The organism is Sphingosinicella flava (genome assembly GCF_016025255.1).
GTDB classification, from domain to species: domain Bacteria; phylum Pseudomonadota; class Alphaproteobacteria; order Sphingomonadales; family Sphingomonadaceae; genus Allosphingosinicella; species Allosphingosinicella flava.
The window spans coordinates 618,338-845,613 of the sequence record NZ_CP065592.1 but is presented as its reverse complement, the minus strand read 5'-3'; the positions used below and the strand labels follow the sequence as shown (position 1 = coordinate 845,613).

At 63.9% G+C, this 227,276-nt stretch carries 221 protein-coding genes, 4 tRNA genes, 2 other RNA genes, 1 pseudogene and 1 riboswitch (2 of these 229 running past the window's edge); of the genes and pseudogenes, 122 read left to right on the top strand and 106 right to left on the bottom strand.

All coding sequences use genetic code 11. The annotated features are described in order from the left end of the window. The 6 genes from IC614_RS04415 to IC614_RS04390 form a co-directional block, all read left to right on the top strand. On the top strand, positions 1-415 hold the 3' end of the coding sequence (locus tag IC614_RS04415) for a cysteine desulfurase family protein (protein ID WP_200972667.1). It extends 794 nt beyond the left edge of the window; 415 of the gene's 1,209 nt are visible here — the last part of the coding sequence; its start codon lies beyond the left edge, outside the window; the stop codon is at positions 413-415. Next, positions 412-747 (top strand): 2Fe-2S iron-sulfur cluster-binding protein, encoded by a 336-nt coding sequence (locus tag IC614_RS04410; RefSeq protein ID WP_200972665.1) that lies wholly within the window; start codon positions 412-414, stop codon positions 745-747. The genes IC614_RS04415 and IC614_RS04410 overlap by 4 nt, the downstream gene beginning before the upstream one ends. A 29-nt stretch (positions 748-776) precedes the next feature. Further along, positions 777-871: signal recognition particle sRNA small type (gene ffs, locus IC614_RS04405), an RNA gene on the top strand. 294 nt (positions 872-1,165) lie between these two features. Then, positions 1,166-2,764 (top strand): DNA polymerase III subunit gamma/tau, encoded by a 1,599-nt coding sequence (locus tag IC614_RS04400; protein ID WP_200972663.1) that lies wholly within the window; start codon positions 1,166-1,168, stop codon positions 2,762-2,764. A gap of 1 nt (position 2,765) precedes the next feature. Beyond that, positions 2,766-3,089 (top strand): YbaB/EbfC family nucleoid-associated protein, encoded by a 324-nt coding sequence (locus tag IC614_RS04395; RefSeq protein WP_200972661.1) that lies wholly within the window; start codon positions 2,766-2,768, stop codon positions 3,087-3,089. A gap of 46 nt (positions 3,090-3,135) precedes the next feature. Then, positions 3,136-3,621: a GAF domain-containing protein gene (locus IC614_RS04390; protein ID WP_200972659.1), complete on the top strand. Its 486-nt coding sequence runs from the start codon at positions 3,136-3,138 to the stop codon at positions 3,619-3,621. A gap of 1 nt (position 3,622) precedes the next feature. On the opposite strand, the gene IC614_RS04385 is transcribed toward IC614_RS04390, so the two are convergent. The 6 genes and pseudogenes from IC614_RS04385 to IC614_RS04360 all read right to left on the bottom strand — a co-directional run bounded on the left by IC614_RS04385 (position 3,623) and on the right by IC614_RS04360 (position 9,739). Further along, positions 3,623-4,759, bottom strand: a complete 1,137-nt coding sequence (locus tag IC614_RS04385; protein WP_200972657.1) for a sensor histidine kinase — start codon at positions 4,757-4,759, stop codon at positions 3,623-3,625. A 212-nt stretch (positions 4,760-4,971) separates the two neighbouring features. Further along, positions 4,972-5,697, bottom strand: a pseudogene (mtgA, locus tag IC614_RS04380) (monofunctional biosynthetic peptidoglycan transglycosylase); the annotation flags it as partial. Between the two features lie 173 nt (positions 5,698-5,870). Further along, entirely contained in the window at positions 5,871-6,524 is a 654-nt protein-coding gene (locus IC614_RS04375) for a hypothetical protein (RefSeq protein WP_200972652.1), read from the bottom strand. Positions 6,525-6,666: 142 nt separating this feature from the next. Further along, positions 6,667-7,512 (bottom strand): MipA/OmpV family protein, encoded by an 846-nt coding sequence (locus tag IC614_RS04370; RefSeq protein WP_226372760.1) that lies wholly within the window; start codon positions 7,510-7,512, stop codon positions 6,667-6,669. A gap of 319 nt (positions 7,513-7,831) precedes the next feature. Continuing rightward, positions 7,832-8,734 (bottom strand): RNA polymerase sigma factor RpoH, encoded by a 903-nt coding sequence (rpoH, locus tag IC614_RS04365; protein WP_200972648.1) that lies wholly within the window; start codon positions 8,732-8,734, stop codon positions 7,832-7,834. A gap of 48 nt (positions 8,735-8,782) precedes the next feature. After that, positions 8,783-9,739, bottom strand: a complete 957-nt coding sequence (locus IC614_RS04360; protein WP_200972646.1) for an RluA family pseudouridine synthase — start codon at positions 9,737-9,739, stop codon at positions 8,783-8,785. Positions 9,740-9,751: 12 nt separating this feature from the next. On the opposite strand from IC614_RS04360, the gene IC614_RS04355 reads away from it, so the two are divergent. From IC614_RS04355 to IC614_RS04310, 10 genes are all read left to right on the top strand, one after another. After that, entirely contained in the window at positions 9,752-10,279 is a 528-nt protein-coding gene (locus tag IC614_RS04355; protein ID WP_200972644.1) for a Mov34/MPN/PAD-1 family protein, read from the top strand. Further along, positions 10,266-10,901 (top strand): histidine phosphotransferase family protein, encoded by a 636-nt coding sequence (locus tag IC614_RS04350; protein ID WP_200972642.1) that lies wholly within the window; start codon positions 10,266-10,268, stop codon positions 10,899-10,901. The genes IC614_RS04355 and IC614_RS04350 overlap by 14 nt, the downstream gene beginning before the upstream one ends. A gap of 102 nt (positions 10,902-11,003) precedes the next feature. After that, positions 11,004-13,343, top strand: coding sequence for a chemotaxis protein CheA (locus tag IC614_RS04345; RefSeq protein WP_200972640.1), 2,340 nt, complete (start codon positions 11,004-11,006; stop codon positions 13,341-13,343). Continuing rightward, positions 13,340-13,771 (top strand): chemotaxis protein CheW, encoded by a 432-nt coding sequence (locus IC614_RS04340; protein ID WP_200972639.1) that lies wholly within the window; start codon positions 13,340-13,342, stop codon positions 13,769-13,771. Before IC614_RS04345 ends, IC614_RS04340 begins: the two co-directional genes overlap by 4 nt. Before the next feature lie 63 nt (positions 13,772-13,834). Continuing rightward, complete coding sequence (locus tag IC614_RS04335) at positions 13,835-14,200, top strand: response regulator (protein ID WP_200972637.1); 366 nt, start codon at positions 13,835-13,837, stop codon at positions 14,198-14,200. Continuing rightward, on the top strand, positions 14,197-15,336 hold the full coding sequence (locus tag IC614_RS04330) for a chemotaxis protein CheB (protein ID WP_226372726.1): 1,140 nt from the start codon (positions 14,197-14,199) through the stop codon (positions 15,334-15,336). The genes IC614_RS04335 and IC614_RS04330 overlap by 4 nt, the downstream gene beginning before the upstream one ends. Next, a complete protein-coding gene (locus IC614_RS04325) occupies positions 15,327-16,181 on the top strand; it encodes a CheR family methyltransferase (RefSeq protein ID WP_200972636.1) in 855 nt (284 codons plus the stop codon). Before IC614_RS04330 ends, IC614_RS04325 begins: the two co-directional genes overlap by 10 nt. 47 nt (positions 16,182-16,228) lie before the next feature. Beyond that, positions 16,229-16,921, top strand: a complete 693-nt coding sequence (locus IC614_RS04320; protein WP_200972635.1) for an N-acetylmuramoyl-L-alanine amidase — start codon at positions 16,229-16,231, stop codon at positions 16,919-16,921. A gap of 10 nt (positions 16,922-16,931) precedes the next feature. After that, an RNA gene (rnpB, locus tag IC614_RS04315) (RNase P RNA component class A) lies at positions 16,932-17,304 on the top strand. Between the two features lie 35 nt (positions 17,305-17,339). Beyond that, positions 17,340-17,870, top strand: coding sequence for a J domain-containing protein (locus tag IC614_RS04310; protein ID WP_200972634.1), 531 nt, complete (start codon positions 17,340-17,342; stop codon positions 17,868-17,870). Positions 17,871-17,949: 79 nt separating this feature from the next. Here the strand turns inward: IC614_RS04310 and IC614_RS04305 are convergent, their stop codons facing one another. The 9 genes from IC614_RS04305 to IC614_RS04265 form a co-directional block, all read right to left on the bottom strand. Then, positions 17,950-18,405 carry a PaaI family thioesterase gene (locus IC614_RS04305; RefSeq protein WP_404829143.1) on the bottom strand — a complete coding sequence of 152 codons (456 nt, stop codon included), beginning with the start codon at positions 18,403-18,405 and terminating at the stop codon, positions 17,950-17,952. Continuing rightward, the gene (locus IC614_RS04300; RefSeq protein ID WP_200972632.1) at positions 18,402-18,809 is read right to left on the bottom strand and encodes a SufE family protein; all 408 of its coding nucleotides are present in this window, start codon (positions 18,807-18,809) and stop codon (positions 18,402-18,404) included. Before IC614_RS04300 ends, IC614_RS04305 begins: the two co-directional genes overlap by 4 nt. Positions 18,810-18,883: 74 nt before the next feature. Beyond that, entirely contained in the window at positions 18,884-19,129 is a 246-nt protein-coding gene (locus IC614_RS04295) for a hypothetical protein (RefSeq protein WP_200972631.1), read from the bottom strand. Positions 19,130-19,157: 28 nt separating this feature from the next. Next, complete coding sequence (locus IC614_RS04290; protein WP_200972630.1) at positions 19,158-19,433, bottom strand: hypothetical protein; 276 nt, start codon at positions 19,431-19,433, stop codon at positions 19,158-19,160. A gap of 7 nt (positions 19,434-19,440) precedes the next feature. Further along, positions 19,441-19,761 carry a hypothetical protein gene (locus tag IC614_RS04285; protein ID WP_226372725.1) on the bottom strand — a complete coding sequence of 107 codons (321 nt, stop codon included), beginning with the start codon at positions 19,759-19,761 and terminating at the stop codon, positions 19,441-19,443. Positions 19,762-19,799: 38 nt separating this feature from the next. Beyond that, positions 19,800-20,180, bottom strand: coding sequence for an envelope stress response membrane protein PspC (pspC, locus tag IC614_RS04280; RefSeq protein ID WP_200972626.1), 381 nt, complete (start codon positions 20,178-20,180; stop codon positions 19,800-19,802). Further along, positions 20,177-20,479 carry an envelope stress response membrane protein PspB gene (pspB, locus tag IC614_RS04275; RefSeq protein ID WP_200972624.1) on the bottom strand — a complete coding sequence of 101 codons (303 nt, stop codon included), beginning with the start codon at positions 20,477-20,479 and terminating at the stop codon, positions 20,177-20,179. The genes pspC and pspB overlap by 4 nt, the downstream gene beginning before the upstream one ends. A 3-nt stretch (positions 20,480-20,482) precedes the next feature. After that, positions 20,483-21,160, bottom strand: a complete 678-nt coding sequence (gene pspA / locus IC614_RS04270) for a phage shock protein PspA (protein WP_200972622.1) — start codon at positions 21,158-21,160, stop codon at positions 20,483-20,485. Positions 21,161-21,232: 72 nt separating this feature from the next. Next, positions 21,233-21,379 carry a hypothetical protein gene (locus IC614_RS04265; protein WP_200972620.1) on the bottom strand — a complete coding sequence of 49 codons (147 nt, stop codon included), beginning with the start codon at positions 21,377-21,379 and terminating at the stop codon, positions 21,233-21,235. 169 nt (positions 21,380-21,548) lie between these two features. Here IC614_RS04265 and pspF point away from each other — a divergent pair, with 169 nt between their 5' ends. Next, positions 21,549-22,583, top strand: coding sequence for a phage shock protein operon transcriptional activator (gene pspF, locus IC614_RS04260; protein WP_200972618.1), 1,035 nt, complete (start codon positions 21,549-21,551; stop codon positions 22,581-22,583). A gap of 130 nt (positions 22,584-22,713) precedes the next feature. Continuing rightward, positions 22,714-23,340 carry a superoxide dismutase gene (locus IC614_RS04255; protein WP_200972616.1) on the top strand — a complete coding sequence of 209 codons (627 nt, stop codon included), beginning with the start codon at positions 22,714-22,716 and terminating at the stop codon, positions 23,338-23,340. A gap of 112 nt (positions 23,341-23,452) precedes the next feature. Here IC614_RS04255 and IC614_RS04250 read toward each other — a convergent pair whose 3' ends face one another. From IC614_RS04250 to IC614_RS04220, 7 genes are all read right to left on the bottom strand, one after another. After that, complete coding sequence (locus tag IC614_RS04250) at positions 23,453-24,229, bottom strand: ABC transporter permease (RefSeq protein WP_200972614.1); 777 nt, start codon at positions 24,227-24,229, stop codon at positions 23,453-23,455. Continuing rightward, positions 24,226-25,158: an ABC transporter ATP-binding protein gene (locus IC614_RS04245; RefSeq protein ID WP_200972612.1), complete on the bottom strand. Its 933-nt coding sequence runs from the start codon at positions 25,156-25,158 to the stop codon at positions 24,226-24,228. Before IC614_RS04245 ends, IC614_RS04250 begins: the two co-directional genes overlap by 4 nt. Before the next feature lie 115 nt (positions 25,159-25,273). Next, on the bottom strand, positions 25,274-25,888 hold the full coding sequence (ispZ, locus tag IC614_RS04240; RefSeq protein ID WP_226372724.1) for a septation protein IspZ: 615 nt from the start codon (positions 25,886-25,888) through the stop codon (positions 25,274-25,276). Beyond that, complete coding sequence (ftsY, locus tag IC614_RS04235) at positions 25,885-26,823, bottom strand: signal recognition particle-docking protein FtsY (RefSeq protein WP_200972610.1); 939 nt, start codon at positions 26,821-26,823, stop codon at positions 25,885-25,887. Before ftsY ends, ispZ begins: the two co-directional genes overlap by 4 nt. Beyond that, positions 26,820-28,130 (bottom strand): tRNA (N(6)-L-threonylcarbamoyladenosine(37)-C(2))-methylthiotransferase MtaB, encoded by a 1,311-nt coding sequence (gene mtaB / locus IC614_RS04230; RefSeq protein ID WP_200972608.1) that lies wholly within the window; start codon positions 28,128-28,130, stop codon positions 26,820-26,822. Before mtaB ends, ftsY begins: the two co-directional genes overlap by 4 nt. Next, positions 28,127-28,930 carry a diaminopimelate epimerase gene (dapF, locus tag IC614_RS04225; RefSeq protein WP_200972606.1) on the bottom strand — a complete coding sequence of 268 codons (804 nt, stop codon included), beginning with the start codon at positions 28,928-28,930 and terminating at the stop codon, positions 28,127-28,129. The genes mtaB and dapF overlap by 4 nt, the downstream gene beginning before the upstream one ends. Before the next feature lie 64 nt (positions 28,931-28,994). Beyond that, the gene (locus IC614_RS04220; RefSeq protein WP_200972604.1) at positions 28,995-30,617 is read right to left on the bottom strand and encodes a putative bifunctional diguanylate cyclase/phosphodiesterase; all 1,623 of its coding nucleotides are present in this window, start codon (positions 30,615-30,617) and stop codon (positions 28,995-28,997) included. Between the two features lie 220 nt (positions 30,618-30,837). Here IC614_RS04220 and ffh point away from each other — a divergent pair, with 220 nt between their 5' ends. From ffh to rimM, 3 genes are all read left to right on the top strand, one after another. Further along, entirely contained in the window at positions 30,838-32,298 is a 1,461-nt protein-coding gene (gene ffh / locus IC614_RS04215; protein ID WP_200972602.1) for a signal recognition particle protein, read from the top strand. Between the two features lie 75 nt (positions 32,299-32,373). Continuing rightward, positions 32,374-32,955 (top strand): 30S ribosomal protein S16, encoded by a 582-nt coding sequence (gene rpsP, locus IC614_RS04210; RefSeq protein ID WP_200972601.1) that lies wholly within the window; start codon positions 32,374-32,376, stop codon positions 32,953-32,955. 130 nt (positions 32,956-33,085) lie between these two features. Continuing rightward, positions 33,086-33,571, top strand: a complete 486-nt coding sequence (gene rimM, locus IC614_RS04205; RefSeq protein WP_200972600.1) for a ribosome maturation factor RimM — start codon at positions 33,086-33,088, stop codon at positions 33,569-33,571. Between the two features lie 2 nt (positions 33,572-33,573). On the opposite strand, the gene IC614_RS04200 is transcribed toward rimM, so the two are convergent. Further along, the gene (locus IC614_RS04200) at positions 33,574-34,491 is read right to left on the bottom strand and encodes an NAD(P)/FAD-dependent oxidoreductase (RefSeq protein WP_200972599.1); all 918 of its coding nucleotides are present in this window, start codon (positions 34,489-34,491) and stop codon (positions 33,574-33,576) included. Positions 34,492-34,564: 73 nt separating this feature from the next. On the opposite strand from IC614_RS04200, the gene IC614_RS04195 reads away from it, so the two are divergent. Genes IC614_RS04195 through rplS form a run of 3 tightly spaced genes read left to right on the top strand, consistent with a single transcriptional unit; the run spans position 34,565 to position 36,077 of the window. Beyond that, the gene (locus IC614_RS04195; protein WP_200972598.1) at positions 34,565-34,954 is read left to right on the top strand and encodes a hypothetical protein; all 390 of its coding nucleotides are present in this window, start codon (positions 34,565-34,567) and stop codon (positions 34,952-34,954) included. Continuing rightward, positions 34,951-35,682, top strand: coding sequence for a tRNA (guanosine(37)-N1)-methyltransferase TrmD (trmD, locus tag IC614_RS04190; protein WP_200972597.1), 732 nt, complete (start codon positions 34,951-34,953; stop codon positions 35,680-35,682). The genes IC614_RS04195 and trmD overlap by 4 nt, the downstream gene beginning before the upstream one ends. An 11-nt stretch (positions 35,683-35,693) precedes the next feature. Beyond that, entirely contained in the window at positions 35,694-36,077 is a 384-nt protein-coding gene (gene rplS / locus IC614_RS04185) for a 50S ribosomal protein L19 (RefSeq protein WP_200972596.1), read from the top strand. A gap of 82 nt (positions 36,078-36,159) precedes the next feature. Here the strand turns inward: rplS and IC614_RS04180 are convergent, their stop codons facing one another. After that, entirely contained in the window at positions 36,160-36,912 is a 753-nt protein-coding gene (locus tag IC614_RS04180; protein WP_226372723.1) for a DUF2189 domain-containing protein, read from the bottom strand. Between the two features lie 361 nt (positions 36,913-37,273). Here IC614_RS04180 and IC614_RS04175 point away from each other — a divergent pair, with 361 nt between their 5' ends. From IC614_RS04175 to IC614_RS04150, 6 genes are all read left to right on the top strand, one after another. Beyond that, complete coding sequence (locus IC614_RS04175; RefSeq protein ID WP_200972593.1) at positions 37,274-39,478, top strand: S9 family peptidase; 2,205 nt, start codon at positions 37,274-37,276, stop codon at positions 39,476-39,478. 137 nt (positions 39,479-39,615) lie between these two features. Beyond that, on the top strand, positions 39,616-40,644 hold the full coding sequence (locus IC614_RS04170; RefSeq protein WP_200972592.1) for an aspartate-semialdehyde dehydrogenase: 1,029 nt from the start codon (positions 39,616-39,618) through the stop codon (positions 40,642-40,644). Next, positions 40,644-41,087 carry a GFA family protein gene (locus tag IC614_RS04165; protein WP_200973091.1) on the top strand — a complete coding sequence of 148 codons (444 nt, stop codon included), beginning with the start codon at positions 40,644-40,646 and terminating at the stop codon, positions 41,085-41,087. The genes IC614_RS04170 and IC614_RS04165 overlap by 1 nt, the downstream gene beginning before the upstream one ends. Then, positions 41,068-41,835 carry an alpha/beta fold hydrolase gene (locus IC614_RS04160; RefSeq protein WP_226372722.1) on the top strand — a complete coding sequence of 256 codons (768 nt, stop codon included), beginning with the start codon at positions 41,068-41,070 and terminating at the stop codon, positions 41,833-41,835. Before IC614_RS04165 ends, IC614_RS04160 begins: the two co-directional genes overlap by 20 nt. A gap of 57 nt (positions 41,836-41,892) precedes the next feature. After that, positions 41,893-43,722, top strand: coding sequence for a M2 family metallopeptidase (locus tag IC614_RS04155; RefSeq protein ID WP_200972588.1), 1,830 nt, complete (start codon positions 41,893-41,895; stop codon positions 43,720-43,722). 100 nt (positions 43,723-43,822) lie between these two features. Further along, entirely contained in the window at positions 43,823-44,344 is a 522-nt protein-coding gene (locus IC614_RS04150) for a YbjN domain-containing protein (protein WP_200972586.1), read from the top strand. 2 nt (positions 44,345-44,346) lie between these two features. Here the strand turns inward: IC614_RS04150 and IC614_RS04145 are convergent, their stop codons facing one another. Next, positions 44,347-45,486, bottom strand: a complete 1,140-nt coding sequence (locus IC614_RS04145; protein ID WP_200972584.1) for an SDR family oxidoreductase — start codon at positions 45,484-45,486, stop codon at positions 44,347-44,349. 135 nt (positions 45,487-45,621) lie between these two features. After that, positions 45,622-46,104 carry a peroxiredoxin gene (locus tag IC614_RS04140; protein WP_200972582.1) on the bottom strand — a complete coding sequence of 161 codons (483 nt, stop codon included), beginning with the start codon at positions 46,102-46,104 and terminating at the stop codon, positions 45,622-45,624. A gap of 113 nt (positions 46,105-46,217) precedes the next feature. On the opposite strand from IC614_RS04140, the gene IC614_RS04135 reads away from it, so the two are divergent. Both IC614_RS04135 and ahcY read left to right on the top strand, forming a co-directional pair. Further along, a complete protein-coding gene (locus IC614_RS04135; protein ID WP_200972580.1) occupies positions 46,218-46,778 on the top strand; it encodes a YqgE/AlgH family protein in 561 nt (186 codons plus the stop codon). A gap of 141 nt (positions 46,779-46,919) precedes the next feature. Beyond that, positions 46,920-48,332, top strand: a complete 1,413-nt coding sequence (gene ahcY / locus IC614_RS04130) for an adenosylhomocysteinase (protein WP_200972578.1) — start codon at positions 46,920-46,922, stop codon at positions 48,330-48,332. A gap of 142 nt (positions 48,333-48,474) precedes the next feature. Here ahcY and IC614_RS04125 read toward each other — a convergent pair whose 3' ends face one another. Both IC614_RS04125 and IC614_RS04120 read right to left on the bottom strand, forming a co-directional pair. Beyond that, a complete protein-coding gene (locus IC614_RS04125; protein WP_200972576.1) occupies positions 48,475-48,804 on the bottom strand; it encodes a 2OG-Fe(II) oxygenase in 330 nt (109 codons plus the stop codon). A 13-nt stretch (positions 48,805-48,817) separates the two neighbouring features. After that, on the bottom strand, positions 48,818-49,090 hold the full coding sequence (locus IC614_RS04120) for a hypothetical protein (protein WP_200972574.1): 273 nt from the start codon (positions 49,088-49,090) through the stop codon (positions 48,818-48,820). Positions 49,091-49,186: 96 nt separating this feature from the next. Here IC614_RS04120 and IC614_RS04115 point away from each other — a divergent pair, with 96 nt between their 5' ends. Genes IC614_RS04115 through addB form a run of 5 tightly spaced genes read left to right on the top strand, consistent with a single transcriptional unit; the run spans position 49,187 to position 56,585 of the window. After that, positions 49,187-51,460 (top strand): PAS domain-containing sensor histidine kinase, encoded by a 2,274-nt coding sequence (locus IC614_RS04115; protein WP_200973089.1) that lies wholly within the window; start codon positions 49,187-49,189, stop codon positions 51,458-51,460. Continuing rightward, a complete protein-coding gene (tsaE, locus tag IC614_RS04110; RefSeq protein ID WP_200972572.1) occupies positions 51,457-51,903 on the top strand; it encodes a tRNA (adenosine(37)-N6)-threonylcarbamoyltransferase complex ATPase subunit type 1 TsaE in 447 nt (148 codons plus the stop codon). Before IC614_RS04115 ends, tsaE begins: the two co-directional genes overlap by 4 nt. Then, positions 51,900-52,889 carry an aminoglycoside phosphotransferase family protein gene (locus IC614_RS04105; protein ID WP_200972562.1) on the top strand — a complete coding sequence of 330 codons (990 nt, stop codon included), beginning with the start codon at positions 51,900-51,902 and terminating at the stop codon, positions 52,887-52,889. The genes tsaE and IC614_RS04105 overlap by 4 nt, the downstream gene beginning before the upstream one ends. Beyond that, positions 52,886-53,647 carry a nucleotidyltransferase family protein gene (locus IC614_RS04100; RefSeq protein ID WP_200972560.1) on the top strand — a complete coding sequence of 254 codons (762 nt, stop codon included), beginning with the start codon at positions 52,886-52,888 and terminating at the stop codon, positions 53,645-53,647. The genes IC614_RS04105 and IC614_RS04100 overlap by 4 nt, the downstream gene beginning before the upstream one ends. Next, positions 53,640-56,585, top strand: a complete 2,946-nt coding sequence (addB, locus tag IC614_RS04095) for a double-strand break repair protein AddB (RefSeq protein ID WP_200972558.1) — start codon at positions 53,640-53,642, stop codon at positions 56,583-56,585. Before IC614_RS04100 ends, addB begins: the two co-directional genes overlap by 8 nt. Before the next feature lie 42 nt (positions 56,586-56,627). Here addB and IC614_RS04090 read toward each other — a convergent pair whose 3' ends face one another. Together IC614_RS04090 and IC614_RS04085 are read right to left on the bottom strand one after the other, a co-directional pair. Continuing rightward, entirely contained in the window at positions 56,628-57,074 is a 447-nt protein-coding gene (locus tag IC614_RS04090) for a hypothetical protein (protein ID WP_200972556.1), read from the bottom strand. A gap of 166 nt (positions 57,075-57,240) precedes the next feature. Then, positions 57,241-58,488 (bottom strand): M24 family metallopeptidase, encoded by a 1,248-nt coding sequence (locus tag IC614_RS04085; protein WP_200972554.1) that lies wholly within the window; start codon positions 58,486-58,488, stop codon positions 57,241-57,243. 88 nt (positions 58,489-58,576) lie between these two features. Here IC614_RS04085 and IC614_RS04080 point away from each other — a divergent pair, with 88 nt between their 5' ends. The 5 genes from IC614_RS04080 to secA all read left to right on the top strand — a co-directional run bounded on the left by IC614_RS04080 (position 58,577) and on the right by secA (position 66,664). Continuing rightward, complete coding sequence (locus tag IC614_RS04080; RefSeq protein ID WP_200972552.1) at positions 58,577-59,116, top strand: hypothetical protein; 540 nt, start codon at positions 58,577-58,579, stop codon at positions 59,114-59,116. 179 nt (positions 59,117-59,295) lie between these two features. Next, positions 59,296-59,814: a hypothetical protein gene (locus IC614_RS04075; protein ID WP_200972550.1), complete on the top strand. Its 519-nt coding sequence runs from the start codon at positions 59,296-59,298 to the stop codon at positions 59,812-59,814. 91 nt (positions 59,815-59,905) lie between these two features. Next, positions 59,906-63,331 (top strand): double-strand break repair helicase AddA, encoded by a 3,426-nt coding sequence (gene addA, locus IC614_RS04070; protein WP_200972548.1) that lies wholly within the window; start codon positions 59,906-59,908, stop codon positions 63,329-63,331. A gap of 53 nt (positions 63,332-63,384) precedes the next feature. Continuing rightward, positions 63,385-63,705 (top strand): thioredoxin TrxA, encoded by a 321-nt coding sequence (gene trxA, locus IC614_RS04065; RefSeq protein WP_200972545.1) that lies wholly within the window; start codon positions 63,385-63,387, stop codon positions 63,703-63,705. A 223-nt stretch (positions 63,706-63,928) separates the two neighbouring features. After that, positions 63,929-66,664 carry a preprotein translocase subunit SecA gene (gene secA / locus IC614_RS04060; RefSeq protein ID WP_200972543.1) on the top strand — a complete coding sequence of 912 codons (2,736 nt, stop codon included), beginning with the start codon at positions 63,929-63,931 and terminating at the stop codon, positions 66,662-66,664. 77 nt (positions 66,665-66,741) lie between these two features. Here secA and IC614_RS04055 read toward each other — a convergent pair whose 3' ends face one another. The 3 genes from IC614_RS04055 to IC614_RS04045 form a co-directional block, all read right to left on the bottom strand. Then, positions 66,742-67,464, bottom strand: a complete 723-nt coding sequence (locus IC614_RS04055) for a hemerythrin domain-containing protein (RefSeq protein ID WP_200972541.1) — start codon at positions 67,462-67,464, stop codon at positions 66,742-66,744. Positions 67,465-67,660: 196 nt separating this feature from the next. Next, positions 67,661-67,735, bottom strand: a tRNA-Asn gene (locus IC614_RS04050). A gap of 64 nt (positions 67,736-67,799) precedes the next feature. Next, positions 67,800-68,576 (bottom strand): NAD kinase, encoded by a 777-nt coding sequence (locus tag IC614_RS04045; RefSeq protein ID WP_200972540.1) that lies wholly within the window; start codon positions 68,574-68,576, stop codon positions 67,800-67,802. Positions 68,577-68,685: 109 nt separating this feature from the next. Between IC614_RS04045 and IC614_RS04040 the strand changes: the two genes are divergently transcribed. Further along, positions 68,686-69,903: an EAL domain-containing protein gene (locus IC614_RS04040; protein ID WP_200972539.1), complete on the top strand. Its 1,218-nt coding sequence runs from the start codon at positions 68,686-68,688 to the stop codon at positions 69,901-69,903. A gap of 65 nt (positions 69,904-69,968) precedes the next feature. Here the strand turns inward: IC614_RS04040 and mfd are convergent, their stop codons facing one another. Next, entirely contained in the window at positions 69,969-73,430 is a 3,462-nt protein-coding gene (mfd, locus tag IC614_RS04035; protein ID WP_200972537.1) for a transcription-repair coupling factor, read from the bottom strand. A gap of 64 nt (positions 73,431-73,494) precedes the next feature. After that, positions 73,495-73,761: an FAD assembly factor SdhE gene (locus IC614_RS04030; RefSeq protein WP_200973088.1), complete on the bottom strand. Its 267-nt coding sequence runs from the start codon at positions 73,759-73,761 to the stop codon at positions 73,495-73,497. Between the two features lie 139 nt (positions 73,762-73,900). Here IC614_RS04030 and recG point away from each other — a divergent pair, with 139 nt between their 5' ends. Continuing rightward, entirely contained in the window at positions 73,901-75,958 is a 2,058-nt protein-coding gene (gene recG / locus IC614_RS04025) for an ATP-dependent DNA helicase RecG (protein WP_200972535.1), read from the top strand. 120 nt (positions 75,959-76,078) lie between these two features. Here recG and tyrS read toward each other — a convergent pair whose 3' ends face one another. Continuing rightward, positions 76,079-77,302, bottom strand: coding sequence for a tyrosine--tRNA ligase (tyrS, locus tag IC614_RS04020; protein WP_200972533.1), 1,224 nt, complete (start codon positions 77,300-77,302; stop codon positions 76,079-76,081). A 90-nt stretch (positions 77,303-77,392) separates the two neighbouring features. On the opposite strand from tyrS, the gene IC614_RS04015 reads away from it, so the two are divergent. Next, positions 77,393-78,031, top strand: a complete 639-nt coding sequence (locus IC614_RS04015; RefSeq protein ID WP_200972531.1) for a DOMON-like domain-containing protein — start codon at positions 77,393-77,395, stop codon at positions 78,029-78,031. Next, positions 78,028-79,227: an exo-beta-N-acetylmuramidase NamZ family protein gene (locus IC614_RS04010; protein ID WP_200972529.1), complete on the top strand. Its 1,200-nt coding sequence runs from the start codon at positions 78,028-78,030 to the stop codon at positions 79,225-79,227. The genes IC614_RS04015 and IC614_RS04010 overlap by 4 nt, the downstream gene beginning before the upstream one ends. On the opposite strand, the gene IC614_RS04005 is transcribed toward IC614_RS04010, so the two are convergent. Genes IC614_RS04005 through IC614_RS03995 form a run of 3 tightly spaced genes read right to left on the bottom strand, consistent with a single transcriptional unit; the run spans position 79,224 to position 82,278 of the window. Then, complete coding sequence (locus IC614_RS04005; RefSeq protein WP_200972527.1) at positions 79,224-79,700, bottom strand: AAC(3)-I family aminoglycoside N-acetyltransferase; 477 nt, start codon at positions 79,698-79,700, stop codon at positions 79,224-79,226. The two genes, IC614_RS04010 and IC614_RS04005, sit on opposite strands and share 4 nt — an antisense overlap. Further along, positions 79,697-81,055, bottom strand: coding sequence for an NAD-dependent succinate-semialdehyde dehydrogenase (locus IC614_RS04000; protein WP_200972520.1), 1,359 nt, complete (start codon positions 81,053-81,055; stop codon positions 79,697-79,699). The genes IC614_RS04005 and IC614_RS04000 overlap by 4 nt, the downstream gene beginning before the upstream one ends. 44 nt (positions 81,056-81,099) lie before the next feature. After that, entirely contained in the window at positions 81,100-82,278 is a 1,179-nt protein-coding gene (locus IC614_RS03995) for a vWA domain-containing protein (protein WP_200972518.1), read from the bottom strand. A gap of 107 nt (positions 82,279-82,385) precedes the next feature. Between IC614_RS03995 and IC614_RS03990 the strand changes: the two genes are divergently transcribed. After that, the gene (locus IC614_RS03990; protein WP_200972516.1) at positions 82,386-83,798 is read left to right on the top strand and encodes a methyl-accepting chemotaxis protein; all 1,413 of its coding nucleotides are present in this window, start codon (positions 82,386-82,388) and stop codon (positions 83,796-83,798) included. Between the two features lie 6 nt (positions 83,799-83,804). Here the strand turns inward: IC614_RS03990 and IC614_RS03985 are convergent, their stop codons facing one another. From IC614_RS03985 to IC614_RS03970, 4 genes are all read right to left on the bottom strand, one after another. Next, positions 83,805-84,677 carry a DUF817 domain-containing protein gene (locus IC614_RS03985; RefSeq protein ID WP_200972514.1) on the bottom strand — a complete coding sequence of 291 codons (873 nt, stop codon included), beginning with the start codon at positions 84,675-84,677 and terminating at the stop codon, positions 83,805-83,807. Positions 84,678-84,683: 6 nt separating this feature from the next. Continuing rightward, a complete protein-coding gene (locus IC614_RS03980) occupies positions 84,684-85,526 on the bottom strand; it encodes an AAA family ATPase (RefSeq protein ID WP_200972512.1) in 843 nt (280 codons plus the stop codon). Between the two features lie 71 nt (positions 85,527-85,597). Then, positions 85,598-86,269 carry a DUF6975 family protein gene (locus IC614_RS03975; RefSeq protein ID WP_200972511.1) on the bottom strand — a complete coding sequence of 224 codons (672 nt, stop codon included), beginning with the start codon at positions 86,267-86,269 and terminating at the stop codon, positions 85,598-85,600. 127 nt (positions 86,270-86,396) lie between these two features. Continuing rightward, the gene (locus IC614_RS03970; protein ID WP_200972510.1) at positions 86,397-86,687 is read right to left on the bottom strand and encodes a PspC domain-containing protein; all 291 of its coding nucleotides are present in this window, start codon (positions 86,685-86,687) and stop codon (positions 86,397-86,399) included. 269 nt (positions 86,688-86,956) lie between these two features. Here IC614_RS03970 and IC614_RS03965 point away from each other — a divergent pair, with 269 nt between their 5' ends. Further along, entirely contained in the window at positions 86,957-88,882 is a 1,926-nt protein-coding gene (locus IC614_RS03965) for a hypothetical protein (protein ID WP_200972509.1), read from the top strand. Positions 88,883-89,017: 135 nt separating this feature from the next. Here the strand turns inward: IC614_RS03965 and rpoD are convergent, their stop codons facing one another. From rpoD to IC614_RS03945, 4 genes are read right to left on the bottom strand one after another with little or no spacing between them, the layout of a single operon-like run. Then, the gene (rpoD, locus tag IC614_RS03960; RefSeq protein WP_200972508.1) at positions 89,018-91,048 is read right to left on the bottom strand and encodes an RNA polymerase sigma factor RpoD; all 2,031 of its coding nucleotides are present in this window, start codon (positions 91,046-91,048) and stop codon (positions 89,018-89,020) included. Between the two features lie 18 nt (positions 91,049-91,066). After that, positions 91,067-92,926 (bottom strand): DNA primase, encoded by a 1,860-nt coding sequence (dnaG, locus tag IC614_RS03955; RefSeq protein WP_200972507.1) that lies wholly within the window; start codon positions 92,924-92,926, stop codon positions 91,067-91,069. Continuing rightward, positions 92,923-93,312: an endonuclease domain-containing protein gene (locus IC614_RS03950; RefSeq protein WP_200972506.1), complete on the bottom strand. Its 390-nt coding sequence runs from the start codon at positions 93,310-93,312 to the stop codon at positions 92,923-92,925. The genes dnaG and IC614_RS03950 overlap by 4 nt, the downstream gene beginning before the upstream one ends. 41 nt (positions 93,313-93,353) lie before the next feature. Further along, a complete protein-coding gene (locus tag IC614_RS03945) occupies positions 93,354-93,806 on the bottom strand; it encodes a GatB/YqeY domain-containing protein (RefSeq protein WP_200972504.1) in 453 nt (150 codons plus the stop codon). A 143-nt stretch (positions 93,807-93,949) separates the two neighbouring features. Between IC614_RS03945 and carA the strand changes: the two genes are divergently transcribed. The 5 genes from carA to IC614_RS03920 all read left to right on the top strand — a co-directional run bounded on the left by carA (position 93,950) and on the right by IC614_RS03920 (position 100,382). Further along, the gene (carA, locus tag IC614_RS03940; protein WP_200972503.1) at positions 93,950-95,125 is read left to right on the top strand and encodes a glutamine-hydrolyzing carbamoyl-phosphate synthase small subunit; all 1,176 of its coding nucleotides are present in this window, start codon (positions 93,950-93,952) and stop codon (positions 95,123-95,125) included. Continuing rightward, complete coding sequence (locus IC614_RS03935) at positions 95,122-95,676, top strand: hypothetical protein (RefSeq protein ID WP_200972498.1); 555 nt, start codon at positions 95,122-95,124, stop codon at positions 95,674-95,676. Before carA ends, IC614_RS03935 begins: the two co-directional genes overlap by 4 nt. A gap of 4 nt (positions 95,677-95,680) precedes the next feature. Further along, the gene (gene carB, locus IC614_RS03930) at positions 95,681-99,010 is read left to right on the top strand and encodes a carbamoyl-phosphate synthase large subunit (RefSeq protein WP_200972496.1); all 3,330 of its coding nucleotides are present in this window, start codon (positions 95,681-95,683) and stop codon (positions 99,008-99,010) included. Positions 99,011-99,088: 78 nt separating this feature from the next. Beyond that, positions 99,089-99,568 (top strand): transcription elongation factor GreA, encoded by a 480-nt coding sequence (gene greA / locus IC614_RS03925; protein WP_200972494.1) that lies wholly within the window; start codon positions 99,089-99,091, stop codon positions 99,566-99,568. 175 nt (positions 99,569-99,743) lie between these two features. Beyond that, positions 99,744-100,382, top strand: a complete 639-nt coding sequence (locus IC614_RS03920) for a rhomboid family intramembrane serine protease (RefSeq protein WP_200972493.1) — start codon at positions 99,744-99,746, stop codon at positions 100,380-100,382. 174 nt (positions 100,383-100,556) lie between these two features. Here IC614_RS03920 and IC614_RS03915 read toward each other — a convergent pair whose 3' ends face one another. From IC614_RS03915 to IC614_RS03895, 5 genes are all read right to left on the bottom strand, one after another. Continuing rightward, positions 100,557-100,784 (bottom strand): DUF4170 domain-containing protein, encoded by a 228-nt coding sequence (locus tag IC614_RS03915; RefSeq protein ID WP_200972491.1) that lies wholly within the window; start codon positions 100,782-100,784, stop codon positions 100,557-100,559. Between the two features lie 202 nt (positions 100,785-100,986). Then, on the bottom strand, positions 100,987-101,415 hold the full coding sequence (locus IC614_RS03910; RefSeq protein ID WP_200972490.1) for a hypothetical protein: 429 nt from the start codon (positions 101,413-101,415) through the stop codon (positions 100,987-100,989). Continuing rightward, positions 101,412-101,846 carry a hypothetical protein gene (locus IC614_RS03905; protein WP_200972489.1) on the bottom strand — a complete coding sequence of 145 codons (435 nt, stop codon included), beginning with the start codon at positions 101,844-101,846 and terminating at the stop codon, positions 101,412-101,414. Before IC614_RS03905 ends, IC614_RS03910 begins: the two co-directional genes overlap by 4 nt. After that, positions 101,843-102,223 carry a phage holin family protein gene (locus IC614_RS03900; RefSeq protein WP_200972488.1) on the bottom strand — a complete coding sequence of 127 codons (381 nt, stop codon included), beginning with the start codon at positions 102,221-102,223 and terminating at the stop codon, positions 101,843-101,845. Before IC614_RS03900 ends, IC614_RS03905 begins: the two co-directional genes overlap by 4 nt. A 2-nt stretch (positions 102,224-102,225) precedes the next feature. Next, positions 102,226-102,813: a hypothetical protein gene (locus IC614_RS03895; RefSeq protein ID WP_200972487.1), complete on the bottom strand. Its 588-nt coding sequence runs from the start codon at positions 102,811-102,813 to the stop codon at positions 102,226-102,228. Positions 102,814-102,966: 153 nt separating this feature from the next. Between IC614_RS03895 and eno the strand changes: the two genes are divergently transcribed. From eno to IC614_RS03860, 7 genes are all read left to right on the top strand, one after another. Then, positions 102,967-104,241 (top strand): phosphopyruvate hydratase, encoded by a 1,275-nt coding sequence (eno, locus tag IC614_RS03890; protein WP_200972486.1) that lies wholly within the window; start codon positions 102,967-102,969, stop codon positions 104,239-104,241. Between the two features lie 288 nt (positions 104,242-104,529). Beyond that, positions 104,530-104,844, top strand: a complete 315-nt coding sequence (locus IC614_RS03885; RefSeq protein WP_200972485.1) for an FtsB family cell division protein — start codon at positions 104,530-104,532, stop codon at positions 104,842-104,844. Positions 104,845-104,955: 111 nt separating this feature from the next. Further along, the gene (locus IC614_RS03880; protein ID WP_200972483.1) at positions 104,956-105,135 is read left to right on the top strand and encodes a hypothetical protein; all 180 of its coding nucleotides are present in this window, start codon (positions 104,956-104,958) and stop codon (positions 105,133-105,135) included. Positions 105,136-105,379: 244 nt separating this feature from the next. Next, positions 105,380-106,444, top strand: a complete 1,065-nt coding sequence (gene pdhA, locus IC614_RS03875; protein WP_226372721.1) for a pyruvate dehydrogenase (acetyl-transferring) E1 component subunit alpha — start codon at positions 105,380-105,382, stop codon at positions 106,442-106,444. Continuing rightward, positions 106,444-107,853 carry a pyruvate dehydrogenase complex E1 component subunit beta gene (locus IC614_RS03870; RefSeq protein ID WP_200972482.1) on the top strand — a complete coding sequence of 470 codons (1,410 nt, stop codon included), beginning with the start codon at positions 106,444-106,446 and terminating at the stop codon, positions 107,851-107,853. The genes pdhA and IC614_RS03870 overlap by 1 nt, the downstream gene beginning before the upstream one ends. A 160-nt stretch (positions 107,854-108,013) precedes the next feature. Continuing rightward, positions 108,014-108,661 carry a squalene/phytoene synthase family protein gene (locus tag IC614_RS03865; protein WP_200972481.1) on the top strand — a complete coding sequence of 216 codons (648 nt, stop codon included), beginning with the start codon at positions 108,014-108,016 and terminating at the stop codon, positions 108,659-108,661. Between the two features lie 48 nt (positions 108,662-108,709). After that, on the top strand, positions 108,710-109,150 hold the full coding sequence (locus IC614_RS03860; protein ID WP_226372720.1) for an EF-hand domain-containing protein: 441 nt from the start codon (positions 108,710-108,712) through the stop codon (positions 109,148-109,150). Positions 109,151-109,182: 32 nt separating this feature from the next. Here the strand turns inward: IC614_RS03860 and IC614_RS03855 are convergent, their stop codons facing one another. The 3 genes from IC614_RS03855 to IC614_RS03845 are packed head-to-tail and all read right to left on the bottom strand — an operon-like array spanning position 109,183 to position 112,583. Beyond that, a complete protein-coding gene (locus tag IC614_RS03855) occupies positions 109,183-109,944 on the bottom strand; it encodes a ThuA domain-containing protein (protein WP_200972480.1) in 762 nt (253 codons plus the stop codon). Next, positions 109,941-111,323, bottom strand: coding sequence for a methylenetetrahydrofolate--tRNA-(uracil(54)-C(5))-methyltransferase (FADH(2)-oxidizing) TrmFO (trmFO, locus tag IC614_RS03850; protein WP_200972479.1), 1,383 nt, complete (start codon positions 111,321-111,323; stop codon positions 109,941-109,943). Before trmFO ends, IC614_RS03855 begins: the two co-directional genes overlap by 4 nt. A gap of 39 nt (positions 111,324-111,362) precedes the next feature. Continuing rightward, a complete protein-coding gene (locus IC614_RS03845) occupies positions 111,363-112,583 on the bottom strand; it encodes a multidrug effflux MFS transporter (RefSeq protein ID WP_200972478.1) in 1,221 nt (406 codons plus the stop codon). A 121-nt stretch (positions 112,584-112,704) separates the two neighbouring features. Between IC614_RS03845 and IC614_RS03840 the strand changes: the two genes are divergently transcribed. From IC614_RS03840 to alaS, 3 genes are all read left to right on the top strand, one after another. Beyond that, on the top strand, positions 112,705-113,328 hold the full coding sequence (locus IC614_RS03840; protein WP_200973085.1) for a glutathione S-transferase family protein: 624 nt from the start codon (positions 112,705-112,707) through the stop codon (positions 113,326-113,328). Between the two features lie 80 nt (positions 113,329-113,408). Continuing rightward, positions 113,409-113,933 carry a hypothetical protein gene (locus IC614_RS03835; RefSeq protein WP_200972477.1) on the top strand — a complete coding sequence of 175 codons (525 nt, stop codon included), beginning with the start codon at positions 113,409-113,411 and terminating at the stop codon, positions 113,931-113,933. 43 nt (positions 113,934-113,976) lie between these two features. Beyond that, complete coding sequence (gene alaS / locus IC614_RS03830; RefSeq protein WP_200972476.1) at positions 113,977-116,637, top strand: alanine--tRNA ligase; 2,661 nt, start codon at positions 113,977-113,979, stop codon at positions 116,635-116,637. Positions 116,638-116,681: 44 nt separating this feature from the next. Here alaS and IC614_RS03825 read toward each other — a convergent pair whose 3' ends face one another. Further along, positions 116,682-118,463, bottom strand: a complete 1,782-nt coding sequence (locus tag IC614_RS03825; RefSeq protein WP_200972474.1) for a cation:proton antiporter domain-containing protein — start codon at positions 118,461-118,463, stop codon at positions 116,682-116,684. 37 nt (positions 118,464-118,500) lie between these two features. Between IC614_RS03825 and IC614_RS03820 the strand changes: the two genes are divergently transcribed. Beyond that, entirely contained in the window at positions 118,501-119,715 is a 1,215-nt protein-coding gene (locus tag IC614_RS03820) for an FAD-dependent oxidoreductase (protein WP_200972463.1), read from the top strand. A 184-nt stretch (positions 119,716-119,899) separates the two neighbouring features. Here the strand turns inward: IC614_RS03820 and IC614_RS03815 are convergent, their stop codons facing one another. Further along, positions 119,900-121,117, bottom strand: coding sequence for an NADP-dependent isocitrate dehydrogenase (locus IC614_RS03815; RefSeq protein ID WP_200972461.1), 1,218 nt, complete (start codon positions 121,115-121,117; stop codon positions 119,900-119,902). A gap of 116 nt (positions 121,118-121,233) precedes the next feature. Here IC614_RS03815 and IC614_RS03810 point away from each other — a divergent pair, with 116 nt between their 5' ends. Then, complete coding sequence (locus IC614_RS03810; protein WP_200972460.1) at positions 121,234-121,974, top strand: phosphatidylserine decarboxylase; 741 nt, start codon at positions 121,234-121,236, stop codon at positions 121,972-121,974. Further along, positions 121,971-122,738, top strand: a complete 768-nt coding sequence (locus IC614_RS03805) for a CDP-alcohol phosphatidyltransferase family protein (RefSeq protein ID WP_200972458.1) — start codon at positions 121,971-121,973, stop codon at positions 122,736-122,738. Before IC614_RS03810 ends, IC614_RS03805 begins: the two co-directional genes overlap by 4 nt. On the opposite strand, the gene IC614_RS03800 is transcribed toward IC614_RS03805, so the two are convergent. Beyond that, the gene (locus IC614_RS03800; protein ID WP_200972456.1) at positions 122,707-122,925 is read right to left on the bottom strand and encodes a hypothetical protein; all 219 of its coding nucleotides are present in this window, start codon (positions 122,923-122,925) and stop codon (positions 122,707-122,709) included. The two genes, IC614_RS03805 and IC614_RS03800, sit on opposite strands and share 32 nt — an antisense overlap. Positions 122,926-123,150: 225 nt before the next feature. On the opposite strand from IC614_RS03800, the gene rpsB reads away from it, so the two are divergent. From rpsB to fabZ, 11 genes are all read left to right on the top strand, one after another. Continuing rightward, the gene (gene rpsB, locus IC614_RS03795; RefSeq protein WP_200972454.1) at positions 123,151-123,909 is read left to right on the top strand and encodes a 30S ribosomal protein S2; all 759 of its coding nucleotides are present in this window, start codon (positions 123,151-123,153) and stop codon (positions 123,907-123,909) included. Positions 123,910-124,008: 99 nt separating this feature from the next. Beyond that, positions 124,009-124,932: a translation elongation factor Ts gene (gene tsf / locus IC614_RS03790; RefSeq protein WP_200972452.1), complete on the top strand. Its 924-nt coding sequence runs from the start codon at positions 124,009-124,011 to the stop codon at positions 124,930-124,932. 161 nt (positions 124,933-125,093) lie between these two features. Continuing rightward, positions 125,094-125,816: a UMP kinase gene (gene pyrH / locus IC614_RS03785; protein WP_200972450.1), complete on the top strand. Its 723-nt coding sequence runs from the start codon at positions 125,094-125,096 to the stop codon at positions 125,814-125,816. A 3-nt stretch (positions 125,817-125,819) separates the two neighbouring features. Continuing rightward, a complete protein-coding gene (gene frr, locus IC614_RS03780; protein WP_200972448.1) occupies positions 125,820-126,377 on the top strand; it encodes a ribosome recycling factor in 558 nt (185 codons plus the stop codon). Beyond that, positions 126,374-127,126: an isoprenyl transferase gene (locus IC614_RS03775; protein WP_200972446.1), complete on the top strand. Its 753-nt coding sequence runs from the start codon at positions 126,374-126,376 to the stop codon at positions 127,124-127,126. Before frr ends, IC614_RS03775 begins: the two co-directional genes overlap by 4 nt. After that, complete coding sequence (locus tag IC614_RS03770) at positions 127,123-127,908, top strand: phosphatidate cytidylyltransferase (protein ID WP_226372719.1); 786 nt, start codon at positions 127,123-127,125, stop codon at positions 127,906-127,908. The genes IC614_RS03775 and IC614_RS03770 overlap by 4 nt, the downstream gene beginning before the upstream one ends. After that, a complete protein-coding gene (locus IC614_RS03765; protein WP_200972444.1) occupies positions 127,909-129,069 on the top strand; it encodes a 1-deoxy-D-xylulose-5-phosphate reductoisomerase in 1,161 nt (386 codons plus the stop codon). Continuing rightward, complete coding sequence (gene rseP / locus IC614_RS03760) at positions 129,066-130,187, top strand: RIP metalloprotease RseP (RefSeq protein WP_226372718.1); 1,122 nt, start codon at positions 129,066-129,068, stop codon at positions 130,185-130,187. The genes IC614_RS03765 and rseP overlap by 4 nt, the downstream gene beginning before the upstream one ends. 160 nt (positions 130,188-130,347) lie before the next feature. Beyond that, entirely contained in the window at positions 130,348-132,951 is a 2,604-nt protein-coding gene (bamA, locus tag IC614_RS03755; RefSeq protein WP_200973082.1) for an outer membrane protein assembly factor BamA, read from the top strand. Then, positions 132,951-133,538 carry an OmpH family outer membrane protein gene (locus tag IC614_RS03750; protein WP_200972442.1) on the top strand — a complete coding sequence of 196 codons (588 nt, stop codon included), beginning with the start codon at positions 132,951-132,953 and terminating at the stop codon, positions 133,536-133,538. Before bamA ends, IC614_RS03750 begins: the two co-directional genes overlap by 1 nt. Next, positions 133,535-134,014 carry a 3-hydroxyacyl-ACP dehydratase FabZ gene (gene fabZ / locus IC614_RS03745; protein ID WP_264175504.1) on the top strand — a complete coding sequence of 160 codons (480 nt, stop codon included), beginning with the start codon at positions 133,535-133,537 and terminating at the stop codon, positions 134,012-134,014. Before IC614_RS03750 ends, fabZ begins: the two co-directional genes overlap by 4 nt. A 195-nt stretch (positions 134,015-134,209) precedes the next feature. Here fabZ and IC614_RS03740 read toward each other — a convergent pair whose 3' ends face one another. Genes IC614_RS03740 through IC614_RS03730 form a run of 3 tightly spaced genes read right to left on the bottom strand, consistent with a single transcriptional unit; the run spans position 134,210 to position 136,637 of the window. Next, the gene (locus tag IC614_RS03740) at positions 134,210-134,911 is read right to left on the bottom strand and encodes an ABC transporter ATP-binding protein (protein WP_200972440.1); all 702 of its coding nucleotides are present in this window, start codon (positions 134,909-134,911) and stop codon (positions 134,210-134,212) included. Continuing rightward, the gene (locus IC614_RS03735; protein WP_200972438.1) at positions 134,908-135,873 is read right to left on the bottom strand and encodes a FecCD family ABC transporter permease; all 966 of its coding nucleotides are present in this window, start codon (positions 135,871-135,873) and stop codon (positions 134,908-134,910) included. The genes IC614_RS03740 and IC614_RS03735 overlap by 4 nt, the downstream gene beginning before the upstream one ends. Then, positions 135,870-136,637: an ABC transporter substrate-binding protein gene (locus tag IC614_RS03730; protein ID WP_200972436.1), complete on the bottom strand. Its 768-nt coding sequence runs from the start codon at positions 136,635-136,637 to the stop codon at positions 135,870-135,872. Before IC614_RS03730 ends, IC614_RS03735 begins: the two co-directional genes overlap by 4 nt. Before the next feature lie 106 nt (positions 136,638-136,743). Beyond that, positions 136,744-136,879: riboswitch (cobalamin riboswitch) on the bottom strand. A gap of 97 nt (positions 136,880-136,976) precedes the next feature. Between IC614_RS03730 and rpmE the strand changes: the two genes are divergently transcribed. Then, positions 136,977-137,207: a 50S ribosomal protein L31 gene (gene rpmE, locus IC614_RS03725; protein WP_200972434.1), complete on the top strand. Its 231-nt coding sequence runs from the start codon at positions 136,977-136,979 to the stop codon at positions 137,205-137,207. Between the two features lie 17 nt (positions 137,208-137,224). Further along, positions 137,225-137,749, top strand: a complete 525-nt coding sequence (locus tag IC614_RS03720; protein ID WP_200972432.1) for a GNAT family N-acetyltransferase — start codon at positions 137,225-137,227, stop codon at positions 137,747-137,749. 109 nt (positions 137,750-137,858) lie between these two features. Here IC614_RS03720 and IC614_RS03715 read toward each other — a convergent pair whose 3' ends face one another. Together IC614_RS03715 and IC614_RS03710 are read right to left on the bottom strand one after the other, a co-directional pair. Further along, the gene (locus IC614_RS03715) at positions 137,859-138,968 is read right to left on the bottom strand and encodes a CaiB/BaiF CoA transferase family protein (protein WP_200972430.1); all 1,110 of its coding nucleotides are present in this window, start codon (positions 138,966-138,968) and stop codon (positions 137,859-137,861) included. A gap of 129 nt (positions 138,969-139,097) precedes the next feature. Continuing rightward, positions 139,098-140,288 carry an acyl-CoA dehydrogenase gene (locus tag IC614_RS03710; RefSeq protein ID WP_200972428.1) on the bottom strand — a complete coding sequence of 397 codons (1,191 nt, stop codon included), beginning with the start codon at positions 140,286-140,288 and terminating at the stop codon, positions 139,098-139,100. A 227-nt stretch (positions 140,289-140,515) separates the two neighbouring features. Between IC614_RS03710 and IC614_RS03705 the strand changes: the two genes are divergently transcribed. Together IC614_RS03705 and IC614_RS03700 are read left to right on the top strand one after the other, a co-directional pair. Then, complete coding sequence (locus IC614_RS03705) at positions 140,516-142,684, top strand: putative bifunctional diguanylate cyclase/phosphodiesterase (protein ID WP_226372717.1); 2,169 nt, start codon at positions 140,516-140,518, stop codon at positions 142,682-142,684. Beyond that, complete coding sequence (locus tag IC614_RS03700) at positions 142,681-143,412, top strand: TorF family putative porin (RefSeq protein ID WP_200972423.1); 732 nt, start codon at positions 142,681-142,683, stop codon at positions 143,410-143,412. The genes IC614_RS03705 and IC614_RS03700 overlap by 4 nt, the downstream gene beginning before the upstream one ends. 65 nt (positions 143,413-143,477) lie before the next feature. On the opposite strand, the gene IC614_RS03695 is transcribed toward IC614_RS03700, so the two are convergent. After that, the gene (locus IC614_RS03695) at positions 143,478-143,621 is read right to left on the bottom strand and encodes a hypothetical protein (RefSeq protein ID WP_200972421.1); all 144 of its coding nucleotides are present in this window, start codon (positions 143,619-143,621) and stop codon (positions 143,478-143,480) included. 142 nt (positions 143,622-143,763) lie between these two features. On the opposite strand from IC614_RS03695, the gene IC614_RS03690 reads away from it, so the two are divergent. Beyond that, positions 143,764-145,134 carry a hypothetical protein gene (locus IC614_RS03690; RefSeq protein WP_200972420.1) on the top strand — a complete coding sequence of 457 codons (1,371 nt, stop codon included), beginning with the start codon at positions 143,764-143,766 and terminating at the stop codon, positions 145,132-145,134. 5 nt (positions 145,135-145,139) lie between these two features. Here the strand turns inward: IC614_RS03690 and IC614_RS03685 are convergent, their stop codons facing one another. Both IC614_RS03685 and IC614_RS03680 read right to left on the bottom strand, forming a co-directional pair. Next, positions 145,140-146,291 carry a cytochrome-c peroxidase gene (locus IC614_RS03685; RefSeq protein WP_207791152.1) on the bottom strand — a complete coding sequence of 384 codons (1,152 nt, stop codon included), beginning with the start codon at positions 146,289-146,291 and terminating at the stop codon, positions 145,140-145,142. An 81-nt stretch (positions 146,292-146,372) separates the two neighbouring features. Continuing rightward, positions 146,373-146,462, bottom strand: a tRNA-Ser gene (locus IC614_RS03680). 112 nt (positions 146,463-146,574) lie between these two features. Here IC614_RS03680 and IC614_RS03675 point away from each other — a divergent pair. The 9 genes from IC614_RS03675 to mazG all read left to right on the top strand — a co-directional run bounded on the left by IC614_RS03675 (position 146,575) and on the right by mazG (position 155,308). Continuing rightward, positions 146,575-147,636 carry a lytic murein transglycosylase gene (locus IC614_RS03675; RefSeq protein ID WP_200972418.1) on the top strand — a complete coding sequence of 354 codons (1,062 nt, stop codon included), beginning with the start codon at positions 146,575-146,577 and terminating at the stop codon, positions 147,634-147,636. Between the two features lie 77 nt (positions 147,637-147,713). Beyond that, on the top strand, positions 147,714-148,883 hold the full coding sequence (locus tag IC614_RS03670) for a D-alanyl-D-alanine carboxypeptidase family protein (RefSeq protein ID WP_200972417.1): 1,170 nt from the start codon (positions 147,714-147,716) through the stop codon (positions 148,881-148,883). A 1-nt stretch (position 148,884) separates the two neighbouring features. After that, positions 148,885-149,514: a dTMP kinase gene (gene tmk / locus IC614_RS03665; protein WP_200972416.1), complete on the top strand. Its 630-nt coding sequence runs from the start codon at positions 148,885-148,887 to the stop codon at positions 149,512-149,514. A gap of 115 nt (positions 149,515-149,629) precedes the next feature. Then, a complete protein-coding gene (locus IC614_RS03660; protein WP_200972415.1) occupies positions 149,630-150,613 on the top strand; it encodes a DNA polymerase III subunit delta' in 984 nt (327 codons plus the stop codon). Next, the gene (gene metG / locus IC614_RS03655) at positions 150,606-152,171 is read left to right on the top strand and encodes a methionine--tRNA ligase (RefSeq protein ID WP_200972414.1); all 1,566 of its coding nucleotides are present in this window, start codon (positions 150,606-150,608) and stop codon (positions 152,169-152,171) included. The genes IC614_RS03660 and metG overlap by 8 nt, the downstream gene beginning before the upstream one ends. Positions 152,172-152,290: 119 nt before the next feature. Next, entirely contained in the window at positions 152,291-153,067 is a 777-nt protein-coding gene (locus IC614_RS03650; RefSeq protein WP_200972412.1) for a TatD family hydrolase, read from the top strand. Next, positions 153,064-153,831 (top strand): MBL fold metallo-hydrolase, encoded by a 768-nt coding sequence (locus IC614_RS03645; protein WP_200972410.1) that lies wholly within the window; start codon positions 153,064-153,066, stop codon positions 153,829-153,831. Before IC614_RS03650 ends, IC614_RS03645 begins: the two co-directional genes overlap by 4 nt. Continuing rightward, positions 153,828-154,418, top strand: coding sequence for a retropepsin-like aspartic protease family protein (locus tag IC614_RS03640; RefSeq protein ID WP_226372715.1), 591 nt, complete (start codon positions 153,828-153,830; stop codon positions 154,416-154,418). Before IC614_RS03645 ends, IC614_RS03640 begins: the two co-directional genes overlap by 4 nt. A gap of 125 nt (positions 154,419-154,543) precedes the next feature. Beyond that, on the top strand, positions 154,544-155,308 hold the full coding sequence (mazG, locus tag IC614_RS03635; RefSeq protein WP_200972408.1) for a nucleoside triphosphate pyrophosphohydrolase: 765 nt from the start codon (positions 154,544-154,546) through the stop codon (positions 155,306-155,308). Here the strand turns inward: mazG and hflX are convergent, their stop codons facing one another. The 5 genes from hflX to dusB all read right to left on the bottom strand — a co-directional run bounded on the left by hflX (position 155,309) and on the right by dusB (position 161,920). Next, positions 155,309-156,613 carry a GTPase HflX gene (gene hflX, locus IC614_RS03630; protein WP_200973079.1) on the bottom strand — a complete coding sequence of 435 codons (1,305 nt, stop codon included), beginning with the start codon at positions 156,611-156,613 and terminating at the stop codon, positions 155,309-155,311. It lies immediately after the preceding gene. A 4-nt stretch (positions 156,614-156,617) separates the two neighbouring features. Next, positions 156,618-157,106: an RNA chaperone Hfq gene (gene hfq / locus IC614_RS03625; RefSeq protein WP_200972406.1), complete on the bottom strand. Its 489-nt coding sequence runs from the start codon at positions 157,104-157,106 to the stop codon at positions 156,618-156,620. A gap of 103 nt (positions 157,107-157,209) precedes the next feature. Further along, positions 157,210-158,598 (bottom strand): nitrogen assimilation response regulator NtrX, encoded by a 1,389-nt coding sequence (gene ntrX, locus IC614_RS03620; protein WP_200972405.1) that lies wholly within the window; start codon positions 158,596-158,598, stop codon positions 157,210-157,212. Further along, entirely contained in the window at positions 158,598-160,811 is a 2,214-nt protein-coding gene (locus IC614_RS03615) for a sensor histidine kinase (RefSeq protein WP_200972404.1), read from the bottom strand. Before IC614_RS03615 ends, ntrX begins: the two co-directional genes overlap by 1 nt. Positions 160,812-160,921: 110 nt before the next feature. After that, the gene (gene dusB, locus IC614_RS03610; protein ID WP_200972403.1) at positions 160,922-161,920 is read right to left on the bottom strand and encodes a tRNA dihydrouridine synthase DusB; all 999 of its coding nucleotides are present in this window, start codon (positions 161,918-161,920) and stop codon (positions 160,922-160,924) included. Positions 161,921-161,989: 69 nt separating this feature from the next. Here dusB and IC614_RS03605 point away from each other — a divergent pair, with 69 nt between their 5' ends. From IC614_RS03605 to IC614_RS03595, 3 genes are read left to right on the top strand one after another with little or no spacing between them, the layout of a single operon-like run. Next, entirely contained in the window at positions 161,990-163,153 is a 1,164-nt protein-coding gene (locus tag IC614_RS03605; RefSeq protein ID WP_200972402.1) for a bifunctional 2-C-methyl-D-erythritol 4-phosphate cytidylyltransferase/2-C-methyl-D-erythritol 2,4-cyclodiphosphate synthase, read from the top strand. Next, positions 163,150-163,662 carry a hypothetical protein gene (locus tag IC614_RS03600; RefSeq protein ID WP_200972401.1) on the top strand — a complete coding sequence of 171 codons (513 nt, stop codon included), beginning with the start codon at positions 163,150-163,152 and terminating at the stop codon, positions 163,660-163,662. Before IC614_RS03605 ends, IC614_RS03600 begins: the two co-directional genes overlap by 4 nt. Next, positions 163,659-164,186, top strand: a complete 528-nt coding sequence (locus IC614_RS03595) for a CinA family protein (protein ID WP_200972400.1) — start codon at positions 163,659-163,661, stop codon at positions 164,184-164,186. The genes IC614_RS03600 and IC614_RS03595 overlap by 4 nt, the downstream gene beginning before the upstream one ends. Here the strand turns inward: IC614_RS03595 and IC614_RS03590 are convergent. The 3 genes from IC614_RS03590 to IC614_RS03580 are packed head-to-tail and all read right to left on the bottom strand — an operon-like array spanning position 164,126 to position 166,088. Further along, positions 164,126-164,608 carry a type II toxin-antitoxin system RatA family toxin gene (locus tag IC614_RS03590; RefSeq protein ID WP_200972398.1) on the bottom strand — a complete coding sequence of 161 codons (483 nt, stop codon included), beginning with the start codon at positions 164,606-164,608 and terminating at the stop codon, positions 164,126-164,128. The genes IC614_RS03595 and IC614_RS03590 overlap by 61 nt on opposite strands. A 4-nt stretch (positions 164,609-164,612) precedes the next feature. Then, positions 164,613-165,533, bottom strand: a complete 921-nt coding sequence (gene lipA, locus IC614_RS03585; protein WP_200972396.1) for a lipoyl synthase — start codon at positions 165,531-165,533, stop codon at positions 164,613-164,615. A 51-nt stretch (positions 165,534-165,584) separates the two neighbouring features. Next, entirely contained in the window at positions 165,585-166,088 is a 504-nt protein-coding gene (locus IC614_RS03580) for a hypothetical protein (protein WP_200972387.1), read from the bottom strand. 108 nt (positions 166,089-166,196) lie between these two features. Here IC614_RS03580 and IC614_RS03575 point away from each other — a divergent pair, with 108 nt between their 5' ends. Continuing rightward, complete coding sequence (locus IC614_RS03575) at positions 166,197-166,829, top strand: carbonic anhydrase (protein ID WP_200972385.1); 633 nt, start codon at positions 166,197-166,199, stop codon at positions 166,827-166,829. A gap of 17 nt (positions 166,830-166,846) precedes the next feature. Here IC614_RS03575 and IC614_RS03570 read toward each other — a convergent pair whose 3' ends face one another. Together IC614_RS03570 and IC614_RS03565 are read right to left on the bottom strand one after the other, a co-directional pair. Further along, positions 166,847-167,134: a hypothetical protein gene (locus IC614_RS03570; RefSeq protein ID WP_200972384.1), complete on the bottom strand. Its 288-nt coding sequence runs from the start codon at positions 167,132-167,134 to the stop codon at positions 166,847-166,849. A gap of 49 nt (positions 167,135-167,183) precedes the next feature. Then, on the bottom strand, positions 167,184-167,762 hold the full coding sequence (locus tag IC614_RS03565; RefSeq protein WP_200972382.1) for a CAP domain-containing protein: 579 nt from the start codon (positions 167,760-167,762) through the stop codon (positions 167,184-167,186). 94 nt (positions 167,763-167,856) lie between these two features. Between IC614_RS03565 and IC614_RS03560 the strand changes: the two genes are divergently transcribed. Beyond that, on the top strand, positions 167,857-169,089 hold the full coding sequence (locus IC614_RS03560) for a sensor histidine kinase (protein WP_207791151.1): 1,233 nt from the start codon (positions 167,857-167,859) through the stop codon (positions 169,087-169,089). Between the two features lie 119 nt (positions 169,090-169,208). Further along, positions 169,209-170,000, top strand: a complete 792-nt coding sequence (locus tag IC614_RS03555) for a DODA-type extradiol aromatic ring-opening family dioxygenase (protein ID WP_200972378.1) — start codon at positions 169,209-169,211, stop codon at positions 169,998-170,000. Positions 170,001-170,006: 6 nt separating this feature from the next. Here the strand turns inward: IC614_RS03555 and ettA are convergent, their stop codons facing one another. Then, a complete protein-coding gene (gene ettA / locus IC614_RS03550; protein ID WP_200972376.1) occupies positions 170,007-171,686 on the bottom strand; it encodes an energy-dependent translational throttle protein EttA in 1,680 nt (559 codons plus the stop codon). 124 nt (positions 171,687-171,810) lie between these two features. On the opposite strand from ettA, the gene IC614_RS03545 reads away from it, so the two are divergent. After that, on the top strand, positions 171,811-173,199 hold the full coding sequence (locus IC614_RS03545; protein WP_200972374.1) for a M20/M25/M40 family metallo-hydrolase: 1,389 nt from the start codon (positions 171,811-171,813) through the stop codon (positions 173,197-173,199). A 96-nt stretch (positions 173,200-173,295) separates the two neighbouring features. Beyond that, on the top strand, positions 173,296-174,363 hold the full coding sequence (gene pyrC / locus IC614_RS03540) for a dihydroorotase (protein ID WP_200972372.1): 1,068 nt from the start codon (positions 173,296-173,298) through the stop codon (positions 174,361-174,363). 58 nt (positions 174,364-174,421) lie between these two features. Here pyrC and IC614_RS03535 read toward each other — a convergent pair whose 3' ends face one another. The 4 genes from IC614_RS03535 to IC614_RS03520 form a co-directional block, all read right to left on the bottom strand. After that, the gene (locus tag IC614_RS03535; RefSeq protein ID WP_200972370.1) at positions 174,422-174,757 is read right to left on the bottom strand and encodes a hypothetical protein; all 336 of its coding nucleotides are present in this window, start codon (positions 174,755-174,757) and stop codon (positions 174,422-174,424) included. Between the two features lie 275 nt (positions 174,758-175,032). Then, positions 175,033-175,109: transfer RNA gene (locus IC614_RS03530), tRNA-Pro, on the bottom strand. A 32-nt stretch (positions 175,110-175,141) separates the two neighbouring features. Next, a tRNA-Ile gene (locus tag IC614_RS03525) sits at positions 175,142-175,216 on the bottom strand. A 109-nt stretch (positions 175,217-175,325) separates the two neighbouring features. Further along, on the bottom strand, positions 175,326-176,564 hold the full coding sequence (locus IC614_RS03520) for a tetratricopeptide repeat protein (RefSeq protein ID WP_207791150.1): 1,239 nt from the start codon (positions 176,562-176,564) through the stop codon (positions 175,326-175,328). A 166-nt stretch (positions 176,565-176,730) separates the two neighbouring features. On the opposite strand from IC614_RS03520, the gene yaaA reads away from it, so the two are divergent. Beyond that, on the top strand, positions 176,731-177,483 hold the full coding sequence (gene yaaA, locus IC614_RS03515) for a peroxide stress protein YaaA (protein WP_200972366.1): 753 nt from the start codon (positions 176,731-176,733) through the stop codon (positions 177,481-177,483). Positions 177,484-177,597: 114 nt separating this feature from the next. Then, entirely contained in the window at positions 177,598-180,321 is a 2,724-nt protein-coding gene (gyrA, locus tag IC614_RS03510; protein WP_200972364.1) for a DNA gyrase subunit A, read from the top strand. Between the two features lie 37 nt (positions 180,322-180,358). On the opposite strand, the gene IC614_RS03505 is transcribed toward gyrA, so the two are convergent. The 7 genes from IC614_RS03505 to dapA all read right to left on the bottom strand — a co-directional run bounded on the left by IC614_RS03505 (position 180,359) and on the right by dapA (position 186,888). Then, positions 180,359-180,814 (bottom strand): DUF488 domain-containing protein, encoded by a 456-nt coding sequence (locus tag IC614_RS03505; protein WP_200972362.1) that lies wholly within the window; start codon positions 180,812-180,814, stop codon positions 180,359-180,361. A gap of 110 nt (positions 180,815-180,924) precedes the next feature. Beyond that, on the bottom strand, positions 180,925-181,998 hold the full coding sequence (gene recA, locus IC614_RS03500) for a recombinase RecA (RefSeq protein WP_200972359.1): 1,074 nt from the start codon (positions 181,996-181,998) through the stop codon (positions 180,925-180,927). 117 nt (positions 181,999-182,115) lie between these two features. Further along, a complete protein-coding gene (locus IC614_RS03495; RefSeq protein WP_200972357.1) occupies positions 182,116-182,481 on the bottom strand; it encodes a response regulator in 366 nt (121 codons plus the stop codon). Positions 182,482-182,519: 38 nt separating this feature from the next. Further along, on the bottom strand, positions 182,520-184,898 hold the full coding sequence (locus tag IC614_RS03490; RefSeq protein ID WP_226372714.1) for a hybrid sensor histidine kinase/response regulator: 2,379 nt from the start codon (positions 184,896-184,898) through the stop codon (positions 182,520-182,522). 43 nt (positions 184,899-184,941) lie between these two features. Then, positions 184,942-185,529 carry a DUF2062 domain-containing protein gene (locus IC614_RS03485; RefSeq protein WP_404829151.1) on the bottom strand — a complete coding sequence of 196 codons (588 nt, stop codon included), beginning with the start codon at positions 185,527-185,529 and terminating at the stop codon, positions 184,942-184,944. 1 nt (position 185,530) lies between these two features. After that, positions 185,531-186,013 carry an SsrA-binding protein SmpB gene (smpB, locus tag IC614_RS03480; RefSeq protein ID WP_200972353.1) on the bottom strand — a complete coding sequence of 161 codons (483 nt, stop codon included), beginning with the start codon at positions 186,011-186,013 and terminating at the stop codon, positions 185,531-185,533. Then, positions 186,013-186,888: a 4-hydroxy-tetrahydrodipicolinate synthase gene (dapA, locus tag IC614_RS03475; RefSeq protein WP_200972344.1), complete on the bottom strand. Its 876-nt coding sequence runs from the start codon at positions 186,886-186,888 to the stop codon at positions 186,013-186,015. Before dapA ends, smpB begins: the two co-directional genes overlap by 1 nt. A 97-nt stretch (positions 186,889-186,985) precedes the next feature. On the opposite strand from dapA, the gene IC614_RS03470 reads away from it, so the two are divergent. Further along, positions 186,986-189,022, top strand: a complete 2,037-nt coding sequence (locus IC614_RS03470; protein ID WP_207791149.1) for a lytic transglycosylase domain-containing protein — start codon at positions 186,986-186,988, stop codon at positions 189,020-189,022. Positions 189,023-189,024: 2 nt separating this feature from the next. Continuing rightward, entirely contained in the window at positions 189,025-189,501 is a 477-nt protein-coding gene (gene greB / locus IC614_RS03465) for a transcription elongation factor GreB (protein ID WP_200972341.1), read from the top strand. A gap of 118 nt (positions 189,502-189,619) precedes the next feature. Here the strand turns inward: greB and aspS are convergent, their stop codons facing one another. Next, on the bottom strand, positions 189,620-191,401 hold the full coding sequence (gene aspS, locus IC614_RS03460) for an aspartate--tRNA ligase (protein ID WP_200972339.1): 1,782 nt from the start codon (positions 191,399-191,401) through the stop codon (positions 189,620-189,622). Between the two features lie 104 nt (positions 191,402-191,505). On the opposite strand from aspS, the gene rnd reads away from it, so the two are divergent. After that, positions 191,506-192,681, top strand: a complete 1,176-nt coding sequence (gene rnd / locus IC614_RS03455) for a ribonuclease D (RefSeq protein WP_200972338.1) — start codon at positions 191,506-191,508, stop codon at positions 192,679-192,681. A 10-nt stretch (positions 192,682-192,691) separates the two neighbouring features. Here the strand turns inward: rnd and IC614_RS03450 are convergent, their stop codons facing one another. Genes IC614_RS03450 through IC614_RS03435 form a run of 4 tightly spaced genes read right to left on the bottom strand, consistent with a single transcriptional unit; the run spans position 192,692 to position 198,150 of the window. Continuing rightward, positions 192,692-194,152: a Ppx/GppA family phosphatase gene (locus tag IC614_RS03450; protein WP_200972337.1), complete on the bottom strand. Its 1,461-nt coding sequence runs from the start codon at positions 194,150-194,152 to the stop codon at positions 192,692-192,694. 6 nt (positions 194,153-194,158) lie between these two features. Beyond that, positions 194,159-196,312, bottom strand: coding sequence for an RNA degradosome polyphosphate kinase (locus IC614_RS03445; protein WP_200972336.1), 2,154 nt, complete (start codon positions 196,310-196,312; stop codon positions 194,159-194,161). Then, entirely contained in the window at positions 196,305-196,910 is a 606-nt protein-coding gene (locus IC614_RS03440) for an HdaA/DnaA family protein (RefSeq protein WP_200972335.1), read from the bottom strand. The genes IC614_RS03445 and IC614_RS03440 overlap by 8 nt, the downstream gene beginning before the upstream one ends. A 1-nt stretch (position 196,911) precedes the next feature. Beyond that, a complete protein-coding gene (locus IC614_RS03435; RefSeq protein ID WP_226372713.1) occupies positions 196,912-198,150 on the bottom strand; it encodes a heavy-metal-associated domain-containing protein in 1,239 nt (412 codons plus the stop codon). Between the two features lie 59 nt (positions 198,151-198,209). Between IC614_RS03435 and purM the strand changes: the two genes are divergently transcribed. Beyond that, positions 198,210-199,316, top strand: coding sequence for a phosphoribosylformylglycinamidine cyclo-ligase (gene purM / locus IC614_RS03430; protein ID WP_200972334.1), 1,107 nt, complete (start codon positions 198,210-198,212; stop codon positions 199,314-199,316). Continuing rightward, positions 199,309-199,917, top strand: a complete 609-nt coding sequence (gene purN, locus IC614_RS03425; protein WP_200972333.1) for a phosphoribosylglycinamide formyltransferase — start codon at positions 199,309-199,311, stop codon at positions 199,915-199,917. The genes purM and purN overlap by 8 nt, the downstream gene beginning before the upstream one ends. An 86-nt stretch (positions 199,918-200,003) precedes the next feature. Here purN and ndk read toward each other — a convergent pair whose 3' ends face one another. From ndk to IC614_RS03410, 3 genes are all read right to left on the bottom strand, one after another. Then, the gene (gene ndk / locus IC614_RS03420; RefSeq protein ID WP_200972332.1) at positions 200,004-200,426 is read right to left on the bottom strand and encodes a nucleoside-diphosphate kinase; all 423 of its coding nucleotides are present in this window, start codon (positions 200,424-200,426) and stop codon (positions 200,004-200,006) included. A gap of 111 nt (positions 200,427-200,537) precedes the next feature. Next, positions 200,538-200,963 (bottom strand): DNA polymerase III subunit chi, encoded by a 426-nt coding sequence (locus IC614_RS03415; protein ID WP_200972331.1) that lies wholly within the window; start codon positions 200,961-200,963, stop codon positions 200,538-200,540. 12 nt (positions 200,964-200,975) lie between these two features. Then, positions 200,976-202,454 carry a leucyl aminopeptidase gene (locus tag IC614_RS03410; RefSeq protein ID WP_200972330.1) on the bottom strand — a complete coding sequence of 493 codons (1,479 nt, stop codon included), beginning with the start codon at positions 202,452-202,454 and terminating at the stop codon, positions 200,976-200,978. A 262-nt stretch (positions 202,455-202,716) separates the two neighbouring features. Between IC614_RS03410 and IC614_RS03405 the strand changes: the two genes are divergently transcribed. Genes IC614_RS03405 through rsmA form a run of 4 tightly spaced genes read left to right on the top strand, consistent with a single transcriptional unit; the run spans position 202,717 to position 208,074 of the window. After that, a complete protein-coding gene (locus IC614_RS03405; protein ID WP_200973076.1) occupies positions 202,717-204,858 on the top strand; it encodes an LPS-assembly protein LptD in 2,142 nt (713 codons plus the stop codon). Positions 204,859-204,912: 54 nt separating this feature from the next. Beyond that, positions 204,913-206,259, top strand: coding sequence for a peptidylprolyl isomerase (locus tag IC614_RS03400; protein WP_200972329.1), 1,347 nt, complete (start codon positions 204,913-204,915; stop codon positions 206,257-206,259). 7 nt (positions 206,260-206,266) lie between these two features. Beyond that, on the top strand, positions 206,267-207,256 hold the full coding sequence (pdxA, locus tag IC614_RS03395; RefSeq protein ID WP_200972328.1) for a 4-hydroxythreonine-4-phosphate dehydrogenase PdxA: 990 nt from the start codon (positions 206,267-206,269) through the stop codon (positions 207,254-207,256). Beyond that, a complete protein-coding gene (gene rsmA / locus IC614_RS03390; RefSeq protein ID WP_200972327.1) occupies positions 207,253-208,074 on the top strand; it encodes a 16S rRNA (adenine(1518)-N(6)/adenine(1519)-N(6))-dimethyltransferase RsmA in 822 nt (273 codons plus the stop codon). Before pdxA ends, rsmA begins: the two co-directional genes overlap by 4 nt. Before the next feature lie 9 nt (positions 208,075-208,083). Here the strand turns inward: rsmA and IC614_RS03385 are convergent, their stop codons facing one another. Genes IC614_RS03385 through IC614_RS03365 form a run of 5 tightly spaced genes read right to left on the bottom strand, consistent with a single transcriptional unit; the run spans position 208,084 to position 213,617 of the window. After that, positions 208,084-208,605: a tetratricopeptide repeat protein gene (locus IC614_RS03385; protein ID WP_226372712.1), complete on the bottom strand. Its 522-nt coding sequence runs from the start codon at positions 208,603-208,605 to the stop codon at positions 208,084-208,086. 17 nt (positions 208,606-208,622) lie between these two features. Beyond that, positions 208,623-209,804, bottom strand: a complete 1,182-nt coding sequence (locus IC614_RS03380; protein ID WP_200972325.1) for an RsmB/NOP family class I SAM-dependent RNA methyltransferase — start codon at positions 209,802-209,804, stop codon at positions 208,623-208,625. Next, complete coding sequence (gene guaB, locus IC614_RS03375; protein ID WP_200972324.1) at positions 209,805-211,262, bottom strand: IMP dehydrogenase; 1,458 nt, start codon at positions 211,260-211,262, stop codon at positions 209,805-209,807. It lies immediately after the preceding gene. 58 nt (positions 211,263-211,320) lie between these two features. Further along, the gene (locus IC614_RS03370; RefSeq protein ID WP_200972323.1) at positions 211,321-212,775 is read right to left on the bottom strand and encodes a M28 family peptidase; all 1,455 of its coding nucleotides are present in this window, start codon (positions 212,773-212,775) and stop codon (positions 211,321-211,323) included. Positions 212,776-212,813: 38 nt separating this feature from the next. Continuing rightward, the gene (locus IC614_RS03365; protein WP_200972322.1) at positions 212,814-213,617 is read right to left on the bottom strand and encodes an HpcH/HpaI aldolase/citrate lyase family protein; all 804 of its coding nucleotides are present in this window, start codon (positions 213,615-213,617) and stop codon (positions 212,814-212,816) included. Positions 213,618-213,696: 79 nt separating this feature from the next. Here IC614_RS03365 and IC614_RS03360 point away from each other — a divergent pair, with 79 nt between their 5' ends. Both IC614_RS03360 and IC614_RS03355 read left to right on the top strand, forming a co-directional pair. Beyond that, positions 213,697-214,680 carry an SPFH domain-containing protein gene (locus IC614_RS03360; protein WP_200972321.1) on the top strand — a complete coding sequence of 328 codons (984 nt, stop codon included), beginning with the start codon at positions 213,697-213,699 and terminating at the stop codon, positions 214,678-214,680. Then, complete coding sequence (locus IC614_RS03355; protein WP_200972320.1) at positions 214,677-215,135, top strand: NfeD family protein; 459 nt, start codon at positions 214,677-214,679, stop codon at positions 215,133-215,135. The genes IC614_RS03360 and IC614_RS03355 overlap by 4 nt, the downstream gene beginning before the upstream one ends. Positions 215,136-215,153: 18 nt before the next feature. On the opposite strand, the gene IC614_RS03350 is transcribed toward IC614_RS03355, so the two are convergent. Both IC614_RS03350 and IC614_RS03345 read right to left on the bottom strand, forming a co-directional pair. Then, positions 215,154-215,600: a hypothetical protein gene (locus tag IC614_RS03350; protein ID WP_200972319.1), complete on the bottom strand. Its 447-nt coding sequence runs from the start codon at positions 215,598-215,600 to the stop codon at positions 215,154-215,156. 71 nt (positions 215,601-215,671) lie between these two features. Continuing rightward, positions 215,672-217,267 carry a phosphoenolpyruvate carboxykinase gene (locus tag IC614_RS03345; RefSeq protein WP_200972318.1) on the bottom strand — a complete coding sequence of 532 codons (1,596 nt, stop codon included), beginning with the start codon at positions 217,265-217,267 and terminating at the stop codon, positions 215,672-215,674. 193 nt (positions 217,268-217,460) lie between these two features. Between IC614_RS03345 and IC614_RS03340 the strand changes: the two genes are divergently transcribed. From IC614_RS03340 to IC614_RS03305, 8 genes are all read left to right on the top strand, one after another. Beyond that, positions 217,461-218,165: a response regulator transcription factor gene (locus IC614_RS03340; protein ID WP_200972317.1), complete on the top strand. Its 705-nt coding sequence runs from the start codon at positions 217,461-217,463 to the stop codon at positions 218,163-218,165. Then, positions 218,152-219,702 (top strand): sensor histidine kinase, encoded by a 1,551-nt coding sequence (locus IC614_RS03335; RefSeq protein ID WP_264175503.1) that lies wholly within the window; start codon positions 218,152-218,154, stop codon positions 219,700-219,702. The genes IC614_RS03340 and IC614_RS03335 overlap by 14 nt, the downstream gene beginning before the upstream one ends. Next, positions 219,702-220,139, top strand: a complete 438-nt coding sequence (locus IC614_RS03330) for an HPr kinase/phosphorylase (protein WP_200973074.1) — start codon at positions 219,702-219,704, stop codon at positions 220,137-220,139. The genes IC614_RS03335 and IC614_RS03330 overlap by 1 nt, the downstream gene beginning before the upstream one ends. Beyond that, the gene (gene rapZ, locus IC614_RS03325; protein ID WP_200972316.1) at positions 220,136-221,053 is read left to right on the top strand and encodes an RNase adapter RapZ; all 918 of its coding nucleotides are present in this window, start codon (positions 220,136-220,138) and stop codon (positions 221,051-221,053) included. The genes IC614_RS03330 and rapZ overlap by 4 nt, the downstream gene beginning before the upstream one ends. A gap of 24 nt (positions 221,054-221,077) precedes the next feature. Continuing rightward, positions 221,078-221,485, top strand: coding sequence for a PTS sugar transporter subunit IIA (locus IC614_RS03320; protein WP_200972315.1), 408 nt, complete (start codon positions 221,078-221,080; stop codon positions 221,483-221,485). Further along, complete coding sequence (locus IC614_RS03315) at positions 221,486-221,752, top strand: HPr family phosphocarrier protein (protein WP_200972314.1); 267 nt, start codon at positions 221,486-221,488, stop codon at positions 221,750-221,752. A 92-nt stretch (positions 221,753-221,844) separates the two neighbouring features. Continuing rightward, positions 221,845-222,645 (top strand): TrmH family RNA methyltransferase, encoded by an 801-nt coding sequence (locus IC614_RS03310; RefSeq protein ID WP_200972313.1) that lies wholly within the window; start codon positions 221,845-221,847, stop codon positions 222,643-222,645. Between the two features lie 43 nt (positions 222,646-222,688). Further along, positions 222,689-223,411, top strand: a complete 723-nt coding sequence (locus tag IC614_RS03305; RefSeq protein WP_200972312.1) for an META domain-containing protein — start codon at positions 222,689-222,691, stop codon at positions 223,409-223,411. Between the two features lie 16 nt (positions 223,412-223,427). On the opposite strand, the gene rmuC is transcribed toward IC614_RS03305, so the two are convergent. After that, entirely contained in the window at positions 223,428-224,822 is a 1,395-nt protein-coding gene (gene rmuC / locus IC614_RS03300; protein ID WP_200972311.1) for a DNA recombination protein RmuC, read from the bottom strand. A gap of 130 nt (positions 224,823-224,952) precedes the next feature. Here rmuC and IC614_RS03295 point away from each other — a divergent pair, with 130 nt between their 5' ends. Then, the gene (locus tag IC614_RS03295) at positions 224,953-225,345 is read left to right on the top strand and encodes a four-helix bundle copper-binding protein (RefSeq protein ID WP_200972310.1); all 393 of its coding nucleotides are present in this window, start codon (positions 224,953-224,955) and stop codon (positions 225,343-225,345) included. Positions 225,346-225,455: 110 nt separating this feature from the next. Here IC614_RS03295 and def read toward each other — a convergent pair whose 3' ends face one another. Both def and recR read right to left on the bottom strand, forming a co-directional pair. Then, positions 225,456-225,983, bottom strand: coding sequence for a peptide deformylase (gene def, locus IC614_RS03290; protein ID WP_200972309.1), 528 nt, complete (start codon positions 225,981-225,983; stop codon positions 225,456-225,458). A gap of 39 nt (positions 225,984-226,022) precedes the next feature. Next, positions 226,023-226,619: a recombination mediator RecR gene (recR, locus tag IC614_RS03285; RefSeq protein WP_200972308.1), complete on the bottom strand. Its 597-nt coding sequence runs from the start codon at positions 226,617-226,619 to the stop codon at positions 226,023-226,025. Between the two features lie 64 nt (positions 226,620-226,683). Between recR and fmt the strand changes: the two genes are divergently transcribed. After that, positions 226,684-227,276, top strand: the 5' portion of a protein-coding gene (fmt, locus tag IC614_RS03280) for a methionyl-tRNA formyltransferase (protein WP_200973073.1). The gene runs 313 nt beyond the window's last position; 593 of the gene's 906 nt are visible here — the first part of the coding sequence; it begins with the start codon at positions 226,684-226,686; its stop codon lies beyond the right edge, outside the window.

The following is a 227,276-nucleotide window of genomic DNA, read 5'->3' as shown; positions in this document are numbered from 1 at the left end:
CGCGCTTTGCGTTGGCTTCGGCGAGGCGGCCCGGCTCCTGGCCGAACGCGCGGACGAGGATCATGTCCATGTCGAGCGGCTGTGGAGCGCCGCATGGCAGCGTTTCGGCAACCAGTGGATACTGAACGGCTCGGGCGATGCGCGCTATCGCGGCAACCTCAACATCCTGATGCCGGGCGTGGACAGCGCGCGGCTGATCTCGGGCGTGCGCGATGTCGCTTTTTCATCGGGCTCCGCTTGCGCGAGCGGATCGGGCCGGCCGAGCCATGTCCTGTCCGCCCTCGGCCTTTCCGAACGCGAGGCGCGGGCGAGCATCCGGCTGGGCTTCGGACGCTATACGAGGGAGGAAGATCTGCTCCACGCTCTCGATCTCATCATGGCCGCCGCGCGGCGGCAGAGGCGGTTCGCGGCATGACGCTTGTACGTTTTCTCTCGCCCAAGGGGGATTTGCTGAGCGAAGTCGAGGCGGAACCGGGCGCACGCCTCCTCGACGTCGCGCAAGCCGATGGTCAGCCGCTTGAAGGGACGTGCGAGGGGCAGATGGCCTGCTCCACCTGCCATGTCATCGTGGAGGCCGCGGACTTCGGCAAATTGCCGCGCGCGAGCGAGGAGGAAGAGGATATGCTCGATCTCGCCCTGCACGCGACGCGCACTTCGCGCCTGTCCTGCCAGATATGGCTGACGGCGGAAATGGAGAGCCTTTCCGTCCGCATTCCGCCCGGCGCGCACAACATGCAGGGGCGTTGATTTAGCGCGAAGGCTCCGCCATATGCAGCGCGGGAGTCGGGCGGACGGTGCTGTCGCCAACCCGGTCAGGTCCGGAAGGAAGCAGCCGTAACGATTTCGCCCCGGGTCGCCCGGCTCCTACCGCGCAGTGCACACGAAGATAGCGATAGCTATCGCCGAGACGCACAAGCGCGGCCGACCTTGCAAAGCGAGGATCGACGGCGCGGCTTCGCCGCGGCGCCATCACATTTTCCATCGTCCATCATGCCGGACTTGATCCGGCATTCATGAACACAGACCTTTTCGGATAGAGCAATGTTCATAGACCCCGGATCAAGTCCGGGGTGACGCAATGGGTTTGTCGTCGAACCCAGGTCTTGCGGGCTATATCGCTGGCATGACGGTTGGTGTGGCGGCGCAGACCCGCTAACGTAGACCCATGAGCGAATCTCCCCAGCCTTATCGCGTCCTTGCGCGCAAATACCGGCCGCAGAGCTTTGGCGAACTGATCGGCCAGGACGCGATGGTCCGGACGCTGGGCAACGCCATCCGGCGCGGGAGGCTGGCGCATGCCTTCCTGCTGACCGGCGTGCGCGGGGTGGGGAAGACGTCGACGGCGCGGATCATGGCGAAGGCGCTGAATTGCGTCGGACCCGACGGGCAGGGCGGCCCGACGATCGATCCTTGCGGCGTGTGCGAATATTGCACGTCGATCATGGAGGGCCGGAACGTCGACGTGATCGAGATGGACGCCGCGAGCCATACCGGCGTCGACGACATGCGGTCAATCATCGATATTTCCCGCAACACCGGGTTCGGCGCCCGGTTCCAGGTCTTCATCATCGACGAAGTCCACATGCTGTCGAAAAACGCCTTCAACGCGCTTTTGAAGACACTCGAAGAACCGCCTGAGAATACGAAATTTCTTCTCGCCACGACGGAAGTGAACAAGGTGCCGGTGACGGTCCTGTCGCGCTGTCAGCGCTTCGACCTCCGCCGCATTTCGGCCGAGCAGCTCGCCGCCCATTTCGCCGAGGTCGTGCAAAAGGAAGGCGTCACCGTCGAGCCGGAGGCGCTGGCGCTGATCGCGCGGGCGGCGGAAGGTTCGGCGCGCGACGGCCTCTCCATCCTCGACCAGGCCATCGCCCATGGCGCCGAGGGCGTGACGGCCGAGCAGGTGAGGGGGATGCTCGGCCTGTCCGATCGCGGCGCGGTGCGACGGCTGCTTGCCCTGCTGCTCGCCGGAGATGCGCAAGGCGCGCTGGCGGCGGTGAAGGAGCAGCACAACCTGGGAGTCGAGCCTTCCGCGATCGTGCGAGGGCTGCTGGAAAGCGTCCATGGCATCACCCGGGCCAAGGTCGGCGGCGGGGACGATCCCGCGCAATCCGCCGAGGAGCGGGAGGCCTATGCCGAATGGGCGAGCCGCCTCGGCCATGCCGCGCTCCACCGGCTGTGGCAGCTGCTGCTGAAGGGCCTCAATGAAGTGAACAGCGCCGCGATGCCGATGGAGGCCGCCGAAATGGCGTTGCTTCGCATCGTCCACGCTTCCGATATGCCCGATCCCGGCACGTTGATGGAAAAATTGATGAGCGGGGAGGCCGTGCCCGCCCGCGCGTCCGCGTCCGCCGCCGCCCCTCCGCCGGAGCCCCAGACGGCGATGCTGGCCCTGCCCGCCACGTTCGAGGCGCTGGTTCGGGCGCTTCAGGGCAATGGCAAGGCGTTGCTCGCCCAGCAGCTGCACGATTATGCGGGCGTCGTCCGCTATGCGCCGCCGGCGCTGGAAATCCGGCCAGCCAAGCCCTTGCCCGGCGATTTCCAGCGCGACCTCACCGCCGCGCTCAAGTCGGTGACCGGCGCCCAGTGGACCGTCGCCATTTCCGACGCGCCGTCCGAGCCGACCCTTCTCGAGCAGGAGAAGATGGCGGCGGAGGCGAACAGGCAGAAGATCCTCGACCATCCCATCGTATCGGCCGCGCGGGAGGTGTTTCCCGGCGCCGAGCTTATCGACTATCCCGGAAAAGAAAGACGGAGCGCCTGACATGCCCAGCCTCGACGACATCATGAAAATGGCCCAGGAGGCCCAGGCCGAGCTCCAGAAGGCGCAGGACAATCTCGATACGATCGAAGTGGAAGGCGTGTCCGGCGGCGGCCTTGTCCGGATCAAGGCCAGCGCCAAGGGGCGGATCATCGGCGTCAGCGTCGACGAAAGCCTGCTTCAACCCTCCGAAAAGGGAATGGTGGAAGACCTGATCGCCGCCGCCATCAACGACGCGCGCGCCAAGGCGGATGTCGCGGCCAACGAGCAGATGCAGAAGATCACGGCGGGTCTGCCCATGCCGCCGGGCTTCAAGATGCCGTTTTGAGGCGGCGGTTGATCATGACGCCGCAGCGTGCAGGGTCGCGCCGACCATGAAGGACGCCTTTGCCGCCGAGGCGGCCGCCCACGGCGACGACGAGGCGATTAGGGATATCCTTCGCCAGGCTTGCCGGATCACCCATATGGGCTTCGCTGCGGTCGCGCGGGTGACGGAGGATCGCTGGATCGCCTGCCAGGTGGAGGACCGGATCGAATTCGGCCTCGATCCCGGGAGTGAGTTGGAGATCAAGACGACGATCTGCAATGATATCCGCCAGTGCGGCACCGCGATCGTGATCGACCATGTCGCGGCCGATCCGGAATGGCGCACGCATCCGGTGCCGATGCTCTACGGCTTCGAAAGCTATGCCTCGCTGCCGATCATCCTGGCGGACGGCAGCTTTTACGGCACCCTTTGCGCCATCGATCCCGCGCCGCGCGTCGTGACCGCACCCGATACGGTCGCGGCGTTGCAAAGCCTTGCCGAGGAGGTTGCGGCAATCCTGTCCCGGAAAATGGGCATCGCCATCCCGAATTAAGTCATCCAGCGCTGGGCGCCGATTCCTGTGTCTTGAAAGGCAGGCGGATGATCGTGCGATAGCCGCCATCCAGGCGGCCCGTTTCCAGCGAGGCGGCCAGGCCATAGCGGAGGCCAAGCCGCGCGCGTGCGTTGGTGAGGCCGACACCGCCTTTCCTTCCCGGTTTGGCCGGAACTGCGATCTTGCCGTCGTCGCTGACCGTCAGCACCAGGGTGTCGCCTTCCCGCCGGGCCGCGATGACGATCTCAACCGGATCGGGCGAATGTTCGACCGCATATTTGACCGAATTTTCAACCAAAGGCTGGAGCAGGAAGTTGGGCACTAACGCATCCAGTATTTCGTCATCGCAATCGAGCGTGAGGCGCAGACGGTCGCCGAAGCGCATGGCCTGCACGGCCAGAAAGGCTTCGGCGATGTCCAGTTCGTCCTGCAGCGTGATTTCCTGGTCGCCGATTTCGGTCGCGGAGCGCATGAAGGCGGCCAGCCGGTCGATCGTGGCTGTGGCATCGTCCTGACGCCCCATCAGAATGAGGCCGGAGACCGCATTCAGCGCGTTGCACATGAAATGCGGATCGAGCTGGGCGCGGAGCATGGCGAGCTCGGACCGCGCGGCCTTGCTCTCCGCTTCGGCGGCGCGCGCGAGCTGGACAGTGGCTTCCTTCTCCGCCGTCAGCAGCTGCCGCTCCCGGCGCCGCGCGGCGTCGCTGTGGAGGAGAGCGAGGACGGCCGCCGCCCACAGGCAGAGGGGCACGAACCAGAACAGGCCGCCGCGCACGATATTCTCGCGCGTAACGGCGGTTTCGACCGTCAGCTCCGCCGCGTCCGGGCCGAAAACGGTGCGGATCAGCTGAAACCCGATGTCGAACAAAAAGGCGATCGCGAACATGGCGACGAGGGCGATCAATGCCTGCTGCCGAAATGGAAGCGCAGTCAGCCGCGACAGCATCTTGAAAATGCCGAGCGCGGTCAGCGTCGCGAAGGTGATGAGCGAAAAATCGAGCGGCAGGTTGATGAGGCCATAATGGTAGCCGCCGATCACCGCGCTGACCGACGTCAGGATGACGAAGGACGACCAATAGAGCAGGGCAATCAGAAGGATGCTGACGCCGATCGTGTCATGGCCGCGCGCGCCCTTCATTCGTCCGGTTCCACCACGGGCGGCGTGTCGGCGGGGGGCGGGGCCGGTTCGGCCGGGGAAGAGGTTTCCGGCTCGTTCATGGGCTGGATATAGTCCTCCGCCCGTTCCGGTTGCGGGGTCGGTTCAACCGGCTGCTTCTGCTTGGGCGCAGCTTTCGCCTTGGTCTTGGGTGTCCCTTCCGGCTCCACCGCCTCCATCCGCCCGCTGCCGTCCAGGCAGGCGTCGAGATTGTCGCGCGCCACCACGCGGATGCGGGCCGCGATGCTGTTGCCGTAGCGGCGGGTGAAGCCGGTGGGCGTGACCGCCTCGCGCTTCTTGGGGAGCGGCAGGACGGCGGCGATGCGCGCGGCCTCCTGGCGGGTGAGGTTCGACGCATCCTTGCCGAAATAACGCTGCGCGCCTGCATTGACGCCGTAAGTGGTGATGCCAGTCTCGGCGAGGTTCAGATAAACCTCCATGATCCGCTGCTTGCCCCAGATATTCTCGATAAGCAGGGTGAACCAGGCCTCCAGCCCCTTGCGGAAATAGCCGCCTCCTTGCCACAGGAAGGCGTTCTTCGCGGTCTGCTGGCTGATCGTGGAGCCGCCGCGGATCACGCCCCCTCCTTCCGCATTGCGGCGCATCGCGGCGGCGATCGCGTCCTGATCGAAGCCCCAATGCGAACAGAATTTGGAATCCTCCGCCGCGATGACGGCGCGCTTCATGTCGGGATCGATCTCGCCCAGCGGCATCCAGTCCCGAGTGGCCGAACGCCCGCCGATCACGTCACCCATCATGGTGAAGGTGACAGGCGGGTTCACGAAGCGGTAGAGCAATACCCAGGCGAGGCTCATGAGGATGAACAGGACGATCCCCTTCAGAATCCACCCAAGGATCCTGCCGCCCCAACCTCGCCGTGAAGTACGGGACCGCGCCCGCCGTGCCTTTGCCCTCGCCATAACTGGAGATTAGCGGCTGGAAACGCCGCCGTCATGCTGAACTTGCTGGCGGCTTCGGACGTACCAGGTCAGATGGGCAAATGCTCGTTCGCTTCCCCTCAAAAGGAAAGGGCGGCCTGTTGGCCGCCCTTAACCCGCCTCCGCTTAAACGCGGCTGCAGCTCTTCCCTGGTGTCAGGGCATTACCACCGTGTAATCTTCGGCATGCGGCGCCGAACGCGGGAAGCCCGAAGCGATGTTGTCGCTGGCTCCATAGTTTACCGGGCCGGGCACAACGCTGCCGAGTTGCGCACATTTCGAACGGAAAGTCTCCATCATCGGCTGGATCACCTCAAGGAGACGGCCATTGTTGCCCCAACCCCTGGGGTTGAAGGGTATCGTCACGCTGAACGTGTTGCTGTAACACATTGGATTGCGAGTATTTTTCTCGGTCGGCACCATTCCTAGAATGAAATATACGCTGACCGCCTTGTCAGCGAGCTGTTCTTCCCCTGCCGGAGCATTGTTCGGGGTTGCCACACCGACCGAAGTTCCGGTGCCGGGAGCGGAGTTCGACGCCGTTCCATAAGTGTTGACCGGTGCAGGCGTCGCCGATGCCTGTGCAATCGTTCCCACGACGTCGGCCTCGACGGCTGCTTGCGCCATTTCGCCGGGCGATACCGCGCCGCTGCCCAGCACCATGCCGAGCGATCCGCCGATTACGGCGCCGACCACGGTCATTGTTCCGCTACCGTCGTCCATTTCCGACCCGGCATAACCGCCAGCGGCAGCGCCGCCGACCATCCCAAGATAGCCGCCCGTGTTCATATTCGCGCAGCCAGATGCCATGGCGCAGACGCCCGCGGCCGCGAGCAGCCTTCCACTCTTCCTAAACATTATGATTGTAACCCCCTGATAAATGTCGATTCGACAGGTTGTCATTGCCCGAGCGCACACCAAGGGGCAATCCCATCGGCGTATCATGTGCCTATTAGGGACGCGCGGTAATGGGCCCCGGAGCCGCGCCGGGCCGTAACGGCACCCTGAAACTGAACGAAAGACCAAGGCCGGCGCTGAACTGATTGCGCGATCCGAAGCGCGCGACGATCGGCGAATCTGCCGCCCCGTTCATCAGCCGGTCGTAAATGCCATAGGCGTGGACGGCGACGCTCCTGCCGACATCGAGCCGCATGCTTGCCACTGCACCCGCCGCATGGATTCCACCTTCAGGATCGAAGGCGGGAAGGCCGCTGGCCATCGCGGCCGCAGGGGCAATGCCATAATAAGCATCGACATACTTACCGCTGGCGAGACGGAGGCGCGGCCCGATCGAAAAGACGCTGAGATCTCCGGCACGCACGAACAGATCAGCGCTCATATCCCCCGTTATGCCGCCATGGCCGTTCATACCTTGGCGGGCTTCGGCGCGCAGGCGCACATTCTTGTGCACGAACGCCTGGATGAAGCCCCCGGCTTCGGCGGTCCAGCCCACATTGCCAATCGGCGCGCCAACATTCTTCTCGCGGCGGCGCCCTTTGATGTTAAGCGCAAGTCCCGCATTCACCGGGCTGCCGGCACCAAACAATATCAGACCGAATTTCTGATCCGGCGCCCGCAGTGGCACAGGCTGACCCTCGGGACGGGCATAGACGATCAGCATGTGATGAACACCGAGGCCGTCATCGCCCGGAAAGCGGGGGTAGACCCGCGCGCCCCCACCAAGCGTGAAAATGACGGCGGGCTGCTGCTGCTCGCCCTTACTGGCTTTTGCGGCAATGGGTGATGCCAATGCCGAAGGCGCAACTAGCAATGGCCCGGAAAACACGCTCAAGCGCATAAGCAGGCGGATGTGCGGAAATTTGACGTCCATATGTTACGAACTCGTCCCCCTGCGCGTGGCGAATTGCCGCGGTCTTTGGCGATCGCTCTCTTAAAGACCGACCGTGATCAAGCAACCGCCAGCCAGATGCCGCCGATATTCCGCCTGCATCTAGATCAAGATTTAGGGCCGCCCGGGTGGCAAGCTACCTTGCTTGCACGAAAAACGCTGTACTTGCCTACCCGACAGCCCATCGCGAGGCCCGCATGTTGGCCGAAATTTCGCAACTGGGGGAAATGGAAAAACCGCGTCGAAGTGCCACTTCGACGCGATCTCTTTAGTGCGCCGCCAGCAGCTTCCGCTCGCCCGCTAGGTTCATCAGCGCCTTTTGCAGCTTCTCGAACGCGCGCACTTCGATCTGGCGGATGCGTTCGCGGCTGACGTCGTAGACCTGGCTGAGTTCTTCCAGCGTCTTCGGGTCGTCGGTCAGGCGGCGTTCGGTGAGGATGTGGCGCTCGCGGTCGTTCAAGGCCTCCATCGCTTCCACCAGCAAATCGTGGCGGACGCGGGTTTCCTCGGCTTCGGCAACGCGCTCGTCCTGCAGCGGGTCGGTGTCGACCAGCCAGTCTTGCCACTGGCCTTCGCCTTCCTCGCGCAAGGAGACGTTGAGCGACGTGTCGCCGCCCATCGCCATGCGGCGGTTCATCGAAATGACGTCTTCTTCCGATACGCCGAGGTCGGTGGCGATCTTCGTCACGTCTTCCGGCTTCAGGTCGCCATCCTCGAACGCCTCGATCTGGTTCTTCATCCGGCGGAGGTTGAAGAAGAGCTTCTTCTGCGCCGCGGTGGTGCCCATTTTCACGAGCGACCAGCTGCGCAGGATGAATTCCTGGATCGACGCGCGGATCCACCACATCGCGTAAGTGGCGAGGCGGAAGCCCCGGTCCGGCTCAAACTTCTTCACGCCCTGCATCAGGCCGATATTGCCTTCGGAGATGAGTTCGCTCACCGGCAGGCCGTAGCCGCGATAGCCCATGGCGATCTTCGCCACGAGTCGCAGGTGGCTGTTCACCAGCTTGGCCGCCGCCTCGGTATCCTGATGCTCCGACCAGCGTTTGGCGAGCATGAATTCTTCTTCCGGGGCGAGGATCGGAAACTTCTTGATTTCCGATAGATAGCGGTTGAGGCCCGCCTCGCCGCTCATCGCGGGGATGGTTTTGGGGACGTTGCCGCTTGCCATAGTCTTTCTCCCTGACCGGCACCTTTGGGGCGCCGATACGCTTCTCATTCATACGGAGAGGGCGATTAACAGTTCCTGCATATCAGACGGAACGACGCTCTCAAAGGTTAAGTTTTGTTTCGATACCGGATGGACGAAGCCAAGCACCGCAGCGTGCAGCGCCTGCCGCTTGAAGTCCAATTGATTGAGCAAATCACGGTGAGCGATTTTGGTGCGCCCATAGGCGGGATCGCCTAAAAGCGCGTGGCCTATCGAGGTCATGTGGACGCGCACCTGGTGAGTACGGCCGGTTTCGAGGCGGCATTCTATAAGCGACGCCTCCTTCAATGGCCGTTCCAGTGCATAATGGGTCACCGCGCGCTTGCCCCGGCCTTCCGCGACGATCGCCATCTTCTGGCGATTGGCCGAAGAGCGGGCGAGGGGGGCGTCGACCGTGCCGCTCGGCGGGTTCGGAATGCCTGCCACGATCGCCTTGTAGCGGCGGTCGATGCTGTGCTTTGCAAACTGCGCCGCGAGCCCTTCATGCGCCCGGTCGGTCTTGGCGACGACGATAAGGCCCGACGTGCCCTTGTCGATGCGGTGGACGATGCCCGGCCGCGCCACCCCGCCGATGCCGGACAGGCGCCCCGCGCAATGGTGGAGCAGGGCGTTCACCATCGTGCCGTCGATATTGCCCGCGGCGGGGTGGACGACCATTCCGGCGGGCTTGTCGACGACGAGGAGATGCTCGTCCTCATGAACGATGACGAGCGGAATATCTTGCGGCGCGTTGTGCGCCTCGGCAGTAGCGGGGACATGAACCTCGTAAGCCCCGCCCGGAACCGCCTTGGACGCAGGGTCGCGGACCGCCGCGCCTTGCGGGCCGAAAACGGCACCGCTGCTGATGAGGGCCTTCAAACGCTCGCGGGACAAGGTGGGGATCGCGGCGGCGAGGGCGCGGTCGAGCCGCCAGCCTTCAGCCTCCGAAGCGACGCCCACGCGCATGATCGAAACCCCCCGATCCATCAGGAGGCCGATGTGGGAACGGGCGTTAAGATTTCAAGGGCTCTGCTGGACCGGCTGCGGAATGAAGCGGCGGCGGCAGGTCCGCTGGAAATCTGCGGTTTGCTGGTTGGGAGAGTGGGGCAGATTGAGAAAACGGTGGCTTCGTCCAATCTCGCCGCCGATCCCGCGCAAGGTTTCCTGCTCGATCCTGCCACGCAGATCGCCGTGCAGCGGCGGGCAAGGGAGAAAGGGAGGACGGTTCTCGGCTGCTATCATTCCCATCCAAGCGGCGATGTGCGGCCTTCGGCCAAGGATGCGGCGCAAGCCGAGGAGGAGGGGGCGTTGTGGTTGATCGTGTCGCGGGATGCGGCGGCCTTGTGGATCGCGAGTAAAGGCGGCGCGGTTCGTGGGCGGTTCGACGCGGTGGCCTTAACCTTTCCATCATCACCCGAACCGCGTCTGGGTGACGTTAGAAGAAAGACCGCCTTGCCTCCACAGGCCCGACCCGCCAATAGGGATCAAGACATTCCAGACCGGGGCCCGCGCCATGAAATCCATTGAATTCGCAAGCCTTCTCTGCTCCCGTCTCTGTCACGACCTTCTGAGCCCGGTAGGCGCGCTCAACAACGGCATCGAATTGCTCGCCGACGAGCAGGATCCGGACATGCGGGCGCGTTGCCTGGATCTCCTTGCCGAAAGCGCCCGGACGACGGCCAACAAGCTCAAATTCTTCCGCCTCGCCTTCGGCGCCGCGGGCGGCTTCGGGGACGAGGTCGACACCGGCGAAGCCCGCGCCGCGATCGAAGGCCTGTATGGCGTGGACGGCCGCATCGCCCTTGGCTGGATGGTGGACGAGCCGGTGATGAGCAAGTCGGCGCTCAAGGTGCTGCTGAACCTCGCCCTCATCGCGGGCGATGCGCTGGTGCGCGGGGGGCGGCTGGATATCGGCGTGGAGCGGCACGGCGCGGGCCTCGACATCGTCGTGCGCGCCGAAGGGCCGCGCATTCTGCTCGATCCCGAATTGCGCAAAACCTTGACCGGTCAAACGGCGGAGGATGCCATCGAGCCGCGCGCCGCCGCCGCCTGGCTCGTATATTGCCTGGTTTCGGAAGGCGGCGGCAGCGTCCAGGTGAGCGACGCGGAGGAAGGCATGCTCCTGCTCGGAACATCCGTGCCCGCCTGACGCGTCATCCTTCGCCTCGGCCGGAGCCCGAGGCGGTTAAAGGGTTCTTTACCAGCGCCGGTGCATGCGTGGGCCTCATGCAACGATCCGGGCTTTGGCTTGATGGACGACCTTCTCGACGATTTCATCGCGGAAACGCGGGACATGCTGGACGCGCTGAGCGGCGAAATCGTGGCGTGGGAAGCAAATCCCGGCGATCGCGAGCGGTTGGACGCCATTTTCCGCTTCGTCCACACCGTGAAGGGCAATTGCGGCTTTTTCGAACTGCCCCGCCTCGAAAATCTCAGCCATGCCGCGGAGGATGCGCTAGCCGAGGTCCGGTCCGGACGCCGGGAGGCCGATCATCCGCTGGTCAGCGCGGTCCTCGCCATCATCGACCGCATCGGCGAGATCGTTCAGTCGCTTCAGACTGGCGAGGCGGTTCCCAATGACAATGATGAGTTTCTCATATCCGCCCTGACGCAGCCGGTGCCCACTCCGCGCCGCGACATGGAGGAGCAGGCTCCGGTCGACCTGCGCGCGCCGGTGCGGAGCATTCGCCTGTCGGTCGAATTGCTCGACCGGATGATGAACGGCGTGTCCGACATGGTGCTGGCCCGCAACGAACTTGCCCGCCGCTTGCGGGAAACGGAGGCTGATCCGGTCCTGGAGGCTGCGTTCGACAGAGTGTCGGCCTGCATCGCGGAAATGCGCGAAGCGATCACGCGGACGCGGATGCAGCGGATCGACAATCTGTTTGCAAGCCTGCCCCGCATGGTCCGCGACCTGTCGGTGGAGCTGGGCAAGAAGGTCGCCCTCGACATCGACGGCGGGGATGTCGAGCTCGACCGCGAGATGATCGAAATGATCCGCGATCCGTTGACCCACATCATTCGCAATGCCCTCGACCACGGCCTTGAGACCGCGGAAGACCGCCTCGCGGCCGGCAAGGCCACGATCGGCCAGCTGCGCGTTCACGCCCGTCAGTCGGGCAACCAGATATTGATCGAAGTCGCCGACGACGGGCGCGGAATCGATGGCGAGCGGCTGCTCAAGAAGGCGCTTGCGGCGGGGATCGTCACCCCGGCACGCGCGGAGACCATGACCTTGGCGCAAAAGGTCGCCCTTATTTTCGAACCCGGCCTGTCGACCGCGCGGGAAGTGACTGCCATTTCCGGGCGCGGCGTGGGTATGGACGTCGTTCGCGCCAATGTGGAGAAGATCGGCGGAGTCGTCGATCTCGACAGCAAGCCCGGGCACGGGCTGCGCCTGACGCTTCGCGTGCCGCTTACCCTTACCATCATTCCCGCGCTGACCGTCAGTGCCGGCGGCCAGAAATTCGCCATTCCGCGCTCCGCCATCGAAGAGATCGTGCGGTATCGGGGCGCGGTCACGGTCGAATCGCTCGGCGGATCGAAGATCGCCAACATTCGCGGCAAGCGGATGGCGCGCGTGTCGCTGTCGGCGGCGCTCGGCATGGCGGAAACGACCGAGGAACGCGATCAGACCATGATCGTGCTGAAACCCGCGGGCGCCGACCTTTACGCTCTCGCCGTGGACGTGATTCACGATCATGAGGAGCTCGTCATCAAGCCGGCGGCGCCCCCCGTCATAGCGACCGGGCTCTACGCTGGCACGACCCTTGCCGACGATGGCCGCCCGATCCTGCTGCTCGACTGCGCCGGCATCGCGGCTGCGGCGGGCGTCGTGCTCGACGCGGCCGAGGCCGAAACGGCGCCGGTTCAGCCCGTTGAGGAAATGGCGGGGGATCGGCCCGCGACGCTCCTTTTCCGCACCCTCGAAGGCCGCTGCCGCGCGGTCCGGCTTGCCCTTGTCGAACGGATCGAGGACGTGCCGGTCGAGGCTGTCCAGGTTTCCGCCGGGCGCCTGCGCGTCACGATACGCGATGCGCTGTTGCCGCTGGCAGGCTGCGCCGCCGCGCCGTCTGAGGGCAAGATGCGGCTCCTTCGCCTGACGGACGGGACGGCGGAGCTGGCTTATGCCTTCCGCGAGGTGATCGATATCGTGCCGCTGGCGAGCGAGGTCATTCCCGCCGCCGTGCCGGGTGAAGTTGGCGGCGTGACCCTGATCAATGGCGAGCCGGTCGAAATGCTCGATCCCTTCTGGCTGTTCGCCGCGCATTGCAGCGCCGAGGGGTTGGACGCGCCGCTGACCTGCGCGTTGCCGTCAAGCGACGCCTGGATGCACAATATCCTGCGCCCGATCCTGGAAAATGCCGGTTATCGCGTGATCGCGGCCGAAGGCGCGGACCCGGAAGCGGTCGACGTTCTGATCGCCGCCGATGGTGAAGCGCCGCCCGGCGCGCCGAAGGCGAAGCTGCTGCGCTTGCGCGCCAATCCCGACGACGAGGGCGGGGACGGTAGCGTCTACCGCTACGACCGCGCCGGATTGTTCAGCGCGTTGACCGAACGCAGCCGGGCCAAAGCGGGGCAAAAGGCATGACGGCGCTCTTCCTGATCGTGGATATCGCGGACGAGAGGGTCGCGATTCCGGCCAGCGACGTCCAGTCGGTGGTGGAGCTGGAGGGCCTGACCCCCGTGCCCGGCTCCGCGCCCCATATTCTGGGCCTGTCGGCGCTCCGCAGCCGCGTTCTTACCGTCGTCGATTGCCGCCGCGCGCTTAGCCTCGCCCCCCACGACGAAGCGCGGCGCGAAGCGATCGTCGTCAGCATCTCGGGCCACCTTTATGCCCTGCTCGTCGATCGTGTGGACGATGTCGTCGAAATCGACGACACCGTGTCGCCGGTCAGCACGGTCCTGGGCTCCGCATGGGTGCATGCCGCACGCGGCGTCGTATCGACCGGCGAGGGTGTCTGCCTTCTCCTGGATCCCGCCGCGCTCATCGATGCGCCGTCGCGTCAGGCGGCCTGACCTTTAAGAGAGTGCTTACCATTAGGGATTAAAGGGCTGACATGCTCTCAGGGGGTTCATGGGATGAAAAACTGCCTCGTCGTCGATGATTCCAAGGTGATCCGCAAGGTCGCGCGTCACATTTTGGAAACGCTGAATTTCAATGTCGACGAAGCGGAGGATGGCCGTGAGGCCCTATCCCGCTGCGAGGAAAAGATGCCCGACGTGGTGCTGCTCGACTGGAACATGCCAGTGATGAGCGGCATGGAATTCCTGCGCACGCTCCGCCAGCAGGACATCCCAACCCAGCCCAAGGTCGTTTTTTGCACCACGGAAAACGATACCGCGCATATCCGCGCCGCCATCGAGGCGGGGGCCGACGAATATGTGATGAAGCCGTTCGATCGCGAAACGCTGGAAAGCAAGCTCCAGATCGTCGGCGTCGCGTGAAGGGCGCGTCCGCCCGTGATATCGAGCGGGGGACGATGATGCCGGGGCATGCGGCGCCGCGCATCCGGTTGATGATCGTCGACGATTCGCCGGTGGCCCGCGCCGTATTGTCGCGAATGATTTCCACGTTCGACGATTTCGAAATCGTCGCCACGGCGGGCTGCGCCGACGAGGCCTTGGCGAAACTCGAGGCGGTGAGCGTCGACATCGTTCTCCTCGATGTCGAAATGCCGGGCACGAGCGGGCTCAATATTCTTCCCGATATCCTGCGCACCGGAAAGGGCGCGCGCGTGCTCATCGTATCCTCCAATGCCGAGGATGGCGCCGAAGCCGCGGTCCGCGCCCTGGCGCTGGGCGCCGCCGATACCTTGCCGAAGCCTGGCACCGGCAATTTCGGCGGCCGTTTCGCGCATGTGCTTGCCGAACGCCTGCGCCGGATCGGCCGCGCCGGCGAAGACGGGGCGGTGGACGAGCCCGCGCAGGAACAGGGCGGAGTGAAAGCGCCAGACGGTAAAAGCGCCCCGCTGGCGCTGCGCACGGTCGATCCCCACCGCGTCGGCTGCCTTGGGCTTGGCGCGTCGACGGGCGGCCTTCGTGCGCTGAACGAATTCCTGCGCAACTTGCCCGCATCGATCGGCGCCCCCATCCTCATCACTCAGCACCTGCCGCCTGTCTTCATGCCCTATTTCGCCCGGCAGGTGGAGGCGGCCTCCGGGCGCCTGACCCTGGTGGCCGAAGACGGCATGATATTGAAGTTGGAGGAAATCCTGGTCGCGCCGGGCGATGCCCATCTCTGCCTGGAATGGCAGGGGGGCACCATCCGGGTCCAATTGAACAAGGACGCGGCGGCGACATCCTGCCTCCCGTCCGTCGATCCCATGCTGATTTCGATGGCCGAAATGTACGGCAAGAGTGCCTTGGCCGTAATCTTCAGCGGCATGGGCCGCGATGGGCTGATCGGATCGGGAGAAGTCGCCCGGCGCGGGGGCGTGGTGCTGGCGCAGGATGAGGAGACTTCGGCGGTGTGGGGAATGCCGCGCACGGTGGCGGAGGCGGGCCTTGCCAGCGCCATCGCGCCGCCCGCCGACCTTGCCCATTACGTCGCGGCACGCGCGCGGGAGGCGGTGTGCAAGTAAGCGATTCCGCCATTCGCATCCTGGCGAACCTTCTCGAGGCGCGAACGGGACAGCAGCTCGCCAGCAGCCGCCGCTGGCGGATCGAAACGGCGCTGAAAGGCTTGCTGCGCGCTCGCAACATGGAGAGCATCGACCAGCTGCTGACCGACCTCGTGTCCGCGCGCGATCCCGGTCTGGCGGACGCCGTGGTCGACGCGCTTCTCAACAACGAAACCTATTTCTACCGGGATCGCGCCGCATTCGACCTTCTCCTGTCCAGCGCCTTGCCCTCCTTGCAGAGCGCGCGGGAGCGGGGGAAGAGACTGTCCATCTGGTGCGCGGGCTGTTCCACGGGCCAGGAAGTCTATTCGATTGCCATGGCCATCGCCGAGGACCAGGCGCGTTGGGACGGCTGGACCGTCGATATCCTGGGCACCGACGTGTCGCAAACCGCGATCCAGCAGGCCCGGAGCGGGCTCTATTCGCAATTCGAAGTGCAGCGCGGTCTGCCGGTCGTGCAAATGATCCGCTGGCTCGAAGCGGAAGGCGAAGGCCAATGGCGCGTCCTTGAAGGCCTGCGGGCGCGGGTGCGGTTCCGCACGCACAGCCTGATGGATGCGGCGCCGCCTCCCGGCCGTTTCGACATCATCCTGTGCCGGAACGTCCTGCTCTATTTTCAGGAAGCCGCGCGCGGGACCGTCTTTGCCCGGTTGTCGCAGGCGATCGCGCCCGACGGCTTCCTGATGCTCGGTGCCGGAGAAACGGTGATCGGGCAGAGCAAGTCGTTCGTATCCAACGCCAATTTCCGCGGCCTCTACAGTCCGGTTGAAGTGCCGGCCGCAACCTTGAAATCGACGGCGGCCTGACACTCCGCCATTGCCAAAACGGTATCACCCCCGTCATTTAGGGTGGCATGACAGAGCCAATCGATCATCCATCCCCCAATTTCGGCGACCGCTTGCTGCCGGTATCGATGATCGTGCTTCACTATACGGGCATGGAAACGGCCGAAGCCGCGATCGATCGCCTGGCCGATCCGCAAGCCGGCGTTTCCGCCCATTATGTCGTGACGGAAGACGGCACCGTTCTTCGCATGGTCGATGAGGACAAACGCGCCTGGCACTCGGGCCAATCCTTTTGGCGGGGCATCACGGACGTCAATTCGGCGAGCGTTGGAATCGAGATGGTCAATCCGGGCCACGAATTCGGCTACCGGCCTTTTCCGGACGCCCAGATCGAGGCGCTGATCCCGCTCGTTGCGGAGATCAAGGAGCGGCACGGCATCACTCGGGGCAATATCGTCGGACATTCCGATGTCGCGCCGCGGCGCAAGCAGGATCCGGGCGAGCTTTTCCCCTGGTACCGTCTCGCCAAGCTGCGGCTGGCGCTGCCCAGGCCCGCGAAGAATCTGGTCGATCCCGGCTGGTCGGACAGCGCCTTTCTGCTCGCGCTCGAACGCTTCGGCTACGACGTCAGCGATGCCCTTGCCGCCACCGTCGCCTTTCAACGCCGGTTTCGCCCCGAATTGATCGACGGGACGATCGACGGCGAGTGCCGGTCGCTTCTCCTCGCGCTTCTCCTTCCCAAACCGCAAGGCGACGACTAGATAGGGCTTACCAGAGGGTCGGGCGGCCGCGGCCTGCAGCAATGCGGGGCGAGGAAAGTCCGGGCTCCACGGAACAACGGTGCCGGATAACGTCCGGCGGGGGCGACCCCAGGGAAAGTGCCACAGAAAGCATACCGCCGCTCTTCGGTGCGGTAAGGTCGAAAGGGTGCGGCAAGAGCGCACCGCGGGCCCGGCAACGGGAACGGCATGGCAAACCCCACCGGGAGCAAGACCGAATAGGGGCGGCATGGTGGCCTTGTTCCGGCCGGACCGCCCGGGTTGGTTGCTTGAGGGGCGGAGCGATCCGCCTCCTAGAGGAATGGCCGCACAGTCTTCGCGAAAGCGGGGATGGACAGAACCCGGCTTATAGACCCTCTGGCTTGTTTTCGCTGGGTTTTCCAGCTTGTAGTGGGTGATCATGGGACGTCAGACTCGATCGAATGACTGGGGTTTTCCGCGCTGGCGCGCTTATGGCAGCGAGCGCGTGGCGCAGCAGGTGCGCCCCTGCGACCGTGAAGGCTGCGATGAGCCTGGCGACCGGCCCGCGCCCAAATCGCCCAACCGTCCGGACCGCTGGTATTTCTGCGAACGCCATGCGGCCGAATATAACAAGGGCTGGGACTATTTCGCCGGCCTCTCCAAGGAAGAAGCCGAAGCGCGTGCCGCGGGCGAGCAGCGCGATGCCGGCGCCTATGGCCAGGCCAAGTTTTACGGCTGGGGCGGAGAGGGGGACGGCACCCGCAGCCGCGACGAGATGCGGGCGCTGGATGTTCTGGGTGTCGAGGTGGATGCCTCCTTCGACGAGATCAAGGCCGCCTATCGCCGCCTCGCCAAGGCCAACCACCCCGACGTGGCCCCTGACGATGCCGATGCCGCCACACGGTTTCAGGCGATCACGTCGGCCTATGAGGTGTTGTCGAAGGCTGAGGAACGGCGGGCCGCCAGCTAGTTGCGCTCCGGCGAAAGCCGGAGCCCAGCGGCGCGAACGAACGACTGGGCTCCGGCTTTCGCCGGAGCACAACGGTGTTTTACGTCCGCTTCTCCATGAACATGAAGGTGCCGGTGACGTTGGCTACCGGATCGCCCAGGTCTCCGTCATGCGCGACGCCGCGGACGAAGGCGATCTTGCTGGTGATGCGATAGCATTCGCCGCGACCGATAATCGTCCGCCCAGGCGTCGCAGGGCGCAGATAGTCGACGCGCATGTCAAGCGTCGCCTGATGCCGGAAGCGGCCGATTTTCACCCAGATCGCCGTGCTGGTCGCCATGTCCATCAGGCTGATGATCGGCCCGGACGCGATCACGCCGGTTTCCTCCACTCCGATCAAATCTTCGCGATAATCGAGCGACAATTCCGCCCAGTCGGCGCCGTGATCGCGATAATCGATGCGGAGCGCGCCGCCATGGCCGACGCGGCCCGCAAATTCGGCGAAGAGCTTCGGGTCGAAACCCTGCATATTGCGAAGGGCGTCGCCGGCATTCATCCGCGCAGCCGTTCCGCGGTTTGCCGGATGAGCGCGATCATGTTGGGAATGCCCTGCGTCCGGTTGGAGCTCAGCTGGTTTTTCAGATCGAAGGGGGCGAGGGCGCCTTCGATATCGGTCGCCAGAATTTCCTCCGCCGTCCGATCCTGCACCGTCGTCAGAACGAGCGCGATAATCCCCTTCGTGATGGCAGCATTGCTGTCGGCGAGAAAATGGAGACGGCCATCCTCGCGCGGCATCGGATAGACCCAGACGGCGGCCGAGCAGCCGCGTACCAGGGTCGCGTCGGTCTTCAACGCGTCCGGCATCGGCTCCAGCGTCCGGCCGAGGTCGATCAGCAAACGGTAGCGGTCGTCGGCGTCGAGCAGTTCGTAATCGGCGTAGATATCGTCAAGCGCGGTCATGACGGCGCGGTATCAGAGGAGAGGCGGGGGAGCCAGCGATCTATCCCCCTCCCCCATCAAGGGGGAGGCTATCGTCAGCGCTGGTCCCTAAGCCTTTCGATCTCGCGTTCCAGGCTGCTTTCCTTGTCGGTCGCGATGCGTTCGAGGACGGCGACGCGGTCGCGCAATATCTTCACTTCGTCGCGCAGGCGCCCGGCCTCGGCATCGTTCACATGATATTCGTTGCCGTGACGGTCGCGACGGACGCCATATTTGGCTTTGATGATGCTGGCGATGGAGACGATGGCGACGATGATCACCACCATTTCGAACGGATTCATGCCACGTAACTCCCTAAAATGCTGATGTTTAGTTGATCGGCGTGTGGCGCAGGCGTTCGATCTCGTCGGACACCGCAATGCCCTTTTCGGTGACGATCCGCTCCAGCACGCGCACCCTCTGTTCCAGCCGCTCGGTGTGAGCGGCATATTGCGCCGCCTTCTCCGCCGTCATGCGCGCCTCGATCTCCAGCTTCTTCTCGCGATGTTCGAGGAAGCGCTTGATGAGGCCTTGGCCGAAGATGAGCGTGACGGGCAGGCCGATGACCACCAGCACGGTAAAGGCCTTCAACAGATCTTCTAGCATAAGTCCCTCAATTCTTCGGCAGGCGCAGGGCTTCGATTTCCTGCGTCAGGCGGTGGCTGTCGTCGGTGACGATGCGTTCGACGGTGGCGAGCCGATCCTTGATCGAACCAAGTTCGGCGCGGAGCTGGGCATTTTCCTGGGTGAGCAACTTCACCCGTTCGATCGTCTCGTCATTCTGCTTGGGGTAGATCGGCTTTCCCCAGCTATTTTCGAGCGGATAGCCGTTTTTGATGCGAAGCCAGGTGGTGAAGACCCAGCCGCCCACCCCGATCGCGGCCATGATCACCGCAAGTGGAAAGAATTGAGACATGAAAGCAAATTTTTCCATTTCCGCTTCCTTTGATTGATGCGGTTGCCGCTAAGCTGTCAGCGCAATTTTTCGATTTCGTCGGCGAGCCGGTTGTCGGAACTCGTGACATAAGTTTCGATATTGGCGAGGCGGCGGTCGATGTCGCGGAATTTGGAGCGTACCGTCTTCACCGTCCGGGTCGGCGAGGCGCGGACGCCCTGCCAGAATTTTTTGTCGTCCGGCGTGGTGTAATCCAATTCGCGCGGCTTCGACGGGGCGATGTAGCCGGCGATGAGATAGACGATGAACGGTGCGCCCGAACCCAGCATGGTCGCGGCGACGAGGCCGATGCGGATCAGGGTGACGTCGATGCCGGTATAATCGGCGATGCCCGCGCAGACGCCCAGCCATTTGGCATTCTGCTTGTCGCGATAGAATTTGGTGTGACGCGCGCTCATTTGCGGAGGCTCCTCAATTCTTCGAGGTCGCGGTCGATCTCGCCGAGATCGCGGACGGGGAGACTGGCGACCGGATCGTGAGTCACCGTGCGCCAGCCCGGATTTTCCGCCGACATGATCCGTTCGATGGTCGAAAGGCGGTCTTCAAGGCGGCGCGCCATTTCATGCAGGCCGTCGAGGAGGTTTTCGTCCTCGGTGGTCAGCGTCGCGGCACTTTTCCATTTGGTAATGTAGTGAAAAATGATCCACGGCAGGCCGAGGAAGATCGATACGATTGCGATGACGCCTGTCGGATCCATGACTTAGCCTTCCTGACCGGAGTTGCGGTTTTTGGCCTTCAGGGCCTCGAGCTCCGCCTCGATCTTCTCGGCGTTGCGGAGTTCGGCGATTTCTTCTTCCAGCGTCTTGGGCGGAGCGCCCAGCGCGAGCGCGTCGGCATGGCCCTCGGCGAAATCGACGCGGCGCTCCAGCACGTCGAAGCGGCTGAACGCTTCGCTCGTCTTGGGACCGGCATACATTTCGCGGAGGCGGGCGCGATTGTGGGCGCTTTCCATCCGGCTGGCGATCGCGTTCTGGCGGGTCCGCGCCTCGCGCAATTTGTTCTGCAGCTTGGCGATATCGGCTTCCGACGCGCGGAGCGCATCGTCCAGCACCGCGATTTCGGACTTCAAGCCGTCGGCCATTTCAGCCGCCTTCTGCTTTTCCACCAAAGCCGCCTTGGCGAGATCCTCGCGGTCCTTCGAAAGCGCCAGCTCGGCCTTTTCGACCCAGCCTTCCTGGATTTTCTCCAGCTTGGCGATCTGGCGGCGCATCTCCTTCTGATCGGCGATGGAGCGCGCGGCCGAGGCGCGGACCTCGACGAGCGTTTCCTCCATCTCCAGGATGATCATGCGGATCATCTTGCCCGGATCCTCCGCCTTGTCGAGCAGGTCGGTCACGTTGGCGGCGATGATGTCCCGTGTCCGCGAAAAGATACCCATCAAACTGAAACTCCTTGAGATCTTTTAAAAGCCGGAAGCTCTCTGCAACCCTTATAGCAGATTGGTCCGGCTTTAGGCACTCAGTACGGCAACGACCGGCGCGCCTTGTTCCGCGGCCGCCGGAGCGACGGCCATGCCGATGCAGGTGGTGCTGAACACGAGGGCAGCGACGGCGGAAACGGCAACGCGCTGAATGCTGTTGAGGTCGATATTGAACATGGTCTTTCTCCTTGAACCCTGGGCTGCCTGACGGCGGCTCTTGCCAATTATGTTACAAGAGCCGTGCCAATTTTAAGACGCACGGAAATCCGCCATTTTTCTCTGAGAAAGCGGGGCGCATCGGCGAAAAGACTTGCCAAGAGGTGGGAATTCGTCCCAACATTCGGGAATGGAGCGCACCACTCAGCTCGTTGGTCAGTCCTCATCCTTCCTCGACGCAATCGAGCGCGCGAGCCGGGCCGCGCCGCTCGATCGTCCCGTGCTGGTGATCGGGGAGCGGGGGACCGGCAAGGAATTGGTGGCCGAGCGGTTGCACCATCTCTCCTCGCGGTGGGATGGGCCGCTCGTCGTCATGAATTGCGCCGCCTTGCCCGAAACGTTGATCGAGGCGGAATTGTTCGGACATGAAGCGGGTGCGTTCACCGGCGCGTCGAAGGCGCGCGCGGGGCGTTTCGAGGAAGCGGACGGCGGCACCCTGTTCCTCGACGAACTCGCGACCTTGTCGTCGGCGGCGCAGGACCGCCTTCTCCGCGCCGTCGAATATGGCGAGGTGACGCGGATCGGCGCCAGCCGCCCGACCCGGGTGGATGTCCGCATCGTTGCGGCGACCAACGAGCATCTGCCCAAATTGGTGGATGAAGGGCGATTCCGGGCCGACCTCCTCGATCGCCTGTCTTTCGAAGTGGTGACGTTGCCGCCCCTGCGCCACCGGACCAGCGACATCCCCGTCCTTGCCGACCATTTCGCCCGGCGCATGGCGTTGGAGCTGGATTGGCCGCAATGGCCGGGCTTCAGCGCGAATGCCATGGACCGGCTGCTCGGTTATGATTGGCCGGGCAATGTGCGCGAGCTGCGCAACGTGGTGGAGCGCGCCGTTTATCGTTGGGAGGACGCGGATAACCCCGTCGACTTGATCCAGTTCGATCCCTTCGAATCCCCCTGGCGGCCGCCGTCGATGGCCCGCGTCCAGGGGGCGGAGGCAAGCCCGGCCGAGGTGCAGGCGATTGTCGCCGCCCCATCCCGTTACGATCCATCGAATTGTGCCGACTTTCGCCTTGCCATCGCCGAATATGAGAAGGCAATTTTGGCTGCTGCTCTGGATAAATGCCGGTGGAACCAGCGCGCTGCAGCGACCGCATTGCAGCTTACCTACGATCAGCTCCGTCACGCCATGAAACGGCACAAGCTCGGCGAGAAGGAATAGGGTCTGCCTCACCCAACACAGGGCAAAGCTGCTCTATCGCAAATCAGACCATGCTTTTTTATGCGAGAGCCATTCAAATCGCGGTCCTAAACGTATAGCTGCTGGTCATCCAAAAAAGGAGGAAACACCCATGGCTTTCACGCTCCCGGACCTGCCGTTCGCGAAGGACGCGCTCGGCGATTATATGTCGGCCGAGACTCTCGATTACCATCATGGCAAGCATCATAAGGCCTATGTCGACAAGACGAACGGCATGCTGGGCGAAAAGGGCCTGGAAGGCGCCTCTCTGATCGAGGTCATCAAGGCGGCGAAGGAACGGGGCGACAAGGGGTTGTTCAACAACAGCGCCCAGATCTGGAACCACAGCTTCTACTGGAATTGCCTTGCCCCCGCACAAGGGCAAAAGCCGGCAGGCAAGCTCGCCGACATGGTGAGCGCCGAGTTCGGCTCCACCGAAAATCTCATCGCCAAGCTGAAGGAAGAAGCTGTCGGCCATTTTTCCAACGGTTGGGCATGGCTGATCCTCGATCGGGATAAGCTCAAGATCACTTCGCTCCACGATGCGGACAGCCCGGTCGTTTATGAGGGCATGAAGCCGCTCCTGACGCTCGATGTGTGGGAGCATGCTTATTATATCGATTATCGCAACGCCCGGCCGGATTTCGCCGAAAAGGTTCTTTCGAATATCGTGAATTGGGATTTCGTCGCCCAGAATCTCGATGGCGAAGGCTTTAGCCGCGCCGACCAGGAAGGGTGAGTTACGGTCCCTCCCGCTCCGGCGGGAGGGAGGCCCGGGGCTTTCAAGGCGCCGGGAGGGTGAGGGATTGATGCGAACGGCGCTCGCTCCCTCACCCGACCTTCCAATGGCGTTAATTCTTCAACCGGTAGCCGGTCTTGAAAATCCACCACACGGCGGCGAGGCATAGGCAGAACAAGCCAGCGGTGATGCCGAAACTGACGCCGAACGCCACGTCCGCAGTGCCGTAGAAGGTCCAGCGGAAGCCGTTGATCAGATAGACGATCGGGTTGAAAAGGGTCACCGTCCGCCATGGCTCGGCCAGCATGTCGATCGAGTAGAATGCGCCGCCCAAAAAGGTCAGCGGCGTGATGACGAGCAAGGGAATGATCTGAAGCTGCTCGAAGCCTTTCGCCCAAACTCCGATGATGAAACCGAGCAGGCAGAACGTCGCCGCGATGAGCAGCAGATAAGCGAGCATCAGCACCGGATGCGCGATGCGGATATCGACGAACAGATGTGCCGTCGCAAGGATGACGAGCGCGACGATGGTGGATTTGGTCGCCGCCGCGCCGACATAGCCGAGCACGGTTTCGAACGCGGAAAGCGGCGCCGACAGGAGTTCGTAGATGGTGCCGGTGAATTTCGGCATGTGGATGCCGAATGATGCGTTGAAAATGCTTTCGGTGAACAGCGACAGCATCATCAGCCCGGGTACGATGAAGGCGCCGTAAGGCACGCCGCCGATTTCCGTCATTCGGGATCCGATCGCCGATCCGAAGACGATGAAATAGAGCGAAGTGGTGATGACTGGCACGGCAAGGCCGGTCCAGAGCGTGCGGAAGAAGCGGTGCAGCTCGAACATGTAGATGGCGAGGACGCCGCGATGGTTGAATGCGGACGCGCTCATTGGCCGTTCCTTTCGTGGACGAGGCTGACGAAGATATCCTCCAGCGAGCTTTGCCGCGTGTTCAAGTCTTTGAATGCGATGCCGAGATCGCTCATCGCGCGGAGGAGGGAAGGAATGCCGGTTCGTTCCTCATGCGCGTCGAAAATATATTCGAGTTCGTTGCCGTCGGCCTTCAACGTCAAGTTCCAATCGGAAAGCTCGGAGGGCACACGCTCCATCGGGTCGGCGAGATAGACGGTCAGCTCCTTCTTGCCGAGCTTGCGCATCAAGGCACTCTTTTCCTCGACCAAGATCAGCTCGCCTTGGTTGATGACGCCCACGCGGTCGGCCATTTCCTCGGCCTCTTCGATATAATGGGTGGTGAGGATGATGGTGACGCCATTTTCGCGCAGCTGGCGGACGAGCTTCCACATGTCGCGGCGCAGCTCGACGTCGACGCCCGCCGTGGGTTCGTCGAGGAACAGGATGTCCGGTTCGTGGGACAGCGCCTTCGCGATCATCACGCGCCGCTTCATACCGCCCGACAATTCCTTGATCTTCGCCTTGCGCTTGTCCCAGAGCGAGAGGTCTTTCAGGATTTTCTCGATATAAGCGGGATTGCGGGACTTGCCGAAGAGGCCGCGGCTGAAGGTGACGGTATCGATCACCGCCTCGAAGGCGTCGGTGGTCAGCTCCTGCGGCACGAGGCCGATGCGGGAGCGGGTTTCGCGATAGTCCCTTTGAATGTCAAAGCCATCGGCGCGCACCGTGCCGCTCGACGGCGTGACGATGCCGCAGACGATGTTGATGAGGGTCGTCTTCCCCGCGCCGTTCGGGCCGAGCAAGGCGAAAATCTCGCCTTTGCGGATGTCGAGATCGACGGATTTGAGCGCCTGATGGCCCGACGCATAGGTTTTCGTAACGCCCTTGACCTCGATGACCGGCTGCATGCTGCCCCCTTTTCATCCGTCATGCCGGACTTGATCCGGCATCTAGAACACGGACTTTTGCGGATAATTCGGTGTTCATGGACTCCGGATCAAGTCCGGAGTGACGAAAAGGGAATTATCCCTGCGGCGGGACGGGCGGTTCTTCCTTGGCTTCCGCGGCCGGGAAGCCGTGGCGCATCATCATCGGCAGGTTGGCGGCGCCGAAGATCAGCGACAGGATGGTAATGCCCCAGACTTTGACGGCGAGCCAAGTGTCGAAGCTCAGATAGACGCGCATGATTTCGTTGAGGACCGCCATTGCGGCAAAAAACAGCGCCCAATTGCGCGATAATTTAAGCCATCCGCTTTCATTCAGTCCCTCAAATGCGGCGCCGAGCACATATTTCAGCAAGGGGCGGCCGAAGACGAGGCCCGCGAAGAGAAGGATCGAAAAGCCCGTATAAATGAGCGTTGGCTTCAGCTGGATGAAGCGCGGATCGTTGAAATAAAGGGTGAGGCCGCCAAACCCCACGACCAGGACAGCCGAAATCCAGGTCATCGGCACCACCCGCTTCCGCTTGACCACCGACACGGCGAGTGCGGCGACGATCGCAACCATGAACGCGACGGTGCCGGCGAAAACGCCGCCGAATTTATAGGCGACGAAGAACACGAGCAAAGGCCCGAAATCCACGAGAAAGTTGAGCCAGCCCTGGGAGTGGGCCGGGGGTTTGGTTTCGACTGCGGTCACGATTGGGTTTCTCCGGTCGCTCCGGCAATGGCGCGGGCGACATCTGCGGGATTGAAGGGGCGGAGGTCGCCGACGCCTTCGCCGACGCCGATGGCGTGGATGGGAAGGCCATATTGCTCGGCCGCGGCGACGAGGACGCCGCCCCGCGCGGTGCCGTCCAGCTTGGTCATGACGAGGCCGGAAACGCCCGCCACTTCCTTGAACACCTCGATCTGGTTGAGGGCATTCTGGCCCGTGGTCGCGTCGAGGACGAGAACGACATTGTGCGGCGCTTGCGGGTTGAGGCGGCCGAGAACGCGGCGGATCTTCGCCAATTCGTCCATCAATTCGCGCTTGTTCTGGAGGCGGCCCGCCGTGTCGACGATGAGGACGTCGATGCCCTCCGCCGTCGCCTTCTTGACGCCGTCGAACACGATGGCGGATGGATCGCCCCCTTCCGGGCCGGAAATGATCGGTACGCCGATGCGGTCGGCCCAGATCTTGAGCTGTCCGATGGCGGCGGCGCGGAAGGTGTCGCCAGCGGCGAGGAGGACGCCATAATCCTGCTCGAGGAACAGGCTGGCGAGCTTGGCGATCGTCGTGGTCTTGCCCGATCCGTTGACGCCGACGACGAGGATCACCTGCGGACGCGGGAAGGCGTCGATCTCCAGCGGCTTGGCGACGGGCGCGAGGATCTTGGCGAGCTCGTCCGCCACGACCTCGCGAACGCCCGCTTCGGTGAGGCCGCGTTCGAACCGCTCGCTGGCGAGGCGTTGGCGTACCTTTGCCGCCGTGGAGGGGCCAAGATCGGAAGCGACGAGCGCATCCTCGATCTCGTCCAGCGTCTCCTTGTCGAGCGTGGATTTGGTGAAGAGGCCAGTCAGATTGTCGCCCAAGCGGTCGGAGGTCTTCTTGAAGCCGCCGCGCAACCGCTCGAGCCAGGGTGTCTCGCTCAAGCGGCTTCTCCGATCAGGATTTGGTCTTTCAAAGCTACGACTTTCACTTCCATTATTTCACCCACGTCACTTCCGTCTTCGCGGGAATGGCGAATGAGGACAGGGGCGAAATTTTCGGCATGGCCTTTGACGCCGCTGCGTTCGATCAACACCTTCTGGCGGCTGCCGACCAGGCTTTCCAGCCATTTCGCCTTTTGCCGCGCCGTTGCCTCGCGCAGTCGGGCTGAACGCGCTTTAACCCGTTTCGGGTCGACCTGCGGCATTCTGGCGGCGGGCGTGCCCTGCTTAGGCGAGTAGGGAAAGATATGGCCCATCACGATCTCGCACTCGTCGATCAGGCGGAGGCTGTTTTCGGCCATTTCGTCGGTTTCGGTTGGGAAACCGGCGATCAGGTCCGCGCCGATGGCGATTTCGGGGCGCTTGTCCTTGAGGCGGCGGACCATCTCGACCGCCTGGGCGCGGCTGTGGCGGCGCTTCATCCGCTTCAGGATCATGTCGTCGCCCGCCTGGAAGGACATATGGAGGTGCGGCATGAAGCGCGGCTCGCCGGTGATGATGTCGAACAGGCGCGCGTCGATTTCCACGCTGTCGAGCGAAGAGAGGCGAAGGCGGGGGAGGGCGGGAACGTGTTTCAGGATGCGTTCGACGAGCTGGCCGAGCGTCGGCGATCCGGGAAGGTCGGGGCCGTAGCTCGTCACGTCGACGCCGGTCAGCACGACTTCGTTATAGCCCTGGTCCACCAGCGCCTTGATCTTGTCGATGACGAGGCCCGCGGGAACCGACCTGCTGTTTCCCCGGCCATAAGGAATGATGCAGAAGGTGCAGCGGTGGTCGCAGCCATTCTGCACTTCCACGAAGGCGCGGCTATGCTCGGCAAAACCCGTGACGAGGTGCGGCGCGGTGTCGCGCACCGCCATGATGTCGGACACGCGGACGTCCGGTAGCTTCCCAAATGCGTTCGTCCCGAGCGAAGTCGAAGGGCGTTGGTGCGGGCGCCCCTCGACTTCGCTCGGGACGAACGAAGAAGGGTCGAGCTTCTCGCGGTTACCTAGGACGCGCGACACCTCCGGCATGGCCGCAAAACTGGTGGGATCGACTTGAGCGGCGCAGCCGGTGACGATGACGCGCGCCTCGGGCCGCGCCTTCTTCGCGCGCCGGATGGCCTGGCGGGTTTGACGCACCGCTTCGTTGGTGACGGCGCAGCTGTTGACGATGACGACATCGTCTTGGCCGTTCGCCAGTTTCCGCATCGCCTCGCTCTCCGCCATGTTGAGGCGGCAACCCATCGTGATGACCTCGATGCTCATAGCAAGGCCTCGAGATCGATTTCGCCCTTAAAGACGTGGGTAGCGCCGCCGGACATGCGAATGGTCCCGCCCGGCGCCCAGGCGATGGTGAGGCTGCCTCCAGGCAAATCCACATCGACCGGCGAAGAGGCAAGGTTTCTGGAGATCGCCGCCACGGCCGTCGCGCATGCGCCGGTTCCGCAGGCCATTGTAAGGCCCGCGCCGCGTTCCCATACGCGCAGCTTCACCCGTCCGTCCGCGATCGAGGCGGCATTGACGTTGACCCGCTCGGGAAAGAGAGGATCATTCTCGATGATAGGCCCGATCCGCTGGAGGTCGACCCGGTCGGCATCCGGTACGAAGAAAACGATGTGCGGATTGCCGACATTGACGGCGAACGGCGTCTCCAAGCCCTCCCATCCGACCGGGAGGGACGCGGTATCCATCGGGTAAGCGAGAGGAATGGCGTCCCAGGTGAAGCGCGGCGTCCCCATGTCTACGCTCGCGCCTTCACCGGTGGAGCTGGCGTCCAACGTCCCGCCCAATGTCTCGATGCGAATGTCGCCGCCGATCAGCAGGGCAACACAGCGCGTGGCATTGCCGCACGCTTCCACTTCGCCGCCATCGGCGTTGAAAATGCGCATCTTGACGTCGGCGACATTCGACGGCTCGAGGAGGATAAGCTGGTCGCATCCGACGCCACGATGCCGATCGGCAACGGCGCGCGCCATCGCTCTGCTCATCGGCAGCGACTGGGTGCGGGCGTCGATCACGACGAAGTCGTTGCCGAGCCCGTGCATCTTGTGAAAACGGCACATCATTTGCCGGGCTGATCTAGGCAGTGGCAGGCCCCAAGTCCAGCGACGCGGTCAGCCGGTCAGCCGGTCAGCCGGTCCGTCGCGTCGTCCGCCGGAGCCGGGGCGCCGAACGCGGCTCGACGGTTCTCGCGGCTGGAAGAAGGCGCTGGTCGGCGAGCAGGCTGCGAACGGCTTCGATCGGCATCGGACGGCCATAAAGCCAGCCCTGTCCCCTGAACGTGCCAATCGCGCGAATGCGCGCTTCGACCGTTTCGTGCGCGACGCCCTCCACCGTGATGGCGAGGCCCAGGCTCTCGCCAAGCCGGGCGATGGCGGTCACGAAGGCAGCGGTATCGTCATTGTCGTTGATCGTTTCGACGAGGCTCCTGTCGATCTTGATCCGGTCGAACGGCATCGCGCGGAGATGGGAGAGGGAGGAGTAACCGCTGCCGAAATCGTCGAGCGCGATGCGGATGCCCTGGTTCTTCAGGCTGCCGACCACGGACTGGGCAAGGCCGAGATTCTCGAACAAGGCGGCTTCGGTGATTTCGACCTCCAGCCGGTCGGCGGGGAAGCCGGTTTCAACGAGCAGCTTGACAATCTTTTGCGCGAGCCAAGGATCCTTCAACTGCGAGGGTGCCATGTTGACCGACAAAGTGAGCGAGATATCCCAGCTACGCGCCTCGTCCAGCGCCTGCCGCATCACCGCCATCGACAATTCGCCGATCAACCCGCAATCCTCCGCCACGCCGATAAAGTCTTCGGGAAGGATAAGGCCGCGTTCCGGATGGTTCCAGCGCGCGAGAACCTCGAAACCCTGCAGGCGGCCCGTCAGCAAATCGCGTTGCTGCTCGAAATAAGGAACGAACTGCCCAGCTGGAATGCCGGTGCGGAGGCCTGCTTCCACGGCATTCCGCTTCAGCAGCTCCGCTTCCATGCTGGCGTCGAACCAGAGATAGCGTCCGCGACCCAGCTTGCGGGCGGCGCCGAGGGCGATGCCGGCGCGGCGGGCCAGTGCTTCAAAGTCCGAGGCGCCGTCTTCGGCACGGGCAAGACCGCCCGATGCGCTGACTTCGGTATGCGCGCCGCCAAGGTCGAAGGGCTTGCCGAGGCGATCGAGGATGCGCTCCGCGACCACGTTTGCCGCCCATGGCGATTTGGGGTCGTAGGGGAAAAAGGCCGCGAAAGTATCGGCGCCGATCCGGGCGACGGCCGCGTCGGCGGGCAAGGCGGTCCGCATCACCGCCGCCACCGCGCGGAGCAGCCCGTCTCCGGCCAGTTGGCCGTAAAGGTCGCTGATCGTGCGGACGCCGTCCATGTCCACCTTGAGCATCGCGACGGATCGTCCGGCCGGGCGGGTGATGGCGAACATATGATTGGCCGCCTCGCAGAGAGAGGCGCGATTGAGGAAGCCGGTCAGCGGATCGGTCGCGGTGAGGGAAAGCGACTGCCGTTCCGCCGCGCGCAGGATCGCAAGTTCCTGTGCCGCGTCTCTCCATCGCCGCCAGCCGTAAAGGCTGACGGCGATGCTGAGGAGGAGAAAAGCGGCCAGCGCTTCGGCCTTGAAGAAAAGCAGACGTGTGGCCCCGCCGAGGTCGAACCCCGTCACATATGAGAAGATCAATACTGCGGAGACGGCGACCGAAATCGTCGCGGCGTCCTTCGCCGTCGATGACTTCCAACCCGGTCCGTCGAAAAGCGAGCTTGCCATTCCTACCCCGATATCGAGGGGCCCTGCGTAGCGAAAATGCGTAAAGAGCTGATTAAGGGCAACTTGTCTTGACCCTGGATGCCGCAGCGCTTAAGGGGCGCCCACCTGTTTTTGGAAATGGGTTTGCATCCGGTGTCCACGGACACGCGCTGGCCGGCGAGGTTTCGCCCGCCGGCGCTTTCGTGCTTGTGGGCAGCGGTCTTGTTAAGGAGCCGCGCGCATGTTTGAAAGTCTGAGCGATCGCCTTGGCGGCGTGTTCGACCGTCTGCGCGGCCGTGGCGCTCTCAACGAAGCCGATGTCCGCGCCGCGATGCGCGAAGTGCGGATCGCGCTCCTTGAAGCCGACGTGGCGTTGCCTGTCGCGCGCGATTTCATCGACAAGGTTACCGAAAAGGCCGTCGGCCAGCAGGTTCTGAAGTCGGTCACCCCGGGCCAGCAGGTCGTCAAGATCGTCAACGACGCGCTTGTCGATATGCTGGGTGCGGATGAGTCCGAGCTTAATGTCGACGTGACGCCGCCCGCCGTCGTGATGATGGTGGGTCTGCAGGGCTCCGGTAAGACCACGACGACGGCGAAGATCGCCAAGCGGCTTTCGGAAAAGAACCGCAAGAAGGTGATGATGGCGTCGCTGGACGTCAATCGCCCGGCCGCGCAGGAGCAGCTTGCCGTTCTCGGCACCCAGACGGGTGTCGCTACCCTGCCGATCGTCGCGGGCCAGCAGCCGGTCGACATCGCCCGGCGCGCCATGCAGGCCGCGAAGCTGCAGGGCTATGACGTGCTGCTGCTCGATACGGCGGGCCGCCTCCATGTCGATCAGGCCTTGATGGATGAGATGAAGGCGGTGGCCGAGGTCTCGACCCCGGCTGAAATCCTGCTCGTCGTCGACGCGCTGACCGGTCAAGACGCGGTCAACGTCGCGCAGAGCTTCGCGGGGCAGGTGGACCTGACTGGTGTTGTCCTCACCCGCATGGATGGCGATGCGCGCGGCGGCGCGGCGCTGTCGATGCGCGCCGTCACTGGCAAACCGATCAAGTTCGCCGGCGTCGGCGAAGGGATGGACAAGCTGGAAGGCTTCCACCCCGATCGCGTCGCGGGCCGGATTCTCGGCATGGGCGATGTCGTCAGCCTCGTCGAGCGCGCGGCGGAAACCGTTCAGGCCGAAGAGGCCGAGGCGATGGCCCGCAAGATGGCCAAGGGCCAGTTCGATTTGAACGACCTCCGCACCCAGATCGCCCAGATGCAGCGCATGGGCGGCCTCGGCGCGCTCGCCTCCATGCTTCCGGGCATGAAGAAGATGGCGGGCGCGGTGAAGGCGGCGCAGGACGACAAGGCGCTCACCCGCCTCGACGCGATGATCTCCTCCATGACGCCGAAGGAGCGGGCCAAGCCTGAACTCCTCAACGCCAAGCGCAAGATCCGCGTCGCCAATGGCTCCGGCACCACGGTGCAGGACGTCAATCGCCTGCTCAAGATGCATCAGGAAATGGCGACGATGATGAAGAAGCTCCGCAAGATGGGCGGGCTTGGCAAGCTCGGCGCTCTGTTTGGAGGCGGCGGCATGCCTGATCTTGGCGGCCTGATGGGCGGGTCCGGTGGACCGCCGGGCGGGCTTCCAGGTCTTCCAGGCGGCAACGCCCCGTTCAACCTGCCTCCCGGCTTCAACAAATTTACGAAGAAATGAATGAGATCAACCCCCGCGTCATTCCGGCTTTCGCCGGAATGACGGGACAGGCATCGAAACGAAAGGAATAAGAAAATGGCAGTTGCAATTCGTCTGGCCCGCGGCGGCTCGAAAAAGCGTCCTTATTACAAGGTCGTCGTGTCCGACGTCCGCGCCCCGCGCGACGGCAAGTTCATCGAGCGCGTCGGCAGCTACAACCCGCTGCTCGCCAAGGACAATCCCGAACGCGTGAAGCTCGACACGGATCGCGTGAAGCATTGGCTGTCGGTCGGCGCCCAGCCGACGGACCGCGTGCATCGCTTCCTCGACGCCGCCGGTCTCCTCGAGCGTGGAGCGCGCAACAACCCGAAGAAGGGCGAACCGGGCGAGAAGGCCAAGGAACGCGCCGAAGAGCGTGCCGCCAAGGAAGCTGAAGCCGCTGCCGCAGCTGCCGCTGCTCCGGCCGAAGAAGCGCCTGCTCAGGAAGAAACCGTCGAAGTGATGGCCGAAGCGGTCGAAGAAGCCACTCCGGCTGCCGAGGAAGTTCCGGCGGAAGCTGCTGCGGAAGAAGCCACCCCGGCCTCGGAAGCTCCGAACGAAGGCGAGTCCACCAGCGAACCGGCCGAAGGCGCCGCTGAAGATGCTCCGGCCGAAGGCGCTGAAAAGGCGGAAGGTTGAAACTAAGGCCGAGCATAACCCTCCCCCTTGATGGGGGAGGGTTGGGTGGGGGTGATGTATTCGGAAGGAACGAACTCTACGTCGTAGACCACCCCCACCCGGCCTCCCCCATCAAGGGGGAGGGGCTATTTTGAACGAACCCACCATCACCCTCGCCGCGATTGCCGGCGCGCATGGCATATCGGGCGAGGTGCGCCTGAAGCTTTTCGCGGAAAGCGTGGAAAGTCTGCGCCATCACAAGACGGTCCAGGCGGGCGAGCGCACACTCACCCTCAAATCGGTGAAGGAAGGCGGCGGCATGCCCATCGCCCGCTTCGCCGAGGTTGCGGACCGCAGCGCCGCCGAGGCGCTTCGGGGCACCGTCCTCACCGTCCCCCGATCGGCTCTCCCGCCGCTGGAAGAGGGCGAATATTATCACGCTGACCTGATCGGCCTTTCTTGCGTGACGCGGGAAGGGGAGGAGGTCGGCACCGTCGCCGCCGTCGAGAATTTTGGAGCAGGCGACCTTCTCGAGATCGAGCGGACCGGCGGGAAGAAGGTGATGATACCCTTCAAGCCGACCGTCGCCGACCTTGAGGACGGCAAGATCGTCGTCGACCCGGCTTTCGTGGCCTGACTTCACCGCATCAGCGGCTTTTCTTTCGCCAGATCGTTACGGATCGTAGTTGCGGCGACGCCGCCTTCGCCCATGGCATGGCTGATCTGATCGAGGCCGATGACGACATCGCCGGCCGCGTAGAGACCGGGGACGCTGGTGCGCTGATGGCTATCGACCAAGACGCAGCCTCCCTCGGATAGCGAGGCACCCACCTGTTCCGCGAGCTCGGTGTGTGTGTCCGACCCGAGTGCGGGATAGACGCTGTCGAACGTATAATGCCCTTCCGCCGTGTCGAGCGTGATACAGCCGCCGTCGAGCGCGACAGCCTGACACGGACCGTCAACGGTCCGGATGCCATAGTCTTGGAGCCTGGCCTGATCCTCAGCGTCAAGCTCATGCGCCTTGTCCGGCGCGATCAGGGTGATGTCGGCGGTGTAGCCGCGCAGGAACACCGCCTCCGCGACGCCGTGCGACCCGCTGCCGATGACGCCGACCTTCTTGTCGGTCACTTCATAGCCGTCGCAGATCGGGCAATAGCGGATCAGCCCCTTCGATAGCGCCTCGTCGTGCAAGTCCTCGTCCATCGGCGGACGGCGATTGGTGACGCCGGTGGCGAGCAGAACGGTGCGGGCGGTGACGGGTCCACCGCCCCATTCCGCTTCGAAGCCGCCTTCGATCCTGTCCAGCCGCGTCACCCGCCCGGTTTCGATGGAGGCGCCATATTTCTGCGCCTGCGCCTTCATCGCCGTGAGCAGATCCTTTCCCGAAATGCCGTCGGGATAGCCCGCATGATTGCGGGTGAGGGGGATCCAGTTTGCGCGGCTCTTGCCCGCATCCACCACTTTCAGCTTCAGGTGGAAGCGGACGAGGTAGATGGCGGCGGTCAGGCCCGCTGGCCCGCCGCCCACGATCAGGCAATCAAAGTCCGTCTGGCCCATGGCGACCGAAGTCCCTATGGCCGTTATAGTTCCGAGATATTGCTCGGCGCGGAGCAGTTTGAGCCTTTGAAAAATGACACCCACGGAAATTGCTGTCGCAGAAACGATGTCGCGCCACGGATTTAAGTTGCCGATGGAGCAGATCGCTCCTGAAACGGCAATGTCGCAAGATGCCCTTATTGATGGCATCGACGTCGATGATTTCGTTTGGGATTTAGAAGCGCAGTTCGGCTCGGTCGTTTGGTCCGTCCCGTGGGGTCGTTTCTCGGATCAGACCACTAGTTTTCGGGGTTGCGGCTGCGCATTGCTTCCATTCTGGACAATATGGCGTGTATTTTGGTGGCCTTTCGAAGGCCGCCTCATTCCTTTGCCGAAGGAAGCTGAGGAACGCCTGACAGTTAGGCATCTAGCGAAAGTGTTGGATGAAGGGGCTTGGTGCGAACCAGAGGAGGTTTTGCCATGAGCTGGGCCGCCGCCATCCTGACTCTTTATCCCGAGATGTTCCCTGGGCCGCTTGGGCTTAGCCTGGCGGGTCGCGCACTTGCGGAGGGCAAATGGTCGCTCGACACCGTGCAGATCCGCGATTTCGCGACGGACAGGCATCGCTCCGTCGACGACACGCCCGCCGGCGGCGGGGCGGGCATGGTGATGCGGGCCGACGTGCTCGGCGCGGCGGTGGATCATGCGCTTGCCCGCCAGCCGCGGGCGCCATTGCTCGCCATGACGCCGCGCGGGCGCCCGCTTGCCCAGGATTTCGTCCGCGAGCTTGCGGCAGGCCCCGGCGTCTCCATTCTTTGCGGCCGGTTCGAAGGGATGGACGAGCGCCTGTTCGAAGCGCGGCCGATCCTTCCGGTCTCGATCGGCGACTATGTGCTCTCCGGCGGCGAAACGGCGGCCATCGTCCTTCTGGACGCTTGCGTTCGCCTGCTTCCTGGCGTAATGGGCGCGGCCTTGAGCGGTGAGGAAGAAAGCTTCGAAGGCGGCCTCCTCGAATATCCGCAATATACCCGACCTAATATATGGGAAGGGCGCATGATCCCCGAAGTGCTGCGATCGGGGGATCATGCGAAGATCGCCGCCTGGCGGAAGGCCAGGTCGATCGAAGACACACGGCTAAGGCGGCCGGACTTGATGGAGCGTCATGGGGACGCTTCCGGTCGGTCGCCCTCTGGTGCGCGGCACGAAGATTGAAGGTTAGACAGATGAACCTGATCCAGACCCTCGAGGCCGAGGCCATCGAGCAGTTCAACAGCAGCAAGACGATTCCCGAATTTCGCCCGGGCGATACGCTGAAAGTCGGCGTGAAGGTGGTCGAAGGCGACCGCACCCGCGTGCAGAATTACGAAGGGGTGTGCATCGCCCGCGCCAACCGGGGCCTCGGCTCCTCCTTCACCGTCCGCAAGATCAGCTTCGGCGAAGGCGTCGAGCGCGTGTTCCCGCTCTACAGCCCGAACATCGATTCGATCGAGGTCGTCCGCCGCGGCGCCGTCCGTCGCGCGAAACTCTATTATCTGCGCGGCCGCACCGGCAAGTCGGCCCGTATCGCGGAGCGTCGCGACACGCGCGGAGACGCCAATCAGAGCTGATCCGGCGTTCCAGCCTGAAATAAGCAAAAGGGCGCGGAAGCATCGGCTTCCGCGCCCTTTTTCGTGCGGGTCCACCAGCTGCCTAACGCGGCGCGTCCCTCTCTACGGTTCGAGTGTAGAGATGCCAGGTGGCGTAGCCGAGCCAAGGCAGCACAAAGGCCAGGCCGATGAAGAAAGGAATGGATCCCAGAACCAACAGCAAGCCGATGATGGCGCCCCAGCGCAACATGACGGGACGGTTTTCACGAAAGGCGGCAATGGAGGTTCGGACGGCGGCCCCCGCCGATCCGCCGCGATCGACCAGCATGGGCAGGGAAACCACACTGATCGCCAGTACGGCAACCGCGAAAAGTGCGCCCGCGAGATTCCCGAACAGGATGAGAGCCCAGCCTTCGTTCGTGGTGAACAGCCGTTCAACGAAAGCGCCGGGAGAGTCCGGAACATGCCAGCCCCAAAGGAGGATGTAGAGCAAGGCCGCCGTCAGAACCCAGAGTGCGAAAATGAGCAGGAGAAGAAGGGCGATGGAGAGAATTTCGCCTCCTGCGCCGCTTCGCTCGACATCGAAGAAATGCCGCCAATCCGATTCCAGCCCCATCTCGCGGCGGCGGGCCAATTCGTAATAGCCGACGGCGGCGACCGGCCCCATCAGGCTGAGCCCCGCCGCGACGGGAAAGAAGAGGGGCAGAAAGGGGCCGCCAAGCATGAGGACGGCCGCGAAGAAGCCGATAAGCGGATAGAGCAGGCCTGCGATCAGGATATCGCCGCGCTTGGCGAGAAAATCGTCCAGCCCCTGCCGTAACGATAGGCGTAAATCGTCATTCGTGATCCTGCGCACGGGCAGAGCGCGTGGAACGGAACTGGATCGCACGGAATGGGCAAGGACCATATCGGCTCTCCTCAATCGCAGAGAGGGCGTCATCCGGCCTATGCAGCGAGCCGGAGGCCGCCTTCCCGAGACTCGCTTTTACCACAAGCGATCGCCGCGCGCGAGCGACGAAGCGAACTATCTATCGAAAGTTATGGTATTTTTTTCCTTTCGGCGAATGGCGGGAATTCCTTAGGGCATCTACATAGGAGGGGACTCGAGAGCAGGGGCAGCCACGAGCCAGGGCCCCGTCCGCGTTTCCCTTTGCGCGGGCGGGGCTCTTCCTTTTTCCGCTATCTTTACAAGGAAGCCGCGTGCGCTACGAAGCGGCATGCGTTTCTCCCCCCTGGTTCTGGCCGCCGCAATGGCCTCTGCCGCCTTTCCCGTTCATGCCGAAGAGTTGACGCTCGACCGGATATTCCAAAGCCCCGACCTCAACGGCCCGAGCCCGCGGCTCGCCCGGCTGTCGCCGGGCGGGCGGCTTGTGACCCTGCTGCGCAATCGCGCGGAGGACAAGGATCGCTACGATCTTTGGGCCATCGACGCCGATACCGGCGCGGCGCGGATGCTGGTCGATTCCCTGAAGGTCGGGTCTGGCGCGGAATTGTCCGAAGAGGAAAAAATGCGGCGCGAACGTGCCCGGGTGAGCGGCACCAAGGGCATCGTCGCTTATGACTGGGCGCCGGACGGCAAGGCGATCCTGGTGCCGCTGGACGGCGACCTGTTCGTTGCGGTCCTGGGCGGCGACGTGCGCCGCATCACCGAAACGCCGGAGACGGAGGTGGATGCGCAGGTTTCCGAAACCGGGCGCTACGTTTCCTTCGTGCGCGACCAGAATCTCTTCGTCTCCGATCTTGCCGGAAAGGCGACCCAGCTCACCACGGACGGTGGCGGCACCCTCTCCTGGGGATCGGCCGAATTCGTCGCGCAGGAGGAAATGGACCGGACGACCGGCCATTGGTGGTCGCCGGACGATCGCTACCTCGCCGTCGCGCGTGTCGACGAAAGCCCAGTCAAGGTCGTGACCCGCGCCGCCATCGGCGCCGGCGGCACGCGGGTCTATGAGCAGCGTTATCCGGCGGCGGGCACGCCCAATGCCATTGTCGATCTCTATGTGATGCGGCCCGACGGTTCGTCGCGGGTGAAGGTCGATCTTGGCGCCAATCCGGATATCTACCTCGCCCGCGTCGATTGGACGCCGGACGGCAAGACTTTGCTCGTTCAGCGCGAAAGCCGGGACCAGATGACGCTGGATCTCCTCGCCGTCGATCCGGAGACGGGCGCCTCCCGCATCCTGTTCACCGAAACGGCGAAGACCTGGATCAACCTGCACGACAATCTCCGCGCCTTGAAGGACGGCAGTTTGCTGTGGTCGTCGGAACGGTCCGGCTACAGCCACCTCTATCGCTGGAAGAACGGAAGGTGGACGCAGCTTACCTCCGGCAACTGGATGGTGAATGCCGTTGAGGGCGTGGATGAGGGCAAGGGCCTCGTCTACTTCACCGCCAACAAGGATACGCCGCTCGAACAACATCTTTATGTCGCGCGGCTGGACCGGAAGACGGAGCCAAAGCGGCTCACCGAAAGCGGTTATTGGAACGCCGCCGCCATGGACAAGGCGGCGCGCCGGGCAATCGTGACCCGCTCCGGTCCGTCGCAACCGAGCCAAGTGTATCTGACCGATACAAATGGCAAGCGCGTCGCTTGGATCGAGCAGAATGCGCTGGACGCCAATCACCCTTATGCGCCCTATCTCGCCAGCCATGCCGTTCCGCAATTCGGAACGATCAAGGCGGAGGATGGCAGCGACCTTCACTACAAGATGCTGACGCCCAAGATGGAGGCAGGGAAGCGCTATCCGGTCTTCGTCCAGGTCTATGGCGGGCCTGGCGCCGGGCGGCAGGTGACGCGCGCTTGGGCGGGCGCGTTGCAGCAATATCTGGTGGATAAGGGCTGGATCGTCTTCTCCGTCGACGGGCGCGGTACCCCCGCGCGCGGCAAGGCGTTCGAGGATCATATCTATCGCGCCATGGGCAGCGTCGAGGTCAAGGACCAGCTCGCGGGCGTGGATTTCCTGAAAGACCAGCCCTTCGTCGATCCGGATCGGATCGCCGTCTATGGCTGGTCCTATGGCGGTTACATGACCTTGAAGCTGCTCGAAGGCCTGCCCGGCGTCTATGCGGCGGGCGTGGCCGGGGCGCCGGTGACGCGTTGGGAGCTGTACGACACCCATTATACCGAACGCTACATGGGCAATCCCCTGGGCGCGGACGCGGCGGCTTATGAGAAGTCCAGCAATATTCCCAACGCCTCGAAAATCGCCGATCCGATCCTCCTCATCCACGGCATGGCGGACGACAATGTGGTGTTCGACAACATGACGGCGCTGATGGGCGAGATGCAGGGCAAGAAGGTGCCATTCGAACTGATGGTCTATCCCGGCGCCACCCACCGCGTGTCGGGCGAAGGGCCGCAAGTCCATATGTGGAAGACGATCGAGCGGTTTTTGAACCGCGAGGTGAAGGCAAAACCCTGATTGTGCTCCGGCGAAGGCCGGAGCCCAGTCTTTCCGCCGGTGCCGCTGGGTTCCGGCCTGCGCCGGAACACGATCAGCCCTTCCCCTCGGGCCGTCCGCATCCTAGATGGCGTCAAACCTCTAATTGGAGTGAGACCATGGGATACCGGGTCGTTGTTGTCGGCGCGACGGGAAATGTCGGCCGGGAGATGCTGAACATCCTCGCCGAACGGCAATTCCCGCTGGACGAAGTCGCGGCGGTGGCCTCGGCGCGCTCGACGGGCGACGAGATCGATTTCGGCGACAGCGGAGAGACGCTGCGGGTCAAGAATCTGGAGCATTTCGATTTTGCAGGCTGGGACATCGCCCTGTTCGCGGCAGGATCCGAAGCCTCGAAAATCTATGCGCCGAAGGCCGCGGCGGCGGGGTGCGTCGTCATCGACAACAGCTCGCTCTACCGCATGGACCCCGACGTGCCGTTGATCGTGCCGGAAGTGAACCCGGAAGCGATCGCGGATTACCGCAAGAAGAACATCATCGCGAACCCGAATTGTTCGACCGCGCAGATGGTCGTGGCATTGAAACCTCTCCACGACGCCGCGACGATCAAGCGCGTGGTGGTCGCGACCTATCAGTCCGTGTCTGGCGCGGGCAAGGACGGCATGGACGAGTTGTTCGAGCAGAGCCGCAACATCTTCGTCGGCGACACGGCCGAGCCGAAGAAATTCACCAAACAGATCGCTTTCAACGTCATTCCGCATATCGACAGCTTCCTTGACGACGGGTCGACCAAGGAAGAATGGAAGATGGTGGTCGAAACGAAGAAGATCCTCGATCCCAAGATCAAGGTGACGGCGACGTGCGTCCGCGTGCCCGTCTTCGTCGGCCATTCCGAAGCGATCAATATCGAGTTCGAGGATGAGTTGAGCGCCGCCGACGCGCAGAAGATCCTGCGCGAGGCGCCGGGCGTGATGCTCGTCGATAAGCGTGAGGATGGTGGCTACGTGACGCCGGTGGAAGCGGTCGGCGAATATGCGACCTATGTCAGCCGCGTGCGCGAGGATTCGACCGTCGACAACGGCTTGTCGCTCTGGTGCGTGTCCGACAACCTCCGCAAGGGCGCGGCACTGAACGCGGTGCAAATCGCCGAACTGCTGGGGCGGAAGCATCTCCAGAAGGCGGGCTGATCGTGACGGAGATGACCGGTGGCTGCACGTGCGGGAAGATCCGCTACTCGGCCGATATCGCGAATGATGAAGCCTATCTCTGCCATTGCCGCATGTGCCAGCGCGCGTCGGGCAACGTATCGCTCGCGATGAAGAATGTGAAGAAGGCTGATGTGCGGTGGGAGGGGGAGCCCGACTATTACCAATCCTCCCCAATCGCCCGGCGCGGCTTTTGTTCGACCTGCGGGACGTCGCTGACCTTCGAATTTCCGGACAGCGCGAATATGGATTTGACGGTGGCCTCCTTCGACGATCCCTCCCGCTTTCGCCCCGTCCATCATTTCGGCGCGGAGAGCATTCATCGGGCGTGGCTCAATACCCAAGGCCTGAAGGAAATCCGGACCGAAGAGCATCAGGGCCTTGTCGACCGCTGGATGAAGACCGTTGGCAAGCTCCCCGACTGATCTGAAGGTTCATCACTTCACCGCCCACGACGGCGTGCGGCTCGCCTATAGGGAAATGGGGGAAGGGCGCCCGCTCGTCCTCATCCATGGCTATTTCTCCAACGCCTGGACGAACTGGATTCGTTACGGCCACGCGGAGAAGATCGCGGCGGCGGGTTTCCGCGTCATCATGCCGGACCTGCGCGGCCATGGCGACAGCGGCAAGCCGCACGATCCCGCTTTTTACACGCCCGACGTGCTGGCCCGCGACGGCTTCGATCTCATCGCCCATCTTGGCCTCACCGATTATGATCTTGCCGGCTATTCGCTGGGCGCGCGGACGTGCGTGCGGATGCTGGCCCAAGGCGCGAAGCCCCGCCGTGTCGTGCTGTCCGGCATGGGGCTGGACGGCATCCTCGATACGCAGGGGCGCGGCAGTTATTTCCGCAACGTGCTGACCAACCTCGGTTCGTTCGACCGGGGATCGTCGGAATGGATGACCGAAGCCTTTCTCAAGACGACCGGCGGCGACCCCCAGGCGCTGTTGCTGATCCTCGATAGCTTCGCCGACACCACCCGTGCGGAGCTTGCCGGGATCGATGTGCCGGTCCTCGTCGTGAATGGCGAGGATGACGACGACAACGGATCGGGCGCTGCGTTGGCGGAGGCGTTGCCTGACGCGCGGTTCGTGACGGTGCCCGGCAATCACATGAGCGCGGTCGTAAAAGCCGAGCTGGGCCAGGCCATTGCCGGTTTTCTCGCCGCTTGACCGGAGCCGCGCACCGCGTCCAGAGTAAGCGCAACCACGAACAAAGAGGATGCTTTCATGAAAGCCGCTGTCTCGACTCTTGCCCTTGCCACCTTCCTCGCCTTCGGCGCCCCGGCCGCCGCGCAGCAGGCCGCTGCACAGTCCGCCGCGCCGACCGTGGCCGATGCGGACGCTTTCGTCGCGCGGGCCGAAAAGGAGCTGAGCGGCTTTTCGGTCATCAGCAACCGCGCCCAATGGGTGAACAATACCTATATCACCGACGATACCGATGCGCTCGCCGCCTATTTCGGCACGATCGGCACCGAAATGTCGGTGAAATTCGCCAACGAGGCCGCGAAGTTCAATGACGTGCAGGGCCTGAGCTACGACACCAAGCGGAAGCTCGACTTCCTGCGCGGCGGCCTCGTCCTCCCGGCGCCGACAACTCCCGGTGCCGCCGCGGAATTGAATGAAATCGCGACCCGCCTCAATTCGACCTACGGCAAGGGCCGCGGCACGCTGAACGGAGAGGTCAAGACCGGCAACGACCTCGAGGAGCTGATGGGTACCGTCCGCGATCCCGAGGATCTGAAGGAAATGTGGACGAGCTGGCACACCAATGTCGGAACGCCAATGCGCGCCGATTACCAGCGCCTGGTCGAAATCGCGAACCAGGGCGCGAAGGAACTGGGCTTCGCCGACACCGGGGCGATGTGGCGCTCGGGCTATGACATGGACCCGGACGCCTTCGCGGCGATGATGGACAAATTGTGGGGCGAGGTGAAGCCGCTCTACGACGACCTTCATTGCTACACGCGCACCAAATTGAACGAGAAATATGGCGATGCGGTCCAGGCCAAGACCGGCCCGATCCGCGCCGACCTCTTGGGCAATATGTGGGCGCAGGAATGGGGCAATATCTATGATATCGTCGCGCCCAAGGGCGCGGGCGACATCGGATACGATTTGACCGAATTGCTCGTGTCGAACAATTACGACGCGACGAAGATCGTGAAGACGGGCGAAGGCTTTTTCAGCTCGCTAGGCTTCGCGCCGCTCCCCGAAACCTTCTGGCAGCGTTCGATGATCACCGCGCCGCGCGACCGCGAAGTGGTGTGCCACGCTTCGGCCTGGGACGTCGACAATGTCGATGATCTGCGCATCAAGATGTGCACGAAGGTCAATGCGACCGATTTCGTGACCGTCCACCACGAGCTTGGCCACAATTATTACCAGCGCGCCTACAACAAGCAGCCCTATCTTTATCTGAACAGCGCCAATGACGGTTTTCACGAGGCGATCGGCGACACGATCGCATTGAGCGTCACGCCGGAATATCTGACCCAGATCGGCCTTCTCAACAAGTCGCAAGTGCCGTCGGCGGACAAGGATATCGGCCTGCTGCTCAATCAGGCGATGGACAAGGTCGCCTTCCTGCCCTTCGGCCTGATGGTCGACAAATGGCGCTGGGGCGTGTTCAGCGGCGCGACCTCGCCCGCCAATTACAACAAGTCCTGGAACGACCTGCGCCTCCAATATCAGGGCATCGTGCCCCCGGTCGAGCGGACCGAAGCGCAGTTCGACCCGGGCGCCAAATATCATATTCCGGGCAACACGCCTTATGCCCGCTACTTCCTCGCCCGCATCCTCCAGTTCCAATTCTACAAGGCGGCGTGCGACCAGGCGGGCTGGAAGGGGCCGCTTCATCGTTGTTCCTTCTACGGCAACAAGGAAGTCGGCCAGAAGCTGAACGCGATGCTCGAAATGGGCGCCTCGCGCCCGTGGCCGGAAGCCTTGCAGACCTTCACCGGAACGAAGCAGATGTCGGGCAAGGCGATGCTCGAATATTTCCGTCCGCTGCAGGGCTGGCTGAAGCAGCAGAATAAGGGGAAGCAATGCGGCTGGTGAAATCCGGCACTGGCAATCCTCCCGTAAATGGTTAATTCAGCGGGGGCGGGGCAGGGATGCTCCGTCCCCGTTTCACTTTGCCCTTTGGAGAAAGCCGTCGATGAAAACGGCGCCCTTGATCCTATACGTTGCACTGGCCTTGCCGTCCGCCGCATCGGCCGCCGTCCCGGTCTGGAATCCGAAAGCGCCGGAGAACCGGCAGGTTCTGCCCGCATTCACTGTGGCCAATGTCGGCGAGATCTTGCGCGCGATCGGCGCCCGCCATCAGTCGGTCGGCACGGCCGCCGCACCGCGCATCAACGTGCAGTTCCAGAATGGACGCAAGGCGACCTTGCTGCTGAGTTCCTGCGCGGGCGCGAATTGCAAGGCGATGAGCATCCAGTCATCCTGGACCAAAATTTCAAAGGCGCCGCCCCAGCAGGTATCGGCCGCGATCGAGGGGTTCAACCACCGATATGCTTTCGCCAAAGTCTATCTGTCGCCGTCCGGCAATCCGTCGATGCAGCGTTATCTGACCGCCGATTACGGGTTTATCCGGGGCGACTTGGCGGTCAATCTTCTCGTCTTCGCCAGTCAGGTCGACAAATTCGCCACCAGCGTTTTGCTCCCTCTGGAGAAATAGCGTCAGATCCGAATATCCTCGGCGGTCGGTATATGATGGCCGCCTCCGGTTTCTCCAAACCTCACAGGAGCGGGTTGGGTACCTTTCTGATGCCGCAGCCTCTCTGAAGAAAAGTCTCGGCGCCGTGCCGCGGCCTTGCGGCCAGAGAGGAAACCTGCGGCCGCGATCGCGATGCCGGCCAGCACGGCCGCCGTCGCGACCGGGTGCATCTGCGCCTTCAGCGTGATGCTGTGGCGGCGGACATATTGATCTTGGCTCGATTCGATCCGCCCATCCCTCCGGGCTTGGAAAAGATTGTCCTTTACTCCGGGCGGCGGCGGTTGGCTGGTGCTTTGCGCCTTTTCGAAAAAGGCTTCCATGATCCTGTCCGTCGTGCGTGGAAACAGTCCCGCGAGCTTCGTCAGGACGAGGCCTTGGCCGCCGACGGTCATCGTGCGCTTGCGGTTCGCGGCGGCAAAGCAGATCGCTTCCGCGACGAGACGGGGATCGTAGGCGGTCGGCGGAATGGCGGCATGTTTCGCCAATTTGTCGCGCGCATGTTCGGGATAGGGGGTGTGGATGCCGGCCGGCTTGATGAGCGTCACCGATACCGGCGCCTTCTCCATCTCCAATTCCATGCGCAGGCTCTCGGTAAAGCCTTGAACCGCGTGCTTCATCGCCGAATAGGCGCCCTGAAGCGGAGCAGCGCGATCCGAGAGGATGGAGCCGATATTGACGATCGCCCCGCCGCCGCGCCGCTTCAGGTATGCGGCGGCGAAGAGAGAGGCTCCGGCAAGGCCGAAATAGCCGATGTCGAAGATCTGCCGATGCTCGCTCATCGTCGTGCTGTCTAAGCGGCCGAGAATGGCGACGGCGGCATTGTTCACCCAGGTGTCGAAGCCGCCGAAAGCCTGATCGGCGACGCTGGCGATGCGGTGTGGCGCGCCTTCGTCCGCCATGTCGGCGGCGATGAAGATGGCTCTTCCGCCGTCCTTGCCGTTAATCTCCTTCGCGGCTTCCCTAAGCGCGTCCTGATTGCGCGCGACGAGGACGACATTGGCGCCGCGTGCCGCAGCCAGGTGGGCCGTCGCCAGGCCGATGCCGCTGGAAGCGCCCGTCACGACGATCGTCTGCTCTTCGATTGGTTTCAGCCGCCAGGCCATCGCGCGTCTCCTCGCATGCATTGCAGAGGGCAATGCGGCGAACAGGCGCGGGTTGCGGCGCAGGAGGCAGGCTGAAGGTTTGGGAAGACGGTTTGAGAGATGCCCCTCTCCCGGGAGGAGAGGGGCCAAGGCCAGTTAAAGGCGTTCGATCATGTAATCGGCGCTGCTCACGTTGAAAGCCCCGGGTTCTTCGACATTGAGCTGCTCGACGACGCCGTCATTGACGACCATGGAATAACGCTGTCCGCGCGTGCCCATGCCGAATTTGGAGCCGTCCATGGTGAGGCCCACGGCTTTGGCGAAATCGCCATTGCCGTCGGCGAGCATCGTGACCTTGCCGTCCACTTCGGCGCCCTTGCCCCAAGCGCCCATCACGAAGGCGTCGTTGACGGCCGTGCAGGCGATTTCGTCGACGCCCTTGCCCTTGATATCACCGGCCTTCTCGACAAAGCCCGGCAAATGGCGGGCCGAGCAGGTCGGGGTAAAAGCGCCGGGCACCGAGAAGAGCGCGACGCGGCGCCCCTTGAAATAATCCTCGCTGCTCACCTGCTCGGGTCCTTCCGCCGTCACCTTGGTAAGCATGGTCGAAGGCACGCGATCGCCGACTTGAATGGTCATTGTGACTCTCCTCTTCGTAGGTTGAAACCGTTCCGGCTCCCTAACAGGGCGCCTGCCCGACGAACAGGGGCGATACGGTTGAGAACGGCGGCCCAAAGCCTATGTTCCTAGCCATGGACAGCCCCAAATTCCTCGCCGGTCAGTTCCTGCTGGCCATGCCCGGCATAGGCGATCCGCGTTTTGAAAGGGCGGTGGTGGCGGTCTGCGCGCATGACGAGGACGGCGCGCTCGGTATCGGTCTTGGCCGCGTCGTGCCGCGCTTGCATTTCCACGATCTGTTGAAGCAGCTGGACATCGACCCGGGCGTTGCGCCCAACACCGTCATCCATCAGGGCGGGCCCGTCGAGCCCCAACGGGGCTTCATCCTCCACTCGCGCGATTGGGGCGGGGAGGGGAGCGTCGATGTCGCCGGCCAATGGTGCCTTTCCGCGACGCTCGACATTCTGAAAGCGCTCGCAGCGGGGCGCGGCCCGAGCCGCTGGGTCGCGGCACTCGGCTATGCGGGCTGGGCGGCCGGGCAGCTGGACGAGGAAATGACGCGGCACGGCTGGTTCACGGTCGAGGGAACGGCGGAGCTCATGTTCGATTGCGATGTCAGTCAGCGCTGGGACCGGGCCTTCCAGGGTGCGGGCATCGATCCCCGTCTCCTCACCAGCGAATCCGGCACGGCCTAATCTTCGCCATTCATTACGTGGCGCAGGCGAAGTCACATATAAAGATATCTTTATATTTGCCTTCCAGGCGCTGCGCGGCTAGGGAGCGCGCAATGTCGGCCGCCCATTAAGCGGCCTTCTTTCATTTTCAGGAGACGCAGTGTGGCGACGCAGGCCCAGACCAGCTTCAACGATTATGTGATCACGGACATCGGCCTCGCCGGTTTCGGCCGCAAGGAGATCGAGATCGCCGAGACCGAAATGCCGGGCCTGATGGCGCTTCGTGCCGAATATGGCGCGTCGAAGCCGCTGAAGGGCGCTCGCATCACCGGATCGCTTCACATGACGATTCAGACCGCCGTGCTGATCGAAACCCTGATCGAACTCGGCGCCGATATCCGCTGGGCCTCGTGCAACATCTTCTCGACCCAGGATCACGCCGCCGCCGCCATCGCCGCGCGGGGCATCCCGGTCTTCGCCGTCAAGGGCGAGACGCTGGAGGAATATTGGGATTATGTCGTCAAGATTTTCGATTGGGGGCAGGACACAACCTGCAACATGATCCTCGACGATGGCGGCGATGCCACCATGTTCGCTCTGTGGGGCGCGCGCGTTGAGGCGGGGGAGGACTTGTTCGCGCCGACCAACGAGGAAGAGGAAATCTTCGTGGCGACGCTCAGGAAGTTCCTCGCCGAGCGTCCGGGCTACCTCACCAAGACGGTCGAGACGATCAAGGGCGTATCGGAAGAAACCACCACCGGCGTTCACCGCCTCTATGAGCTCGCCAAGAAGGGCAAGCTCCCATTCCCGGCGATTAACGTCAACGACAGCGTCACCAAGTCGAAATTCGACAATCTCTACGGCTGCAAGGAATCGCTGGTCGACGCCATCCGCCGCGCCACCGACGTGATGCTGGCCGGCAAGGTCGCGGTCGTCGCCGGCTTCGGCGATGTGGGCAAGGGCTCGGCCGCTTCGCTCCGCAACGGCGGCGCGCGCGTCTTGGTGACCGAAGTCGACCCGATCTGCGCGCTGCAGGCGGCGATGGAAGGCTATGAAGTCGTGACGATGGAGGAAGCCGCGACCCGCGCCGACATCTTCGTCACCGCGACCGGCAATGCCGACGTCATCACGCTCGATCACATGCGCGCGATGAAGAATATGGCGATCGTCTGTAACATCGGCCACTTCGACAGCGAGATCCAGATCGGCGCGCTCGGCAACATGAAGTGGACCGAGATCAAGCCGCAGGTCGATGAGGTCGAATTTCCGGACGGCAAGAAGATCATCGTCCTTGCCAAGGGCCGCCTCGTGAACCTGGGTTGCGCCACAGGCCACCCGAGCTTCGTGATGAGCTCGTCCTTCACCAACCAGGTGCTGGCGCAGATCGAGCTGTGGACCAAGAGCGAGAGCTATAAGAACGAAGTCTATGTTCTTCCCAAGCACCTCGACGAAAAGGTCGCGGCATTGCATCTTGAGAAGCTCGGCGTGAAGCTGTCCACCCTGACTCAGAAGCAGGCCGATTATATCGGCGTGCCGGTGGAAGGGCCGTTCAAGCCGGATCATTATCGCTATTGATGGAAGAAAGAAGGGGCGCCGAGGGTGCCCCTTTTTCTTGGATTAAGCGTTGCCGGTAAGATCGATGGGGCGCTGACGAATCCAGCGCGAAGCGATGAGTTTCGTGCCTTTGGTGACAGGAAGCCCGGCATGCCGGGCTGAATCATCCGGCGTGCCGTCCTGATTTGTGTTTCGGAAGAGGATGGCATCGCCGGCGCGCCCTGCGCACCTTGAGGTCGGGCGCGAGGAAATGGGTTTCTCCTCCCTCGAAATCATCGTTGAGGTAAATGAGAAAGGTCAGGATGCGCTGGTTCTTCTCGCCCGCCATGGCATCGCTGTGCGGCCTGTATTGCTGGCCCGATTGGTAGCGAAGAATTTGTTCCGCCAGAGTTTCGCTCGCGGCCGCTATCCTGCGATTGAGGGCATGTAGGGCGGGATTTTCCTGGGCGATCGGAAAGGCGGCGGCATCTGAGGTTCGAACCGGGTGCTGCATTCTTTGACCCGTTTCAGGATGGATGATGACGGACGGCTGGAACAAGGGGCATGGCGGCATCGATCAGATACTCGCATTCGGCTTGCGAGAGGAAGTTTCGGAACAACCTGATCTCAGGCCGGTCGCTGACCCGGTCGGCCGGGATGGGGCGAAGCGGATCGCCCTCGGCTGTAAGCTCCATTTTCGAAAACACACGCACTTGCTTTTGAACAGCTGGTAAAACCGGAAAATTCGCCTCGGCTGTTGCCGCGCTGGGAATTGCTTCTATGGTGGCGGCAGGCTGCAACACCTCGATGTCGGGGTAGGTACGATCAGTATTTCAAGTTCCACATTGGCGTTGCTGGGTGTTGCTGGTGGGCTGTGGCTGGCCGCTTTCGCCTGGTTGACGTGGCGGGCGGCAGGACGGCTTGGAGCGGTTAACGAGCAGCAAAGGCAGGCTTCTTCCGCCCAGGCCTTGCTGGCGAGCGGGCCGGGATTGCCGCTTATTATTTCCCCAAAAGGCAGCCTCGATGCGGACCCGAGTCTATGGGAACGATTTGGACTTAAGCGCGCGGCCGACAAAGGAGAGCTTCGCGCGCTGGACGAGAGCTTAGCGGAAAAGGTCGCGGCGATCCGCGCCTCCGGCGCTACCTTTACGCATATGCTGCGCCCTCGGGGCACGTCGCGCGTCTTCATTGTGCAGGGCGGCCCCGCTCCCGCGCCTTATGCGCCGGGAACGCTCCTCCTCTGGTTCATCGACATTACCGAGAGCGAACGGAAGATGGAGGTGTTGCATGGGCAGAACCAGCGCCTGTCCAGCACGCTCGATGCCCTGTCGGCGCTGATCGAGGCGGCACCGTTTCCGATGTGGTATCGCGGCCCCGACCTGCGCCTTGCCATGGTGAACGGAGCTTATGTGGCGGCGGTGGAAGCGCCCGATGCGCTGACGGCGGTCCAGTCCGGGCTCGAGCTGGTCGACGAGAGCGATGGAAAGAGCCCGCTCAGCCAAGCCGCGGCGGTGCGGGAAAAAGGAGAAGCGGTGGCGCGCACGGTCCCGGCGACCGTCGCCGGTCAGCGCAGGATGATGCGGGTCGTCGAATTGCCGCTCGGCGAAACGGGCGTTGCTGGCTATGCGATCGACGTCGAGGAGCGGGAGCAGGCCCGCGCCGACCTTGCGCGGTTCATGCGGGCGCAGCGCGACATGCTCGACCGGTTGTCGGCGGGCGTCGTCCAGTTCAGCCGCGACCGCAGCCTGACTTTCTACAACCGTCCCTTCGCACGGCTTTTCGCCTTGCCGCTCGACTGGCTTGCCGACCGCCCGGAATTCGATCGCCTGCTCGACCGCATGCGCGAGAATAGGCAGCTTCCCGAGGTGCGCGACTATCCGCAATGGAAGGAGGAGCATCGCGCCTGGTTCACGTCCGGCATGGCGGCGGAAGAAGAGGATTGGCTGCTGCCCGGCGGCACCCACTTGCGCGTCGTTGCGCAGCCGCTGCCCGATGGCGGCCTCTTGCTGATCTTCGAGGACAGAACGGAACAGCTGCAACTTGCGAGCGCGCGAGACACCCTGCTCCGCGTCAGGACCGCGACGTTCGACAACCTGTTCGAGGCGGTGGGGGTCTTTGCTTCCGATGGGCGTCTGCAGCTCTGGAACAACAGGTTCCGGCAGGTGTGGCAACTGGAGGAGGAGGAGCTTGCCGCCCATCCTCGCATCGACGCGCTGTCGACCCGGCTCGCCAAGAAGCTGAAAAATCGCAGCCAGGGCGCGTTGATCCGCGAAATGGTGCGCAGCGCGACGGTGGAGCGAAAGCAGCGCACGGGGCAGGTGCAGCTGACCGGCGGGCGGGACTTCGAATTCGCCGCCGTGCCGCTGCCCGACGGCAATGCGCTTTTCACGATGATCGACGTGACCGACAGCCGGATGATGGAAGCCGCCCTGCGCGAGCGGAACGAGGCGTTGGTCGAGGCGGACAAGCTGAAGACCGCCTTTGTGTCCAACATGAGCTATGAGCTGCGCACACCGCTCACCTCGATCGCCGGCTTCACCGAAATGCTGGCCAACGGCTATGCGGGCGCGCTGCCGAGCGCGGCCAACGATTATGTCCGCGCGATCCTCGATTCCGTGTCCCGCCTCTCCAGCCTGATCGACAATGTCCTCGATCTGACCCAGAGCGACAGCGGCAGCCTGCTTCTCGCAGAGGATCATGTCGATCTGGCGGCCATGTGCGCCGCGTCGGCGGAAGGCGTGCGCGAGGCGGCTGAGCGCAAGGCGATCATGCTCGATATCGGGATCGATCCGTCGGTGGGCATCGTCGCGGGGGATCAGCGCCGGTTGCGCCAATCACTCGACAATATCCTCACCAATGCGGTGGGCTATACCGATTTAGGCGGCAAGGTGTCGCTGCGCGCGGTCGGCGATGCGCGGGGCGCGTCGATCACCGTTACCGACAATGGGCGGGGGATCGCCGCCGCGGACCGCGAGCGCGTGTTCGACCGCTTCCATCGCACCGCCGCGGCGATGGGCGAGGGGGAATCGGCGCTCGGCCTCGGCCTGCCGCTCGCCAAGCAATTCGTCGAGGCGCATGGTGGGCGGATCGAGCTTCAATCCGAACTCGGCGCCGGAACCACCGTCACCATCCTCTTGCCCCGCCAGGCGGAAGCGGAAATCGCGTCATGATCCGGTTGGCGGGCGAGGGCGAGACCGAGGCGCTGGGCGGGCGGCTGGCCGCTGTGCTTCGCCCCGGCGACGTGGTCGCGCTTCATGGCGATCTCGGGGCAGGCAAGACCGCCTTCGCGCGCGGCGTCCTGCGCGGCCTGGATTTTGCGGGCGATGTCGCGAGCCCGACATTCCCGATCGTCCAGGTCTATGAAGTCCCGGATCTGCGCTTTCCGGTCTGGCACGTCGACCTTTATCGCATCGAGGATTCGGCCGAGCTTGAGGAACTGGCGCTGGACGATGCTCGTCATGACGCCGCTTTGCTGATCGAATGGCCGGAACGGCTGGGCGCGGCGCTGTGGCCCGACAGCCTTCAACTGTTTCTCGACCGCGATGGGGAGGATGCGCGCGCCTTGACAGCCTCCGTGCCGCCCGCTTGGGAAGGGAGATGGCCCCTCCCATGATTCCACCCGCCGCCGCGCCCGATTTCCTCGCCGCTCACGGCTGGGGCGGCGCCGAAATTCGCCCGCTTGCGGGGGATGCCTCCTTCCGCCGCTATTTTCGGGTTCACCGGGGCGATGACACCGCCGTCCTGATGGACGCGCCGCCCGAGCATGAGGATGTCGGGCCGTTCCTGAAGGTGGCCGGGCACCTGCTCGACCGGGGTTTCCTGCCGCCCCGGCCGCTGGCGGTCGACCGGGAACGGGGCCTACTGCTGCTCGAGGATTTCGGCGATGCGCGGGTCGGCCCGTTCCTGTGGCGGCATCCTGGGCACGAACGTGAGATTTACGAGAGCGCGGTGGACATTCTCGCCGCCCTCGCCAGCCAGCCCGCGCCCGCCGATATCCCGCCTTACGACGAGGCGGCGATGGCGCGCGAAGCCGCGCTGTTTCCCGAATGGTATGCGCCGGCCCTGACGCTGGAGGTGGACGAAGCCGGATATCGCGCCGCCTGGCAACGAACCTGGGCCGAGGTCGCGGCTGAAGCGGCGGCCAATCCGGTCATGGTCCTGCGCGATTATCATGCCGACAACCTGATGGTGCTGGAGGGGCGGCGCGAGCTCGGCCTGCTCGATTTCCAGGATGCGCTGGCGGGTCACTCGGCTTATGACCTCGTGTCCCTGCTGCAGGACGCGCGGCGGGACATCGCCCCGGCGCTGGAAGAAGAGATGCTGGCGCGGTTCGTGGAGAAAGCGGAGATCGCCGACCCTGACCGCTTCCGCGCCCATTATGAAGTGCTGGGCGCGCAGCGGAACACCAAGATCCTCGGCATCTTCACGCGCCTCTGGAAGCGCGACGGCAAAGGCCATTATCTCGACTTTCAACCGCGCGTCTGGGGCTATCTGGAGCGCAACCTCGCGCATCCGGCCCTCGCGCCCGTCAAAGACTGGTTCGATGCGAACGTCCCGTCGGACAAGCGTGCCGCGGCTTGGGAAGCGACGCGCGCATGAGCCGTTACAAGGCGCCATTGTCCCTGCGGCCCGATCCCGGCGGCACCGTGCCCCGCACGGCAATGGTGATGGCGGCGGGCCTTGGCAAAAGAATGCGGCCGCTCACCGCCACGCGGCCCAAGCCGCTGGTCGAGGTGGCGGGCAAGCCGCTCATCGATCATTGCTTCGACCGGCTGCGCGCCGCGGGCGTGGAACGGGCCGTCGTCAATGTCCATTACCTCGCCAATGCGCTCGAAGCTCATCTGAAGAATCGAGTGCAAGATATTGATATCGCGATTTCAGATGAGCGCGACCTGTTGCTCGAAACCGGCGGCGGCCTGGTCCGCGCCTTGCCCATGATCGATGCCGATCCGTTTCTCGTCGTCAATTCCGACAATCTCTGGGTGGATGGTCCCGTCGATACGCTTCGCCTGCTCGCGACGCACTGGAACGATGCGGACATGGACGCGCTGTTGCTGCTCGTTCCGTTCGCCCGCGCCAATTGCCATGGCGGAAAGGGTGATTTCCACTTGGATGCGATGGGGCGGGTGCGGCGCCCCAGGCGCGGGACGGTGGCGCCCTTCGTCTATACCGGCATTCAGATGATCGCGAAGCGGCTGATCGCCGACACGCCCGAAGGCCCGTTCTCGACGAATTTGCTGTGGGATCGCGCCATTGCGCAGGGCCGCTGCTTCGGCGCCGTGCATCAGGGATTGTGGTACGATGTCGGCACGCCGGCCGCGGTCAAGAAGACGGAAATGCTGCTCGGCAATGAATGAAGGACGCGGCCCAAGCGTCTACACGATCCCGCCGCACCGGGCTTTTGCCGACGCCCTGGCCGCCGGGCTGATCGCGCGGCACGGGAAGGACAAGACCGGCCTTGCGGGCGGCATCGTCCTCGTCCCCAACAATCGTGCCGCGCGCGCCATATCCGACGCCTTCGTGCGCCGGTCGGAGGGCGGATTGCTGCTGCCGCGCCTGGTTCCGGTGGGCGATCCCGATCTCGACGAGCGGATCGGCGGGGCGCTGGAGCCGCTGGAGAGCGATCCCATACCGCCCGCCGTCGAGCCGATGACGCGGCTGATGATCCTCGCCCGGCTCGTCGAAAGCCATATGCCGGGGGTGGACGCCGCCGAGGCGCTGCGCCTTGCCGCCGATCTTGGCCGGGCGCTCGATCAGCTTCTGGTGGAGGAAATCGATCCGGCGCGCCTGTTTGGCATCGTTGAAGAAGCGCCCGATCTTTCGGCCCATTGGCAGGCCTCGCTCGATCGCCTGCGCCTGATCCTCGAGGATTGGCCGCGCACGCTGCGCCGTCTAGGCCGCATTGATCTCGCCGACCGGCGCAACCGCCTGCTCGACGCCATGGCGAAACGGTGGCGCAGGGAGCCGCCGCCGGGTTTCGTCGTCGGGGCTGGCATCACCACCACCGCGCCCGCCGTTGCCCGCTTGCTCGGTGTCATCGCCCGATTGCCGAACGGCACGATCGTCTTTCCCGGCCTCGACCGCGCGATGCCGGAAGCGGAGTGGCAAGCGCTTGGCCCGCACGAAGCCGATCCCGAAACCGGCAGGCGGGCGCGATCCATCGAAACCCATCCCCAATATGCGCTGAAACTGCTGCTCGACCGCATGAGCGTCGGGCGCGGCGAGGTCGTGGACTGGCGCTGGGGCGGGGGCAGGGACGCGCCTGCCAGCCGCAGCCGCGCCATCGCCAACGCCATGGCGCCGGCCCGCTACACCGGCAAATGGCAAAGCCTGCGCGCGCGCGATCGCAGCCTGTCCGGCGTCAAGGCCCTGGAAGTCGCCGACCCCGCGCAGGAAGCCCAGGCCATCGCCATCCTCCTGCGCGAAGCGGTGGAGACGCCCGGCCGGACGGCGGCGCTGGTGACGCCCGACCGGATGCTCGCCCGCCGCGTATCCGCCCTACTCGAACGCTGGAACATCGTGGCGGATGACAGCGCCGGCCGCCCGCTTGGCCAGACGCCCCCCGGAACGCTCCTTCTCGCGATCGCGGAAGCGGCGGCGGAGCGGTTCGCGCCCGTGCCCTTGCTCGCGCTCCTCAAGCATCCGCTGGTCCGCCGGGGCGAGGCGCGCCAGGCGTGGCTGGAGGGCGTCCGCTATCTCGATCTCGCCTTGCGCGGCCCGCGCCCGGCTGCTGGGCTTTCCGGCATCGCGGCGCATCTCGCCGCCGTCGCTGGGCGGGAAGCTCCGGTCGCGCGCAAGGCCCTCGATTGGTGGCATGGGATCGCGCCCTTGCTCGCACCTTTGGAGCAAGGTTTCGATACGGGGGCGAGCCTCGCCCAGCGCTTCCAGCTTCTGCGCGAAACGGCCGAAGCGCTGGCGGGCGCGGAAGCCTGGGCCGGACCCGCCGGGCGCGCCGCCGCCGATCTGTTCGAGGAGATCGAGGTCGCGGCGCTCGGCGGGCCGAGAGGCAGCGATATGCGTACCTTCCCCGCATTGCTGACCCAGATCCTCTCCGGCGTCGCCGTCCGTCCGCCTTACGGGCAGCATCCGCGCATCTTCATCTGGGGCCTGATCGAGGCGCGGCTGCAGCAGGCGGACCTGATGATCCTGTCCGGCCTCAACGAGGGTACCTGGCCTTCTCTGCCCGCGCCCGATCCCTGGCTCGCGCCGCGCATTCGCGCCGACCTCGGCCTGCCGGGCCTCGATCGGCGGATCGGCCTTGCCGCTCACGATTTCGCGAGCGGGCTGGGCGGGCGCCAGGTCGTCGTGACGCGGGCGCGGCGCGATGCGCGGGCGCCCGCCGTCGCATCGCGTTTCTGGCTGCGGCTGGAGGCGATGACCGGCGGCATGACCCGTCTGCCGGCCCACCGGCGCTGGGCCGAGGCGCTCGACCGGCCGGATCGCTACACGCCCGCTTCGCGGCCCGCACCGCAGCCTCCGGCCGTCGAGCGTCCCAGCTCCATATCCGTGACCGATGTGGATCGCCTGAAGGCCGACCCTTTCGCCTTTTACGCGCGCAAGATGCTGGGCCTGTCGATGCTGGAGGAGGTCGATGCCGATCCTGGCCCGGCCTGGCGGGGCAGCGCTGTCCACGCCATTCTGGAAGCCTGGGCCAAGGAAGACGGCTGCGACCCCGCGAAATTGCGCCCGCGCGCAGAGGCTTTGCTCGCAGGCAGCGCCGCCCACCCGCTGATGAAGGCGCTTTGGCAGCCCCGGCTTCTCGAGGCGGTGGACTGGATCGCGGAGGAGGTGGCGCGGCTCAACGCAGAGGGGCGAAAGGTGCTGGCGGCGGAATGCAAGGGGAGGGCGCAGGTCGCGGGCATCGATTTGTTCGGGGTCGCCGACCGCATCGACCGGGCGGCCGATGGCGGTCTGACCATCGTCGACTATAAAACCGGCATGCCGCCCGCCTCGAAAGCGGTCGCGGCGGGCTATGCGTTGCAGCTCGGCCTTATCGGCTTGATCGCCGAACGCGGCGGCTTCGAAGGGATCGAGGGGAAGCCGGAGGGTTTCGAATATTGGTCGCTCGCCAAGAAAGGGGGGAGGCTCGGCTTCATCGCCAGCCCCGTCGGCGGGAAGACCGCCATCGATCCGGCGGATTTCACCGCTCTTGCCGCCGCCAATTTCGCCGATGCGGCCGCCCAATGGCTGACGGGCGATGCACCGTTCACCGCCAAGCTCCATCCCGAATATGCGCCTTACGGCGATTACGATCAGCTGATGCGCCTCGACGAATGGTATGGGCGCGAGGATTGAAGAAAGTGCGGGAGCCGCGATGGGCTCCCGCGATGGCGCGGCTTAATTGCCGTTGCCGGTGACGCCCCGCTCATAAAGCTGGATGCAGCTGTCGGCCGCGTCGCTGCGCGGGCAGGGGGGATAGCCGCTACGGCTGGTCGGCGTCGCCATGCCGCTCATCGCCGCATAACCGGATGCGTCGACGGGTTCGTAAGGGCCGCCCTGGCCCGTATAGGTGCCGCTGCCGTCGGCGGGCATGGTCATGCTGTCGTCCATGGCGGCGGTGGCGGTGCCGTTCATGTCCCGGTTCATGGCGAGGTTCGCGCTGGTGCGGACGCCGCGCTCGTAAAGCTGAATGCAGCGGTCGTCGCTTTCGGCGCCCGAGCAAGCCGGATAGGCCGACGTGACGGGCGTCGGGCTCCAGCTGCCATTGTTCCACATCATTTGTGCGGAGGCCGCGCTGCCCATCGACATGGCAACAGCGGCGAACATCATCATCTTGGTCTTCATCTCAAAGGCTCCCGTTTCGGCAGCCCATATGGGCGCCGTACACGCCCCCATGCTCTGTTGGGGATAAAACGAACCTTTGCGGCAAAAGTCTCCGGCGCCCCAATTCGGTTCTCGGCGCTTTCGAGGCGCGCGCGCGCCGGATGCTGCCTTGCGCGCGGCGAGCCGTTCAGCCGATTGGGTTATCCAAGGATGTGGGCGGCACGGAGAACCAGCGCGGGCCTTCCGCCGTCATATGGAAGCAATCTTCGATCCGCACGCCAAACTTGCCGGGGAAATAAAGACCCGGCTCGTTGGAAAAGCACATGCCGGGCGCGAGCGGAGTCGTTTCGCCATGGACGAGGTTCACCGGCTCATGCCCTTCAAGGCCGATGCCGTGCCCGGTGCGGTGCGACAGGCCGGGCAGCTTGTAGCGCGGGCCGTAACCCAAGCTCTCGTACCAGCCGCGCACGGCATCATCGACGCTGCCCGCGCTCGCGCCGATCTTCGCGGCGGCGTGTGCGACGCCCTGGCCGCGCCGCATCGTTTCCCAAACCTCGCGCTGCTCCTTCGTCGGCTCTCCGAACACGAAGGTGCGGGAAATGTCGGATTGATACCCTTCGACCGTGCAGCCGCTGTCCATCAGCACGATCCCGCCTTCCTGCACGACCTGCGGCTTTTCCGATCCATGCGGATAGGCCGACGCCTCGTTGAGCAGGACGAGCGCGAATTCCGGCGATCCGCCGAGCGCGGCCATCGCTTCGGTCATCATGCGCGAAATGTCGCGCGCCGCCATGCCCTTTTCGACCCGGGCGTGAACATGGCGATAGGCGGCCATGGTGATATCGCTCGCGACCTGCATCAGCGCGATCTCGGCGGGCGACTTGATCATCCGGCAGGCGCGGACGACCGGCGCGCCCGCCGTGACGCGTGCCTGGGGCAGAGCGTGGGCCAGCGCATCGCTGGCGAAGAAGCGCACCGTTTCTTCGATCCCGATATTGCCTTGGCCGAGCTTCCGGTCCTTCAGCCACCCGGCAACTAGGGCGATCGGATCCTCGTCCTCCTGCCACACACGCACATCGCCGGGCACCGCCAGGCTTTCCCGGATCGACGGCTCCTCGAAAAACGGCGTGACGATGCCGATATCGCCCTCCGCTGGGAGGATCGCCGCCGTCAGCCGCTCGCTCCGCCACCAGCGTATGCCGGTGAAATAAACGAGCGATGCGCCAGGCTCGATGAGGAGGGCGCTCATGCCCCTCTCGCGCATCAGCCGCTGCGCCTTCGCGATGCGCGCAAGCCGTTCCTCGCGCCCGATCGGCACGGCGCGCGCCGCGAAGTTGGGGAGTGCGGCACCCTGGGTCCAGCCCGGCACCGCCATCATCGCCGCCGCCCCGCTGCCTATCGCCAGAAAGTGCCGGCGGTCCGTTTCGATATTCATCCCCCGAAAGTCCCATGCTCGTCGATTTGTGCTGGCAGGATAAAGCTTTTGGCGATCCACTCAAGCAAGGGATGTGAAGGGAGGCAACATGAAGAAGCTATATTTGTTGGCCACGGCGATTGCGAGCTTTGCTGCACCGGCTGCGGCTCAAGAGTGGCCGGAAGACATGGCGCGGCCTGCCACCTATCCTTGGGAAGCGCTCTGGCCGCTCAACAATTCCGACGATGTCACCAAAATTCTGCTTGGCAGGTCTTATCTTGCGCAGAGCAGAAATTATTATGATTTCGCTACCGAGCGGCACCCTAGCGGGATGGCAGATAATTATTCCGTCAATGTACGTTTTCGCGCGGATTTGCCTGGCGGTAATATTGTGAGCCGGATCTCGGTCATGAACATCGGTGACACGGAAGCATTTACCGGCACCGGGATTAGTGGACAGGTCAAGCTTGTTGGAACGGAGCCGCTGGGCCCTCATACTTGCCGGCAGGTGGAATGGACAATGCGCAAAACGTCCAACGTGATCGTGGGCAACAAGGCTGGATATGTATCCAAACTTGAACTCTATTGCTTTGATCCCGCCAAGAAATCCTGGTTCCCGGTTAAGAATGCTACGTCGACAGCAGGCTAAACCTCTTTCCTCACCAGTTTGGCAGCGTCGCGGTTCCAGCCGGCCTTGCCTCACCGCTGCCGCGCCGCTCCGGTCTTCATCTCCGGAAAACCGCATGTTCGTCGATTCATGCTGGCAGAATAGAGCTTTGAAGGTCCAGTCGAAGCTGGAGGCGGGGGTATTTTGACTAGGGAGCGAGTATGAAGACCATGAAATTCGTCCTGGCCGGACTCGGCTTCGTTGCCGCCGCCGCGGGTGCGCAGGAATGGCCGGAAGATATGGCCCGGCCGGAGACCTATCCGTGGGAGACGCTGTGGCCGCTCAACAATCCCGATGATGTGACAATGCTCGTTTTGAGCGATGCGCAGAAGAAGGCGTTTAACGACTACACCGACTTCGCGATGGAACGCCATGCGTCGGGAATGGCGCGCCCCTTCCATCGGGAGGGGGATTATCGTCCTGAATTGAACGGCTACGGTATTTTACAGCGCATCAGCGAAATGAACGTTGGCGATGTGGAGACTTGGAAGGGCAAAGGCTATAACGGGCAATTCAAGCTCGTTGGGGCGGAGCTTGTCGGTCCCCACACTTGCCGCCAGGTAGAATGGACGATGAGCAACCCGACCAACGTCATTCGTGGCAATGCGGCGGGCAAGGCTGTGGCCTATAGGTTGTATTGCCTTAACCCCAAGAATGAGAAGTGGTTTGAGGTTCGCTGACCAGACCCCATCTGCATAAGCGATGATCTTAGCGGGTGACGAACGCTCCCGGCGGCTTCTATAGAAGGGACATGAGCGGGAGCGTTCGTTCGTGTTGAACAGGTTGAGGCCGCTTGCGCGGCTGGAGGGCGACCAGCTCCGCGCTTCGCATCCCGGCCATCACGCCGCTCTGTCCGCGTCGGCGGGGACGGGGAAAACTCATGTCTTGACCGCTCGGGTATTGCGCCTCCTGCTTCGCGGCGCCGATCCATCTTCCATTCTTTGCCTCACCTTCACGAAGGCTGGTGCTGCCGAGATGGCCGACCGCATCCATGCGCGGCTCGCTTATTGGGTGCGGTTGAAGGATACAGATTTGGGGCAGGAGCTGATCGCCCTTGGCGAAGATCCGGGGCCGGAAGGCAGGGCGCGGGCACGAACCCTTTTCGCCCGCGTGCTCGATGCCGCAGGCGGCGGGCTCCGCATTCAGACGATTCATGCTTTCTCGCAAGCGCTGCTCGCGGCTTTTCCCGCCGAAGCCGGGATGATTCCGGGCTTCAAGCCCCTCGACGGCCGGGAGGAAAAGCAGCTCGCACGGCAGACCCTGGCCGACTTGCTGGTTCGCGCCGAAACGGGTGGGAATCTCTCCCTGATCGCCGACGTGCAGTCGCTCAGCCATCGGCTGGGCGAGGCCGGGGCGGAAGGCTTCCTGATGCAATGCGCGCGGGCGCCGGACGCGATGGCGGCCCTCGGCGCGGCGCCTGGGATTGAGGCGCGGCTGCGGCGGGCCTTCGATCTTCCGTCCGGCAATATCGAAGAACGGATCGCAGGTCTTTGCGACGACGCCATGTTCGATCTCGGTTTGCTCGATCGCATTTCGGCCGCCAATCGCGCCTGGGGCACCGCGACGGGCCTCAAATGCTGCGAAGCGATCACGGCTTGGCGGGCACGCCATGCTGGTGAAAGGGCGGCGGCCTTATCGGACCTGGCCGAAATCGTGCTCCGCAAGGACGGTGAAATGCGCGCAGTCGCCAAAGGACAGATCGGCGCAGATCCCGATTATGAACGGCTCGCCGCCGACCTGGCGGAATGCTGCAAAACCCTAATCGAAATGCGGGCCAAGGCGGCTTTGGCAAAGGCGCTCGCGGCCGGGCTGCGCGCGGGGCAAGCCTTTGCTTTCGCTTATGCCGATGCCAAGCGCGCGGCGGGGGCGGTCGATTTCGACGATCTGATCCGGACCGCCGAAAGGCTGCTGCTGACGCCAGGCATGGGCGACTGGGTGCGTTACAAGCTCGACCAGCGCACCGATCATATCCTGATCGACGAAGCGCAGGACACGAACGAGCGGCAGTGGAACATCGTCCGCGCCCTCGCTCTGGAATTCTTCGCAGGCGAGGGCGCGCGCGGCGGCGGCGAATTCGAACCGCCGGGCAGGCGCACCATCTTCACCGTCGGCGATTACAAGCAGGCGATCTTCGGTTTCCAGGGCACCGATCCGGAAGCGTTCGAAGTCGCGCGCGCCTGGTTCGGGCGCGAGGCGGAGGCGGTGGCAACCCGCTTCCTCGACCTGTCGATCAGCCGCAGCTTCCGTTCCTCACCCGCCATCCTGTCTTTCGTCGACGCCTGGCTCGATGACCTGGGACCGCAAGGACTGGGGCTGCTCGCTCCGGCGGAGGCGCACGAAAGCCACCATCGCGGCCGGGCCGGTTCGGTGACGCTCTGGGCCCCCTTTACCGCCGAAGGCGGGGAGGGAGAGGAGATGGATGAAGGCGAGGAGGGGTGGATCGGCGATGCCACCCGCCGCTACGCCGCCGCGCTCGCCAAGCAGATCCGCAACTGGCTCGACCGGCCTTTCCTGGTGGCGGGCGGGAAACGGCCGCTGCGGCCGGAGGATATCCTGATCCTCGTCCGCCGCAGGAGCACGCTCGCCGGCCTGATCGTCGCGCGTCTGCATGCCGAAGGCGTGCCGGTGGCAGGCATCGACCGTCTGCTCCTCAACGCGCCCCTCGCCGTGCGCGACCTCATCGCAGCCATACGCTTCGCGCTTCAGCCGCTCGACGATCTCAACCTCGCCAACCTGCTCGTCTCGCCGCTCTTCGGTTGGACCCAGGATGCCCTTTATGCGGCGGCGCGCGGTCGTCAGGGCGCACTCTGGCCGCATCTCCGCGCCAAGGCGGGGGTGCCGGATACGGTGGAAGCTCTCGTCGGCCTCCTTGGCATGGCCGATCTGACGACGCCTCACCGCTTTCTTGAAACGATTCTGTCCGGTCCGATGCAGGGCAGGCGCAAGCTCATCGAGCGCCTGGGCCATGAAGCGCGCGACCCGATCGAGGAATTGCTCGCCGCCGCCCTGGATTTCGAAAGCAGGGGCACGCCGTCGCTTCAGGGTTTCCTCGACTGGTTCGCGCGCGGCGATGTCGAAATCGTGCGCGATCCTTCCGCGCCGCTCGACGCCGTCCGGGTCATGACCGTCCATGGGTCGAAAGGGCTTCAGGCGCCTGTCGTCATCCTTGCCGACGCAACGGTCGATCCGTCGCGGAAGCGGGAGAGCAAGGCAGCCTTGCGCTTGGACGGCGATCTAGAGGTGCCGGTCTTCCGGCCGCGCAAGGATGAACTGTTCGAGCCGATGAAATCCGGGATCGCAGCGCAGGAGGCGCGGGACCGCGCGGAGCATTGGCGCCTTCTCTACGTCGCGCTGACGCGGGCGGAGGAGCGGCTTTATATCGGCGGCGCGCTCGGCCCTGCCGACCGCAGCGGTCCGCCAGCCGACAGCTGGTATGCCGCCATCGAACGGACGCTGACCGGCCTTGGCGCGGAATGGCGGGACATGCCCCTGTGGCAGCGTGCCCGTATCCATGGCGAGACCGAAATGCCGGGGAGACGCTCCGTCGACGCCGCCCGGCAGGCTCCGCCGCCGCTTCCCGGGTGGCTGTTTCGCCCGGCGCCGGAGGAAGCGCGCCCGCCGCGACCATTGGCGCCTTCGTCGATCGCCGATGACGATGTCGCCGATCCGCCGCCTTCCCCGGCTCTTCGCCTTGCCGCCGAACGCGGCAAGCTGCTCCATCAATTGTTCGAGCGGCTGCCTGGCGTGCCGCCTGGCCTTCGTGCCCAACGCGCCGATGATTGGCTGGCGCGGGCGCGGGGCGTCGACGATTCCGCCTTGCGCAAGGAATTGGTGGACAGCGCCTGCGCGATCATCGCCGATCCGCGCTATCGCGACCTTTTCGGGACGGATGCCTTCGCCGAAGCCCCGATCGCGGCGGTGACACCCGACGGTTCGGTCATTTCCGGAACGGCGGACCGCCTGCTCATCGGCAAGGAGCGCATCCTCGTCGCCGATTTCAAGACCGGCCACCGTGCGCCGGCCGCGCCCGACGGCATTCCCGTACCTCATCTGCGCCAAATGGCGGCCTATGTCGCGGCCCTGGAAGTTATTTTTCCCGGCAAGAGGGTGGATGCGGCCTTGCTTTACACCAGCACGCCGGTGCTTCACCCGCTTCCCGCCGCCTTAATCGACCGCTACCGGCCCGGAGCGGCTTGAGGCGCGGCATTTGCTTTCCTAAATGCGACCCAAGATTCTTCAGGAGAACATCCATGGCTACCAAGACCGTCACCGACGCTTCCTTCCAGCAGGACGTGCTGGGCGCTTCCGGGCCCGTTCTGGTCGATTTTTGGGCGGAATGGTGCGGTCCGTGCCGGATGATCGCCCCGGCGCTCGAGGAGATCAGCAACGATCTCAATGGCAAGGTGACGATTGCCAAGATCAATATCGACGAAAACCCCGATGCTCCCGCCAAATATGGCGTGCGCGGCATCCCGACGATGATCCTGTTCAAGGACGGCCAGCCCGCCGCCACCAAGGTGGGCGCCGCTCCGAAGGGCGCGATCCAGAGCTGGATCGAGGGGCAGCTCTAACCCAACCCTCTCCCCGGTGAAGAAGGGATTAAAGAGGGGCATGGCCAATGCCGCTTCATACGGGTGACGAGATATGAAGGCGCTGCAACCCGCGCGCCTTCTTCTCCCTGGTTCAATTGACTTGCATGGGGTGTAACCCTACATCGCCCGCGACCATTTCGCGGGGCGCGGCGCGTCACGGCCGTCTGTGAAATAACACAATAGATTTAAGACAGGATCGCCCATGTTCGGCGGATTTGCCAAAGCCATTTTCGGATCTTCCAACGACCGCTACGTCCGTTCGCTCCGCAAGATCGTCGACAAGATCAATGCGCTCGAGCCCGAAATCCAGGCGATGAGCGACGAGGAATTGAAGGGCCAGACCGCGCGCTTCCGCGAGCGGTACGAGGCTGGCGAAACTCTCGACGCGCTCTTGCCCGAAGCCTTCGCCACCGTGCGCGAGGCATCGGTCCGCGTACTCGGCATGCGTCATTTCGACGTCCAGCTGATCGGCGGCATCGCGCTGCACCGGGGCGAGATCGCCGAAATGCGGACGGGCGAGGGCAAGACGCTGGTGGCGACGCTTCCCACCTATTTGAACGCCATTCCCGGCAACGGCGTCCACGTCGTCACGGTGAACGACTATCTCGCCCGCCGCGACGCGGACTGGATGGGGCAGGTCTACCGCTTCCTCGGCATGAGCGTCGGCGTGATCGTCCCGAACCTGAGCGACGTGCAGCGCCGCGACGCCTATCACAGCGACATCACCTACGCGACGAACAACGAGCTCGGTTTCGACTATCTTCGCGACAACATGAAGTACGACCGCGCGCAGATGGTGCAGCGGCCCTTCAACTACGCCATCGTCGACGAGGTGGACTCGATCCTGATCGACGAGGCGCGCACCCCGCTCATCATCTCCGGCCCGACCGACGACAAGTCCGAGCTTTACAAGAGCGTCGACGCCATCGTCCGGAACATGGTCCCGGAAGATTATGAGGTGGACGAGAAGCAGAAGTCCGTCGTCCTCACCGAAGACGGCACCGAGAAGATGGAGCGCCTGCTCGAGGAAGCGGGCCTGCTCGTCGGCGCCAACCTCTACGATTTCGAGAACACGCAGGTCGTCCACCACGTCAATCAGGCGCTGAAGGCGAACGTGATCTTCAAGGCCGACGTCGACTACCTGATCTACGAGGGCAAGGTCTGCATCATCGACGAATTCACCGGCCGCATGCTGGAAGGCCGCCGCTGGTCGGACGGCCTTCATCAGGCGGTCGAGGCCAAGGAAGGCGTCACCATCGAGCCGGAGAACCAGACGCTCGCCTCGATTACCTTCCAGAATTATTTCCGCATGTATCCGAAACTTTCGGGCATGACCGGCACCGCCGCGACGGAAGCGCCGGAATTTTACGACATCTACAAGATGAACGTCGTGACCATTCCGACGAACGTGCCGGTGCAGCGCCTCGACGAGGATGACGAATTCTACAAGAATCAGGCCGACAAGTTCGCCGCAATCACGACGGCGGTGAAGGAGAAGCAGGAGCTGGGGCAGCCGGTTCTGGTCGGCACCGTGTCGATCGAAAAATCGACCGCCTTGTCCAAATATTTCACCGCGGAGGGCATCAAGCACAATGTCCTCAACGCCAAATATCACGAGCAGGAAGCGCATATCGTGGCGCAGGCGGGCCGGATCGGCGCCGTCACCATCGCGACCAACATGGCGGGCCGCGGCACCGACATTCAGCTTGGCGGCAACCTCGAATTCCGCATGGCCGACGAGCATGCGGACCTGACGCACGGCACGCCCGAATATGACGCCAAAGCCGCCGAGATCCGCGCCGAGATCGCCGAGGAAAAGCAGCGCGTGCTCGCCGCGGGCGGCCTGTTCGTACTCGGCACCGAGCGGCACGAAAGCCGTCGCATCGACAATCAGCTGCGCGGCCGTTCGGGTCGCCAGGGCGATCCGGGCCTGTCGCGCTTCTACCTTTCCCTCGACGACGACCTGCTGCGGATATTTGGCCCGCAGACCATGTTTGCGCGCTTGATGAACAAGAATCTTGCCGACGGCGAGGCGATCGTGTCGCCCTGGATATCCAAGGCGATCGAGACCGCGCAGAAGAAGGTCGAGGCGCGCAATTACGACATCCGCAAGCAGGTCGTCGAATATGACGACGTGATGAACGATCAGCGCAAGGTCATTTACGAACAGCGCGCCGACATCATGGACGCCGAGACGGTGGGCGACGTGGTCGTCGACATGCGGTCGGAAACGGTGAACGGCATCGTCGGCGAGGCGTGTCCGCCGAACTCCTATCCCGAGCAGTGGGACGTCCCGCTTTTGAAAGAGCGGCTGCAGCAGGTTTTCGGCCTCACGCCCCCGATCGACGATTGGGTTCAGGAAGAGGCCGTGGACCCCGAAATGCTGGTGGAACGCGTGCTTGCCCTCGCGACCGCCCAAGTCGACGAAAAGACCGCGCAGCTTCCGCCCGAAACCTATGTGCAGGTCGAAAAGAGCATCCTGCTTCAATCGCTCGACCATCATTGGAAGGAGCATCTCGCGATGCTCGACGCGCTGCGCCAGGTCGTCCACCTGCGCGCCTATGCGCAGAAGAAGCCGATCGACGAATATAAGCACGAAGCCTTCCAGATGTTCGAGCGCATGCTGGGCGCGATCCGGGAGGACGTGACCCGCACCCTGGCCTTCGCCCAATTCAACTGGTCGCCGCCGCCCGAGCCTGTCCTGCCGGACTTCGTGACGACGCATATCGACCCGCTGACGGGCGACGACGATACCGCCGATATCGACGCGGCCACCGGCAACATCATGTCGCGCCTTGCGCCGATGCAAGGCGACCGGCCGGAAATGCCCGCCAACGTCACGCAAGCGGTGATGACGGGCGAGGAGCCGATCAGCCGCAACGCCCCATGTCCCTGCGGTTCGGGCCGCAAGTACAAGCATTGCCACGGGGCTTTGTGAGATAGCCCTGTCCCGGCGAAGGCCGGGATCGGGTGCATTAAAAGCTGGGCCCCGGCCTCCGCCGGGGCACAACTAATTCAGGCCAGCTTCAGCCCTTCCTTGTGCATTGCGGCCGTAAGTTTCTTGTTCTGCTCTTCCGACAGCATGGAATGGAACTCGGGGAAGATGCGGTCTTCCTCTTCCCGGATATGGGCTTCCAACATGGTGCGGAATTCCTTCACCTTGGCGAGCCATTGCGGGCTGTCCTTGGGGATATTGTCCATTTCGTAGAGGAACGTCTTCACATAGCCGTGATCGGAATTGAGGTGATCGGCATCCGCCGCTTCATTCGCTTCGCGAAGCGCGGGGTAGATGACATTCTCTTCCTCCATCGCATGCTTGCTGAGCGCATGCTTCAACTGCATGGTCAGCATACCGCGCATCATCGCCTGATCGTCGCGCGTCGCTTCGATTTTGTCGAAGATGGCGAGCGTCATCTCGTGCTCGTTCCTGAGGCTTTCGAACCAGTCCGACCGGCCAGTCGCGAATTGCACGATGAACTTGCGGCCGAAATTGGCGGCAAAGCCCGCCGCGACCCCCGCCACCGCCGCGCCGATTACCGCCGTGCGGCCGCCATTGTCCCAGCTGAACGCGCTACGTCCCGAACCGCCGCGCTGGCCGGTTCCCGCATTGCTGCTGTTTTCGCTGGTGCTGCTTCTATTGCTTTTGTTGGCGCTTGTGGCGCCACGATCGACCGTCCGGCTGCGGCTCGTCGTGCCATTATTCCTGCTGCTGCTTCTGCTCGTTTCACGCGTTGCCATGAGGGCCTCCTTCTTCTGCCGGTTGAACCGCCACCGAGGCTCCTGGGTTCCGCAGTGCGCGGTGTTCAAAGCGTTGAAAACGGGCGTGAAACGGCAAGCCGCTCTATCTCTGCGACGGCCCTCATGGGCGGGGGGGGCAAACGAAAAAGCCCCGGCCGGGGCCGGGGCTTCATGCCGAGGGGTCGCTAGAGCCAAGTGGCTCCCCGGGCCTGATTCGAACAGGCGGCCGTCCGATTAACAGTCGGATGCTCTACCGCTGAGCTACCGGGGAACAGCCTCATGGGCGAGCAGGGCTATAGCAGCGCTTTTTTCGGAATGGCAAGCGGCTTGGCGCGTCAAACCGTAAATTGTTCCATGGCGATCCGCTCGTCGAGCGCATGTTCCGGGTCGAAGAGCAGGGTCAGAGCCTCCGCCCGGTCGGCCTTCACCTCCACCCGTTCGACTTGCCGAACCTCGAACTGGTCGGCGACTGCCGAGACGGGACGCTTGTCGGGGTCGAGTACGCGCAGGGTGATCGTCATGTCGTCGGGCAGGATCGCGCCCCGCCAGCGTCGCGGGCGAAAGGGGCTGATCGGCGTCAGCGCGACGAGCTTCGATCCCAAGGGCAGGATAGGGCCCTGCGCCGAGAAATTATAAGCGGTGGAGCCCGCGGGCGTCGCGACCAATACGCCGTCGCAAGCCAGTTCCGGAATCACCACCCGGCCGTTCACCGACACTTCGATCAACGCCGTCTGGCGCGTTTCGCGGAGCAGCGACACTTCGTTGATGGCGGGGCTGCGGTGGGTTTTGCCCTTCACGCTCACCGCCTTCATGGCGAGCGGGAGGACGGAAAAGGCCTTGGCGGCTTCGACACGGGCTTCCAGCAGCTGCGGCCGCCATTCGTTCATCAGGAAGCCGTAGGTGCCCCGGTTCATGCCGAAGACCGGCTTCAGCTTCTTCTTTCGAAGCATGGCGTGCAACGTCTGGAGAAGAAAACCGTCGCCGCCTAATGCGATAAGGAGATCGGCTTCATCCGTAGGCACGAAATCGTACAGCGCCTTCAGCTCCGCTTCGGCCGCCTTCGCGGCGGGCGTGCGCGAGGCGACGAGCGCCATCTTCTTCGGATCTGCCATAAGTCCATTGCTAGGACGGCAAGGCCGATCCGGCAAGGAAGCGCGGAAAATCGCCGTTGCCGCGCGCTCGCGCGGGGCCTAGCTAAGGGGCCTTCGCAACGGAGAGAAGATGCCGGAATCCCAATCGCCCTTGTTCGTCTTTTCTCCGCGTCACCGGGAGGAATTGGAGCGATTGTGCGGGGAAGCAGGCTGGTGCCCCGTCTTTCCTGGCCAAGCCGAGCATAGCGCTGACGCTTTCGCCGAATCCGGCGCCTGGGTCGCGGTGGTCGACGCACGGGGCGCGATGGGGCCGGCGCGGCGCGCCGTGGCGGCCATCACGGAGGTCGCCGAGGAGGACCGTAGCGCCCTTCTCCTCATTCTCGAGGAGGACGATGCCGACCAGCTGACCTGGTTCCGCCGCAACGGCGTCACCCATTTCGTGCTGACTCCGCTTACCGCGCGCACCTTCACCGAAGCGGTCAATTACGCCGCCCGTTATGCCGAGCGCCTGTCCGGCGGGCGGCGGCGCGGGCTTCGCGGCCAGACCCGCCCGGCCGCGATGCTGACCGAAAGCAAGCGTAAGCGGCGCAGGAAGCGGCTGGAGATCGATCTGCCGATGGCGCTGGAGCGGGGCGAGATCCAGATATTGTTCCAGCCTCAGATCGATATTGCGAGCGGCCGTATCGTCGGCGCCGAGGCCTTGGCCCGCTGGCACCATCCGGCGCTGGGCGTGATCGGCGCTGAAACCCTGTTCGACGCCGCGGAGCGGTCGAACCTGCACCTGGCCTTGTCGCGCACCATCCAGGCCAAGGCGCTGAGCGAAGTGGCGTCCTGGCCCGCGCATCTTTCCGATATCCGCGTGTCGATCAACATCACGGCGGAGGATCTCGCCGCGCCGGGTTTCGTGCGAAATTTCCTCGCGCTGGTGGACGGGGCAGGGGTGGAGAGGACGTGCGTGACCGTCGAAGTGACGGAAAGCGGCCTCATGAAAGACCTGCCCGCCGCAGCGACCTTGCTCTCACAGTTGCGCGAGGCGGGGCTCCATGTCGCCATCGACGATTTCGGCACGGGATATTCCAGCCTCGCTTACCTGCAGGCGTTGCCGATCGACTATCTGAAGGTCGACAAGTCCCTGTCGGTCGACATTGCGGGATCGACGCGCGACCGGATCGTGGTGAAGAGCATCATCGATCTGGCCCGCTCGCTGGACCTGCGCGTCGTCGCGGAAGGTGTGGAGACCGAGGAGCAGCTGGAACTGCTCGCCGCGCAAGGCTGCGCCCTGTCCCAGGGCTATCTGCACTCCCCGCCCATCACGAGCGCGGCGCTGGCAGAGCTGGTCAGGCGCTGAGTGTTCCCCGGCGAAGGCCGGGGTCCAGCGGCGCTGAAGCTGGATTCCGGCCTTCGCCGGAATATCTATCCCAATATCTTCGCCAACCCCTTTGACAGCTGCACCGCCCCGTTGATCCGCGCCTGCGGGTCCGGCCAGCTGCGGGTGATGACGAGCTTCGAATCCGGCCGCAGCTTCGCCGTGCCCTTCAGGCGCTGGACGTAGGCGATCAGCCCCTGAAGGTCGGGAAACTCGTCATTCTGGAAGCTGACGAGCGCGCCCTTCGGACCCACGTCCAGCTTCACGATGCAGGCCTTGCGGCAATTGTTCTTCGTCTCGATGATCTTGAGGAGGTTGTCCGTCGCCTCGGGTAGTTTCCCGAAGCGGTCGATCATCTCGGCCGCGAACTCCTCGATCTCTTGGGCCGTCTCAAGCTCGTTCATGCGGCGGTAGAGACCCATGCGGAGGTCGAGATCGGGCACATAATCGTCCGGGATCATGATCGGCGCGTCGACGGTGATCTGCGGCGAGAATTCCTCACGGCCCGCGGCAAGGCCGGCGTCGCCCGCCTTGGCGCCGACGATCGCATCCTCGAGCATCGATTGGTAAAGCTCGAAGCCCACTTCCTTGATATGCCCGGACTGCTCGTCGCCGAGCAGGTTGCCCGCGCCGCGAATGTCGAGGTCGTGGCTCGCCAGCTGGAAGCCCGCGCCCAGGCTATCGAGATTGGCGAGCACCTGCAGGCGCTTGTCCGCGCTTTCCGTGACCGTGCGCGTCTCCGGCGTGGTGAAATAGGCGTAGGCCCGCGTCTTCGCCCGGCCTACGCGCCCACGGAGCTGATAGAGCTGGGCGAGGCCGAAGCGGTCGGCACAGTGGATGATGAGCGTGTTGGCCGTCGGAATGTCGATCCCGCTCTCGATGATCGTGGTCGAGAGCAGCACCTCATATTTCCGGTCGTAGAAAGCGGACATGCGCTCTTCCACGTCCGTCGCCGCCATCTGCCCGTGCGCGACGACATAGCGCACCTCCGGCACCTCGTTGCGCAGGAATTTCTCGATCTCCGGCAGGTCGGCGATGCGCGGCACGACGAAATAGCTTTGCCCGCCGCGATAATGTTCGCGGAGCAGGGCCTCGCGCAGCACCACCGGATCCCAGGGCATGACATAGGTGCGCACCGCCAGGCGGTCGACCGGCGGCGTCTGGATGACGGACAGTTCGCGCAGGCCCGACATGGCCATTTGCAGCGTGCGCGGGATCGGCGTCGCGGTGAGGGTGAGGACGTGCACGTCCGCCCGCATCGCCTTCAGGCGTTCCTTGTGGGTGACGCCAAACCTCTGCTCCTCGTCGACGATGACGAGACCCAATTTCTTGAACTCGACGCCCTTGGCGAGGAGGGCATGGGTGCCGATGACGATATCGACCTTGCCCTCGGTCAGGCCTTCCTTCGTTGCCTTCGCCTCGGCGGCGGGAACGAGGCGAGACAGGCGCCCGATCTCGAGCGGGAAACCCTGAAACCGTTCCTTGAAGCTGTTATAATGCTGGCGGGCCAGGAGGGTGGTCGGGCAGACGAGCGCCACCTGATACCCCGCCATCGCCGCGATGAAGGCCGCGCGCAGGGCCACTTCGGTCTTGCCGAAGCCGACATCGCCGCAGACCAGCCGGTCCATGGGCTTGCCCGCCCCGAGGTCGTCGATCACATCCTGGATCGCGCGATCCTGGTCGTCGGTTTCTTCATAGGGGAAGCGGTCGACGAAGGCGGCATAGCCGGTGTCCGGCTCCGCCACCACGCCGGGACGGAGCGCGCGCTCGGCGGCGGTCTTGATAAGCTCGTTCGCGATCTCGCGAATCCGCTCCTTCATCCGCGCCTTGCGCCGCTGCCAGGCCTCGCCGCCCAATTTGTCGAGCGTGACGCCTTCCTCGCCGCTGCCATAGCGCGAAAGCACGTCGATATTCTCGACCGGCACGTAGAGCTTGTCGCCGCCCGCATATTCGAGCGCCACGCAATCGTGCGGGGAGGTACCGACCGGGATTTGCGTCAGCCCCTCGTAACGCCCGATGCCGTGATCGGCATGGACGACAAGATCGCCGGGGCTCAGCGTCGCAAGCTCGGACAGGAAAGCATCCGCGCTCTTCTTCCGCTTGCGGCGCCGCACAAGCCGGTCGCCGAGCATGTCCTGCTCCGTGAGGAGGGCCACGTCCTTGGTCGTGAAGCCGTGGTCGAGCTGGACGACGGTCAGCGCGACCTGGTTCTTCGCCGCCGCGCCCAGTGCCTCCTGCCAGCCATTCGCCTCGACCGTCTTGGTGAGGCCATGGTCGGCAAGCAGGCCTTTCAACCGCTCCCGCGCGCCGCCCGTATAGCTCGCCAACACCACCTTGTGCCCTGAGCGCCGGAGCGCCGTCACATGCGCGACCACCGCTTCATAGACATTGGCGTTCTGCGCCCGCTCCGGCGCGAAGTCGCGCGGGCCGTCCACTTCGAAGTCGACGACGCTCGCGCTTTCCGGCTCGTGGAAAGGCGTCGTCAGATGCAGCGGCCGATCCTCGATCAGCGTCTGCCATTCCTCGCGCGTCAGGTAGAGCGTTTTGGGCTCGAGCGGCCGGTAGCTGCCCGGATCGCTCGATTGTGCGCGTTTCCGGTTCTCGAAATAATCGGCGATCGCCTCGAACCGCGCCTCGGCCGCTCCCGCATCCCCCGCATCGCGCACGACGATATCGTCATCGGACAGATGATCGAACAGGGTCGCCAGCCGCTCCTCGAAGAGGGGCAGCCAATGGTCGAGCCCGGCCAGCCGCCGCCCGTCCGATACCGCCTGATAGAGCGGATCGCCGGTCGCAGCCGCGCCGAACAATTCGCGGTAGCGCGACCGGAACCTTTTGATGCTCTCCTCGTCCAGCAAAGCCTCGGACGCGGGGAGGAGGGTGAAGCCCTCCACCGTCCCCGTCGTCCGCTGCGTCGCCGGGTCGAAGCGGCGCACCGTCTCGATCTCGTCGCCGAAGAAGTCGAGGCGCAAAGCCTCTTCCTCACCCGAAGGGAAAAGATCGACAAGGCCGCCGCGCACGGCATATTCCCCCGCGTCCTGAACGCTTTCCACCCGGACATAGCCATTGGCATTGAGGAGCATCGCGAGCCGATCCCGGTCGATCCGCTCGCCCGGCGCGAGGCGTGCGACAAGTTGGCGAATGCGAAACGGCGTCAGCGTGCGCTGGGTCGCGGCGTTGACCGTGGTGACGAGCAGCTGCGGCCCCTTCGGCTTGCCCTGCAACGCATGAAGCGCGGCCAGACGTTCCGACGAAGCGCGCAGGGACGGGGAGGCGCGGTCATAGGGAAGGCAGTCCCAAGCCGGGAAAGACAGCGTCTCCAATTCCGGCGCGAAATAATGCGCTGCGTCGACGATCGCCCGCATCGCCGCTTCATCGGGCGCGATGAACACGGCGCGACCCTTGGCGGCCCGCGCCAGATCGGCGGCGAGCCACGGGAGGAAGCCTGAAGGCGCGCCGGCGAGAGTGATGGGCGCCTTGGCGGAAAGAATCTTGGAAAGGTCGCTCATGCCCTGCCGCTCGCCCAAGAAAGCCATCCCCCATCAAGGGGGAGGGGCGAGACTACGCCCGCCATCACCGCAAATGCCTGATATAATCGAGGGTCTGGAGCTTGCTCATCATCGGCCCCTCGTAACGCGCGGGCGGCGCCTGGGTGCCGATGGCCCAGGCCATGATCTCGACATCCTCCTCGCCGAGCAGAGCCTCGAACCAGCCGATCTCCGCCTCGCTCCAGCCTGCATGATGCGCGTCGAAATAGCCGCCGATCAGCAGGTCGGCCTCCTTCGTGCCCCGGTGCCAGGCGCGAAAGCGCAGGCGTTTCAGGCGGTTGTCGCGATCCATCATGGCTCCATGCTCGCTGTGCTCCTGCGAAGGCAGGAGCCCAGCGGCGCTAAAGGTGAAACTGGGTTCCTGCTTTCGCAGGAACACGAGAGAGGCACTGGTTTCCCACCTCCCCTTTGATTAGGACACGCATCTAGTCATGCGGCCCGATAGACTCAATCCGCTGTTCGCCGAAGTGGAGGTGCTGAAGGGCATCGGCCCAGGCCTTGCCAAGCCGCTGAAGCGGCTGGGGCTGGAAAAGGTCGCCGACATCCTGTTCCACCTGCCGGTCAGCTGGATTGAGCGCCGCCGCGTCGCGGAGCTGGACGAGGCCGATGTCGGCCGCATCATCGTCGTCGAGGTGACGCCCGTCGATTACCGCCAAAGCGGGGGCAGGGGGCCGTTCCGTGTCCACGCCACGGACAAGGCGGGCAATTACGTGACCCTCACATATTTCAACAATCCGGGCTGGGCCAAGAAGCAGCTTCCCCTTGGCGAGCCCAAGATCATCTCCGGCAAGCTCGACCGCTACGGCCAGGAATTGCAGATGGTTCATCCGGACTATGTCTTGCCACCCGCCGAGGCCGGAACGCTGCCGCTCCGCGAGCCCGTCTATCCGCTCTCCGAAGGCCTCACCAACAACCGCATGGGCCAGCTTGCCGCACAGGCGCTCGAACGCCTCCCCAGCCTCGGCGAATGGATCGAACCGAGCCTGATGGCGAAACGCGGCTGGCCGGATTGGCAGAAGGCGCTTCATCAGGCCCATCGCGATCCGGAGGCCGATGCCGCCCGCCACCGCCTCGCTTATGACGAAATCTTCGCCAACCAGCTTGCGCTCAGCCTCGTCCGCGCCTCGTCCCGCAAGCGCAAGGGCGTGCCCCTGAAGGGCGACGGCCGCCTCCGCGCCATGCTCAACCTCCCTTATGCTCCCACCGGCGCCCAGCGCCGCGCCATGGGCGAGATCGAGGGCGACATGCAGCAGGACATGCCGATGCTCCGCCTGCTCCAGGGCGATGTCGGCTCCGGCAAGACGCTCGTGGCGCTCGAAGCCCTGCTGATCGCCGTGGAGGCCGGGGCGCAGGGCGCGCTGCTCGCCCCAACCGAAATTCTCGCCCGCCAGCATTTCGAAACCCTGATCCGCCAACTCTCCGGCCTTCCGGTCAATGTCGCGATCCTCACCGGCCGCGAGAAGGGCAGGGCGCGCGACGCCACCTTGATGGGCCTAGCGGACGGCTCGATCCACATCCTCGTCGGCACCCATGCCATTTTTCAGGAGGCGGTCGGCTACAAGAATCTCGGCCTCGCCGTGGTGGACGAGCAGCACCGCTTCGGCGTCGCACAGCGCATGATGTTGGCGAGCAAGGCCGCTCACCCGCCGCACCTCCTCGTCATGACCGCAACGCCGATCCCGCGCACGCTGACGCTCACCCAATATGGCGAGATGGACGTGAGCCGCCTCGACGAAATGCCGCCGGGCCGCCAGCCGATCGAAACCCGCGTGCTGAGCGTCGATCGCCTCGCCGAAGTCGTCGACGCCCTTGGCCGTCACATGGAGGCCGGCGGTCAGGCCTATTGGGTCTGTCCCCTCGTCGAGGAAAGCGAAGCCTCCGATCAGGCCGCCGCCGAGGAACGCGCCCGCACCCTCCGCCAGCGCTTCGGCGACCGGATCGGCCTCGTCCATGGCCGCATGAAGGGCCCGGAAAAGGACGCTGTCATGGCGGCCTTCCAGCGCAACAGCCTCTCCGTCCTCGTCGCGACCACGGTGATCGAGGTTGGCGTGGATGTCCCCAATGCAACCTTGATGATCATCGAGGGCGCAGACCGCTTCGGCCTCGCCCAGCTCCACCAGCTGCGCGGCCGCGTTGGGCGGGGGGACCAGCGCTCCGTCTGCCTCCTCCTCCGCGGCAACGCCTTGAGCGAAACCGCCCGCGCGCGCCTCGCCCTGATGCGCGAAACCAATGACGGCTTCCGCATCGCCGAGGAAGACCTCCGTCTGCGCGGCGCTGGAGAAATTCTCGGCACCCGCCAGTCGGGCGAAGCGCAATTCCGCCTCGCCACGCCCGAACTCCTCCAGGAACTTGCGCCCGTCGCAACCGGAGATGCCCGTCTCCTCATCGACCGCGACGGCGGCCTCAAGGGCGAACGCGGCCAGACGGCGCGCAACCTTCTCTATCTTTTCGAAAGGGATGCGGCGGTGGACTTGCTCAGGAGTGGCTAACAAAAAGCCCCTCCCCTCGATGGGGAGGGGTTGGGGAGGGGTGATGTCTCCGGAAGGAACGCGCTCTACGTCGTAGATCACCCCCCACCCAGCCTCCCCCATCAAGGGGGAGGGGCATTCTCACCGCGTCAAAATCCCGTGCTTCTTCTTGCCTGCAGAAACGCGGACCTGGCCCTCGACTGACACCGTCGCCGTTTCGCTCTCAACCTTCTCGCCATCCACCTTGGCACCGCCACCCGCGATCAGCCGCTTCGCCTCGCCTTTGGACGCACACAGCCCCAAAGCCACCATCGCATCGATGATCCCGATCTCCCCCGAAGGCACGGAAAAAGTCGGCAGCGCCTCGCCCGCCGCGCCTTCTTCGAAGGTCTTGCGCGCCGTCTCCGCCGCTTCCAGTGCTGCATCCCCGCCGTGCGCCAATGCCGTGGCATGATCGGCCAGCACCTTCTTAGCCTCGTTGATCTCGCTACCCTGCAGCGCCTCCAGCCGCGCGATCTCGTCCAGCGGCAGATCGGTGAACAATTTCAGAAACCGACCGACATCGGCATCCTGCGTGTTCCGCCAAAATTGCCAATAATCGTAAGGGCTAAGCTGATCGGCATTCAGCCACACCGCGCCCGCCGCCGTCTTGCCCATCTTCGCGCCATCGGCCGTGGTGATGAGCGGGGTCGTCAGGCCGAACACTTGGCGACCGTCCATTCGGCGCGTCAGCTCGACGCCGTTGACGATATTCCCCCACTGGTCGCTTCCGCCCATCTGCAGCAGGCAGCCCCGCCGCCGCGACAATTCCAGGAAGTCGTAGGCCTGCAGGATCATGTAATTGAATTCGAGGAAGGTCAGCGGCTGCTCCCGTTCCAGCCGCAGCTGCACGCTGTCGAACGTCAGCATCCGGTTGATCGTGAAATGCGGCCCGATGTCGCGCAGGAAAGGAATATACTCTAATTTCGACAGCCAGTCGTCATTGTTGACCATGACGGCATCGGTCGGCCCGTCGCCGAATGTCAGCATGTTGCGGAACGGCGTCAGGATCGTCTGGATGTTCGCGTCGATCGCCTCGTTGCTCAGCATCTTGCGGCTTTCGTCCTTGCCGGACGGGTCGCCCACCTTGGTCGTGCCGCCGCCCATCAGCGCGATCGGCTTGTGCCCCGCCTGCTGGAGCCGCCGCAGCATCATGATCTGGACCAGGCTGCCGATATGAAGGGAAGGGGCGGTCGCGTCGAAGCCGATATAACCGGGCACGATCTGCTTCGCGGCGAGGGCGTCGAGGCCCTCCGCGTCGGTCACCTGATGGATGTAGCCGCGCTCGGACAGCAGGCGAAGGAGATCGGATTTGTATTCGGTCATAGCGGGGCGCGGTTAGCACGGCCTTCTCCTGCGACCAACACCGTTCGGGCCGCGCTTGTCGAAGCCCTGTCCTTCACTTAGGCCGGATGCATGGCCAAAAGCGTCGCCCTTCAATGCCATCCTGATACGCCCTGCGGTCCGCTCACCGGGATGGAAGTCGAGGTCGGCCGCCACGGCAGCCGTTCGGGCCTCCGCCGCATCGCGCTGCGCTTCATCGCCACCGGCAAGATCGACGCCCTCCGCTTTGCCCATCACGTGAAGGGCCACGCGCGGAAGGATGAGCTCTGGCGCACCACTTGTTTCGAAGCCTTCCTGCGGGTCGGCGAGGACAGCGCCTATCGCGAATTCAACTTCGCTCCGTCAGGCGAATGGAATTGCTACCGTTTCACCCGCTACCGCGAAGGCATGGTGCCCGAAAAGCACGTGGGCGATCCAGCCATTGGAACCTACCTGCGGCACGAGCCGCTGAGCGACCACGATGACGGCCTCGCCGCTGGCCTAGGGCCGCTCGACCGCTTCGATACGCCCTTCTTCATGCTGACCGCGACATTGGAGCTCCAACCCACCATGCTTCCCCTCGATGCGCCCTGGCATCTCGCCCTCTCCGCCGTGATCGAGGAACGGAACGGCCGCATCTCCTATTGGGCGCTGAAACACCCGCCGGGAAAGCCGGATTTCCATCATCAGGATTGCTTTGCGCTCGAACTCCCGGCAGCGATGCCGTCATGAAATTCGGAATCGACCGCCTCCTCGCCGACCCCACCCTCCGCGCCCCGCTCGAAGGACGTCGCGTTGCTTTGCTCGCCCATCCCGCATCGGTGACGGAAGACCTCGCGCACAGCCTCGATGCGCTCGCGGCGCTGGACGACGTGACGCTCACCGCCGCCTTCGGCCCCCAGCACGGCCTGCGCGGCGATAAGCAGGACAATATGATGGAATCGCCGGATTTCCGCGATCCCGCTCACGGCATTCCCGTCTTCAGCCTCTATGGTGAAGTCCGCCGCCCGACCGACGCGATGCTGGACACGTTCGACGTCATCCTGATCGACCTGCAGGATTTGGGCTGCCGCATCTACACCTTCATCACCACGCTTCTCTACGTGCTGGAAGCCGCTGCCACCCACGGCAAGGAAGTCTGGGTACTCGACCGCCCCAATCCCGCCGGGCGTCCCGTCGAGGGGCTGACGCTCCGCACAGGCTGGGAAAGCTTCGTCGGCGCCGGGCCGATGCCGATGCGCCACGGCCTCACCCTGGGCGAGCTCGGCCTTTGGTTCATCGATCATTACAAGCTCGACGTCGCCTACCGCTTGATCGAGATGGATGGCTATCAGCCCGACGCCGCGCCGGGTTTCGGCTGGCCCCAGGAGCGCCTCTGGATCAATCCCAGCCCCAACGCCCCCAATCTCAACATGGCCCGCGCCTATGCCGGAACCGTCATGCTCGAAGGGGCGACCCTGTCGGAGGGCAGGGGCACGACCCGCCCCCTCGAACTGTTCGGCGCGCCGGATATCGACGCCCGCGCCATCATCGGTGAAATGCAGAACCTCGCGCCACAGTGGCTTCAAGGCTGCAAGCTCCGCGACTGCTGGTTCGAACCGACATTCCACAAGCATGTCGGGCGCTTGTGCAGCGGCGTTCACATTCATGCGGAAGGCGCCTTCTACGATCATCACGCCTTCAAGCCCTGGCGCGTCCAGGCGCTCGCCTTCAAGGCGATCCGCCGCCTCTATCCGGATTACGACCTGTGGCGCGATTTCCCCTACGAATATGAATTCGGAAAGCTCCCCATCGACGTCATCAACGGCAGCCCGCTGCTGCGCGAGTGGGTCGACGATCCCGCCACGGCACCGGCCGAGCTCGACGCGTTGACCCTTCCCGACGAACAGGCATGGGATGTGGAACGGCGGCCCTTCCTGCGCTACTAAGCGTCCTTGCCTTCGATCGGGATGTCGAAGTGCAGAACCTCCTCCCGCACGCCCAATTTGTCGTAAAGGGCAATGGCCGGATCGTCGCCATGATCGGCCTGCACGAAGATGACCCAGGCTCCGCTGTTTCGGGCGATGTCGCGCAATGCCTCGATCAAGGCGGTCGCAATACCTTCCCGCCGATACGCTTCCTCGACGGCAAGATCGTAGATATAGATTTCCCGCCGCGCCTGCTCGAACTTGTCGAATTCATAAGCGACAAGCCCGCCGATCACCGCACCGTCCGCCACGGCGGCGAGCGCGATCACATGCTCCTTGGCAAGCAGGGAGTGTGCATAGGCATCGTCCGGTGGATTAGCCCCATAGCTTTCATGATCCTCAAACGCCTTGCAGAACATCGCGTTCAGGCCGCGGAAGAGGGAAATATCGTCCGACCCAAGGCGCCGGACCGTCCAGTCTGAAACGGAAGTCACAGCATCACGGTCTTCAAATTCGCGAATTCGCGCAAGCCCTCGCGTCCCAATTCCCGGCCGTGCCCCGACCGCTTGATCCCGCCGAACGGCACTTCGGGCGCGGAGGCGAGCATCTGGTTCACCGCCGTCATGCCCGCTTCGATCTCCGTGATGAAGCGGCGCTTTTCGGCTTCGTCGTTCGTCCAGACCGACGAACCGAGGCCGAAAGGCACGGCATTGGCAATGCGGATCGCTTCGTCCGCATCCTTCGCCTTGAACACCATCGCGACCGGCCCGAAAATCTCCTCGCGCGCGATCTCGCTATCCCACGGAACGCCGGTCAGCACGCCCGCCGAGATGAAGGCACCCGCATTGCCGATCCGCTCACCCCCTGTCAGCGTTCCGCCCGCGGCTTTGGCACGCTCCAATTGATCCAGCACCGTATCGAGCTGCTCGAAGCTGGAAAGGGGGCCCATGTCCGTCGCTTCATCCATCGGATCGCCCGCGCGCACCGCCAGCATGGCGTTCGTAAAGCCTTTCAGGAAGTCGTCATGGATATCGGCATGGACGATCATTCGCTTGCCGCAGATGCAGGATTGGCCGGTATTCTGGACGCGCGCCGTCACCGCCTGGGGGATCGCTGCATTGATATCGGCAGAAGGCATGACGATGAAAGGATCGGAACCGCCGAGCTCCAGCACCACTTTCTTGAGATGTCTGCCCGCGACTTCCGCAACCGACGCGCCCGCGCCTTCGCTTCCTGTCAGCGTCACCGCTACGATTCGCTCGTCCGCGATGATGCTTGCCACGGCGCCGGATTTGATGCGTAGATTCTGGAACAGGCCTTCCGGCGCTCCAGCCGCCGCCATCATCTCCTCCATCAGTCCGGCGCAGCCCTGCACGATGCTGGCATGCTTCAAAAGTCCGACATTCCCCGCCATGATCGTCGGAGCGAGGAACCGCACCGTCTGCCAGAAAGGGAAATTCCACGGCATGACGGCCAGCACCGGGCCCTGGGGAAGGAGGTGCGTTTCCCCCTGGCGCCCGTTCGCCAGCATTGCTTTCTCCGGCTCCAGCATCGCCGGTCCGCGCTTGGCATAATAGCGGAAGCCCGCGATGCACTTCTCTATCTCGGCGACGGCGGACTTGTAGGTTTTGCCCATCTCTTCGGTGACGGTGCGGGCGAGCCGGGCCTTATGCGTCTCATATTGCCCGGCGATCCGCGACAGCAGCTCGGCCCGCTCTCCGGGACTGGTCGTCCGCCAGCGGGCAAAAGCATCGGCCGCGCATTGAAGCTTCGCTTCGACCTCCTCGGGCTTCAGCTCCTCATAGGTCGCGATTTCGGCGCCCGTGGCGGGATTGACGCTGGTGAACATCTCGCGCTTCTCCTCATCTGCCTCGCCAACGCATTGCCGGGCATTCAGTTCTTGCGGGAAAGCTCCCGCATCGCATCGTCCAGCCCATCGAGCGTCAGCGGATACATGCGCCCGCGCATCAATTCGCGGATCATCCCTATGGAATGGGAATAGCCCCAATGCTGGTCGCCCAGCGGGTTGAGCCACACCGCGGCGGGATAGGTGCCGACCAGCCGCTGCATCCACGCCGCGCCCGATTCCTCGTTATAATGTTCGACCGATCCGCCCGCATGGCTGATTTCATAGGGGCTCATCGACGCGTCTCCGACGAAGACGAGTTTGTAATCATGTCCATATTTGTGGAGCACGTCCCAGGTCGGCGTCCGCTCCGTGAAGCGGCGGGCATTGTCCTTCCACACGCCCTCATAGACGCAATTGTGGAAGTAGAAGAATTCGAGGTTCTTGAATTCGCTCGTCGCGGCGCTGAACAGTTCCTCACACACCTTGATATGCGGGTCCATCGATCCGCCGACATCGAGGAAGAGCAGCAATTTCACCGCATTGTGCCGCTCCTGCCGCATCCGGATGTCGAGCCAGCCCTTGCGCGCCGTGCCGTCGATCGTGCCGTCGATGTCCAGCTCCTCCGCCGCGCCCTCGCGCGCGAAGCGGCGCAGGCGGCGGAGCGCGACTTTGATGTTGCGAGTGCCCAGTTCCTTGCTGCTGTCGAGATTCCGGAACTCGCGCTTGTCCCACACCTTGATCCCGCGCCCGTGCCGTCCTTCGCCGCCGATCCGCACGCCCTCGGGATTGTAGCCGCCATGGCCGTAGGGGGAGGTGCCGCCGGTGCCGATCCATTTCGATCCGCCCTGATGCCGCTCCTTCTGCTCCTCCAGACGCTTCTTCAGCGTCTCCATGATTTCTTCCCACGATCCGAGCGCCTTGATCTCCGCCATCTGTTCCGGCGTCAGGTAAAGCTCGGCGATCTTCCTCAGCCATTCCTCGGGGATTGGCGCTTCTTCCGTCCCATAGGCCGCCTCGAGCCCCTTGAAGACCCTGCCGAACACTTGGTCGAAACGGTCGATCAGGCTTTCGTCCTTCACGAACGTCGCCCGCGCCAGATAATAGAAATCCTCGGGCCGTGCCGCGATCACTTCGGCGTCGAGCGCTTCGAGCAGGGTCAGATGTTCCTTCAGGGAGGCTGGGATGCCCGCGGCGCGGAGCGCGTCGACGAAGGAGAAGAACATGGGGGCATGCTAGCGTTCGCACGGCCTTCACGCCAGCGCCCGCTGGTTAACGGCCTTTCAATATTTTGGGGTTAAGCCGCCTCTTATCGATGACAAAGGGGTAAGCGGTGGCAAGCTCGGCGGTAGAAGAACTGGACAGCAATGCGATCAACGAAGTGGCGCGCAATTGTGGCTCTCTCGCGATCGAATGCACGGACGTCTCGGGTTATGTTTCCGTGGTTTCGGACCGCATCGCCGCGAATCTGAAGACCCTCGACAAATTGGAAGACGTCACCCGGCATTTGCTCGCTGATCAGGCGCGGGTCGCCGAATCGACGGACGAAGCGCGCATCCTGGCCGAACGCGCGCGCGAAAAGCTGGAAAACGGACGCAGCGCCATCGTCGACACGATCGGAATCTTCAGCGGACTTGCCGATCTGGTTGTCCAACTGGGCGACCGCATGGCCGGTTTCGCGACCGCGATGGAGCAGGTGCAGAACGTCACCTCGAGTATCGAGGCGATCGCCAACAAGACCAATATGCTGGCCTTGAACGCCACCATCGAAGCGGCACGGGCAGGCGAGGCGGGCCGGTCCTTCGCCGTCGTCGCGGCGGAAGTGAAGAAACTCGCTCACGACACGCGCGCCGCAACCAGCGAGATCGGGACGACCATCGCCTCCCTCACGCGCGAGGCGTCCCTCGTCATTTCCGAAATTAAAACCGGCGTGGATCGCAGCCGCGCAGCGCAAAGTGGCTTCAGCACCATTAACGACACGATCCACGATGTGGCGGAACTCGTCGCGATGGTCGACCGGCAGACCGATGGCATCGCGCAATCGACCAGCATCATCCAGCAGAGCTTCGATAATGTGAAGGGCGGTCTCGCGGCCTTCGCGGTCGACGCCCGCGCTAATGGCGGTCAGCTCGTTCAGGCACAGGATCGCCTGACGAAGCTGGAACAGCTCTCCAGTTTCATGCTGGACAAGCTGGCGAGCTGCGGTGTGCGTATCGACGACACGGAAATCATCGAAGCCGCACAGGGGTATCGCGATGAGGTCGCTGCCGTCATAGAAGCCGGGATCGACCGGGGCGAAATCACTCTCGCCCAAGTCTTCGATCAGGATTACCGCCCGGTCCCTGGTTCCAATCCGCAGCAATATGATACGGCCTTCAGCGATTTCGCCGACACCTATGTCCGACCGCTGCTCGATCGCATCAATGCCAGCAATCCCCGTTATTATGTCGGGCCGGTGATCAATGACATGAACGGCTATCTGCCGACCCACCGGACGGAGCATTGCCACAAGCAGGGCCCCGATCCGAAATGGAACGTCAAGCATTGCCGCAACCGGCGGATCATGATGGACGATCCCACCAGCCGCGCCCTTGCGAGCGACGCGCCGGCCATGCTCGCCGTGTACAGCGTTCAGCTCGGCGACGGCAATTACATCCCGGTAAAGAACGTCTTCATCCCCCTACATATCAAGGGACGCCGGTGGGGCAATTTCGAACTGGCCTACAGGGACGATATCGTGGCCTGACCGGCCCTAGCCTCGGGCTCCGGCGGTTCTCTCTGGCATCCTCTCGCTAACCGCCTCCGGGCGATGAAGCAGCGATACTAGCAAGAATGAGATGATTATCAGAAGATACCAGGCGACGAGTTTCGCCGACGAGACCATGCGCCAGCCGTCTTTCTGATCGGGATAGATCCACGCATTCGAAAACGTGGCGATATTTTCGGCCAGCCAGATGAAACCCGCGACCAGGAAGAAGCCGATCAGCAAGGGCATCCATCGCGGCGTCCGGAACGGCGTGTAATAGATGCGGCAGCGAAGGAACAGGATTGCGGTCACGGCGAGGAGCGGCGCCCGCATGTCGGCAACCCAGTGATGGGCGAAGAAGTTGACGTAAATGCCCGCCGCGAGCAGCATCGTTGCCCAGCGCGGCGGATAATGGGTAAAACGGAAATCGAAAATGCGCCAGATGCGCGCGATATAGCTGCCGACGGCCGCATACATGAAACCGGAAAAGAGCGGCACGTCGCCAATCTTCAGAATGGCGGGCTCCGGGTAGACCCAGGATCCCGCCGCCGTCTTGAACAATTCCATCACGGTTCCAACGATATGAAAAGCCAGGATCACCTTGGCTTCTTCCAATGTCTCCAGTCGAAAGCGCAGGAGCGCGATCTGGATGCCGATCGCCGCGAGCGTCAGAAAATCGTAGCGGGCAAGCGGTGCGTCATCCGGGTAGAAAAGATGTGTCGCGATCAACAGAAACAGGATCAGTGCGCCGAACAGGCAAGCCCAGGCTTGCTTGAACCCGAACAACAGGAATTCGTAGATATGGCTTGGCCAACCGCCAGCGACCGTTGCATTTTCAAGAGCGGTGCGAACCTGCTCAAAGCGGGTATGCTTCGGCACCCCCGTTCAGCCGCCCCGTCGCGACAGGAAGGCCAGGCGCTCGAACAGCATGATGTCGGCTTCATTCTTGAGCAGCGCGCCGTGCAGCGGCGGGATCGCTTTTGCCGGATCGCGCGATTGCAGCACGTCGAGCGGCATGTCTTCGTGGAGCAGCAGCTTCAGCCAATCGATCAGCTCGCTCGTCGAGGGCTTCTTCTTGAGGCCGGGCACGTCGCGGACCTCGTAGAAAATGTCCATCGCCTTGCTGACCAAAATCTGCTGAATGCCGGGGAAGTGGACATCGATGATCGCCTGCATCGTCTCCCGGTCCGGAAACTTGATATAGTGAAAGAAGCAGCGGCGCAGGAAGGCGTCGGGCAGCTCCTTTTCATTGTTCGACGTAATGACGACGATCGGCCGCTCCTTCGCCTTCACCGTCTCCCCCGTCTCATAGACGTGGAACTCCATCCGGTCCAATTCCTGGAGGAGGTCGTTGGGAAATTCGATGTCCGCCTTGTCGATCTCGTCGATCAAGAGGACGGGCAACGTTTCGAACGTGAACGCCTCCCATAACTTGCCCTTGCGGATATAATTGCCGATGTCGTGGACGCGCGGATCGCCCAATTGGCCGTCGCGGAGGCGCCCGACCGCGTCATATTCGTAGAGACCCTGATGCGCCTTGGTCGTCGATTTGACATGCCATTCGATGAGCGGCGCCTTCGCGGCCTTCGCGATTTCGTGGGCGAGAACGGTCTTGCCGGTTCCCGGCTCGCCCTTCACGAGCAAGGGGCGGCGCAACGTCACCGCGGCATTGACGGCGACCTTCAGATCGTCGGTCGCGACATAATCCCTGGTGCCCTCGAAACGCATTCTGCCCTCTTACGTAAGCGTAAGGCGGGAATAAGCGAGGGGGAGGGGAGAGGCAAGCCGCCTCCCGGAATTCAGCGCTCGCTACGCGCCAGTTGCCGGGCTTCGAGTACGCCCCACAGGCCGTGATGCTGGAGGAGGATCTGCTCGGCCCCGAAGAGAAGGGCACGTTCGACCGCCGGATTTTCCATCGCGGCGTGCGCAACTTCGGCGACGGCATTTTCATCGGTGAAGCGGTTGGGCGGCGGCACGATGCCGAAATGCAGGGCGGCTGCGTTCAGGACATGGCGAATGTGAAACCAGTCGAGCGCCAGCGCCAGCGCCGCGCCAAGCCCGCAGCCGCGCCGCTCCGATTGGGCGAGCAAGGTGATCGCCCGCTGCTGCCCCAGCGCCATCGCATCGCTCGCCCCGGCGCCCGGCGTCGCGGGCAGGGGGCCGACGGTCACGACCAATTTGGCGAGCAGGTTGCGCTCGGTCGTGAAGGCGCGCGAGGCGGCGGCGAACCATTGGCCGGCCAGCGAATCGGCATTCCGGTCCTGCGCCATTTCGATGATGCTCGGATAGCGGGCATGAAGCGTGCAAAGGAAATGGATCGCGTCGGCAAGGTTCGCTTCCGCGGCGGGCCCCGATGAGAGTAAGGGGCTCCGCACATAGGGATGCGCCACGCTCCCGCGCTCCATGACGTGCGCGAAGAGCAGGCTGGCGCCCCGGGAGACTTCCAGTGCCGCAATTTTCGCCATCGCCATTCTCGTCTCCCCTTGATCCCGTCCTTCCGGTGCGGTGCCTCCCCGGCTAGCAGGGGTTAGGTAAAGGCGAAGTTTACGCCTCGTCCCGATCGGGGACAGAGGGCGCATTTTGCGCCGAAATGGACGATCATGCCGCCATCTGCAATTCGGTCTCGATCCCGGCGGGCTTTGCTTCGACGCGCGGTCCCGTGCCCTTGCGAACGCGTGGAGCAGCCGGGAAAACGAGACGCGAGAAAAGAACCACCGCGCCCGTGCCGAAATAGGCGGCAAGGGTCTGGACCGGGAAGAAGAACAAGGCCGGGATCATCGCGACGCGAAAGAGATCGGGGCTGATGCCCAGATCTTCGCCCAGTCCCTGGCAAATGCCCAGGAAAGTGTCGTCGCGGGTGAAAAGGTTCTGGCGGATGGCGGCTTCCATATTTTGCTCCTTTTGAAACATGCTCACGGCAAGCAAAAGCAAACGCCATGCCAGATGAAGAAAATGGCGAATTCATGCGGTTTCTGGAAGAGATGAAGCAGCCTGCCCATTCAAATGGGGCATTGCGTTGCCAACAATTGGGAAATCCCGCCAGCTTTGCCCTCCGCATCCGCAGCCGACATCGTCGACGCAATGACGGGTCTCGTCGATTGGGGTGGCGGAAACCGGCTAAAGGCAGGTAAAGGCAGCGTTATCGGGAGGGATTTCTCATGCGTTTCACCTTGTTGGCCGGTACCGCCATTTTGCTCTGCGCGGCGATGCCCTCCGCAGCGCGGGCGGATTGTCTTGGAGATGTCGAGGCCGCACGTACCGCCTTTAACGGGGCCGGCGCAACCGCCGATCCGCTGCGGCAGAGCTTTGAGCTAAACTATGAAATCGCTTCCCGCGCTGCGGCCAGCTCGCCCGCGACATGCGAGGTTGTCGCGCGACAGTTAACCGGACTGGCCAGGCTCGCCAATATCCCGACCCCTGAAGACGAACCGGTCGCGGCGGTCTTGAGCGCTTTGCGCGGAGAAGCCGCGGCGGCGGCGAATGTTTCCGCTCGCATCACTCAGGCGGCAGCGGAATCCGGTACGGATGCGGGCGCGCTGCAAACCGCCACCGCCGACTATATCGCAATCATCTCTTTTCGTGATGCCGGCCTCCTGCCTGACGGCGAAGATATGACGGTCGATAGGCAAGGGTGGCACGATGGTGCCCACGCTTTCATGTTGCACTTGCAGAGAGTGATCGATGAAGCGCAGACAGATCTAGGCCGCGCGATTGTTGAGGCGACCAAGAATCCTTTCAGTGCTGAGCATATCGAGCGGATCGCTAGCGCGCGTGGGGAGCTGGGTCATGCAAGAGCATTGCTACAGGATGCCTTCCGCCAGCTCAACAAATGGACTGAAGGCGCCGTACCCGAGACGTCCAAAGCACCGGCAAAGCCACCGGTAAAGGAAGCCCAACCTGGTAAGGAAAAGGGCCCCGTCATCACCGACCTCGAAGGTTATCTCGAATCGATATGCGCGCCCGAAGCGATCATGCGGCAGGGCAAGATGGTCAGCGGCTGCACGTTTTGGGACCGCAGAAGCCAGACCGTCCCGGGCCCGCGTAAAGAACAGCCTTACGATGCCGAGCAACCGGCCATGGTGGTCGACTCTGCGAAACTCGAGATCGACTATATGGCCGAGCCTCCGCGCGCGGGGGTCATCTATTATTTGAAAGATCATCATATCAAGGAGATGGAGGCAGGCGGCGTCATCAACACCGATCCTTGGGGAGGCCTCGTCATCCAACTCGATCTGCCGCGCGGTCAATCCGATACTGCGCGGCTGTCGTTCCAGAATGGCAAGGCTGCCATCACCGGCCTCGCCGGCATCGATTATTCCGTGCGGCACCCGGCCGAGCCGATGAACTTCAGCTTCGATCGCGATCCGGGCAATTTCATCAGCAGCGTCGGTCAACAGGGCGACAGCGCCTCGGCGGAAGCAGACTATGAAACCAGCAGCCAGACCGAAGCGCGCGCGAATGACCTCGCGCATCAAGCCGTTCGGGAAGAGCTGAAAAGCAATTACGACAAGGCCCGGGCCAAGCTGGAAGAAGCTGCTCGTTATCGAGATGATCATCCAGCGGATAAGGAGGCCAACAGAATGTTCACCGAAGCCCGTAGGGAAGTCGTTCGGTCGGAGAATGCATATAGCGAATATTTGAGGAAGAACGCGCCGGACCTGTATCAGGATTATTTGCGCGCTGAACCTCACCCGGAAAACTCCCCATTTGACCTGTCGGGACGAAGCGCCTTGGATCAGCCGATCGGCTCTGCCGCCACTGCCGGGTCATCGCCGGAACAGAAGGCACTTCCCGAATATGACGGCCCCGACGGGGAAGGGGGCGGCATGCCCCCTGAAGAACAAGCACTTGTCGACAAATTGGAAAGCAGTCGCAATGCAGTCAGGGAGGCGCAGGAGCGAATGGCCGCTGCAGAGGGAGATGCGACCGCTGAGAACGAGGCAAAGCAAATATATGACCAAGCCAATGAAGCCGTCGCGCGAACGTTGAGAGAATATCAAGATTATATAAGCACGACCCCGAGAGCCTACGGCACAATTAAACCTGTCGCGGAGCCACAGCGCAGCGATAGCAAGCGAGATTAATATAAAGATGCGGCGCGGATGATGAACCGCTCTATCATCCGCGGCGCATGGTGCATGCATTTCATATTGCTATAAGCCTGCCAAACCGCCGTCGCGTCGAAGTATCGCAACCATAAAAGTGGTGCGTTGGCGAGATTACTGATCGAGGAAGCTCCGCATCTTCCTTGACCGGCTCGGATGCTTCAGCTTCCGGAGCGCCTTCGCTTCGATCTGGCGGATGCGCTCACGAGTCACGCTGAACTGCTGACCGACTTCCTCGAGCGTGTGATCGGTGTTCATGCCGATGCCGAAGCGCATGCGCAGCACGCGTTCCTCGCGCGGGGTGAGGGAGGCCAGAACGCGCGTCACGGTTTCCTTGAGGTTCGCCTGGATCGCCGCGTCGACCGGGATGACGGCGTTCTTGTCCTCGATGAAATCGCCGAGGTGGCTGTCCTCCTCGTCGCCGATTGGCGTTTCGAGGCTGATCGGCTCCTTGGCGATCTTCATCACCTTGCGGACCTTCTCGAGAGGCATCGACAGACGTTCCGCGAGATCCTCCGGAGTCGCCTCGCGGCCAAACTCGTGCAGGAACTGGCGGCCGGTGCGGACCAGCTTGTTGATCGTCTCGATCATGTGGACCGGGATGCGGATCGTGCGCGCCTGGTCGGCGATCGAGCGGGTGATCGCCTGCCGGATCCACCACGTCGCATAGGTGCTGAACTTGTAGCCGCGGCGATATTCGAACTTATCGACCGCCTTCATCAGGCCGATATTGCCTTCCTGGATGAGGTCCAGGAACTGCAGGCCGCGATTGGTATATTTCTTGGCGATCGAAATCACGAGGCGAAGGTTGGCCTCCACCATTTCCTTCTTCGCGATCCGCGCCTCGCGCTCGGCTTTTTGCACCTGATTGACGATGCGCCGGAACTCACCCAGGCTCATGCCGGTCGCTTGGGAAATCTCGCTGATTTCGGTGCGGATACGCTCGATGGAAGCCGCTTCCTGGGTGCAGAAGGCGTTCCATTTCTTGTCGAGATTGCAGACGCGTTCCGACCAATTCTCGTCGAGCTCGTGGCCCATATAATTGTCGAGGAACGCCTTGCGCGGCACCTTGTGGCGCTCGGCGAGGCGCAGCATCTGGCCGCCCAGCGCGGTGAGGCGGCGGTTGTAGCTGTAGAGCTGATCGACCAGATATTCGATCTTCTGCTGGTGGAACTGGACGCTTTCGACCTCGGCGGTCAGCTCCTCACTCAGCTTCTGATATTTATTCTCGTCCGCCTTGGGGAAATCCTGCCCGGCGCCCATCGCTTCCATGCGCGCATTCTGCAGCTTGGAGAATTTCTTGAAGAGCGCGGTGATGCTGGCGAATTTCTCCAGCGCCTGCGGCTTCAGCAATTCTTCCATCGCGGCAAGAGAAAGCGCGTTATCCTCGTCCTCATCCTCGGTGGGACGCGGCGTGCGGCGTTCGGTAAGCTCGTCTTCCTCCTGGTCGACGCTTTCCTCTTCCGGCTCCTCTTCTTCCTTGAAGGAGGGCCCGGCCGTCTTTTCGGAAATCTCGTCCTCGTTCTCGTCCTCGGCGCTTTCGACCTGCTCGGGAGTCGGTCCCTTGGACAGCATGGCATCGAGGTCCAATATCTCGCGCAGCTGCATGCGGCCTTCGTTCAAGGCCGTCGACCATTCGATGATGGCGTTGAAGGTGATCGGACTTTCGCACAGCCCCCAGATCATCGTGTCGCGGCCGGCCTCGATGCGCTTGGCGATCGCGATCTCGCCCTCGCGCGACAGCAATTCCACCGCGCCCATTTCGCGCAGATACATGCGGACGGGATCGTCGGTGCGATCGACCGTCTCTTTCTTCTTTTCGATGACGAAGCGCTCGCCCTCGGTGCCTTCCTCGCCGACTTCCTCGACTTCGGCGCCGGCGTCCTCGCCGCCTTCCTCTTCGTCGCTGTCGTCATTCTCGACGATGTTGACGCCCATGTCGTTCAATGCCGACATGATGTCCTCGATCTGCTCGGACGACATCTGGTCCTGCGGCAGCGCATCGTTCAATTCGTCATAGGTGATGACGCCGCGCTTCTTGGCGCGGGCGATCAGCTTCTTGATCGACGCCTCGTTGAGGTCGATCAGCGGGGCATCGCCACCTTCGCTCTTGTCCGCCGTGTCGACCGTGTTCGTCTTCGCCATTCGCAAGCCTGTTCCAATTTAACTTGAGGGTTGGTCCGCGTCGCTTTCCATCAACGCCGCGAGCCTCCTGTCAGCCTCATCCCGCGCCGCCCGGAGCCGTTGCTGCTCCGCGAACGCGTCTTCATTTCCATCTTCCTTCAGCCGTGCCGTCGCCGCCTCGAAAGCCGCATCCAGCGCGGGCCTGGCCGCCAATGTCTCGATCACCAGAACGAGATCGCGAAAGGCGCGTTCCGGGTCGGCGGCACGGCGTGTGAAGGAAAAGCCCAATCCCTTTTGCAGGCGCAATTGCTCCACCAGAGCAGCGACGCCTTCGTCCGCCAATATGGTATTTAGCCGCTCCTGATCAAGTTCGCCGTGCATCAGGGCCGCATCGACCATCGCATCGCGCAATCGGGCGGCCCCCGCATCGCCCATCGGAAGCGCCGCCACGGCCTCGGCATGGGGCGCGATCGCGCCCGGAAAACGCAGCAATCCGGCGAGAACGGCGCGCATTTCATGAGGCGCCAACCCCCGCGCGCCCACCGCCTTTGCTTCCGCCGATGCCGGGCGGGGCGGGGCGAAGCGCTGGAAACTCTGTCCCCGCACGGGACGATTGGGTACCCATTCCCGGCGCGGCGGACGGATCAGCGCATAGAAGCGGTCCATCAGCGCGCTGCGATATTGATCGCGCACGTCGGGATCGGCGATGCTCCCGACATGATCGAGCAAACGGCGCTTGAGGCCCGCCTTGCGCTCCGGCGTGTCGAGCGGCTCGGCGGCGCTTTCATGCCGCCACAAGCGGTCGACCAGGCTTTCCGGGTTTCCCAGCAATTCCTCCAGCGCCCCGCGCCCTTTGGCGCGAATGAGGTCGTCGGGATCCTGCCCGGCCGGAAGCGTGACGAAGCCGAGCGACCGTCCCGGCCCGACATGGGGTAGGGCGCGCAAGGCCGCCCGCACTGCCGCCTTCTGCCCCGCCGCGTCCCCGTCGAAGCAGAGGAGGGGGGTAGGGGAGAGCCGCCACAGCCGCTCCAACTGTCCCTCGGTCAGCGCGGTCCCGAGCGGCGCGACGCCTTCCCCGATCCCCGCCTGGTCGAGGGCGATCACGTCCAGATAGCCTTCGACCACCACGACGCGCTTGGCATCGCGGCTCGCGGGCGAGGCGCGGTCGAGATTGTAGAGCGTCCGTCCCTTGTCGAAAAGCGGCGTTTCCGGGGAATTCAGATATTTGGGCTCGCCGTCACCAAGGATGCGTCCGCCGAACGCGATCACCCGCCCGCGCGGGTCGCGGATGGGGATCATCAGGCGGCCCCGGAAGCGATCATAGGGCTCCTTGCCCGTCTCTTCGGGCTGGATGAGGAGGCCGCATTCGACCAGCTTCTCAACTCCGAACTCCTTGAGCGCTGTCTTGAGCTTCGACCGCGAATCCGGCGCGAAGCCGAAGTTGAAGCGCGCCTTCGTCTTTTCGGTAATCCCGCGCCGTTTCAGATAATCGCGCGCATCGGCGCCATCGATCCCATCGAGCTGCTCCTCGAACCAGCGCGCTGCCGCGGCCATGACATCGTACAGCCCCGCCGCCTTGTCGGCCTTTTCCCGCGCCCGTGGATCGGCCGCCGGAACCTCCATCCCCGCCTTGTCGGCAAGCTCCTTCACCGCATCCATGAAGGGGAGCCCCTGCGCATCGGTCAAGAACCGGATCGCATCCCCATGGGCGCCGCAACCGAAGCAATGGTAGAAACCCTTGTCATCATTCACCGTGAAGGACGGCGTCTTCTCCTTGTGAAACGGGCAACACGCCTTCCATTCCCGCCCCGCCCGGAGCAGCTTCACCTGCTTGGAAATGACGGACGAAAGCAGAGTGCGGGCGCGGAGTTCATCCAGGAATTGGGGGGAAAGGCTCACAAACCTCCCCTCCCGCAAGCGGGAGGGGCTGGGGGTGGGCATGGCCCCAAAACCCGCTTAATCTCCAACAGCACACCTTCCGTCCGTTCAAGCACATCATTGTTCCAGAAGCGTATGACGCGAAAGCCCTCGGTTTCGATTGCCTTAGTCCGGATTTCATCGCGCTCCACTGCCAAGGCATGTTGGCCGCCATCCAGTTCGATGATCAGCCTAGCTTCTCGGCACATGAAGTCAGTAACGTAACCGGCAACGGGCATCTGCCGGCTAAACTTAAATCCGGCGAGCTGGCGGCCCGACAAATGCCTCCAAAGCAGCTTCTCGGCAGGCGTGGCATTGTTGCGAAGAGTGCGCGCTATTTTCGTCGGCCGTGGTTTGAATAAGGCCATGCCCACCCCCAGCCCCTCCCGCAAGCGGGAGGGGGGCATTTTCACCCCAATCGCCCCTTCACGAGCCCGCTCGCCTTGCTCATATCGATGCTGGCCGCATGGCGTTCCTTCAGCACCGCCATCACCTTGCCCATGTCCTTCACCGAACTCGCGCCCACTTCCGCGATGATCGCATCGATGGCGGCATTGGCCTCGTCCTCGCTCATCTGCGCGGGCAGGAAGCCCTCGATCACCGCGACCTCGGCCTTTTCCTGGTCGGTCAATTCCTGCCGTCCGCCTTGTTCATACATGGTGATCGATTCGCGGCGCTGCTTGATCATCTTCTGCAGCACTTCGGTTACCAAAACGTCGTCATCCGGCGCGCTCGCCGCCGTGCGCAGCTCTATGTCCCTATTCTTGATCGCGGACTGGATGAGGCGGATGGTGGCCGTCCGCTCCTTGTCGCCGCCCTTCATGGCGGTGACGAGCGCGGCTTTGATGTCGTCGCGAATCATGGTCTCTCATTCTTGCTTTCAGCGGAAAGGACGCACGATAGCCCGCATAAAGCCGGTTTAATAGATTGACGCTGCCCGCGCCGGTCTCTAGCGGACGAGCCTTAGCGACATCGCCAGAACCTCTTGCAAGGAGTGCCCGCCTTATGGCCGACACCAGACATATGCCTGCGCCACACGGAGCCACGGGCGTATTGGTGTTGGCGGATGGGACAGTGATCTGGGGCAGGGGCTTCGGCGCCGAGGGCGATGCGGTCGGCGAGGTGTGCTTCAACACCGCGATGACTGGCTATCAGGAGATCATGACCGATCCCTCCTACGCCGCGCAGATCGTCACCTTCACCTTCCCCCATATCGGCAATGTCGGCGCCAATTATGAGGACGTCGAAGCGGACAATCCCTTCGCCCTCGGCTGTATCGTCCGCGAGGACGTGACCCATTCGTCCAATTTCCGCGCCGTGCAGGATTTCGACCAGTGGCTGAAGGCGAACGGCCGCATCGGCCTGTCCGGCGTCGACACCCGGGCCCTGACCCGCCTGATCCGCGAAAAAGGCGCCCCGAACGGCGTCATCGCGCACAATGCCAGGGGCGCGTTCGATATCGAAACCCTGAAGGAAAAGGCGCGGGCCTGGCCGGGCCTTGAGGGCATGGACCTCGCCAAGGAAGTGTCCTGCCGCCAGATGTACCGCTGGTCGGGCGGCCTGTGGAAGCGGGGCGAGGGTTATGCCCCCGGTTCCGACGACGAGAGCCTGCCGCATGTCGTCGCCATCGATTACGGCTCGAAGCGCAACATCTTCCGCAACCTCGCCGCCGCCGGCGCCCGCGTCACCGTGCTGCCCGCCACCGCGACCTATGAAGACGTGATGGCCCACAAGCCCGACGGCATCTTCCTGTCGAACGGCCCCGGCGATCCCGCCGCCACCGGCGAATATGCCGTGCCGGTGATCCGGCAGCTGCTCGAAACTAGGAAGCCGCTCTTCGGCATCTGCCTCGGCCACCAGCTCCTCGGCCTCGCCGTCGGCGCCAAGACCGCCAAGATGCACCAGGGCCACCGCGGCGCCAACCATCCGGTGAAGCGCCTGGAGGACGGCCGCGTCGAAATCACCAGCATGAACCACGGCTTCGCGGTCGAAACCGAAACGTTGCCGGACAATGCGCGGGCGACGCATATTTCCTTGTTCGACGGGAGTCTCGCGGGGCTGGAACTGACGGATCGCCCGGCTTTCTCGGTGCAATATCACCCGGAAGCGAGCCCAGGGCCGCAGGATAGCATCTACCTGTTCAAAAAGTTCATCCGTCACATTGCAGCTCAGGAGAAATGAGCACTCTATCTCATCCAGAGCTGAAAAATCAGCTATTGCTGGCGCTCTATGACCGAGCAATCAAAGGAAAATCTGATCGTAGGGCCTCCGCCACATCGCTAAAGCGCGCGCTCCAATTGGAAGTGTCGAGTCAGCATATTTGCGTCCTACTCGATTCACTTGTCGATGAAGGCTACCTCCGCCTGCATGAGCCGGGCGAAAAATATGCCATCTCGGAAGCCGGAATGGCCTTAGTTGAATCTGACTGGCGCTTTGCGAATACGGAGCGATTAATTGTTGACCACTGGAACGAGCCGGACGCTACGGCACCTGTCTCCCAGGTTAAATTAGCAACAATACGATTTCACTTAGGCCAATGCGTCAAGTTGATGGTGGAATCGGACCTTTCTCAAAGTGAGAAGGCGCAGGTCTTAGGCTTAATAAAGATCTGCGAAGACATCGTTGATTTGCCCACTCCCAAGCTCGGCCTACTGAAACGCATTTTGGGATGGTTAAAGGAAGTCAAAGATTTACTACCTCTCATTGAGGCAATCTCTAAACTGATCCGGTAGGTATATGCCCAAAAGAACCGACATCTCCTCCATCCTCATCATCGGCGCGGGGCCCATCGTTATCGGGCAGGCGGCGGAGTTCGATTATTCGGGGACGCAGGCCGCCAAGGCACTGCGAGAGGAGGGCTATCGCATCATCCTCGTCAATTCGAACCCCGCGACGATCATGACCGATCCGGAGCTAGCCGACGCGACCTATGTCGAACCGATCACGCCGGAAGTCGTCGCCAAGATCATCGAGAAGGAGCGGCCCGACGCGGTGCTCCCGACGATGGGCGGGCAGACGGCGCTCAACACCGCGCTCGCGCTCTTCCGCGACGGCACGCTCGACAAGTTCGGCGTCACCATGATCGGCGCGGATGCCGAGGCCATCGACAAGGCCGAGGACCGCCTGAAATTCCGCGACGCGATGGACAAGATCGGGCTCGAAAGCCCGAAGAGCCAGATCGCCCACAGCCTCGATGATGCGATGAAGGCGCTGGACGTCGTGGGCCTCCCCGCGATCATCCGCCCGTCCTTCACCCTCGGCGGCACGGGCGGCGGCATTGCGTACAATAAGGACGAATTCGTCCGCATCGTGACGGGCGGCCTCGACGCCAGCCCGACGACCGAGGTGCTGATCGAGGAATCCGTCCTCGGCTGGAAGGAATATGAGATGGAGGTGGTCCGCGACCGCGCGGACAATGCCATCATCATCTGCTCGATTGAGAATATCGACCCGATGGGCATCCATACCGGGGATTCGATCACTGTCGCGCCGGCGCTGACGCTGACCGACAAGGAATATCAGATCATGCGCAACGCGAGCATCGCTTGCTTGCGTGAAATCGGTGTCGAAACAGGTGGTTCCAACGTCCAGTTCGCAGTCAATCCGAAGGACGGGCGCCTCGTTGTCATCGAAATGAACCCGCGCGTCAGCCGCTCCTCGGCGCTCGCGTCGAAGGCCACCGGCTTCCCCATCGCCAAGGTCGCCGCGAAGCTCGCCGTGGGCTATACCCTCGACGAGATCGACAACGACATCACCGGCGCGACCCCGGCGAGCTTCGAGCCGACCATCGACTATGTCGTGACGAAGATCCCGCGCTTCGCCTTCGAAAAGTTCAAGGGCTCGGAAGCCCTCCTTTCCACCGCGATGAAATCGGTGGGCGAGGTGATGGCGATCGGCCGCAACATCCACGAAAGCCTGCAAAAGGCCCTGCGCGGCCTCGAAACCGGCCTCACCGGCTTCGACGGCGTCAAATCGCTCTACGGCGCCCCGCGTGAGGAGATTGAGGCCGCGCTCGCCACGCCGTCGCCCGACCGCCTGCTGGTGGCCGCCCAGGCCCTGCGCGAAGGCTTTACCGTCGCGGAAATCCACGCCATCGCCAAATACGACCCCTGGTTCCTGGAGCGGATCAAGGAAATCGTCGAGGCGGAAGAGGGGGTCTGCAAGAACGGCCTGCCGCGCGATGCCGAAGGACTGCGCCGTTTGAAGGCCATGGGCTTTTCCGACAAGCGCCTCGCCGATCTCGCGATCAGGGCGGCCAATGTCGTGGGCGGCAAGACGATGGCTCAGGGCCACGGGCTCATCCATGACACGGTGAAGGCGATGACCGGCGCCACCAGCGAGGATGAGGTCCGCGCGCTCCGCCACAGGCTCGGCGTCCGTCCGGTGTTCAAGCGCATCGACACCTGCGCCGCCGAATTCGCGGCGAAGACCCCTTACATGTATTCGACCTACGAGGCGCCGAGCTTCGGCGCGCCCGAGGACGAAAGCCAGCCGTCCGACGCGAAGAAGGTCGTCATCCTGGGCGGCGGCCCGAACCGGATCGGGCAGGGGATCGAGTTCGATTATTGCTGCTGCCACGCCTGCTTCGCGCTCGATGAGGCGGGCTATGAAACCATCATGGTCAATTGCAATCCGGAGACGGTGTCGACAGATTACGACACGTCCGACCGCCTCTATTTCGAGCCGCTCACCGTCGAAGACGTGCTCGAAATCCTCCACGTCGAACAGTCGCGCGGCACGCTTCACGGCGTCATCGTCCAGTTCGGCGGCCAGACCCCGCTAAAGCTCGCCGCCGCGCTCGAAAGGGCCGGCATTCCGATCCTCGGCACCTCGCCCGATGCCATCGATCTCGCCGAAGACCGCGAGCGTTTCGCCAATCTCGTCACTCGCTTGGGCCTCAAGCAGCCGCGCAATGGCATGGCGCGCAGCCGGGAAGAGGCGCTCGTCGTCGCAGAGCGTATCGGCTATCCCGTCCTCACCCGTCCGTCCTATGTGCTCGGCGGCCGCGCCATGGAGATCGTCGACGGCCCCGCCCAGCTCGAAGACTATATCGTCACCGCCGTGCAGGTGTCCGGCGAAAGCCCGGTCCTCATCGATCAATATCTGCGCGACGCCATTGAGGTCGACGTGGACGCGATCAGCGACGGCACGGAAGTCGCCATCGCCGGCGTGATGCAGCATATCGAGGAAGCGGGCGTCCATTCGGGCGACAGCGCCTGCTCGTTACCCCCCTACAGCCTCGATAAGTCCATTGTGGATGAGATCGAACGCCAGGCGAAGGCGCTCGCCCTCGCTTTGGGTGTGAAGGGCTTGATGAACGTCCAGTTCGCGGTGAAGGACGGCCAGGTCTACCTGATCGAAGTCAATCCGCGCGCCAGCCGCACCGTGCCCTTCGTCGCCAAGGCGATCGGCACCCCGGTCGCCAAGATTGCCGCCCGCGTCATGGCGGGGGAGCCTTTAGCGAAATTCCTGCCGCTCGCCCGCAGCGTCGATCATATCGCGGTCAAGGAAGCCGTCTTCCCCTTCGCGCGCTTCCCGGGCGTCGATCCGGTCCTCTCACCGGAAATGAAATCCACCGGCGAAGTCATGGGAATTGCCAACGATTTTCCGACCGCCTTCCTGAAATCGCAGCTCGGCGGCGGCGTCACGCTTCCCGCGGGCGGCACCTTGTTCGTGTCGGTGAAGGACAGCGACAAAACCCTGATCCTGGAACCCGTCCGCGCGCTTCTCGGCATGGGCTTCAAGGCCGTCGCCACCGGCGGCACCGCCGATTATCTCGTCTCCCAAGGCCTCGACGTCGAACGCGTCAACAAGGTCGCGCAGGGCCGCCCGCATATTGTCGACAAGATCAAGGACGGCGGCATCGACCTCATCTTCAACACGACAGAAGGCTGGCAAAGCCACAAGGATTCGCAATCGATCCGCGTCGCGGCTTTGATGGCGAAGGTGCCTTACTTCACGACTGCGGCCTCAAGCGCGGCGGTCGTGCAGGCAATCGAAGCTCAAAAAGGCCATAGCCTTGAAGTTCGCTCCCTGCAGGATTATTATTCCTGCTCCGACGCGTAATTTTCCGCACATTTTCTTTGACTGCGGACGGCTTTATTGAAGTCGTCCGGCATATGATTTTGACGAAAGGCTTGAGTGATGGCGACGGTCGACAAGATGCCGATGCTGGCCGAGGGCTATGAAAGGCTCCAGACCGAGGTCAAGCACCTGAAAATGGTCGAGCGCCCCGCCGTCATCGACGCGATCGAGGAAGCGCGCGCGCATGGCGACCTGTCCGAAAATGCCGAATATCACGCCGCCAAGGAGCGCCAGGGCCAGATCGAGGCGCAGATCGCCGATATCGAGGATCGCCTGAGCCGCGCCATGGTGATCGACCCGACGACCCTGTCGGGCGACAAGGTCGTGTTCGGCGCGACCGTCCACCTGCTCGACGAAAATGACAAGCCGATCAAATATCAGGTCGTCGGCCAGACGGAGGCGGACGCTAAGGTCGGCCGCATCTCTTATTCCTCGCCGCTCGGCCGCGCCCTCATCGGCCGCCAGGTCGGCGACGAAGTCGAAGTCTCCGCCCCGTCTGGCGACAAATATTACGAGATCGAGAAGATCGAGTTCATTTGAGTTGGCGCAAGAGTTGAGCGATTCCGCCCTCTTACTCCCTCTCCTGCTAGCGGGAGAGGGCTGGGGTGAGGGTGTGCGGCTGAAGCGGCTAAACGCCGCTGAAGGCGCCTCAAAGCTCGCTGTCGCTCGCCACCCTCACCCAACCCTCTCCCGCCGGCGGGAGAGGGCTTAAGCCATGCGCCCGCCCCAAAACTGGCGCACCGCCCGTGTTACCCTCGCCATCGCGGCTGTCACTGCGCTCGCCTGGCTCCTCACCACCACGCTCCGCGCCGACGACTATATGGCCGTCTGGGCTGGCTTTATCCCCGCGCGCATCACTTATGGCGACGAGGGCGGCATGGCGCCGGTCTGGCTCACCCCGCTCACCGCGACCCTCGTCCATGGCGGGATATTCCATCTCGCTTTCAACATGCTGATCCTGCTTTTCTGCGGCCGGTCGGTCGAACCGATCCTGGGCCCGGGCAGCGTCATTACTCTCTACATTGCGGGCGCTTATGCCGCCGCCGCGGCGCAATATGCGGCCGGACCCTCCGAAATCGCCCCGATGATCGGCGCGAGCGGCGCCATCTCCGCCTTGCTCGGCGCCTATGCGCTTCTCTTCGGCCGCAACCGGGTGAAGGTCGCCAATCCCGTCGCCGCGCAATGGCTTCACGCGCTCTGGCTCGGCGCGACCTGGATCGGACTCCAGCTCCTGACCAGCATTACCTTCGACACGGTCGGCCAGCAGGTCGCCATTGCCGCTCATATCGGCGGCTTCCTCGCCGGCCTCGTCCTGATGAAGCCGCTTTTGCTCTACCGTTACCGGAAAGCCTGATTCCCTCCCCCCTTGATGGGAGTACCGGGTCGGTCATGTCCTCGGCATGACCTGAATAGCACGGGGTGGTATTCACCCGGTGCTGCTGGGGTGGGGGGTGATGTTTCCGAAAAGGCGCGCTCTACGTCGTAGATCACCCCCACCAACCTCCCCCATCAAGGGGGAGGCTATAGATTATCCTACCTTGTCCCCAAGGCTCGGTTCGAGCAGCCGGTGGAGGTGGACGACCACATACTTCATCTCGGCATCGTCCACGGTGCGCTGGGCGTTGGCCCGCCAGGCATCGAGCGCGCTGGCATAATCGGGGAACAGGCCGACAAGGTGCACCGCGTCGAGGTCGACGAAATCCAGCCCCTGCGGATCGCGGACGCGTCCGCCGAACACCAGATGCAGCTTGTTCATGCTTTAAACCCCGACTTGCCGGAAACGCCGTCCGCCTAGGCAGGATCGGCGCCAGAGGCAAGGGGGCTGGTTGTAAATAGCCCCTCTCCTTGATGGGGAGGGGTTGGGGAGGGGTGATGCGTCCGGAAGCACTCCGCTCTACGTCGTAAATCACCCCCACCAAACCTCCCCCATCAAGGGGGAGGCTTTACCTAAGTCAATTTCAGGCCTCGCTTTTCTTGCCGCCGACGATCTCGCCGATCTTCTGTTTCACGGCCGCATAGCCAAGCTCGTCCAGTTTCTCGCGGCCCGCGTCGGTCGCGCTCTTCGCGGCTTCGCGCGCCTTGTCGGTCAGCCTGGCCCCGGCGGCGCCCAGCGTTTCCACTTCGCGGCGGGTCTTGGGCAGGAGGGCGGCGATCAGGCCGCCGACCGCCAGCGCCCCGACCACCGCGCCGACCGGATTGGAACCGATGCCGTCGGTTGTGCGGCGGCGGACATTGCTCGTCCGTTCGCGGGCGCTGCGATAGGCTTCGCTGGCCCGGTCGCGGGCGGAGCTGGCCGTGCCGCGGACCCGGCTGGTCGCGCTGGAAAAACGGCCTTTGGGCTGGGTTGCGATGGTGGTGTCATCGTCGATCAGGTCGGTCTTCGTCATACGCTTATTCCTTCACTCATCTTGCGTTCCTCGGGAGAATGAACCTCGCGAGGAGAAAGGGGACTATTGGGTGCAGGTTCCGTGAACGTCGCGGGCAGGGCGTCGGTTGCATAAGGCTTGGACACGAGCGGCGCTTTATCCTCCCGATCCGACAATTTATGCGACAGCCAGCGCAGCGGCCGCTTCGCCACCGCGACGGCCAGCGCGGCGCCGACCGCGGAGGCCGTGATGGGCTGGCCTTTCACCGTGTCCACCACTTCGGCCGCGATGCCGCCGCCAAGATCCTTCACATTGTCCCAGGCGTTGCTGGCAATGGTTTGGGGCCGGAGCGCGGCGCGCGTCGCGACGAAGGTGGAATCGAGCTGCCTCCGCGCCCGTTCGGCCTCGATCCGCGCGAGGCGGATCTTTTCAGCTGTATCGACCTTGCTCATGCCGCCTCCCGCAGTCCGTCGTCCAGGGCTTCCCGCTCCTCCTCGCTGCCGGAGCCGAGCACGGCGAGCTTGCGCGCGCCCGCCCGGATCAGCAGGAAGCCGATGATGCCCGCGACGGCGATCACCGCGACGCCGGCGAGCAGGGGCCCGATCAGCGGCGCGAGGCCCATGACGATGCCGACGATCAGGCCGATAAAGCCTGCAAGGAGCAAGGCGATGCCCGCCCCGAGCAGGATCGCGCCGCTCTTCGCCTTTTCAGCGCGGTGTTGGGCGACCGCCTTCACCAAATTGACCTCGGCCCGCGCCATCGCCTTGCCGTCCGCGATCAGCCGCGAAACGAGATCGCCGATGCCGTCGTCAGGATTGATCCTGGCCAAAGTCAGGCCTCCTCGCGCGGCGTGGCCCGGGAGCCGTTGCTGGAAGCGCCGCTTTCGTCGAGGCCGGCCTTCACAATCCGGACAAGGGTGAAGCCGACCACCGCGGCGATGCCGATGGCTGCGGCCGGGCTCTTGCGGATCAGCGCCTTCGCATCGTCGACCAGCTCGTCCACTTCCTTGTTGCGGATATTGCTGGAGAAATCGGTGACGTAGGTGGCGGCCTTGCGCGCATAGTCGCCATATTCGGAGCCGAGCCGCTCGTCGATCGACCGCGCCGCGTCCTCGACGATACGGGACAGGTCGTCCAGCTTGCCGGTTACGCGGTCCTTGCCGTCCACCGCATAATTGCGCACGCGGTCCGTTGCCTGGCTCTTCAGCGACTGGGCGCCCTGGCGGATCTGGCCCTTGATGCCGGTCGCGTTGCCGCCCGTATCGTCGGTGCCCGTGCTGTTGCCGCTCGCCACGAAGCCGCCGGTTCCGCTTGTGCCCGTGCCGCCGCTCGCGCCGCCCATCGTGCCATTGGTTTCCATCGCGCCGTTGACGATGTGATCGGTGCCTTCGGGAAGTTCATCCGGGTTGCGGGCGGGCATAGTCTACCTCCAGTAAAAGTTGGTGAATCCAGTCTCGCCAGAACACCCGCCGCGCGGCCTTCGTTCCGCTGCCGGACGCGAAAGTTGCGCCGCCGGGCGCGCGCCGATAAGGCACCCAACACATCCAATATAGCTCATAACGAGGCCGTAACAATGACCGCCATTCTCGACGTGCATGCCCGCCAGATTCTCGACAGCCGGGGCAATCCCACGGTCGAGGTCGAAGTGATGCTGGAAGACGGCAGCATGGGCCGCGCCGCGGTGCCCTCCGGCGCCTCCACCGGCGCGCACGAAGCGGTCGAAAAGCGGGACGGGGACAAGGCCGTCTATCTTGGCAAGGGCGTCACCCAGGCGGTGGAAGCGGTCACCGGCGAAATCTTCGAAGCCATTGCCGGTCTCGAGGCGGAGGACCAGGGCGAGATCGACACCGCCCTCATCGAGCTAGACGGCACGGAAAACAAGTCGCGCCTCGGCGCCAACGCCATCCTCGGCGTCAGCCTCGCGGTCGCCAAGGCGGCGGCGGACGCGCGCGGCCTGCCGCTCTACCGCTATGTCGGCGGCGTTTCGGCAGGGGTGCTGCCCGTTCCGATGATGAACATCATCAACGGCGGCGAACATGCCGACAACCCGATCGATTTCCAGGAATTCATGGTGATGCCGGTGGGCGCCGAAAGCCTCGCCGAGGCCGTGCGCTGCGGCGCGGAAATCTTCCACACCCTGAAGAAGCGCCTGCACGATGCCGGCCACTCGACAGCGGTGGGCGACGAAGGCGGTTTCGCGCCGAACCTCGCCAACACAACCGACGCCTTGGACTTCATCATGGCGTCGATCGAAGCGGCTGGATACACGCCCGGCGGCGACGTCATGCTCGCCCTCGATTGCGCCGCGACCGAATTCTTCAAGGACGGCGCCTACCGCATGGTGGGTGAGGGGAAGACCCTCTCTCCGCAAGAAATGGCCGATTACCTCGCCGATCTTGCCGCCCGCTACCCGATCTTCTCGATCGAGGACGGCATGGCCGAGGACGATTTCGAAGGCTGGAAGGCGCTCACCGACAAGATCGGCGACAAGGTCCAGCTCGTCGGGGACGACCTTTTCGTCACCAATCCCAAGCGCCTTGCCATGGGCATTGAAAAGGGCCTCGCCAATTCGCTGCTCGTCAAGGTCAACCAGATCGGCACCCTGTCCGAGACGCTGGAAGCCGTGAGCCTCGCCCAGCGCAACCGCTATACCGCCGTCATGTCGCACCGCTCCGGCGAGACGGAAGACACCACCATCGCCGACCTCGCCGTCGCCACCAACTGCGGCCAGATCAAGACCGGCAGTCTCGCCCGCTCCGACCGCCTCGCCAAATACAACCAGCTCATCCGCATCGAGGAGGAGCTCGGCGCGCAGGCGGTGTATGCGGGCCGCTCGATCCTGCGGTGAAGACTCTGATCCCTTTTCTAGCGCCCTCCTTTCTAAGGGCTCTTTGATAAGAAGGTTTTCCCGCCATCTTAACGTCACCCTGGCGAAAGCCAGGGTCTCGGCGCAAAAGTGCGTCTCACCCGCCGCAAGATTCCGGCTTTCGCCGAAATGACGGGAGGGGCGGAGGCTGACGGAAGCGACCAGAATTCCTCGATTTCCCCACCTTCGCCCTCGAAATCCGCATTTATTTACCATAAGGGCGGGAAAGAACTTGATTCGTCCTGCTTTTACTGATTCTGTGACGCCACGATGACGAACGCGAATAACGCCATCCTGCTGATCCGCCGCGCGGCCTTGCCTGCGCTCGCGATCCTCATCATCGCGAACTTCGCGGGCTATGCGGTGTTCGGCTCGAACGGCATCCTGCAATATGGCGATTATCGCCGCCTGAAGGCGGAACGCTCCATTCAGCTCGCCCAGCTCGAGCAGGAACGCGATCGCCTCGCTCACCGTGCCAACCTTCTCGATCCGCGCAGGGCCGACCCGGACCTCGCTGAGGAAATGGTGCGCAGCGAACTGGGCCTGGTCCGTCAGGACGAAGTGGTCATTCCCATCGCGGACTAAGCATTTGGCTATGCCGGATACGCTTTTTCACCATACGAAAATTTTACTGCTTCCGCGCTGGAACTCTTGATCCAGATCAAGGTTATTGCGCGGAGGGGTGTGGAATTAACTATGTCGAAGCAGTCTAGAGAACATACGCTCAACCAGATCGAAGCGAACCAGTCGGCGCTCCGCGACAGCATTGAGAATACGAAGCAGCTGCTCGATCAATCGGACCGGCTCATCAAGCAGCAGCGCAATGATCTCGATGAAGATGAAGACGAGCGCGAAACACGCCGCTCCATACGCTAGCCGAGATTAGCCAAATCGGTTATTTCCTCGGGTGAAACTGGATTCCCAACTTTCTTGGCGTTTCTGAGTTCAAGTGCCATCCTTAAACTGGGATTGGGAGCCACGTTCTTCTGAGAAGCAAAATTCAAAAAGGGGCGGCGGAGTAATCTAACCTCCTTGGTTCTTCTATCGACGTGCGCTTGCACCGTTCGATCTTTGAGGCCATAGAGCCGCTTCTAGAGAAGAACCGTCAGGAAAGACCAGCGTGGCCAAGACCCCAACCACGAAAGGCAGCGCCGAAACCGCTACGGCAGCGCCGCAACTCTCCAATCGCGAACGCCCGGCCGAGCCGCGGCGTTACGAGGCCTCGAAAGAGGAAATGCTGGAATATTACCGGCAGATGCTCCTCATTCGCCGCTTCGAGGAGAAAGCGGGCCAGCTTTACGGCCTTGGCCTGATCGGCGGCTTCTGCCACCTCTATATCGGCCAGGAAGCGGTCGCGGTCGGCCTGCAATCCGCGCTGGAGCCGGGCCGGGATTCGGTCATCACCGGCTATCGCGACCACGGCCACATGCTCGCTTACGGCATCGATCCCAACGTCATCATGGCCGAACTGACCGGCCGCGCCGCCGGCATTTCGAAGGGCAAGGGCGGCTCGATGCACATGTTCAGCGTCGAACATAAATTCTACGGCGGCCACGGCATCGTCGGCGCGCAAGTCTCGCTCGGCACCGGCCTCGCCTTCAAGCACAAATATGCGGGCGACGGCGGCGTGTGCATGGCCTATTTCGGCGACGGTGCCGCGAACCAGGGTCAGGTCTATGAAAGCTTCAACATGGCCGAGCTCTGGAAGCTCCCGATCATCTATGTGATCGAGAACAACCAGTATGCCATGGGCACCAGCGTCAACCGCGCCAGCTCCGAAGACCAGCTCTACAAGCGCGGCGAAAGCTTCCGCATTCCGGGCATCCAGGTGGATGGCATGGACGTCCTCGCGGTGCGCGGCGCGGCCGAAACGGCGCTCGAATGGGTGCGCGCGGGGAAGGGGCCGATCCTCCTCGAGCTCAAGACCTACCGTTATCGCGGCCATTCCATGTCCGACCCGGCGAAATACCGTTCGCGCGACGAAGTGCAGGCGGTGCGCGACAAGTCCGATCCGATCGAGCATCTGAAGCGCGAGCTGGAAGCCGCCGGCGTCACCGCCGACGAGGTCAAGAAAATCGATACCGACATCAAGCGCATCGTCGCTGAATCGGCCGACTTTGCTGAACAGTCGCCGGAGCCCGATCTGTCCGAACTCTACACCGACGTCCTGGTGGAAACATACTGATGGCCATCGAACTCAAAATGCCCGCCCTTTCCCCTACCATGGAGGAAGGCACGCTCGCCAAATGGCTGGTGAAGGAAGGCGACGAAGTGAAGTCCGGCGACATCCTCGCCGAAATCGAAACCGACAAGGCCACGATGGAATTCGAGGCCGTCGACGAAGGCACTGTCGCCAAGATCCTGGTGCCGGAAGGATCCGACGGCGTGAAGGTCGGCACCGTCATCGCGATGATCGCGGGCGAGGGGGAGGATGCGTCGAACGTTACCGCTCCGACAGCTTCGGCCGCGTCGGTCCAGCAGCCGAGCGATCAGGGAACCGAAGTCCAGTCCAAGGGCCAGGAACAGCCGGCGAAGGCGGACACCGGCGCGACCCAGCTCACCGCACCCGCCTCCCGCCAAGCAGCCGACCCCGAAGTGCCGGAAGGCACCGAAATGGTCCGCACCACGGTCCGCGAAGCGCTCCGCGACGCGATGGCCGAGGAAATGCGCGCCGACGATCGCGTCTTCGTGATGGGCGAGGAAGTCGCGCAATATCAGGGCGCCTATAAGGTCACTCAGGGCCTGCTCGACGAATTCGGCGACCGCCGCGTCATCGACACGCCGATCACCGAATATGGCTTCGCGGGCGTTGGCACTGGCGCGGCGATGGGCGGCCTCCGCCCGATCATCGAATTCATGACCTTCAACTTCGCCATGCAGGCGATCGACCACATCATCAACTCGGCGGCCAAGACGAATTATATGTCCGGCGGCCAGATGCGCTGCCCGATCGTGTTCCGTGGGCCCAACGGCGCCGCGGCGCGCGTCGGCGCGCAACACAGCCAGAATTACGGCCCGTGGTACGCGAGCGTCCCGGGCCTCATCGTCATCGCGCCCTACACGGCGGCGGACGCGAAAGGCCTTTTGAAAGCCGCGATCCGCAGCGAAGACCCGGTCGTCTTCCTCGAAAACGAGCTGATGTACGGCCAGAGCTTCGACGTGCCGAAACTCGACGATTACGTCTTGCCCATCGGCAAGGCCCGCATTGCCCGCGAGGGCAAGGACGTGACGCTGGTGAGCTACTCGATCGGCGTCGGCGTCGCCCTCGACGCGGCCGAAAAGCTCGCCGCCGAGGGCATCGAGGCCGAAGTCGTCGACCTCCGCACCCTTCGCCCGCTCGATACGCAAACGGTGCTGAAGAGCCTCGCCAAAACCAACCGCATGGTGGTGGTCGAGGAAGGCTGGCCGGTCTGCTCGATCGCGTCCGAGATCATGGCCGTCGCGATGGAGAAGGGCTTCGACGACCTCGACGCCCCGGTCCTCCGCGTCACCAACGAAGACGTGCCGCTGCCTTATGCCGCGAACCTCGAAAAGGCCGCGCTGATCAAGGTCGACGACGTCGTCGCGGCGGCAAAGAAGGTCACGTATCGGTGATAAGAACCCTCCCCCTCGATGGGGGAGGAGCAAGGCGGCTCTTGGGTTTGTCCGGGGGACAAACCTGCCGCCTTGCTGGTGGGGGTGATCTCTCCACCCGCACCGAGCTTTGCCCGAACATCACCCCTCCCCAACCCCTCCCCATCGAGGGGAGGGGCTAATGCTCGACCCCGATCGCACTCTCGCTTTGGCCTACGTCCCGGCTCGCCATCGCGAGGCCGTCCGCGCCCTCTGGACCCTGGACGCAGCCCTCGGCGCCGCCCTCACCACGGGCCGCGAACCCGCCATCCGCCAGATCAAGCTCGCCTGGTGGCGCGAGGCCCTGGAACGGCTCGACACCGCGCCCGCGCCCGCCGAGCCGGTCCTCCAGGCGCTGGAAACCCATGTCCTCCCGCGCGGCGTCGCCGGTGGCGCGCTGGCAGGATTGGAGGAGGGCTGGCGCATGCTCCTCGCCGGCAATCTCGATGGAGCGGCACTGGACATTTATGCAGCCGAACGCGGCGGCCTGTTGTTCCGCCTGACCGCCCAGCTTCTCGCGGCAAGCAGCCCGGCCCCGAATTGGGGGGAGGGATGGGCCCTCGCCGATCTCGCCCGCAACGCTAGCGATCCCGGCGAGCGCAATGCGGCCCTGATCGCTGCCTGGGAGAGGTTGCGGGACAAAGGCACGTCCATGCCCCGCGCCATCCGTCCCTTGACGATGCTCGCCAAGCTCGCCCGCCGCGATGCAAGCTGCGGCCTGCCCTTCGAGCCGCAAGGCGCGCCGCGTCGCATGGCCGCGATGCTGGCGCACCGCCTCACCGGCCGCTGACTTGGAATGTCGGGAATCTTCCTTTAGCCTCGGCGGAAAGGGGAAAGAATGATGGGGCGTTTCTTGGCGGGCGTCGGGTCGGCGCTGTTGCTCGTATTGGCGGGTTTCTTCATTTGGAAAAGCCGGGCCGAATCCGAAGACCCGATTCCGCCCGCGCCCGCCGCGCGGCAAGCAGGCGTCTCGCCGCTCCTTCAGCAGGTGCCCGAGCCGCCCGCCGCTTCGGAGAAAACGAAGGAAGAGAAACGCTTCGCCCGCGCCGACAAGGATGATGACGGCCGCATCACCCGGGCCGAACTGCTCCAGCCCCGCCAGAAGCCGTTCGCCAAGCTCGACAAGAACGGCAATGGCAGCCTGTCCTTCGAGGAATGGGCCGCGACCACGGTCGAGAAATTCGACGGTGCCGACAAGGACCGCTCCGGCTGGCTCAGCCCCAGGGAGTATGAAACCACCAAGCCGAAGCCGCCCAAGCGGAAGAAGTGCGCCTGCTAGTCGAATAAGTGCTCCTGCTTTCGCAGAGCACTCTATCTCCTGCTATCGTTGAGCGCCCAGGCGAGGCCACCCTTCACATGGGCGAGGAAATACGGATCGGAATAACTCTGGCTGGTATGGCCCAGCGCCGTATAGAAAATCCGGCCACTGCCTTCCGTGCGGGCCCATGAGATCGGCCAGGCCCCACCTTGTTCGCCGATCGATGCGGGGTCGAGGGTCATGAGCAACCGGGCCTTCGGATCATATTTCTGGATACGATACCATTCGTCGATCCGCGCATGCGATGTCGGAATGTCACGGGTTGCCCGATGGGACGGATCGGTCACCGTCAACCGGCCCTGGGGCGTGCCCGGCGGATGCCGCTCGAACTGGCCGCCGAGCAAGGCTGCATACCAGGGCGAATGATAATGGGAATCGGACGCCGCGTGGATGCCGACGATCGCGCCGCCCTTGCGCACGAATTTTTGCAGCGCCTCGGCCCGCGTGCCCGTCAACCATTCGCTCGCCGGGTTCTTGGGGTCGGTCGTCGAACTGAGGAAGATGATGGCGTCGAAGCCTTCGAGACTCTTCAGTGTGAAAATATCCGGCGTTTCGGTCGCGACCGGCGTATGCCCCTGCTCGCGCACCAGCCTGGACAAAGCGGGCACTGCCACCGCGATGGATTCATGCCGGTAGCCGGTCGTGTGGCTGAAGATCAGCACCCGCTTCGAAGCGAAGAGCGAACGGTCCGGCTGCGGCGACGTGCAGCCTGTCAGCATCAGGATGGATAGAAGAAGTTCCGCGAAAATCCTCATATCGCCTCCCGCCATCCGGCAAGCGCCTCGCGCGCCCGCGCCGTGTACATTTGTTTCCTGTCCGCCTTTTTGGTCTTTCCAAGGATCGGCGGGAAGAGGCCGAAATTGACGTTCATCGGCTGATAGCTGTCCGCCTCCGCCCCGCCGGTGATGTGACCGAGCAATGCGCCCAATGCGGTTTCGGGCGGGGGCGGGGGCAGGATGCCGCCTGCAAGCTCCGCCGCCGCGAACCGCCCCGCGAGGAGGCCCACCGCCGCCGATTCCACATAGCCCTCGCAGCCGGTGATCTGCCCGGCGAAGCGGATATGCGGATGCGACTTCAGCCGCAAGGTTCCATCCAGCAGTTGCGGCGAATTGATGAAGGTATTCCGGTGCAGCCCGCCCAGCCGCGCGAATTCGGCATTTTCAAGGCCCGGAATGGTGCGGAACAGCCGCACCTGCTCGGCATATTTGAGCTTGGTTTGGAAGCCGACCATGTTCCACAATGTGCCGAGCGCATTGTCCTGGCGCAGCTGCACCACCGCATAGGGCCAGCGCCCGGTGCGCGGATCGTCGAGGCCGACTGGCTTCATCGGCCCATGGCGGAGGGTCTCGATACCGCGTTCCGCCATCACTTCGATCGGCATGCAGCCTTCGAAATAGGGCGTGTCCTTCTCCCACTCTCGAAAGTCGGTCTTCTCGCCGTCGATCAGGCCCTGGACGAAGGCATGATATTGCTCCTTGTCCATCGGGCAGTTGATGTAGTCCTTGCCATCATCGGGTGAAGATTGCCCCCGGCAATCTTCAGTCGATCCGGGGGATCGACGGCCCGATGATCCCTTGTTCCACCGCGACTGGAACCAGCACACCTCCATGTCGATCGTGTCGCGATGGACGATGGGCGCGATGGCATCGAAGAAGGCGAGCGCATCCCTCCCGGTCGCCGCGCCGATGGACTCGGCGAGCTTGGCGGCGGTCAATGGTCCGGTCGCGACGATGACGGGAGTGGAGGCGTCGGCGGGCAGGGCATCCACCCGCTCGCGTACCAGCTCGACGTTCGGGTGCCCCGCGACCTTCTCGGTCACCGCGGCCGAGAAGCCGTCGCGGTCCACGGCCAGCGCGGATCCTGCTGGAACCTTATGCACGTCTGCGCAAGCCATGATGACCGAACCTAAGGCTCGCATCTCCGCGTGGAGCAACCCGACCGCATTATTGTCCGCATCGTCCGATCGGAAGCTGTTCGAGCAGACCAATTCGGCAAGGCTGTCGGTGTGATGGGCAGGCGTGGCCTCCACGCCGCGCATTTCGGACAGGCGCACTTTCACGCCTGCTTGCGCCAATTGCCATGCCGCTTCCGACCCCGCGAGGCCGCCGCCGATGATATGAACCTGTGCCGTCATGCGCGGGCCATAGCGCGGGCGGGGCCGGGGGGAAACCGTTCAGGCCGGTTGCGGGCGGTTGGCCCAGACGGCGAGCAGCAGGCCCGCAAAGCCGCACAGCGCGAAGCCGGCGAGCAGCGGAATGGTCGTCCCGTTGAAATGCTGGCCGACCCACAGGCCGATCAACGCGCCGCCAACCGTGGTGATGAGGCCCTGCACCGACGAAGCCGTCCCGGCAATGTGGCCCAGCGGCTGCATCGCGACCGAGCCGAGATTGGCCGAAATCAGCCCGAAACAGGCCATAGTCAGCGCCTGCAGGACGATGAAAGTCAGCAGGTTTTCACCCAGGAAATAACTGATGCCGAGGTGCAGCGTGGCGATCCCCGCGAACAGCGCCAGGCCCGCGAGCATGATCCGCCGCGATCCGATCCGTTCGACGATGCGGGAGTTGAGATAGGAGCTGATCGCCATCGGCCCCGCGATGCTGGCGAAGACGACCGCCATCAGGTCCGGACGCTTGAACACGTCGAACACGATCTGCTGGATCGAGTTGATGAAGGAAAAGAGTCCGCCCATCACCAGGGTCAGCGCCAATGTGTTGCCGATCGACAGGCGATGCGTAAGCGTCATGCTCACCGCTTCCCGAATCTTGCTCAGCGAGAGAGGGCGTCGTTTCTCGACGGGCAATGTCTCGGGCAGGCGGATCAGCGCCCATGTCAGGACGGCGGCGCCGTAAATGGCGAGCGTGATGAAGATGACGCGCCATGTCGCGACGGCCAGGATCGCTTGTCCAAGCGCGGGCGCAAGCACCGGCACCAGCATGAAGACGATGAAGGTGATGGACATGACTCGCGCCATGGTCGGCCCCTGGAACCGGTCCCGCGCGATGGATACGACCAGCACCCGCGTTCCCGCCGCCGCGAGCCCCTGGCAGAACCGCGCGCCGAGCAGCAGGGTGAAGCTGGATGCGATCCCCGCCAGCAAGGCGAAAACGGCGTAGAAGAGCAGGCTGACGACCAGGATCGGCTTGCGCCCGAACCGGTCGGAAAACGGCCCATAGGGAAGCTGCGCCACCCCGAAGCCCAGCAGATACGCCGTGATGACCAGCTGCCGCTGATTTTCGTCCGCGACGTTCAGGGACGCACCAATGGACGGAAGCGCGGGCAGCATCGAATCGATGGCGAGCGCGTTCACCGCCATCAACGCGGCCATCATCGCGACGAATTCGTGAAGCCGCGGGCCGGTCCAAAGCGGGCTGTCCGCGGGGCGGGCGTCTGTCATGCTTCGTCTTTCGTAACGGGGCAGGGCGCGCCCGCGCGGGGATGGGACGCGGCAGGAACGGTCAGGTTCCATTTCCCTTCGGTCGAAAGGCCGATAGGACAGCGGACGGAGGTTGTCCAAGATGATCGTCGTCCACCATCTCGAAAATTCGCGCTCGCAGCGCGTCCTCTGGCTGCTGGAGGAACTCGGCATGCCCTATCGCGTGCATCGTTACCTGCGCGATCCCAAGACGATGCTCGCCCCGCGCGAATTGCGCCAGGTTCATCCGCTCGGCAAATCGCCGGTCATCGAGGATGAGGGCCGGATCGTCGCCGAAAGCGGCGCCATCGTCGAATATCTCGTCGAGAAAGCGGGTGGAAAGCTCGGCCCCCCGGCCAAGCGCGACGATGTCCTGCGCTACCGCCAATTCATCCACTATGCGGAAGGCTCGATGATGCCGCCGCTCTTCGCGATGCTGGTCGTCAACCGCCTCGGCATCCTCGGCAGGCCCGCCCGCGCGCCGATCCAGCGCATGCTGGACGCGCATCTCGATTGGCTGGAAAGCGAGCTGTCGAGCCGCGACTGGTTCGCGGGCGATACCTTCACCGCCGCCGACATCATGATGAGCTTCCCGCTCGAAGCCGCCCGCCACCGCGCGGGGCTGGACGACCGGCGGCCGCACCTCATCGACTGGCTCGACCGCATCCATGCCCGACCGGCTTATGGCGCCGCGCTGAAAGAAGGCGGCGCTTACGCTTATGCCTGAGTTGAGATCCTCCACGGAACGACCCGAAGGCTAACCCGTTATTCCATTGTCGGTTTTTAACCAGTTCGATGGAAGCGGAAATGCGGAGCCGCCGGAAGTCCCTTGCGCTTTATGCGACCGCCCTCATCTTCGGCGGCACTCTCCTTGGCGTCCAGTTCGGCCGTTCCGCGGTCGCCGAAATCGATCCCGGCTTCTACCGCATGTGGGACGACTATCACAGCTTCGCCCAATATAGCGCCGCCCATGACGGCCAATATCCCGGCGAGGAGGCAGGTTTGAGCGTTCAAACCGCTGGATGCGACGGCTGCGAACTTGGCACCGGGCGCTTTCCCTGGCTCCAGCATCCCGTTTTCTCCGATGCGGAGCTGGGCATCGCGGAAAGCGTGCCGGTCGAAACCGCCGCCTATGTCGCGGACGATTATGCCGTCATGCCCGCCGAGCCCGAGCCCCTCCCGCAGCGTAGCCTTGCGCGTTACGCCTACTACCCCGTCGACGCGACCGATCCTCCGGCCCAGGAGGAAAGGCCCGAAGCTGTTGCGGTCGCCGATCAAACCGCCGCCCCGGCCTGCGGTCCCGACGATCTCTGCCAGCCCGTCGGCATGTAGCTCCCCGCTTGCCCGTCCCGCATGCCTCGCCTAAATCGCGGGCATGACATCGACCAACGACATCCGCCGCTCCTTCCTCGACTATTTCGGGTCCACCGGACACCGGGTCGTGCCGTCCGCGCCGCTCGTGCCGCAGAACGATCCGACCCTGATGTTCGTCAATGCGGGCATGGTGCCGTTCAAGAATGTCTTCACCGGCCTCGAAACCCGGCCTTATTCCACCGCCGCGTCCAGCCAGAAATGCGTGCGTGCCGGCGGCAAGCATAACGATCTCGACAATGTCGGCTATACGGCCCGGCACCATACCTTCTTCGAAATGCTGGGGAATTTCTCTTTCGGCGATTATTTCAAGGAAAGGGCGATCACCCATGCCTGGACCCTGATCACGAAGGAATGGGGCATCGACCCCAATCGCCTCACCGCCACCGTCTACCACACGGACGACGAGGCGTTCGACCTGTGGAAGAAGATCGCCGGCCTCCCCGAAAGCCGCATCATACGCATCCCGACCAAGGACAATTTCTGGGCGATGGGCGATAACGGCCCGTGCGGACCCTGTTCCGAAATCTTCTTCGACCATGGCGATCACATTCCGGGCGGCCCACCGGGATCGCCGGACGAGGATGGCGACCGCTTCGTTGAGATCTGGAACCTCGTGTTCATGCAATATGAGCAGGAGAATAACGAAATCGTCCGCGATCTGCCAAAGCCCAGCATCGACACCGGCATGGGGCTCGAACGCATCGCCGCCGTCCTGCAGGGCGTTCACGACAATTACGACACGGACACGTTCAAGGCGCTGATCGCCTCTTCGGGCGAATTCACCAAGACCGAAACCACCGGCGCGCGCCAGGCAAGCCACCGCGTCATCGCCGATCACCTGCGCACCTCCGGTTTCCTGGTCGCCGACGGCGTGCTCCCGGCCAATGAGGGCAGGGGCTATGTCCTCCGCCGCATCATGCGCCGCGCCATGCGCCACGCCCACATTCTCGGCGCGTCGGAGCCGCTGATGCACCGCCTCGTTCCCGCCTTGGTGGCCGAAATGGGTGCCGCTTATCCCGAGCTCGTCCGCGCCCAGCCGCTGATCGAGGAAACGTTGAAGCTGGAGGAAACCCGCTTCCGCCAGACCCTCGACAAGGGGCTTCGCCTCCTCGACGAAGCCACGGGCTCTATGAAGGAAGGGGACACCCTTCCGGGTGACGTCGCCTTCAAGCTCTACGACACTTACGGCTTCCCCTACGATCTCACCGAAGACGCCCTGCGTTCGCAAGGACTTGAGGTCGATCGTTCAGGTTTCGACGCAGCTATGGCCGAGCAGAAGGCCGCCGCCCGCGCCGCCTGGAAGGGCTCGGGCCAGAAGGCGTCGGAGGACGTGTGGTTCGACATCGCCGAGGAATTCGGCTCGACCGAATTCACCGGCTATTCCGGCCATGAAGGCGAGGGCCAATTGCTCGCCATCGTTAAGAATGGCGTTCGCGTCGAGCGCGCAGAGGCGGGCGATGAAGTCACCTTCATCCTCAATCAGACGCCCTTCTACGGCGAAAGCGGCGGCCAGATGGGCGATGCCGGAACGCTCAGCAATAACAGTGGTTTCCGAGCCATTGTTACCGACACGTCCAAGCCGCTCGGCCGCCTTCATGCGCTCCATGTCATCGTCGAGGAGGGCATCGCCGCGACCGGCGAAATCCTGGGTCAGCAGGTTGATGCCGAACGCCGCGCGCGTGTTCGCGCCAACCATAGCGCCACCCACCTGCTCCACGCCGCGCTTCGCAACCGCCTCGGCACCCATGTCACGCAGAAGGGCAGCCTCGTCGCGCCCGATCGCCTCCGCTTCGACTTCTCCCATCCCAAGGCGCTGACGAGCGAGGATATCGAAGCGATCGAAGTCGAGGTGAATCGCCACATTCGCGAGAATGACGCCGTCACCACGCGCCTCATGACTCCGGACGAGGCCATCGCCGCGGGCGCCATGGCCCTGTTCGGGGAGAAATATGGCGACGAAGTCCGCGTCCTCTCCATGGGGCAGGGCGGTGAAAACAGCTATTCGGTCGAATTGTGCGGCGGCACCCATGTCGACGCGCTCGGCGACATCGCGCTCTTCAAGATCGTCTCGGAAAGCGCCGTCGCCTCGGGCGTGCGCCGCGTCGAAGCCCTCACCGGTGAAGCGGCTCGCAAATGGCTCACCGATCGCGAGGACAAATTGAAGGAAGCCGCTTCGGCGTTGAAAGCGACCCCGGACGAAGTTCCGGCCCGCGTCCTGAGCCTCCTCGAAGAACGCCGCCGCCTCGAAAAGGAGCTGGCCGAAGCGAAGAAGGCTTTGGCGCTCGGCGGCGGGAAGGCGGCGGATGCCGCGGGCACCGAGCAGGTCGGCGGCCACGGCTTCATCGGCCAGGTCATGGACGGCCTCGACCCCAAATCCCTGCGCGGCCTGGTCGACGAAGCCAAGGCGCGCGTCGGCTCCGGCGTCGTGGCGATGATCGCGGTCAATGACGGGCGCGGCAGCATCGCCGTCGGCGTGACCGACGATCTCGCCGGACGCCGCAACGCCGTCGACCTCCTCCGCGCCGCCGTCGCGGCGCTCGGCGGGCAAGGCGGCGGCGGACGGCCCGACATGGCCCAGGGCGGCGGCCCGGACGGCGGCAAGGCCGCCGATGCCCTCGCGGCGATCAAATCTGCGTTGGAAGCCGAAGCGGTGGCGGCCTGATTGACTACAGCGTGCTCCTGCTTTTGCAGGAGCACAATCGCTGATTAACCCGGATTGATCGCATCCCTCAGCCGCCGCCGTGTCAGCACCGGCTCATCCTCCAGATCGCCCAATTCCATGATTTCCTTGCGCAACTCGGACCTCTTCTCGTGGATGGAGGCGATGACCGGGCCCATGGCGATACCGAGGTCGACCAGCACCGCTTCCGACAGCTGGAGCGAGGATTCCAGCGTCTCCGGCACCGCGTCCGTCGCGCCCGCCTTGTAAAGCTCGGCCGCGTGCCGCGCATCGCGGGCGCGGGCGACGATGGCGAGGTTCGGGCACCAGCCGCGCACCTTCCTCGTGAGCCGCACGGTCAGCACCGGATCGTCCATGGTGAGCACCAGCGACCGGGCATGGCCGAGGTTCAGCCGGTCGACAAATTCCGGCCGCGCGACGTCGCCGAAGATGACCGGCAGCCCCTCGCGGCGGCAGGCGGCGACCGTGTCGACATTCGATTCCACCGCAATGAAGCTGCGCCCATGCGCCGTCAGCATATCCGCGACCAGCCGTCCCACGCGCCCGAAGCCGATGACGACCACGTCGGGCGCATCCTGGCCCGTGGCGATGCCCTGCGGCTCGACATCGGCCTGACGGTCCACCCGCCGTGCGGTCACCTGGCCCAGCTTCGCGAGAAGGGGGGTGATGGTGAGGCCGATCGCGGTAACGATCTGCCAGAAGGCGGCGGTTTCCGGCTGTATGAGCTGCGCCGCCGAGGCCGCGGAGAGCACGATCAACGTGGTTTCGGACGGCGAGGCCATGATGAGGCCCGCCTCCGCCGCGACCGATTTCCGGGCGCCATTCAACCGCAGCAGAACGCCCGTCACGACCGCCTTCAGCAACAAAACGCCGACGACCGCCGCCAATACCTCGCTCCAGTTTTCCACGATCAGGCGCACGTCCACGCTCATCCCGACCGTGATCAGGAAAATACCGAGCGCCAGGCCCCGGAATGGCGCGGTGATGACTTCCACCTCGCTGTGATAATCGGTCTCGGCGATGAGAATCCCGGCGAGGAGGGCCCCCATCAGCGGGGAGAGGCCGGCCGCCGTGGTGACCAGGCTGGCGATGATCACGACCAGCAGGCTTGCCGACAGGAACAATTCCGGGCTCTTCGTCCGCGCCGCCTGGGCGAACAAGCGGGGAAGGAGGATGCGGCCCAGCACCAGCATCGCGGCCATGGTCGCGATGCCGAGCGCGATGGTGGTCATAAGGCCGCCAAAGCCCTCCGTGCTCTGCGGTCCCATCGCGCTCAAGGCGAAGATGATCGGCACGATGGCGAGATCCTCGAACAGCAGCATGGCGAGCGCCGACCGCCCCACCGCGCTTGTCGTTCCGACCAGCGGCAGCACCAGCGCCGTCGATGAAAGAGCGAGCGCCAGCCCGAGGGCAATGGAGCCGCTGGAGCTTTGCCCCAATCCGTAAAGGGCCAGCCCGATCAGTACCGCCGAGAACAGCAATTCCGCCGCCCCGACTCCGAAGACGAGCCGCCGCATGCCCCACAGCCGCCGGAAGGAAAGCTCCAACCCGATGGCGAAGAGGAGGAGGACGATGCCGAATTCGGCAAACGGCTCCACCGCTTCGGGATTGGAGATGGTGACGTAGTTGAGCCAGGGCACATCGCCCGCCATCGCGCCGAGACCCGCCGGGCCGACCAGCAGGCCGACGAGGATGAAGCCGATGACCGGGCTGATCCGGATGCGCGCGAAGGCGGGAATGACCACCCCCGCCGCGCCCAGGATCACCAGCGCGTCGCTGAAGCCAGATGTGGGGAAATGACCGTGCATATTGCCTTTATGCCGCAAAAGGCGCTGATGTCAGCCCATGGAAGCGCTTGAAGCCGATCTTTGCATCGTCGGCGGCGGTCCGGCGGGCATGGTGGCGGGCCTCCTCTTCGCCCGCGCCGGGGTGCGCACCATCGTCCTCGAAAAGCATGGCGATTTCCTGCGCGACTTCCGGGGCGACACCGTCCATCCCTCCACGTTGCGGTTGTTCCACGAAATGGGCCTGCTGGAAAAGCTGCTCCGGCGCCCGCACGACAAGGTCCATGGCCTCGGCGGCTTCATCGGCGACCGCTACCTGAAGATCGCGGATTTCTCCGGCTTCAACCCGCGCTGGAATTTCATCGCGATGATGCCGCAATGGGACTTTCTCGATTTCGTCGCGGACGAAGCCCGGCTCTACCCCAATTTCCGGCTCATCATGCATGCCGAGGCCACAGGACTGATCGCTGAAGGGGGACGCGTCACCGGCGTCAGGTACGAGGAAAGCGGTGCCGAACGGGAAATACGCGCCCGCCTCGTCATCGCCGCGGACGGCCGCCGCTCGGTCCTCCGCGAGGAGGCCGGTTTCAAAATTCGCTCAATGGGCGCGCCGATGGACGTCTTCTGGTTCCGCCTGCCCAAGGCGCGCACGCCGGACAATCGCAGCACGGGCGTGTTCGTCGCCGGGCGGATCATGGCGCTCATCGATCGCGGCGATTACTGGCAATGCGCCTATGTCTTCGGCAAGGGCCAAGAGGCGGCGGTCAAGGCTTCCGGGCTGGACGCCTTCCGCGCCGACGTCGCACGCGCGGCACCGATGGTGGCGGACGCGGTGGGCGCGATCCAGAGTTGGGGCGACGTCAAGCTCCTGAGCGTCGCGCTGGACCGGCTGGAAACGTGGCACAAGCCCGGGTTGCTGGTGATCGGCGATGCCGCCCACGCCATGTCGCCCATTGGCGGCGTCGGCATCAACGTCGCGGTGCAGGATGCGGTGGCGGCGGCGAACATCCTCGCCGGGCCGATGGCGCGGGGCGAGGATGTCGATCCTTTGCTTGGCCGTGTCGAGAAGAGGCGAAGGCTGCAGGTCCGCACGATCCAGGCATTTCAGGACGCGGCGCAGAAACGGATCATCCAGCCCTTGCTGGCCGATCGAGGCGGCGCGTTCGAACCGCCGCGCGTGCTCCGGTGGCTGGATCGTTGGCCCTTGCTCCGCCGAATCCCCGCCGCCTTCCTGGGCTTTGGGATTCGCCCGGAGCATGTGCGCTCGCCATCCTGAGCCTTCTCCCTTGATGGGAGTGCCGGGTGAACAGCGCCCCGCGCTGTTCAGGCCATGCTGGGAGCATGGCCGACCCGGCGCTGGTTGGGTGGGGGTGATGCATCCGGAAGGATCGTGCCCTACGTCGTAGATCACCCCCACCCAGCCTCCCCCATCGAGGGGGAGGGGCGCATCATCGCGAGGCTTAGGCTATAGACATTTCCTTCTCAAGATTGGCGCGGATCGCCTCGAAGAATTGCTCCGTCGTCATCCAGCTCTGCTCCGGGCCGATCAGGATGGCGAGATCCTTGGTCATCTGCCCGCTTTCGACCGTCTTGATGCACACCTTTTCGAGGGTTTCAGCGAAGCGCGTCACTTCCGGCGTGCCATCGAACTTGCCGCGATATTTGAGGCCGCCGGTCCAGGCGAAGATGGACGCGATCGGGTTGGTCGAGGTCGCCTTGCCCTGCTGGTGCATGCGGTAGTGGCGGGTGACGGTGCCATGCGCCGCTTCCGCCTCGATGGTCTTGCCGTCCGGGCTCATCAGCACCGACGTCATGAGGCCAAGCGAGCCGAAGCCTTGCGCCACCTGGTCGGACTGCACGTCGCCGTCATAATTCTTGCAGGCCCAGACGAACTTGCCGCTCCATTTCAAGGCGGAGGCGACCATGTCGTCGATCAGGCGATGCTCATAAACGATCTTCGCTTCGGCGAATTTCTCCTTGAATTCGCTGTCGAAAACTTCCTGAAAGATGTCCTTGAAGCGGCCGTCATAGGCTTTGAGGATCGTGTTCTTGGTCGACAGATAGACCGGCCAGCCGCGCGCGAGGCCGTAATTCATGCTGGCGCGGGCGAAGTCGCGGATCGACTCGTCGAGATTGTACATCCCCATGGCGACGCCGGCGCTCGGGAAGTCGAATACTTCCTCTTCGATCCGCTCGCCATTTTCGCCTTCCCACACCATGCGCAGCTTGCCGGGGCCGGGCACCTTGAAATCGGTCGCTTTATATTGATCGCCGAACGCATGACGGCCGACGACGATGGGATCGGTCCAGCCCGGGATGAGGCGCGGGACGTTGTCGATGACGATCGGCTCGCGGAAGACGACGCCGCCCAGGATGTTGCGGATCGTGCCGTTGGGCGACTTCCACATCTTCTTGAGGCCGAACTCCTCGACCCGCGCTTCGTCCGGCGTGATCGTGGCGCACTTCACGCCGACGCCGTACTGCTTGATCGCCTCGGCCGCCTCGACCGTTACCTTGTCCTCGGTCGCGTCGCGATTCTCGACGGAGAGGTCGTAATATTTGAGGTCGATGTCGAGATAGGGGAGGATCAGCCGCTCGCGAATCCATTGCCAGATGATGCGGGTCATTTCGTCGCCGTCGAGCTCGACGACCGGCGTTTTCACTTTGATCTTGGCCACTGCTGCTTCCTCTGGCTGGTTTGTGCGTTGAAGGCGCTACTAGGCGGTGGACGCGGCCGGATCAACCATGGGCCGGTCCGGTTGTTTCGGAGGCGCACTCTCGATAAGGAGCGGGCATGACTTCACTCGAAAAGCCGGAAATCGGCACCACCACCGTCCGCTACCGCATGCCGAGCGTGCACCCCGAAGGCCGCAAGTTCGTCGTCATCGCGGCGGTCATCGCGGCGGTCTTCTTCTGGATCGTCGACTGGGATTGGCTCGGTTGGATCGGCGTCATGCTGACCATCTGGGTCGCCGCCTTCTTCCGCGATCCCATCCGCACCACGCCGAAGGGGGAGGGACTGATCGTCTCGCCCGCCGACGGCATGGTGACGATGATCGCCGACGTGCCCGCCCCGCGCGAGCTGATCGGCGCCGACGGCCTTCCCGAGGGCGCGACCTTTACGCGCGTCTCGATCTTCATGAGCGTGTTCGACGTCCACATCAACCGCGCGCCGATCGCGGGCATGATCCGGAAGGTCGTCTATATCCCGGGCAAGTTTCTGAACGCCGATCTCGACAAGGCCAGCGAGGACAATGAACGCCAGCACATTCTCGTCGAGGCGCAGGACGGCACCCGTATTGGCTTCACGCAGATTGCCGGGCTCGTCGCGCGCCGCATCGTGCCCTGGGTGAAGCCCGGCGATGTCGTGACGGTCGGCCAGCGCGTCGGCCTCATCCGCTTCGGCAGCCGCGTCGACGTGTTCCTGCCCGCCGGGACGGCGCCCAAGGTCGTCCTCGGCCAGCGCATGATCGCGGGGGAGACCATTGTCGCGAAGCTCGGCGAAAATATCGCGTCGGAGGGTGTCAGCCAGTGACGCCCGCCCGCGCGCCGTCGCGCCGGGGCATTCCGCTCCGCGCCCTCATTCCCAATGCCGTGACGGCCCTGGCCTTGTGCTTCGGCCTCACCGGCGTGCGCTTCGCGATCGCGGGGCAGTGGGAGCAAGCGGTCGCGGCGATCATCTTCGCGGGCGTGTTGGACGGCATGGACGGTCGCATCGCCCGGGCCTTGAAGGGCCAGAGCCGGTTCGGCGCCGAACTCGATTCCCTGTCGGACGTCATCGCCTTCGGCGTGTCTCCCGCCATCGTCATCTATCTCTGGTCGCTGCAGCACCTGCCGAAATTCGGATGGGTCTTCGCCCTTGCCCATGTCGTCTGTCAGGCCCTCCGTCTCGCGCGCTTCAACGCCAATATCGATGTCGAAGATCAGCCGCATAAGTCGGCCGGCTTCCTGACTGGCGTTCCGGCTCCGGCCGGGGCGGGTCTTGTCCTGCTGCCCCTCATTCTCTGGATGTGGACCGGAATTTCCGAGTTGCGCGAAGTCTATGTCGTGGCCCCCTGGACCGCACTCGTTGCCTTCCTGCTCGTTTCGAACCTGGCGACCTATAGCTGGACCTCGTTCCGCCTCCGCAGCCACATGCGGCTCGGCGCCCTCGTCGCCATCGCCCTGGTCGGTGCGGCGCTCGTCTCCGCGCCCTGGCCGACCCTTGGCCTCATCAGCATCGTCTATGTGCTGCTGATCCCCTTCAGCATCGCGAGCTACCGGAAGGTCAGGCGGCAGCGCGCTGCTGCCGCACGCTGATAACCACGGGGCGAGGCCGGGCATTGACGCGCGTCCGGGACCAGGACCGGCCGGCGCGGCGCGGCGGCGTTTCACCCAGCAAGGCGGCCAGAATCTCGTCGCGATAATCGCGCACCGTCACCTGCAGCATGGCGGCGGCGCCCGCGAAGGCGAGAAGGAAGAAGAGAACGGAAAGGATCTGAACCACAGCTTATCCCCTGACTTATCCACAACCGAACGCAAATCCGTCGCTTTCGGTCCATGATGTTTCTGTGGGAAGGTTTATGTTCTCTATTTGTTCCTCGTGTCAACCCTTGATTTGTGCAGGAAACGCGTTTAAGCGCGCCAGCATTCCACATGCGGGACCATCATACCGGTGGCCGGAAACGGTCTCTCGGCTCCGCAGAGGTATAACCGGAAGGAGACAATATCTATGGCGTCGACCGACGTTTCCATGCAGGAACTGCTTGAGGCCGGAGCGCATTTCGGCCACCAGACCCATCGTTGGAACCCCAAGATGAAGCCGTATATCTTCGGCGAGCGCAACGGGGTCCACATCATCGATCTGTCGCAGACCGTTCCGCTTTTCGCCCGCGCGCTCGATTTCGTGCGCCAGACGGCGGCATCCGGCGGCAAGGTGCTGTTCGTCGGCACCAAGCGCCAGGCGCAGGATCCGATCGCCGAGGCTGCCCGCCGTTCGGGCCAGCATTTCGTCAACCACCGTTGGCTCGGCGGCATGCTCACCAACTGGAAGACGATTTCGAACTCGATCAAGCGCTACAAGAGCCTTGAAGAGCAGCTGTCGGGCGACACGCACGGCCTCACCAAGAAGGAAGTGCTCCAGCTCACCCGTGAACGCGACAAGCTCGAACTGTCGCTCGGCGGCATCAAGGACATGGGCGGCATCCCGGACGTGATGTTCGTGATCGACGCCAACAAGGAAGAGCTGGCGATCAAGGAAGCCAACACCCTCGGCATCCCGGTCGTCGCGATCCTCGATTCGAACGTCAGCCCGCAGGGCATCGCCTTCCCGGTACCGGCGAACGACGATGCGAGCCGCGCGATCCGCCTCTATTGCGACGCGATCGCCAATGCCGCGATGGCCGGCAAGCAGGGCGGTCAGGCCCAGCGCGGCGTCGACCTCGGCGCGATGGACGAACCGCCGGCCGAAGCCGCGCTCGCCGACGCGTAAAAAACAAATGTTGTGCCCCGGCGAAGGCCGGGGCCCAGCTCTTTTTATGAAAACTGGACCCCGGCCTGCGCCGGGGAACTCTTATTTGAGGAAAGCGACATGGCATTCACTGCCTCTGACGTGAAGGAACTGCGCGAGCGCACCGGCGCCGGCATGATGGATTGCAAGAAGGCGCTCACCGAAGTGAGCGGCGACATGGAAGCCGCCATCGATTGGCTGCGCACCAAGGGCCTTGCCGCCGCCGCCAAGAAGGCCGGCCGCACCGCCGCCGAAGGCTTGGTCGGCGTCGCCGTCCAGGGCACGAAGGGCGCCGCCGTCGAGGTGAACAGCGAAACCGATTTCGTCGCGAAGAACGAGCAGTTCCAGGATTTCGTCCGCACCGCCGCTACGCTGGCGCTCGGCACCGGCAACGACATCGACGCGCTGGCGGGCGCTGCCTGGCCGCAGGGCGGCACGGTGCAGGAAAAGCTCACAAGCAACATCGCGACGATCGGCGAGAATCAGTCGCTTCGCCGCGCCGCGGTGCTCGACGTGAACGACGGCGTCGTCGTGCCCTATGTCCACAATGCCGCCGCGCCGGGTCTCGGTAAGATCGGCGTGCTCGTCGCGCTCGAATCGACCGGCGACAAGGCGAAACTCGAAACGCTCGGCAAGCAGCTTGCCATGCACATCGCCGCGGCCAACCCGCTCGCCCTTCACGGTGACGATCTCGACGCCGCCATGGTCGAGCGCGAGCGCGCGATCGCGGCGGAAAAGGCCGCCGAATCCGGCAAACCCGCCGACATCGTCGCCAAGATGGTCGACGGCGCCATCGCCAAGTTCCGCAAGGAAAATGCGCTGATGAGCCAGCTCTTCGTCATGGACAACAAGACGAAGATCGAAGACGTGATCGCCGCCGAAGCCAAGGCTTTGGGCGCCCCGGTCGCGCTCAAGAATTATGTCCGCTTCCAGCTCGGCGAGGGCATCGAGAAACAGGAAACCGACTTCGCCGCCGAAGTCGCCGCCGCGGCGGGCAAAGCGTAAAACCTGTCGTACCCCGGCGAAAGCCGGGGTCCAGCCGCTCATGCCGCGCCACTGGGCTCCGGCCTTCGCCGGAGCACATGAGCTATGAACATCTTGGCAGGGTGGCGCCGCCCCTCTAAGGTCGCGCCGCCCTGCACCTTACGAAACGGATCGACCACCCCATGACGCGCCCGCGCTTCAACCGCATCCTCCTGAAACTTTCCGGCGAGGCGTTGATGGGCGAGGGGGCGTTCGGCATCGATCCCGCCACCACCGCGCGCCTGGCGGGCGAGATCAAGGCCGCGCGCGAGGCGGGCCACGAAATCTGCATCGTCGTCGGCGGCGGCAACATCTTCCGGGGCCTTGCCGCGGCGGCCAAGGGCTTCGACCGCACCAGCGCCGATTATATGGGCATGCTCGCGACCGTCATGAACGCCCTCGCCATGCAGAATGCGCTGGAGGATATCGGCGTCGATACCCGCGTTCTCTCGGCTATCCCGATGGCGACCGTCTCCGAACCCTATATCCGCCGCCGCGCCGTGCGGCACATGGAAAAGGGGCGCGTGGTGATCTTCGCCGCGGGCACCGGCAATCCCTTCTTCACCACCGACACCGCCGCAGCCCTGCGCGCCGCCGAAATGAGCTGCAATGCCCTTTTCAAGGGCACCAGCGTCGACGGCATCTACGATGCCGATCCGAAAAAGGTGGCGGGCGCCACCCGCTATGAGAGAGTGTCTTTCCAGCAAGTGCTGTCGGATGACCTCAAGGTCATGGATGCCAGCGCCGTGGCGCTCTGCCGCGACAACAATATACCGATCGTCGTGTTCAACATCCGCGAGCAGGGCAATCTCACCCGCGTGCTCGACGGACAAGGAACCGCCACGATCGTCCAGAATGAGGAGTGAGCGATGCCAGCCTATAACAGATCGGACATTCAGCGCCGCATGACCGGCGCCGTCGAGGCGCTGAAGCACGATCTCGGCGGCCTCCGCACCGGCCGCGCCTCGACCACCTTGCTCGATCCGGTGACGGTCGAGGTTTATGGCGCCCACATGCCGCTCAACCAGGTCGCGACCGTCTCCGCGCCGGAGCCCCGCCTCCTGTCCGTGCAGGTGTGGGACCGCTCCAACGTCGGCGCGGTCGAAAAGGCGATCCGCTCGGCGGGGCTCGGCCTCAATCCGATGACCGACGGGCAGAATATCCGCCTGCCGATCCCCGATTTGACCGAAGAGCGCCGCAAAGAACTCGCCAAGCTCGCCGGCCAATATGCGGAAAAGGCCAAGATCGCCGCCCGCAATGTCCGCCGCGACGGCATGGACAGCCTCAAGACCGACGAGAAGAAGGGCGAGATCAGCGAAGACGAGCGCAAGCGTCTCGAAACCGAAGTCCAGAAGATGACCGACGACACGATCAAGGACATCGACGCCGCGGCGGCCGCCAAGGAAAAGGAAATCCTCAGCCAGTGACCGCCATTCCGGCCAGCGCGGCGTCGCGGCCGGACAGCGGCGGCGCAAGCCCGTCCGTGCCGCGCCACGTCGCCATCATCATGGACGGCAACGGCCGCTGGGCAAAGAAGCGCGGCCTGCCCCGCGCCGCCGGTCACAAAGCGGGCGCCGAATCCGTCCGCAAGGTGCTGAAGGCGGCGGGCGAGGCGGGCGTCCAGTGCCTCACCCTCTATGCCTTCTCCTCGGAAAATTGGCGCCGTCCGGAAACCGAAATCAGCGACCTGATGGGGCTTCTTCGCTTCTATCTGAAGGCGGAATTGAGCGCGCTGCATAAGCAAGGTGTGCGGATCAAAATCATCGGCGATTACAAGGTCTTTCCGGAAGACATTGTGAAAATGCTGGAAGATGCGATGGCGCTGACGGCGGGCAACGACCGCCTGACCTTGGCCGTCGCGCTCAATTATGGATCGCGCGATGAAATGGCGCGCGCCGCTCGCATCCTCGCCGGGCAGGTGGCGGCAGGCAGCATGAAGGCCGACGCGATCACTCCGGAGGCGGTCGACAATCTGCTCTACACCGCCGATCTGCCGCCGCTCGACCTGCTCATCCGCACCTCGGGCGAATGCCGGCTTTCCAATTTCCTGCTTTGGCAGGCCGCTTATGCGGAAATGCTGTTCGTCGACACGCTGTGGCCGGATTTCGGCGGGGAGGCCTTTCGCGGCGCCCTCGACGACTTCGCCCGGCGGGAGCGCCGTTACGGTGGCTTGTGACGGATAAGGTTATCCGGCCCAATTCCGATCTTCCCGTCCGCGCCGCGGCGGGCATCGTCATGATCCTTGTCGCCGTCGCCGCCGTCTATCTCGGCGGCTGGCCGTTCCGCCTCCTCGTCGCGCTCGCCGCCGTGCTGATGCTGGTGGAATGGGGCGCGATGCACCGTATCGCGCGAAATCCGGTCTACCTCGCCTGCTCCTTGCTGGGGGGCTTCCTGCTCTTTGCGCCCACCCTTTTGCTGCCGCCCGGCGAAATGCTGATCGCGGCGCCCGCCATCCTTGCCGGTCTCGCCCTCCTCGCTGGCCTGGCGGGCCGCCGGGTCACCCTGGCGGGCGGCCTGCTCTACATCGGCATCCCGTCCTTCGCTCTGCTCCTGCTCGATTGGCTGTCCTATGAAGCGGTGTTCTGGGCGCTGACGGTCACCTGGGCGACCGACATTTTCGCTTATTTCGCGGGCCGCTCCATCGGCGGTCCGAAGCTCGCCCCGCGCATCAGCCCCAACAAGACCTGGGCGGGCCTGATCGGGGGCATGGCCGGGGCGGAAGCAATCGGCGCGCTCGTCGCAAGCCTGTTCGGCCTTCCCGCCATTTTCCTGTGGAACGGCGCTATTCTGGGCCTCATCGCGCAAATGGGCGATCTCTACGAAAGCTGGCTGAAACGCAGGGCGGGGGTGAAGGATAGCGGGTCGATCCTGCCCGGCCATGGCGGCGTGCTCGACCGCCTCGACGGCTTGCTGCCCGTGGCCGTCGTTACCCTCGCGCTGGCGGCGCTGAGCCTTTAGATGGCACGCACCGTCACGATATTGGGCGCAACGGGCTCGGTCGGCACCTCGACCCTCGACCTGATCGAACGGCAGCCGGGCGCCTATGACGTCCTCGCCCTGACCGCCCATCGCGATGTCGATGGCCTCGCCGCCGCCGCCCGCCGGGTCGGCGCCAAACGTGCCGTCATCGCCGATCCGGCCCAATTCAATGCCTTGCGAAGCGCGCTTTCCGGTTCCGGCATCGAAGCCGCGGCGGGGGAGGAGGCCGTCGTCGAAGCGGCCGGCATGGGCGCGGATTGGACGATGGCCGCGATCGTCGGCTGCGCGGGGCTGCGGCCCGTCATGGCCGCGCTCCGGGGCGGCAGGACCGTCGCGCTTGCCAACAAGGAAGCCTTGGTATCCGCCGGCGACTTGATGACCGACGCGGCGCGTGCCAGCGGCGCCCGGCTGCTCCCCGTCGATTCCGAACATAATGCCATCTTCCAATGTTTCGACCATGACCGGCCCGGCGGCGTGTCGCGCGTCATCCTGACGGCGAGCGGCGGCCCGTTCCGGACATGGAGCCGCGAGGCGATGGCCGTCGTCACGCCGGAACAGGCGGTCGCGCACCCCAATTGGTCGATGGGCGCGAAGATTTCCGTCGATTCAGCGACCCTGATGAACAAGGGCTTGGAATTGATCGAGGCCTATCACCTCTTCCCGCTTCCGCCGGAGGCTTTCGAGGTCGTGGTTCATCCGCAGTCGGTCGTCCACTCCCTTGTCGAATATGTCGACGGATCCGTGCTGGCGCAGCTCGGCGCGCCCGACATGCGCATTCCCATCGCTTATGCGCTCGCCTGGCCGGAACGGATGGCGACGCCCTGCGCGCGCCTCGACCTCACCCGCATCGGCACTTTGAACTTCGAAGCGCCCGACCTTGACCGGTTCCCGGCGCTCGGCCTCGCCATGGCCGCGCTGAAGGCGGGCGGCGCGCGTCCGGCCATCCTCAACGCGGCCAATGAAATCGCCGTCGCATCTTTTCTGGACAGGAAGGTCGGCTTCCTCGATATTGCCGCGATCGTCCAGGAGACATTGGACGCCCTCGATCTTCCCGCGCCCAGCGATCTGGATGCGGTGTTCGAGGTGGACAGGGCCGCCCGAGGGGAAGCGGCGCGCATCGCAAGAGAGTATTGCCCTTGACGCCAACAAGCCCCGGCCTTCTGCTCACGATCCTGAGCTTCATCCTGGTTATCGGGCCGCTCGTCTTCGTCCACGAAATGGGCCATTATCTCGTCGGCCGCCTGTTCGGGGTGAAGGCGGAAACCTTCTCGATCGGTTTCGGCCGCGAAGTCGCGGGCTGGACCGACCGGCGCGGCACGCGCTGGAAGGTGGGCTGGCTCCCGCTCGGCGGCTATGTGAAGTTCAAGGGCGAAATGGTGCCCGGCGGGGACACGGTCGCTCCTCTCTCCACCCTCCCGCCTTCGGAGAGGGTGGAGCGGTTCGACGCCAAGCCCGCCTGGCAGCGCTTCCTCATCGTCCTCGCCGGGCCGCTCACCAATTTCATTGTCGCGATCCTGATCTTCATTGCTCTTTTTTCGATGACGGGGTTGCCCACCACGCCCGCCGTGGTGGGGCAAACGGTGCCGGGCGGGGCCGCCGAAAAGGCCGGCCTTCAGGCGAATGACCGCATCCTCGCGATCGGCGGAGGCCGGATCGAAACCTTCGCCGAACTGGCCGACACGGTGCGGCTGCGCCCCGATCAGCCCCTTCGGCTGACGGTGGAGCGCGGCGGACGCACCTTCGACCTTTCCGTCACGCCATCCCGCAGCGTCGAGCGGGGCCAGTCGCTCGGCACCCTTGGGGTCGTGTCGCGGCCGATGGTGTGGGAAAAAGGCGGCCCCGCCGCCGTGGTGAAGGCGGCTTTCCGGCAAACCGGCGATGTCGTCGAAACGATGATCGTCTACCTGCGCCAGATCGTGACCGGCGCTCGTCCGGCCAGCGAAATGGGCGGGCCGCTGAAGATCGCCGAATTGTCGGGCGAGCAGGTGAGCGCCGGCTGGCTCAATTTCGCCGTCTTCGCCGCGCTCATTTCAATTAATCTGGGATTCATGAACCTGTTGCCAGTCCCCATCTTGGATGGCGGCTATCTGGTTCTCTACGCGATCGAGGCTTTGCGGCGCCGTCCGGTTCCGGCCGCGGTGCAGGAAACCGCGCTTCGCATCGGCCTCGCGGCGCTCGTCATGCTGACGGTCTTCGTGACGGCCAACGACCTGGCGTCTTTCGGCCTGTTCCGTAATCTTCGCGGGTTGATCGGCTGACCATGTTGGGGCAGGGCGTAGACAAACAGGGATTCTCCTGCCGCTGCGGCGGCACATTGCAACCGAAGGGCGGGGACGCGTGACAGCGATCAAGACCATCTCTCATCGCCGGCAGCTCTGCGCGGCGCTTTTGTTCGGAACGGCCCTCGGCGGCATCGCGATGCCCGCCGCCGCTCAGGACGCCGTGCCCGCGCCGCAGCAGGCCGTGCCGCCGGTGACGGCGCTCGCGCCCGCGCCGGTCGAAACCATCCGGTCGATCACCGTGGTCGGCAACCAGCGGCTGGAGGCGGATACCGTCATCTCCTACATGCCGCTGCGCGTGGGCGAGCCTTATACCCCGGCGCGGGGCGACGAGGCGCTGCGCGCCCTCTATGCCACCGAACTCTTCGCCGACGCGCAGATCCGCAACAATCAGGGCGCGATCACCATCGAGGTGCGCGAAAACCCGGTCATCAACCGCATCGTTCTCGAAGGCAACAAGCGGCTGAAGGATGACAAGATCAATCCGGAAATCCGCCTCGCCCCGCGCCAGATCTTCACGCGCACCAAGGCCCGCGCCGATGTCGCCCGCATCGTCGAACTCTATCGCCGGCAGGGCCGCTTCGGCGCGACGGTGGAGCCCAAGATCGTCCAGCTCGACCAGAACCGCGTCGACGTCGTGTTCGAAATCGACGAAGGCCCGCGTTCGAAGATCCGGCAGATCAACATCCTCGGCAACGAGAAATTTTCGGACGGCCAGCTCCGTTCGGAAATGGTGACGAAGCAGTCGCGCTTCTATCGTTTCTTCAGCTCGAGCGACGTCTACGATCCCGATCGCCTTGCCTTCGACCAGCAGAAATTGCGCCAATTCTACCTGACGCAGGGCTATGCCGATTTCCGCGTCGTGTCCGCCGTCGCCGAACTCACCGCCGACCGCAGCGACTTCATCATCACCTATGTGGTCGAGGAAGGCGAGCGCTACAAATTCGGCGACGTGAAGGTCGAAAGCGACATTCGCGACTTTTCCGGCGAAGCCCTGCAGCGCACGCTGCCGATGAAGGCCGGCGACTGGTACAATGCCAAGCAGGTCGAGGATTCGGTCACCAGCCTCAACGAGACGGCGGGCCTGTTCGGCTATGCCTTCGCCGACGTGCAGCCCGATTTCGAGCGCGATCCCGAAACCAAGACGATGGGCGTGACCTTCAAGGTCGCCGAAGCGCCGCGCGTCTATGTCGAACGCATCGACATCAACGGCAATACCATCACCCGCGACAAGGTGATCCGCCGCGAATTCCGCCTGGCGGAGGGCGATCCCTTCAACTCGATCCGCGTCAAGCGTTCGCGCGACCGCATCCAGTCGCTTGGCTATTTCCAGGAAAATCTGGAGATCGAGCAGCAGCCGGGATCCTCGCCCGACCGCGTCGTCCTCGTCACCAATGTCGAGGAAAAGCCGACCGGCGAATTGAACGTCTCGGCCGGTTTCTCCAGTCTGGAGCGGTTCCTCGTCAACCTTTCGATCACCCAGCGCAATTTCATGGGTAAGGGCCAGATCCTGCGCGCGGCGGTCAATTATTCGACTTATTCGAAATCGGCGGAACTGAGCTTTACCGAGCCCTATCTCTTCGATCGCAATATCGCGGTCGGCGGCGACATCTACCGGCGCGACTATCGCAACTTCAATTTCGTCGGCGAAAGGCGTGACACCACCTACGAACAGGTGACGACCGGCGGTCAGCTCCGCCTGGGTTTCCCGATTACCGAATATCTGAACGGCGCGCTGCGCTACAGCCTCAGCTATGACGAAGTCGGCTTGGACCGGTCGACCTTCTATAGCGACATCGACAACGACGGCGATCTCGAATGCGATCCGCTCCGCGCCGGACGCTATCTCTGCGACGCCATCGGCAACCGCACGACCTCCTCGATCGGCTATACGCTCGCTTACAGCACGCTCAACAACGGCATTCGCCCCACGCGTGGCGAACGCGTGTCCTTGAGCCAGGATTTCGCCGGCCTCGGCGGCTCGACCCACTATCTCCGCACGCGTCTCAACGGCGCCAAATATTGGGAGGTGGGCAGCGGCTTCATCCTGTCGTCCAGCCTTGAGGGCGGTTATATTCGCAGCTTCGAAAAGCCGCGCGGGTCGGGCGTCGATCCGGTTCGCCTCACCGACCGCTTCTTCCTTGGCGAACCGCAAATCCGCGGCTTCGACATTCGCGGCGTCGGGCCGCGCATCCAGCGCGCTTTCTACAGCGGGGTCGATGACGACGGCAATCCGATCCTCAATACCGATCGTGATCAGGTGACCGACGACGCGCTTGGCGGCAGGGCTTATTACCTTGGCCGCGTCGAGCTCGAAATTCCGCTTGGCACGGGTGCGCGGGAAATGGGCCTGCGTCCATCGGCCTTCATCGACATCGGGTCGGTATTCGGTATCGAGGATCCGATCGTCAATGACTTCCCGCCGGGCGATCCTCGCCTGATACGCCCGATCCTGTCCGAATCGGGGCTGCGTCAATGCCGGGCCAATAGCGGCGGAACGCTATCGACCATTCCGAACGATGCCGCTGGTTGCCCGGCGGGGACGACCTTAGAGGCTCGAACCAACACCGCCTTCCGTGAAACCTTCCTTGGCGACACCTGGAAGCCGCGCATTTCGATCGGCTTTGGCGTCAACTGGAATTCGCCGTTCGGTCCGTTCAGGATCGATATAGCCAAGGCCCTTGTAAAATATGAGGGCGACGACACCAAACTTTTCGCATTCAACGTAGGGACTGCATTCTAATGAAAAAACTTCTTCTCGGCGCGGCTGCCGTTGCCGCTCTTCTTCCCGCCGCCGCCCCGGCGCAGCGCCTCAATCCGGCGGTGATCGCCGTGGTCGACACGCAGCGCATCCTGGCCGAATGCACGGCCTGCGTCGCCGCCAATACCCAACTGCAGACGCAGCTCAACCAGCTTCGCCAGCGCGCGAATACGCTCAGCCAGCCGCTTCAGACCGAAGCCCAGGCGATCCAGACCGCCGTCAATGCGCTGAACGGCAAGCAGCCCGATGCAGCGCTCCAGGCACGCATCACCGCGCTTCAGACACGCGAAACGACGGCGAACCGTGAAATTCAGCAGGGCGAGCAGAATCTGCGTTCGACCCAGGCCCATGTCCAGCAGCAGCTCGGCACCCGCCTCGGCCCGATCATCAACAGCGTGATGACGACGCGCGGCGCGGTCCTGGTCGTCGACAAGGGCGCGACCCTTGCCTCCTCGCCATCGCTCGACGTCACCAACGACGTTCTCGCGCAGCTCAACCAGCAGCTGCCGAGCGTCAGCGTGACGCCGCTGCCGCAGCAACCCGCCCCGGCCCAGCCCACCGGCCGGTGAGCGCCGAGGTGAATGACGGCGCATCCATCGGCCCGCTGGACATCCGGCGGGTGATGGCGGCGCTGCCGCACCGCTACCCGATGCTGTTGGTCGACCGGGTCGAGGAGATCATTCCCGACCGGTCGATCGCGGCGATCAAGGCGGTGACGATCAACGAAGATTTCTTCAACGGCCACTTTCCGGGCCGTCCGATCATGCCGGGCGTGCTGATCGTCGAGGCGCTGGCGCAGGCCGCGGGCGTCCTCGCCGTCGAATCGCTCGGCCTCGCGGGCTCGGGCAAGCTCGTCTACTTCATGGCGATCGACGGCGCGAAGTTTCGCACCCCGGTCGAGCCGGGCTGCCTTCTCCGCCTGGAGGTCGAATTCGTCCAGAAGCGCACCAGCGTCTGCAAGTTCGCAGGGCGTGCGCTCGTCGACGGCAAGGTCGCCGCCGAGGCCAATTTCACCGCGATGATCGCCGACCCGCCCGCCGCCTAGGCGCGGCGGGCCTTCGCCCGATTCCCCGCCATCGTCATTCCAGGCTCTCCTCATCGTCATTCCAGCGAAAGCTGGAATCTGGCCCATCCGCTTGGCGCCACCTGGATTCCAGCTTTCGCCGGACCAGCTTTCGCCGGAATTGACGGTTTGGGACAGCAGGATCCCCGAGGCATGAACGCTGAGCGCCGATAGACCTCAAGCCATTTCCCAACCTGCCTCTGTCCGCTTTACGCCGAACACGGCGGGGATGACCGGATCGTCCAAAACAAGGTCCGGATCGCCGTCCGCGACGATCCGGCCCCCCTGCATCACGATCAGCCGGTCCGCATGCGCCGCCGCCATGTCCAGATCGTGCACCGCGATCATGACCGCGCGCTTGCCGATACCAGCTTCGTCGCTCAGCCGCTCCATCATCCGGATCTTCCACAGCGGATCGAGGTTCGCCGTCGGTTCGTCGAGCAACAGCACGTTCGGCCGCGCGACCAGCGCCCGGGCCAGCAGCACGCGCGCCCGTTCCCCCGTCGAAAGCCGGTCCATCCGCCGGTCCGCGAGTTCCGCCATGCCGAGCGAAGCGAACAAGGCTTCCCGGTCGCCGCCGCCCGCGCCCGCCGCGCCGAGCATGACCACGTCGCGGGCAAGCAGCGGCCAGGCGATATCGCGCGACGCGGGCAGATAAGTGAGCGCCCGTGCCCGTTGCTCCGGGGCCAGCCTGTCGACATCCTTCCCGCCGACTTCTACCGTCCCGGCGGGTTTTCCGATCCGCGCGAGGGCGTGGAGCAGGCTGGTCTTGCCGCTGCCATTGGGCCCGATCAGGCAGGTGATCTTGCCCGCTTCCAATTGGAAATCGGTCGGCTCGAGCCGCCCCGCAAGCGCAACCGTGCGTGCTGTGAGGATCATCGCGCCAGCCTCCAGCGCATGTGGAGAACGAGCGCGAGGAAGAAGGGGGCGCCCAGGATCGCCGTCACCACACCGAGCGGCAGGGTCCGCCCCATCGGCGCCAGCCGCGTGAACAGGTCCGCGCCGAGGAGGAGCGTACCGCCGATCAGCGCCGAGGGGAGGATGGCTCGCCCCGGATGCCCCGCCACCAGCTTGCGCGCGAAGAATGGCCCGACCAGCCCCACGAAGCCCACCGCGCCGCACACCGCCACGCAGGCGCCGACGCCGATCGCGGCAAGGCTGATCGTCACGACGCGCAGCCGCTGGATGTCGTGCCCCAGCGACTGCGCGACCTCCTCGCCCAATGCCAGCGCGTCGAGCGGCCCGGACAAGCGGGTGAGCAAGGCGATGGTCAAAAGGCCCGGCACCGCCGCGAAGGCCGCCTGCGCCAGGCTGCGGTCGACGACCGAACCCATCAGCCAGTCGTAAGCGTCGTAAAAGGCGAAGGGGGAGGGGGCGAGCGCCAGAGCGAGCGTGGTTGCCGCTCCGGTGAGAGCGCTGATCGCAAGTCCCGCCAGCAGCACTGTCGCCGTCTCGGCGCGGGGCCCGGCGAGAAGGAGCAGCGCCGCGAGCGCCGCCAGCGCTCCGGCCACGGCGCCCAGGGAAATGGCGATGGGCGCGGTGAGGCCAATCAGATAGGCGGTCACGACCGCCCCGAACGCCGCGCCGCTGCTGGCCCCGGTCAGATCGGGCGAGGCGAGGGGGTTGGCGAACAGGGCCTGGATCGCCGCCCCCGATGCGGCCAGCACGGCGCCGTAGATCAAGGCGAGCAAGGCGCGGGGGAGCCGCAACTCCACGACCAGAGAAACCGCAAGGCCGCGATCCTCGGCGATCAGGCTCGCGACGATGTCCCAGGGCAAGGCGATGGACAGCAGAAAGAAGAAGGCCGCCAGAAGGGCGAGGAGGATAAGCCGCCGCGTCATGCCGATACCGCCCGGCGGATGCGCTCGATCTCGGGAACGAGGCTCGGCCCCATGCAGGTCCAGCGCCGTCCGTCGGTCGTCAGGGTCTTCGCCTTCCCCGCCCGCCGCGCGAGCGGATGGGAGAGCCAGCTCTGGTCGCCCGAATATTGCGCGCTCCGATAGGCGCTGCGCAGCAGGATCGCGGGCGGCCGCGCCAGCAATTGCTCCAGCGTCACCCGATCGCCCTGCAACGCGCGCTGCTTGAGGCCCGCCAGCCGCATCCAGTCCGCGCCGAGGCCCGCGGCGGGCAGGGACAGCCCCTTGCCGCCCATCCAGATCGCGTCCTGCGCCGTCTTGGGCGCCGTCCGCTCCAAGGCCGCGATCCGCCGGGTCAAGGCCGATCCGGCTTGGGGCCGCTCCAGCGCTGCGGCCACCGTCCCGATGCCCGCCTTGAGGTCGCTCAGCGACATCATATAGGGTATCGCCACCAGCCGCGCCCCGATCCGCTTGGCGAGCCTTTCCGTATCGCGCCCGCCGCCGCCCATGCTGAAGACGATGTCCGGCCGCGCGCGCACGACCGACAGCAGGCTGCCGTCGTTGGATGCATAACGGCGCGCCTGCCGCCAATAAGGCGTCTCGTGCGGATTGCGGGAAAGATAGGATAAGGAGACAATCTGCCCCGGATCGGCCAGCGCCATCACCAGTTCGTCCGTGCAGAGGTTGAGCGAGGCCACGTGCGCCGGGGCGGAGAAAGCGGGCGAGGCGAGCGCCGCCGCGATCAGCATCACTCCCCTCCGCACCCGCATCCTCTTCCTCCACGCGACATCGTTCGCCGTCTCGAAGGAACTCCGCAAGCGGGAGTGCCGCGCATCATGGCTGGACCCGGCCCGATGCGGACGACATGGGAAGGCAGGTCTCCTGGCTTTGCCCCGATGCCGGGGCGTTCACAGTTGCGGGCACAGCGCCGGACGTTCCCCGGCTTCCCTTTTCACCCTTTTGCAAGGGCACCTTCACCGCCGCCCTGCTATCACGCCGCCGCCGCTTGTCAATTCAGGGAGGAGCCTGTAGAGGCGCGGGCGACTTCCACGGGCTGGTCGGAACCAGCCGCATTTCAGGAAATACGCATGAAGGCCGATACCCATCCCGATTATCACATGATCAAGGTGCAGATGACCGACGGCACCGTGTTCGAAACCCGCTCCACCTGGGGCAAGGAAGGCGACACGCTGCAGCTCGACATCGATCCCACCGCCCATCCGGCCTGGACCGGCGGCACCGGCAAGATGCTCGATTCGGGTGGCCAGGTCGCGCGCTTCAACAAGCGCTTCGGCGGCCTCACGCTCGGCAAGAAGTAAGGGATAAGCGGGGGCGCGTGGTTCCGGTCCTCGAAACCGCGCGCCTCATCCTGCGGGAAAACCGGCCCGGCGACCTGCCGGCCATGGCGGCGATGCTCGCCGATCCCGAATTCGTCCGCTTCATTGGCGGCAGGACCGCGTCGCGCGAGGAAGCATGGCGCAAGCTCCTCGCCAATTTCGCGCTCTGGGATTTCCTGGGCTACGGCTATTGGGCCGTGGAGCGGAAGTCCGATGGCGAAATGATCGGCCAGGTCGGCTTCGCGGACTTCAAGCGCGACATGAACCCGAGCATCGAAGGCTTGCCCGAAATGGGCTGGGTTTTCGCCGTCCACACACACGGTCAGGGCTATGCCGCCGAATCCACCACTGCGGCGATGGCCTGGGCGGACGAAAACCTGCGCGGACAGGATATCGTCGCCATTATCGACCCCGCCAACACCCCTTCGATCCGCGTCGCCGAACGCCTCGGCTTTACGGAGCGGTCCGACGCGACCTACCGCGAGGATCCAATCCTCCTCTTCCGCAGACCCGCTCGTTCTTAATTCCTTCCCCCTTAATGGGGGAGGGTTGGGGTGGGGGTGATGTTTCCGGAAGGAAGGAGCTCTACGCCGTAGATCACCCCACCCGGCCTCCCCCATCAAGGGGGAGGGGTTAGATCGAGTTTGATCCCAACCCCGGACTCCCCGTCCCGGAAACCTGCCGTTTCCCATCGATCACGATCGGCGAAGCCACCCCCGGCATCCCATCCACGTCGATCCGCATCCCCCGCGCCACGACCTGCGGATCGGCAAACACCTCTCCAACATCGTTGATCGGCCCCGCAGCCACCCCCGCCGCCGCCAGCGCCGTCAGCACCTCGTCCTTCCGCCGCAGCGCAAGGGCAGGGGAGAGTGCAGCCACCAAAGCCTCCCGATTGCTCACCCGATCGGCATTGCTCCGGAACCGCGCATCCCCCGGAAGCGCCGCCAGCCCCAAAATCCCGCACAATTTCGCGAACTGCCCGTCATTGCCAACCGCGACGATCACGTGCCCATCCGCTACCGCGAAGGTCTGGTAGGGCGCGATATTGGGATGCGCGTTGCCCATGCGGTGCGGCACATCGCCCGACACCAGATAATTCATCGCCTGATTGGCCAGCACCGCGACCTGCGTATCGAGCAAAGCCATGTCGATATGGCACCCCTGGCCCGTCTTCTCCCGCCCGATCACCGCGGCAAGGATTGCATTGGCGGCATAAACCCCGGTGAAGATGTCCGCGAACGCGACCCCGATCTTCTGCGGTTCCCTGTCCGCTTCGCCGGTCAGGCTCATGATCCCGCCCATGCCCTGGATCATGAAGTCATAGCCCGCCCGCGCGGCATAGGGGCCGGTCTGCCCGAAGCCGGTGATCGAACAATAGATGAGGCGCGGGTTCGCCTTCGACAGGGTCGCGAAGTCGAGGCCGTATTTGGCGAGGCCGCCGACCTTGAAATTCTCGATCAGAATGTCCGCTTCGGCCGCCAAAGCCTTGACCCGCGCCTGGCCGTCCTTCGTCTCCAGGTCGATCGCCACCGACGATTTGCCCCGATTGCAGCCATGGAAATAGGCCGCACTGCCGTCCGCCGCGAAGGGCGGGCCCCAGCCGCGCGTGTCATCGCCCGATCCCGGCCGCTCGACCTTCACCACCTCCGCGCCAAGATCGGCGAGCAGCTGCCCCGCCCAGGGCCCCGCGAGGATGCGGGCGAGCTCGACAATTTTCAGGCCCTGGAGTGGCTTGTCCATTCGCTTGCCCTTTATCTTTCCTCGCCACTCCAGCGAAAGCTGGAGTCTAGGCGGTGCTGCCATCCGCAGAGGCGCTCGGCCATGGTCCAGACTCCAGCTTTCGCTGAAGTGACGACCGGGTGGTTGAATTCAAAACGCCGAAATGCCCGTAATCGCGCGGCCGAGGATCAGCGCATGCACATCGTGCGTGCCCTCATAGGTATTCACCGTCTCAAGGTTCGCCGCATGGCGCATCACCTGGAATTCGGCGCTGATCCCATTGCCGCCATGCATGTCGCGCGCGACGCGGGCGATGTCCAAAGCCTTGCCGACATTGTTGCGCTTGATCATCGAGATGGTCTCGGGGATCAGCTCGCCCTCATCCATCCGCCGCCCGACGCGCAGCGCCGCCTGCAGCCCTAGCGTGATCTCCGTCACCATGTTGGCGAGCTTCAGCTGCACGATCTGGTTGGAGGCGAGGGGACGCCCGAACTGCTTGCGGTCGAGCACATATTGCCGCGCCGCATGGAAGCAGGCCTCCGCCGCGCCCATCGAGCCCCAGGCGATCCCATAACGCGCCCGGTTGAGGCAGCCGAATGGGCCCTTGAGGCCGCTGACGTTGGGCAGCAGCGCATCTTCCGGCACCTCCACCCCATCCATCACGATCTCGCCGGTGATCGAGGCGCGGAGCGACAGCTTCATGCCGATCTTCGGCGCGCTGAGGCCCTTCATGCCCTTTTCCAGCACGAAACCCCGGATCGCGCCGTCATGCGCGTCGGACTTCGCCCACACCACGAAAACGTCGGCGATCGGCGAATTGGTGATCCACATCTTCGTGCCGCTGATCCGGTAGCCGCCGTCGATCTTCTCCGCCCGCGTGCGCATGCCGCCCGGGTCCGACCCTGCATCCGGCTCGGTGAGGCCGAAACAGCCGACCCACTCGCCGCTGGCGAGCTTGGGCAGATACTTCTTCCGCTGTTCCTCGGAGCCGTAGGCATGGATGGGGTGCATGACGAGCGAGGATTGCACCGACATGGCCGACCGGTACCCGCTGTCGACGCGCTCCACCGCGCGTCCGATCAACCCGTAAGCCACATAATTCAGCCCCGCCCCGCCATATTCGTGCGGGATCGTCGCGCCGAGCAGGCCAAGTTCCCCCATCTCGCGCATGATCTCGCGGTCGAAATGCTCGTCGAGATAGGCCTCCGTCACGCGCGGCTGCAATTTCTCCTGCGCATAACCTTCCGCCGTGTCGCGGACGAGCCGCTCTTCGTCGGTAAGCTGGGCGTCGAGCCCGAACGGGTCCGCCCAATCGAACGGCATGATCTTCGCTTCGGCCATCGTTCCTCTTCCCGAAAACACTGCGCTTGCGCCTAGCCCGAAGGGAAGGGAGAGTAAATGGAGCACCCTAATTCCGCCTTCCCAGATCCACCGTTCTTCCGGCTATGCGGCGCGAATTTACCCTTTGTTCGGGAAGCAGTCTTATTCAAGCCGTCCGGCTCTATGCCGTCATATACGGAACAAGAGTGGGGTGGATGCCGAAGAAGAGGCCATTCAGCAGGGACGTCATGCTTCCGACGGCAGCGGTCGTGCTGCTCGTCGCGCTGTTGGTTGGCGGCGTTCTTTTCCTCTCCACCAATAGGGTGGACGCGCTGGCGACCGAACGGCAGATGAAGCTCGCCTCGCTGGTCCTCGATCAAGCCATGACGTCCACCGCCCATGATCAGGAAGCATCCACTTATTGGGACGATGCCGTCGTCAACGTCACCGCTCCCAATCCCGATCTCGACTGGCTCGACAACAATCTCGGCATCTGGTTCCACACTTATTACGGCCATGACGAAGCCTACATCCTGAATGCCCGCAATATGCCCATCTACGCCATGCGCGCGGGGCGGCGGACGCAGCCAGACGATTTCGCGCGCGTGTCGACCCAGGCGCAGCGCATGGTGGGGGGGCTCCGGGAATTGATGCGTTCCGGCTGGGACGATGCCGTTGCGCCGGGCAGCCAGACGCCCGGTATGATCGACGTCGGGATCGTCAACGGACATCCCGCCATCATCAGCGTGAAGCCGATCCTGTCCGAAACGGGCGCCGTGCCGCAGCGGCAAGGGGCCGAATTCCTGCATGTCAGCATCCGCTACCTCGATGGCAACCTGCTTCAGGAAATGGAGCGTGAATACTGGTTCTCCGGTGCTCAATTCCGCTGGCGGCCAGCCGAGGATGCGGGTTACGTCTCACATGCCATTCGGACGCGAAGCGGGCAGGTCATCGGATATTTCTGCTGGCGGCCCTTCACGCCCGGCGCGGAAGTCGCGACGACCATGCTGCTCGTGCTCGGCGCCGGGCTCGCGCTCATCGCGATGCTGGCGGGCTGGCTGCTCCTCCGGATCCGCAGGAGCACGCTGGAATTGCAGGCGAGCGAGGCCCAGGCCCAGCATCTCGCTTTTCACGACGCGCTCACCGGCCTGCCCAATCGCGCCTTGTTCAACGACCGCCTCGACATCGCCCTGGGCCGCGCGCGCCGGGGGGAGGAGGTGGCGCTGCTCCTGCTCGACCTCGACCGGTTCAAGCATGTGAACGACACGCTCGGCCACCAGGCGGGCGATGCTCTCATCCGCGAATTTTCCGGCCGGCTCGCCCAATTGCTTCGTGAACATGACACTGTCGCGCGCCTTGGCGGTGACGAATTCGGGATCGTTTTATCCGGCATCGACAGCGACTGGAATGTGGCATCGCTCTGCGAACGAATCCTCGATGCGGTGCGGAAGCCTTTCGATGTCGTGGGCAGCGAAGTCTATGTCGGCGTCAGCATCGGTGTCGCAATGGCGCCCGCCGATGGAACGGAGAGGGGAGACCTGCTGCGCAAGGCAGACATCGCCCTCTATCGCGCCAAGGGGGAAGGGCGCGATTGCTACCGCATCTTCACCCGCGACATGGACGAAAGCGTCCGGATGCGCGGCTCGATCGAGGAAGACTTGCGTTCCGCCCTCGCCACCGGAAAGGGTCTCTACGTCGCCTATCAGCCTCAAGTGGCGGGCCGGCGGATCGTCGGCGTCGAAGCGCTGATCCGCTGGCAGCATCCGGAACGGGGGCTCATTACCCCGGAACAATTTATCGGCGTCGCGGAAGAAACCGGGCTCATCGGGCGCCTCGGCGAATGGGTGCTGGAACAGGCCTGCCTTGCCTCGCTTCTCTGGCCGAAAATCTACGTGGCTGTGAACCTGTCCGCCGTGCAGTTTCGCGCGGCCGACTTTGCCGATCGCGTGCTGGCGATCGTCCGCGAGACGGGCGCCGTCCCTCAACATATTCAGCTGGAAATCACCGAAGGCGTCCTGCTGGGCGAAGATGCCATGGTGATTGACGCGCTCCGGAAGCTGCGGGCGGCTGGGCTCAAGATCGCGCTCGACGATTTCGGCACCGGCTATTCTTCCTTGCGCTACCTTCGCCGGTTCGAAGTGGACAAGATCAAGATCGACCGCAGCTTCGTGAAGCATCTCGGCCACGCGGCGGATTCTGCCGCCATCGTCTCGGCGGTGGTCAATCTCGGCCACGCCATGGGCCTCACCGTCACCGCCGAAGGTGTTGAAACCGACGACCAGAGGCGCTTCCTCGCCAAAGCCGGGTGCAATGAAATGCAAGGCTTCTTCTTCTCTCAGGCCTTGTCCGAAGGCGATGTCGCGAAATTGCTGAAAAGCAGGGGCGGTCCCAGGGGGAAGATCAAGGCGGCCGCATGAAATCCGCCCTCGCATTTCTCTTGGTATGGCTATCCGCACCGGCGGCGGCGCTTTCCGGGGAGCCGCCCGCCTCCTCTCTGTCGGTGAGCGCCGAGCTGACCCTCCATTCGGACTACCGGTTTCGCGGCATTTCCCTGTCGGATCGCAAGCCCGCGTTCCAGGCCGATGTCGCGCTGGAGCATGACAGCGGTTTCTATGCGGGCCTGTGGAGTTCCACCCTTTCCGAAACCGAGGGCGGCGCGAAAATGGAGGCCGATCCTTATATCGGCTATTACACTGAAATAGCAGGCGGCTTTTCGGCCGACTTCACGCTTTCTTATTACGATTATCCATCCGACAGCGGCCTCAACTATGCCGAAGCGACGGCGGTGTTCGCTTATGCGGCCGGGCCGCTCTCGCCCAGGCTGGAGCTGAACTACGCACCCAGGCAGGCCGCGCTGGTCGGCGAGGACGGAAGGAGGGGCGACAATTTCTACGCCAGCGCCGGGCTCGATTATGCCTTGCCGGGCGCCCCCGTTACCCTGATCGCGCAAGCGGGCTATGAACGGGGGGTCTACGACTACCGGGCGAATGGCGGAAAGACCGATTGGTCCCTCGGCCTTCGAATGGATCAAGGCCCGGCCAAGATTGGCCTTACTTATATCGACACTGATCTGTCCGTCCGGAATGCGGATGGCCGTCAACTCGCTGGTCCGGCTCTTCTGGCATCGTTGGCCCTCGCCTTGTGAAGCGCCTATTCTCACGCAATGGCACGGGATCGGTAAAAAGAGCGATTTTATCGTGGTGCATTTCTTTAACGAAACGATATGATCTTGCCGATGACTAAATCTTCTGCTGCTCCAGCCTCCTCTTCATTCACGCTCGTTTCCCGTCGCAAGGCGTTGTTGATGGTATCGGCATCGGCTCTGCTGGCCGCATGCGGCGGGGATTCGCCCACGCCCCCACCGCCGCCGCCGCCGCCACCTCCTCCACCGCCGCCTCCAACACCCCCGCCTCCGCCGGGGCCGGCATGGTATGGCTATGGCCGGAACGCGCAGCATACCGCGGCGAGCGCGATCGCGTCGCAGGATCTCACCCGGGTGGCGTGGACGGCTCCGGTCGATCTCGCGCCGCAATATACGGCGGGCGGCGCCCTGCTGACCCATTACGGCTCGCCGGTCGTGACGACGGGCAATGTCATTGTGATTCCGGTGAAGACGGGGGCGACTGGCGGCTATCGCATCGAAGCGCGCACCGGCACGACCGGCGCGCTTTTGTGGCAGGCAGATAGCGATTACGCCACGCCGCCGCGCAACTGGCTGCCGCCGTACAACCTGCTTCTCACGCAGCAGGGCCGCCTCTATGCGCCGGGCGCCGGCGGCAAGCTGCTGGTCCGTGACAATGCGGAGGCGGCGAACGCGGCGACGGCGACGCAGGCCTTTTACGGCATCGCCGCCTACAACGCCAATCCTGCGGCCTTCAACAACAGCGTCTTCATCAACACGCCGCTCACGGCGGATGCGCAGGGCAACATCTTCTTCGGCTTCGTCGTGACCGGCGCGAATCCGGCGGGGCTCGTCAGCGGCATCGCCCGGATCGCGCCCGACGGCACGGGCATCTGGGTCGGCGCCACCGCGGCGGCCAACGATGGGCTTGAGCATAAGCCCGTCATGAACTGCGCGCCCGCCCTCTCGAACGATGGCAGCACGGTTTATATCGCCGTGAACCGGGGTTCGACGAACGCGTTGCAGAGGGGCTATCTGCTCGCGCTCGACAGCACGACGCTCGCGACTCGCGCCAAGGCCGAGTTGCGCGACCCCAATACGAACGCCCTTGCCCGCCTCAGCGACGACGGCACGTCTTCGCCGGTGGTCGGCCCGGACGGCCGCGTTTTCTACGGCGTGCTGGAATCGCAATATCCGGCCCACAATGCGCGTGGCTGGCTGCTGCAGTTCGATGCGATGCTCAATCCGGTGGGCGTGCCGGGCAGCTTCGGGTGGGACGTGTCGCCCAGCGTCATTCCGGCATCGATGGTGCCGTCCTATACCGGCACCTCGGCCTATTTGCTCGCGCAGAAATACAATAATTATGTCGGGGCGGGGACGGGTGACGGCCTCAACCGGATGGCCGTGCTGGACCCGGGGGCGAGCCAGCCCGACCCGATCGTGGCGAATGTGCAGGTGATGCGCGAAGTGATGACGATCCTCGGTCCGACGCGGGACGGGGTCACGGCCAATTCGCGGCGCGAATGGTGCATCAACACGATGGCCACGGACCCGCAGCGCCGTTCCGTCCTCGCGAATAACGAGGATGGCGTGATGTACCGCTGGGATCTGGCGACGAACACGCTGTCGCAAAGCGTGCGGCTCAATGCGGGCCTCGGCCAGGCCTATACGCCCACCTTGGTGGGCGCCGACGGCGGCGTCTACGCGATCAGCAACGCGACCCTCTACGCGATCCGCGCGACTTAGCCATTCTACCGCCGGAACGGATCGCTGAAGCGGGGATCGGTTGTGAGGGCGGGGTCGTTCAGCGTCGTCAGGAAGGCGGCGAGGGCGGCCTTGTCCGCCGCATTGAGGTTCAAGCGGCGCGGCTTGCCGTTTTCACGCAGGCGCTTGTCGAGCGCGGGACCGTCCTGAATGCCGCGATCGTAAAAGTCGATCACCTCTGACAGGGTCGCGAAACGGCCGTCATGCATATAGGGCCCGGTGAGCCCCGCGCTGCGGAGCGACGGCGCCTTGAACAGGCGTGTCTCACCGGGGTCGAGGCCATTGCTGCCCGCATCCGCCGCCAGGGCGAAGGTCGGCGGCATGTGGCAGGAGGCGCAGCCCGCGCCGCCTTGTCCGGCACCGGTCATGAACAGATGGCGGCCGCGATTTTCCTGGGGGCTGAAATTCGGCAGGTCGGCATCCAGCGCCCGGTTCGGCGCGGCTGGCGAGAAAACCCGCGCATAGCCTTCGTCCCACCGGCTCGTGCTCGATATCATCGCTCGCACGAAAGTGGCGAGCGCCTGCTGGATGCGCGGCTCGGTGATTTCGGGGCTGCCGAACGCCCATGCGAAGAGCTCCGGATAATAAGTCGTCGCGCCCATCTTGCGGATCAGGTCGTCGAATCCGCCCGCCGCGCCGCCCCAGCCCAATTCGACCAGGCTGTGGAAAGGCTGGCTCGCCTGGGCCTCCACATTCGGCGCGCGCCGGTCCCAAAAGGTGGAGCCGGGCTGCCAATACCGCAGATTGCCGAGCCGCATCGCATGGAAATCGGTCGTGGCGGCGGTGCTGATGCCGTTGCTGAACCGCATCGGATCGGTGAAGCCGAGCGCCTGCTGGTGGCAGGAGGCGCAGGAAGCCCTGTCATTGGTGCTCAGCCGCAAATCGTAGAACAGCACGCGTCCCAGCGTTGCTATCCGGTCGTTGTCGGCATTGGGCGCCGGGCTGTTGTCCAGCGCCGCCACTGTCCCGTCGAAATAAGCGGGAAGCGCGGGCCTCGAATAATTGGCGACGTTCGCGAAATCGATGGTGGTGAGGTCCGCGACGGCCTTCGGGGTCGCGGGCGGCATCGTGTCCGCGCCGCCTCGCCATAGGGCCAGCGCCAGTATCGCCGCCGCCGCGATCATGGCCCATCGTGCCATGCCTCCCAGGCGCATCATCCTTCCCCCCTCATTGCCGTCCCGATTCCCATGCCGCTGGCGCGGCCGCGTTTCCGGAAGGGCTGGCGGAGAGAGTGGGATTCGAACCCACGGTGAGCTTGCACCCACGGCGGTTTTCAAGACCGCTGCCTTAAACCACTCGGCCATCTCTCCGTTGAGCTCGCCTTAGTCGCGAAGCGGCCCGGCGTGCAAGCGGCGCGACGGAACCGCTGTTGCGCCCCATGCGATTGTGTCACACAAAAGGCGTAAGACGAGGGAGCGTGTGATGCGTATCATTGGGACTTTGGCCGTCGCGGCATTGGCCTTGGCGGCTCCGGCAAGCGATCTGGCGGGGGAGGGCGCCGCGCTGGCGCAAGCCTCGGGGCTTAGCCAGGCCGGTTTCCAGGCCTATCTGCCCCAATTGCGGGCACAGGCGCAGGCGGCGGGCGTGTCGCAGGCGACGATCGCGAGCGTCTTCTCGAACCTCCAGTTCAGCCCGCGCACCGTAGAGCTCGACCGCGCTCAGCCGGGCGGCACGGCGGGGAGCAGCGCGATTCCCGCCTTCGCGCCCTATGAGGCCAAACATGTCAGCGCCAACCTCATCGCGCGCGGCCAGCAGCGTTATCGCGCCAATCTCGCCCAGCTCCGCACCATCGGCGATCGCTATGGCGTCGACCCGTCGGTGATGATCGCGATCTGGGGGCACGAAACCAGCTATGGCGCCGTCACCGGCGACTTCGACCTTTTGAATTCCCTCGCCAGCCTTGCCTATGAAGGCCGGCGCCGCGAGCTGTTCACCGACGAATTCATCGCCACGCTGAAGATGATGGACCGCGGCTTTTCGCGGGGCGAATTGAAGGGCAGCTGGGCGGGCGCCACCGGCTATCCGCAATTCCTGCCCTCCGTCTACCTCCGCCTCGGCGCCGACGGCGACGGCGACGGGCGCGCGAACATCTGGTCGAGCCAGCTCGACGCGCTCGCCTCCATCGCCAATTATTTCGACAATGCGGGGTGGAAGCACAATCTCACCTGGGGCTTCAAGGTCAACGTGCCGTCGAGCTTCAGCCGCGCCGGGCTTTCGAGCGAACTCACCTCGCCCCGTTGCCCGCGCGTCCACGAGCGCCACACCAAATGGCTGACCGCCGCCGAATGGCGCCAGCGCGGCATCATGCCCCAGGCGGGCGCCTGGCCGGTCGCGGACAATGAATTGGTCAGTCTGCTCGAGCCCGATGGCCCCGGCAAGACCGCCTATCTTCTCACCACGAACTACCGCACGATCCTCGACTATAATTGTTCGAACTTCTACGCCTTGTCGGTCGGCCTCCTCGCCGACGCCGTGAAGCGCTAGCCTAACCAAATCCTACCCGTTAAGACTAAGGAAAGTAGATTCTGGGCCGGTCAGGCAAAGAAGGAGTGTAAAGAACGATGCGTAAGGCGCTGTTATTGGCTGTTTCGGCTGCGGCTCTCACCCTTCCGGCCATCGCCGCCGCGCCGCCTTTCGATACGCCCGCGCCCGTCGCTTACCTGAAGGATCTCTCGTCCGGCGCAATCCTCTACGCCAAGGATGCCGACCGCCGCATCCCGCCTGCCTCCATGGCGAAAATGATGACGACGCACCTCGCCTTTCATCTCATCAAGAAAGGCGAGATCAAGCTCGATCAGATGTGCCAGGTCCGCCCGGAAACCTGGCAGCAATGGCACGGCCCCCAGGCGGGCTCCACTATGTTCCTCTCGCCCGGCGAGCAGGTGAGCGTGCAAAACCTCCTCCATGGCATCGTCACGCTGTCCGGCAACGACGCCAGCGTCGTCCTCGCCGAATGCATCGCCGGCACCGAGCCCGCCTTCGCGGCGCTGATGAACCAGGAGGCCAAGCGCCTCGGCATGACGAACAGCAATTTCGGCAACTCGAACGGCTGGCCGGACGAGGGCGTTACCTATACCACCGCCCGCGACCTCGCCCGTCTCGCCGAAGCGACGATCGAGGAGACGCCGGATCTCTACAAGGCCTTCTACCAACAGGAGAGCTTCACCTGGGGCAAGACGATGGGCAGCGGCCAGGCGATCACGCAGGGCAATCGCAACCCCTTGCTCGGCAAGGTCCAGGGCGCCGACGGCCTCAAGACCGGCCATACCGAGGAAGCAGGCTACGGCTTTACCGGCTCCGCGCTCCAGAACGGCCGCCGCCTCGTCATGGTCGTCGCGGGCCTTACCAGCTTCAACCAGCGCATCGACGAATCCGTCAAGTTCATGAACTGGGGCTTCCGCGCCTGGAAGGGCCAGCCTCTGCTCAAGAGGAATGAGAAAATCGGGACCGCTCAGGTCCAGCTCGGCGACGAAAGCGAGGTGGGCCTCGTCGCCCCGCGCGACATCGCCGTCACGCTCCCCGCGGGCCTGATGACCGGCAATATGCGCGTGAAGGTCGTCTATAACGGCCCGGTCAAGGCGCCGATCCAGGCGGGCCAGCACATCGCCGATCTCGTCGTCGAAACCGGCGATACCCAGCCGCAGGTGATGCCGCTCGTCGCCGAAAAGGCAGTGGGCGAAGCGGGCTTCTTCGGCCGCCTCTGGGCGGGCCTCACCGGCCTCTTCGCCTGAGGTGAGCGCGCGGGGGCGCTTCGTCACGCTGGAAGGCGGGGAGGGGGCGGGCAAATCCACCCAGCTGAAGCGCCTCGCCGAGGCTCTCCGCGCGCGCGGCTTGGAGGTCGTCGAGACCCGCGAGCCCGGCGGCAGTCCCGGCGCCGAGGCGATCCGCGCGCTCCTCCTGCAGGGCGAGGAGGACAAGTGGACGCCGGAGGCCGAAGCCCTGCTCTTCGCTGCCGCCCGGGCCGACCATGTCGCCAAGACCATCAAGCCCGCCCTCGCGCGCGGTGCCTGGGTTCTCTCCGACCGCTTCGTCGACAGCTCGATCGCCTATCAGGGCGGCGCGGGCGGTTTGGGGAAGGGCGCCATCCGCGCCCTCCACGATTTCGGCAGCAGGGGCTTCCTGCCCGATCGCACCATCCTCCTCACCCTTCCGGCGGAAGCCGCCGCCGCCCGCGCCAAGGCCCGCGACAATGGCGCCACCGACCGCATCGGCGCGCGGGACGAGGCCTATCACGCCACAGTCGCGAGTACGTTCGCCGGGCTAGCGGAGGAGGAATCCGAGCGTTTCCGCATCGTCGACGCATCGGGCTCGATCGACGAAGTCGCAGCGAGCACCCTCGCGGCGATCGAGGATCTCCTGTGAGGTTTGCCCAATCCCGTTCGCTTCGGGCGAAGTCGAAAAGCGCTGTCACCAACACCTCACTCGCGCTTCTCGACTACGCTCGAAGCGAACGGGTGGGGATGAGGGGGGAAGCAGAATGACCCCCCTTTACGGTCACACCGAAGCCGTCTCAGCCTTCCGTAAAGGCCTCGCCACGGGCCGCCTCCATCACGCCTGGCTACTCACCGGCCCCGAAGGCATCGGCAAGGCGCTGTTCGCGGAAAAGGCGGTGCTTCGCCTGCTGGCGGAAAAGGCCGGTCCGCCCGTCGACGCGCCCGGCCTGGATGTTCCGGACAGCCATCCCATCGCGCGGCTCGTCGAAGCGGGCAGCCATCCCGATCTGATGCGCCTCGAACGCCTCCCCAAGGACAATGCCGGCGAACTCGCCCGCAGCATCACCGTGGATCAGGTGCGCGGCCTGCAGCGCCTGTTCGGAACGACCGCCTCCTTTTCCCCCTGGCGCGCCGTCATCGTTGACAGCATCGACGATCTTGAACGCCCGGCCGCCAACGCGCTCCTCAAGAATTTGGAAGAGCCGCCCGCCAACAGCATCTTCTTCCTGGTGAGCCACGCGCCCGAGCGTTTGCTTCCCACCATTCGCTCGCGCTGCCGACAGATGCGCTTTTCGCCGCTGGAAAAAGACGCCATGACGTCAGCCTTGCGCACGGTTCTCCCGGACGCGGACGACATCGAAATCGACGCGCTTGCGGCGGTGGGGGAGGGAAGCCCGGGCCGGGCCGTCGCGTTTCGCGGTCTCGACATCGACGCGCTCGATACGGCCATGATCGCCCTTGCCACCGAAGGCGATCCCGTCAACGCGCGGCGCGTTGCGCTCGCCGCCAGCCTCTCGCTCAAATCCGCGCAGCCGCGCTACGAGGCGTTCCTCTCCCGCGCGCCGTCCTTCATCGCGCGGGTCGCCAAGGAACGGCGCGGTCCCGCGCTTGCTCAAGCGCTCGGCTTGTGGGAAAGGGCGGCGGACCTGGCGGGAAGCGCGCAGCGCCTCTCCCTCGACCCGCAAAGCGTGGTGTTCGAGCTTGCCGGGATGCTGGCAACCCTCGCACCGAAACCGGATCATGGCTGACCCTTTCTACATCACCACGGCGATCAATTATCCCAATGGCCGCCCCCATATCGGCCACGCTTATGAAGCCATCGCGACGGACGTTATCGCCCGCTTCCAGCGCCAGATGGGCCGCGACGTCTTCTTCATGACCGGCACGGACGAACATGGCCTGAAAATGGCCCAGGCCGCCCGCGACCGGGGCATATCGCCGCAAGAGCTTGCGGATGAAATGTCATCTCTTTTCAAAGAAATGGACGATAAACTTCACATTTCCTATGATCGCTTCATCCGCACCACGGAGCCCGCGCACCACGCATCGGTGCAGGAAATATGGCGCCGGATGGAAGCGAGTGGCGACATCTATCTCGATCGTTACGAAGGCTGGTATTCGGTTCGCGACGAGGCTTATTATGACGAGAAGGAGCTGACCCTCGGCGAGGATGGCGAAAAGCTGTCGCCCCAGGGCACGCCTGTCGAATGGACGGTCGAGGAAAGCTGGTTCTTCCGCCTGTCCCGATATCAAGACCGCCTGCTGGCCCATTATGCCGCGAACCCGGATTTCATCCGCCCGGATTCCCGGCGCAACGAAGTCGTGCGCTTCGTCGAGGGCGGCCTTTCGGATCTGTCCATCTCCCGCACCAGCTTCGACTGGGGCGTGAAGGTGCCGGGCAGCGATAAGCACGTCATGTATGTGTGGGTCGACGCGCTCACCAACTATCTCAGCGGTCTTGGATTTCCCGACGAAGAAACAGAGGTTTATAAAAGGTTCTGGCCAGCCGATGTGCACATCATCGGCAAGGATATCGTCCGTTTCCATGCGGTCTACTGGCCCGCCTTCCTGATGTCCGCCAAGTTGCCGCTCCCGAAACAGGTCTTCGGCCACGGCTTCCTCCTCCATCGCGGCGAAAAGATGTCGAAGTCCATCGGCAATGTCGTCGATCCGATGGAGATTGCCGAAGCGTTCGGCGTCGACCCGCTCCGCTACTTCCTCCTGCGCGAAGTAACCTTCGGCCAGGACGGCAGCTACAGCGCCGAAGCCATCGTCAACCGCGTCAATGCCGATCTCGCCAACAGCTTCGGCAATCTCGCCCAGCGCACCTTATCCTTCATCGCCAAGAATTGCGCAGGCGTGGTACCGGCCGGGGGGAAGGGGGATGCCGCCGACGACGCGCTCTTGGGGCAAGTATCGGAAGCCGCGGCCGAAATGCGCGCCGCCTTCGGCGAGCTGGCCCTGAGCCAGGGTATCGAGGCGTGGCTGAAGGCGGTCTTTGCCTGCAACCAATATATCGACGCCCAGGCGCCTTGGGCACTCCGCAAGTCCGATCCCGACCGCATGACCGCCGTGCTCGGCACGCTCTACGTCGCGATCCGCGACCTCGCCATCGTCATCGCGCCGGTCATCCCGTCCTCGGCCGCGAAATTGCTCGACCAGATGGGCATCCCGGCGGAACAGCGCACCCATGATGTCATCGGCGACCGCGGCGGCATCGAAGCCCTCGCCGCCTCGGGTTTTCGCCTCGCCGCGCCCACGCCCATCTTCCCAAGGCTGGAACTGCCGGTAGATGACGACGCCTGACCTCACAACTCACACCCCAATTCGTTCGTCCCGAGCGAAGTCGAGGGACGCTGGCACGATCCCATCACTCGCCTCTCGACCTCGCTCGAGGCGAACGGGAAGGGGTAGGCTGAGCTGACATGTTCATCGATAGCCACTGCCACCTCAATTATAAGGGCCTGGTCGAAGACCAGCAGGGCGTCCTCGCCCGCGCCCGCGCGACCGGCGTCGAAACCATGCTCAACATCTCAACCCGCGCCAGCGAGTGGGACGATGTGGTCGGCCTGGCGGAGCGCGAACCCGACGTCTGGGCCTCAATCGGCATCCACCCGCACGATGCCGACACGCACCCCGACGTCGAAACCGCCACGCTCGTCGAGCGCGTCCGGCATCCCCGCATCGTCGGCATCGGCGAAACCGGCCTCGATTTCTATTACGACAAGTCCGACCGCGACCGGCAGCGCGCCAGCTTCCGCAACCACATCGCCGCCGCCCGCGAAACCGGCCTGCCGCTTATCGTCCACACCCGCGAGGCGGAGGAAGATACCGCCGCGATCCTCGGCGAAGAAATGGGGAAGGGGGCCTATACCGGCGTCATCCACTGCTTCACCGCCAGCGCCGATTTCGCGCGCAGGGCCCTGGAGCTCGGTTTCTACATCTCCATCTCCGGCATCGTCACCTTCAAGAATGCCAGGGATCTCCAGGACACCGCGCGCTGGCTCCCGCTCGACAGGCTGCTGATCGAGACGGATTCGCCCTTCCTCGCGCCCGTCCCGCATCGCGGAAAGCCGTGCGAACCCGCCTTCGTCGCGGACACCGCAAAGTTCCTCGCGGAGTTGCGCGGAGAGACGCTTGAGCAACTATCCAGCGCCACTAGCGCCAACTTCCGCAAACTTTTCGCCAAGGCGACTGCATGAAGGTCCGCATCCTGGGCTGCGGAACCTCTTCGGGCGTGCCGCGGGTTGGGAATGATTGGGGCGCCTGCGATCAGGGCAATCCGAAGAACCGCCGCAGCCGCGTCTCGATCCTCGTCGAAAGCGACGGAAATCCGCCGATCCTGGTCGACACCAGCCCCGATCTTCGCGAACAATTGCTGGCCGCGCGGGTCAACAATGTCGCGGGCGTCATTTGGACCCACGACCATGCCGATCACTGCCACGGCATCGACGACCTCCGCCAGCTCTTCCACGCCTGCGGCGCCCCGGTGGAAGGCTATGCCCGGCCCGATACGCTGGCTGCGCTCCGTCACCGTTTCGCTTATGCATTCGAAGGGAAGGGGGGCTATCCCCCGGTCGTGACGGCGAACGATCTCCCCAGCCGCCTGGCCCTCGGCGGTGTCGACGTCCGCGTCGTCGACCAGCCGCATGGGGAAATCACATCCGCCGGATTGCGCTTCGACTTGGATGGAAAATCCATTGCCTATGCGACGGATTTCAACATCTTAACCGATGACATGCACAATTTATATGAAGGCGCGGACCTCTGGGTCGTCGACGCCTTGCGCCGTCATCCGCACCCGACCCATCCGCATCTCGAACAGACGCTCCGCTGGATCGAAGAGCTGAAAGTCGGCCGCGCAATCCTCACGCACATGGATCAGTCGATGGATTACGAAACCCTCCGCAGCGACCTGCCCGCGAATGTCGAGCCCGGTTATGACGGCCTGGAGATCGTCTTGTGAGCGCCAACGACAGCGCCAACGCCGTCTATATCCTGCTGCTGCTGATGCTGATCGGCAGCGCCTTGTTCGCGCGCCAGATCCCGATGCGGAGCGGCCTCAAAATGGCTTTGGGTTGGCTCATCATCTTCTTCATCGCCTTCGCGGCCTTCACGCTTCGCGACGATTTCCGCTCGTTCGGCAATCGGTTGAGCGCCGAGTGGAATGGCGGCGCGGTCCAGCAGGGCAAGGAGCTCCGCATCCCGCGCGCCGACGACGGCCATTATTGGATCGAGGGGCGCCTCAACGGTCAGCCGGTCCGCTTCCTGGTCGACAGCGGCGCCACGATCACCAGCCTCAACAGCGTCACGGCCGCCCAGGCTGGTGTCGAGCTGTCCGGCGGCTTCCCGGTCGCCGTCGAAACCGCCAACGGCACCGTCACCGCCGACCGCGCCCGCGTCAAACGCCTCCAGATCGGCGAGATCGTCCGCGAGGACTTTCCGGTCCATGTCTCCGAAACCTTCGGCGACACCAACGTCCTCGGCATGAACTTCCTGTCGAGCCTGTCCAGCTGGGGCGTCGAAGGCACCTGGCTCGTCCTCCGGCCATGACGGACGAAAACTCATGGCACACCCGACCACCATCGCACCGCCATCGCCATCGCATCGCCATCGTAATCACACCAGCTGCCTCAAACATCAGCATTTAACATAATGTATATTATCGGACTTAAAGAATGAACGAATTGGACGAATTACGGGGAACTTCCCTGCCGGAACTTGTACGAATTATGGCGCGATTGCGCGATCCGGAAGCTGGCTGCGCATGGGACCGCGAACAGACGTTTGAAACCATCGCGCCTTATACGCTTGAGGAAGCCTACGAAGTCGCCGATGCCATCGATCGCCGCGACATGGCCGCGCTCAAGGACGAACTCGGCGATCTCCAGCTCCAGGTCGTCTACCATGCGCGTATCGCCGAAGAAGCTGGCACTTTCACGCTGGATGACGTGATCGTCGGCATCTGTGACAAGATGATCCGCCGCCACCCGCATGTCTTTGGCAATGCGGCGGAAAGTCCCGGTTGGGAAGCCTTGAAGGCCGAAGAGCGCGGCGGTCATGACGATAAAAGTGCGCTGGCTGGCGTCGCGCTTGCGCTCCCGGCTCTGAAACGCGCCGAGAAGATCCAGCGCCGCGCCGCGCGGGTCGGTTTCGACTGGCCTGACGCTAGCGGCCCGCGCGCCAAGATCGATGAGGAACTGGCTGAAATCGAAGCCGCTGGAACGGCTGATGAAAGAATTGCCGAGGTCGGGGATCTGCTCTTTTCGGTGGTCAACTATGCTCGCCATCTCGGTATCGATCCCGAAGCTGCATTGCGGGACGCCACGGCACGCTTTGAACGGCGCTTCCGCAAAGTGGAAGATATGGCAGAGAAGCCGTTGTCAGGCCTTAATATCGATCGGCTCGAAGCCCTTTGGCAGAAGGCGAAGGCGGCTAGCTGATTACTGGGCGTAATTGGCCTGAAACCGGGCCCAATTCGCGCCGGACAGGCGAACGCTCAGTCCGACGTCCAGATTCTCATGCACTTGGTTCAACACCTCGCCATTGGCGTGGAGCCAAGCGATCGCTTCGCCGGCGGATACGGGCAAAGTGATGTCATATACCGATGCCCCCTCCCGCAGGCGCTCGGCGCCGAGCGTCAAGAGATCGTCCAGGCCTTCTCCAGTAAGCGCTGAAATCGCCACGATATTTTCACGGCGCCGGGCTTCTTCGCGAACCCGCGACGCTTCCTGCTCATCGAGGCTGTCGATCTTGTTCCAGGCTTCCAGGATCGGAGCCCCCTCCTCTCCCGCCGCGCCGATTTCCTCTAGAACATCCTCGACATCCTGCCGCTGCGCTTCGCTGTCAGGATGGGAAATGTCGCGGACGTGGATGATGAGGTCGGCCGAAATCACCTCCTCCAAGGTTGCACGGAAGGCGGCGACGAGCTGAGTCGGAAGGTCGGAAATGAAGCCCACGGTGTCGGACAGGATCGTCTTGTCGATCCCCGGAAGGCCAATCTCCCGCATCGTGGGATCGAGCGTCGCGAAGAGCAAATTCTCCGCCATCACGTCAGCGCGGGTCAAACGGTTGAAAAGGGTCGATTTCCCGGCGTTCGTATAACCAACAAGGGCAATGATCGGCCAAGGCGCGCGCTGGCGGCGGGCGCGATGAAGGGTGCGGGTGCGCGTCACCTGCTCCAGTTCCTTGCGGAGCTTCGCCATGCGATCGCGGATTTGGCGGCGGTCGGCTTCGATTTGGGTTTCACCCGGTCCGCCAAGAAAGCCGAAGCCACCGCGCTGGCGTTCGAGGTGGGTCCAGGATCGGACGAGGCGGCCCGCTTGATAATCGAGATGGGCAAGCTCGACTTGCAAGCGCCCTTCCGCCGTCGCGGCCCGTTCCCCGAAGATTTCGAGGATTAAGCCGGTCCTGTCGATGATCTTGGCATTGATCGCTTTTTCCAGATTCTTCTGCTGGATCGGAGTTACTGCGCCATCGATGATGACAAGCTCCGCTTCGTGCATGCGAGCAGACTGAGCGATCGTCTCCACCTGGCCCGAACCGAACAAGGTGGCGGGTTTTGCCCCACGGATACGGAAGGCCAGTTTTTCGATGACATCGATGCCAATCGCCTCAGCCAGCCCTGCCGCCTCAGCCAAACGCGCATCGGTGTCGCGCCGCCCCTCCCCGCCCATTTCAGGCAGGGCGACGATGGCACGGGCGCCGCGGGCAACGTCGGCAGATTCGTCGCGGTTGAAGACGCTCAGGCGCTTACTCCTGCGTTTCGGCCTGCATCAGGCTGACTGGATTTTCGGGCTGAACCGTCGAGATGGCATGCTTGTAGACAAGCTGTGCCATGCCCTCGCGCTGGAGGAGCAGGCAGAACAGGTCGAAAGCCGCGATCTGCCCTTGAAGCATGACGCCGTTCACCAGGAACATCGTCACTGGTTCGTCCGCGGCGCGGATCGCGCCCAGGAACACTTCCTGAAGCTGGGTCGGCCGCTTCGTCGCCGCGTTCTCAATGAAGGGACGCGTAATCTCTTCCAACTCCATCGGCTGCGAAGGCATGATGGTGGAAATGGCATGTTTGTAGACGAGCTGGGCCTGCCCATCGCGGCGCAGCAAAACCGAAAAATTGTCGAACCAGGTGATGATCCCCTGCAATTTCACGCCCTTGACGAGGAACATCGTTACAGGCGTTTTCGAGCGGCGCAGGCTGTTCAGAAACATATCCTGCAAATTGTTGGGCTTATCGGCCACTTTTGTTCTCCTTATCGGGGCCAGTGCTAAACGGTGCGCCGGGGAGGTGCGCGCGTGTCGTAAATGATAAAATCAGGCGCGGCTTTCAAGCCGCTTCATGCGGCTATTCCGAAGTTTCGGTCTTACCGTCTGAAATGCCGAGCGCCTTCAATTTCCGGTGTAGTGCCGAGCGCTCCATGCCGATGAACACGGCGGTGCGGGAAATATTGCCCGAAAAACGCCGGATCTGGATACGCAGATATTCGCGTTCGAACGTCTCGCGCGCTTCTCTCAGCGGCGTGCCCATGATCGCCTTCACCGCTTCATTGGGGTTGAGCTGGGCCTGTTCGCTGATGATTTCCGGCGGCAGCATATCGATTTCGATGCGGCCGATCCGTGCACCGGGTGCCAGGATGATCGTACGCTCGACGACGTTGCGGATCTGCCGGACGTTGCCGGGCCAGTCATAAGCCTGGAGCGCCGCCATGGCGTCATCGGATACGGTGGGCGTCTTCAAACGCTGATCGGCCGCGTAGCGGGCGACGAAATGGTTGACGAGCTCCGGAATATCCTCACGCCGCTCGGCCAGAGCGGGCAAATGAACCGGCACCACGTTCAGCCGATAGAAGAGATCCTCGCGGAAGCGGCCTTCCGCAATTTCGTCCGACAGCTGACGCGCGGTGGAAGAAACGACACGCATGTCGACTTTTACGACGCGCTGGCCGCCGACCCGCGTGAAGCTCTGATCCGTCAGGACGCGCAGGATCTTCGCCTGAGCCGGCAGCGGCATATCGGCGATTTCATCGAGAAACAGCGTGCCGCCATGGGCCTGTTCGAGCAGGCCGGGTCGAGCCAGCTCACCACCCTCCTCGACACCGAACAGCTCCTCTTCTACGCGTTCTGGAGTCATGCGCGCGGCGCTGACGACGACGAACGGCCCTTGCGCCCGCATGCTCCAATTGTGGAGCAGTCGCGCCGCGACCTCCTTCCCTACCCCGGCCGGCCCGGTGATGAGTACCCGGCTTCCCGTGGGAGCTACACGCTTCAGCGTGGCGCGAACCGTGTTGATCGCAACGCTCGATCCGGTGAGCTCGGTTTCCTGCCCGATCTGGGCGCGCAGTTCCTGGTTTTCGCGGCGCAAGCGATCGGTTTCAGTGGCGCGGGCGACGAGATGCAGCAGGTGACCCGCCTCGAACGGCTTCTCGATGAAATCCGCGGCGCCCTGACGGATGGCGGCGACGGCTGTGTCGAGATTGCCATGCCCCGAAATCATCAGCACCGGCAGGCTCGGGTCACGGCGCTTGATCTCCTCGAGGAGCTGAAGGCCATCCAGCTTCGACCCATGCAGCCAGACATCCAGCAGGACGAGCGAGGGGCGCCGTTCGGCCAGGGCTGCCAGCGCTTCGCTGCTGCTGGCTGCGCCGCGGGTCGTATAGCCTTCATCCTCCAAGACGCCCGCGACAAGCTCACGGATGTCCCGTTCGTCGTCGACAACAAGAATATCCAATGCCATTAGTTATTTACCGCTTCTTCTGAATGTACCGTATTCATACCGGCCAAGGTAGCCATATCGAAGACCAACCGGACACGCGTGCCGCCCGTATCCACATCCTCGAATTCGATGCTGCCGTAATGCTCCTCGACGATCTTCTTAACGATCGCGAGCCCCAGCCCTGTGCCCTTGACGCGCGTGGTGACATAAGGCTCGGTAATCGTGCTGCGTTCGGTTGGGAGGCCGACGCCGCTATCTTCCACGACGATGTGCAGCTGCCCCGCAATTTCACTGATCGTCATGGCGACACTCTGTGCGCTGGTGTCTCCATCTTCCCGTTTCTGTTGAATGGCTTCCACGCCATTCTTCACGATATTCGTAAGGGCCTGACCAAGCTGACGGCGGTCGCAGACGAGGATTGGAGACGGGTCCGGAGCATGGAAGGCGAAGTCGATGTCGGGATGCGCGACTTCGTGCAGGAACAGCGCATGGCGAGCAATGTCGGCAACCGGTTCCGCATGAAAGACGGGCTTCGGCATGCGGGCGAAGGATGAGAATTCGTCAACCATGCGGCGCAGGTCGCTCACCTGACGAACAATGGTGCTGGTCAGGCGCTCGAACGTACCGTCATCCGACGTCACTTCCGAGCCATAGCGCCGCTGCAAACGTTCGGCGGCGAGCTGGATTGGGGTGAGCGGATTCTTGATCTCATGAGCGATGCGCCGGGCAACGTCGGACCAGGCGGCGCGGCGCTGGTCGAGCAATTGTTCGGTAATGTCGTCGAAAGTGATGACATGGCCGCCTTCGACCCGGACGCGCTTTACAGCCAGCGTACGCAGCTCCCCGCCGGAAGCGAGCTGGACGATGTCCTCACGATGCTCGCTGTCAAGCTGCGCGTCGAGCTCGGGCGCCAATTCCGAGAGCCGCTGGCCGACCGCGGCGCCCACGGGGGCCTTCAACAATGCCTCGGCCGAGCTGTTGATAAGCCGCACCTTGCGGTCCGTATCGACCGAGATGACGCCTGCGGTCACGCCCGACAACACCGCTTCGATGAGCGCCCGGCGGCTTTCCAATTGACTGTTCGCCGACACCAGGTCGCGTGTCTGCTCCTCCAGGCGCCGCGTCATGCGGTTGAAGGCGTTACCGAGCGTTCCGAGTTCGTCTCCGGCGGCGTCGGATGGGACGCGGGTCGACAGATCGCCGCCCGCAACCCTTCGCGCCGCATTGACCAATTGCCCGACCGGCCGGACCAGCCTGTCGGCAAGAGCGAGAGCGATCCAGATCGTCAAGGCAACGATCAGCAGGGAAATCAGGAACAGCAGGATGTTGAAGCGGACCTGCAAGGTACGGGACCGCGCCAATGTCTCCTGGTAATCACTGGCCGCGGAACGGGCCTCGTCGATCTGCTTGATCGCTTTCTGGTTCACGAAGCGAGAGATATAAAGATAGACTTCCTGTTCGGGATCGAGCCGCACCACCGCTTCCACCCGGTCGCCCACGTCATTGTTGACGACACGAACCCCGCCCTTGCGAAGTTGGGAAAGGGTTTCCGGCGGTATGCGCCGTTCCAGCGGACGGTCATCGAGGTTGACGAACGCCCTCAACTGCAGCTCGCCGGCACTGGACACCGTGACGACCGCCATCTCGGACAAATCCCGGACAACGGCCTGATAAAGAAGGTAATCCCCGAACTCGACGGTATCCAGGCCATATTGATTGATGGCGCCCACGACATCACCCGACGCCGCCTGCACGTCACGGAAGATGCGATCTTTGTTCTCCGCAGAATAGACCTGCGCGACATTGTCCGCATTTTCGAGGATCGTTCGCGCCTTGTCCGAAAACCAGAATTGAAATCCGCTTTGGAAAAGGAGCGAGGCGAAGATCACGACCATCAGGGTCGGAACCGTGGCGATCACGGAGAAGAGCGCGACAAGCCGGACGTGCAACCGGCCGCGGCCGCCAACCGGCGAGCGGGCCGCCCTGCCCTTTGCGAGCCGGCGCGCCACCAGCACCATCAGCGCCGTGGCTGGAACGAGATTCGCGACCAGGAGGGATGCGACCAACGGTGGAGACAGCAAGTCGTCCGAAGCGCCGCCACTCGTCACGAAATAAGTGACGGCCAGCATCGCGACCAATGCGACCAAGGTTAGGATTTCGAAAATCGGCACCAATCGCGTGCGCCGATAGAAGACGGCGATACGCCGCTGCCACCGGGGCCTGGAATCGGTCATGATCGGTGATTCCGCATTCACGCTTTCTGCCTAGCACGACCTTGTGGCAGAAAGAACACAGTCTTTTTCAGCGACTGTATCGTTTCGGCGCTGAAAGCCGGCGCTTGGGCTCAGGCGGCGGCCTTCGTCAACCAGGGAGCGTAGAAATCGCGAAGCATCGCTTTTGCGACTTTGGGGTCTGCTTCCTTATTGAAAGCATTGCGGAATTCCGCCGAGCCATGAAGGCCGCGCGTGTACCAGCCGATATGCTTGCGGGCGACATTGGCGCCGGTTTGCGCGCCATAGAGTTCCAGCATGGCGTCATATTGCCGAATGATCACAGCATATTGTTCATCGATCGACGGATCGGCCCTGCGCTCGCCGGTTTCCAGCCAGTGCATGACCTGCCCCAAAAGCCAGGGCTTCCCATAAGCACCGCGCCCGATCATCACGCCGTCGGCACCCGATTGCGCGAGCGCGGCTTCGGCATCGTCAATGGAATTGATGTCGCCATTGGCGATCACGGGTAGGGAAACGGCGTTCTTCACCTTGCGGATGAAGGCCCAATCGGCCAAACCCTTGTACATCTGGTTGCGGGTACGACCGTGGACGGTGATCATCTTCACGCCCAGATCCTCGGCGATCCGGGCGAGTTCCGGCGCGTTGAGGCTATCATGGCACCAGCCCATGCGCATTTTGAGCGTAACAGGCACCTTTACCGCCTTCACCGTGGCATCGATAATGGAAGCAGCGAGCTTCAGATCGCGCATCAGAGCGGAACCGGCGTCGCCGTTCACCACCTTCTTCACCGGACAACCCATGTTGATGTCGATGATCGCAGCCCCGCGATCCTCATTCAACTTGGCGGCTTCGGCCATCTCGACCGGAGAGCATCCGGCAAGCTGCATCGACACCGGATCTTCCACCGGATCCCAGGCGGCTTTCTGCAGCGACTGGCGCGTTTCGCGAATCATCGCCTGGCTGGCGATCATTTCCGTGACGGTCAGGCCCGCGCCATATTGCTTCACCGCCTTCCGAAAAGGGCGATCGGTGACGCCCGTCATCGGCGCCAGAATAACAGGCGCGTCGATCCGGACCGGGCCGATGGAGATGGGCGAAAGGCGGGGCATAATAAGCGGCTGCGGCCCTTACCCTTATTCGCTCTGGCGGGCAAGGCTGGGCTGGGCTAGGGCGCCGGTATGAGCAAAAGGGGCAAGACGATCGCACTCGTCGTGGCGGCCGGCAGCGGCAGCCGCGTGGGGAGCGATGTGCCCAAGCAGTATCGCACGATTGGCGGCAAGCCGGTGCTCAATCATGCATTGGCGCACCTCGATCACCCGCTGATCGACGCCATACGCATTGTCATCGCGCCGGGCCATGAAGGGCTATTTGAGCAGGCTGTAGGAAGCGGCTCCCTCCCCTCCCCGATTATCGGCGGGACGACGCGGCAGGAATCCGTGCGCAACGGGTTGGAGCAATTGGCTCTGGAGGGCGGCGTGGATACCGTTCTGATCCACGACGCCGCCCGCGCCTTTCTTTCCGGAGGGGTCGTGGATCGCCTTCTCGCCGCGCTTGACGACAGCGACGGCGCCGTGCCCGTCCTGCCCGTCGTGGACACGCTGGCGCGCGGCGGGCACGATCTGGGCGACACGGTGAATCGCGATGAGATCGTGCGGGTGCAGACTCCGCAAGCGTTCCGCTTCGGTGCGATACTGGATGCGCATCGCCGCTGGGCCGGCGCGGAGGCCACGGACGATGCCCAGGTCGCACGCGCGGCGGGTTACAGGGTGGCGACGGTCGAGGGAGATGAGGGCTTGGCAAAGCTCACTTATGCCAGCGATTTTGCGCAAGCCGAGGCCCGGCTTTCCTCCGCAATGCTGAGCCGAACCGGCCTGGGCTTCGATGTTCATGCTTTTGCAGAAAATGAGGAATTGTGGCTGGGCGGCGTGGTGATCCCGCATTCGCGCGGTCTCGCTGGCCATAGCGACGCCGATGTCGTGCTCCATGCATTGACCGATGCCCTGCTCGGGGCTGCGGGCGAAGGGGATATCGGCGATCATTTTCCTCCGAGCGACCCGCAATGGAAGGGCGCCGCGTCCAGCCGCTTTGTCGAGCATGCACGTCACCTGATCGAGACGAATGGCGGCATCATCGATCATGCCGACATCACCATCATCTGCGAAGCCCCGAAAATCGGCCCGCACAGGGACAGGATCCGGCGGGTCGTCGCAGATCTGTTGCGGCTGCCCTTGCAGAGGGTTAGCATCAAGGCGACCACCACGGAACGCCTGGGCTTTACCGGCCGGGGCGAGGGCATCGCGGCCCAGGCCGTGGCCACCATTCGCATGCCAAAGGACCGATGATGAAGGCGCTGATCGCCGCCGCAGCCTTGCTCACGCAGCAGCCGGGCTTTTCGCCGCCTCCCGCCAAGCCGTGCTTGGCCCAGGCCGAGGCGGCGGACCTCGGCGCTTATTTCATGCCCGCCTTGATTGATGGCGCGGCACGGAAATGCAGCGCCGTGCTTCCGCGCGGCGCTTTCCTGGCCGGACCCCATCGCGCGCTTTCGGAGCGCTTGCGCCAAAGCAATCAGGGGCGCTGGCCCCGCGCCAAGGCGGCGATCGAAAAGGTGCAGGGGCAGAAGCTGCCGAGCCTGTTCGGGGAAGAATTTACCCGGAAGGCCGCCGAAGCGACCGTCACCGGAATTGCACTTAAGGAAATCGAAGCGAAGGATTGCGGCACGGCGAGCGAATTGCTCGGCGCCGTCGCTCCCCTTCCCGCTGAAAATTTCGGGCGGCTTTTCCCGCTGCTGATCGAAATCGGCGCGAAGAATGACGAACGCGCGCCGTTCCGTATCTGTCCGAGAGCGGCATGAGCGGCGACGCGCTCTTACCGGCCGAGCTTGTCGACATGGCCCGCAAAGTGCTGGAGGCGAACCGCGCTGCGGGCCGCCGCATCGCGGTCGCTGAAAGCTGCACCGGCGGTCTGGTGAGCGCGGCGCTCACTGAAATTGCCGGATCGTCCGACATATTTCAGGCTGGCTTCGTCACCTATTCCAATGACGCCAAGATGGAGATGCTCGGCGTCAGTGAAGATGTGCTGTCGACGTTCGGCGCCGTGTCGGTCGCGACGGCGTGGAGCATGGCGCAGGGCGCGTTGGCGAAGAGCGGCGCCGACACGGCGGTCGCAATCACTGGAATTGCCGGCCCGGGCGGCGGCAGCGAGAAAAAGCCGGTCGGCACCGTCATCTTTGCCCGCGCCCGCCGTGACGGCGAGCCGGATGAAGTGGTCGCCGACAAGCAGGAGTTTGGCGACCTTGGCCGCGCGGGAGTGCGGCTTCAGGCGGCGCTGTGCGCGCTGGAGCTGCTGATGCCCGGCGCCTTGCCGTCCGCGCCGTAAAGCGCCGCGGCCCTTTCCTCGAACGCGAAGATCATGCGGCGCAAGGCACGGTCGAATACCTGTCCCGCCAAGGTTTCGAAAATCCTGGATTTAAAAGCGAAGTCGACACAGAAATCGACATCCGTGCCGCCCTTCCCATCCGGCGTGAAGGTCCAGTCGTTCTTCAGGAATTTGAGCGGACCTTCGACATAATCGACGGTTATGGCACGGGGCCGTTCCTTGTGCACCCGCGACGTGAAGGTTTCCTTCAGGGCGGCAAAGCCGACGACGAGATCCGCGATCATCTCCGCCTCGCTGTCGGATCGAATGCGGACCGCCGCAACCCAAGGCAGGAACTCCTGATAGCTTTTGACGTCCGCTACCAGATTGAACATCTGATCGGGCGTATAGGGCAGGTTCCGCTTTTCGGTATGGCGAGGCATCGGCTTACTTCTTGGCCAGCTGCGCCTCTCGCGCCGCTTTCATCTTCGCGAAATCGTCGCCCGCATGATAGCTGGAGCGGGTCAGCGGGCTCGCGGCGACGAGCAGGAAGCCCTTGGCCCGCGCGATGGCCGCATAGGCGCTGAACGCCTGCGGCGTCACGAACTCCTCCACCTTCGCATGGCGCGGCGTCGGCTGAAGATATTGACCCATGGTGAGGAAATCGACGTCGGCCGAGCGCATGTCGTCCATCACTTGATGGACTTCAAGCCTTTGTTCGCCCAAGCCCACCATGACGCCGGACTTGGTGAAGATGGTCGGATCCTGCCGCTTCACGCTCTCGAGCAGGCGAAGCGAGGCATAATAACGGGCACCGGGACGGATCGTCGGATAGAGCCTCGGCACGGTTTCGAGGTTGTGGTTGTAGACGTCCGGCCGTGCCGCGACGATCGCTTCCACGGCCGCTTCCGGCTTGTTGCGGAAATCGGGTGTCAGAATCTCGATGGTCGTGGACGGCGTGTTCCGGCGAAGCGCTTCGATTACCTTCACGAACTGCCTTGCGCCGCCGTCCGGCAGGTCGTCGCGATCGACAGAGGTGATGACGATATGCTCAAGACCAAGCTCGGCTGCGGCCGTCGCGACATGCTCCGGCTCGAGCGGATCCACGGCGCGGGGCATGCCGGTCTTCACGTTGCAGAAGGCGCAGGCCCTGGTGCAAGTGTCGCCCAGAATCATCACCGTCGCATGCTTTTTCGTCCAGCATTCGCCAATATTGGGGCAGGCCGCTTCCTCGCACACGGTGGCGAGGTTCAGGCTGCGCATCAGTTTCTTCGTTTCGGCGAAGCCGGTGCTGGTCGGCGCCTTGACGCGGATCCAGTCGGGCTTGCGAATGCGCGGCGGACGGATGGAGGCTGTCGCTTCGGTCATGGCGTGCAAATAGCGACTGATCGTTCTATTCGCCACCCCTGTCGATCAGGCTTAATCGAGCGGCGGCGACTGCACTTTCGCGATTTCCTCAGGCGAGAGGCGCTGAACTGTGCCGGGTGCGCCGGGATCGATCGGTTTAGCATTCGTTGCACCCATTGCGCCTGACGGCGTCAAGGTAACGCGCACGTCCCGCTTATCGAGGCGCCTTGTCATCCCGTCGCCTAATATAGTGCCGCTCGCGACCTCAATCGCCGCATCGGTGGGATCGGCGAATTCGGATAGAGACCGTGCCACGGCATTCGCATCGACATGGCTGCCGACGACCACTGTGGCGGTGTCATAGCCATCTTTCGCGATCCAGATCGTACCGCCATCGTCATTGGGCAGACGCAGGCTGCAGGGCGTAGTGCAACTGCTGCCATAATTTGTAGTGGCCGTCGCCCCTGAAGGAATGCTCTGTACCGCTACTGGCTGGTTCGGCGCCATTCCTCGCCCGCTGATGCAGCCAGTGAGAAGAAGGGGGAGCAATAACCAACCCTTCGCACGAACGCCCATCCTGTCCTCCCATACACTTGTCCCGTAACGAAGCTGCTGCGGGAAAGGCTCTGAATGCTTTGTGAATAGTGTTCATGCCGCTAAGGGAGGCCGATCGAGAGGAGCATAATGGCCGACTTCAACGCACTCATCGCTGGTTATCATCGTTTCACGGAGGGGCGTTATCGTGAAGAGCGGGATCGCTGGGCGGAATTGGCCGAGGGCCAGAGCCCCAAGGTCATGGTCATCGCCTGTTCCGACAGCCGGGTTGATCCGTCCCAATTGTTCGACGCTAGCCCTGGCGAAATGTTCGTCGTCCGCAACGTTGCGAACCTCGTACCCCCTTTCGAGACCGGAGGCGGACGGCACGGCGTGTCGGCGGCACTCGAATTCGCGGTGACGCAGCTCAATGTCGAAGAAATCGTCGTCATGGGCCATGGATCGTGCGGCGGCGTTCATGCCGCCCTCTCCCGCCGCTTCGACGGCGCCGAACCGGGCGATGGGGGCTTTATCGCGCACTGGATCGACCTGCTCGACGAAGCGCGGGACCGGATCGCGGCTGAGCATGGCGAGGGGCCGGAGGCGATCCGCGCGCTGGAGCTGGAAACCGTAAAGGTCAGCATCGCCAACCTTCGCACCTTTCCATTCATTCCCGAACGTGAAGCGGCCGGGCGGCTGACCATCCATGGCGCCTATTTCGCGATCGCAGACGGCATGCTGCATGTTCTGGATGAAACGACGGGACGGTTCAGCCCGGCCTGATTGGATCGGCTTAAACGCTAACGGATGAGCCCGTCTATTTCGATCTCATCGAGCGGCGGCTTACCCTGGCGACGCAGCTGTTCATTGACCGCCGCCTGATATTTGGCGGCGGCCCGTGCCCAAGTCGGCGCGCCTGGCTTGGTCATCTCCATGATCCGGCCTGTCAGTTTCACCGTCGCCTCAAGCTGGGCATCGGAGAGCTTTTCGGGCGCGCGAAAGACGCGCTGCGACCTGGCACCGGTCCAAGCGAACAGCCCGAACAGCAGGGCAAGGCCGATGATGATGATAATGATGATCGTGGTCACGACGGCACCCCTCCCCTCCTTCGACGCTTAAACCGCCTCAAAAGCGCCATCAAGGCACGCGGCGGCCGACGACGTTCCCAGGAGGCGAATAACGGCAGATAAGGTAATCCCATTGCCCGGCCTTGTGCACCGCGCAGCCTATGCGTGTCGTCGCGGGCCAGATCATTTGCGTATAATGCGCGACGTCGCTCCAATTGCCGCTGCGGCTGACGTCATCCGGGAAAAGGCCCGGGCGGAAGATACGCTTCTCGTTGATCCAGCCGCCGATCATTTCCTCGACCGAGTAGGCGTCGCGCGTTCCCATCCACAAATTCTCGCCTTGTCCAGGCCGGTCGGCACCCGGCGAGTGCCGGAGCTGCCCGATACGAGCGAGCTTGGGCCCGTAGGCGGCGGCCGACATCGCGAGCGCCCTATCCCACGCAAGTGGCGCGACACCGGCAGCCTGCCGTTCGCGATTGTGGAGAACGAGAATGCGAGCGGAGAGATTATCAAGGCGTTGCGGCGCGCCGCCGACGGGTATGCGCTCCGTCACCAGCGCACCATCCGCCCAGGGCGGGCGTTCTGCCGAGCAGGCGCCAAGTAAGGCGGCCAGCGCGAGAAGGAATGATACGGTGTTTCTCGTTCTCATGCGACGCAAAAAGAACCAGGCGGGCTGCAAGTTCCGCCTCTGGCGGCAGGGTTTGGAAGCTGGAAGGTTAGGGTTATAAGAGACTTGTCGTGATATGAGGGCCCCGGCAATGGATGTGGATCGGTTCGAAGGGCTGATTGCCGTGCAGCATGCCGTGACGGCGGCGGGCGGGAACCTGCAGGCAGTCATGCAGGCGATTGTCGATGCCAAAGGCGCGATGCCGCAAGCGACTGGAACCGTGGTCGAGCTACGCGACGGCGACCAGCTTTATTATGCCGCCGCCAGCGGCACATCCGCCGGGCTTGTCGGGCTACGCCTTGCCCTCAACGCCAGCCTTTCGGGCATGAGCATCCTGACCGGCGCTCCATTGTCCTGCGTGGATTCGGAACAGGATGTGCGCGTCAACCAGGCGGCCTGCCGCAAGGTTGGCCTGCGGTCGATGATCGTCGTGCCCATTCCCCACCGCGGGCAGACCGTGGGCGTCCTGAAATATTATTCCGACCGCCCCGCTGCGTTCAGCGACGAGGATATGCTGGTCGCCCACCTGCTGGTTGGCCCGATCGCCATCGGTTTCAGCAGCGTCGCAGAAGCGGACGCCGAACGAGCGCGAAAGGAGTTGGCCGCGATCATTCAGCTGAAAGAGGAATTGGTCGCGAACGTCAGCCACGAATTGCGCACGCCGCTTACCGCGATCGCGGGGTCGCTAGGCCTCCTCGACAGTGGCGCCGCGGGAAAATTGCCGGAAAAGGCACACGGGCTCGTCGCCATTGCCACCAAGAACGCGCAGCGTTTGACCCGGCTCGTGAACGATCTCCTCGACATTGACAAATTTGATTCCGGACGTGCCGCTTTCACGCTGGCCGAAACCGATCTTCGCGCCCTAATCCTGGAAGCGGTCACGCAGAACGAGCCCTTCGCCACCCGTTTCGGAGCGGTGTTGTTGCCGTCCCTGCCAACTGACCCGGTCATCATCCAAACGGATGGCGACAGGTTGCTGCAGGCTCTCACCAATTTGATCTCCAATGCCGCCAAATTTTCGCACGGCACAGTTCATATCGACCTTCGCGGGCAGGAGGGTGAGGCGCGCATTGTCGTGCGGGACGATGGCCCCGGTATTCCCGAAGCCTTTCGCATGCGATTGTTCGAGCGCTTCGCCCAAGGCGAAAAGACCAGTCAGCCGGGCACGGGCCTCGGCCTTGCGATCACCAAGAGCATCGTCGAGCTTCTTGGCGGCTCGATCGCGCTCGATCCCCATGTCGCACAGGGTGCAGCATTTGAAATTCGCCTGCCCTTGATGACAAGCGAGCGAAAAGGCCTGGCCGCGTAAGGCAAGGCGCCCAGCGCATATTATGCGTTGCGATTTTCGAAACGGCGCGATGCCTTTCCCTCAGCTTTATGAAACCGGTTTAAACCTTATCTCGATGGGAACACTGATGGAGCCCGATCATGTTACCCGCTTTGTTCGTTTCCCATGGCGCGCCGACTTTTCCTTTGACGGACGTGCCTGCCCGCCATTTCCTTGAGAACCTGGCCGCTGCTCTCCGCATGCGGCCGAAGGCGATCCTGGTCGTGTCCGCCCATTGGGAGACACGTCGCCCCACGGTGAACGAGGTCACCGTGAACGAGACGATCCATGACTTTTACGGCTTTCCCAAAGCGCTATACGACATCGTTTACCCTGCCCCGGGATCCGCCGATCTCGCCGCGCGCGTGCGGGCTTTGTTGGAGGCAGGCGGGCTCACCGTCGACACCGATCGTACGCGCGGCCTCGACCACGGCGCTTGGGTTCCGCTCCGCTTGTTATATCCCGATGCCGATATCCCGGTGGTGCAGCTTTCGGTTCAGACCCATCTTGGTCCGGAGCATCATCTCCGCCTTGGCCGTTTGCTTGCGCCCCTGCGCATGGAAGGCGTTCTCATCGTCGGATCGGGAAGCTTCACGCACGATTTGTCGAGTTTTCGCGATTATGCCCATGCCATCGACGCGCCGGAGCCGGTCTGGGTAACGGAATTCGCCCATTGGATGGACGCGGCGATCCAAGAACAGAGGACGGCCGATCTCCTGGATTATCGCAGCCGCGCGCCTTCTGCGGCGCGCAACCACCCTACCGAGGAGCATCTTCTTCCCCTTTTTCTCGCCATGGGTGCCGGCGGCGCGGCGGCAAAGCGCCTCCACGCCAGCACGATTCACGGCATTCTCAGGATGGACGTCTACGCCTTTGGAGAAATCGGGGCGTAGGATCCTTTACCGGGTCAGCTTCTTGTAGCTCATCCGGTGCGGCCGGTCGGCTTCGGGGCCCATGCGGCGGCGCTTGTCCTCCTCATAGGCTTCGAAATTTCCTTCGAACCATTCGACATGGCTGTCGCCCTCGAATGCCAGGATGTGCGTCGCGAGACGATCAAGGAAGAAGCGGTCGTGGCTGATGACCACGGCGCAGCCGGCGAAATTTTCGAGCGCCTCTTCGAGCGCGCGGAGGGTTTCGACGTCGAGGTCGTTGGTCGGCTCGTCGAGCAGCAGGACGTTGCCGCCCTTCCTCAGCATCTTCGCCATGTGGACGCGATTGCGCTCGCCGCCGGACAATTGGCCGACTTTCTTCTGCTGGTCCGAACCCTTGAAGTTGAAGGCGCCGACATAGGCCCGGCTGGGGATTTCGTGCTTGCCGAAACTGAAGATGTCGAGGCCGTCCGATACTTCCTCCCACACGTTCTTGCCCGGATCGAGCGCGTCGCGGCTCTGGTCGACATAGCCGAGGCGCACCGTGTCGCCGATGTCGATACTGCCGGAATCGGGCTGTTCGACGCCCGTGATGAGCTTGAACAAGGTGGTCTTGCCCGCGCCGTTCGGACCGATGATCCCAACGATCCCGCCGGGCGGCAGCGTGAAGTCGAGATTTTCGAACAGCAATTTGTCGCCGAACGACTTGGTGAGACCCTTCGCCTCGATCACCTTGCCGCCAAGCCGCTCGGGCACCTGAATGAGGATCTGCGCCTTGCCCGGCGTGCGATTTTCCTGCGCCTCGACCAATTCGTCGAACGCCCGGATACGGGCCTTGGATTTGGCCTGCCGCGCCTTGGGACTGCGCCGGATCCATTCGAGTTCGTCGGAAATCGCCTTTTGCTTGCCGGCGTCTTCCCGTTCCTCCTGTTCAAGGCGTTTTGCCTTCTTTTCCAAGTAGGTGGAATAGTTTCCTTCGTAGACATAGTAACGGCCGCGATCCAATTCGAGAATCCAGTTCACGACATTGTCGAGGAAATAGCGGTCGTGGGTGACGAGGATGACATTGCCCTTATAGTCGACCAGATGCCGTTCCAGCCATGCGACGCTTTCGGCATCGAGATGGTTTGTCGGTTCGTCGAGCAGAAGGATGTCCGGCTTTTCGAGGAGCAGGCGGGTCAGCGCGACGCGCCGCTTTTCACCACCCGACAGATTGTCGACTTTGCTATCGCCCGGCGGGCAACGTAGCGCGTCCATCGCGATTTCAAGCTGGTTGTCGAGCGTCCAGCCGTCCACCGCGTCGATCTTTTCCTGGAGCTCGCCCATCTCCGTCATCAGCGCGTCGAAATCGGCATCGGCCGGCGGATCGGCCATCAGGGTCGAGATTTCGTTGAAGCGGTCGACGAGGTCCGCGACCGGGCGGACGCCGTCCATGACGTTTTCCTTCACCGTCTTGGTCGGATCGAGCTGCGGTTCCTGTTCAAGATAGCCGACGGTGATCCCCTCGCCCGGCCAGGCCTCGCCGGTAAATTCGGTGTCGCGGCCCGCCATGATCTTCATCAGGGTCGATTTGCCGGTGCCGTTCGGGCCGACGATTCCGATCTTCGCATCCTGATAGAATTGCAGGTTGATGTTATTGAGCGTGGGCTTGGGCGCGCCCGGAAAGGTCTTGGTCAGGCCTTTCATGACATATGCATATTGTGCGGCCATGGCGGCGGCTTTCTCCGGATGGAAATGGACGGAAGTTTCGGGCGCCTACCTAGTGTGTCGGCGCGGCATTGGCAAACGCAAGCAGGGGCTTTCGTTCCCCGATATTGTTGGATAGGCAAACGGCATGAAAAAACCGATCTTCATCGCCGCCCTCGCCCTCCTCTCTTCCACCGCGGTCGCCGTCACGCCGGCGACGCCGCTCAAGACGGCCGAAATGCTGCGCGACGCGGCGCTGAAGGACGATGTGGCGTTCGACATCACCGAAGGCCTCACTACCGAAGTCGGCCAGCGCATGGCGGGAACCGAAGCGGAAGCCCGCGCCCGCGATTGGGCGGTGGCCAAACTGAAGAGCCTGGGCTTCAAGAATGTGCGCGTCGAAACGTTCGACATGCCGGTCTGGGTGCGTGGCGAGGAGAAAGCGGAGATCGTCGCCCCCTTCCCCCAGAAATTGACTCTGGCGGCGCTCGGCAATAGCGGAGCCACCCCGCCGGAGGGCCTTCGCGCCGAGGTGATCGGGTTCGACAGCCTCGCGGAATTCCAGGCGGCTCACGACGCGCTGGTCAAGGGCAAGATCGTGTTCGTGAGCCATGGCATGGTGCCGACGCAGGACGGCTCGGGCTACGGCTATTACGGCGCCGCCCGGCGGCAAGGCCCGTCCATCGCCAGCCGCAAGGGGGCGGCGGCGATCGTCATCCGATCGATCGGCACCGATCATCACCGCAACCCGCATACCGGCGTCCAAAGCTGGGCGGAGGGCGTGACGCCGATTCCGGCCGCGGCCCTCTCCATCCCCGATGCGGAGCAGCTGCAGCGCATCTTGAAGCGGGCCGGCAACAGGCCGGTCACGATGCATCTGACGCTGACGCCGCGCAACATCGGTATTCAACAATCCGGCAACGTCATCGCCGAAGTGCCGGGCCGAGACCCCAAGGCGCCGGTGGTGCTTGCCGCCTGCCACCTCGACAGCTGGGATTTGGCGACTGGCGCGTTCGACGATGCCGCGGGTTGCGGTATTACCGCCGCGGCGGCGAAGCGCGTCATGGACCATGGCCAGCCGCTTCGCACGATCCGCGTCGTCTGGTTCGGTGCGGAGGAAGTGGGCCTGTTCGGCGGTCTGGATTATATGCGCAAGCATCCTAACGAGCATGCGGTGATCGCCGAGAGCGATTTCGGCGCGGATCGCGTCTGGCGTTTCGACAGTCGCGTCGCACAGACGGCACAGCCGGTCGTGCAGGATATCGCCCGCGCCCTCGCCCCTCTCGGCATCGCCCAAGGCTTCACCGATCAGGCGGGCGGATCCGACATCGGCCCCATGGCGGCCAGCGGCGTGCCGACGATGGAGCTGCAACAGGACGGTACGCGCTATTTCGACATTCATCACACGCCCGACGATACGCTCGACAAGATCGATCCGGAGCAACTGCGCCAGAATGTCGCCGCCTGGACGGCCATGCTGTCGCTGACGTCGAATGCGGCTGTCGAATTCGGGCCGATGCCGCCCGTGCAGCGATAAGCCCGTGAACGGCCGCATGGACGAATGGCCGCTTCGCGCGCGCCAGGATCGCCGCCATTTCCTCCTCGCTATCGATCCGTTGGGGCATCGCCGCTAATGCCGGTCTACAGCGCCTCCCAGGGCGATATCCTCGTCCTGAGACAGCCGGACGATTGGCATGTCCACCTACGCGATGGCGGCATGCTGCATGCGGTCGCGGGCCATACGGCGCGGCAGTTCGCCCGGGCGATCATCATGCCGAACCTGGCACCGCCCGTCACCACCGCATCCGCCGCCGATGCGTACCGGGCGCGGATCCTGGCTGCGGTGCCGGAAGGCCTTTCGTTTGAGCCGCTGATGACCCTCTATCTCACCGATAATTCCGATCCGGATGACATCGAGGCGGGCTTCGCGGACGGGATCGTGACCGCCTGCAAGCTCTATCCCGCCCACGCGACGACCAATTCGGCGCAGGGCGTGACGAACATCAATGCGATTTATCCCGTTCTCGAACGCATGCAGCGCATCGGCATGCCGCTTTTAATTCATGGCGAAGTTACCGATCCGGACGTCGATGTCTTTGACAGGGAAAAGGTGTTCATCGACCGGGTGATGCAACCGGCGATGCGGGATTTCCCGACGCTGAAGGTGGTGTTCGAGCATATCACCACAGCGGAAGCGGCCGATTTCGTGGAGAGCGGGCCGCCCAACCTCGCCGCGACGATCACGCCCCATCACCTGCAGATCAACCGCAACGCGATGTTCGCAGGAGGCATCCGGCCCCACGCTTATTGCCTGCCCGTCGCCAAACGGGAGCGGCATCGCTTGGCGCTCCGTAAGGCTGCGACATCCGGCTCGCCCAAATTCTTCCTCGGCACCGATTCCGCGCCGCATGAGGTTTCCGCCAAGGAATCGTCCTGCGGTTGCGCCGGTATCTTCAACGCGCCGGTAGCGATGGAAAGCTATGCGACCGTTTTTGAAGAGGAAAACGCCCTCGACCGGTTGGAGGGTTTCGCCTCCGAACATGGACCCGATTTTTACGGCCGCCCCCGCAATGAAAGATGGATCAGGCTGGTTAAGCAGGATTGGGCAGTGCCCGCCCTCCTCGAAACCGGAAACCAGCGGATCGTCCCCTATCATGCCGGCGCCACCCTGAAATGGCGCTTTGACGGGATCGCCGGATAATCGGCCGCTATGCTCCGATTTTAATGCGCGACGGCACTTGCAGCGGCGCCGTACTCCTTCATCGCCGGTACACCAGGTCCAATATTTCCGCCGGGCGCAGGAATTGCTCGGCTGAAGGATCGAAATGCGGTGATTGGGCCAGGCCGCTCGCCCAGGCGGCGGCTGCGCGGCCGCCCCATTCGTCCGGACCTTCCGATAGCGTCGCGGCGCTCGTCCCCGTAGAGTGCCGGGCGGTGAAATCGTAGAAGCTGCCATTGACGTTGCGCAACGACGCCCCGCCTTTCGTGCAGTAAAAATCCGCGGCGATGATGGCGTCCTGACCGGCATGGAGCCGCCAGGAACAGGCAAGGCGTCCGAGCTCCTGAACTTCACTGCCGCGGGGGCCGAGCCCCACTAGCCTCCTGCGCCGGTGAGGTTCGCGCCGGAATTGGTGACTCGAGAGGTCGAGCGGTTGGGCCGCGTGCGTCCGCGTTTGTTCGATGAGGGGAGCTGCTGCGACCGTCCCTACTCGCCTCGCATCGAACTTCGGGCCATCATCACCGCCGACCCCGCCGAACCTAGCTTCGGAGCCGTTGGCTCGGAGCTGCTACCCCTGTATAGCATGGCGTATACAGAAGAAGACCGTCGCCCTAGCGTGGGGTGCTTTACCCCTCCTTTACGAGGGAAAAATGGTCGGGGAGACAGGATTCGAACCTGCGACCCTCTGCTCCCAAAGCAGATGCGCTACCAGACTGCGCTACTCCCCGATCATGTCGGCCCGACCTTGCGGCGAAGGCAATGGTGGGCCCGGCAGGATTCGAACCCGCAACCTAGCCGTTATGAGCGGCCGGCTCTACCATTGAGCTACAGGCCCACGCGGCGCCGCGATAGGGAGCGTATCGGCGATTGGCAAGGGCTTTACGCGGCATCCGGGGCGGAAAGGGTGCCGTGACCCGGCGCCCTTCCTCACCCATGCAATCGGATCAGCCGCGCTGGTTGAGCCAGGCCATCCAGAAAGCGGCGATATCGGCGCGCGGACCCTGCACTGCTTTCAGCGCCGCTTCCGCCTCCACTTTCTGCCCCGATTGGGCGAGCGCCGCGCCGAGGCGGGTGTTCACCAGATTGGCGTCCACGCCGCCCTTCTGAAGGGCAGCCCGATAAAGGGCGGCGGCTTTCGCATAATCGCCATAACCATAATAAGCGTCGGCGGTGCTGAGGGCCATCTGGCCCGTGCCGGATGCCAAAGCCTTGGTTTCGAGGCCGCCCAGCGACTCGCGATCCCCCTTCATCTGGACAGTGTTCGCAGCGATCAGTTCCTTGAACGGCGATTTCGCGGCATCGACATGGCGCGCGGCGACGCCTTCATCGAGGACAGCTTTACTTTCGCCCGGGAAACCGCCGCTTTTCAATTGATCGGCGAAGCGGAAATAATCCCGTTCCCCCGTCAGCCCCTTGGCGGCGCGCATCAGGCGGAAAAGATCGAGCTGCGCCTGCGCGTCGAGCGTCGAGCTGTCGCGATAGATGAGCAGGGCATCGCGCCAATTGGTGGGCGTGGGATAAGCGGCGACGAGGGCCTTGCCGAGCGCCACGCTCTGCGGCGCCATCTTGTTCTGGAAGGCGAGCGAAAGGGCGCGCTTGTACCAGGTGTCCGGAACCGGCTGCCCCGCGGCTTTGCGCATGTCGATGGCACGGGAGATGAGATCGACCGCCTCAGCGCCCTTCTTGCCGTCCACCTTGAGCTCGGCGAGGGAGAGGAGAACATCGGGATCGTTCGGCGAAATCTGTGCTGCTTTGGTCAGCGCATTTTCCGCCGTCTTGCGGTCGCCCGCGCGGTCCGCGAGAGCCGCCTGATTGAGATACAGGGTGGACAGATCCTTTTGCGGCGTACTGGCCGTCGCGAGCAGGCGATCGATCGCCTGACGCTGGATCGCCTCATTATTGCTGTCGATGCCGAGCTTCAGCATCAATTGGCCGAGGACATATTGCGCGTCCGCCCCCTTTGCCGCGGCCTGAGCGGCCGGGAGGGCGGCGGTCGCGGCGGCCGTATCCTTGGCGTTCACCGCCGCCTGAAGCGGGGCGAGGCCATTCCGTTCTTCCTTGCTGAGCTTATACTCCCGCGCCGGAGCCGGAGCCTGTTGCTGCTGGACGGCCGCCATCGCGGCGGGGGAAACGCCCACCAGGAAAAAAGTCATGCCAAGGGCGAATTTGGAAATGGATTTCACGAATTTCCTCCTGCCGGCCCGCGCATGCACGCCGGATTGAACGGTCAAGGATGCGGCACTTACTGCCTTTCCCCGACGCTTTCTAGATCGTCCGGCTGAACCCGCGTTGAATTGGGGTGGCGCAAGGGCGAATTGACCGCGTCCCGGCCGCTGGCTACCGGGCGGAATGCTTGCCGTGATTTCGCCCGCCAAGACGCTCGATTATGCGCGCCCGGTTCCGCCCCTCCCCGCCACCAATCCCGATTTCCGAGACGACGCCGCGCGCATCGCCAAGGCAGCCGCCCGGCTGTCGAAAAAGAAACTGTCGGGGCTGATGCATATTTCCGACAAGCTCGCCGCGCTCAACGTCGAGCGGTTCCGGACGTTCGACGTCCTGCCGGAACGCCAGGCCATCTATGCCTTCGCCGGCGACGTCTATGCCGGTTTCGAGGTCCACAGTCTGGACGCCGAAGCGATAACCTTCGCGCAGGATCACTTGCGGATCCTGTCGGGCCTGTACGGCCTGCTTCGCCCTCTCGACGCCATCCGGCCCTACCGGCTGGAAATGGGAACGCGCTGGGCGCCCGCGCGCGGCAATCTGTACGGATTTTGGCAGGACCGGATCGCCGCCGCCCTCTGCCGCGCACTCGACCAAGGCGGCGGGCCGATCGTCAACCTTGCCAGCAAGGAATATTGGGCGGCCGTCGACGGGAAGCTGCCGTCCGACGTTCGGGTGATCGAGATCGATTTCAGGGAGGACGGTCCGAATGGGCCGCGCTTCAACACGTTCGCCGCGAAGCGGGCGCGGGGCATGATGGCCCGCTATATTTGCGAACACCGGCTGACCGACGCGGAAAGCCTTAAGAACTTCGACAGCGACGGCTATCGTTTCGATGCGGAGGGGTCTGACGCCGATCGTTGGCGCTTCACCCGGCGCTAAGCCCTCGCGCGTGCGTGCGCGCACGGGGTGGCGTCCGCCCTTTTCCTTCGCTAGAGTTCGGTCATCCCATGCGCGGCGACGCGCGCCACCGTTACACATCGTCAGGACAAGACATTGGCCAGCACGCCGCCGACCATCGAGAATAGCGACATCAGCCCCATTTCCATCGTCGAGGAGATGAAGACCTCCTACCTCGATTATGCGATGTCGGTGATCGTCGCCCGTGCCCTTCCGGACGTTCGGGACGGCTTGAAACCGGTCCACCGCCGCATTCTCTACGGCGCGCATGAAGCCGGATTCGTAGCGGGGCGTCCCTACCGCAAGTCGGCGCGTCTCGTCGGCGACGTCATGGGTAAATATCACCCGCACGGCGACGCGTCGATCTACGATGCCCTCGCCCGCATGACCCAGGATTGGTCGATGCGCGTGCCGCTGATCGACGGTCAGGGCAACTTCGGATCGATGGATCCCGATCCGCCTGCCGCCATGCGTTATACCGAAGCGCGCCTTGCCAAGGTGGCGGATGCCTTACTTGAGGACATCGATCGCGATACGGTCGACTTCCAGCCCAATTACGATGCCTCGGAACGCGAGCCGCAGGTTCTTCCCGCCCGTTTTCCGAATCTGCTCGTCAACGGCGCGGGCGGCATCGCGGTCGGCATGGCGACCAATATTCCGCCGCACAATCTCGGCGAGGTGCTGGCGGCGTGTAAGGCCTATATCGACAATCCCGCCATCACCGTGGACGAGCTGATCGAGATCGTTCCCGGCCCCGATTTCCCGACCGGTCCGCTGATCCTCGGCCAAAGCGGCGCCCGCAGCGCCTATCATACGGGGCGCGGTTCGATCATCATGCGCGCACGCCACGAGATCGAGGAAGGGCGCGGCGACCGCCGGTCCATCGTTCTCACCGCTATCCCCTACCAAGTCGGCAAGTCCGGCCTGGTCGAAAAGATCGCCGAAGCCGCCAAGGAAAAGCGGATCGAGGGCATTTCCGACATTCGCGACGAATCGAACCGCGAGGGCGTCCGCGTCGTCATCGATTTGAAGCGCGACGCAACGCCGGATGTGGTCTTGAACCAGCTCTGGCGGCACACGCCTGCCCAGTCGAGCTTCCCGGCCAACATGCTGGCGATCCGCGGCGGCCGTCCGGAAACGCTCAATCTCCGCGACATCATCGAAGCGTTCGTAAAGTTTCGCGAAGAGGTCATCACCCGCCGCGCCAAGTTCGAATTGAACAAGGCGCGTGATCGGGCGCACATCCTGCTCGGCCTCGTTATCGCAGTAACCAATCTTGATGAGGTGGTGCGGATCATTCGCGGATCGGCGTCACCTGCCGAAGCCCGCGCTGCCCTCCTTGCCCGCGAATGGCCGGTTGCGCAGATTGCGCCCTATATCGCGCTTGTCGAAGCCGTCGAGCATGAGGTCGACGGCGACAGCTACACTTTGAGCGAAACCCAGGTTCGCGCCATCCTCGATCTGCGTCTCCATCGCCTGACGGCGCTCGGGCGGGACGAGATCGAGGGTGAGCTGAAGCAGCTCGCCGCTTCCATCGCGGAGCTGCTCGCCATTCTGGGCGACCGCGTGAAGCTCTACGCCGTCATGCGCGAGGAATTCGACGCGGTCGAAAGCCAATTCGCGACGCCACGCATCACCACCATCGCCCCAGCGGGCGACAGCATCGACGATGAAGACCTGATCGAGCGCGAGGACATGGTCGTGACCGTCACCCATGGCGGCTACATCAAGCGCACACCGCTCGACACCTTCCGTACCCAGAATCGCGGCGGCAAGGGCCGGTCCGGCATGGCGACCAAGGACGAAGACGCCGTGGTGAAGCTGTTTGTCACATCGACGCATACGCCGGTTCTGTTCTTCTCCACCCACGGCAAAGTCTATCGCATGAAGGTGTGGCGCCTGCCCGAAGGCGCTCCGCAGGCGCGCGGCCGCCCGATGATCAACCTTTTGCCACTGGCGGAAGGGGAAACCATCTCGACCGTCTTGCCGCTGCCGGAAAATGAGGAGGAGTGGAAGAACCTCCACGTCATCTTCGCGACCGCCCATGGCGGGGTACGCCGCAACAGCATGGATGCCTTCGCCAACATCCCCTCGAACGGCAAATTCGCCATGCGCTTCGACGATGATGCGACCGATCGATTGATCGGCGTTGCCCTTCTCACCGAGGAAGACGACGTGTTGCTCGCGACCAAGAACGGCCGGGCTATCCGGTTCGAAGCGACGGCGGTGCGCGAATTCCAGAGCCGCACTTCGACGGGCGTGCGCGGCATAACGCTCAAGGAGGATGACGAAGTCATTTCGCTGTCCATTCTCAAGGGCTTTGCGGCCTCCACTGAAGAGCGGGAAGCCTATCTCCGTGCCGCGCCGTGGAAGGAGAATAAGAACCCGCCTACCCTCAACCCGGAACGGATGAAGGCGTTCGAAGAAGCGGAAGAGTTTATCCTGACGGTGACCGTCAACGGTTACGGGAAGCGCACTTCGGCTTATGAGTATCGCCGCACCAATCGCGGCGGTCAGGGCATCACCAACATCGAAACCTCGCAACGCAACGGCTGCGTCGTGGCGAGCTTCCCCGCGCATAATGGCGAGCAATTGATGCTGGTCACCGACCAGGCGAAGATGATCCGCACCACGGTGGGCGATATCCGCATCGCGGGACGCAACACTCAGGGCGTCACTATCTTCCGCGTCGCCGAGAATGAGCATGTCGTGTCCGCGGCCCGCATCGAGGAAAGCGAAGATGAGGCCGAGGCGGTGGTCGACGTCGAGGATCAGACGCTGGCGGCGAGCGACGCCGTGATCGGAGACGGCGTGGAATAACATTCGGCAAGCTGCCGAAATTGGCTTCAGGAAGAGCTTATCCGGCGGCGGCGCGGGTGGCGTTGGGCATAAGGTCTACGACCTCGGCATCTGGCAGCACCGATTGCCAGAGCAGCGTGCGATGGCACCCACGATAGTCGCGTTCGAAGCAGAGCAAAGCGGATGGTTTTTCCTCCGCCAGCGCGATCATCCTTGCGGCATCAAGTCCGGCCTCGGGTGTGTCGAGTTGAGCGGCATAGACGCGCTCCAGCACGTCCTGCTTTCCCTTTCGCGCGGCTTCCCGTCCTTCCGGAGGAGTGCCAAGGGCCTTGAGGTTGACATAATCGATCCCCGCTTCCCGCAGACCGTTGGCCAGCACATTCTTTGAAAAACCGGGTCTGCGCGACAAGGGCACGGCCCGGACATCGATGACCCGCTCGACGCCTGCGTCCTGCAATGCAGCGATAAGCTCCGCCTGGGTGGCGCCTTCGTAGCCGATGGTGAATATCTGCATCTCGCCCTCCGCCATGCCCATTCGCCGTAAGCGAAGGATGGATCGGATGCTCAACGCTTTACATGGGCATCCGCCTCACCGGCCGGTCCGGAGACCGGCCGGTCTTTGGATCAGAGATCGTCCCCTTCGTCCGGGCCAGTCATCAGCGCGTCCGACACCTCATCTGTCCGTCCGCGGATGGCGCCTTCGAGCCGGGCTGCAAGCTCCGGATTTTCCTTCAGGTAGGTTTTGGCATTCTCACGGCCCTGACCGATGCGGATCGAGTCATAGCTGAACCATGCGCCCGATTTCTCGACAATCCCGGCCTTGACGCCGAGATCGAGAATTTCGCCGATCTTGGAAATGCCCTCGCCATACATGATGTCGAATTCGACCTGCTTGAACGGCGGCGCGACCTTGTTCTTCACCACTTTCACGCGGGTCGTGTTGCCGATGATGTCGTCCCGATCCTTGATTTGGCCGGTGCGGCGGATGTCGAGGCGGACGGACGCGTAGAATTTGAGCGCGTTGCCGCCGGTCGTCGTCTCCGGATTGCCGTACATGACGCCGATCTTCATGCGCACTTGATTGATGAAGATCACCAGGCACTTCGACTTGGAGATGGAGCCGGTGAGCTTGCGGAGCGCCTGACTCATGAGACGCGCCTGAAGACCGACATGGCTGTCGCCCATCTCACCCTCGATTTCGGCACGAGGAACGAGCGCGGCGACCGAGTCCACGATCAGCACATCGACGGCATTGGAGCGCACGAGCGTATCGGCGATTTCCAGCGCCTGCTCGCCCGTATCCGGCTGCGATACGATCAGCTCGTCAATGTCGACGCCAAGCTTCTTGGCATAGACCGGATCGAGCGCGTGCTCGGCATCGACGAAAGCCACCGTGCCCCCGCCGCGCTGCGCCTCGGCCGCGGCATGGAGAGCGAGCGTGGTCTTGCCCGAGCTTTCCGGCCCGTAAATTTCGACGATACGGCCCTTGGGCAAGCCACCGATGCCTAGCGCAATGTCGAGGCCCAGGGAGCCCGTCGAGATCGCCTCCATCTGGATCGCCTCACGCGAACCCAGTTTCATCGCCGACCCCTTGCCGAACGCGCGATCGATCTGCGCCAGCGCCGCTTCGAGAGCCTTTTGCTTATCCATATCTTCTGATTTCCTGCCGGATTCGACGATTTTCAAGGATGCCACCATGGCCAAGCTCCCTCTTCATTGCCAGCAAAAAGCTGTTCACTGAAGAGGCGTGTATCCTATTTGTTCCATGAGAACAAGAAGGAAACCTTCTTCCTTTCCCCCGCACGCGGCGAGGGGTCAGAGCGTACGTTCCGCGAGCGCGGCGTTGATCGCCGGGTCAATCGCATCAACCGTATAGGGTTTGGCAAGCACCGGCGCCCCGGCATGCTCGGCGGGCGGAGGCTCGATATGGCCGCCGGTCGCGAGAATGAAGGGACGACCTTCCTGCGCGAGGCGATCGGCGACCGGCCAGATCCGTTCATTCTTCAAATGAACGTCCATGATCGCGACGTCGAAACCGCCCTCGTCGATGCGGATCATCGCCTCCTCCACGCTTTCGGCAATGGCGACGCATTTGTGCCCGAGGGATTCGAGAAAATCCTCGAGCATCATGGCGATGAGAGGTTCGTCTTCGACGACGAGAATGGAACGACTGTTACTCACAAGAAATGCTTAGGCGGTCCGGCGTGAAACCGGAAGCCTTATTTGTGACGAAGCGCATCGCGGGCGGCTTCCGCAAGTTTTTGAACCGAAAAGGGTTTTGCGAGGAAGGCGACATTTTCAAGGTCGATCGACTTGCGAAGCTGCTCCTCAGCATAGCCCGAGATGAACAATATCGGCAGGTCGGGATGCGTCTTGCGCGCTTCACGAACCGTGGTGGGGCCGTCCATCGTCGGCATGACGACATCGGAAATCATCAAATCCACCCGTTCGGCGGCGGCGAGGATTTCGAGCGCCGCTTCGCCATTTTCGGCCGAAAGGACGGTGTAGCCATGGCGGGTAAGCGCGCGTTCGGCCACCGCGCGCACCATCGCTTCATCCTCGACGAGCAAGATTGTGCCGCTGCCCCAAAGTTCGCCGCTTTCCTTCACCTTGCTCCGATTTGGGCGGCTGGGGCCTGAACGGTCGACGGGCAGGTAAATGGAAATGGTGGTTCCGCGCCCCATTTCCGAATCCGCGAAAATATAGCCGCCCGATTGCTTGACGATGCCGTAGACGGTGGAAAGGCCAAGGCCCGTCCCCTTCCCTATTTCCTTCGTCGTGAAAAAGGGTTCGAAAATCTTGCTCATCACCGCGGGCGGAATGCCGGTCCCGGTGTCGGTCACGCGCAAGGCGGTATAATCGCCGATGGGAAGAACGTCGTGACCCATCCGGCGGACGTCGCCCGCCGATACACCGAAGGTCTGGATGGTGAGGCTGCCCCCCTGCGGCATGGCGTCGCGCGCATTGACGGCGAGGTTGACGATGACCTGCTCGAGCTGGCCCGGATCGGCGCGCACTGCGCCGAGATTGCGCCCATGCTTCGTCTGCAGCGTCACCGTTTCGCCGAGCAGCCGCTTCAGAAGGTTCGACACTTCGGCGACGACGTCGGGAAGCTGGAGCACCTGGGGCCGCAGCGTCTGCTGGCGGGAAAAAGCAAGAAGCTGGCGCGTGAGACCGGCCGCGCGGTTCGAATTGGACCGGATCTGCTGAATATCGTCATAATCGCTGTCGCCGGGCGTGTGCCGCATCAGCATCAGATCGCAATGGCCGAGAATGGCCGTCAGGATATTGTTGAAATCGTGCGCGACGCCCCCCGCCAACTGCCCCACGGCCTGCATCTTCGTCGCTTGGGCGACCTGCCGTTTCAGCCGGTCTTCCTCACTATTGTCCTTAAGGGAGAGAAGCACCGTCGCGTCGCCGAGGCCGCGCGCGCCCGCCACGGTGAGCGCCACCGGTTCGTCCGGGCTGGATTTCAGGCGGACGGCCATGTCGCTCGACATCGACGGACCGCGCGCGAAGCGGCGGACAAGATCGGAGACGGATCCCTTGTCCTCATCGACGACGAGATCGCCCGGGTAGATTGGCCGCGCGTCATTCGAAAGCCCCGCCGCCTTGCGGAACGCCTTGTTCAGGTAGACGAAGCGCCCATCGACATTGACGAGCGCGAGGCCGAGCGGAAGCATGTCGAGGAGCGCGTTCACATTGCCCCTATCGTCCTGCATCAGGCCGGAAAGGCCGGCGGTGCCATCCTCCAGAATAAGGAACAGGGTGAGGTGTCCATCGCCCTCGCCCACCGGCATCTGGACGATGCGAAGCGGCGGCCCGCTCGCGCCCTCCACCGCATAGAAGAATTGGCCGTTTTCCGTAGCGAGCAGGAGATCGATGAGCGGCGCCCCGGTCGCGATCCCGTCGCTTTGCCCGGTAGCGCGGCCGGCAAAGGCGCGATTGGCGGCGATGACGATGCCTTGATCGTCGACAAGCGCGGCCATCAGGCCCGCATCGCCCATGCGAGAACCCGCCTCGCCCGTCAGCATGCGCTCCGCCTCGATCGCGAGATCGGTGCCGCCTGCCAGTGTGAAGGACCAGAGCAGGAAGCTCCCGCCCTGCCCCGCGCGCTGCACGTGGCCGATCGCGGAGCGGCCGTTGCGATCGGTGGCGCGGAAACTAAATGCGCCCTCGAGCCGTGCCAAATCCCCGGCGGCGCGGACCGTTTCGGGATCGGCCAGTCCCGCATCATCATCGTCCGGCGGATGAAGGCCGCCGGTCAGTTCGCAATAGGCTTCGTTGGCGCAGAGCAAGGCCCCGTCCGGGCCGGACAGCGCCATGGCCGACGACGCGCCGTCCATTACCGACCGGACGAGTTTCAAATCGGCGAAGGGAGCCGGTGCTTCGGGAACGGCCGCATTCCGGCTTTCCCTAAGCAGAATGAAGGCCGCGGCCGCCAAGGCTCCGGCGCAGAACGCGGCCGTGAAGGCAGGGCTGGCGACGGAGCGAATGAGGATGAGCGCCGTCAGGAGGAAGGCGATGCCGATCGCGAAGGCCAGCCACGCGCGGGCGAGGGGTTGCCGGGTACCTGACGCGAAAGTGAATGCCGGCACCCGTCTTACGCCTTCGCCACACGGATGCGGGGGACGGACATGTTCAGCATTCCCCTTCGGCTTCAGGACCGAGGCCGGGCGGGAGAGCGGAGCGAAGTTGGCGGCGGCGCCACTTCTGGCCGGTCCACCATCGCCATCCCAATTGCGAGACGAAATAGCCGAAGAGCGCCGCCGCGGCGGAAATGACGGCAAGGCCCACCACCATCGCCGGCGCAGCATCGGATGCCAGCCACGACAGCCATTCACCCGCGCCAGCGCCGCGTTCGTAAAGGGCATAGAAAGTGGCGGTATCGGCATGGAAGCCGAGCATGTTACCCACGCCGATCGACGCGATGAGGATGAAAGGCGTCGTCGCCGGATTGCTTAGGAACGTCATCGCCGCCGCTACGGGAATATTGGCGCGAAACGGTACGGAAACCAATGCCGCGCCGATGATCTGGAGACCCGGAATCATCAAGAAGATTCCGACGAACAGGCCAAGTCCCACCGCGCGCGGCACGGACCGGCGGGTAAAGCGCCACAAATCGCTGCGCAAGACGCGTCCCGCAAAAGGCCGGATCAGGCGGTTTTCAGCCAGATCCTCACGCCTTGGAGCGTTCCTGGCGAGCCAGGTGCCGATACGTGTTCCCAGGTCAGCCATGCTGCCTTAGCAGGCGGCCCTGCTCCCTCTTCCAATCCTTTTCCTTTTGATATTCGCGCTTGTCCGGCGCCTTGCGGCCCTTGGCAAGCGCGAGCTCGACCTTCGCCCGTCCGCGGCCGTTGAAATAGATGGAGAGCGGCACGAGGGTCATGCCTTCCCGGGCCACCGCACCGTGCAGCTTGGCGATCTGACGCTGGTTGAGCAGAAGCTTGCGCGGGCGCTTCGGCTCATGATTGAAACGGTTGCCGTGGCTGAACTCGGGAATATTGGCGTTGATCAGCCAGACCTCTTCATCCTTCACTTCCGCATAGCTTTCGCCGATCGACCCTTCGCCGAACCGGAGCGACTTCACTTCCGTACCCGTCAGCGCGATTCCGGCTTCATATTTGTCCTGCACGGCATAATCGTAGCGCGCGCGCCGGTTTTCGGCGACGACCTTCTTCTTGTCGAACTCTTCGGGACGGGGGCGCGCCATCAGACGAGGCCGGCATGCGCGAGCGCGGCGTCGACCGCCTTGCGGCTGGCTTCGGAAGGGGGTGTCATGGGCAAGCGCAGCTCGGATGAGAATTCGGGACGGATTTTGTTGAGCGCATATTTGATCGGACCGGGTGAAGCATCCGTGAACAAGGCCGCGTGGAGCGGGTATAGCCGATCCTGGAGATCGAGCGCTTCGGGCCAGCGCCCTTCCAGGCAGGCATTTTGGAAATCGGCACACAGGCGCGGCGCGACATTTGCGGTGACGGAAATCGCCCCCACCCCGCCCATCGCCATATAGCCGAGGGTCATGTCGTCATTGCCCGACAGCTGCGCAAAGCCGGTGCCGCAGCTCAACCGGTGCGCGCTGACGCGGCCGAGATCGCCCGACGCGTCCTTGATTCCCACGACGCCCTTAACCGTAGCGAGGCGGGCTACCGTTTCCGGCTTGATGTCCGTCACCGTCCGTCCAGGAACGGTGTAAAGGACGATCGGCAAATCGCTCGCCGCAGCCAGCGCTTCGTAATGGGCGAAGACACCGTCCTGATTCGGGCGGTTATAATAAGGCGCGACCACGAGCGCGGCGTCGGCGCCAGCGTCTCGCGCCGATTGCATCAGCGCGATGACGCTTTGGGTGTTGTTGCCGCCGCAACCGGCGATGACGGGGACGCGGCCAGCGGCCTGCTCAACGCAAGCGCGGATCACCCGCGCCTGCTCTCCAGCCGACAAGGTCGCGGATTCGCCGGTGGTGCCGCAGGGAACGAGCGCGTGGCTTCCTTCCGCGATCTGCCATTCGACGAAGGCGCGAAATGCCTCCTCGTCAAACGCTTCGTCGCGAAAGGGCGTCACCAGAGCCGGGATCGAGCCGCGGAACATGCTTGTCTCCTTCACCAGGGTCGCCAGCGTGATAATGCGAAGCGGCCCGGAAATCCGTTCATGGCCTGATAAGGAGGGGGTTGGCATCCTGTCCAGCATGCATAAGAAAGCAATGACCCTTACTTTGCTCGCGGCCTCGGTTGCCGCTGTCGCTTCGACCGGTCCGGTCGCTCTCCAAAAGATATTGCCGGCCGCTACGCAGGCCGCGCAAATTGCGCCATCGACGCCGGGGCCGGCCGTCACGGCGCCGCAAGCGCAAACTTCCGCGCCGAGCTTCGCCGCCAATCAGGCGATCGCGCAGTGGAACAGCCTGCGGCAGAGCAGCAGCCAGCCCTTCTCCTCTTATTACAGCTTCCTCACCACCTATCGCGGCTTTCCGGGCGAGACGGCCCTGCGGCGTGACGCCGAGCGGGCGCTCGATCCGGCTGTGACCCCGGCAAGCAATATCGTCGCCTTCTTCCGCATTCACCCGCCGCTCACCCCAAGCGGCCACGCCAAATATGCGCTGGCGCTGAAGGGTTTGAACAGCGGCGAAGCGGACGCCGCGGCGCGCACGGCCTGGGCCAGCGGCGTTCTGCCCGCTGCGGACGAAAGCCGCCTGCTTGGCGCGTTCGGGCCGATCCTAACGTCCGCCGATCACGACCGGCGGATGGAGACCCTGCTCGACAATGGGGATACGGCGAGCGCGCTGCGCACCTTGCCTTACGCCTCGGCCGCGCGGCGGGCGATTTACGATGCGCGCATCGCGCTCCAGACCCGCGCGCCTGACGCCGCTGCCAAGGTCGCGGCGCTTGGTGCGGCCGCGTCCGGCGAAGGCGGCCTGCTGATGGACCGCGCCAACTGGTTCCGCGCCACCGGCCAGAGTCTTGCCGCGCGCAACCTGCTCGCCATGCGCCACACTTTCACAAGCCGGCCCGCCAATCCGGAAAAATGGTTCGAAACCATGCTGACCATGGCGAAGGGCGCGGCGGCCGACAGCCAGTGGCAGTCCGCCTACCAGATTGCGAGCCAGGTCGACGATGCCTATGCGCCGAACACGGACATCAGCGAGAAAAGCTATGGCGAGCGCGACGAATATACGAGCCTGACCTGGCTCGCCGGGTCGACGGCTTTGCACCGGCTCGGCCGCCCCATCGATGCCATCGGCATGTTCGAACGCTATGGCCGCGCCGCCCGATCGCCCCAGACGCGCGCCAAGGGCTTCTATTGGGCCGCGCGCGCCGCGAGCCAGGCGGGCCAGGCCGAGCGCGGCGCGCAGCTCCTCAATCTCGCCGCGGCCTATCCGGACCAATTTTACGGCCAGCTCGCGATGGAGAAGCTGGGGCGCCCGATCCCGGCACCCTCGCCAACCGACCGGGTGACGCCGACGCCGGAAGCCCGCGCCGCCTTCGCCCGCCGTCCGATCGTCGAGGCCACGCGCCTGCTCGGCATGTTGGGGCGGCGCGAGGACCAGGCCCTGTTCATTCGGGCGCTATCCGAACAGCTGACCACCGACGAAGAACATGCGCTGGCCGACGAATTCGCCCGGCAGATCGCGCGGCCCGACCTCGGCGTCTGGGTGGCCCGCAACGCGCGAAGCAAGGGGTCGACAGTCTATACGCTCGCCAATTTCCCGACCGTGCCGGTGCCGCCCGCCTACGACCGGCATTGGACGCTTGCCAACGCGATCACCCGCCAGGAAAGCTCGTTCGACCGTACCGCGCAGAGCCATGTCGGCGCGCGCGGGATGATGCAACTGATGCCGGGAACCGCGCGCGAAGTGGCAGGGCAGTTGGGCATGCCTTACGACCTGTCCCGCCTGACCGGGGATCCGCAATATAACGTCATGCTCGGCAGCAAATATTTCGCCGATTTGATGGCACGCTATGGCAATTTCGCGCCGATGGCCGTCGCCGCTTACAATGCCGGGCCGGGCAATGTGAACAAGTGGATACGCGCCAATGGCGATCCGCGCCTGCCCGGCGCCGACGTGGTGCGCTGGATAGAGGATATCCCGTTCCAAGAGACGCGCAACTATGTGCAGCGGGTGCTCGAAAATGCGGTGGTGTACGACACCATTCATCCGCAGCGGGTACAGCTTCAGGCGCAGAACCATCCGTCCAACTACCTCGGCGGTGCGCGGCAGGTCCGCTGACGGTGAGCGATCGCCCGAATTACATAACGCCGGCGGGCTATCGCGCCCTCCGCGCGGAATATGACCGCCTGTTCGCCATCGAGCGGCCGCAGCTGGTCGAAACGATCAGCTGGGCCGCCGGCAACGGCGACCGGTCCGAGAATGGCGATTATATTTACGGCCGGAAGAAGCTGCGCGAGATCGACCGGCGACTGGGCTGGCTATCCAAGCGGATGAAGGCTGCCCGGGTGATCGAACCCAGCCAGCAGGATGGCAGCAGAGTGCTGTTCGGCGCCACTGTCACCTTGGCGGACGAGGACGACAATGAGCGGATCGTGACCCTAGTCGGTGAAGATGAGGCCGATGCGGGTTCTGGGCGGATCAGCTGGCACTCTCCAATCGCTCGCGCAGTGCGCGGGGCCATGATTGGGGACGTACGGCGGGTTAATCTTCCCGCTGGCGAGCGAGAATATGAGGTGATTTCGATCCGGTATGAATAGATCCTCCCCGGTATGGGGAGTTGGCAATCCAAAGGACTGACGGAGGGGCTGGCCGAGGCCCGTGACCCCTCTCCACCATGTTTCGGCTGGTCCCCCCTCTCCCGTCCCGGGGAGGATTTCAGCCTGCCCGCGGCGGTTCGACGACGCGGATGTGGAGTTCGCGGAGCTGCTTCGCCGTGACTTGCGCCGGGGCGTTCATCATCAGGTCTTCGGCTTTCTGCGTCATCGGGAAGAGGATGACTTCGCGGATGTTCGGTTCGTTGGCGAGCAGCATGACGATGCGGTCGATGCCCGGCGCCGAGCCGCCGTGGGGCGGTGCGCCGAACTTGAAGGCGTTGATCATCCCCGAGAAGTTCGTGTCGACATCTTCCTGGCTGTAGCCGGCGATTTCGAACGCCTTGTACATGATGTCCGGACGATGGTTCCGGATCGCGCCCGAGGACAGCTCCACGCCGTTGCAGACGATGTCATACTGATAAGCGAGGATGTCGAGCGGATCCTTGGTTTCCAGCGCTTCCAGCTCGCCCTGCGGCATCGAGAAGGGATTGTGGCTGAAGTCGACCTTCTTCGCTTCCTCGTCATATTCGAACATCGGGAAATCGACGATCCAGCAGAATTCGAAGCGGTTCTCGTCGACGAGGCCAAGCTGCTCGCCGACGCGGGTGCGGGCGAGACCGGCGAGCTTCGCGGCCTGGGCTTCCTTGCCCGCCGCGAAGAAAATGCCGTCATTCGGGCCAAGGCCGAGTTCTGCGATCAGCTTGCGCGTGGCTTCCTCGCCATGGTTCTTGGCGATCGGGCCGCCAAGCTCGCCATTCTTCTGGGTGATATAGCCAAGGCCGGCATGGCCCTCCGAACGTGCCCAGTCGTTCATATCATCGAAGAATTTGCGGCTCTTATCGGCCGTGCCCAGGGCCGGGATGGCGCGGACCACGCCGCCGCCGCCAACGATCTTGTCGAACAGGCCGAAGCCCGAACCCCGGAAGTGATCCGACACGTCGGTGATCAGGATCGGGTTGCGAAGATCCGGCTTGTCGTTGCCGTATTTCAGCATCGATTCCCTGTAGGGAATGCGCTTGAAGGGGAGCGGCGACACGCTGCGGCCGTTCGCGAATTCCTCGAACACGCCGTGGAGGACGGGCTCGATGGCGTTGAAAACATCGTCCTGCGTGACGTAGCTCATTTCGAAATCGAGCTGGTAGAATTCGCCCGGGCTGCGGTCCGCGCGGGCGTCCTCGTCGCGGAAGCAGGGCGCGATCTGGAAATAACGATCAAAGCCAGCCACCATGATCAGCTGCTTGAACATCTGCGGTGCCTGGGGAAGCGCATAGAATTTGCCGGGATGGACGCGGCTCGGCACCAGATAGTCGCGGGCGCCTTCCGGCGACGAGGCGGTCAGGATCGGCGTCTGGAATTCGGTGAAGCCCTGGTCGATCATGCGGCGGCGGATTGAGCTGATCACATTGGAGCGCAACACGATATTCTGGTGGATGCGCTCCCGGCGGAGGTCGAGATAGCGGTAGCGGAGGCGGATATCCTCGGGATATTCGGCCTCGCCCGCGACCGGCATCGGAAGTTCCTGCGCGGACGATTGGGTGACGACATCCTCCGCATGCACCTCGATCTCACCCGTCGCGAGGTTCGAATTGGCGGCTTCCGGCCCGCGCGCCACCACCTTGCCGGTGATCGTCACGACCGATTCGGCGCGCAGGCCATCGAGGATGCGGAGCGCCTCCGTGCCCGCATTGGCGACGATCTGCGTCAGGCCGTAATGATCACGCAGATCGATGAAGAGCACGCCGCCATGATCGCGTTTCCGGTGAATCCAACCGGAAAGCCTGACCTGATTGCCTACGTCTCCGGAGCGGAGCTGGGCGCAGGTGTGGGTGCGATAGGCGTGCATCGTGTGACTTTCGGCTGGATTGGACTGGAAAATACAGAAGTCGCGCTTCGCCTCGGATAAGCCGCTTTGTCAAGGCGCGAGCCTCACGCTATGAGCGGCGGCCTATGCATATCCATCCGTTGATTACCGACAGCGAATCGCTCGCCGCCCTTTGCAAACGCCTCTCCACCGCCAGCTTCGTCGCTGTCGATACGGAGTTCATGCGGGAAAATACCTATTGGCCCGATCTGTGCCTGATCCAGATCGGCGACCAGTTCGAGGCTGCAGCGATCGACCCTAAAGCGGAAGGACTTGATCTTACCCCCCTGCTCGACCTCCTCGTCAACAATGATGAGGTTCTGAAGGTTTTCCATGCGGGCGGGCAGGATATCGAGATCATCCACAATTTGACCGGCAAGACGCCTTATCCGTTATTCGATACGCAAGTCGCCGCGATGGCGCTGGGGCTTGGCGAGCAGGTCGGTTATTCGAACCTCGTCGAAAGCCTATTGAACGAGCGGCTCGACAAGGGCGCGCGCTTCACCGATTGGGGCCGCCGCCCGCTCGACAAGCGCCAGATCGATTATGCGATCGGCGACGTTACCTATCTCGCCGGGCTCTTCCCCAAGATGCTGGAGCGTCTCAAGAAAACCGGCCGCGGCGCCTGGCTTAATCAGGAGATGGAGAGGCTCGCCGATCCCGCCAATTATTGCGTCGATCCCGACCAGGCATGGAAGCGCATCCGCATGCCGAGCCGCAAGGCCGAGGTGCTGGGACGCCTGAAGGCCGTCGCCGCGTGGCGCGAAAAAGAAGCGCGGGGCAAGAATCTGCCGCGCGGGCGGATCATGAAGGACGAGACGCTGGCCGACATCGCCTCGCACCCGCCGAAGAGCCAGGATGCGCTGGCCAATGTGCGCGGCCTCTCGCCGACCTGGAAATCGAACGACATCGGCGCGCGGCTCATGCAGGCGATCGCGGATGCCAGGGAGCTGCCCGCCGACGAAATGCCCCCGAAGGAGGAGCGCATGCCCGGTCTGGGCAAGGAAGGCGCGCTCGTCGCCGATCTCCTGAAGCTCCTCCTCAAAATCCGCTCGCGCGAAAGCAATGTCGCGGCGCGGCTCATCGCCAAATCCGAAGAACTGGAAGCGCTGGCTGCGGGAAAACGGAACGGGCTTTCGATTCTCGAAGGCTGGCGGTTCGACGAATTCGGCCGCGATGCATTGGATCTGGTGGAAGGCCGCCTCGCCTTCGCGATCAAGAAGGGCCGGCTCGCCATGACGCGTACGGAGGCGGCCGAATAATCGGCTATGATCAAATCGCCGCGCACTCCGATTGGAGTTCCATGATCCCGGCGAGAGCCTTCAGCCTTTTCTCCACCGCCTCGCCGTAAAGCGGCATCTGTCCTGCCGGCAGAGCAAGTCGCAAGACATTCCCGTCAACTTCAAGGCGGCTGCGTTCCAGCCCTTCCGCCGCGCCGCCGCTGAAGCGCTGGGCGAGGCGCACCGCATAACCCCAGCAGCTCGCCCGTTCCAGTTCTTCCGGCGTGCAGAGTTCGGCGGGATAGTGTTCGGCGAAACTGCCGGATCCCGCGAAATTGCAGAACAGAGCCTGGGCGATCATCACCCGCCCCGGCGCGTCGATGCCGACCCAATTGCCGTGCAGCGCCATGTCGACGCCGCGTTCGGCCCGAAAATCGGGATGGGCGCGCCAGGCGATATCCGAGAGGACACAGGAAGCGAGCCGCAGCCGTGCCAAGGCCGGGTCTTCTTCCGGCAAGGCGCCCGCGATCCAGCGGTCCAGCAATTTGCCATGTTCCTCGAACCGGCCGAGTCCCCGACCCGCCTCACGCGCCGCGTCGATCAAAGGGTCTCGCGCGCGCGTTTTCGGGTCGAGCCGGTCGTAGAGCAGGCCTTCGCGTATGCCGAAGCTGGAGAGGACGAGATGGCTCGGCTCCAGTTCGTCGGACAAGGCGCGGAGGAGCATCGCGGCTTCAGCCAGGGTGGCGGCGCGGCTCGATCCGACGATAGCCTTCAGATCCTTGGGATCGAGTTCGGCAATGAGGTCGAGCAATTCGGCCGGCCGTTCGGGCTGCATCCAATAATGGTGAGTGATGGGCAGCGGATAATCGGTCACCGCCATGTCGAGCTTGGCGAGCGCGCGCCACGATCCGCCCACCATGTAGAAGGGCCGGTCGCGTCCCAGCCCGTCGAAGCCGGTTTTGGCCAGCGCCGTCCGCACGGCCTTGCGGAACGCCGCTTCACCCTTCGCCGCAATGGGCTGAAGGCGCAGGACGCCGAAGCGGGTGGACGCACTCTTGCGCACCTTTCCGTCGCCAAGATCGACCAGTTCCAGGCTGCCGCCGCCAAGATCGCCCGCGAGGCCGTCCGCATCGGGAAAGGCGGACAGCACTCCCTGCCCGGCCATGAAGCCTTCGCGCTCGCCCGACAGGACGATCGGGGAAAAGCCGATGTCGCGCACCGCGTCGAGAAAGGCGTCGCCGTTGCTGGCGTCGCGCACCGCCGCCGTCGCGACGGGCAGGATATCGGTGACGCCCATTTGCGGCAGCAGGATGCGGAAACGCGCCATGGCCGCCAAGGCGCGGTCCTGCGCCTCCTCCGACAGGGCTCCGGATGCGTTGAGGCTCTTGCCGAGGCCCGCCATCACCTTTTCGTTGAAAATGATGGCGGGAACGCGCGGCGCGCCCGCATAGACGACGAGACGCACGGAGTTGGAGCCGATGTCGATGATCGCCGTCGGGGATTGGCGGGACATTCCGACTCAGTTCCTGCGCAACCGGAGCTTGGGCACCGCTCCGCTCCGAAGCGCGGCGCCCCGCCCCGATAGAGAGGGGTTTGTCATGAAATAGCGATGAAGATTGAATGGTTTGTCGTCATTTTCTCTTAATCGTTCGTAACATCCGTTAGGAAGAAGCCGCCAGCTCTGTTCGTTGTCGATGAGGTTCGCGACCATCACCTGATCCAATATTTGCGCATGAACGGTCGGGTTCTCGACTTGCAGCATGTGTTCGACGCGCCGATCGAAGTTGCGCGGCATCCAATCCGCCGAGCTGATGAAAACCTTGGCGTTGCGGCCGGGCAGGTCTTCGCCATTCCCGAAGCACCAGATGCGGCTATGCTCCAGGAAGCGGCCAACCACCGATTTCACCCGAATATTCTCCGAAAGCCCGGCTATACCCGGACGCAGGCAGCAAATGCCGCGCACGATAAGGTCGATCTCCACCCCCTGCCCGCTCGCCGCGTAGAGCTTGTCGATGATGGCCGGATCGACAAGGGCGTTCATCTTGGCCCATATCGCCCCCGGCTTTCCGGCCCGGACATTCTCCACTTCGCTGTCGATCAACGCAAAAAGGTGTTCGCGAAGCCCATAAGGCGACATGGTGATAAGCTCGAGATCGCGCGGCGCGACATAGCCGGTGATGTAGTTGAAGAGCTGCGCCACGTCCCGTCCGACGCGCGGATCGGCGGTGAAGAAGCTGATATCGGTATAGGTCTTGGCTGTGCCGGGATGGTAATTGCCGGTGCCGAGGTGGCAATAGGTGCGATAACCCTTTTCCTCGCGACGTACGATCATCGATACCTTGGCGTGGGTTTTCCAATCGACGAAGCCATAGACGACCTGCACGCCTGCTCGCTCCAGCGCGCTGGCCCAAAGGATATTCTGCTCTTCGTCGAACCGCGCTTTCAACTCGACGACCGCTGTCACCGACTTGCCTGCCTCGGCGGCGTCGATCAGGGCTCGGATGATCGCGGATTGCTTGCCCGCGCGGTAGAGCGTTTGTTTGATCGCCACCACGTCCGGATCTTCCGCGGCTTGTCGCAGGAAGGCGACCACGACGTCGAACGTCTCGTAAGGGTGGTGGACGACAATGTCCTTGGTGCGGATCGCCGCGAAACAGTCGCTGTCATGCTCGCGAATCCGCTCCGGAAAACGCGGCGTGAATGGCGGAAATTTGAGGTCCGGGCGGTCCTCATCCACCAGCCCTTCCAGATCCGCGATGCCAAGAAATCCCGTCGATTCCGAAACGATCGCCTGGCTTGCGTCGATTCCCTCGCGAACGAGCGCGACGAGTTCGGCCGGCATCCCGGCTTCGAGCTTCAGGCGTATCACCCGCCCCCGGCGGCGGCGTTTGATCGCCGAACGAAAGAAGCGAACCAGATCTTCCGCTTCCTCCTCGACCTCGATGTCACTGTCCCGGATGATACGGAAGGCGCCGTGACCCAATACCTCATAATCGGGAAACAGGGTGCCGATATGGCGCCGGATCAGCGTTTCGATCGCAACGTAGCGCGCTTTCTGCCCTGGGACGCGGATGAAACGCGGTACAGAGGAGGGCATCATTAGAAGCTCGTGGATCGGCTCCCCATCCGATCGGCGCCTCATGTCGAAAATCAGCGAGAAACCCTTGTTCGGAATGAAGGGAAACGGATGGGCCGGGTCGATCGCTTGCGGGGTCAAAACCGGAAAAACCTGCTCGTCGAAATATCGGGCGAGCCAGGCGGCCGCCTCGGCGTCCGCGTCGACATCGTCATTGCCCATCACCTGGATACCGGCGTTGATCAATTCGACCTTGATGTCGTTCCACACCTGTTGCTGGCTTTTGGTGAGCGCATCCGCTTCATCGGCGATGGCGGCAAGCTGCTGCGCGGGCGTGAGGCCGTCGGCCGAATACTCCTCGACCCCGAGCAACTGCTGGCCTTTGAGGCCGGCCACCCGAACCATGAAAAATTCGTCGAGATTGTTGCCGGATATGGAGAGGAAGCGCAGCCGTTCCAGCAAGGGGTGCGCGGGATTGCAGGCTTCCTCCAGAACGCGCCGGTTGAAGGCGAGCCACGACAATTCCCGATTGAAATAGCGCGATTGCCCTTCCGGCAGGCCCGGCACGCCGCTGATGGGCTGGGCGGCGCTAGCCATGGCGATCGATCACTCTTTCCGCGCTCAATGCCGAACGCGCGGCGGGCAAAGTCAGCCGGCGGCTGCTGGAGAGCGCGGTGCGGTCGAGAATATCCACGGCTTTCAGAACGGCCATATAGCTCCGTTCGATCCGGGGCGCGACATATTGGGGGATTTCGGGCGGTATCACGATCCCCCGATCCGACAGAAGTTTGACAATGAGGTTACAGATGAGCCCGTCATCCGGCTGTCCGATCTCGACATGCGGGGTTGCCGCCAGGCGCGAGCGCAGGTCGGGCAAACGCACTTCCCAGTGCGGCGTGTCGGACACGAGCAACACCGGCCGCCTTTGGGCCTGGGCATCGTTCCAGGCATGGAAGAGCGTCTCTTCATCGTGCGCCGGCGCATCGTCGAATAGCCGCCCCCCGACCTTCCGCGCAAAGATGCCGCCAAGCAGGCTCCGGCCCGACTTGCGTGGCCCGACGAGAATCGTCGCCATGACCGGCCAGGTGTGCCACCGCCGCAGATGCTCGAAAGCGAGGCGATTGGCATCGGACAGGAGAAAATCCTCCTCCCCGCTTGCCACCGGCCAATTGAGCGGCAGCGCGATCTGACCCATCTTACTGTCCCGGCCGCGAGATGGTGAGCGTCGATCCGCTGCCCGCGACAGTCCAGCCACGGGCGCGAAGCGCGGCGGCGAGCGCGTTGCCGTCGCCGGCAAAGGTCACGCGCATCGTCGACGTGCCGCCCATCGCCGTGCTGACGGTGAGCGCGGAGGTGACCCCCGGAATGCCGCTCACCGAAATTTCGGCTTCGGCCACGGCATTGGACGTCGGGCTCGCATAACGAATGCTGTAGGGCACGGCGACACCTGCTGGGACAGTCACCGGTTCCGGCGGCCTGTTCGCCGCCTCGCTGGCCGCCTCGATCTCTTCGGCCGCCTCTTCCTCGACCGGCGGCGCCACGGGGATGAGCGAACGATCGAACGTCAAACGGCCTTCTGCCAAGGCACGCGCGTAAGCCGCGTCGATGCGCTGCACGCCCGTTTGAAGCAGCCTGGGGAGCGCCGCGCTATTCTCAACGCGCAGGGTGAAGCGATCGATCAGCCGGTAATCGGGCCCATGCCGCGCGGTGAAGGTGCCGATTACCGGTCCACCCGGATAGGTGCGCTTCAGCTGCACTTCGGGCACGACGATATCGGCGGCGCCATATTGTTCCAGGATCATGCGCCACCAGCTGCGGTTGCGCCGCTGCGCCTGCGCAACGTTCAAGAGCAAGGGGTCGATGCCGTTGCCGACGGGACGCACATAATCGATCGGACTATTGTTGGTCCGGAACTGCGCCCAGGCGCGCTGCCATTCGTTGCGCGATTCGAAGCTCTGGAACGATCCGCCGGTCAGCATCACCGGAATGACCAACATCGGCTGCGACCGGCGGGTCAGTCCCTCGACCCCGAGCAAAGGCCCCGCACGGCTGCGGTCGAACAGCACGCCCAAGGTCGCGATATAGCGGTTCGGACCGATCTGCTCCTGTTCGACGATAACTCCGGACATCATGCCGGACAGGACGGAGTCGCTCAATGTCGGCGCCTCGCTGATCGGACGGCCATTCGTCTTGGCCCACAACGCCTTCCAACCCTTCGACAGCGCCTGGCGCCAGCCTTCGGTGCGGGCGGCATCGGCAGTCTTCGCCGTCACGTCCACCGCGATGCCCGTCACCTCGAAAGTGCTGGAGCTGTCGATCGGCGCGATACCCCGATCGCTGCCTTCGAGCTGCGCATAGAGCGCCGCGCCGCCGCCGATCAGGGACAAAGCGGCGATGCCGAGCAGCAGGGAAGAGCGGGACGAGAAAAGCTTCACGAGCGCCTTTTGACGAGTTGGGCGTGGAAATCCAAGCGGGATGTGGCTAGGCCGCGAATATGAACGACGCCGGTCAGACGAACGAGCCCTACACCTATGCCAAGGCGGGTGTGTCCATCGCCGCCGGAAATGCGCTGGTGAAGGCGATCGCGCCGCTTGCCAAATCGACCGCACGGCCCGGGGCGGACGCCTCATTGGGCGGCTTCGGGGGTTTCTTCGACCTCAAAGCCGCAGGCTATTCCGACCCGTTGCTCGTCGCCGCCAATGACGGCGTCGGCACGAAGCTCAAGCTCGCCATCGATTCGGGCCGGCATGACGGCGTCGGCATCGACCTCGTCGCCATGTGCGTGAACGATTTGATCGTTCAGGGCGCCGAGCCACTCTTCTTCCTCGATTATTTCGCGACCGGGAAGCTCGAGAGCGGCGTCGCCGAGCGCGTGATCGCGGGCATTGCGGAAGGCTGCAAGCAAGCCGGATGCGCGCTGATCGGCGGCGAGACCGCCGAAATGCCGGGCATGTATGCGCCGGGCGACTATGATCTCGCCGGTTTCTGCGTCGGCGCCGTGGAGCGCGCCGAAGCCCTCACCGGATCGAAGGTCGAGGCGGGAGACGTGATCCTCGGCCTCGCTTCGTCCGGCGTGCACTCCAACGGCTTTTCCCTCGTTCGCCGTCTCGCGGCCGACAAAGGCTGGAAACTGGACCGTCCTGCTTTGTTCGATCAGGATAAACTCTTGATCGAAACCTTGCTCGAACCGACGAAGATTTACGTCAAATCGCTGCTTCCGCTTGTCCGCAGCGGAAAAATCGCGGCCTTGGCGCACATTACCGGCGGCGGCCTTCTCGAAAACATTCCGCGCGTGCTTCCGGACGGCCTCCACGCGCAGATCGACGCGGATTCGTGGCCCCAGCCCCGCCTGATGGCCTTCCTCCAGGCCCAGGGCAATATCGAACCCGAGGAAATGGCCCGCACCTTCAACTGCGGCATCGGCATGGCCGTCGTGGCGCGCCGGGAGCTTGCAGCCGAGGTAAAAGAAAAGCTCGAATCCGCGGGCGAGACCGTCTTCGCCATCGGCCGGATCGAAGCGGGCGAAAAAGGCTGCACCGTCTCCGGCTCCGCCGAGAACTGGAGCGCCCGCGTGCCCTGGACCGCCACTCACAATGGCTGACAAGGTCCGGGTCGGCGTCCTCATCTCCGGGCGCGGCTCCAATCTCGAAGCCCTTGCCGATTACAAGCGCAAGGCCGACCCGGCCTACGACATCGTCCTCGTCGCCTCGAACGTGCCCGAAGCGCGCGGCCTCGTCCTTGCCTGCCGCTTTGGCCTGCCGGTTTGGGCTCACAGCCACAAAGGCATGAGCCGCGCCGATTTCGACGACCTGGTCGATGCGGAATTTCGCCGCCACGATGTCGAAGTGATCGCGCTCGCGGGTTATATGCGGCTCTTGTCCCCGGAATTTATCGTGAAATGGGAAGGCCGGATTCTTAACATCCACCCTTCTCTGCTGCCCGATTACAAGGGGCTGGACACACATCGCCGCGCCTTGATGGCTGGGGAAGAATATGCGGGCTGCTCGGTCCATGTCGTGACCGAGGAGCTGGATGATGGCCCGATTATTGCCCAGGCCAAGGTCCGCATCGCGGCGCGAGACACGGCGGAAACGTTGGCTGAGCGGGTTCTGACGGAGGAGCATAGGCTCTATCCGGCCGCGCTCGATGCCTATTGCAGGAAACTGAGGCAATTCCCTCTCCCCTTCAGGGGAGAGGGTTAGGGTGTGGGGAGGTCGGGGAGGCCTGCGCAGGCGTCTATATCATCCCCACTCTCAAACTCTCTCCCCCTGAGGGGGAGAGAGGGCTATCAGCCAACAATCTCTTCAGGCTTGAAGAAATAGTCGATTTCGATCTTGGCGTTTTCCAGGCTGTCGGAGCCGTGGACGCTGTTCGCTTCGATCGATTCCGCGTGGACCTTGCGGATCGTGCCTTCGTCGGCATTGGCGGGGTTGGTTGCACCCATGACTTCGCGGTTCTTCGCGACGGCATTCTCGCCTTCCAGAACCTGCACGACAACCGGACCGGAGATCATGAAGCTGACGAGGTCGTTGAAAAAGGGGCGCTCCTTGTGGACGGCGTAGAAACCTTCGGCCTGTTCCTTGGTCATCTGGATGCGCTTGGAAGCGACGACGCGAAGGCCGGCATCTTCCAGCATCTTGGTGACGGCGCCGGTCAGGTTGCGGCGGGTTGCGTCGGGCTTGATGATCGAGAAAGTGCGTTCGGTCGCCATGGCCGATTATGCTCCATTGATTTGCGGATTGAATTGGGCGGCGCTTTAGGCGGCACGCGCGAAAAGGGCAAGCGGTAGACCAGTGCTTCCGCGAAAGCAGGAGGCGCTGGTCTACGGACCCTCGATCCATTTCCCGCGCTCATCCTGCTTCCAATAGGAAAGATCGGCATCTTCCCTTCCCTTGAGCGCGCGCCAGGCGGTACGGGCATCGCCGATGCGGTTGTCGTCGAAGAAATAAAAGATACGCTCGAACGCCAGCGCTTCATCACGCCACTGGCCATCCGCCAACGCGATATTGGCCGCGCCGTTTGTCGGCTCGGGCTCCTCCGATATCAGAACAGGCTGATCGCCCCCCTCCCGTCCGTGAGGCAGGAAGGAAACCGGGTCATAAGTCCAGAGCAACGCATCCAGGCTTTCGGCGAGATCGCTGGCCGCGACGATGAGCAGGCGCCCGCCTTCCGACAGCACGCGCTCGCAGATGCGGGGCAGCGCCCGCTCCAACGGCATAGCCGTCAAATGATAGAAGCCGATCCGCATCGGCCGGTTGCCTCAGCCCTCGTGATTGTCGGCGATGAAGCGGTCGAACAAGGCGACGCCGAAGCCCGTCGCGCCCTTGTCATACAAGGTACCGGGTTTATTCGCCCACACCACGCCGGCAATGTCGAGATGCGCCCATTTGACGCCGTCATCGACAAAGCGTTGAAGAAACTGGGCGGCGGTGATCGATCCGCCTTCCCGGGGGCCGACATTCTTCACGTCGGCGATTGGGCTATCGATCAGCTTGTCATACGCCGCGCCGAGCGGTTGGCGCCACACTTTATCGCCGGTCTTCAAACCCGCGTCGGCAAGCTGCACGGCAAGCCCGTCGTCGTTGGTGAACATGCCGGCAAATTCATGACCCAGAGAAACGACCATCGCGCCGGTCAACGTGGCGATATCCACAAGTATCTCGGGCTTAAACTCCCGCTGCGCCCAGGTCATCGCATCACAGAGGACGAGACGCCCCTCCGCGTCGGTGTTGATGACCTCGATCGTCTGGCCCGACATGGACGTGACCACGTCGCCCGGCCTCTGCGCCTTGCCATCGGGCATATTCTCGACGAGGCCGCAAAGGCCGACGACGTTCGCCTTCGCCTTGCGCGCGGCAAGGGCCTTCATCGCACCCGCGACAGCGCCCGCGCCGCCCATATCCCATTTCATCGTCTCCATGCCCGCCGCCGGCTTGATCGAAATGCCGCCGGTATCAAAGGTGACTCCCTTGCCGATGAGAACGACGGGTTTCTTGCCCGGCGTACCGCCATTCCAGCGCATGACGAGCAGCCGAGGCGGCTTGGCCGAGCCCAGCGACACGCCGAGAAGGGCGTTCATGCCGAGGTCCGCCATCTGCTTCTCATCGAGCACTTCGATTTCGATTCCCAGGCCATCGATCGCCTGACGGCAGCGTTCGATGAAGGTTTCGGGGTAAATGATATTTGCCGGTTCGGTAACGAGCTCGCGGGCCAGCGCGAGGCCGCCATAGAGCGCGTCCTTCGCCGCCCATTTCTCCTCCGCATCGCTGCCGCCGCCGACGATGACGATCTCTTCCAGCGTGGGTTTGGCCTTATCGGAAAGCTTCGTGCGGTAGATATCGTAGCGCCAGGATCGCGCCGCCGCGCCGAAGCCGATGCGGGCCGCTTCATCGCCGGTCGCGTCGAGACCGGTCAGGTCGACGACCAGCTTCTTCTCGCCGGAGGTTAGCAGATGCGCCGCCAACGCGCCGCCGACCCGTTCAAACAGCGCTTCATCGTCGCGCTTCGTCCCAAGGCCGACGAGCAGCAGGCGGCGGGCGGTTTCGCCCTCGAGGATGAAGGATTCCGCGATCGCGCCCGTCTCCCGCTCGAAGCGCTGCGCCTCAGCCGCGCGGGCGGCCAACGTACGCGCCGCTTCGTCGAACTGGCTCAGGCGATCGGCGAGCATGTCTTCCCCCCGCACCGGCAAGGCAAGGGCAAACGGGCCCGACGGACGCGCGGCGGCAAATGTGACCTTCATCGGATGCGGAACTCCTGCACTGTGACTCTATTCGCCGTTCAGATAGGGCGTTGATCGCCCGCTGGCAAAGCCGAACGGACAAAAGACCCGAATGTCCGAGATATTAAGCCGCACGCGCGAGATGCACAGCCGGTTGCAAGCGCCCCCCGATCCGCCTTAAGGGCGAAGAACCGCCGGCGCGCGGTCCAAATGCGGGAATAATGTGAAGATTTTCCACCTCCTTTGCCGGGCCGCCATCCCTCTCCTCCTCCCCGCTGCCGCCATGGCCGCGCAGGGCCAGGACGCGACGGGGACGGAAGAGGCGCGTCAGGTCCGCTTCAGCGCCGCGCAGCTCGCTTACGACACCAATACGGAAATCGTGACCGCATCGGGCGATGTGCGGATGAGCAGCGAAGGCAACAATCTGCGCGCCGAGCAGGTGGTCTGGAACCGCAATACGGGCGCGGTGCAGGCGGTCGGCAACGTCCGGCTCGTCACGCCGGAGGGCGATCGCGTCTATGGCGACACGGTCGAGGTGACCGACGATCTGCGCGACGCGGTGATCGACAATCTGCTGCTCGTACTCGAAGAAGGTGGCCGTCTCGCCGCCAATCGCGCGACCCGCGAAGACGGAATCGTCACACTCTATGAGGCGGCCTATTCGCCATGCGCGGTGCTGAGCGAGAATGGCTGCCCGAAAGAGCCGACCTGGCGGATTACGGCGGTGAAGGTCGTCTACGATCCCGGCCGGGAGCGGATCAAATATGAAGATGCGACGCTCAACCTGTTCGGCGCGCCGATCATCGGACTCCCCGGCTTCTCGCATCCGGCCGGAACCGGGGGCGGCAGCGGCCTCCTATTTCCCGACATCCGCATCGATCGCAACAACGGGTTCGAAATCGCCCTTCCTTATTACATGAAGCTGGCGCCGAACCGCGACCTCACGCTGACGCCGCACGTCTATTCCGAAGTGCTGCCGATGGCCGAGGCGGAATATCGAGCGCTGACCCCTTCGGGCGCGTATCGCGTGCGCGGCTTCGCGACTTACGGGTCGCGCACCGAGATCGGACACAATGTCGCTTCGGAACGGGAAAAAGGTTTCCGCGCCTATATCGAGGGCAATGGCAAGTTTCAGATCGACCCGCGCTGGAGCATCACCGCGTCGGGCCGTTACGTCACCGATCCGACCTTCCTGCGCCGTTACGATATTTCGAACGACGACCGGCTGCGGAGCCTGATCAATGCCGAGCGGATCGGCGAGAACAGCTATATCTCGATCGCCGGCTGGGCCTTTCAGGGCCTCCGTGCAACCGACGCCGCGGGCCAGCAACCTTTCGCCCTTCCTGCCATCGACGCGCGCTGGCGCCTCGCCGACCCCTATCTTGGCGGGCGGATCGAAGTGCAGGCGAACAGCCTCGCCATCCTGCGCACCGAAGGACAGGATACGCAGCGCGCCTTTGCGGGCGTCCGCTGGGACCGGCGGCTGATCACATCCTGGGGTCAAGAACTGACGCTTACCGCTTATGCGCGCGGCGACCTTTATCACGCGAACGATACGGCGCTGACCCAAACGCCGCTTTATCGCGGCGAGGAAGGCTGGAACGGGCGCGCCATCGCGGCTCTCGCGGCGGACCTGCAATGGCCGCTGATCGGGAGCCTTTTCGGCGGCACCCAGCGCCTGACGCCGCGCGTGCAGATCATCGCATCGCCCGCCACCGGCAATCTCGCCATTCCGAACGAGGACGCGCGGGCGGTGGATCTTGAGGATTCCAACCTTTTCGCGCTCAATCGTTTCCCAGGTTACGACCGCTGGGAAGATGGGGCGCGGATCACCTACGGCGCCGACTGGAATCTCGACCTGCCGGGCGTGCAGATCCGTACCACCGCCGGACAGAGCTTCCGGCTCGACGATCGTCCGAACATTCTGCCGGAAGGCACTGGGTTGTCGGACAAATTTTCCGACTATGTCGGCCGGTCGGACGTCAAGATCGGGCGCAAGATCAGCCTGGTTCACCGCTTCCGTCTCGACAAGGACAATCTGGCGGTCCGCCGGAACGAGGTCGACGCCATATTCGGCGGGCGGCAGACCTATGCGACCATCGGCTATCTCCGCCTCAACCGGGATATCGGCCCGACTCTGGAGGATTTGCGCGATCGGGAGGAGGTCCGCGCTGGAGGACGAGTCAAAATCGCCAATTACTGGTCCATCTTCGGCTCGGCGGTCATCGATCTGACCAATGCCGACGAGGATATGCTGTCGAGCGCGGACGGCTTCGAGCCGGTGCGGCACCGCCTCGGCATCGCTTATGACGACGATTGCCTGTCCCTCGGCGTCACCTGGCGGCGCGATTATGCGGCATCGGGGGACATTTCGCGGGGCGACAGTTTCCTGTTCCGGGTGGCGCTCAAGAATTTGGGACGCTAAGCTGGTGTTCAGCAACGTTGCGGCACAGTCGCGATCCGCATAGATTTTGGAGGAATGATGAAGCTCGCTCGTTTTCGCGGAGCTGCTCTTATGCTGACCGGCTCGCTCCTCGCGGCGGCCGCCTTGGCGCAGAACGCGCCGCAGAGCCCCGCGCCCTCGAACCTCGACATTCCGGCCAATCCGCAATTTTTCGGGGATGCCGATCCGTCCGTCCGCAAGGCGACGGCGCTGGTGAACAATGAAATCATCACCGGCACCGACATCGACCACCGCATGGCGCTGGTGCTGATGGCCAATCAGGGCCGCCAGATTTCACCGCAGGACATGCAGCGCCTTCGCGCCCAGACCCTGCGCAATCTCGTCGATGAATCGCTGCAGATCCAGGCGGCCCAGGCGGCGGAGATCGAGGTGAAGGATGCCGACATCAATCGTTATTACGAGCGCTATGCGGCCAGCATGCAGCAAACGGGCGAACAAATGTCGCGCTATCTGGCCGCGAACGGCTCTTCCGCCGCGTCGGTAAAGCGCCAGATCAAGGCCGAAATCGCCTGGACGCGCCTTCAAGGCCGCGAAATCGAGCCGTTCGTGAACGTCAGCGAGGACGAGGTCCGGGCGATTATCGACCGCCTGAACGCGTCCAAGGGCCAGACCGAATATAGCGTTTCGGAAATCTATCTGCCCGCTACGCCGCAAACCGAGGCCCAGGTTCAGGAACAGGCGAACGCCCTCGCGGCCCAGATCGCGCAAGGCGCTGCCTCCTTCGAAGTGGCCGCCAATCGCCTCTCCCAGGCTTCGACCGCGGCGCGCGGCGGCGACCTGGGCTGGGTGAAGGCCGATCAGCTTCCCGCCGAACTGACCGAGGCTGTCCGCAGCCTTCCGGTCGGCCAGATCAGCCGTCCAATCAAGGTCGCCGGCGGCTATTCGATCATTCGCGTCAGCGATTCCCGCCAAGTGCTGACCAGCGATCCGCGCGATGCCACATTGAGCCTCCTTCAGCTGTCGCTCGCTTTCCCTGCGGGTACGACGCGCGATCAGGCGAGCGGCAAGGTCGCCCAGCTGGCTCAGGCGACCCAGTCGATGGGCGGTTGCGGCGGTGCCGCAGCGGCGGCCCAGCGTCTCGGCGCCGAACTCGTATCTAACGACACGACGCGCGTGCGCGATCTCCCGCCCGCGCTTCAGGATATGATCCTGAAACTCGATATCGGCCAGGCGACGACCCCGTTCGGATCGGTCGAAGACGGCGTCCGAGTCCTCGTGCTGTGCGGCCGCGACGATCCGGAGCAGGCGGCGACACCCTCCTTCGATCAGGTCTATGCGCAGCTGAACGAGCAGCGCGTCAACCTTCGCGCTCAACGCTATCTTCGCGACCTGCGTCGCGACGCCGTCGTCGAGTATCGGTAACCCGGCGATGACCCTGCCGCTGGCGGTTTCCCTGGGCGATCCGGCGGGCATTGGTCCCGAAGTGATCGCCAAGGCATGGGAAAGGCGAAAGGCGGACGCTGTTCCGCCTTTTTTCGCGGTCGGGAATTGCCTTGCGGTGAAAGCGGTATGGGATGGCCCGGTACACATTATTGCGGATCCCGCCGAAGCCATCGCTTGCTTCGATCAGGCCCTGCCGATGCTCCGTGTCGACGGTGCAGGCGGCGTCGTTCCGGGCCAGCCGGACTTCGATGGGGCGCATAGCGCGCTCGACGCCCTTGAGCTTGCCGTCGGCCTGACGCGAACCGGATCGGCCTCGGGGCTTGTCACTGGGCCCGTATCGAAAGCGCAGCTCTATCAAATCGGTTTCACTCACCCGGGGCAGACGGAGTTCGTCGCCGAACGCTGCGGCGTGTCCGGGGATCTGATCGCGATGATGCTGGTCGGTCCCACATTGCGAACCGTGCCGGTGACGACACATATCGCATTGCAGGACGTTCCGGCCGCGCTCACAGCCGACCTTATCGCCAACAAGGGGCGAGCCGCTGCGCGCGGCTTGAAACGGCAGTTTGGAATCGACCGGCCCCGCATCGCCGTCGCGGGCCTCAATCCCCATGCAGGGGAGAATGGCGCCCTGGGCCGCGAGGAAATCGACGTCATCGGACCGGCAATCGAACGGTTGCGCGAGGAAGGGTTCGATGTCGCCGGCCCCTTGGCGGCCGACACGATGTTTCATGAGCGCGCCCGCGCGGCATATGACGCCGCGCTCTGCATGTACCACGATCAGGCGCTGATCCCGCTGAAGGCCCTGCATTTCGACGAGGGCGTGAACATGACCCTGGGATTGCCGATCGTGCGGACATCGCCGGATCACGGCACGGCCTTCCATCTCGCCGGGCGCAATGAAGCCGAGCCGGGCGCAATGATCGCGGCTCTCAAGACCGCCGCAGCCGCCGCTCGGCGCATCGCCGAGGCGTGAAACCCCTTCCCCCGCTCCGCGAAGTCATAGCAGCGCATGGCCTCAACGCGTCCAAGGCACTGGGTCAGAATTTCCTGTTGGACGAACAATTGCTCGACAGAATCGCGCGCATTCCCGGCCCGCTCGCTGGGGAGCGCGTCTATGAAGTCGGGCCCGGCCCCGGCGGCCTGACGCGGGCCCTGCTTCGCGCGGGCGGCGAGGTCGTCGCCGTCGAGCGCGACCGGCGCTGCCTGCCCGCCTTGGCCGATGTGAATGCCGCATCAGATGGACGCCTCACCCTGATCGAGGGCGATGCCATGGCCATCGATGAGGAAGCGGTCGTGGGGCGCGGGGCGCATATCGCATCGAACCTCCCCTATAATGTCGGCACCGCTTTGCTCGTTCGTTGGCTAAGCGGCGAATCTTGGCCGCCTTTCTGGAAGTCGCTGACCCTGATGTTCCAGCTTGAGGTTGCGGAAAGGATCGTCGCGAAGCCCGGCACGAGCGCTTATGGCCGCCTTGCGGTCCTGGCCCAATGGCGGAGCGAGGCGAAACTCGCGATGAAGGTGCATCGATCCGCCTTCGTACCCCCGCCCAAAGTGATGTCGGCGGTCGTTCACCTGACGCCCAAGGACGCTCCGGAAGGGGTGTCGGCGGCCATTCTCGAGCGCATTACCGCCGCGGCGTTCGGGCAACGCCGCAAGATGCTGCGCCGGAGCCTTCAGGCGTTGCCGGGGGCTGTCGAGGCGCTGGAACGGCTCGGCATCGACCCCGAACGGCGCGCGGAGACGCTGTCGGTCGACGATTTCGTCAATCTGGCGAGAATGCTCGGCAGTTAAGTTCCGAACCTAATTCGTTTTAGCCTTGTCGCCGGTCTTCGCTTCCGCCGTCACCACGGCAGGCGGCGGCCCCTTGGCAATAGCGGCGGCGAGCGTCGCGGCCTGCGGACACGGATCCTTGCAGACGGCGCGGATCTTATCGAGATTCTGCCTTGCGCGCTCAACGGCTCCCCGTTCGACCATCGCCGCTCCCTGCCCAGCCAGCGCGGTCACGTCATTGGGTTCGATCGCCAGCGCCTCGGCATAAAAAGCGATCGCCTTGCCCGGCATGCCCTGCCCCTGCGCGGCACGGGCCAGGCCGATATAAGCAGCGCGGTTGCGCGGATCGACGGCGAGCGCGGTTTCGAACGAATCCGACGCCTTGGCGTAATCGCCGGAAGCCACCAGCGCTTCACCCTGACGAGTCAGCGCCACGGATTGCGTATTGATCTGCGCGCTCATCTGCTGCTGACTTGTCCCCGCGCTGCCGATGGTCGCGGCGGCAATGGAAAAGGTAATGGCGATCGGCAACAGGCGCATCAGTGTCTCCATGGCTTTCAAAGCCTTTATCACGGGGCGCGCCACCGCGCGACGAAAAAGCCATCCGTGCCGTCATGGCCGGGCGTCAGGACCGTCCCCGCTCCTGCGGGCCGCCCCGCCTCGATGGCAGGCCTTTCCGATATGAAAGCTGAACGGCGCGCGGCGAAAGCCTCCGCCTGGCCCCGTCCTTCTTCCGCCAGTAGCGAGCAGACGGCGTAGACCAAATGCCCGCCGGGCCGGACGAGCGCGGCGCCGATGTCGAGCAGATGCGCTTGCGTCGCGGCAAGCCGGGCGAGCCGCTTCGAAGTCAGGCGCCAGCGCGTCTCCGGATTGCGCCGCCACGTTCCGGTGCCGGAACAAGGCGCGTCGATCAGGACCAGGTCGGCGGCGCCATGAAGATCGCCGAGCGCCTCAAGCTCCTTGCCGGGATCGAGAAGCCGGATTTCGACAATGGACGCCCCCGCCCGCTCCACCCTCGGCGCGATGCGGGACAAACGTGCGCGGTCTACGTCGGCGGCAATGATGCGGCCGCTATTCGCCATGTCTGCGGCCAGCGCGAGCGTCTTTCCTCCAGCACCGGCGCAGAGGTCCACGACGGTCATCCCTGGCCGTGCGGCGCAGGCGAGCGACAGAAGCTGGCTGCCCTCGTCCTGGATCTCGACGAGGCCGCTCGCCCACCCCACCGTTTGCTCGACCGCAAATCCTTCCGGAAGGCGGAGACCGACGGGAGAATGGGGAAGCGGCGCCGCCTCGGGGAAATCGCTCCGCGCGTCCTGCACCGTTCCTTTCAGTCGGTTCACCCGCACATCGAGCGGTGCCCGTTCCAGCAGCGCGGGCCATTCATCCGCGGTCACGAGTGGATCCAGCCGCCCCTGCAGCCATTGCGGAACGAGCCCCGCTTCCGCGCCCGCTTCGCCCGAAGCGATGGGCGCGGGTCCGTGCGGCGAGCCGTCAAACAGGGTTATGAGCGCGTCATCGTCATGTGCCAGGCCGATCAGGGCCGCGCGGCCGCTTTCGGGCCGCTCCGCACTTCTGCGAATGGCGCGATAGACGAGGTCGCGCACCGCCCGCCGATCCTTCGAACCCGCATAGCGCCGGTCCTTGAAATAGCGGGCGATCAATGTGTCGGCCGCCGCGCCGCCGGAACGGGCAGCATCGATCACCTGGTCCAGTATTTCGACAGCCGCCTGGACGCGCGCCGCGGGCGTCACTTAGCGCGTCGGATAATTGGGTGCCTCGCGGGTGATCGTCACGTCGTGGACGTGGCTTTCGCGAAGGCCCGCATTGGTGATGCGCACGAACTGCGCGCGCTGCTGGAAGTCGCCGATGGTCGCGGCGCCGGTATAGCCCATCGCCGCCTTCACGCCGCCGACCAGCTGGTGGATCACCTCGCGCACGGGGCCGCGATAGGGCACCTGTCCCTCGATCCCCTCCGGCACCAGCTTCAGCTGATCCTTGATATCCTGCTGGAAATAACGGTCGGCAGAGCCCCGCGCCATCGCGCCGACCGATCCCATGCCGCGATAGGATTTGTAGGTGCGGCCCTGATAGAGGAAGGTCTCGCCCGGCGCTTCCTCCGTACCCGCGAGCAGGGATCCGACCATCACGCAGGACGCGCCCGCCGCGATCGCCTTGGCGATGTCGCCGCTGGTGCGGAGGCCGCCGTCCCCGATTACCGGCGTGCCGCTCTTCGCAGCTTCATTGGCCGCGTCCAAGATGGCGGTCAGCTGAGGCACGCCGACGCCCGCCACGACGCGGGTAGTGCAGATGGAGCCCGGCCCGATGCCGACCTTCACCGCGTCCGCGCCCGCGCCGATCAACGCCTTCGTCGCTTCGGCGGTCGCCACATTTCCGGCAACGACCTGAACGGCGTTCGAAATGCGCTTGATCCGCTCGACCGCCTTCGCGACGTCGGCATTATGCCCGTGGGCGGTATCGATGATGATGAGGTCGCATTCGGCGTCGATCAGCGCCTCGCTGCGTTCGAAACCTTTGTCGCCGACCGTCGTCGCCGCGGCGACGCGCAGACGGCCGGAGCTGTCCTTGGTCGCTTCGGGATAGGTGACGGCCTTCTCGATATCCTTGACGGTGATGAGGCCGATGCAGCGGCGGCTATCGTCCACCACCAGCAACTTCTCGATCCGGCGCTGGTGAAGAAGGTGCCGCGCCTCTTCCTGGGTCACGCCGGGGCCGACGGTGACGAGATCGTCCTTCGTCATCAGCTCCGACACCGGCTGGTTCGGATTGCCCGCGAAGCGCACGTCGCGGTTGGTGAGGATGCCGACGAGCCGTCCATTGGCCTCGGTCACCGGAATGCCGGAGATCTTGTGCTTCTGCATCAGCTCCAGCGCGTCGGCCAGCGTCTGGTCGGGCGTCATGGTGATGGGATTGACGACCATGCCGCTTTCGTAGCGCTTTACGGCACGGACCGCCGCTGCCTGCTCCGCCACGTCGAGATTGCGGTGGAGGACGCCGAGCCCGCCGAGCTGCGCCATGGCGATGGCCATATTGGCCTCCGTCACCGTATCCATCGCCGAAGACAGGATCGGGATATTGAGCCGGATATCCTTCGTCACTGCCGTCGACGTGTCGGCCATGCTCGGCAGCACGCTCGATTCCAGCGGCCTCAAGAGCACGTCGTCGAAGGTGAGGCCGAGGGTGATGTCCATGATCGTTGTTTTCCGTGCTGGGGTTGCGTGGCTCTATAGGGATGGCGGGCGGCGGTTTCTAGGGCGACGGCAGGCGCGACGGATCGGCCAGCGCCCGCGCGAGCGCGACGTGAAGATTGGCGTCCTCCACCGCGCCCTCGAGCTCGGTCGCATGCGCAATGTCGTCGTCAGGCTTGTGGTACGTGCCGCCAAGGTAGGAACGCAGCAGGTTCATGTCGCTGATCGAACCGGTCGCCATGATCGTGGGCACGCCGCGCTTGGCGAGCGCCCAGCCGTCCTGGCGGGTGATCATGACGTTCGCTTCGGTATCGGTGTCGATCTTGCGGCCGATCTTGCGCGCTTCTTCATCCACCACCTTGTCGATGGCGGGGTGGTTGCCGCGCCCGAGGATGGCGACGGGAAGACCCGCCGGACCGATGGCCGTGGTGTCGAGGTTGAGTGCCGCGACGATCCTCTCCTTTGCCACAGGCGGCGCCGCGCCCAGCGCATCGGCGCCCAGCAGGCCCATTTCCTCCGCCGTGGTTGCGATGAAATAGATGCTGCGGTCCGGGCGCGGTCCGGCGGCGATCCGGCGCGCGGTCTCGAGGAGGATGGCGGTGCCGCTCGCATTGTCGACGGCGCCGTTGCAGATGCGATCCGCGGCGCCTTCCGGGCGGCAGATGCCAAGATGATCCCAGTGCGACAGGAAAATCACCGCCTCATCCGCCCGGCCGCTACCGGGCACCTTGGCGACGATGTTCGCCGTGTCGAGGGGGCGAACCCCCGTATTGAGGTTGAGCGAAACGTCGGCCTTGACCTTTACTGCCCTAAAGCCAGGCGCGGCAGCCTGGCTGCGCAGCGCATCGAGACTGAGGCCAGCCATGCCGAGCAGGGCGCCCGCCTCGGCAGAGGACAGGATGCCTTCCGCAATGGGAGACGAGCCGAGGATATAAGCTTCGTCCTCCAGCCAATAAGCGCGATATTTGGCCCAATCCTCCTTCGCCGTCAGGATGCTCACGACCCCGACCGCACCACGCGCCGCGAGCGCGGCCGTGTCGAGGCGCCGGCGATTGGCGGGCACCGGACCCTGAAGCGTCAGCAGGACCGCACCCTTGAGGTCGCGCCCGTCCAACTCCTCGGCTGTGCCGTGCCCGGCGAAGATGACCGGCGCGCGGTCGAAGCCGATCTTGCTCTGGCGGCCCAGCCAGGCGATGCCGCCGTCGAGCATCGTCGCCTTGCGCCCCGCCCGCCAAGTCGCGGTGAAACTCTCCAGATGCCGCTCGACGATGTCGACCGGCTGCCGCCACAATCCGTGCGCGGCGCCGGGCTGCAGCCCCATCCGCGCGAAGGCGGCGATCAGATAGGCTTCGGTACGTTTGCCCCCGGCGGTACCGGGCTTGCGCCCTTCATAGCTGTCGTCGGCGAGCACCTTCATATGGCTCAGCAAGTCGGCGGCCGTGATCGGCTGTGCATGGGCGGAAAAAGGTGCGGCGAGAAGAAGCGGCAGGATGGCCGCGAACGTCGGCTTGAACATGCGGGTGCTTAGGACCGGAAGCCCCTGCTTGGCAAGGGTCAGCGCCGCGCCTTTGCCAGCACGGCGCGGGCCTGGACGACATGCATCGATTCGATCATCCGCCCCTCATGCCGTTCGGCCCCGCCGGTCGCGGCGGCAATCAGCCTGTCTGCCGCTGCGATCTCCGCGTCGCTCGGCCCGAAAAACCGGTTGGCCGCGTCGATCTGGTTGGGATGGATGACCGACTTGCCATCGAAGCCATAGGCTCGCCCTTCCAGGCATTCGGCCGCCATGCCGTCGGCATCGTCAAGGCCGTTGAACACACCATCGAACGCCGCCACGCCTTGTGCGCGCGCGGCAAGGACGATGGATTGCAAGGCGTGCACAAGCCCGGATCGCCCGCCGCCCGCCGGAAGGCCGAGATCGGCGGACAGATCGTTGGTGCCCGCGATCAACCCGGCGGTGTGGGCCGCAATCTCCCGCGCGGCGAGTACGCCCGCCGCCGTCTCGATCATCGCCAGCACCGGCTTTTGCGATAGAGAGGCTGCATCCTGCACCTTTTTCGCGGTTTCGGCTTTCGGAAGCACGACGAAATCCGCCCCGCTCGCGCGGACCGCAACGGCATCTTCGCCGAAATGATGACCGATATCGGCGTTGACGCGTATCGCGACCAATTTGCCGCCAAATCCTTGCCGGGCCGCCTCGACAGCGGCAATGCGCGCGCTTTCCTTATCCTCCTCCTTAACGGCGTCTTCAAGATCCAGGATGATGAGATCGGCGGGCAGACCCCGCGCTTTTTCGATCGCGCGCGGATTGGACGCGGGGAGAAAGAGGAGTGAACGGCAGAGGCGGAGCGGCTGCATCTCTTGTCCTTTCGATTCCGCTTGGAAAGCGAGCCTTTCGGACCCATCATAGGCCGATTTTGAATTGGGGAGGAAGGCCATGGAAATCACGGCGATGTTCTTTGTGCTGCTGCTGGTGCTCATCTATCTGATGGCGAGCATCAAGATCGTGCGGCAAGGCTATCAATATACGATCGAGCATTTCGGCCGCTTCACCAGCGTCGCGGCGCCAGGCTTCAATTTCTACCCTGCCTTTTTCTATCGCGTCGGCCGCAAGATCAACATGATGGAACAGGTTCTTGATATTCCGGGGCAAGAGATCATCACCAAGGACAATGCGATGATTTCGACCGACGGCGTCGTGTTCTTCCAGGTGCTGGAGGCAGCCAAGGCCGCTTACGAAGTGTCCGACCTCTACGTCGCGATCATGCAGCTGACGACGACGAATCTGCGCACCGTCATGGGCTCGATGGACCTCGATGAAACCCTGTCGAAGCGCGATGAGATCAACGCCCGCCTGCTCGCGGTTGTCGATCAGGCGACCGAGGCTTGGGGCGTCAAGATCACCCGCGTCGAAATCAAGGACATTCGCCCGCCCGCCGATATCGTTAACGCGATGGGCCGCCAGATGAAGGCGGAGCGGGAAAAACGCGCATCGATCCTGGAAGCCGAAGGTTCGCGGGCGTCGGAAATCCTTCGCGCGGAAGGCCAGAAGCAATCGCAGATCCTTGAGGCGGAGGGCCGCCGCGAAGCCGCCTTTCGCGACGCCGAGGCCCGCGAGCGCGCCGCCGAAGCCGAAGCCAAGGCGACGCAAATGGTGTCGGACGCGATCTCCGGGGGCAACACCCAGGCGATCAACTACTTCATCGCGCAGAAATATGTCGACGCGGTCAGCCAATTCGCGACATCGCCCAATGCGAAGACGATCCTGTTCCCGGTCGAGGCCACGCAGTTGATCGGCACTCTGGGCGGCATCGGCGAGTTGGCCCGCGATGCACTTGGTAAAGGCGCGTCTGAAGCGCCCGCGCCTTCCCCTGCCCCGCCGGCGCGGCGCAAGGGGCCATTCGAAGGTCCGGCTGAATGAACGGCTTCGATCTCGATCCCGAATGGTGGTGGCTGATCGGTGCCGCCATTCTGGGCATCGCCGAGATTTTGATGCCCGGCGTGTTCCTCATCTGGCTGGCAGCGGCGGCGGCGGTCACCGGATTCGCCGCCTTGCTCGGCATCCCGCTCGCCTTTCAGTTCGGCCTGTTCGCTCTCCTTTCCATCGCCGCCGTCACCTTTGGCCGTCGCTGGTATGCGGATCATCCCGTGGCGAGCAGCGACCCCCTCCTCAACGACCGCGCTGCGCGGCTAGTGGGCGAAACGGTGTTGGTCGTGACCGCGATCGAGGGCGGCCAGGGCCGGGTGAAGGTGGGTGATGGGGTGTGGAACGCCAGGGGCCTCGAAACGCCTGCTGGAGCCCATGTCCGCGTCACCGGTACCAAAAGCGGGTGCCTGATCGTAGAGCCGATCGCGGCGCTTCCACCTTCCAACTGACCTTTGCTTGCCCGCAGATCACGGCCACGGCTGCAAATCGGGCCCCACCCGAGCTAAGCGGGCTTCCACCGAAAATAAGCGCTCCCTGCTGTAGAAACGGAGCGGCCAACCGCGCTGCCCCTCGTCGGCCAGCAACAGGCCGTTCACTCTTCCGGACAGACCGCCTTCCTCCGTCCGCGCCAGGTAGCGGCGGACTCCGCGAATGAAGCATTGGGTGATGGTTTCGTGATAGCCCTGGGTCTCATCGTTCACGCCGCCGACACTTTCGTTGAAGCGGCGGATGATCCCGGGCAGGTCGTTTTCAGGCTGGATATCCGGGCGCTCGACAATGATCCAAAGGCAGGCGGCGAGATGGGCCTCATGCGTCCATTCGGGACGCGTCAGGGTACAGTTCACCAGGCCGTTGCCGATGTGACGAACCGCATCGTCGCCGGTGAACAATCTTGGCGCATAGTCCTTGGTCATTCCACTTCCCAAAACAAAAGCGCGCCGGCCGCTCTGGCCGACGCGCCTGTTAAAAGTTTGGCTGTATCGCGTCAGGCGGCGGTCGGTGCGGACTCCCGGACGCCTTGGTCGACATGGGCTTCGAACTTGGAAAAATTGTCGATGAAGAGCTGGACGAGCTTCTTCGCCGTCGCGTCATATTCGGCCTTGTCGGCCCAAGTGTCGCGCGGATTGAGGATGGCGCCGTCGACGCCCGGGACGCTGACCGGCACGTCGAAGCCGAAATAGGGATCCTTGCGGAATTCGACATTCTTGAGGCTGCCGTCGAGGGCGGCGTTCAGCAGAGCGCGGGTCGCCTTGATCGGCATGCGCTTGCCGACGCCGTACTTGCCGCCGGTCCAGCCGGTGTTGACGAGCCAGCAATCGACATTGCCCTTGGCGATCCGCTCTTTCAGCAGATTGCCGTAGACGCTCGGATGGCGCGGCATGAAAGGCGCGCCGAAGCAGGTGGAGAAAGTGGCTTCGGGCTCGGTGACGCCGATCTCGGTGCCCGCGACCTTGGCGGTGTAGCCCGAAAGGAAGTGGTACATGGCCTGATCCGGGGTCAGCTTCGCGATCGGGGGCAGGACGCCGAACGCATCGGCGGTAAGCATCACGATGTTGCGCGGAACGGGGCCCAAGTTTTCCTTCGACGCATTGGGAATGAAGTCTATCGGATAAGCGCCGCGGGTGTTTTCCGCGAGGCTGTTGTCGTCGAGATCGAGTTCGCGTGTGTCGGGATCGATCACGACATTCTCAAGGACGGTGCCGAAGCGGCGCGTCGTCGCGTAAATTTCGGGTTCGGCTTCCTCGGACAGGCGGATCATCTTCGCATAGCAGCCGCCTTCGAAATTGAAGACGTTGGTGTCCGACCAGCCATGCTCGTCATCGCCGATGAGGGTGCGGCTGGCATCGGCGGAAAGCGTCGTCTTGCCGGTGCCGGACAGGCCGAAGAAGACGGCGGTGTCGCCATTGGGGCCGATATTGGCCGAGCAGTGCATCGGCATGACGCCGTCCACCGGCAGGAGATAATTGAGGACGCCGAAGACCGACTTCTTCATCTCGCCCGCATATTGCGTGCCGCCGATGAGGATCAGCCTTTCGGTGAGGCTGACGGCGATCACCGTTTCGCCGCGGCAGCCGTGGCGGGCCGGATCGGCCTTGAAGCTCGGCAGGTCGATGATCGTGAATTCCGGCGTGAAGCCTTCCAGCTCAGCCGCTTCCGGACGCACGAGCATCGTGCGGATGAACTGGTTGTGCCATGCAAGCTCGTTGATCACGCGGACGCGGACGCGGTGTTCGGGCTGCGAACCGCCGAAGAGATCGGCGACAAAGAGGGTGTCCTTTTCAGCGACGCAGGCAAGAAAATCGGCTTTCAACGCGGCGAAATGCTCTGGCGTCATCGAGGCGTTATTGTCCCACCAGATGGTGCTTTCGGTCTCCGAGTCGCGGACGATGAACTTGTCCTTGGCGGATCGGCCGGTGTGCTTGCCGGTCGCGACGACCAGCGGGCCGTCCTTGGCGAGCATCCCCTCGCCCCGCTTCACGGCTTGCTCGACCAGCGCCGCAGGGAGCAGGTTCCAGTGAATTTCGGCCTTCGTAACAATGCCTTGTTCGGCAAGCCCAGAATGAGGCACGCGCTTCGCCACGACGATTTCTCCTAATGTTCCTGCGGCGGGCGGGTGCCTCCGCAAATTTTTTCAAGGCGCATATAGGAGGGAATAAGCGGCGTCAAAGGGAACGGATTTTTACGGTTTTTACGCCTGCGGCGTCCTGCGCGGGCGGTTGCCGCTGGCACGCCTATTCATTAAGACCGAAGCTCATGAGAGCGGAGGCGTCCCCATGTCGAAAGTGATCGCGCTTGTCGACGACGATCGGAACATCCTGACCTCCGTTTCCATCGCGCTTCAGGCCGAAGGCTTCACAACCCGTCTCTATTCGGATGGCGAAGCGGCATTAAAGGCTTTTGCCGACAATCCTCCCGATCTTGCCGTGCTGGACGTGAAGATGCCGAAAATGGACGGCATGGAATTGCTGCGCCGCCTGCGCGAGAAGAGCGAGCTTCCCGTCATCTTCCTCACGTCCAAGGACGACGAGCTGGACGAGGCGCTGGGCCTCGCCATGGGGGCCGACGACTATATCGCCAAGCCCTTTTCCCAGCGCCTCCTCATTGCCCGCATCCGCGCCATTCTTCGCCGCAGCGAGGCACGGCGAACATCCGATGAGGAGGCGGCGCCGGAGCCTGCGCAGATCGTCCGCGGCCGCCTCACAATGGATCCGGCCCGCCACCGCGTGTCATGGAACGGCCGGAATGTCACCCTGACGGTAACGGAATTCATGATCCTCGAGGCGCTCGCGCAGCGGCCTGGCGTGGTCAAGTCGCGCAACCAGCTGATGGATGTCGCCTATCAGGAGGACATCTATGTCGATGACCGGACGATCGACAGCCATATCAAGCGTTTGCGCCGCAAATTCCGGGCGATCGACGACGATTTTTCCGCGATCGAGACACTTTACGGCGTAGGCTATCGCTTTGCCGAGGAGTGACGACCTTTCCGTTCGCTGGTCCGGCCGTCTATCGATCAAGCGCCGGATCCTGGCGGTCAACATTTTTGCGCTCGCTATCCTGGCGGGCAGTCTTTTCTACCTCGACAGCTTCCGCGGCCGCATCCTTTCGACGCGCCTTGCGCAAGTGGAAACCGAGGTCGAGATGATCGCGACCGCCGTAGCGGCGGTGCCGGGTAGCGAGCGTCAGGCCCTCCTCGCCGCGCTTGGCCGCAAGTCCGGGACGCGGCTGCGCCTTTACGGCCGGGAAGGCAAGGTGATGGACAGCTGGGACGGTCAGCCGCCAACCTATCACCTCCGCGATCCGGAGGTTGAACCCTGGCCCAAGGATATCGCGCGCCTCCTAGACCGTGGCTTCGACGCGATTGTCGGCGGCCGCGATCTTCCGCCGTTCGAACCGGGCCTCGAAGATGGGCTGGCGGTCTGGCCGGAAGCGCGAACCGCACTCGCGTCGGGCCGCGTCGCCACGGCGATCCGCCGGGCGCCGGAAGGCACCCCCTTCCTCTCCGCCGCCGCGCCGGTGTCGAACGACGGCTCTTCGGTCCTGCTCCTCACCGTCAACGCCCGCGATGTCCGTACGGCGGTTCGCGCAGAGCGGCTGACGCTTGGCGTCGTCCTCATTTCGACGATCATTCTTTCCGTTCTTCTCTCCATCTTTCTCGCTAGGACTATCGCCAAGCCGCTGCGGCGGTTGGCCCGTGCCGCGCATCGTGTGCGCCTCGGCCGGGCGCGGGAAGTGGACGTTCCGCTTCTCCCCTCGCGACGCGATGAGATCGGGCTTCTCGCCCGCGCTTTGCACGACATGACGCACTCCCTCCGGTCGCGCATCGATGCGACCGAAGCCTTCGCCGCCGACGTCACGCATGAGCTCAAGAATCCGCTCGCATCGCTCAGATCGGCGGTCGACAGCCTGGAGAGGGTCGACGATGCCGCACTTCGGCAGCAATTGCTCGACGTCGTGCGCGACGATGTGCGGCGGCTCGACCGGTTGATCGTCGACATCGCGGAAACATCGCGGCTCGACGCGGAATTGTCGCGGGCCCGTTTCGAGCCCGTCGATCTCGGCAGCATGATCGAATCGCTGATGGCTTTGTGGGAACCACGCGCCGAAAGCGGGCAAGTCGCCCTCGCCTTCGCCCGGCCGCGCAAGGGCACGGCTGTCATCATGGGCGAAGAATCCCGCATTGCCCGCGTGCTGGACAATATCGTCGATAACGCCTTGTCCTTCGCGCCGCCCGGCAGCCTCATCGAAATCGCCGCCACGACTGTTGACCGGGAAGTGATCGTGACCGTCGAGGATGAAGGCCCAGGCGTGCCTCAGGACAAGCGTCAGGCGATTTTTAACCGCTTCTATTCCATCAGGCCTGACAATGAGGCGTTCGGGGGCCATTCCGGCCTCGGCCTTGCCATCGCCCGTGCCATCGTCGATGGCCATGGCGGGGCGATCGTGGTGGAAGACCGGCACGACGGGCGCAAGGGCGCCCGCTTCGTGATCCGTTTTCCGGGAGTGACGGCATGATTGGAACAGCGCTTTCGTCCGAAACCATTCACGGCACGACGGTCGCGATCGGGGGGCGCGGCGTCGTGATCTGCGGCCGTTCGGGATCGGGAAAATCGGACCTTGGCCTTCGCCTGATCGATCGGGGGGGCGTTTTAGTCAGCGACGATTATACTTATTTCCGGCGAACCAATGGCCAGCTCCTGGCTTCGGCGCCGGATACGATTCGGGGAAGGATCGAGGTTCGCGGCATCGGCATCGTCGACTATCCGGCGGCGCAAGACGTGCCCGTAGGGCTGATCGTCGAACTGGACGACCGCATCGAACGCATGCCGGAGCCTTCGATGCGCCGCATCGCCGGGATCGACGTTCCCCGCATCGCCCTTGCCGGGCTTGAGAATTCCGCGCCGATCAAGGTCGAACTGGCCCTCCGCATGTTTGGCCTGGGCGTGGCGTGAACAGCCCGCCGCCCAAGCGTATCCTTCTCGTCACCGGGCTTTCGGGCGCGGGCAAATCGACGGCGCTGCGCACGCTTGAGGATTTCGGCTGGGAAGTAGTGGACAATTTGCCGCTCTCCCTTCTCTCTCACTTGCTTTCGACGCCGCCCGCGACCGGCAGCGGCACGGCAGGCCGCCCGCTTGCCATCGGCATCGACACACGGACCCGGGATTTCGACGCCGCGCATGTCGTTCAGCAGATCGAGTCGCTGACGAGCGATGGAGACTATCCCATCGACTTGCTGTTCCTCGATTGTGCGGGATCGGAGCTGCTGCGCCGTTATTCCGAAACCCGCCGCCGTCACCCGCTCGCCCCCGACCGTCCCGCCACCGATGGCATTGCCGACGAACGGGCGCTGATGCAGCCGCTCCGCGCGCATGCCGATTATGTCATCGACACCACCGATACCGATGCACCCGCCCTGCAGGCCCAGATCCGGCAGCGTTTCACGAGCGCTGGCGCGGCGCCGACGCTGCACGTCATGTCGTTCGGTTTCGCGCGTGGCCTTCCGCGCAATGCCGACAATGTCTTCGACATGCGTTTCCTCGACAATCCGCATTGGGATCGTACGCTCCGCCCGATGACGGGGCTAGACAAGGAAGTCGTCGATTATATCGCCCGCGATCCCGCTTATCCGCAAGCGATGGAACAGATGGAAACGCTGCTGTTCACTTTCGTCCCGCGTTATGAAGCAGCCGGAAAGTCCTATGTCACGATCGCTTTTGGTTGTACGGGCGGTCGTCATCGTTCCGTTCATGTGGCGGAGCGTATGGCGTCGAGGTTGCGCGCGGCGGGATTTTCCCCCACGGTGGAACATCGGGATCTGGCCAGCCGCCCGCGCGACGGTGTCGAGGATAACGGCCCCGCCCGGTAGAGGAATGGGTTTCAAGGTGTATCGATGATCGGTTTGGTGCTGGTTACCCATGGGCGGCTCGCCACGGAATTCGTGACGGCCATGGAGCATGTCGTCGGACCGCAGGATCGGATCGCCGCCATCTGCATCGGGCCCGAGGACGACATGGAAGGGCGCCGCAACGATATCGCCGCCGCGATCGCCGATGTGGACGATGGCAGCGGCGTCATCATTCTTACGGACCTGTTCGGAGGAACGCCCTCCAACCTTGCGATTTCACTCATGAAATCCGACAAGGTGGAGGTCATTGCCGGTGTCAACCTGCCCATGCTGATCCGCCTTGAGGGGGCTCGCAAGACGATGGACGTTCGCGCCGCCGTTGCCGCGGCGCGCGATGCCGGGCGCAAATATATCTCCGTCGCGTCCGAAATCTTGGGCGAGGCTGCGGCCTGAATGTCGAGCCGGACCGTCGATATCCTGAACCGCCGCGGCCTTCACGCCCGCGCATCCGCCAAATTCGTGACGCTTGCCGCCTCCCTCCCCGCCAGCGTCGAGGTGGAAAAGGACGGGTCGCGTGTCTGCGGCACGTCGATCATGGGCCTGATGATGCTCGGCGCCGCAATGGGCGACACGATCACGATCAGCGCTTCGGGCGACGGCGCCGAAGCGGCCGTCCACGCCCTCGCGGAGCTCGTCGAGGCGAAGTTTCACGAGGAATGATGATCTCCACATTTTTGTGCTCCGGCGCAGGCCGGAGTTCAGCGGCGCCGATTTGTGAAACCGGGCTCCGGCTTTCGCCGGAGCACTAGAAAATGCCCCGGCAGATCACCGCTTTCTCCAACCCGCTCGTCAAGCAGGTGCGCGGGCTTCGCGACAAAAAGAATCGTCGTCGTGAAGGGCATTTCCTCGCCGAGGGGCTGCGCATCCTGACCGAGGCGCGCGAGGAGGGCTTTCTTCCCGAGATTCTCTTTTACGCCATCGGCCAGCACCATCCCTTGCTCGACACTCTGATCTCCGAAACCGAGGCGCAAGGCGGTGAAGTGATCGAAACAACGCCGGACATCCTCCATAAGATGTCGGGCAAGGATAATCCGCAAATTGTGCTGGGCGTTTATCCGGCTTTCCCGGGCGGACTCGACTCTCTCGATCGCACCGCCGCGAACATCTGGATCGTCGCCCAGTCGCTTCGCGACCCGGGCAATCTCGGCACGATCCTGCGCACGGGGGACGCGGTCGGCGCCGGGGGCCTGATCCTTATCGACGATTGCGTCGACCCGTTCTCCGTGGAGGCCGTCCGGGCTTCGATGGGCGCCCTCTTCACCCAGCGCATCGTCCAGGCATCGTGGGAAGAGTTCGTGCCCTGGCTGCGCTCCGGCCCCGGCCAGCTCGTCGGCATGAGCCTGCAGACCGATATCGATTATCAAACGCCCCGCTATGAAAGCCCGACCTTCCTGCTCGTCGGCAACGAGGCGCAGGGCCTGCCCGAAGCCTATGAGGCGGAGTGTGACCTGCTCGTCAAAATGCCGATGCTCGGCAAGGCGGACAGCCTCAACGCCGCCGTCGCCACCGCCGTCATGGCCTATGAAGTGCTGAACCAGCGACGCCCGCGTTGACCGGTTTGTGGAACCGGAAAGAGGCTTGGGCGCTTTGGCCGGCATGAAGATTTTCCTCGCCCCGCTCGGCGCGGCTCTGACGCTCGCCGCCTGTTCCGCCTACGGTCCCAATCCGGCACCCGCTCCGCCGCCGCCGTCATCGGCGACGTATCGCGCCCTCGGAACCGAACCGGGCTGGACGGTGACGATCGCGGGGGAGCGGATCGATTATGAGGGCGATTATGGCGAAACGCGCTTCACCGTGCCGCGCGTGGAACCGAGAACGACGTTCAACGGCCATCGCTACGAGTCGCGTACCGCCCGGCATTCGCTGATCGTCGACATCACCCATCTGCGGTGCAATGACGGCATGAGCGGCCGCGTCTTCGCCGACACGGTGATGGTGGAAGCGGACGGGAAGACCCTTCGCGGTTGCGGCGGCGACATATTGCCATCCGCCGACCTCGCGGAAACACGCTGGTCGATTGTCAGCCTGAATGGCGAAGCCATGCCGCGCAACGGCGCTTACTTCATCCACTTTTCGGGCGAACGCTTGTCTGGAAAAGCAGGATGCAATGCGTTTTCCGCCGCTTACACCGTCGCCAATTTTATTCTTAACGCCGGTCCGGTCGCGTCAACCAAAATGGCCTGTTCGCCGCCGCTGATGCAGCATGAGCAAGGGGCGATCGCAGTCCTTAGCCAGCCATCCAATTTGCGTTTCCGCGACGGCAACACGCTGATCCTGTCGAGCCCAGGCGGATCCATGGTCCTGCAACGCGCGATCTGATCGCCGGCAGCCCGCTTCACTCCGCCGCTTCGGCTTCTTCACCGCTGAGCTTGGTCAGCGCGCGCGGAACGGTGTCAATCACCGGCAGCGCTTCGATCTCCTTCGCGCCGCCGGACACTTCGAGCGTCTCGAACCGCTTGGCCTGGGTCAGTACCTGGCTCTCCAGGCTACCGACGAAACTGTTATAGGCATCGTTGGCGAGGCCCAGGTTGCGGCCCAGTTTCACGACATGCGCGCCCATCGTCGCGAGGCGGGCGTGAAGCTCCTTGCCGAGCCGGGCGATTTCGGCGGCTTCCTCGGCCAGCTTTTCCTGCCGCCATACGCTCGCCACCGTCCGCGCGATGGCAACGAGATTGGTCGGCGTCGCAAGAAGAACGCGGCGCTCGAACGCCCATTCCCATAGGCCGTCATCCTGCTCAAGCGCGGCGGTCAGGAAATGCTCGCCGGGAATATACATGACGACATAATCGGCGGCATCGCCGAATTGCTGCCAATAAGCCTTGCCGCCAAGCTGCATGGCGTGGGTCCGGATCGATCCCGCATGCGCCTTGAGGTGGCCCGCCCGCACCGCCTCATCCACTTCCTCCGATGCGTCGAGATAGGCGTTCAGCGAACATTTGGCGTCGATGATGATCTTCCGCCCGCCCGGCAGATTGACGATCACATCGGGGCGTAGCCGCCCGTCCTCGGTATCGACCGAGACTTCCATCTGAAAATCGGCATAAGGCGACAGGCCCGCTTGTTCGAGGACGTTGCGCAGCGATTGTTCGCCCCAGCGCCCGCGCGCCTTGGGGCTGGAGCGCAGCGCATTGACCAACCGCGCGGTTTCGTCGCGAACCTGGCTCTGCCCTTGACGGACCAATTCGACCGCTTCGCGAAGACCGGCATAATGATCCACCCGCTCCTTCTCGACCCGGGTCAGGCCTTCCTCATACCGCTTCAGCGTGGCTTCGACTGGTTGCAAAAGGGCCTTCAACTTCTCTTCGCTCTTCTCGCCCGCTTGGTGGAAGCGGGCGTCGGCGCGCTCCAGAAACTGTTTCTGCGCCTCGCCGAGGAGCTTGTTGCCCACCTCGCTGAATTGCGCCGACATCGCGTCGCGCGCGTCCTTCAGTTCCGCGAGCCGCGCTTCATAGGCGCGATCGCGCTCGATCTGGCCGGCGGTGATCCGCGCCAGTTCCGTCTGCGCGCGCCGTCCCTCTTCCCGGACATGAGCAAGCTCTTCCTGCAACATCGGGACGGCCTTCGCGCGTTCCTCGGCGGCGGCAAGATCGGTGATAGCGCGCCGGAAATCTTCCAGCCTCTCGTCCCGCTCCTTGCGATAGGCAGCCGCCTCGCGCCGTCCGATGGCCCAGCCTAGCCCAAGCGCCGCAACGACCGCACATGCCGCAGCCACAAGCAAAAAGGGATCCATCCGTCTTCCCCGCAAGTTTGGAACGAAATGCGAACCTAGAGCAGTTACGTCGCGCTCTCAAGCCTTTCCGGAACCTCACAGGCCGCGCTCCGTTCGTGGGTGCGGGCGGACGGCAAGTGAGGGAGCATATATGTCCATCGCCAAGATGATCGCCGCCCACCCCGATGTCGCCGGCAATCTCAACGAACCGCTGGCGACGGCCGTCCGGCATGCCATGTTCTGCTCGGTCATCTGCACGTCTTGTGCCGACGCATGCGCCGCGGAATCGGACGTCCACCATATGCGCCAATGCATTCGGCTATGCTTGGACTGCGCCGACGTCTGCGCCATGATCGCGCGAGTCGCGACACGCCGAACCGGCAGCAACGAAATCCTGCTTCAAGAAGCGCTCCAGCTTTGCATCACCGCCTGTGACCTCTGCGCGGAGGAATGCGCGCGGCACGATACCGACCATTGCCGCCGGTGTGCCGAAATGTGCCGGGAATGTTCGGACGATTGCCGGAAGGCGCTGGAGACCTTCTGACCAAAACTTAACGTCACTCCAGCGAAAGCTGGAGTCCAGGCAGTGCGGGCGGCAAGTTCCGTATGGATTCCAGCTTTGGCTGGAATGACGGTGGGTCACTGGATCGACAGTCAGGCCGCGAGTTTGCGTGCCTTGGCGAGCTTCTTCAGCAGCATATCGCGTTTCAGGCGCGACAGGTGATCGATGAAGAGAATGCCTTCGAGGTGATCCATTTCATGCTGCAGGCACACCGCCAGGAGGCCGTCCAAATCTTCCTCGTGCGCCGTGCCATTCTCATCGAGCCAGCGCGCGCGGATTTCGGCGGGGCGTTCAACTTCGGCAAACTGGTCCGGCACCGACAGGCAGCCTTCGTTATAAAGCTGATGATCTTCGGATTCCCGGACGATTTCGGGATTGATGAAAACCAAGGGCTTCTTCACCGGTTCGCCGCCCTCTTCTTCCGGTTCTTGAAGGTCGATGACAAGGATGCGCTTGGGTACCCCGACCTGTATGGCCGCAAGGCCGATGCCGGGGGCCGCATACATTGTCTCGAACATGTCGGCGATGAGCGCACGCGTCTCGTCCGTCACGGCTTCGACAGGCGTGGAAATCTGCCGCAACAGCGGATCGGGCGTCTCGATGATGGGTAGGATGGCCATGAGCGCGAGGTAGGAAGGCCGTGCTTTGCGGTCAAGCGCTTAGGCGACGGGCCGCCGTGCGCGTAGCGCCTGGGCGAGCGTGCCTTCGTCGAGATAGTCGAGTTCTCCGCCGACCGGGAGGCCGTGGGCGAGCTGGGTCAGGCGTACCGGGAACGTTTCCAGCCGTTCGGCGAGGTAATGCGCCGTGGTTTGCCCCTCGAGCGTCGCATTCATCGCGAGCACAACCTCATCTATGCCGCCAGCCGATACGCGGCCGATCAATTTATCGATGGAGAGATCCTCCGGCCTTATTCCCTCCAAGGCTGAAAGACGCCCGCCAAGAACATGAAAATGACCGGGAAAGAGCCTGGAACGATCAAGCGCCCACAGGTCCGAGACATCCTCCACCACGCAGAGCAAGCGAGCATCGCGCCGTGTGTCGGCGCAAATGAAGCAAGGATCGGTCGTGTCTACGTTGCCGCATGTTCCGCATATGGCAAGCCGATCATTCACGCTTTCCAGCGCGCGCAGCAAGGGCGACAGCGCGGTTTCTTTCTTCTTCAGCAGATGCAGCACCGCCCGGCGGGCCGAGCGCGGGCCGAGGCCGGGAAGCCGCGCCAGCGCCTGGGTCAGCGCATCGATCTCAGGAGAAGCCATGGCGAACGCTTATGGCGGCAAGGCCGTGCTTGCCAAGGGCCAACAAGCCTCTATTTCACGCTTCATGCGTATCGCCTTCATGGGAACACCGGATTTCGCGGTGCCGACGCTCGACGCCTTGGCTGCGACCGGACATGATGTCCTTGCCGTTTACAGCCAGCCACCGCGCCCTGCCGGCCGGGGCAAGGCGCTCCGCCCCTCTCCGGTGCAAGCGCGCGCGGAAGAGCTGGGCATCGAGGTGCGCACGCCGCTGAGCCTGAAGGACGAGGATGCGCAGAAACGGTTTCGCGATCTCGATCTCGATGCCGCGGTCGTCGCAGCTTATGGACTGATCCTTCCGGTGCCGATCCTGGACGCACCAAGGCATGGCTGCCTCAACGTCCATGGTTCGCTTCTTCCCCGCTGGCGCGGCGCGGCGCCGGTGCAGCGCGCGATCCTGGCCGGCGACAGGGTGACAGGCGTCACCATCATGGGCATGGAAAGAGGCCTCGACACCGGGCCCATGTATCTCACGCGCGAAACGCCGATCGACCGGAAGAGCGCCGGCGAGTTGACGCAGGAATTGGCGAAAATCGGCGCGGCCCTGATGGTTGAGGCTCTGGAGGGGCTTGATCATCTCTCCCCTGCCCCACAGCCTGAAGAAGGCGTCACCTACGC

Coding starts and splice junctions, on each gene's coding strand:
- IC614_RS03560 (WP_207791151.1), top strand. CDS start 167,857: ATGAGGGCCCCGGCAATGGATGTGGATCGGTTCGAAGGGCTGATTGCC.
- IC614_RS04395 (WP_200972661.1), top strand. CDS start 2,766: ATGCCCAGCCTCGACGACATCATGAAAATGGCCCAGGAGGCCCAGGCC.
- dusB (WP_200972403.1), bottom strand. CDS start 161,920: ATGCCCCGCCTTTCGCCCATCTCCATCGGCCCGGTCCGGATCGACGCG.
- IC614_RS03975 (WP_200972511.1), bottom strand. CDS start 86,269: ATGGCGATGGCGAAAATTGCGGCACTGGAAGTCTCCCGGGGCGCCAGC.
- aspS (WP_200972339.1), bottom strand. CDS start 191,401: ATGCACGCCTATCGCACCCACACCTGCGCCCAGCTCCGCTCCGGAGAC.
- IC614_RS04220 (WP_200972604.1), bottom strand. CDS start 30,617: ATGGCAAGCTCGCTTTTCGACGGACCGGGTTGGAAGTCATCGACGGCG.
- pyrH (WP_200972450.1), top strand. CDS start 125,094: ATGACGCGCCCGCGCTTCAACCGCATCCTCCTGAAACTTTCCGGCGAG.
- IC614_RS04040 (WP_200972539.1), top strand. CDS start 68,686: ATGCCGGAATCCCAATCGCCCTTGTTCGTCTTTTCTCCGCGTCACCGG.
- IC614_RS04335 (WP_200972637.1), top strand. CDS start 13,835: ATGAAAAACTGCCTCGTCGTCGATGATTCCAAGGTGATCCGCAAGGTC.
- IC614_RS03705 (WP_226372717.1), top strand. CDS start 140,516: ATGCTTCCGACGGCAGCGGTCGTGCTGCTCGTCGCGCTGTTGGTTGGC.
- IC614_RS03715 (WP_200972430.1), bottom strand. CDS start 138,968: ATGGACAAGCCACTCCAGGGCCTGAAAATTGTCGAGCTCGCCCGCATC.
- alaS (WP_200972476.1), top strand. CDS start 113,977: ATGACATCGACCAACGACATCCGCCGCTCCTTCCTCGACTATTTCGGG.
- pspB (WP_200972624.1), bottom strand. CDS start 20,479: ATGGATCCGACAGGCGTCATCGCAATCGTATCGATCTTCCTCGGCCTG.
- IC614_RS03450 (WP_200972337.1), bottom strand. CDS start 194,152: ATGTCCCGCCAATCCCCGACGGCGATCATCGACATCGGCTCCAACTCC.
- IC614_RS04320 (WP_200972635.1), top strand. CDS start 16,229: ATGACAGAGCCAATCGATCATCCATCCCCCAATTTCGGCGACCGCTTG.
- dapF (WP_200972606.1), bottom strand. CDS start 28,930: ATGATGTGCCGTTTTCACAAGATGCACGGGCTCGGCAACGACTTCGTC.
- IC614_RS04250 (WP_200972614.1), bottom strand. CDS start 24,229: ATGAGCGCGTCCGCATTCAACCATCGCGGCGTCCTCGCCATCTACATG.
- IC614_RS03600 (WP_200972401.1), top strand. CDS start 163,150: ATGATGAAGGCGCTGATCGCCGCCGCAGCCTTGCTCACGCAGCAGCCG.
- IC614_RS04085 (WP_200972554.1), bottom strand. CDS start 58,488: ATGAATATCGAAACGGACCGCCGGCACTTTCTGGCGATAGGCAGCGGG.
- IC614_RS03615 (WP_200972404.1), bottom strand. CDS start 160,811: ATGACCGATTCCAGGCCCCGGTGGCAGCGGCGTATCGCCGTCTTCTAT.
- IC614_RS04000 (WP_200972520.1), bottom strand. CDS start 81,055: ATGTTCACCAGCGTCAATCCCGCCACGGGCGCCGAAATCGCGACCTAT.
- IC614_RS04080 (WP_200972552.1), top strand. CDS start 58,577: ATGAAGAAGCTATATTTGTTGGCCACGGCGATTGCGAGCTTTGCTGCA.
- eno (WP_200972486.1), top strand. CDS start 102,967: ATGACCGCCATTCTCGACGTGCATGCCCGCCAGATTCTCGACAGCCGG.
- IC614_RS03810 (WP_200972460.1), top strand. CDS start 121,234: ATGACTTCACTCGAAAAGCCGGAAATCGGCACCACCACCGTCCGCTAC.
- IC614_RS04200 (WP_200972599.1), bottom strand. CDS start 34,491: ATGGGCCAGACGGACTTTGATTGCCTGATCGTGGGCGGCGGGCCAGCG.
- IC614_RS03580 (WP_200972387.1), bottom strand. CDS start 166,088: ATGGGCGTTCGTGCGAAGGGTTGGTTATTGCTCCCCCTTCTTCTCACT.
- IC614_RS03965 (WP_200972509.1), top strand. CDS start 86,957: ATGCGTTTCACCTTGTTGGCCGGTACCGCCATTTTGCTCTGCGCGGCG.
- IC614_RS04105 (WP_200972562.1), top strand. CDS start 51,900: ATGATTCCACCCGCCGCCGCGCCCGATTTCCTCGCCGCTCACGGCTGG.
- IC614_RS03945 (WP_200972504.1), bottom strand. CDS start 93,806: ATGATTCGCGACGACATCAAAGCCGCGCTCGTCACCGCCATGAAGGGC.
- IC614_RS04170 (WP_200972592.1), top strand. CDS start 39,616: ATGGGATACCGGGTCGTTGTTGTCGGCGCGACGGGAAATGTCGGCCGG.
- IC614_RS03730 (WP_200972436.1), bottom strand. CDS start 136,637: ATGCTGATCGCGGCGGCGCTCGCCTCGCCCGCTTTCTCCGCCCCGGCG.
- mtaB (WP_200972608.1), bottom strand. CDS start 28,130: ATGAGCATCGAGGTCATCACGATGGGTTGCCGCCTCAACATGGCGGAG.
- IC614_RS04350 (WP_200972642.1), top strand. CDS start 10,266: ATGAAATCCATTGAATTCGCAAGCCTTCTCTGCTCCCGTCTCTGTCAC.
- IC614_RS04175 (WP_200972593.1), top strand. CDS start 37,274: ATGCGTTTCTCCCCCCTGGTTCTGGCCGCCGCAATGGCCTCTGCCGCC.
- IC614_RS03670 (WP_200972417.1), top strand. CDS start 147,714: ATGCGTAAGGCGCTGTTATTGGCTGTTTCGGCTGCGGCTCTCACCCTT.
- IC614_RS03685 (WP_207791152.1), bottom strand. CDS start 146,291: ATGGCACGATGGGCCATGATCGCGGCGGCGGCGATACTGGCGCTGGCC.
- IC614_RS04045 (WP_200972540.1), bottom strand. CDS start 68,576: ATGGCAGATCCGAAGAAGATGGCGCTCGTCGCCTCGCGCACGCCCGCC.
- IC614_RS03445 (WP_200972336.1), bottom strand. CDS start 196,312: ATGGCTAGCGCCGCCCAGCCCATCAGCGGCGTGCCGGGCCTGCCGGAA.
- carA (WP_200972503.1), top strand. CDS start 93,950: ATGGCCGACACCAGACATATGCCTGCGCCACACGGAGCCACGGGCGTA.
- IC614_RS03920 (WP_200972493.1), top strand. CDS start 99,744: ATGCGCCCGCCCCAAAACTGGCGCACCGCCCGTGTTACCCTCGCCATC.
- carB (WP_200972496.1), top strand. CDS start 95,681: ATGCCCAAAAGAACCGACATCTCCTCCATCCTCATCATCGGCGCGGGG.
- IC614_RS03865 (WP_200972481.1), top strand. CDS start 108,014: ATGCTCGACCCCGATCGCACTCTCGCTTTGGCCTACGTCCCGGCTCGC.
- IC614_RS03605 (WP_200972402.1), top strand. CDS start 161,990: ATGAGCAAAAGGGGCAAGACGATCGCACTCGTCGTGGCGGCCGGCAGC.
- IC614_RS03305 (WP_200972312.1), top strand. CDS start 222,689: ATGAAGATTTTCCTCGCCCCGCTCGGCGCGGCTCTGACGCTCGCCGCC.
- IC614_RS03645 (WP_200972410.1), top strand. CDS start 153,064: ATGAAGGTCCGCATCCTGGGCTGCGGAACCTCTTCGGGCGTGCCGCGG.
- IC614_RS03700 (WP_200972423.1), top strand. CDS start 142,681: ATGAAATCCGCCCTCGCATTTCTCTTGGTATGGCTATCCGCACCGGCG.
- IC614_RS04140 (WP_200972582.1), bottom strand. CDS start 46,104: ATGACCATTCAAGTCGGCGATCGCGTGCCTTCGACCATGCTTACCAAG.
- IC614_RS04300 (WP_200972632.1), bottom strand. CDS start 18,809: ATGACCGCGCTTGACGATATCTACGCCGATTACGAACTGCTCGACGCC.
- metG (WP_200972414.1), top strand. CDS start 150,606: ATGGCTGACCCTTTCTACATCACCACGGCGATCAATTATCCCAATGGC.
- IC614_RS04090 (WP_200972556.1), bottom strand. CDS start 57,074: ATGAAGACCAAGATGATGATGTTCGCCGCTGTTGCCATGTCGATGGGC.
- IC614_RS04285 (WP_226372725.1), bottom strand. CDS start 19,761: ATGGAAAAATTTGCTTTCATGTCTCAATTCTTTCCACTTGCGGTGATC.
- IC614_RS03400 (WP_200972329.1), top strand. CDS start 204,913: ATGATGAAGCTCGCTCGTTTTCGCGGAGCTGCTCTTATGCTGACCGGC.
- greA (WP_200972494.1), top strand. CDS start 99,089: ATGGCGACGGTCGACAAGATGCCGATGCTGGCCGAGGGCTATGAAAGG.
- IC614_RS04370 (WP_226372760.1), bottom strand. CDS start 7,512: ATGCGCTTGAGCGTGTTTTCCGGGCCATTGCTAGTTGCGCCTTCGGCA.
- frr (WP_200972448.1), top strand. CDS start 125,820: ATGCCAGCCTATAACAGATCGGACATTCAGCGCCGCATGACCGGCGCC.
- rpoD (WP_200972508.1), bottom strand. CDS start 91,048: ATGGCGAAGACGAACACGGTCGACACGGCGGACAAGAGCGAAGGTGGC.
- IC614_RS03470 (WP_207791149.1), top strand. CDS start 186,986: ATGCATAAGAAAGCAATGACCCTTACTTTGCTCGCGGCCTCGGTTGCC.
- IC614_RS04340 (WP_200972639.1), top strand. CDS start 13,340: ATGACGGCGCTCTTCCTGATCGTGGATATCGCGGACGAGAGGGTCGCG.
- IC614_RS03995 (WP_200972518.1), bottom strand. CDS start 82,278: ATGTTCTTCTCCTTCGTCGACGCGCTCCGCGCCGCGGGCATCCCAGCC.
- IC614_RS04030 (WP_200973088.1), bottom strand. CDS start 73,761: ATGGATCGCGACAACCGCCTGAAACGCCTGCGCTTTCGCGCCTGGCAC.
- trmFO (WP_200972479.1), bottom strand. CDS start 111,323: ATGACGGCACAGGTTCATATCATCGGCGGCGGCCTCGCGGGGTCGGAA.
- IC614_RS03545 (WP_200972374.1), top strand. CDS start 171,811: ATGAAAAAACCGATCTTCATCGCCGCCCTCGCCCTCCTCTCTTCCACC.
- IC614_RS04400 (WP_200972663.1), top strand. CDS start 1,166: ATGAGCGAATCTCCCCAGCCTTATCGCGTCCTTGCGCGCAAATACCGG.
- IC614_RS03675 (WP_200972418.1), top strand. CDS start 146,575: ATGCGTATCATTGGGACTTTGGCCGTCGCGGCATTGGCCTTGGCGGCT.
- recR (WP_200972308.1), bottom strand. CDS start 226,619: ATGGCTTCTCCTGAGATCGATGCGCTGACCCAGGCGCTGGCGCGGCTT.
- IC614_RS04125 (WP_200972576.1), bottom strand. CDS start 48,804: ATGCAGCACCCGGTTCGAACCTCAGATGCCGCCGCCTTTCCGATCGCC.
- IC614_RS03980 (WP_200972512.1), bottom strand. CDS start 85,526: ATGCGTTTCGAGGGCACCAGGGATTATGTCGCGACCGACGATCTGAAG.
- rpmE (WP_200972434.1), top strand. CDS start 136,977: ATGAAGGCCGATACCCATCCCGATTATCACATGATCAAGGTGCAGATG.
- IC614_RS03360 (WP_200972321.1), top strand. CDS start 213,697: ATGGAAATCACGGCGATGTTCTTTGTGCTGCTGCTGGTGCTCATCTAT.
- rplS (WP_200972596.1), top strand. CDS start 35,694: ATGAACCTGATCCAGACCCTCGAGGCCGAGGCCATCGAGCAGTTCAAC.
- IC614_RS03915 (WP_200972491.1), bottom strand. CDS start 100,784: ATGAACAAGCTGCATCTGGTGTTCGGCGGACGCGTCCGCGATCCGCAG.
- IC614_RS04295 (WP_200972631.1), bottom strand. CDS start 19,129: ATGAATCCGTTCGAAATGGTGGTGATCATCGTCGCCATCGTCTCCATC.
- IC614_RS04100 (WP_200972560.1), top strand. CDS start 52,886: ATGAGCCGTTACAAGGCGCCATTGTCCCTGCGGCCCGATCCCGGCGGC.
- IC614_RS03595 (WP_200972400.1), top strand. CDS start 163,659: ATGAGCGGCGACGCGCTCTTACCGGCCGAGCTTGTCGACATGGCCCGC.
- IC614_RS03660 (WP_200972415.1), top strand. CDS start 149,630: ATGACCCCCCTTTACGGTCACACCGAAGCCGTCTCAGCCTTCCGTAAA.
- IC614_RS03365 (WP_200972322.1), bottom strand. CDS start 213,617: ATGCAGCCGCTCCGCCTCTGCCGTTCACTCCTCTTTCTCCCCGCGTCC.
- IC614_RS03340 (WP_200972317.1), top strand. CDS start 217,461: ATGTCGAAAGTGATCGCGCTTGTCGACGACGATCGGAACATCCTGACC.
- IC614_RS03950 (WP_200972506.1), bottom strand. CDS start 93,312: ATGGCCTTATTCAAACCACGGCCGACGAAAATAGCGCGCACTCTTCGC.
- IC614_RS03310 (WP_200972313.1), top strand. CDS start 221,845: ATGCCCCGGCAGATCACCGCTTTCTCCAACCCGCTCGTCAAGCAGGTG.
- IC614_RS04010 (WP_200972529.1), top strand. CDS start 78,028: ATGAAATTCGGAATCGACCGCCTCCTCGCCGACCCCACCCTCCGCGCC.
- pyrC (WP_200972372.1), top strand. CDS start 173,296: ATGCCGGTCTACAGCGCCTCCCAGGGCGATATCCTCGTCCTGAGACAG.
- IC614_RS03295 (WP_200972310.1), top strand. CDS start 224,953: ATGTCCATCGCCAAGATGATCGCCGCCCACCCCGATGTCGCCGGCAAT.
- IC614_RS03870 (WP_200972482.1), top strand. CDS start 106,444: ATGGCCATCGAACTCAAAATGCCCGCCCTTTCCCCTACCATGGAGGAA.
- IC614_RS03750 (WP_200972442.1), top strand. CDS start 132,951: ATGAAAAAACTTCTTCTCGGCGCGGCTGCCGTTGCCGCTCTTCTTCCC.
- IC614_RS04195 (WP_200972598.1), top strand. CDS start 34,565: ATGACACCCACGGAAATTGCTGTCGCAGAAACGATGTCGCGCCACGGA.
- guaB (WP_200972324.1), bottom strand. CDS start 211,262: ATGGACATCACCCTCGGCCTCACCTTCGACGACGTGCTCTTGAGGCCG.
- IC614_RS04360 (WP_200972646.1), bottom strand. CDS start 9,739: ATGGATCGGGGGGTTTCGATCATGCGCGTGGGCGTCGCTTCGGAGGCT.
- IC614_RS03650 (WP_200972412.1), top strand. CDS start 152,291: ATGTTCATCGATAGCCACTGCCACCTCAATTATAAGGGCCTGGTCGAA.
- IC614_RS04390 (WP_200972659.1), top strand. CDS start 3,136: ATGAAGGACGCCTTTGCCGCCGAGGCGGCCGCCCACGGCGACGACGAG.
- IC614_RS04245 (WP_200972612.1), bottom strand. CDS start 25,158: ATGCAGCCGGTCATCGAGGTCAAGGGCGTTACGAAAACCTATGCGTCG.
- IC614_RS03935 (WP_200972498.1), top strand. CDS start 95,122: ATGAGCACTCTATCTCATCCAGAGCTGAAAAATCAGCTATTGCTGGCG.
- dapA (WP_200972344.1), bottom strand. CDS start 186,888: ATGTTCCGCGGCTCGATCCCGGCTCTGGTGACGCCCTTTCGCGACGAA.
- IC614_RS04075 (WP_200972550.1), top strand. CDS start 59,296: ATGAAGACCATGAAATTCGTCCTGGCCGGACTCGGCTTCGTTGCCGCC.
- rnd (WP_200972338.1), top strand. CDS start 191,506: ATGCATATCCATCCGTTGATTACCGACAGCGAATCGCTCGCCGCCCTT.
- IC614_RS04290 (WP_200972630.1), bottom strand. CDS start 19,433: ATGCTAGAAGATCTGTTGAAGGCCTTTACCGTGCTGGTGGTCATCGGC.
- IC614_RS03385 (WP_226372712.1), bottom strand. CDS start 208,605: ATGGAGACACTGATGCGCCTGTTGCCGATCGCCATTACCTTTTCCATT.
- IC614_RS03895 (WP_200972487.1), bottom strand. CDS start 102,813: ATGCCCGCCCGCAACCCGGATGAACTTCCCGAAGGCACCGATCACATC.
- purM (WP_200972334.1), top strand. CDS start 198,210: ATGAACGACGCCGGTCAGACGAACGAGCCCTACACCTATGCCAAGGCG.
- purN (WP_200972333.1), top strand. CDS start 199,309: ATGGCTGACAAGGTCCGGGTCGGCGTCCTCATCTCCGGGCGCGGCTCC.
- rpsB (WP_200972454.1), top strand. CDS start 123,151: ATGGCGTCGACCGACGTTTCCATGCAGGAACTGCTTGAGGCCGGAGCG.
- IC614_RS04385 (WP_200972657.1), bottom strand. CDS start 4,759: ATGAAGGGCGCGCGCGGCCATGACACGATCGGCGTCAGCATCCTTCTG.
- IC614_RS04410 (WP_200972665.1), top strand. CDS start 412: ATGACGCTTGTACGTTTTCTCTCGCCCAAGGGGGATTTGCTGAGCGAA.
- IC614_RS03820 (WP_200972463.1), top strand. CDS start 118,501: ATGGAAGCGCTTGAAGCCGATCTTTGCATCGTCGGCGGCGGTCCGGCG.
- IC614_RS04135 (WP_200972580.1), top strand. CDS start 46,218: ATGGACAGCCCCAAATTCCTCGCCGGTCAGTTCCTGCTGGCCATGCCC.
- IC614_RS03555 (WP_200972378.1), top strand. CDS start 169,209: ATGTTACCCGCTTTGTTCGTTTCCCATGGCGCGCCGACTTTTCCTTTG.
- tsaE (WP_200972572.1), top strand. CDS start 51,457: ATGATCCGGTTGGCGGGCGAGGGCGAGACCGAGGCGCTGGGCGGGCGG.
- IC614_RS03845 (WP_200972478.1), bottom strand. CDS start 112,583: ATGACAGACGCCCGCCCCGCGGACAGCCCGCTTTGGACCGGCCCGCGG.
- IC614_RS03885 (WP_200972485.1), top strand. CDS start 104,530: ATGACGAACGCGAATAACGCCATCCTGCTGATCCGCCGCGCGGCCTTG.
- def (WP_200972309.1), bottom strand. CDS start 225,983: ATGGCCATCCTACCCATCATCGAGACGCCCGATCCGCTGTTGCGGCAG.
- pspA (WP_200972622.1), bottom strand. CDS start 21,160: ATGGGTATCTTTTCGCGGACACGGGACATCATCGCCGCCAACGTGACC.
- IC614_RS03860 (WP_226372720.1), top strand. CDS start 108,710: ATGATGGGGCGTTTCTTGGCGGGCGTCGGGTCGGCGCTGTTGCTCGTA.
- IC614_RS03350 (WP_200972319.1), bottom strand. CDS start 215,600: ATGACCAAGGACTATGCGCCAAGATTGTTCACCGGCGACGATGCGGTT.
- IC614_RS03565 (WP_200972382.1), bottom strand. CDS start 167,762: ATGAGAACGAGAAACACCGTATCATTCCTTCTCGCGCTGGCCGCCTTA.
- IC614_RS03835 (WP_200972477.1), top strand. CDS start 113,409: ATGCGGAGCCGCCGGAAGTCCCTTGCGCTTTATGCGACCGCCCTCATC.
- IC614_RS03505 (WP_200972362.1), bottom strand. CDS start 180,814: ATGCAGATATTCACCATCGGCTACGAAGGCGCCACCCAGGCGGAGCTT.
- IC614_RS04155 (WP_200972588.1), top strand. CDS start 41,893: ATGAAAGCCGCTGTCTCGACTCTTGCCCTTGCCACCTTCCTCGCCTTC.
- IC614_RS03320 (WP_200972315.1), top strand. CDS start 221,078: ATGATCGGTTTGGTGCTGGTTACCCATGGGCGGCTCGCCACGGAATTC.
- ffh (WP_200972602.1), top strand. CDS start 30,838: ATGTTTGAAAGTCTGAGCGATCGCCTTGGCGGCGTGTTCGACCGTCTG.
- ettA (WP_200972376.1), bottom strand. CDS start 171,686: ATGGCCGCACAATATGCATATGTCATGAAAGGCCTGACCAAGACCTTT.
- bamA (WP_200973082.1), top strand. CDS start 130,348: ATGCCCGCCGCCGCTCAGGACGCCGTGCCCGCGCCGCAGCAGGCCGTG.
- recG (WP_200972535.1), top strand. CDS start 73,901: ATGCGGCCCGATAGACTCAATCCGCTGTTCGCCGAAGTGGAGGTGCTG.
- IC614_RS04375 (WP_200972652.1), bottom strand. CDS start 6,524: ATGGCATCTGGCTGCGCGAATATGAACACGGGCGGCTATCTTGGGATG.
- IC614_RS03590 (WP_200972398.1), bottom strand. CDS start 164,608: ATGCCTCGCCATACCGAAAAGCGGAACCTGCCCTATACGCCCGATCAG.
- IC614_RS04015 (WP_200972531.1), top strand. CDS start 77,393: ATGGCCAAAAGCGTCGCCCTTCAATGCCATCCTGATACGCCCTGCGGT.
- IC614_RS03880 (WP_200972483.1), top strand. CDS start 104,956: ATGTCGAAGCAGTCTAGAGAACATACGCTCAACCAGATCGAAGCGAAC.
- trmD (WP_200972597.1), top strand. CDS start 34,951: ATGAGCTGGGCCGCCGCCATCCTGACTCTTTATCCCGAGATGTTCCCT.
- IC614_RS04345 (WP_200972640.1), top strand. CDS start 11,004: ATGGACGACCTTCTCGACGATTTCATCGCGGAAACGCGGGACATGCTG.
- rmuC (WP_200972311.1), bottom strand. CDS start 224,822: ATGGATCCCTTTTTGCTTGTGGCTGCGGCATGTGCGGTCGTTGCGGCG.
- rpoH (WP_200972648.1), bottom strand. CDS start 8,734: ATGGCAAGCGGCAACGTCCCCAAAACCATCCCCGCGATGAGCGGCGAG.
- IC614_RS03910 (WP_200972490.1), bottom strand. CDS start 101,415: ATGACGAAGACCGACCTGATCGACGATGACACCACCATCGCAACCCAG.
- IC614_RS03765 (WP_200972444.1), top strand. CDS start 127,909: ATGGCACGCACCGTCACGATATTGGGCGCAACGGGCTCGGTCGGCACC.
- IC614_RS04055 (WP_200972541.1), bottom strand. CDS start 67,464: ATGGCAACGCGTGAAACGAGCAGAAGCAGCAGCAGGAATAATGGCACG.
- addB (WP_200972558.1), top strand. CDS start 53,640: ATGAATGAAGGACGCGGCCCAAGCGTCTACACGATCCCGCCGCACCGG.
- rpsP (WP_200972601.1), top strand. CDS start 32,374: ATGGCAGTTGCAATTCGTCTGGCCCGCGGCGGCTCGAAAAAGCGTCCT.
- IC614_RS03370 (WP_200972323.1), bottom strand. CDS start 212,775: ATGTTCAAGCCGACGTTCGCGGCCATCCTGCCGCTTCTTCTCGCCGCA.
- IC614_RS03735 (WP_200972438.1), bottom strand. CDS start 135,873: ATGACGCGGCGGCTTATCCTCCTCGCCCTTCTGGCGGCCTTCTTCTTT.
- IC614_RS04150 (WP_200972586.1), top strand. CDS start 43,823: ATGAAAACGGCGCCCTTGATCCTATACGTTGCACTGGCCTTGCCGTCC.
- IC614_RS03315 (WP_200972314.1), top strand. CDS start 221,486: ATGTCGAGCCGGACCGTCGATATCCTGAACCGCCGCGGCCTTCACGCC.
- IC614_RS04265 (WP_200972620.1), bottom strand. CDS start 21,379: ATGTTCAATATCGACCTCAACAGCATTCAGCGCGTTGCCGTTTCCGCC.
- ndk (WP_200972332.1), bottom strand. CDS start 200,426: ATGGCGACCGAACGCACTTTCTCGATCATCAAGCCCGACGCAACCCGC.
- IC614_RS03740 (WP_200972440.1), bottom strand. CDS start 134,911: ATGATCCTCACAGCACGCACGGTTGCGCTTGCGGGGCGGCTCGAGCCG.
- IC614_RS03575 (WP_200972385.1), top strand. CDS start 166,197: ATGGCCGACTTCAACGCACTCATCGCTGGTTATCATCGTTTCACGGAG.
- IC614_RS04310 (WP_200972634.1), top strand. CDS start 17,340: ATGGGACGTCAGACTCGATCGAATGACTGGGGTTTTCCGCGCTGGCGC.
- IC614_RS03355 (WP_200972320.1), top strand. CDS start 214,677: ATGAACGGCTTCGATCTCGATCCCGAATGGTGGTGGCTGATCGGTGCC.
- recA (WP_200972359.1), bottom strand. CDS start 181,998: ATGGTGGCATCCTTGAAAATCGTCGAATCCGGCAGGAAATCAGAAGAT.
- IC614_RS03710 (WP_200972428.1), bottom strand. CDS start 140,288: ATGGCCGAAGCGAAGATCATGCCGTTCGATTGGGCGGACCCGTTCGGG.
- smpB (WP_200972353.1), bottom strand. CDS start 186,013: ATGGCGCGCCCCCGTCCCGAAGAGTTCGACAAGAAGAAGGTCGTCGCC.
- IC614_RS03440 (WP_200972335.1), bottom strand. CDS start 196,910: ATGGGTCAGATCGCGCTGCCGCTCAATTGGCCGGTGGCAAGCGGGGAG.
- IC614_RS04305 (WP_404829143.1), bottom strand. CDS start 18,405: ATGAATGCCGGCGACGCCCTTCGCAATATGCAGGGTTTCGACCCGAAG.
- IC614_RS03840 (WP_200973085.1), top strand. CDS start 112,705: ATGATCGTCGTCCACCATCTCGAAAATTCGCGCTCGCAGCGCGTCCTC.
- yaaA (WP_200972366.1), top strand. CDS start 176,731: ATGCTTGCCGTGATTTCGCCCGCCAAGACGCTCGATTATGCGCGCCCG.
- lipA (WP_200972396.1), bottom strand. CDS start 165,533: ATGACCGAAGCGACAGCCTCCATCCGTCCGCCGCGCATTCGCAAGCCC.
- trxA (WP_200972545.1), top strand. CDS start 63,385: ATGGCTACCAAGACCGTCACCGACGCTTCCTTCCAGCAGGACGTGCTG.
- IC614_RS03905 (WP_200972489.1), bottom strand. CDS start 101,846: ATGAGCAAGGTCGATACAGCTGAAAAGATCCGCCTCGCGCGGATCGAG.
- pdxA (WP_200972328.1), top strand. CDS start 206,267: ATGACCCTGCCGCTGGCGGTTTCCCTGGGCGATCCGGCGGGCATTGGT.
- pspF (WP_200972618.1), top strand. CDS start 21,549: ATGGAGCGCACCACTCAGCTCGTTGGTCAGTCCTCATCCTTCCTCGAC.
- IC614_RS03405 (WP_200973076.1), top strand. CDS start 202,717: ATGGCCGCGCAGGGCCAGGACGCGACGGGGACGGAAGAGGCGCGTCAG.
- IC614_RS04145 (WP_200972584.1), bottom strand. CDS start 45,486: ATGGCCTGGCGGCTGAAACCAATCGAAGAGCAGACGATCGTCGTGACG.
- IC614_RS03415 (WP_200972331.1), bottom strand. CDS start 200,963: ATGCGGATCGGCTTCTATCATTTGACGGCTATGCCGTTGGAGCGGGCG.
- pspC (WP_200972626.1), bottom strand. CDS start 20,180: ATGAGCGCGCGTCACACCAAATTCTATCGCGACAAGCAGAATGCCAAA.
- IC614_RS03410 (WP_200972330.1), bottom strand. CDS start 202,454: ATGAAGGTCACATTTGCCGCCGCGCGTCCGTCGGGCCCGTTTGCCCTT.
- tsf (WP_200972452.1), top strand. CDS start 124,009: ATGGCATTCACTGCCTCTGACGTGAAGGAACTGCGCGAGCGCACCGGC.
- tyrS (WP_200972533.1), bottom strand. CDS start 77,302: ATGACCGAATACAAATCCGATCTCCTTCGCCTGCTGTCCGAGCGCGGC.
- IC614_RS04255 (WP_200972616.1), top strand. CDS start 22,714: ATGGCTTTCACGCTCCCGGACCTGCCGTTCGCGAAGGACGCGCTCGGC.
- IC614_RS03855 (WP_200972480.1), bottom strand. CDS start 109,944: ATGAGGATTTTCGCGGAACTTCTTCTATCCATCCTGATGCTGACAGGC.
- IC614_RS03825 (WP_200972474.1), bottom strand. CDS start 118,463: ATGCACGGTCATTTCCCCACATCTGGCTTCAGCGACGCGCTGGTGATC.
- mazG (WP_200972408.1), top strand. CDS start 154,544: ATGAACGAATTGGACGAATTACGGGGAACTTCCCTGCCGGAACTTGTA.
- mfd (WP_200972537.1), bottom strand. CDS start 73,430: ATGAGCGACCTTTCCAAGATTCTTTCCGCCAAGGCGCCCATCACTCTC.
- IC614_RS03970 (WP_200972510.1), bottom strand. CDS start 86,687: ATGGAAGCCGCCATCCGCCAGAACCTTTTCACCCGCGACGACACTTTC.
- ntrX (WP_200972405.1), bottom strand. CDS start 158,598: ATGGCATTGGATATTCTTGTTGTCGACGACGAACGGGACATCCGTGAG.
- secA (WP_200972543.1), top strand. CDS start 63,929: ATGTTCGGCGGATTTGCCAAAGCCATTTTCGGATCTTCCAACGACCGC.